Origin of the sequence: Hydrogenophaga sp. PAMC20947, assembly GCF_004795855.1 — a bacterium.
GTDB lineage: Bacteria > Pseudomonadota > Gammaproteobacteria > Burkholderiales > Burkholderiaceae_C > Hydrogenophaga.
Map to the genome: position 1 here is coordinate 3609719 of NZ_CP039252.1, position 225515 is coordinate 3835233.

213 protein-coding genes and 1 pseudogene (1 of these 214 cut by a window edge) are annotated in these 225515 nt (G+C 62.0%); 105 read left to right on the top strand and 109 right to left on the bottom strand.

The window, feature by feature from the left end; translation table 11 throughout:
- Positions 1 to 561: the 5' end (the start) of a response regulator gene (locus E5678_RS16515; RefSeq protein WP_136179535.1), read on the bottom strand. Its footprint begins 561 nt before the window's first position; 561 of the gene's 1122 nt are visible here — the first part of the coding sequence; its start codon is at positions 559 to 561; its stop codon lies beyond the left edge, outside the window.
- A gap of 188 nt (positions 562 to 749) precedes the next feature.
- Here E5678_RS16515 and E5678_RS16520 point away from each other — a divergent pair, with 188 nt between their 5' ends.
- Positions 750 to 1241 carry a glutathione peroxidase gene (locus tag E5678_RS16520; protein WP_136179536.1) on the top strand — a complete coding sequence of 164 codons (492 nt, stop codon included), beginning with the start codon at positions 750 to 752 and terminating at the stop codon, positions 1239 to 1241.
- 208 nt (positions 1242 to 1449) lie between these two features.
- On the opposite strand, the gene E5678_RS16525 is transcribed toward E5678_RS16520, so the two are convergent.
- The 7 genes from E5678_RS16525 to glnK form a co-directional block, all read right to left on the bottom strand.
- On the bottom strand, positions 1450 to 2208 hold the full coding sequence (locus E5678_RS16525) for an LrgB family protein (protein WP_136179537.1): 759 nt from the start codon (positions 2206 to 2208) through the stop codon (positions 1450 to 1452).
- Positions 2205 to 2567 carry a CidA/LrgA family protein gene (locus tag E5678_RS16530; RefSeq protein ID WP_136179538.1) on the bottom strand — a complete coding sequence of 121 codons (363 nt, stop codon included), beginning with the start codon at positions 2565 to 2567 and terminating at the stop codon, positions 2205 to 2207. Before E5678_RS16530 ends, E5678_RS16525 begins: the two co-directional genes overlap by 4 nt.
- Positions 2568 to 2700: 133 nt before the next feature.
- Entirely contained in the window at positions 2701 to 3933 is a 1233-nt protein-coding gene (gene glcF, locus E5678_RS16535; protein ID WP_136179539.1) for a glycolate oxidase subunit GlcF, read from the bottom strand.
- 96 nt (positions 3934 to 4029) lie between these two features.
- Complete coding sequence (gene glcE / locus E5678_RS16540) at positions 4030 to 5172, bottom strand: glycolate oxidase subunit GlcE (RefSeq protein ID WP_247596806.1); 1143 nt, start codon at positions 5170 to 5172, stop codon at positions 4030 to 4032.
- Positions 5173 to 5322: 150 nt separating this feature from the next.
- Positions 5323 to 5595 (bottom strand): hypothetical protein, encoded by a 273-nt coding sequence (locus E5678_RS16545; protein ID WP_136179540.1) that lies wholly within the window; start codon positions 5593 to 5595, stop codon positions 5323 to 5325.
- Positions 5596 to 5797: 202 nt separating this feature from the next.
- A complete protein-coding gene (locus tag E5678_RS16550; protein WP_136179541.1) occupies positions 5798 to 7219 on the bottom strand; it encodes an ammonium transporter in 1422 nt (473 codons plus the stop codon).
- Positions 7220 to 7253: 34 nt separating this feature from the next.
- Positions 7254 to 7592: a P-II family nitrogen regulator gene (gene glnK / locus E5678_RS16555; RefSeq protein WP_136179542.1), complete on the bottom strand. Its 339-nt coding sequence runs from the start codon at positions 7590 to 7592 to the stop codon at positions 7254 to 7256.
- A 379-nt stretch (positions 7593 to 7971) separates the two neighbouring features.
- Between glnK and E5678_RS16560 the strand changes: the two genes are divergently transcribed.
- Entirely contained in the window at positions 7972 to 9549 is a 1578-nt protein-coding gene (locus E5678_RS16560; RefSeq protein WP_136179543.1) for a YifB family Mg chelatase-like AAA ATPase, read from the top strand.
- 581 nt (positions 9550 to 10130) lie between these two features.
- On the opposite strand, the gene E5678_RS16565 is transcribed toward E5678_RS16560, so the two are convergent.
- Positions 10131 to 10835, bottom strand: coding sequence for a hypothetical protein (locus E5678_RS16565; RefSeq protein ID WP_247596807.1), 705 nt, complete (start codon positions 10833 to 10835; stop codon positions 10131 to 10133).
- A gap of 421 nt (positions 10836 to 11256) precedes the next feature.
- Entirely contained in the window at positions 11257 to 13968 is a 2712-nt protein-coding gene (gene metH, locus E5678_RS16570) for a methionine synthase (protein WP_247597044.1), read from the bottom strand.
- Positions 13969 to 14393: 425 nt separating this feature from the next.
- Between metH and E5678_RS16575 the strand changes: the two genes are divergently transcribed.
- Positions 14394 to 15230, top strand: a complete 837-nt coding sequence (locus tag E5678_RS16575; protein WP_136179546.1) for a hypothetical protein — start codon at positions 14394 to 14396, stop codon at positions 15228 to 15230.
- Between the two features lie 388 nt (positions 15231 to 15618).
- Here the strand turns inward: E5678_RS16575 and E5678_RS16580 are convergent, their stop codons facing one another.
- The 8 genes from E5678_RS16580 to urtA form a co-directional block, all read right to left on the bottom strand.
- On the bottom strand, positions 15619 to 16641 hold the full coding sequence (locus E5678_RS16580) for an aliphatic amidase (RefSeq protein WP_136179547.1): 1023 nt from the start codon (positions 16639 to 16641) through the stop codon (positions 15619 to 15621).
- Positions 16642 to 16728: 87 nt separating this feature from the next.
- Positions 16729 to 17070 (bottom strand): zinc ribbon domain-containing protein, encoded by a 342-nt coding sequence (locus E5678_RS16585; RefSeq protein ID WP_136179548.1) that lies wholly within the window; start codon positions 17068 to 17070, stop codon positions 16729 to 16731.
- Between the two features lie 120 nt (positions 17071 to 17190).
- On the bottom strand, positions 17191 to 18417 hold the full coding sequence (gene fmdA, locus E5678_RS16590; RefSeq protein WP_136179549.1) for a formamidase: 1227 nt from the start codon (positions 18415 to 18417) through the stop codon (positions 17191 to 17193).
- A gap of 54 nt (positions 18418 to 18471) precedes the next feature.
- Positions 18472 to 19161: an urea ABC transporter ATP-binding subunit UrtE gene (gene urtE, locus E5678_RS16595; protein ID WP_136179550.1), complete on the bottom strand. Its 690-nt coding sequence runs from the start codon at positions 19159 to 19161 to the stop codon at positions 18472 to 18474.
- Between the two features lie 29 nt (positions 19162 to 19190).
- Positions 19191 to 19934: an urea ABC transporter ATP-binding protein UrtD gene (gene urtD / locus E5678_RS16600; protein WP_136179551.1), complete on the bottom strand. Its 744-nt coding sequence runs from the start codon at positions 19932 to 19934 to the stop codon at positions 19191 to 19193.
- Positions 19935 to 19955: 21 nt separating this feature from the next.
- Positions 19956 to 21155 carry an urea ABC transporter permease subunit UrtC gene (gene urtC, locus E5678_RS16605; RefSeq protein ID WP_136179552.1) on the bottom strand — a complete coding sequence of 400 codons (1200 nt, stop codon included), beginning with the start codon at positions 21153 to 21155 and terminating at the stop codon, positions 19956 to 19958.
- Positions 21156 to 21197: 42 nt separating this feature from the next.
- Positions 21198 to 22112, bottom strand: coding sequence for an urea ABC transporter permease subunit UrtB (urtB, locus tag E5678_RS16610; RefSeq protein WP_136179553.1), 915 nt, complete (start codon positions 22110 to 22112; stop codon positions 21198 to 21200).
- A gap of 134 nt (positions 22113 to 22246) precedes the next feature.
- Positions 22247 to 23515 carry an urea ABC transporter substrate-binding protein gene (gene urtA / locus E5678_RS16615; protein ID WP_136179554.1) on the bottom strand — a complete coding sequence of 423 codons (1269 nt, stop codon included), beginning with the start codon at positions 23513 to 23515 and terminating at the stop codon, positions 22247 to 22249.
- A 150-nt stretch (positions 23516 to 23665) separates the two neighbouring features.
- Between urtA and E5678_RS16620 the strand changes: the two genes are divergently transcribed.
- Both E5678_RS16620 and E5678_RS16625 read left to right on the top strand, forming a co-directional pair.
- Positions 23666 to 27094, top strand: a complete 3429-nt coding sequence (locus E5678_RS16620; protein WP_136179555.1) for an ATP-binding protein — start codon at positions 23666 to 23668, stop codon at positions 27092 to 27094.
- A 19-nt stretch (positions 27095 to 27113) separates the two neighbouring features.
- Positions 27114 to 27989 carry a DNA-binding response regulator gene (locus tag E5678_RS16625; protein ID WP_247596808.1) on the top strand — a complete coding sequence of 292 codons (876 nt, stop codon included), beginning with the start codon at positions 27114 to 27116 and terminating at the stop codon, positions 27987 to 27989.
- Here the strand turns inward: E5678_RS16625 and E5678_RS16630 are convergent.
- Entirely contained in the window at positions 27986 to 29026 is a 1041-nt protein-coding gene (locus tag E5678_RS16630; RefSeq protein WP_136179557.1) for an RNA methyltransferase, read from the bottom strand. The two genes, E5678_RS16625 and E5678_RS16630, sit on opposite strands and share 4 nt — an antisense overlap.
- 125 nt (positions 29027 to 29151) lie before the next feature.
- Between E5678_RS16630 and E5678_RS16635 the strand changes: the two genes are divergently transcribed.
- The 4 genes from E5678_RS16635 (at position 29152) to E5678_RS16650 (ending at position 33053) form a co-directional block, all read left to right on the top strand.
- A complete protein-coding gene (locus E5678_RS16635) occupies positions 29152 to 30024 on the top strand; it encodes a pirin family protein (RefSeq protein ID WP_136179558.1) in 873 nt (290 codons plus the stop codon).
- A 131-nt stretch (positions 30025 to 30155) separates the two neighbouring features.
- Entirely contained in the window at positions 30156 to 31025 is an 870-nt protein-coding gene (locus E5678_RS16640; RefSeq protein ID WP_136179559.1) for a pirin family protein, read from the top strand.
- Positions 31026 to 31163: 138 nt separating this feature from the next.
- Positions 31164 to 31793: a cyclic nucleotide-binding domain-containing protein gene (locus E5678_RS16645; protein ID WP_136179560.1), complete on the top strand. Its 630-nt coding sequence runs from the start codon at positions 31164 to 31166 to the stop codon at positions 31791 to 31793.
- Between the two features lie 267 nt (positions 31794 to 32060).
- Positions 32061 to 33053 (top strand): 2-dehydropantoate 2-reductase, encoded by a 993-nt coding sequence (locus E5678_RS16650; RefSeq protein ID WP_136179561.1) that lies wholly within the window; start codon positions 32061 to 32063, stop codon positions 33051 to 33053.
- A 6-nt stretch (positions 33054 to 33059) separates the two neighbouring features.
- On the opposite strand, the gene E5678_RS16655 is transcribed toward E5678_RS16650, so the two are convergent.
- Both E5678_RS16655 and E5678_RS16660 read right to left on the bottom strand, forming a co-directional pair.
- Positions 33060 to 34010: a TerC family protein gene (locus E5678_RS16655; protein ID WP_136179562.1), complete on the bottom strand. Its 951-nt coding sequence runs from the start codon at positions 34008 to 34010 to the stop codon at positions 33060 to 33062.
- Positions 34011 to 34325: 315 nt separating this feature from the next.
- Positions 34326 to 35381, bottom strand: coding sequence for a homocysteine S-methyltransferase family protein (locus E5678_RS16660; protein ID WP_136179563.1), 1056 nt, complete (start codon positions 35379 to 35381; stop codon positions 34326 to 34328).
- Between the two features lie 384 nt (positions 35382 to 35765).
- Here E5678_RS16660 and E5678_RS16665 point away from each other — a divergent pair, with 384 nt between their 5' ends.
- From E5678_RS16665 to E5678_RS16675, 3 genes are all read left to right on the top strand, one after another.
- Complete coding sequence (locus E5678_RS16665) at positions 35766 to 36275, top strand: DUF1993 domain-containing protein (protein WP_136179564.1); 510 nt, start codon at positions 35766 to 35768, stop codon at positions 36273 to 36275.
- 137 nt (positions 36276 to 36412) lie between these two features.
- Positions 36413 to 37477, top strand: coding sequence for a rhodanese-like domain-containing protein (locus E5678_RS16670; protein ID WP_136179565.1), 1065 nt, complete (start codon positions 36413 to 36415; stop codon positions 37475 to 37477).
- Positions 37478 to 37547: 70 nt separating this feature from the next.
- Entirely contained in the window at positions 37548 to 38090 is a 543-nt protein-coding gene (locus tag E5678_RS16675; RefSeq protein ID WP_210731934.1) for a hypothetical protein, read from the top strand.
- 27 nt (positions 38091 to 38117) lie between these two features.
- Here E5678_RS16675 and E5678_RS16680 read toward each other — a convergent pair whose 3' ends face one another.
- From E5678_RS16680 to E5678_RS16695, 4 genes are all read right to left on the bottom strand, one after another.
- On the bottom strand, positions 38118 to 38525 hold the full coding sequence (locus E5678_RS16680; RefSeq protein ID WP_136179566.1) for a cytochrome b5-like heme/steroid binding domain-containing protein: 408 nt from the start codon (positions 38523 to 38525) through the stop codon (positions 38118 to 38120).
- 26 nt (positions 38526 to 38551) lie between these two features.
- Positions 38552 to 39823, bottom strand: coding sequence for a ferredoxin reductase family protein (locus E5678_RS16685; RefSeq protein WP_136179567.1), 1272 nt, complete (start codon positions 39821 to 39823; stop codon positions 38552 to 38554).
- A gap of 19 nt (positions 39824 to 39842) precedes the next feature.
- Positions 39843 to 40154 (bottom strand): hypothetical protein, encoded by a 312-nt coding sequence (locus E5678_RS16690; RefSeq protein WP_136179568.1) that lies wholly within the window; start codon positions 40152 to 40154, stop codon positions 39843 to 39845.
- A 97-nt stretch (positions 40155 to 40251) separates the two neighbouring features.
- The gene (locus E5678_RS16695) at positions 40252 to 42318 is read right to left on the bottom strand and encodes an NADPH-dependent 2,4-dienoyl-CoA reductase (protein ID WP_136179569.1); all 2067 of its coding nucleotides are present in this window, start codon (positions 42316 to 42318) and stop codon (positions 40252 to 40254) included.
- Positions 42319 to 42450: 132 nt separating this feature from the next.
- On the opposite strand from E5678_RS16695, the gene E5678_RS16700 reads away from it, so the two are divergent.
- The 6 genes from E5678_RS16700 to E5678_RS16725 all read left to right on the top strand — a co-directional run bounded on the left by E5678_RS16700 (position 42451) and on the right by E5678_RS16725 (position 47748).
- The gene (locus tag E5678_RS16700) at positions 42451 to 43119 is read left to right on the top strand and encodes a TetR/AcrR family transcriptional regulator (protein ID WP_136179570.1); all 669 of its coding nucleotides are present in this window, start codon (positions 42451 to 42453) and stop codon (positions 43117 to 43119) included.
- Between the two features lie 4 nt (positions 43120 to 43123).
- Entirely contained in the window at positions 43124 to 43543 is a 420-nt protein-coding gene (locus tag E5678_RS16705; protein WP_136179571.1) for a rhodanese-like domain-containing protein, read from the top strand.
- Between the two features lie 118 nt (positions 43544 to 43661).
- Positions 43662 to 45572, top strand: a complete 1911-nt coding sequence (recQ, locus tag E5678_RS16710; protein ID WP_136180828.1) for a DNA helicase RecQ — start codon at positions 43662 to 43664, stop codon at positions 45570 to 45572.
- 177 nt (positions 45573 to 45749) lie between these two features.
- Positions 45750 to 46094, top strand: a complete 345-nt coding sequence (locus E5678_RS16715) for a hypothetical protein (protein ID WP_136179572.1) — start codon at positions 45750 to 45752, stop codon at positions 46092 to 46094.
- 111 nt (positions 46095 to 46205) lie between these two features.
- On the top strand, positions 46206 to 47000 hold the full coding sequence (locus tag E5678_RS16720) for a glutamine amidotransferase (RefSeq protein ID WP_136179573.1): 795 nt from the start codon (positions 46206 to 46208) through the stop codon (positions 46998 to 47000).
- Between the two features lie 169 nt (positions 47001 to 47169).
- A complete protein-coding gene (locus E5678_RS16725) occupies positions 47170 to 47748 on the top strand; it encodes a chalcone isomerase family protein (protein ID WP_168708590.1) in 579 nt (192 codons plus the stop codon).
- A gap of 44 nt (positions 47749 to 47792) precedes the next feature.
- Here the strand turns inward: E5678_RS16725 and E5678_RS16730 are convergent, their stop codons facing one another.
- Entirely contained in the window at positions 47793 to 50207 is a 2415-nt protein-coding gene (locus E5678_RS16730) for an ATP-binding protein (RefSeq protein WP_136179575.1), read from the bottom strand.
- A gap of 326 nt (positions 50208 to 50533) precedes the next feature.
- Between E5678_RS16730 and E5678_RS16735 the strand changes: the two genes are divergently transcribed.
- Positions 50534 to 51733 carry a threonine ammonia-lyase gene (locus E5678_RS16735; RefSeq protein WP_136179576.1) on the top strand — a complete coding sequence of 400 codons (1200 nt, stop codon included), beginning with the start codon at positions 50534 to 50536 and terminating at the stop codon, positions 51731 to 51733.
- Positions 51734 to 51820: 87 nt separating this feature from the next.
- Here the strand turns inward: E5678_RS16735 and E5678_RS16740 are convergent, their stop codons facing one another.
- Positions 51821 to 52282 carry a hypothetical protein gene (locus tag E5678_RS16740; RefSeq protein WP_136179577.1) on the bottom strand — a complete coding sequence of 154 codons (462 nt, stop codon included), beginning with the start codon at positions 52280 to 52282 and terminating at the stop codon, positions 51821 to 51823.
- A gap of 298 nt (positions 52283 to 52580) precedes the next feature.
- On the opposite strand from E5678_RS16740, the gene E5678_RS16745 reads away from it, so the two are divergent.
- Positions 52581 to 53207, top strand: a complete 627-nt coding sequence (locus tag E5678_RS16745) for a hypothetical protein (protein WP_136179578.1) — start codon at positions 52581 to 52583, stop codon at positions 53205 to 53207.
- 45 nt (positions 53208 to 53252) lie between these two features.
- Here E5678_RS16745 and E5678_RS16750 read toward each other — a convergent pair whose 3' ends face one another.
- Positions 53253 to 53462 (bottom strand): hypothetical protein, encoded by a 210-nt coding sequence (locus tag E5678_RS16750; RefSeq protein WP_136179579.1) that lies wholly within the window; start codon positions 53460 to 53462, stop codon positions 53253 to 53255.
- A gap of 39 nt (positions 53463 to 53501) precedes the next feature.
- Between E5678_RS16750 and E5678_RS16755 the strand changes: the two genes are divergently transcribed.
- The 4 genes from E5678_RS16755 to E5678_RS16765 all read left to right on the top strand — a co-directional run bounded on the left by E5678_RS16755 (position 53502) and on the right by E5678_RS16765 (position 57897).
- Positions 53502 to 54962 carry a mechanosensitive ion channel gene (locus E5678_RS16755; protein WP_136179580.1) on the top strand — a complete coding sequence of 487 codons (1461 nt, stop codon included), beginning with the start codon at positions 53502 to 53504 and terminating at the stop codon, positions 54960 to 54962.
- A gap of 21 nt (positions 54963 to 54983) precedes the next feature.
- A complete protein-coding gene (locus E5678_RS16760) occupies positions 54984 to 55433 on the top strand; it encodes a PaaI family thioesterase (protein WP_136179581.1) in 450 nt (149 codons plus the stop codon).
- An 82-nt stretch (positions 55434 to 55515) separates the two neighbouring features.
- Positions 55516 to 55659 (top strand): hypothetical protein, encoded by a 144-nt coding sequence (locus E5678_RS22360; protein WP_168708591.1) that lies wholly within the window; start codon positions 55516 to 55518, stop codon positions 55657 to 55659.
- A gap of 360 nt (positions 55660 to 56019) precedes the next feature.
- On the top strand, positions 56020 to 57897 hold the full coding sequence (locus E5678_RS16765) for a phosphoenolpyruvate carboxykinase (GTP) (protein ID WP_136179582.1): 1878 nt from the start codon (positions 56020 to 56022) through the stop codon (positions 57895 to 57897).
- A 144-nt stretch (positions 57898 to 58041) separates the two neighbouring features.
- Here E5678_RS16765 and E5678_RS16770 read toward each other — a convergent pair whose 3' ends face one another.
- Positions 58042 to 58593 carry a hypothetical protein gene (locus tag E5678_RS16770; RefSeq protein ID WP_136179583.1) on the bottom strand — a complete coding sequence of 184 codons (552 nt, stop codon included), beginning with the start codon at positions 58591 to 58593 and terminating at the stop codon, positions 58042 to 58044.
- 242 nt (positions 58594 to 58835) lie between these two features.
- Positions 58836 to 59234, bottom strand: a complete 399-nt coding sequence (locus E5678_RS16775; RefSeq protein ID WP_136179584.1) for a hypothetical protein — start codon at positions 59232 to 59234, stop codon at positions 58836 to 58838.
- 103 nt (positions 59235 to 59337) lie between these two features.
- Between E5678_RS16775 and E5678_RS16780 the strand changes: the two genes are divergently transcribed.
- The 3 genes from E5678_RS16780 to E5678_RS16790 all read left to right on the top strand — a co-directional run bounded on the left by E5678_RS16780 (position 59338) and on the right by E5678_RS16790 (position 61878).
- Positions 59338 to 60327 (top strand): LysR family transcriptional regulator, encoded by a 990-nt coding sequence (locus E5678_RS16780; protein ID WP_136180829.1) that lies wholly within the window; start codon positions 59338 to 59340, stop codon positions 60325 to 60327.
- Between the two features lie 126 nt (positions 60328 to 60453).
- A complete protein-coding gene (locus tag E5678_RS16785) occupies positions 60454 to 61347 on the top strand; it encodes a metallophosphoesterase (protein ID WP_136179585.1) in 894 nt (297 codons plus the stop codon).
- Between the two features lie 108 nt (positions 61348 to 61455).
- Positions 61456 to 61878 carry a universal stress protein gene (locus E5678_RS16790; RefSeq protein ID WP_136179586.1) on the top strand — a complete coding sequence of 141 codons (423 nt, stop codon included), beginning with the start codon at positions 61456 to 61458 and terminating at the stop codon, positions 61876 to 61878.
- Between the two features lie 109 nt (positions 61879 to 61987).
- Here the strand turns inward: E5678_RS16790 and E5678_RS16795 are convergent, their stop codons facing one another.
- Positions 61988 to 62920, bottom strand: a complete 933-nt coding sequence (locus E5678_RS16795; RefSeq protein ID WP_136179587.1) for a LysR family transcriptional regulator ArgP — start codon at positions 62918 to 62920, stop codon at positions 61988 to 61990.
- A 168-nt stretch (positions 62921 to 63088) separates the two neighbouring features.
- Here E5678_RS16795 and E5678_RS16800 point away from each other — a divergent pair, with 168 nt between their 5' ends.
- Positions 63089 to 64444 carry a D-amino acid dehydrogenase gene (locus E5678_RS16800; protein WP_136179588.1) on the top strand — a complete coding sequence of 452 codons (1356 nt, stop codon included), beginning with the start codon at positions 63089 to 63091 and terminating at the stop codon, positions 64442 to 64444.
- Positions 64445 to 64505: 61 nt separating this feature from the next.
- Here E5678_RS16800 and E5678_RS16805 read toward each other — a convergent pair whose 3' ends face one another.
- The 4 genes from E5678_RS16805 to E5678_RS16820 all read right to left on the bottom strand — a co-directional run bounded on the left by E5678_RS16805 (position 64506) and on the right by E5678_RS16820 (position 68798).
- Positions 64506 to 65423, bottom strand: a complete 918-nt coding sequence (locus E5678_RS16805) for a M14 family zinc carboxypeptidase (RefSeq protein ID WP_247596809.1) — start codon at positions 65421 to 65423, stop codon at positions 64506 to 64508.
- Between the two features lie 190 nt (positions 65424 to 65613).
- Entirely contained in the window at positions 65614 to 66876 is a 1263-nt protein-coding gene (locus E5678_RS16810; protein WP_136179590.1) for an acyl-CoA dehydrogenase family protein, read from the bottom strand.
- Positions 66877 to 66894: 18 nt separating this feature from the next.
- Positions 66895 to 67710, bottom strand: a complete 816-nt coding sequence (locus E5678_RS16815) for an alpha/beta hydrolase (RefSeq protein WP_136179591.1) — start codon at positions 67708 to 67710, stop codon at positions 66895 to 66897.
- Positions 67707 to 68798, bottom strand: coding sequence for a peptidase M29 (locus E5678_RS16820; RefSeq protein ID WP_136179592.1), 1092 nt, complete (start codon positions 68796 to 68798; stop codon positions 67707 to 67709). The genes E5678_RS16815 and E5678_RS16820 overlap by 4 nt, the downstream gene beginning before the upstream one ends.
- Before the next feature lie 192 nt (positions 68799 to 68990).
- Between E5678_RS16820 and E5678_RS16825 the strand changes: the two genes are divergently transcribed.
- From E5678_RS16825 to E5678_RS16840, 4 genes are all read left to right on the top strand, one after another.
- Positions 68991 to 69512, top strand: a complete 522-nt coding sequence (locus tag E5678_RS16825; protein ID WP_136179593.1) for a flavin reductase family protein — start codon at positions 68991 to 68993, stop codon at positions 69510 to 69512.
- Positions 69513 to 69576: 64 nt separating this feature from the next.
- Positions 69577 to 69951, top strand: coding sequence for a VOC family protein (locus E5678_RS16830; RefSeq protein WP_136179594.1), 375 nt, complete (start codon positions 69577 to 69579; stop codon positions 69949 to 69951).
- Positions 69948 to 70376 carry a MarR family winged helix-turn-helix transcriptional regulator gene (locus E5678_RS16835; protein WP_247596810.1) on the top strand — a complete coding sequence of 143 codons (429 nt, stop codon included), beginning with the start codon at positions 69948 to 69950 and terminating at the stop codon, positions 70374 to 70376. Before E5678_RS16830 ends, E5678_RS16835 begins: the two co-directional genes overlap by 4 nt.
- Before the next feature lie 27 nt (positions 70377 to 70403).
- The gene (locus E5678_RS16840; RefSeq protein WP_136179596.1) at positions 70404 to 71306 is read left to right on the top strand and encodes a DMT family transporter; all 903 of its coding nucleotides are present in this window, start codon (positions 70404 to 70406) and stop codon (positions 71304 to 71306) included.
- A gap of 320 nt (positions 71307 to 71626) precedes the next feature.
- Here the strand turns inward: E5678_RS16840 and E5678_RS16845 are convergent, their stop codons facing one another.
- On the bottom strand, positions 71627 to 72427 hold the full coding sequence (locus E5678_RS16845) for an SDR family oxidoreductase (protein ID WP_136179597.1): 801 nt from the start codon (positions 72425 to 72427) through the stop codon (positions 71627 to 71629).
- A gap of 109 nt (positions 72428 to 72536) precedes the next feature.
- Complete coding sequence (locus tag E5678_RS16850; protein WP_136179598.1) at positions 72537 to 74639, bottom strand: acetoacetate--CoA ligase; 2103 nt, start codon at positions 74637 to 74639, stop codon at positions 72537 to 72539.
- A gap of 123 nt (positions 74640 to 74762) precedes the next feature.
- On the opposite strand from E5678_RS16850, the gene E5678_RS16855 reads away from it, so the two are divergent.
- Complete coding sequence (locus E5678_RS16855; RefSeq protein WP_136179599.1) at positions 74763 to 75251, top strand: DUF3237 domain-containing protein; 489 nt, start codon at positions 74763 to 74765, stop codon at positions 75249 to 75251.
- A 27-nt stretch (positions 75252 to 75278) separates the two neighbouring features.
- Here the strand turns inward: E5678_RS16855 and E5678_RS16860 are convergent, their stop codons facing one another.
- From E5678_RS16860 to E5678_RS16870, 3 genes are read right to left on the bottom strand one after another with little or no spacing between them, the layout of a single operon-like run.
- The gene (locus E5678_RS16860) at positions 75279 to 75980 is read right to left on the bottom strand and encodes an ABC transporter ATP-binding protein (protein WP_136179600.1); all 702 of its coding nucleotides are present in this window, start codon (positions 75978 to 75980) and stop codon (positions 75279 to 75281) included.
- Entirely contained in the window at positions 75977 to 77251 is a 1275-nt protein-coding gene (locus E5678_RS16865; protein WP_210731935.1) for an FtsX-like permease family protein, read from the bottom strand. Before E5678_RS16865 ends, E5678_RS16860 begins: the two co-directional genes overlap by 4 nt.
- A gap of 7 nt (positions 77252 to 77258) precedes the next feature.
- The gene (locus E5678_RS16870; protein ID WP_136179601.1) at positions 77259 to 78506 is read right to left on the bottom strand and encodes an efflux RND transporter periplasmic adaptor subunit; all 1248 of its coding nucleotides are present in this window, start codon (positions 78504 to 78506) and stop codon (positions 77259 to 77261) included.
- 156 nt (positions 78507 to 78662) lie between these two features.
- On the opposite strand from E5678_RS16870, the gene E5678_RS16875 reads away from it, so the two are divergent.
- The 7 genes from E5678_RS16875 (at position 78663) to E5678_RS16905 (ending at position 84342) form a co-directional block, all read left to right on the top strand.
- Positions 78663 to 79952 (top strand): solute carrier family 23 protein, encoded by a 1290-nt coding sequence (locus E5678_RS16875; RefSeq protein WP_136179602.1) that lies wholly within the window; start codon positions 78663 to 78665, stop codon positions 79950 to 79952.
- A gap of 13 nt (positions 79953 to 79965) precedes the next feature.
- On the top strand, positions 79966 to 80574 hold the full coding sequence (locus tag E5678_RS16880; protein ID WP_136179603.1) for a DNA-3-methyladenine glycosylase I: 609 nt from the start codon (positions 79966 to 79968) through the stop codon (positions 80572 to 80574).
- Between the two features lie 186 nt (positions 80575 to 80760).
- Positions 80761 to 81183 (top strand): hotdog fold thioesterase, encoded by a 423-nt coding sequence (locus E5678_RS16885; RefSeq protein WP_136179604.1) that lies wholly within the window; start codon positions 80761 to 80763, stop codon positions 81181 to 81183.
- A gap of 353 nt (positions 81184 to 81536) precedes the next feature.
- Positions 81537 to 82115 carry a DJ-1/PfpI family protein gene (locus tag E5678_RS16890; protein ID WP_136179605.1) on the top strand — a complete coding sequence of 193 codons (579 nt, stop codon included), beginning with the start codon at positions 81537 to 81539 and terminating at the stop codon, positions 82113 to 82115.
- Between the two features lie 137 nt (positions 82116 to 82252).
- Positions 82253 to 82657, top strand: coding sequence for a ribbon-helix-helix domain-containing protein (locus E5678_RS16895; RefSeq protein ID WP_136179606.1), 405 nt, complete (start codon positions 82253 to 82255; stop codon positions 82655 to 82657).
- 195 nt (positions 82658 to 82852) lie between these two features.
- On the top strand, positions 82853 to 83470 hold the full coding sequence (locus tag E5678_RS16900; RefSeq protein ID WP_136179607.1) for an OmpA family protein: 618 nt from the start codon (positions 82853 to 82855) through the stop codon (positions 83468 to 83470).
- The gene (locus tag E5678_RS16905) at positions 83467 to 84342 is read left to right on the top strand and encodes a patatin-like phospholipase family protein (RefSeq protein ID WP_136179608.1); all 876 of its coding nucleotides are present in this window, start codon (positions 83467 to 83469) and stop codon (positions 84340 to 84342) included. Before E5678_RS16900 ends, E5678_RS16905 begins: the two co-directional genes overlap by 4 nt.
- Positions 84343 to 84392: 50 nt before the next feature.
- Here E5678_RS16905 and E5678_RS16910 read toward each other — a convergent pair whose 3' ends face one another.
- Both E5678_RS16910 and E5678_RS16915 read right to left on the bottom strand, forming a co-directional pair.
- Entirely contained in the window at positions 84393 to 84848 is a 456-nt protein-coding gene (locus tag E5678_RS16910; protein ID WP_136179609.1) for a hypothetical protein, read from the bottom strand.
- Positions 84848 to 85417: a cob(I)yrinic acid a,c-diamide adenosyltransferase gene (locus E5678_RS16915; protein ID WP_136179610.1), complete on the bottom strand. Its 570-nt coding sequence runs from the start codon at positions 85415 to 85417 to the stop codon at positions 84848 to 84850. The genes E5678_RS16910 and E5678_RS16915 overlap by 1 nt, the downstream gene beginning before the upstream one ends.
- Before the next feature lie 178 nt (positions 85418 to 85595).
- Here E5678_RS16915 and E5678_RS16920 point away from each other — a divergent pair, with 178 nt between their 5' ends.
- Positions 85596 to 85880, top strand: coding sequence for an EF-hand domain-containing protein (locus tag E5678_RS16920; RefSeq protein ID WP_136179611.1), 285 nt, complete (start codon positions 85596 to 85598; stop codon positions 85878 to 85880).
- 268 nt (positions 85881 to 86148) lie between these two features.
- Here the strand turns inward: E5678_RS16920 and E5678_RS22500 are convergent.
- Positions 86149 to 86290, bottom strand: a pseudogene (locus tag E5678_RS22500) (ATP:cob(I)alamin adenosyltransferase); the annotation flags it as partial.
- Between the two features lie 211 nt (positions 86291 to 86501).
- Here E5678_RS22500 and E5678_RS16930 point away from each other — a divergent pair.
- From E5678_RS16930 to E5678_RS16945, 4 genes are all read left to right on the top strand, one after another.
- Positions 86502 to 86795 (top strand): EF-hand domain-containing protein, encoded by a 294-nt coding sequence (locus E5678_RS16930; RefSeq protein ID WP_136179613.1) that lies wholly within the window; start codon positions 86502 to 86504, stop codon positions 86793 to 86795.
- A 136-nt stretch (positions 86796 to 86931) separates the two neighbouring features.
- Entirely contained in the window at positions 86932 to 88359 is a 1428-nt protein-coding gene (locus tag E5678_RS16935) for an FAD-linked oxidase C-terminal domain-containing protein (protein ID WP_136179614.1), read from the top strand.
- Positions 88360 to 88506: 147 nt separating this feature from the next.
- Entirely contained in the window at positions 88507 to 89094 is a 588-nt protein-coding gene (locus E5678_RS16940) for a tetratricopeptide repeat protein (protein ID WP_136180831.1), read from the top strand.
- A gap of 80 nt (positions 89095 to 89174) precedes the next feature.
- Positions 89175 to 90014, top strand: a complete 840-nt coding sequence (locus tag E5678_RS16945) for a hypothetical protein (protein WP_136179615.1) — start codon at positions 89175 to 89177, stop codon at positions 90012 to 90014.
- A gap of 214 nt (positions 90015 to 90228) precedes the next feature.
- On the opposite strand, the gene E5678_RS16950 is transcribed toward E5678_RS16945, so the two are convergent.
- From E5678_RS16950 to mnmG, 9 genes are all read right to left on the bottom strand, one after another.
- Positions 90229 to 90933 carry an NAD(P)H-binding protein gene (locus E5678_RS16950; protein WP_210731936.1) on the bottom strand — a complete coding sequence of 235 codons (705 nt, stop codon included), beginning with the start codon at positions 90931 to 90933 and terminating at the stop codon, positions 90229 to 90231.
- The gene (locus E5678_RS16955; protein WP_210731937.1) at positions 90930 to 91748 is read right to left on the bottom strand and encodes an SDR family oxidoreductase; all 819 of its coding nucleotides are present in this window, start codon (positions 91746 to 91748) and stop codon (positions 90930 to 90932) included. Before E5678_RS16955 ends, E5678_RS16950 begins: the two co-directional genes overlap by 4 nt.
- A gap of 132 nt (positions 91749 to 91880) precedes the next feature.
- Complete coding sequence (locus E5678_RS16960) at positions 91881 to 92453, bottom strand: TetR/AcrR family transcriptional regulator (RefSeq protein ID WP_136179616.1); 573 nt, start codon at positions 92451 to 92453, stop codon at positions 91881 to 91883.
- 250 nt (positions 92454 to 92703) lie between these two features.
- Positions 92704 to 93630 (bottom strand): ParB/RepB/Spo0J family partition protein, encoded by a 927-nt coding sequence (locus tag E5678_RS16965; protein ID WP_136179617.1) that lies wholly within the window; start codon positions 93628 to 93630, stop codon positions 92704 to 92706.
- Positions 93631 to 93632: 2 nt separating this feature from the next.
- A complete protein-coding gene (locus E5678_RS16970) occupies positions 93633 to 94181 on the bottom strand; it encodes an alpha/beta hydrolase (protein ID WP_136179618.1) in 549 nt (182 codons plus the stop codon).
- Positions 94182 to 94203: 22 nt separating this feature from the next.
- On the bottom strand, positions 94204 to 94974 hold the full coding sequence (locus E5678_RS16975) for a ParA family protein (RefSeq protein ID WP_136179619.1): 771 nt from the start codon (positions 94972 to 94974) through the stop codon (positions 94204 to 94206).
- A gap of 15 nt (positions 94975 to 94989) precedes the next feature.
- Complete coding sequence (locus E5678_RS16980; protein WP_136179620.1) at positions 94990 to 95604, bottom strand: LysE family transporter; 615 nt, start codon at positions 95602 to 95604, stop codon at positions 94990 to 94992.
- Between the two features lie 100 nt (positions 95605 to 95704).
- Positions 95705 to 96367 carry a 16S rRNA (guanine(527)-N(7))-methyltransferase RsmG gene (gene rsmG, locus E5678_RS16985; RefSeq protein WP_136179621.1) on the bottom strand — a complete coding sequence of 221 codons (663 nt, stop codon included), beginning with the start codon at positions 96365 to 96367 and terminating at the stop codon, positions 95705 to 95707.
- Positions 96364 to 98346, bottom strand: coding sequence for a tRNA uridine-5-carboxymethylaminomethyl(34) synthesis enzyme MnmG (mnmG, locus tag E5678_RS16990; RefSeq protein ID WP_136179622.1), 1983 nt, complete (start codon positions 98344 to 98346; stop codon positions 96364 to 96366). Before mnmG ends, rsmG begins: the two co-directional genes overlap by 4 nt.
- Before the next feature lie 183 nt (positions 98347 to 98529).
- On the opposite strand from mnmG, the gene E5678_RS16995 reads away from it, so the two are divergent.
- The gene (locus tag E5678_RS16995; protein ID WP_210731938.1) at positions 98530 to 99123 is read left to right on the top strand and encodes an NAD(P)H-dependent oxidoreductase; all 594 of its coding nucleotides are present in this window, start codon (positions 98530 to 98532) and stop codon (positions 99121 to 99123) included.
- On the top strand, positions 99123 to 99377 hold the full coding sequence (locus tag E5678_RS17000; protein WP_136179623.1) for a YkgJ family cysteine cluster protein: 255 nt from the start codon (positions 99123 to 99125) through the stop codon (positions 99375 to 99377). The genes E5678_RS16995 and E5678_RS17000 overlap by 1 nt, the downstream gene beginning before the upstream one ends.
- Positions 99378 to 99540: 163 nt before the next feature.
- Here E5678_RS17000 and E5678_RS17005 read toward each other — a convergent pair whose 3' ends face one another.
- Genes E5678_RS17005 through E5678_RS17015 form a run of 3 tightly spaced genes read right to left on the bottom strand, consistent with a single transcriptional unit; the run spans position 99541 to position 101340 of the window.
- Complete coding sequence (locus tag E5678_RS17005) at positions 99541 to 100113, bottom strand: YceI family protein (protein ID WP_136179624.1); 573 nt, start codon at positions 100111 to 100113, stop codon at positions 99541 to 99543.
- Between the two features lie 51 nt (positions 100114 to 100164).
- On the bottom strand, positions 100165 to 100731 hold the full coding sequence (locus tag E5678_RS17010; RefSeq protein ID WP_136179625.1) for a YceI family protein: 567 nt from the start codon (positions 100729 to 100731) through the stop codon (positions 100165 to 100167).
- A gap of 54 nt (positions 100732 to 100785) precedes the next feature.
- Positions 100786 to 101340, bottom strand: a complete 555-nt coding sequence (locus E5678_RS17015) for a cytochrome b (protein ID WP_136179626.1) — start codon at positions 101338 to 101340, stop codon at positions 100786 to 100788.
- Positions 101341 to 101492: 152 nt separating this feature from the next.
- Between E5678_RS17015 and E5678_RS17020 the strand changes: the two genes are divergently transcribed.
- Positions 101493 to 102152, top strand: coding sequence for a Crp/Fnr family transcriptional regulator (locus E5678_RS17020; RefSeq protein ID WP_136179627.1), 660 nt, complete (start codon positions 101493 to 101495; stop codon positions 102150 to 102152).
- A 131-nt stretch (positions 102153 to 102283) separates the two neighbouring features.
- On the top strand, positions 102284 to 102478 hold the full coding sequence (locus E5678_RS17025; RefSeq protein WP_136179628.1) for a DUF2892 domain-containing protein: 195 nt from the start codon (positions 102284 to 102286) through the stop codon (positions 102476 to 102478).
- 78 nt (positions 102479 to 102556) lie between these two features.
- On the opposite strand, the gene gabT is transcribed toward E5678_RS17025, so the two are convergent.
- From gabT to E5678_RS17070, 9 genes are all read right to left on the bottom strand, one after another.
- Entirely contained in the window at positions 102557 to 103846 is a 1290-nt protein-coding gene (gene gabT / locus E5678_RS17030; RefSeq protein ID WP_136180835.1) for a 4-aminobutyrate--2-oxoglutarate transaminase, read from the bottom strand.
- A 132-nt stretch (positions 103847 to 103978) separates the two neighbouring features.
- Positions 103979 to 105457, bottom strand: a complete 1479-nt coding sequence (locus tag E5678_RS17035) for an aldehyde dehydrogenase (RefSeq protein ID WP_136179629.1) — start codon at positions 105455 to 105457, stop codon at positions 103979 to 103981.
- Between the two features lie 122 nt (positions 105458 to 105579).
- Positions 105580 to 106443 (bottom strand): ABC transporter permease subunit, encoded by an 864-nt coding sequence (locus E5678_RS17040; protein WP_136179630.1) that lies wholly within the window; start codon positions 106441 to 106443, stop codon positions 105580 to 105582.
- A gap of 153 nt (positions 106444 to 106596) precedes the next feature.
- The gene (locus E5678_RS17045) at positions 106597 to 107508 is read right to left on the bottom strand and encodes an ABC transporter permease subunit (protein WP_136179631.1); all 912 of its coding nucleotides are present in this window, start codon (positions 107506 to 107508) and stop codon (positions 106597 to 106599) included.
- Between the two features lie 138 nt (positions 107509 to 107646).
- Positions 107647 to 108741: an ABC transporter ATP-binding protein gene (locus E5678_RS17050; RefSeq protein ID WP_136179632.1), complete on the bottom strand. Its 1095-nt coding sequence runs from the start codon at positions 108739 to 108741 to the stop codon at positions 107647 to 107649.
- Between the two features lie 101 nt (positions 108742 to 108842).
- Complete coding sequence (locus tag E5678_RS17055; protein WP_136179633.1) at positions 108843 to 110015, bottom strand: extracellular solute-binding protein; 1173 nt, start codon at positions 110013 to 110015, stop codon at positions 108843 to 108845.
- Between the two features lie 158 nt (positions 110016 to 110173).
- Positions 110174 to 111613, bottom strand: a complete 1440-nt coding sequence (locus E5678_RS17060; protein WP_136179634.1) for an aspartate aminotransferase family protein — start codon at positions 111611 to 111613, stop codon at positions 110174 to 110176.
- 118 nt (positions 111614 to 111731) lie between these two features.
- On the bottom strand, positions 111732 to 113102 hold the full coding sequence (locus tag E5678_RS17065; RefSeq protein ID WP_247596811.1) for a glutamine synthetase family protein: 1371 nt from the start codon (positions 113100 to 113102) through the stop codon (positions 111732 to 111734).
- Between the two features lie 72 nt (positions 113103 to 113174).
- Complete coding sequence (locus E5678_RS17070) at positions 113175 to 113978, bottom strand: gamma-glutamyl-gamma-aminobutyrate hydrolase family protein (RefSeq protein ID WP_136179635.1); 804 nt, start codon at positions 113976 to 113978, stop codon at positions 113175 to 113177.
- A gap of 255 nt (positions 113979 to 114233) precedes the next feature.
- Here E5678_RS17070 and E5678_RS17075 point away from each other — a divergent pair, with 255 nt between their 5' ends.
- From E5678_RS17075 to E5678_RS17085, 3 genes are all read left to right on the top strand, one after another.
- Positions 114234 to 115748 (top strand): PLP-dependent aminotransferase family protein, encoded by a 1515-nt coding sequence (locus tag E5678_RS17075; RefSeq protein ID WP_136179636.1) that lies wholly within the window; start codon positions 114234 to 114236, stop codon positions 115746 to 115748.
- A gap of 37 nt (positions 115749 to 115785) precedes the next feature.
- The gene (locus tag E5678_RS17080; protein WP_136179637.1) at positions 115786 to 116355 is read left to right on the top strand and encodes a hypothetical protein; all 570 of its coding nucleotides are present in this window, start codon (positions 115786 to 115788) and stop codon (positions 116353 to 116355) included.
- A gap of 359 nt (positions 116356 to 116714) precedes the next feature.
- A complete protein-coding gene (locus E5678_RS17085; protein WP_136179638.1) occupies positions 116715 to 117125 on the top strand; it encodes a polyhydroxyalkanoate granule-associated phasin in 411 nt (136 codons plus the stop codon).
- A 60-nt stretch (positions 117126 to 117185) separates the two neighbouring features.
- Here E5678_RS17085 and E5678_RS17090 read toward each other — a convergent pair whose 3' ends face one another.
- The 6 genes from E5678_RS17090 to E5678_RS17115 form a co-directional block, all read right to left on the bottom strand.
- Entirely contained in the window at positions 117186 to 118721 is a 1536-nt protein-coding gene (locus E5678_RS17090) for a TRAP transporter large permease subunit (RefSeq protein WP_136179639.1), read from the bottom strand.
- Positions 118718 to 119362, bottom strand: a complete 645-nt coding sequence (locus E5678_RS17095; RefSeq protein WP_136179640.1) for a TRAP transporter small permease subunit — start codon at positions 119360 to 119362, stop codon at positions 118718 to 118720. The genes E5678_RS17090 and E5678_RS17095 overlap by 4 nt, the downstream gene beginning before the upstream one ends.
- Positions 119363 to 119433: 71 nt before the next feature.
- On the bottom strand, positions 119434 to 120522 hold the full coding sequence (gene dctP / locus E5678_RS17100) for a TRAP transporter substrate-binding protein DctP (protein WP_136179641.1): 1089 nt from the start codon (positions 120520 to 120522) through the stop codon (positions 119434 to 119436).
- A gap of 264 nt (positions 120523 to 120786) precedes the next feature.
- The gene (locus E5678_RS17105; protein WP_136179642.1) at positions 120787 to 122100 is read right to left on the bottom strand and encodes an FAD-binding oxidoreductase; all 1314 of its coding nucleotides are present in this window, start codon (positions 122098 to 122100) and stop codon (positions 120787 to 120789) included.
- A gap of 23 nt (positions 122101 to 122123) precedes the next feature.
- A complete protein-coding gene (gene speB, locus E5678_RS17110) occupies positions 122124 to 123131 on the bottom strand; it encodes an agmatinase (protein ID WP_136179643.1) in 1008 nt (335 codons plus the stop codon).
- Between the two features lie 54 nt (positions 123132 to 123185).
- Positions 123186 to 124346 (bottom strand): extracellular solute-binding protein, encoded by a 1161-nt coding sequence (locus E5678_RS17115; RefSeq protein WP_168708592.1) that lies wholly within the window; start codon positions 124344 to 124346, stop codon positions 123186 to 123188.
- Positions 124347 to 124723: 377 nt separating this feature from the next.
- On the opposite strand from E5678_RS17115, the gene E5678_RS17120 reads away from it, so the two are divergent.
- The 3 genes from E5678_RS17120 to gstA all read left to right on the top strand — a co-directional run bounded on the left by E5678_RS17120 (position 124724) and on the right by gstA (position 126373).
- On the top strand, positions 124724 to 124951 hold the full coding sequence (locus E5678_RS17120; RefSeq protein WP_136179645.1) for a hexameric tyrosine-coordinated heme protein: 228 nt from the start codon (positions 124724 to 124726) through the stop codon (positions 124949 to 124951).
- A gap of 42 nt (positions 124952 to 124993) precedes the next feature.
- Complete coding sequence (locus E5678_RS17125; RefSeq protein WP_136179646.1) at positions 124994 to 125503, top strand: GNAT family N-acetyltransferase; 510 nt, start codon at positions 124994 to 124996, stop codon at positions 125501 to 125503.
- Between the two features lie 264 nt (positions 125504 to 125767).
- Entirely contained in the window at positions 125768 to 126373 is a 606-nt protein-coding gene (gene gstA, locus E5678_RS17130) for a glutathione transferase GstA (RefSeq protein ID WP_136179647.1), read from the top strand.
- Between the two features lie 575 nt (positions 126374 to 126948).
- Here gstA and E5678_RS17135 read toward each other — a convergent pair.
- The 7 genes from E5678_RS17135 to E5678_RS17165 all read right to left on the bottom strand — a co-directional run bounded on the left by E5678_RS17135 (position 126949) and on the right by E5678_RS17165 (position 136568).
- Entirely contained in the window at positions 126949 to 127821 is an 873-nt protein-coding gene (locus E5678_RS17135; protein ID WP_136179648.1) for an SHOCT domain-containing protein, read from the bottom strand.
- Positions 127822 to 128120: 299 nt separating this feature from the next.
- On the bottom strand, positions 128121 to 128492 hold the full coding sequence (locus tag E5678_RS17140) for a nuclear transport factor 2 family protein (protein WP_136179649.1): 372 nt from the start codon (positions 128490 to 128492) through the stop codon (positions 128121 to 128123).
- Positions 128493 to 128744: 252 nt separating this feature from the next.
- Positions 128745 to 131006, bottom strand: coding sequence for a molybdopterin cofactor-binding domain-containing protein (locus E5678_RS17145; protein ID WP_136179650.1), 2262 nt, complete (start codon positions 131004 to 131006; stop codon positions 128745 to 128747).
- Position 131007: 1 nt separating this feature from the next.
- Entirely contained in the window at positions 131008 to 131466 is a 459-nt protein-coding gene (locus E5678_RS17150; RefSeq protein ID WP_136179651.1) for a (2Fe-2S)-binding protein, read from the bottom strand.
- A 112-nt stretch (positions 131467 to 131578) separates the two neighbouring features.
- Positions 131579 to 132817, bottom strand: coding sequence for a YbfB/YjiJ family MFS transporter (locus tag E5678_RS17155; protein ID WP_136179652.1), 1239 nt, complete (start codon positions 132815 to 132817; stop codon positions 131579 to 131581).
- A 257-nt stretch (positions 132818 to 133074) separates the two neighbouring features.
- Complete coding sequence (locus tag E5678_RS17160; protein ID WP_136179653.1) at positions 133075 to 133671, bottom strand: hemerythrin domain-containing protein; 597 nt, start codon at positions 133669 to 133671, stop codon at positions 133075 to 133077.
- 476 nt (positions 133672 to 134147) lie between these two features.
- Positions 134148 to 136568, bottom strand: a complete 2421-nt coding sequence (locus tag E5678_RS17165; RefSeq protein ID WP_136179654.1) for a heavy metal translocating P-type ATPase — start codon at positions 136566 to 136568, stop codon at positions 134148 to 134150.
- 242 nt (positions 136569 to 136810) lie between these two features.
- Between E5678_RS17165 and E5678_RS17170 the strand changes: the two genes are divergently transcribed.
- On the top strand, positions 136811 to 137008 hold the full coding sequence (locus E5678_RS17170) for a cation transporter (protein ID WP_136179655.1): 198 nt from the start codon (positions 136811 to 136813) through the stop codon (positions 137006 to 137008).
- Complete coding sequence (locus E5678_RS17175) at positions 137005 to 137457, top strand: MerR family DNA-binding protein (RefSeq protein WP_136179656.1); 453 nt, start codon at positions 137005 to 137007, stop codon at positions 137455 to 137457. Before E5678_RS17170 ends, E5678_RS17175 begins: the two co-directional genes overlap by 4 nt.
- Here E5678_RS17175 and E5678_RS17180 read toward each other — a convergent pair.
- The 3 genes from E5678_RS17180 to E5678_RS17190 are packed head-to-tail and all read right to left on the bottom strand — an operon-like array spanning position 137454 to position 140115.
- A complete protein-coding gene (locus E5678_RS17180; RefSeq protein ID WP_136179657.1) occupies positions 137454 to 137804 on the bottom strand; it encodes a rhodanese-like domain-containing protein in 351 nt (116 codons plus the stop codon). The two genes, E5678_RS17175 and E5678_RS17180, sit on opposite strands and share 4 nt — an antisense overlap.
- 14 nt (positions 137805 to 137818) lie before the next feature.
- Positions 137819 to 139177 (bottom strand): chromate efflux transporter, encoded by a 1359-nt coding sequence (chrA, locus tag E5678_RS17185; protein WP_136179658.1) that lies wholly within the window; start codon positions 139175 to 139177, stop codon positions 137819 to 137821.
- On the bottom strand, positions 139174 to 140115 hold the full coding sequence (locus tag E5678_RS17190; RefSeq protein WP_136179659.1) for a chromate resistance protein ChrB domain-containing protein: 942 nt from the start codon (positions 140113 to 140115) through the stop codon (positions 139174 to 139176). Before E5678_RS17190 ends, chrA begins: the two co-directional genes overlap by 4 nt.
- Positions 140116 to 140299: 184 nt before the next feature.
- Between E5678_RS17190 and E5678_RS17195 the strand changes: the two genes are divergently transcribed.
- The 3 genes from E5678_RS17195 to E5678_RS17205 all read left to right on the top strand — a co-directional run bounded on the left by E5678_RS17195 (position 140300) and on the right by E5678_RS17205 (position 145060).
- Positions 140300 to 141022, top strand: coding sequence for a Spy/CpxP family protein refolding chaperone (locus tag E5678_RS17195; protein ID WP_136179660.1), 723 nt, complete (start codon positions 140300 to 140302; stop codon positions 141020 to 141022).
- Positions 141023 to 141301: 279 nt separating this feature from the next.
- Positions 141302 to 142228 carry a histone deacetylase family protein gene (locus E5678_RS17200; protein ID WP_136179661.1) on the top strand — a complete coding sequence of 309 codons (927 nt, stop codon included), beginning with the start codon at positions 141302 to 141304 and terminating at the stop codon, positions 142226 to 142228.
- A gap of 153 nt (positions 142229 to 142381) precedes the next feature.
- Positions 142382 to 145060, top strand: coding sequence for a bifunctional acetate--CoA ligase family protein/GNAT family N-acetyltransferase (locus E5678_RS17205; RefSeq protein WP_136179662.1), 2679 nt, complete (start codon positions 142382 to 142384; stop codon positions 145058 to 145060).
- A gap of 528 nt (positions 145061 to 145588) precedes the next feature.
- Here the strand turns inward: E5678_RS17205 and E5678_RS17210 are convergent.
- Positions 145589 to 146476, bottom strand: a complete 888-nt coding sequence (locus E5678_RS17210; RefSeq protein ID WP_136179663.1) for a prenyltransferase — start codon at positions 146474 to 146476, stop codon at positions 145589 to 145591.
- Positions 146477 to 146797: 321 nt separating this feature from the next.
- Here E5678_RS17210 and minC point away from each other — a divergent pair, with 321 nt between their 5' ends.
- The 8 genes from minC to infA all read left to right on the top strand — a co-directional run bounded on the left by minC (position 146798) and on the right by infA (position 154050).
- Positions 146798 to 147586, top strand: a complete 789-nt coding sequence (minC, locus tag E5678_RS17215) for a septum site-determining protein MinC (RefSeq protein WP_136179664.1) — start codon at positions 146798 to 146800, stop codon at positions 147584 to 147586.
- A gap of 38 nt (positions 147587 to 147624) precedes the next feature.
- Complete coding sequence (gene minD / locus E5678_RS17220; RefSeq protein WP_136179665.1) at positions 147625 to 148440, top strand: septum site-determining protein MinD; 816 nt, start codon at positions 147625 to 147627, stop codon at positions 148438 to 148440.
- A 4-nt stretch (positions 148441 to 148444) separates the two neighbouring features.
- Positions 148445 to 148705 (top strand): cell division topological specificity factor MinE, encoded by a 261-nt coding sequence (gene minE / locus E5678_RS17225; RefSeq protein WP_136179666.1) that lies wholly within the window; start codon positions 148445 to 148447, stop codon positions 148703 to 148705.
- Between the two features lie 186 nt (positions 148706 to 148891).
- A complete protein-coding gene (locus tag E5678_RS17235; protein ID WP_136180837.1) occupies positions 148892 to 150595 on the top strand; it encodes an AarF/UbiB family protein in 1704 nt (567 codons plus the stop codon).
- A gap of 123 nt (positions 150596 to 150718) precedes the next feature.
- Positions 150719 to 152221: a M48 family metalloprotease gene (locus E5678_RS17240; RefSeq protein WP_136179668.1), complete on the top strand. Its 1503-nt coding sequence runs from the start codon at positions 150719 to 150721 to the stop codon at positions 152219 to 152221.
- Between the two features lie 25 nt (positions 152222 to 152246).
- Positions 152247 to 153029 (top strand): hypothetical protein, encoded by a 783-nt coding sequence (locus E5678_RS17245; protein WP_136179669.1) that lies wholly within the window; start codon positions 152247 to 152249, stop codon positions 153027 to 153029.
- A 182-nt stretch (positions 153030 to 153211) separates the two neighbouring features.
- Positions 153212 to 153769 (top strand): hypothetical protein, encoded by a 558-nt coding sequence (locus tag E5678_RS22670; RefSeq protein WP_247596812.1) that lies wholly within the window; start codon positions 153212 to 153214, stop codon positions 153767 to 153769.
- A gap of 26 nt (positions 153770 to 153795) precedes the next feature.
- Positions 153796 to 154050: a translation initiation factor IF-1 gene (gene infA / locus E5678_RS17255; protein WP_056265133.1), complete on the top strand. Its 255-nt coding sequence runs from the start codon at positions 153796 to 153798 to the stop codon at positions 154048 to 154050.
- Positions 154051 to 154263: 213 nt separating this feature from the next.
- Here the strand turns inward: infA and E5678_RS17260 are convergent, their stop codons facing one another.
- The 3 genes from E5678_RS17260 to E5678_RS17270 are packed head-to-tail and all read right to left on the bottom strand — an operon-like array spanning position 154264 to position 157728.
- Positions 154264 to 155292 (bottom strand): patatin-like phospholipase family protein, encoded by a 1029-nt coding sequence (locus tag E5678_RS17260; protein WP_136179670.1) that lies wholly within the window; start codon positions 155290 to 155292, stop codon positions 154264 to 154266.
- A 20-nt stretch (positions 155293 to 155312) separates the two neighbouring features.
- Positions 155313 to 156416 carry a 3-deoxy-7-phosphoheptulonate synthase gene (locus tag E5678_RS17265; RefSeq protein WP_136179671.1) on the bottom strand — a complete coding sequence of 368 codons (1104 nt, stop codon included), beginning with the start codon at positions 156414 to 156416 and terminating at the stop codon, positions 155313 to 155315.
- 34 nt (positions 156417 to 156450) lie between these two features.
- Positions 156451 to 157728 carry a helix-turn-helix domain-containing protein gene (locus tag E5678_RS17270; RefSeq protein ID WP_136179672.1) on the bottom strand — a complete coding sequence of 426 codons (1278 nt, stop codon included), beginning with the start codon at positions 157726 to 157728 and terminating at the stop codon, positions 156451 to 156453.
- 237 nt (positions 157729 to 157965) lie between these two features.
- Between E5678_RS17270 and E5678_RS17275 the strand changes: the two genes are divergently transcribed.
- From E5678_RS17275 to E5678_RS17285, 3 genes are read left to right on the top strand one after another with little or no spacing between them, the layout of a single operon-like run.
- Positions 157966 to 159636, top strand: a complete 1671-nt coding sequence (locus E5678_RS17275; protein WP_168708593.1) for a PQQ-dependent dehydrogenase, methanol/ethanol family — start codon at positions 157966 to 157968, stop codon at positions 159634 to 159636.
- Positions 159633 to 159992, top strand: coding sequence for a c-type cytochrome (locus E5678_RS17280; RefSeq protein WP_136179673.1), 360 nt, complete (start codon positions 159633 to 159635; stop codon positions 159990 to 159992). Before E5678_RS17275 ends, E5678_RS17280 begins: the two co-directional genes overlap by 4 nt.
- A gap of 1 nt (position 159993) precedes the next feature.
- Complete coding sequence (locus E5678_RS17285) at positions 159994 to 160926, top strand: transporter substrate-binding domain-containing protein (RefSeq protein WP_168708594.1); 933 nt, start codon at positions 159994 to 159996, stop codon at positions 160924 to 160926.
- Positions 160927 to 160940: 14 nt separating this feature from the next.
- Here the strand turns inward: E5678_RS17285 and E5678_RS17290 are convergent, their stop codons facing one another.
- Both E5678_RS17290 and E5678_RS17295 read right to left on the bottom strand, forming a co-directional pair.
- Entirely contained in the window at positions 160941 to 161375 is a 435-nt protein-coding gene (locus tag E5678_RS17290; protein WP_136180840.1) for a C40 family peptidase, read from the bottom strand.
- An 86-nt stretch (positions 161376 to 161461) separates the two neighbouring features.
- A complete protein-coding gene (locus E5678_RS17295; protein ID WP_247596813.1) occupies positions 161462 to 162124 on the bottom strand; it encodes a 3'-5' exonuclease in 663 nt (220 codons plus the stop codon).
- A 148-nt stretch (positions 162125 to 162272) separates the two neighbouring features.
- Between E5678_RS17295 and E5678_RS17300 the strand changes: the two genes are divergently transcribed.
- From E5678_RS17300 to E5678_RS17360, 13 genes are all read left to right on the top strand, one after another.
- Positions 162273 to 163172 (top strand): Tim44-like domain-containing protein, encoded by a 900-nt coding sequence (locus E5678_RS17300; RefSeq protein WP_136179675.1) that lies wholly within the window; start codon positions 162273 to 162275, stop codon positions 163170 to 163172.
- A gap of 182 nt (positions 163173 to 163354) precedes the next feature.
- A complete protein-coding gene (locus E5678_RS17305; protein WP_136179676.1) occupies positions 163355 to 164101 on the top strand; it encodes a FadR/GntR family transcriptional regulator in 747 nt (248 codons plus the stop codon).
- A 45-nt stretch (positions 164102 to 164146) separates the two neighbouring features.
- Entirely contained in the window at positions 164147 to 165076 is a 930-nt protein-coding gene (ltnD, locus tag E5678_RS17310; protein WP_136179677.1) for an L-threonate dehydrogenase, read from the top strand.
- Positions 165073 to 166341 (top strand): 3-oxo-tetronate kinase, encoded by a 1269-nt coding sequence (gene otnK / locus E5678_RS17315; RefSeq protein WP_136179678.1) that lies wholly within the window; start codon positions 165073 to 165075, stop codon positions 166339 to 166341. The genes ltnD and otnK overlap by 4 nt, the downstream gene beginning before the upstream one ends.
- Positions 166341 to 167015, top strand: a complete 675-nt coding sequence (locus E5678_RS17320; protein WP_136179679.1) for an aldolase — start codon at positions 166341 to 166343, stop codon at positions 167013 to 167015. The genes otnK and E5678_RS17320 overlap by 1 nt, the downstream gene beginning before the upstream one ends.
- Positions 167016 to 167039: 24 nt before the next feature.
- Positions 167040 to 167840 (top strand): 2-oxo-tetronate isomerase, encoded by an 801-nt coding sequence (otnI, locus tag E5678_RS17325; protein ID WP_136179680.1) that lies wholly within the window; start codon positions 167040 to 167042, stop codon positions 167838 to 167840.
- Complete coding sequence (denD, locus tag E5678_RS17330) at positions 167837 to 168865, top strand: D-erythronate dehydrogenase (RefSeq protein WP_136179681.1); 1029 nt, start codon at positions 167837 to 167839, stop codon at positions 168863 to 168865. The genes otnI and denD overlap by 4 nt, the downstream gene beginning before the upstream one ends.
- 53 nt (positions 168866 to 168918) lie before the next feature.
- The gene (locus tag E5678_RS17335) at positions 168919 to 169881 is read left to right on the top strand and encodes a TRAP transporter substrate-binding protein (protein ID WP_168708652.1); all 963 of its coding nucleotides are present in this window, start codon (positions 168919 to 168921) and stop codon (positions 169879 to 169881) included.
- A 159-nt stretch (positions 169882 to 170040) separates the two neighbouring features.
- Positions 170041 to 170532 carry a TRAP transporter small permease gene (locus E5678_RS17340; RefSeq protein ID WP_136179683.1) on the top strand — a complete coding sequence of 164 codons (492 nt, stop codon included), beginning with the start codon at positions 170041 to 170043 and terminating at the stop codon, positions 170530 to 170532.
- A 71-nt stretch (positions 170533 to 170603) separates the two neighbouring features.
- Positions 170604 to 171929 (top strand): TRAP transporter large permease, encoded by a 1326-nt coding sequence (locus tag E5678_RS17345; protein ID WP_136179684.1) that lies wholly within the window; start codon positions 170604 to 170606, stop codon positions 171927 to 171929.
- Between the two features lie 17 nt (positions 171930 to 171946).
- A complete protein-coding gene (locus E5678_RS17350; RefSeq protein WP_136179685.1) occupies positions 171947 to 173380 on the top strand; it encodes an aldehyde dehydrogenase family protein in 1434 nt (477 codons plus the stop codon).
- A 166-nt stretch (positions 173381 to 173546) separates the two neighbouring features.
- Complete coding sequence (locus E5678_RS17355; RefSeq protein ID WP_136179686.1) at positions 173547 to 174308, top strand: SDR family oxidoreductase; 762 nt, start codon at positions 173547 to 173549, stop codon at positions 174306 to 174308.
- Between the two features lie 121 nt (positions 174309 to 174429).
- Positions 174430 to 176052 carry a long-chain-fatty-acid--CoA ligase gene (locus tag E5678_RS17360; RefSeq protein ID WP_136179687.1) on the top strand — a complete coding sequence of 541 codons (1623 nt, stop codon included), beginning with the start codon at positions 174430 to 174432 and terminating at the stop codon, positions 176050 to 176052.
- A 119-nt stretch (positions 176053 to 176171) separates the two neighbouring features.
- On the opposite strand, the gene E5678_RS17365 is transcribed toward E5678_RS17360, so the two are convergent.
- Together E5678_RS17365 and E5678_RS17370 are read right to left on the bottom strand one after the other, a co-directional pair.
- Positions 176172 to 176834 carry an NAD(P)H-dependent oxidoreductase gene (locus E5678_RS17365; RefSeq protein WP_136179688.1) on the bottom strand — a complete coding sequence of 221 codons (663 nt, stop codon included), beginning with the start codon at positions 176832 to 176834 and terminating at the stop codon, positions 176172 to 176174.
- A gap of 133 nt (positions 176835 to 176967) precedes the next feature.
- On the bottom strand, positions 176968 to 177198 hold the full coding sequence (locus tag E5678_RS17370; RefSeq protein ID WP_136179689.1) for a 4Fe-4S binding protein: 231 nt from the start codon (positions 177196 to 177198) through the stop codon (positions 176968 to 176970).
- 240 nt (positions 177199 to 177438) lie between these two features.
- Between E5678_RS17370 and E5678_RS17375 the strand changes: the two genes are divergently transcribed.
- From E5678_RS17375 to E5678_RS17385, 3 genes are read left to right on the top strand one after another with little or no spacing between them, the layout of a single operon-like run.
- Entirely contained in the window at positions 177439 to 177657 is a 219-nt protein-coding gene (locus E5678_RS17375) for a hypothetical protein (protein ID WP_136179690.1), read from the top strand.
- A 16-nt stretch (positions 177658 to 177673) separates the two neighbouring features.
- Positions 177674 to 178624, top strand: coding sequence for a DUF692 family multinuclear iron-containing protein (locus E5678_RS17380; RefSeq protein ID WP_136179691.1), 951 nt, complete (start codon positions 177674 to 177676; stop codon positions 178622 to 178624).
- Positions 178621 to 179199, top strand: a complete 579-nt coding sequence (locus E5678_RS17385) for a hypothetical protein (RefSeq protein ID WP_136179692.1) — start codon at positions 178621 to 178623, stop codon at positions 179197 to 179199. Before E5678_RS17380 ends, E5678_RS17385 begins: the two co-directional genes overlap by 4 nt.
- Before the next feature lie 18 nt (positions 179200 to 179217).
- Here E5678_RS17385 and E5678_RS17390 read toward each other — a convergent pair whose 3' ends face one another.
- The 4 genes from E5678_RS17390 to E5678_RS17405 all read right to left on the bottom strand — a co-directional run bounded on the left by E5678_RS17390 (position 179218) and on the right by E5678_RS17405 (position 182415).
- Complete coding sequence (locus E5678_RS17390; protein WP_136179693.1) at positions 179218 to 179481, bottom strand: DUF3297 family protein; 264 nt, start codon at positions 179479 to 179481, stop codon at positions 179218 to 179220.
- Positions 179482 to 179593: 112 nt separating this feature from the next.
- The gene (locus E5678_RS17395; protein WP_136179694.1) at positions 179594 to 180268 is read right to left on the bottom strand and encodes an HAD-IA family hydrolase; all 675 of its coding nucleotides are present in this window, start codon (positions 180266 to 180268) and stop codon (positions 179594 to 179596) included.
- A gap of 29 nt (positions 180269 to 180297) precedes the next feature.
- A complete protein-coding gene (locus tag E5678_RS17400) occupies positions 180298 to 180879 on the bottom strand; it encodes a rhomboid family intramembrane serine protease (RefSeq protein ID WP_210731940.1) in 582 nt (193 codons plus the stop codon).
- A 147-nt stretch (positions 180880 to 181026) separates the two neighbouring features.
- Entirely contained in the window at positions 181027 to 182415 is a 1389-nt protein-coding gene (locus tag E5678_RS17405) for a phospholipase D-like domain-containing protein (RefSeq protein ID WP_136179696.1), read from the bottom strand.
- Between the two features lie 243 nt (positions 182416 to 182658).
- On the opposite strand from E5678_RS17405, the gene E5678_RS17410 reads away from it, so the two are divergent.
- The 4 genes from E5678_RS17410 (at position 182659) to E5678_RS17425 (ending at position 184938) form a co-directional block, all read left to right on the top strand.
- Positions 182659 to 183312 (top strand): DUF1345 domain-containing protein, encoded by a 654-nt coding sequence (locus E5678_RS17410; protein ID WP_136179697.1) that lies wholly within the window; start codon positions 182659 to 182661, stop codon positions 183310 to 183312.
- A gap of 91 nt (positions 183313 to 183403) precedes the next feature.
- Positions 183404 to 184288, top strand: coding sequence for a fumarylacetoacetate hydrolase (locus E5678_RS17415; RefSeq protein WP_136179698.1), 885 nt, complete (start codon positions 183404 to 183406; stop codon positions 184286 to 184288).
- 141 nt (positions 184289 to 184429) lie between these two features.
- Positions 184430 to 184639 (top strand): heavy metal-associated domain-containing protein, encoded by a 210-nt coding sequence (locus E5678_RS17420; protein ID WP_136179699.1) that lies wholly within the window; start codon positions 184430 to 184432, stop codon positions 184637 to 184639.
- Complete coding sequence (locus E5678_RS17425) at positions 184636 to 184938, top strand: acylphosphatase (RefSeq protein ID WP_136179700.1); 303 nt, start codon at positions 184636 to 184638, stop codon at positions 184936 to 184938. Before E5678_RS17420 ends, E5678_RS17425 begins: the two co-directional genes overlap by 4 nt.
- A 111-nt stretch (positions 184939 to 185049) precedes the next feature.
- Here the strand turns inward: E5678_RS17425 and E5678_RS17430 are convergent, their stop codons facing one another.
- A complete protein-coding gene (locus E5678_RS17430; protein WP_136179701.1) occupies positions 185050 to 185487 on the bottom strand; it encodes an RbsD/FucU family protein in 438 nt (145 codons plus the stop codon).
- A gap of 29 nt (positions 185488 to 185516) precedes the next feature.
- Positions 185517 to 186278 (bottom strand): SDR family NAD(P)-dependent oxidoreductase, encoded by a 762-nt coding sequence (locus tag E5678_RS17435; RefSeq protein WP_136179702.1) that lies wholly within the window; start codon positions 186276 to 186278, stop codon positions 185517 to 185519.
- 391 nt (positions 186279 to 186669) lie between these two features.
- On the opposite strand from E5678_RS17435, the gene E5678_RS17440 reads away from it, so the two are divergent.
- Complete coding sequence (locus E5678_RS17440) at positions 186670 to 187428, top strand: hypothetical protein (RefSeq protein WP_136179703.1); 759 nt, start codon at positions 186670 to 186672, stop codon at positions 187426 to 187428.
- Positions 187429 to 187549: 121 nt separating this feature from the next.
- Here the strand turns inward: E5678_RS17440 and E5678_RS17445 are convergent, their stop codons facing one another.
- Together E5678_RS17445 and E5678_RS17450 are read right to left on the bottom strand one after the other, a co-directional pair.
- Entirely contained in the window at positions 187550 to 188815 is a 1266-nt protein-coding gene (locus E5678_RS17445; protein WP_136179704.1) for a HipA domain-containing protein, read from the bottom strand.
- Positions 188812 to 189174, bottom strand: a complete 363-nt coding sequence (locus E5678_RS17450) for a helix-turn-helix transcriptional regulator (protein ID WP_136179705.1) — start codon at positions 189172 to 189174, stop codon at positions 188812 to 188814. The genes E5678_RS17445 and E5678_RS17450 overlap by 4 nt, the downstream gene beginning before the upstream one ends.
- Before the next feature lie 354 nt (positions 189175 to 189528).
- On the opposite strand from E5678_RS17450, the gene dcm reads away from it, so the two are divergent.
- From dcm to E5678_RS17470, 4 genes are read left to right on the top strand one after another with little or no spacing between them, the layout of a single operon-like run.
- Positions 189529 to 190791: a DNA (cytosine-5-)-methyltransferase gene (gene dcm / locus E5678_RS17455; RefSeq protein ID WP_247596814.1), complete on the top strand. Its 1263-nt coding sequence runs from the start codon at positions 189529 to 189531 to the stop codon at positions 190789 to 190791.
- A 17-nt stretch (positions 190792 to 190808) separates the two neighbouring features.
- Entirely contained in the window at positions 190809 to 191096 is a 288-nt protein-coding gene (locus E5678_RS17460) for a hypothetical protein (protein WP_136179707.1), read from the top strand.
- On the top strand, positions 191093 to 191557 hold the full coding sequence (gene vsr / locus E5678_RS17465) for a DNA mismatch endonuclease Vsr (protein ID WP_136179708.1): 465 nt from the start codon (positions 191093 to 191095) through the stop codon (positions 191555 to 191557). The genes E5678_RS17460 and vsr overlap by 4 nt, the downstream gene beginning before the upstream one ends.
- Positions 191550 to 192845 carry a type II restriction endonuclease gene (locus tag E5678_RS17470; protein ID WP_136179709.1) on the top strand — a complete coding sequence of 432 codons (1296 nt, stop codon included), beginning with the start codon at positions 191550 to 191552 and terminating at the stop codon, positions 192843 to 192845. Before vsr ends, E5678_RS17470 begins: the two co-directional genes overlap by 8 nt.
- A 120-nt stretch (positions 192846 to 192965) precedes the next feature.
- Here E5678_RS17470 and E5678_RS17475 read toward each other — a convergent pair whose 3' ends face one another.
- Positions 192966 to 194117 carry a zinc-binding dehydrogenase gene (locus E5678_RS17475; protein ID WP_136179710.1) on the bottom strand — a complete coding sequence of 384 codons (1152 nt, stop codon included), beginning with the start codon at positions 194115 to 194117 and terminating at the stop codon, positions 192966 to 192968.
- 1532 nt (positions 194118 to 195649) lie between these two features.
- Between E5678_RS17475 and E5678_RS17480 the strand changes: the two genes are divergently transcribed.
- From E5678_RS17480 to E5678_RS17495, 4 genes are read left to right on the top strand one after another with little or no spacing between them, the layout of a single operon-like run.
- Positions 195650 to 196939 (top strand): DUF3732 domain-containing protein, encoded by a 1290-nt coding sequence (locus E5678_RS17480; RefSeq protein ID WP_136179711.1) that lies wholly within the window; start codon positions 195650 to 195652, stop codon positions 196937 to 196939.
- Entirely contained in the window at positions 196936 to 197883 is a 948-nt protein-coding gene (gene rplQ, locus E5678_RS17485) for a 50S ribosomal protein L17 (protein WP_136179712.1), read from the top strand. Before E5678_RS17480 ends, rplQ begins: the two co-directional genes overlap by 4 nt.
- Before the next feature lie 27 nt (positions 197884 to 197910).
- Positions 197911 to 199056, top strand: a complete 1146-nt coding sequence (locus E5678_RS17490) for a CHAT domain-containing protein (protein ID WP_168708596.1) — start codon at positions 197911 to 197913, stop codon at positions 199054 to 199056.
- Positions 199037 to 199408, top strand: coding sequence for a hypothetical protein (locus E5678_RS17495; RefSeq protein ID WP_168708597.1), 372 nt, complete (start codon positions 199037 to 199039; stop codon positions 199406 to 199408). The genes E5678_RS17490 and E5678_RS17495 overlap by 20 nt, the downstream gene beginning before the upstream one ends.
- A gap of 160 nt (positions 199409 to 199568) precedes the next feature.
- Here the strand turns inward: E5678_RS17495 and E5678_RS17500 are convergent, their stop codons facing one another.
- The 6 genes from E5678_RS17500 to E5678_RS22675 form a co-directional block, all read right to left on the bottom strand.
- Entirely contained in the window at positions 199569 to 200603 is a 1035-nt protein-coding gene (locus E5678_RS17500) for a hypothetical protein (protein ID WP_136179715.1), read from the bottom strand.
- A gap of 17 nt (positions 200604 to 200620) precedes the next feature.
- On the bottom strand, positions 200621 to 202417 hold the full coding sequence (locus E5678_RS17505; RefSeq protein WP_136179716.1) for a ferritin-like domain-containing protein: 1797 nt from the start codon (positions 202415 to 202417) through the stop codon (positions 200621 to 200623).
- The gene (locus tag E5678_RS17510) at positions 202414 to 203736 is read right to left on the bottom strand and encodes a radical SAM protein (protein WP_136179717.1); all 1323 of its coding nucleotides are present in this window, start codon (positions 203734 to 203736) and stop codon (positions 202414 to 202416) included. The genes E5678_RS17505 and E5678_RS17510 overlap by 4 nt, the downstream gene beginning before the upstream one ends.
- Entirely contained in the window at positions 203736 to 205391 is a 1656-nt protein-coding gene (locus E5678_RS17515) for a hypothetical protein (RefSeq protein ID WP_136179718.1), read from the bottom strand. The genes E5678_RS17510 and E5678_RS17515 overlap by 1 nt, the downstream gene beginning before the upstream one ends.
- A 490-nt stretch (positions 205392 to 205881) precedes the next feature.
- Positions 205882 to 206280 carry a hypothetical protein gene (locus tag E5678_RS17520; protein ID WP_136179719.1) on the bottom strand — a complete coding sequence of 133 codons (399 nt, stop codon included), beginning with the start codon at positions 206278 to 206280 and terminating at the stop codon, positions 205882 to 205884.
- Positions 206281 to 206396: 116 nt separating this feature from the next.
- Positions 206397 to 207404 (bottom strand): hypothetical protein, encoded by a 1008-nt coding sequence (locus E5678_RS22675; protein WP_247596815.1) that lies wholly within the window; start codon positions 207402 to 207404, stop codon positions 206397 to 206399.
- Positions 207405 to 207851: 447 nt separating this feature from the next.
- On the opposite strand from E5678_RS22675, the gene E5678_RS22680 reads away from it, so the two are divergent.
- Entirely contained in the window at positions 207852 to 208100 is a 249-nt protein-coding gene (locus tag E5678_RS22680; protein WP_247596816.1) for a hypothetical protein, read from the top strand.
- A gap of 112 nt (positions 208101 to 208212) precedes the next feature.
- Here E5678_RS22680 and E5678_RS17530 read toward each other — a convergent pair whose 3' ends face one another.
- From E5678_RS17530 to E5678_RS17550, 5 genes are all read right to left on the bottom strand, one after another.
- Positions 208213 to 209451: a TniQ family protein gene (locus tag E5678_RS17530; protein ID WP_136179721.1), complete on the bottom strand. Its 1239-nt coding sequence runs from the start codon at positions 209449 to 209451 to the stop codon at positions 208213 to 208215.
- A complete protein-coding gene (locus E5678_RS17535) occupies positions 209448 to 210407 on the bottom strand; it encodes a TniB family NTP-binding protein (protein WP_136179722.1) in 960 nt (319 codons plus the stop codon). The genes E5678_RS17530 and E5678_RS17535 overlap by 4 nt, the downstream gene beginning before the upstream one ends.
- The gene (locus tag E5678_RS17540; protein WP_136179723.1) at positions 210394 to 212403 is read right to left on the bottom strand and encodes a Mu transposase C-terminal domain-containing protein; all 2010 of its coding nucleotides are present in this window, start codon (positions 212401 to 212403) and stop codon (positions 210394 to 210396) included. Before E5678_RS17540 ends, E5678_RS17535 begins: the two co-directional genes overlap by 14 nt.
- A complete protein-coding gene (locus E5678_RS17545) occupies positions 212366 to 213088 on the bottom strand; it encodes a TnsA endonuclease N-terminal domain-containing protein (protein WP_136179724.1) in 723 nt (240 codons plus the stop codon). Before E5678_RS17545 ends, E5678_RS17540 begins: the two co-directional genes overlap by 38 nt.
- Positions 213089 to 213331: 243 nt before the next feature.
- Positions 213332 to 213751 carry a helix-turn-helix transcriptional regulator gene (locus E5678_RS17550; RefSeq protein ID WP_136179725.1) on the bottom strand — a complete coding sequence of 140 codons (420 nt, stop codon included), beginning with the start codon at positions 213749 to 213751 and terminating at the stop codon, positions 213332 to 213334.
- A gap of 606 nt (positions 213752 to 214357) precedes the next feature.
- Here E5678_RS17550 and avs3a point away from each other — a divergent pair.
- The 4 genes from avs3a (at position 214358) to E5678_RS17570 (ending at position 224165) form a co-directional block, all read left to right on the top strand.
- A complete protein-coding gene (avs3a, locus tag E5678_RS17555; RefSeq protein ID WP_136179726.1) occupies positions 214358 to 220615 on the top strand; it encodes an AVAST type 3 anti-phage nuclease/ATPase Avs3a in 6258 nt (2085 codons plus the stop codon).
- The gene (gene avs3b / locus E5678_RS17560) at positions 220593 to 221285 is read left to right on the top strand and encodes an AVAST type 3 anti-phage proein Avs3b (protein WP_136179727.1); all 693 of its coding nucleotides are present in this window, start codon (positions 220593 to 220595) and stop codon (positions 221283 to 221285) included. Before avs3a ends, avs3b begins: the two co-directional genes overlap by 23 nt.
- 884 nt (positions 221286 to 222169) lie before the next feature.
- The gene (locus tag E5678_RS17565) at positions 222170 to 223240 is read left to right on the top strand and encodes a hypothetical protein (RefSeq protein WP_136179728.1); all 1071 of its coding nucleotides are present in this window, start codon (positions 222170 to 222172) and stop codon (positions 223238 to 223240) included.
- A 73-nt stretch (positions 223241 to 223313) separates the two neighbouring features.
- Positions 223314 to 224165: a PIN domain-containing protein gene (locus E5678_RS17570; RefSeq protein ID WP_136179729.1), complete on the top strand. Its 852-nt coding sequence runs from the start codon at positions 223314 to 223316 to the stop codon at positions 224163 to 224165.
- Positions 224166 to 224569: 404 nt separating this feature from the next.
- Here the strand turns inward: E5678_RS17570 and E5678_RS17575 are convergent, their stop codons facing one another.
- Positions 224570 to 225220, bottom strand: coding sequence for a hypothetical protein (locus E5678_RS17575; RefSeq protein WP_210731941.1), 651 nt, complete (start codon positions 225218 to 225220; stop codon positions 224570 to 224572).
- Positions 225221 to 225515: the final 295 nt, after the last annotated feature.

A 225515-nucleotide genomic window follows, 5' to 3' on the forward strand; every position in this document is an offset into this window, starting at 1 on the left:
CATGCGTGCAGCGACTGCAGGCGTGGGGGTGCTCGGCGCTGGTGTGGCCACGGGTGCCGTCGCCAGCCGGCGCATCATGGGCCGGGTCGGGGCGAATTCGGTCTCGGCACCACGGCCACGCACCGGCTTTATCGGCAACAACGGCGCCTTGGCGCTTACCCATGGCTCGGTGGCCGCAAAACTGCGGTCGCCGCCATTGCGGGGGGCGACAGGGGGCGCATTGGATGCAGGGGCAGGGGTCGCAGCACGACGCACCCCCACGAGAACGTCCATGGCCGAGAGCACTGAGACCAGCTTGACGGGCTTGCGCTGCATGGGCCAACCCGTACCGCCGTCGTGAGAACCCACCAACAAAACCTTGCCGCCAAGGTCCGCATACCGAACCAGATGCAATGCCTGGGCGTTGTCGGAGTTGACGATCAAGACCTCAGCGTCCATGACCTCGTCTTGCACAAGGTATGCCGGAGGCCGGCGCGCAGCCAGGCGAAAGAACGATTCAAACGTCGCTGCCTCGTTTTGTGCAAACCCCACCAATGCCACTTTATAAGAAGCGTTGCCCATCAAACCGCCTTGATTCAATAATACGAAGGGACTCACTATTCCTTCTGATCTGAAGTATGCCCGTTTTGCGGTCGAGGCCCCAAACTGCACCGGCCATGTAAGCTTGCAAAGCGTGAGCAATGTCCGGCTCACGCAACGCCGTGTGGCCCTTTGACGCCCCATTGCCCATTTTGAAAGGCGACCCGAGCATGTCCAAAAATGTCGAAATTTATGACTTTGAAGCCCTCTCCATCGACGGCAAAATCGTGCCCTTGCAGCGTTTCCGGGACCGCGTCCTGCTCATCGTGAACACCGCCAGTGCTTGCGGCTTTACACCTCAATTCGGTGGCCTGGAAAAGCTGCACCAGACCTATGGCAAGCAGGGCCTGACGGTCCTGGGCTTTCCTTGCAACCAGTTTGGCAGCCAGGACCCGGGGTCCAACGATGAAATTGCGGGCTTTTGCCAGCTCAATTTTGGCGTGACCTTTCCCATGATGGAAAAAATCGACGTCAATGGCGCCGACGCCCTCCCGCTGTACCGCTGGCTCACCGCCGAAGCCCCAGGGCTGCTGGGCAGCAAGGCCATCAAATGGAATTTCACCAAATTCCTGGTCGGCAAAGACGGGCATGTGATCAAACGCTACGCACCGCAAGACGCGCCCGAGAAGCTGGCCAAAGACATCGAAGCAGCTTTGGAATAGCCCCCGCGCCAGCTGCGCCGTCACCCCCCAGGGGGCGATGCTGGCCGACCGGCAAAGCCGGATCGACGGCATCCCGGGTCAAGACATTTCTCGCCGGACACATTTCGAAGCTGAAGTGGCTTGATACCAGGGCACCGCGGAGCTGGCTTTGCCAGGCCGCCAGTGCCACCCCTGGGGGGTGACGGCGCAGCTGGCGCAAGGGGTTCCCCTAGACCCAGCGCAGCAACCATCCCGCCACCAGCGGCAAGGCCACCGCGCTGAACAGCGCCGACAAACCCATGGCCAATCCGGCGAACGCTCCCGCCTCTTCGTTCACCTGAAACGCTCGCGCGGTACCGATGCCGTGGGCGGCCGTGCCGAGCGCAAAACCCCGCACGACAGGATCGTGAATGCGCAAGAGATCAAACAGCCAGCGCGCACTGGCGGCACCGAGAATGCCGGTGCACACCACCAGCACGGCGGTGAGTGAGGGCAGGCCTCCGATCTTCTCTGCGATACCCATGGCCACCGGCGCAGTGACCGATTTGGGCGCCAATGAAGCGAGCGTCACCTTGGAGGCCCCCAACAGCCAACCCACACCGACCGCCGTCACCGTGGCGGCCAAAGTGCCCACCACCAGCCCACCCAACATGGGCAGCCACAGGCGCTTGATGCGCGCGAGTTGCTCCATGAGCGGCACAGCAAGGGCCACGGTGGCCGGGCCCAGCAGGAAATGCACGAACTGCGCGCCTTCGAAATAGGTGGCATAGGGCGTGCCCGTGGCCCAGAGCAAGGTGCCCAGGGCGATCACCGACAGCCCCACCGGATTGGCCAGCGAGTGAAACCCGCTGCGCCGGTAGAGCAGAAAAGCTGCGTGGTAGACCAGCAGCGTGATGCTCAGGCCCAGCAACGGCGTGGTCGACAGGTAGACCCACACATCGGACAGGCGCGCGACCGCAGCGGTGGTGAGTGGCAAGCCCTCGTTCATGACCTATCGCCTGGGTTGGGGGCAACGCGCTTCATCAACCAAGCCATGGTGAGTGCCGCACTGGCCAGGCCCACCCAGGTACTGATCACCAGCGCCACCCCGATCGCCAACGCTTCGTCGCCCAGTCGCTGCAAATGCAACATCACACCCACGCCAGCGGGCACAAACAGCAAGGAGAAGTGCTGCAACAAAGTCTGCGCGGTGGGCTTGATCGCCTCGAGAATCGAGGGCCGAGCCACCAGCGTCAGCAGCAAAAATGCCATGCCCACCACCGGCCCCGGTATCGGCAGGCCCAGCGTGCGCACCAGCGTTTCTCCCAGGAGCTGAAAGACGAGCAAGGTAGCGAGTGCAGGGATCATGGGGTGAATTTAACTCCCTCCGCACCGTCTTTGCCGTCAGCACCCAAAGGGGCGGCACCGGCGGCCCGCCCTGAGCCCGTCGAAAGCCAGCGCAAAAACACCTTGGGCGAAGACGCATGGCGCGGGAGGAGGGTCAAACCTTCAAGGCGTCGTCGAGCAATTCGATCCAGTGGCGCACAGGGGTTTCGGTGCCGCTTTGCAGATGGGTGATGCAGCCGATGTTGGCGCTGGTGATGACCGCGGGCTTGAGCTCGCTCAGGTGATCGAGCTTGCGGTCGCGCAGCTGGTAAGACAGCTTGGGGTTGAGCACCGAATACGTACCGGCCGAGCCGCAACACAGATGCGCCTCATTTTTGGCCACCATCACGGTAAACCCCAGCTCGCCCAAATGCTGCTCCACGCCGCCTTTGAGTTGTTGACCGTGCTGCAAGGTGCAGGGAGGGTGAAAGCCCACCACCATCTTGGCGTCGGGCGCTTTCGCCAGCTTGGGCTTGAGAACCGGTACCAGCGCTGGCAGCAACTCGCTCAGATCTTTCGTGAGCTCACCAATGCGCTGGGCCTTGGCCGCGTAGGCAGGGTCGTCGCCCAGGATGTGGCCGTATTCCTTCACCGTGACACCGCAGCCCGACGCGTTCATCACAATGGCCTCGACACCCGATTCGATGTGTGGCCACCAGGCGTCAATGTTGGCTCGCATTTCCGCCTTGCCACCGTCCTGGTCGTTCAAGTGAAACTTCACCGCCCCGCAGCAGCCGGCCTTCACTGCGATCACGGTCTCGATGCCAGCGGCATCCAGCACGCGCGCGGTGGCGGTGTTGATATTGGGCATCATCGCTGGCTGCACACAGCCGGCCAGCATGAGCACCTTGCGCGCATGCGTCTGCCTGGGCCAGGCGCCTGCATCCTGCCTGGCCGGTACTTTGCTTTTCAAAGCCGCTGGCATCAGCGGGCGCACCATCTGTCCCAGCTTCATGGCGGGGCCAAACAGCGGCGAAGGCAGGCCCTCCTTGAGCAACCACCGCACGGCCTTTTCGGCCGCCGGGCGCTCGACCTTTTCATCCACGATTTTGCGGCCAATGTCGATCAGGTGGCCATAGTCCACCCCGCTGGGGCAGGTGGTTTCGCAATTGCGGCAGGTCAGGCAGCGGTCCAGATGCATCTGCGTTTTGCGCGTGGGCTCAGCCCCTTCAAGCACCTGCTTCATCAGGTAAATGCGCCCACGCGGCCCGTCGAGTTCGTCGCCCAGCAACTGGTAGGTCGGGCAGGTGGCGGTGCAAAACCCGCAGTGCACACACTTGCGCAAAATCGCCTCGGCGGCACGGCCGTCGGCGCGGGCCTGGTATTCGGGGGAGAGATTGGTTTGCATGTTGATCAGGTTAAGTCCGATGCCGAGCCGCCCCAAGCCGGGTTTGTGCCCCCATGGAGGGCCGCGACCCACGCAGCGGTGAAGCGTGGGGGCTCATCACATCCTGCCAGGGTTAAAAATACCCGCCGGGTCGAACTCGGCGCGCAGGCGTTGCGTGATGGTTTCGATCACCGGGCCTTGCTCATCAAAGCGGGCAACGCCGGGCGCCCCTTCGGCCCCGGCGCGGAAAAGGGTGGCATGGCCGTTGACGGCCCTGGCAGCGCTGCGCAGCTCGCTGGCAGCGGCAGCCGGCGCCCACAGCCAACGTTGCGCGCCTTGCCATTCGATCAATTGCGCATAAGGCACGTTCAACACCGGCGCGGTTTGCGGCAGTGAGAGGCGCCACAGGCAGGCTTCAGGTGAGGAGTTTTGGAAAAACGGCAATGTCTGATCTCGGCAACCCGCCCAATCGGGGCCGGCCTGGGCGTTGTCCATTCGTTGCCCATGGGCCTCTTTCACCAGGCGCTCGCTGGCCGCCTCGACCGCTGCCACCGCACCACGCAGGCGAACAAAAAGCAGCTCGGGTGCGTTGGGCTGGGTCGCATCTTTTACCCAGCAACTGGCGTTGAGCGGCAATGGCTGACCACCCCATCGGTGCAACTGTTCCAGCGCCTCGGCCTGGCCCAGCTCAAACACCAGGGTGGCCTCAGCCGGTGCCACGGGCAAGACTTTGAGCGAGATGTCGGTGATCACACCCAGTGTGCCCAGGCTGCCAGCCATGAGCCGGCTGACGTCGTAACCGGCCACGTTTTTCATGACCTGGCCCCCGAAGGTCAGCCATTCGCCTTTGCCGTTGATGAACTGCAGGCCGAGCACATAGTCGCGCACGCCGCCCACATTGGCCCGCCCAGGTCCTGCGAGCCCGGCGGCGACCACGCCACCAATGGTCGAGACGGCGCCAAATCGGGGGGCCTCGAACGGCAGGTACTGGCCCTTTTCAGCCAGCACGGCGTCCAGATCGGACAGCAGCGTTCCGGCGCGCACGGTCACCACCAGCTCGGTGGGCTCGTGGCTCACGATGCCCTGCCAGCCTTGCGTGGACAGCACTTCACCCGATGTGGGGTTGCCGTAAAAGGCCTTGGTGTCGCCCCCCACGATGCGCAAGGGGGTACGGGCGGCGGTCCCAGCCTTAACCTGATCGATCAGGGCGGCGGGTGATTCGGGGTTGGTGGCACTCATGCCGGCCATGGTAGCGGTCATGCCCGATTCCGGCGTTGAATTTTTTGCACAGGCCGCTGCAAATGCACCACGCGCGTGCCCCATGCGACCAACCCCAATCACAGGCACAAGCTCCCACCGTCAAGCCCGCGAAGGCATGTCCGTGGCGTCGAAAGCCGGGATGGCCCCACCCTATCGGGTGTAGCCCAGGCACATACCCGCGTTGGGCCGGCCTTTGCACTCCCGCTTCAGGCGCCGCTCACGCGCGGCCGGCTTCTCGCTGGAGGGTGAGTCAATGAAACGGACCGAACTGGGCAGTTGCTCGGTCGCGGCCCTGGTGCGGGTCTCGGCCTTGACCGCTGCCTTCACGGGGGCTTTCGCCGCCCAGGCAGGCCCCAGACCCAAGACGACCCCACAGCCCAACAGCAAGGCCCCAGCACGTCGCCGCACAAACAGCATGTCCATTTCATCCCCTCCCAGGCACTCTTTTGAATCGCTGCATCTTCTGCCCAAAGCCTGTGCAAGTCTGTGATGCATTCACCGCACCCTCAGCATTCCGGGAACGCCAGCCAAACGCCAGACGAAAAAGACCCCGCGGGCCTTGCGGCACCGCGGGGTCAATATCAAAAGGAGATCTGGGCAGCGGCGCGCGAGGCGCCGCTGGAGATCAACGGCTGTAAGCCGTTTCGCCGTGGGACGTGATGTCCAGACCTTCGCGCTCGGACTCTTCCGAAACACGCAGACCCACCACCATGTCGACCACTTTGTAGGCAATAAAGGCCACCACCGTCGACCACACCATGGTGATCACCACGCCTTCGGCCTGAATCAGGACCTGGCTGGCGATGGAGAAGTCGTCACCACCGGTGCCGCCCAGGCTGGGAGCCGTGAACACACCGGTCAGCAGCGCACCAAGGATACCGCCCACGCCGTGCACACCGAACACGTCCAGCGAGTCGTCAGCGCCCAGCATTTTCTTCAGGCCAGACACACCCCACAGGCAGAGGAAACCAGCCAGTGCGCCGATGATGAGGGCACCCATGGGGCCCACCGAACCGCAAGCGGGGGTGATGGCAACCAGACCGGCCACTGCGCCCGAAGCAGCGCCCAGCATCGAGGCCTTGCCTTTGTGCATGGCTTCACCCAGGCACCAGGCCAGCACCGCAGCCGAGGTGGCAAACAAGGTGTTGATGAAGGCCAGCGTTGCGCCACCGTTGGATTCCAGGTTGGAGCCGGCGTTGAAACCGAACCAGCCCACCCACAGCAGCGAAGCACCCACCATGGTCAGCGTCAGGCTGTGAGGCGCCATGGATTCTTTGCCGTAGCCGATGCGCTTGCCCACCATGTAAGCACCCACCAAGCCAGCCATGGCCGCGTTGATGTGCACCACGGTACCGCCGGCGAAGTCCAGCGCACCTTTGTCGAGCAGGTAACCACCAGCACCCCACACCATGTGGGCGATCGGCAGGTAGCTGAAGGTGAACCAGATCACCGAGAACAGCAGCACAGCGCTGAATTTCATGCGCTCGGCGAACGAGCCCACGATCAGGGCGCAGGTGATACCGGCAAAGGTGGCCTGGAAAGCAATGAAGATGAACTCGGGAATCTTCACACCTTCGGTGAAGGTGTCGGCCAGCGAGGCGGGCGTGACGCCCAGCAAGAAGGCCTTGCTGAGGTTGCCGATGATCAGGCCTTCACCGCCGAACGCCAGGCTGTAGCCGTAGACGGCCCACATCACGGAGATCAGCGAGAACACCACCATCACCTGCATCAGCACCGACAGCATGTTCTTGCTGCGAACGAGGCCGCCGTAGAACAGCGCCAGGCCGGGGATCACCATCAAGATGACCAGAATGGTGGAAACCATCATCCAGGCGGTATCGCCCTTATCGACGGTCGGTGCCGGCGCAGCGGCTTCGACGGCAACCGCCTCAACAGCCATCGCAGGCGCTTCGACAGCCGGTGCGGCAGAGGTGTCTGCCGGCGCTGCCATGGTCGCAGGAGCTTCGGTCGTGGTCTGAGCCGAGACGTTCAGGCCGCCCAGGGCCAGCCCCATGCCCAGCAGTAGAGATGCAACAAGTTTTTTCATGTCCGTGGTCTTTCTTGGGTTTCGGTGGTGGCGATCAGAGCGCTTCTTTGCCGGTTTCACCGGTGCGGATGCGAACCACTTGCTCCAGATCGGTGACGAAAATCTTGCCGTCACCGATCTTGCCGGTGCGTGCAGCGCCTTCGATCGCTTCGATCACGCGCTCGACCAGGTCGTCTGACACGGCGGCTTCTATCTTCACTTTGGGCAGAAAGTCGACCACGTATTCCGCGCCGCGGTAGAGCTCGGTGTGGCCTTTCTGGCGGCCGAAGCCTTTGACTTCGGTGACGGTGATGCCTTGCACGCCCATAGTGGACAGCGCTTCACGCACTTCGTCCAGCTTGAACGGCTTGATGACGGCTGAAACCATTTTCATGCTGTATTCCTCTTTTGCTGCTGGGCGTCTGAACCCGGGGTCGACGCCGACTGACTCGTTCGGTATCAGCCGATGAGGGCTGATACCACTGGGATGCGAACCCAGGGTGGGGTTCAAGCCCCCATCTGGATTCAATCGCTTACAACTCCAAGCACAGACCGTGCCAGGGCATGCGTGGTCGGCTGCACGCGGGTCCCGACTGCTGTCGTAAAACATCCACAAAAGTACTCAAAACCGGTTCCACCGCTTGGCTGTGCCATCATGCCGACGGGGTTGCCAAGGGCCTGCTGTCACGGGCCGCATCAACGCACCAATCGCGTGCTCTTCAGACGCCCATTGAGGCAACGAGGGCGCGCACCAAAACAGGGAGGACACCAAAATGGGTTTGTCATTGGTGCACAGCCGTGCACTGCTGGGGCTGGAAGCGCGCCCGGTTCAGGTCGAAGTGCACCTGGCCAATGGCCTGCCCAGCTTCACGCTGGTGGGCTTGGCCGACACCGAAGTCAAAGAAGCGCGCGAGCGCGTGCGCTCGGCCATTGCCAATGCGGGTCTGGATTTCCCCAGCAACAAGCGTATCACCGTCAATCTCGCCCCGGCCGATTTGCCCAAGGATTCGGGCCGTTTTGACCTGCCGATTGCCCTGGGCATCCTGGCTGCCAGCGGCCAGATCAGCGACGCTCGCATGCAAGGCTGGGAATTCGCGGGCGAGCTCTCGCTGGGCGGTGATCTGCGGCCGGTGCGCGGCTCGCTGGCCATGAGCCTGGCCCTGCACCGCGCGGCCGAAAAGGGCGGCCCCAGCCTGGAACGCACCCGTTTGGTGCTCCCACCCGGCAGCGCCGAAGAGGCTGCGCTGGTGCCCGAGGCCCAGGTCTACCGGGCCAGACACCTGCTGGACGTGGTGGCCCAGTTCCTGCCCGAAGCCAAACCGGGCGAAGCGGCCCCCATGACCAGCCCCGAAATCGAAGACAACGGCGGCTGGCAGCGCGTGTCCCCCACCCACGCCAACAACCCGCCGCAATACGCCGACCTGGCCGATGTCAAAGGCCAGGTGGCGGCCAAGCGCGCGCTGGAGATCGCTGCGGCCGGCGGGCACAGCCTGTTGATGGTCGGGCCGCCCGGCTCCGGCAAAAGCATGCTGGCCCAGCGATTCGCTGGCCTGTTGCCGCCCATGAGCACCGGCGAAGCCCTGGAATCGGCCGCTGTGGCATCGCTGGCCGGCCGCTTCAGCCTGGAGCGCTGGGCCCAGCGCCCCACCGGCGCGCCCCACCACAGTGCCAGCGCCGTGGCCCTGGTCGGCGGTGGCTCACCACCCCGCCCCGGTGAAATCTCGCTGGCCCACCACGGTGTCTTGTTCCTCGATGAATTGCCCGAGTTTCCGCGCGCTGCCCTGGAAGCCCTGCGCGAGCCTCTGGAAAGTGGCCAGATCCGCATCTCGCGCGCGGCCATGCAAAGCGAATTTCCCGCCCGCTTCCAGCTCATCGCCGCCATGAACCCCTGCCCCTGCGGTTTTCTGGGCCACCCCACCCGCTCCTGCCGCTGCTCACCCGACCAGATCAACCGCTACCAGAGCAAGCTCAGCGGCCCGCTACTCGACCGCATCGACCTGCACGTGGAAGTGCCCGCCCTGCCCCCCGACGATCTGCTGCACGGCTCCGCCGGCGAATCCACCGATGCCGTGCGCGAGCGCGTGGTCGACGCGCGAGAGCGCGCCCACGCCCGCCAGGGCCAGACCAACCAGGCCCTGAGCGGCCAGGCGCTGGACCAGCACATCCACGCCGATCCCAGTTCCCTCAAGTTTCTCAACACCACGGCAGCCCGCCTGGGCTGGAGCGCCCGCAGCACCCACAGAACCCTGCGCGTGGCCCGCACCATCGCCGACCTGGCCAAGCTCGACGAGGTGATCGTGGCGCATGTGGCCGAAGCGGTGCAGTACCGGCGGGCGTTGCGGCAAGGATGAACAACAACACCATCAACGGGCTGGAAGCCCTTGCAGCGTGAAAAGCATGGGCATGCCCAAGCACACCACGTCCCCTTGGCCCGCATGGCTCTGGCTTTGACACTCAGCGCTTGCGAAGGTCGCAGCATGCAACATACCCAAACCCGCGCCCACCGACAGCGAGCAGGTTGGTGGCCGGAAAGAAGACAGCAAGCGACGCAAACTGCGTCCAGTTCATTGCAGGATAAATCGACCTTCCTGTGAGATGCTTCTCAAAAGCAACACCCTGGTTGATCGTCGCCAACTTCCCCCGGCCGACAGCACCGGGCATGCTTGTCTACAGCTTGGGCCTCATCCCCTGGGCATATCGGAGCCCCCAACCAGCATCGGCCAAGACTTCCCCTCAACAGGACTGTAGGCTTGCTGTGGCCCTAGGGCATTCCAGTGGTCTGCGCACCATGGATCGGTACCGTGCAACATGGCAAATCGATTTGTACTGGCTGGCGGTATCGGGCTTGCTGTATGTGTGGGCGGTCGTGTGAGCCCACCGTTCATGGCCCACAGGAATTGTTCGGGGCTGGAAAGCGGCAGGGCCAACGCGGTCAATTGGCCATGCGGGCCCGCCGCTCAGCGTCCATCTTGCGATACGAAACACAGATGGCATCGTTCACATTGGCCGGCTGCCGGCAGGCATCGATGCGGCAAAAATCGCGCGCAATCATATTGGTTTCAGTGGCACAGGTTTGCGCAACCGTTTTCACCGGGTTGGGCGCTGCGGGGACTGGTGGTGGCTGAACCGGGGCCACTGCAACGGGTGCAGGTGGTGGAACCGCGGTGGCGGCAACCGCGGCTTCTTTGGCGGCCAACGTGCGGGCTTCCTGCACGCGCTGGCGCTCGGCGATGCGGGCGGCACGGGTGCGGGCCAGCGCGGCCACGCGATCGGCCTCTTTGCGCTCGTCTCGCGCCCGGACTTCATCCACAGCCTGGTTCAACTGGTTCACCGCTGGCGCGGAGTCTGATTCTGGCGGGACAGGCTCCACGGCCAAGGCCGAGGCAACAGGGAGAGGCTCCACCACAGGGGCTTGAACCGACGGCTGGGCGATCGAATCGGGTGATGGGCGTGCCCCCTCAGCCACGGGCTCCGATGGTGAGGCAGAGCTGAAAGCGCCCGACCACCAGGCGGCAGCAACGGCCAGCAAAAGAACCCCGCCGACCAGCGCACCCCATGGGCGCTTCGCCCGCGAGACTGGCGCCGTGGCGCCGTCAACAGAAGGCGCGTCGCTCAATGCGGCGGCTTCTTTAGCCAAATCCTTGCGGCGCCGGCCCAGTGGAGCCCCACAGGCCAGGCAACTCAGTGAACGCCGCGGATTGGGCGCCTTGCACGCAGGACAAGGCCGTGTGGATTTTTTCTGGCCCGGAACGCCCATCGAAGAGCCCAATCCCGGCTCTTCGGCCACTGTTTCAGGCTCTTCGACCACGGTGACGGCCACCAATGACCGCGTACACCCGCGACAAAACCGGGCCCTGTCCCGATTTTCAGCCCCGCACTCACCACAAACAACCATGCTTCACCCGCAACTCACAAATTGAAAGGCGTTCTACCACGGCGACAGGGTCCCGCCCAGCCCCAGCAGCGCGAGCGGCAACCAGCGAGAGCCCGAAGGTGCCGCCAAGGCACCACACGCAGAAGCATCCATGGTCTCAGCAGCAGCCCCACCCACCGTCAGATTACAAGCCGGTGCCCAACCAGCGCCGAAGTTCACTCTCGGCCACACCACTGCGCGCGGCCAAATCCTGGGCTTGATCGTCGCCGACTTTGCCCACGTTGAAATAGGTGCTCTGCGGATGGCTGATGTAGAAGCCGCTCACGCTGGCCGCGGGCGTCATGGCCAGGCTTTCGGTCAGGGCCATGCCAATGTCGTCGCAACCCAGCAACTGGAACATCGCGCGCTTGACCGAATGGTCGGGGCAGGCCGGATAACCCGGCGCCGGGCGAACGCCCTGGTACTTTTCCTTGATCAGCTCTTCGTTGCTCAAGCCCTCTTCGGCCGCGTAGCCCCAGAGATCGGTGCGCACTTTCCGGTGCAGGCACTCGGCAAAGGCCTCGGCCAGGCGATCGGCCAGGGATTTGAACAAAATGGCGTTGTAGTCGTCGTGGGCTTCGAGAAACTGCTTTTCTTTCTTCTCCACGCCCAGACCGGCGGTCACCGCGAACAGGCCCACGTAATCGTCGCCCTGCCCCTTAGGCGCGACAAAATCGGCCAGGCAACGGCTGGGACGCATGACAGGCTGTCCATCCGGGCCGTCGATGGCCTGCTTTTCGGTCTGCTGGCGCAGGCCGTACCAGGTCAGCGCTGTCTCGCTTCGGCCCTCGTCGGTGTAGAGCGTGATGTCGTCATCGTTCACCGTGTTGGCCGGGTACAGGCCGATCACGCCATTGGCGCTGAGCCAACGGCCTTCGATGATCTTCTTGAGCATGGCCTGCGCGTCGGCAAACACTTTGGTGGCCTGCTCGCCCACCACCTCGTCTTCAAGGATGGCGGGGTAGGGGCCGGCCAGATCCCATGTCTGAAAGAACGGGCCCCAGTCGATGTATTTCGCAAGTTCGGCAAGATCAAAATTTTTGAACACCCGCTTGCCGATGAACTTCGGTTTCACCGGCTGGTAGGTGTGCCAATCGATTGGCGTCTTGTTGGCACGGGCCCTGTCGAGCGACCACATCGGCACCTGCTTCTTGTTGGCGTGTTGCGTGCGAACCCGCTCGTAATCGGCGTTGAGCTCGGCGATGTATTGAACCCGGTTGTCGCCGATCAGGCTCTGGGCCACGCTCACGCTGCGCGAGGCATCGGGCACATAAACCACGGGGCCTTCATAGTGCTGAGCGATCTTCACCGCCGTGTGCACGCGGCTGGTGGTGGCGCCGCCGATGAGCAGCGGAATCTTGGCGTCGCGGAAATGCGCATCTTTCTGCATCTCACCGGCCACGTACTGCATCTCTTCCAGGCTGGGTGTGATCAGGCCCGACAGGCCCACGATGTCGGCACCCTCTTCTTTCGCCTTCGCCAGAATTTCGTGGCAGGGCACCATCACACCCATGTTCACCACCTCGAAATTGTTGCACTGGAGCACGACGGTGACGATGTTCTTGCCGATGTCGTGCACATCCCCTTTGACGGTGGCGATCACGATTTTTCCCCTCGCCTTCACGTCCTCGCCCGCTGCCGCCTGCGCGGCCTTCTCGGCTTCGATGTAGGGCAGCAGGTGGGCCACGGCCTGCTTCATCACGCGTGCGCTCTTGACCACCTGCGGCAAGAACATCTTGCCCTGGCCAAACAGGTCCCCGACCACGTTCATGCCGTCCATCAAAGGGCCTTCAATCACGTTGATCGGTCGCCCGCCATCCGCGTGAATCAGCTGCCACATCTCTTCTGTGTCTTCGGTGATGAACTCGTTCATGCCGCGCACCAGCGCGTGCTTCAAACGGTCACGGATCGGCAGGGCGCGCCATTCGTTTTTCTTGCTGTCGTCCTTGGCCATGCCCTTGGCGTTTTCGGCCACGTCCACCAGTCGCTCACCCGCGTCGGGCCGGCGGTTGAGCACCACGTCTTCCACGCGCTCGCGCAGCTCGGGCTCCAGCTCGTCGTACACGCCGACCATGCCGGCATTGACGATGCCCATGTCCATGCCGGCCTGGACCGCGTGGTACAGGAAAACCGTGTGGATGGCCTCGCGCACCGGGTCGTTGCCACGGAAGCTGAACGACACGTTGGACACGCCGCCGCTCACTTTGGCGCCGGGCAGGTTTTGCTTGATCCAGCGCGTGGCATTGATGAAGTCGACGGCGTAGTTGTTGTGCTCATCAATGCCGGTGGCGATGGCAAAGATGTTGGGGTCGAAGATGATGTCTTCTGGCGGGAACCCCACTTCGTCGACCAGCATCCGGTAAGCCCGTTCGCAAATTTCGATCTTGCGCTCGTAGGTGTCGGCCTGGCCTTTTTCATCAAAGGCCATCACCACGGCGGCGGCGCCGTAGCGCTTGACCAGGCGCGCTTGCCGCTTGAATTCGTCGACACCTTCCTTCATGCTGATGGAGTTGACAACGCCCTTGCCCTGGATGCAGCGCAGGCCGGCCTCGATCACTTCCCATTTCGAGCTGTCCACCATGACCGGAACACGCGCAATGTCGGGCTCGCCGGCGATCAGGTTGAGAAAACGCACCATGGCCGCCTTGCTGTCGAGCATGGCCTCGTCCATGTTGATGTCGATGATCTGCGCGCCGTTGTCTACTTGCTGCCGCGCCACGGCCAGTGCCTGCTCGTAGTCGCCGTTCAGGATCATTCGGGCGAAGGCTTTGGAGCCTGTGACGTTGGTGCGTTCGCCGACGTTCACAAACAAACTGGTTTCACCAATGCGCACGGGCTCCAGACCCGACAACAACATGGGGGGGACGGAAACTGAGGCGGAACGGGAAACGTCAGACATGGGGGCTCACCAGGGTTTTGAACATTGACTGGTGAGCGCCGTTGAAGCCGGATGTTCCGGCGGGGACGCATCGCGTCCCGGTGACCCAAGCCTGACAACCGGCAAAGCCCCGTTGGTCGGGGACAGTGGCCGGCGCTGCAGCGCTCCTTGAGTGTGGCGTGATTTTAACGGTTGCCTTCCGATTTGTCTGGCGCCCCGCCCCTCACGCCCACCATCCCCCTGAAGTCAAATCCATACAGCCATCCCAAGGCGGCTAACACAAGAGCCGGCACCACATCCCGGTTTGCAACTTAGCAACGGTGTGAATATTCACCAAGCTGGTGTCAGCCTGACCAAGGTGTCCTTGTGCACACTGGCGGTTTTCCGAGGGAGGAACATCGGCCATGACCCGATCGTTGTTGAACCGTTTGCCTGACATCCTGGCGCGCGCCGCAGTGCGCTCCAGCGAAGCCCTGCACGCGCTCGGCGTGAAGCCTGGCCAACCCGCAACGGATTGGCTGCCATTTCGGTCCCCCAGCGCCTGCGCCTGGAGTCCGCCGGACGGCGAGTCCACCCGCCTGCAAACGGGTCACGATCTGGCCTTGCTGCTGAACAGCCTCATTGCCAGCCCTCAGCGGCCATCACTTCGTGGTCAGGTGGGTTTCCTGTGGCTTCGGGCCACACCCAGCCAACCTTTGACCGACGCAAGAGGAGCCCCAACGGGCGCGCTCTCCTCCGGCAACCTTGCGCTGGGCCAGTCCTGGCTCAGCGACCTTGCACTGCGCCTCTTCGTGGCCCGCGAATTGCTGGCACCGTCGGCCCTGTTGACGTTGACGCCCACCATCGACCTGGGGCCTTGCATCCCCCTGATGCTGAAAACCGTGCTGGGCTGCGAGCCGTTCCGGATGACCAGCGGCGGCCCCGACGGCAACCCGGTTGTCTTGGCCTGCCGCACCTCTTCAGCGCACGGCCAGCGCCCGGCCACACTCCCACGGCACCAGATCCCTACGCTGATCCAATGCTTGCGAGACACCCCGATCACCGGACGCACCGCGCTGGTCATGCGCCCGGAGCCTGGCATCCTGGGTTTGCAGCCCGCGTGGTGGGGTGACTGGCTCCTCACCGATCCGGACCCGGCCGCGATCCACGCCCTGCGCAACCGGTTGAACCATCAAACCTGGGCTTCGCCGCCCCGCCTCGGTACCAGAGGCGCTCGGGAACCTGCTGCGGCCTGGGGCTGACGCCCAACCTGATCTGCACACCCCGGGGCGGGACTGGACCTCGGGGCTTCTGCACCACCGACGCACATGCGAGGCAAAGGCGCCAAGCTCCAGGGGCCGGCTTCGGAGCCGGCGAGGGGGTCGAACATGCAGTCTTTCTCGACCCGATTCCAGCCGCCGGCGCTCAGGTGCGCCAAGGGCTTGGGAACAAGGTAGACCTGGACTGAGTGGAAATTCAGGTCCACAGTCTTTCCGGCCCACTGGCGCAGTTTGGCGAAGATGCCGCGCAGGTTCAGGCTGTGCGCTGTGCCGGTGGCCCTTTCCAGACTGGATCGGCTCAGGGACAAAATCAAAAAATTTGAACCTCTGAACCTGTGATGCAGCCAGCGAATCAAGTTTGGGCACTGGTTTACGGGTGGGGAATCCCTTCGATTGGGCACTCTTCAGTGCCGATCATGGGTCGCGTGATGGCCTCGACAGCCGACCGCGTGCCATCCGGGTCGTTCACCCAGTTCCGATAAAAATCAAAGGGGCAAACGGCGACACCTTTGTCGCCATCATGCGAGTTGATTACACCGGTATAGCCGCGGTGCAACAGCTTGAACAAATGATTTTCACTCTGCCCGTTCTTGCGGAAGTCGCGAATCAGGCTCTTGGAGAGGGCCGCGTACTGCACACCGTTTTCCTCCTCGCCGCACTCACCCAGGGTGCGGCCATCAAAACCGATGACTGCGCTGTGACCGAAGTAGCTGTACACGCCGTCGAAGCCGGCAGCGTTGGCGACAGCCACGTAAGTGTTGTTGGCAAAGGCCATGGCTTTGCTGATCAGGATCTGCTGCTCTTTGGCCGGGTACATATAGCCTTGGCAGCGAACAATGAGTTCTGCGCCCTTCATGGCACAGTCGCGCCAGATCTCCGGGTAATTGCCATCATCGCAAATGATGAGGCTGATCTTCAATCCCTTGGGCCCTTCGCTCACATAGGTGGTATCGCCAGGGTACCAGCCCTCAATGGGCACCCACGGGATGATCTTGCGGTATTTCTGAACGATCTCTCCCTGATCGTTCATCAAGATCAATGTGTTGTAGGGTGCTTTATTGGGGTGCTCTTCGTGCTGCTCTCCGGTCAGCGAAAACACGCCCCAAACCTTGGCCTTGCGGCAGGCTGCAGCAAAAATTTCGGTCTCGGCACCGGGCACGGTCGTCGCTGTCTCGTACATCTCCTGGCTGTCGTACATGATGCCGTGGGTGCTGTACTCGGGGAAAATCACCAGATCCATGCCGGGCAAACCCGACTTCATGCCAATCACCATGTCGGCAATCTTGCGTGCGTTGTCGAGCACTTCGGCTTTGGAATGCAACCGTGGCATCTTGTAATTAACCACGGCCACACCGACAGTGTCATGGCTGCTTGAAATGTCGCCGTGAATCATGGCAGTTTCCCTTTATCTATGTGAATTACGCGGGCGTTTCAACCCCGAAAGCGGCGGTGGCGCAGAGCGCGCGACCGCTCTGAAAGCCTAGTGGCTGATCATCCAGGGCCGCTTGCCTGGAAAGGCCTTGGCGCCATTGGGCGCCGTCACCGTGGCCTTGCTGCGCCCGGTGCTGCAGCAGCCACAACCGGGGGGATGGCGCAATCGCTGGTAGTCGCGTGAGCTTTGGGGCTCGTGACGCGCGCGCTCGTTGGTTGCCATGGCCGTGCGGGTACTGCCATTCATGAGGGCGAGGCGGGGCGCGGTGGCGAAGACGCGTGGAGAAGCACCCGCACAGTCAGGGCATGCTGCGGGCACATTGCGCTCGGCCAAAGTCCTGAAAGCGTCAAAGCCACCGCAACTGGGGCATTCATAGTCGTAAGTAGGCATGGCGGACGGATCCTAAAAATCAGACAGGTAGGCGGCGGCAATCCCAGCCGCCAGCGTTTGAACTGCACCGCGCCCGACCCCCACCTCCGAAGAGAAGGGATAGGGCGGTGCAGTGGTCCATCACAGGTCTGGCGACAAGGGCATCTGCACCGAACCATCCAGGTGCTTGATCGGCCCGGCGGCGTTGGGGTTGATGTCGAAATCAAAGATCTGCGTGGGCAGCCAGAGGGTGGCGCACGAGTTCGGCACATCGACCACCCCACTGATGTGCCCTTGCACGGGCGCAGTACCCAGAATGGAATAAGCCTGTGCGCCCGAGTACCCGAATTTCTTCAGATACTCGATGGCATTCAGACAGGCCTGGCGGTAAGCCACGTTGACGTCCAGGTAGTACTGCTTGCCAGCCTCGTCCACCGAAATGCCCTCAAAGATCAGGTAGTCGTTGTAATTCGGCGTGATCGGGCTGGGCTTGAAAATGGGGTTCTTGATGCCGTACTTGGCCATGCCCCCTTTGATGAGCGTGACTTTCATGTGCACCCAGCCCGCCATCTCGATGGCGCCGCAGAAGGTGATCTCTCCGTCGCCCTGACTGAAGTGCAGATCACCCACAGACAGCCCTGCCCCTTCGATGTACACCGGGAAAAACACCTTGGCCCCTCGCGAGAGGTCTTTGATATCGCAGTTCCCACCGTGTTCGCGGGGCGGCACGGTGCGCGCGCCTTCTGCGGCCGCCTTGTCGCGTGCTGCGCCGGTCATCTTGCCCATGTGGGCGGTGGCGGCAAAAGGCGGATTGGCCAGACCGCTGGTGCTGGGATCGGAATCGATCAGCGCCTGCTCGCGTGTGTTCCACATCTCCAGCATCTTGGGATCGGGCAGGCAGCCGATCAAGCCTGGATGGATAAGGCCGGCGTAGTTCACGCCAGGCACGTGGCGCGAGCTGGTGAACATGCCATGGATATCCCAGATCGATTTTTGGGCCTGGGGGAAGTGGTCGGTCAGAAAACCGCCGCCGTTTTTCTTGCTGAAGAAACCGTTGAAACCCCAAAGACTGTCCTGCTTGGCGCCGATGTCGAGCAAGTCGACCACGAGCAGATCGCCCGGCTCGGCGCCCTTCACGCCCACGGGACCGGACAGGTAGTGCACGGTCGTCAGGTCGATGTCGCGCACATCGTCTGCGCTGTCGTTGTTCTGGATGAAGCCCCCCGTCCAGTCAAAGGTTTCCAGCACGAACTCGTCGCCCGGGTTGACCCAGCAGGCCATCGGAATGTCGGGGTGCCAGCGGTTGTGGATGTTCTCGTTTTCGGTGGGTGACTTGCTGAGATCAACCTTGATCAGGGTATCGGCCATGGCGTGCTCCTTTGGGGGGTGGAAGAATGGAGGGGAAGTGGGACGGACGGTGTGTCAGACAGAGAGATAGGACTTGATGCGCGCCTGGTCGGTGTCGGCGCGCGCGGTCTCATGCACAAGACGCCCGCCTTCGATCACAAAAAGGCGGTCGGCCACATCCATCGCAAACGACAACACCTGCTCGGACACCACAATGGTGATTTCGCGCATCTTGCGAATCTCGTTGAGCGCTTTGGCGATGTCTTTGATGATGGAAGGCTGGATGCCTTCGGTGGGCTCGTCGAGCAACAACACCTTGGGGTTGGTCACGAGCGCCCGGGCAATGGCGAGCTGTTGCTGTTGCCCACCCGAGAGGTTGCCGCCCTTGCGCCGACGCATCTCCCACAACACCGGAAAGAGCGCATAGATCTCTTCCGGTATGGCTTTGAACTTGGCGTTCTCCAGCCCCGTCTGGATGTTTTCTTCGACGGTCAGGGTCGGAAAAATCATGCGGCCCTGGGGTACGTAGGCAATGCCCTTGGCGACCCGACGGAAACTCTCATCGTGAGAAATGTCTTGACCGGCGATCGAGATTTGCCCTGACTTCAAAGGCAAGATGCCCATGAGGCTTTTGAACAGCGTGGTCTTGCCCATGCCGTTGCGTCCCATGATGGCCACCGTTTCGTTTTTTCGCCCGTCGAACGAGAGGCCATGCAAGGCTTCGCTTTGTCCATAGGACACGAACAGATCTTTGACTTCCAGCATGTTGTGCTCCTTTTGGGTTCCTGGCGGCATCAGTGGCCGAGGTACACGTCGATGACCTTGGGGTCTGCCTGTACCTGCTCCATCGGGCCTTCGGCGAGGATCTTTCCCTGGTGCATCACGGTGACCTTGTGAGCGATTTTTTTTACGAATTCCATGTCGTGCTCGATCACGATCACCGCGCGATTCGTGCAGATGCGCTGCAGCAATTCGGCCGTGAGCTCGCGCTCCCGTGCACTCATGCCGGCAATGGGTTCGTCCAGCATCAGAAGCTCGGGTTCCTGCATCAGCAACATGCCAATTTCCAGCCACTGCTTCTGGCCATGAGAGAGCAGGCCAGCCTCTGTTTCGAGCCGGTCCAACAAGCCAATGTCCAGGGCCACGGCCTCCACGCTGGCACGTATGGCATCTGTGCACTTGAATGCCAAAGCACCAAAAACCGACCGGCCGCTCGGGTAAGAAACCTCCAGATTTTTGAACACGGACAGGTTTTCGTAGATCGACGGCGTCTGGAACTTGCGCCCGATGCCCAGACGGACCCGCTTGTATTCCGGCACCTTCAGAATTTCCTCGTTCTTGAACTTGATGCTGCCGCCGCTGGCCTGGGTTTTGCCGCAAATCAAATCGAGCAACGTGGTCTTGCCGGCGCCGTTCGGGCCGATGATCACCCGCAGTTCGTTTTTGTCGATGTAGAGCGTGAGCGCATCAATGGCTTTGAAGCCATCAAAGGACACGGTCAGGTCTTCGACGGAAAGTGCAAAGTCGGTATTGCTCATGGATTATTTCTCGTTGAAACGTCAAACGCCTTGACCGCGAGTGCCTTCTGGCAGGTCGGCTTGTGCCTGTGGCACAGCGCTCGCTTCCGGCAGTCGCTTGAGGGCGGCTGGCGGCGTGGGCACACCCGCATCCTTCAGGGCCTGGCGGCGCGAGCGCCACCAGGGCACGATGCGTTCTTCCCACACACCGGCCAGGCCCATGGGGAATGCCATGGTCACGCCGATGAAAAGGGCCGCCATGAGGAACAGCCAGGCATCCGGAAAGCTCTCCGAAAAGTAGGTCTTTCCTGCATTGACCAACAACGTGCCGTAGACCGCACCCACCAAGCTCATGCGCCCACCCACAGCGGCAAAAATCACCATTTCAATCGAAGGCACGATGCCGACAAAGCTGGGCGACATGAAGCCCACCTGCAGCGAAAACATCGCACCGCCAATGCCCGAGAGACCCGCTGCCAGACAGAAGACAAATATGCGAAAGTCGGCCACGTCATAGCCGGAGAAACGCACCCGGTCCTCCTTGTCGCGCATGGCGAGCAAGAGCGTGCCAACCTTGCTGGTCTGGATCCATCGGCACAGCAGAATCGAGCCGATCAACAAGCCGACACACAGGTAGTACAGGACGTATTTGGCGCTGTCTGTACGGGTATCCCAGCCCAGCACCGTCTTCAGATCGGTCATGCCATTGACCCCGCCGGTGTAGCCCTGTTGGCCGATGATCAGCACCGTGAGAATCAGTGCGACAGCCTGCGTGATGATGGCAAAGTACACGCCTCCGACGCGGCGTTTGAACATGGCGTAGCTGATGATCCAGGCCAGCAACATGGGAACGGCGATCACCGCAATCAATGCCAGGGGCAGGCTTTTGAACGGCACCCAGAAGGTGGGCAACTCGGTGATCTGGTTCCAGTCCATGAAGTCAGGAATGCCTGGTGTGGACTGAATTTTGGTGCTCACGGGATCCGAGGCTTCGAGCTTGAGGAACATGGCCATGGCGTAACCGCCCAGGCCAAAAAACACCCCTTGGCCCAGACTCAGAATGCCACCGTAACCCCACACCATCACCAGTCCAACGGCCACGAATGCGTAGGTGAGGTATTTCCCGACCAGGTTGAGACGAAAGATGTCCAGAGCCAACGGCAAGACAACGGCGAGCAACAGGGTGAGCAGCACCACACTGGCGAGCTGGTAACGGTGTATCCAGGCCTTCAAAGTGTTCATGTCATTTTTCTCCGGAAGAAATCGAATCGAAGGAGCGGGGATTCAACGGCGCACTTTGCTGGGGAACAAGCCCTGAGGGCGCACCATCAGGATCAGCACGATCAGGGAGAGGGTCAGCATTTTGGCCATGGAGCCAGAAAGGAAAAATTCGGTGATCGATTGCGTCTGTGCGATGCCAAAAGCAGAAACCACCGTGCCCAGCAAGCTGGCCGCGCCGCCAAAGGTGACCACGAGAAAGGCGTCCACGATGTAGAGCGAACCCGATGTCGGGCCCGTGGACCCGATGGTGGTGAAGGCCGCACCGGCGACGCCGGCAATACCGCAGCCAATGGCAAAGGTGAGGCGGTCGGTCTTTTTCGTATCGATACCGGTGGCATTGGCCATCACCCGGTTGCTCACCGTGGCCCGTACGCGCAGGCCCCAGCGGCTCTTGTTCATGGCGATCCATACGCCGGTCGTGACCAGGGCGGTCAACGCCAACACAAACATGCCGTTGATCGGGATGTCCAGACCCTCGGAAGGCGCCCAGGAACCCATCAACCAGTCGGGCAAGGTCGGGCTGACCTCTTTGGGACCAATGAAGGTTCGAAAACATTGCTGCATGGCCAGGCTGATGCCCCATGTCGCGAGCAGGGTGTCCAGCGGGCGCTTGTACAGGTGGCGGATCAGCCCCCATTCGACAAACCAGCCGACCACGAAAGCAAGCAGGAAAGCGGCCACGATGGCGAAGGGAAAATAGGCGGCGACAGCCTCGGGGCTGATCGCTTCGGCCAGCGTCGAGCCCAGGTAAATGGTGTACGCCCCGATGGTCATGAACTCACCATGGGCCATGTTGATCACTCCCATCTGCCCGAAAATGATGGCCAGCCCCAGCCCCATCAGGAGCAACACAGCAAACAAACTCAAGCCAGCAAAGCCTTGCATCAGGCCAATGTTGAGCAGGTCATCAAAGCTCATGGTGAAACTCCAGCGAAAGTGATTTCAGGGTCGACGGTCTGGTCGCGACGAGGACCCGCCCAGGCTTGGGCGGGACCGGCTGCGCCGACCCGTTGGGCTCGGCCGCGGCGCCAGGGCACCGCGGCAGTCAGTGGTTACTGGTATCCCTTGGGGAATGGATCGGGTTTGATCAGTTCAGGCGACTCTGAGACCACTTTGAACGTCCCGTCTGGCAACCCCATGGCGATGCGGGATTTGCTCCACAAGTGGTGGTTGGGGTCGAGCTTGACGTAGCCTTCAGGCGCTGTTTTCAATTCAATGCCCGTCTCGGAAGCGGCGACGACCTTGTCCACATCGAAGCTCTTGGCTTTCTCGACCGCTGCCTTCCACAACCAGGGGCCCAGGTAGCCCGCCTGCGTCACGTCGCCGATGACCGCGTCTTTGCCGTACTTCGCCTTGAAGGCCGCCACAAACTTCTTGTTGTTCGCGTTGTCAAGCGACTGGAAGTACTTCATCGAAGAATAGAAGCCTTTGAAGTTCTCACCACCCACACCGGTCATCTCATCTTCGGTGACCGAGAGCGTCACCAGAAGCTGCTTGTCGCCCGTGATGCCTGCGGCCTTGAGCGCCTTGTAGAAGGCCACATTGGAGCCCCCAACCACCGCAACAAAAATGCAGTCGGGCTTTTGCAGCTTGATCTTGTTCATCAGGGACCCGAAACTGGTGCTGCCCAGCGGGTAATACTCCTCCCCGACGACTTTGCCCTTCTGGAAGCTCTCGATGTGTTTGCGCGCAATCTTCATCGAGGTGCGTGGCCAGATGTAGTCCGAACCAATGAGGAAGAAGGTCTTGGCCTTCTTCTCGGATTTGGCCCAGTCCAGGCTGTACAGAATCTGCTGGGTGGCTTCCTGCCCCGTGTAGATCACGTTTTTGGACTGCTCCAGGCCTTCATAAAAGGTGGGGTAATAGAGCAGGCCATTTTCCCGCTCAAACACGGGCAGAACCGCCTTGCGCGAGGCCGACGTCCAGCACCCGAAAACCGCAGCGCAATGGTCGCTGATCAACAGCTTCTTGGACTTCTCAGCAAAAGTGGGCCAGTCGGAAGCACCGTCTTCCTTGATGACCTTGATCTGGCGCCCAAGGATCCCGCCCATGGCGTTGATTTCATCAATGGCGAGTTGCTCGGCCTGAATCGAACCGGTCTCGGAAATGGCCATGGTGCCAGTGGACGAATGCAGCTGGCCCACCGTGACTTCGGTGTCCGTGACGGCGAGCTTGGTCGTGTTAACAGCGGACGTTGGCTGGCCGAAACTCCAGGTTGGGAAGCCCACCACGGAGGCGGCGCCCAACATTTGTAAGACCCGGCGGCGGCTGGCTGCCGGGGTTTCGAGGGATACGTCATTCGGATCGGATGCGTGCTTCATGGGGAACTCCTGCGGGGGTTGGAACAGCGGAACCGGCTGGTGGCCGACTGATTGACAGGTTAGGGATTTCCCGGGGTTCGGCCCATACGTTAAATAACGTATGGGCCGAACCCCGGTGAAATCGAGAACGGTTCTTGCTTGCTCTGGGGCATGCACCCCACCCCCCCAGCCGCCAAACCCGTGGCCACCCAGAAAATCTTCGGATTTCGCCGCCAGTACAACTCGTGGGTGGCGGATGAGACGATGGAGGACTACGCCTTGCGTTACACGCCGCGCAGCTTTCGCAAATGGAGCGAGTGGCGGGTAGCCAACACAGCATTTGGATCGCTGTCTTTTCTGGCGCTGGAAGCCATTGGTGGCGCCATCGCCATGAACTACGGCTTCACCAACGCGATGCTGGCCATCCTTGTGGTGGGCCTGATCATATTTTTCACCGGCCTGCCCATCGCCTATTACGCGGCGCGCTATGGCCTGGACATGGACCTGCTCACCCGAGGCGCTGGCTTTGGCTACCTGGGCTCAACCATCACTTCGCTGATCTACGCGGTGTTCACGTTCATTTTCTTTGCGCTCGAGGCGGCCATCATGGCGCTGGCGGTGCAGATGGCCACCGGCTGGTCTTTGCCGGCGTGTTACATCGTCTCGGCCGTGGTCATCATTCCACTGGCCATTCGTGGCATCACCTTTTTGAGCAAACTGCAGGCCTGGACCCAGCCCCTGTGGTTGTTTCTTCTGCTGCTGCCCTTCGTTTGGCTCGCCATGGATCAGCCGCAGCTCTTCCGGGACTTTGCAGGGCTGTCAGGGCTCAAATCCGGCAGCAGCGACTTCCAGCCGTTGATGTTCGGTGCAGCGGCGGCGGTGATCTTTTCACTGGTGGTGCAAATTGGCGAACAGGTCGACTTCCTGCGCTTCTTGCCCGAGAGAAATGCAGAAAACCGCGTGCGCTGGTGGTTGGCGGTACTGGTGTCTGGCCCAGGCTGGATCGTGATGGGGATGTTGAAAATGGCTGGCGGCGCCTTTTTGGCATTTGCAGCCCTGCAGTTTGAGATTGCGCCGGAACGCGCGGCCGAACCCACCCAGATGTTCCTCGCTGGCTTCGCTCAGGTGGTGGGTCACTCGGGGTTGGCCATCGCGATGACCGTGGTGTTCGTGATCATTTCCCAGATCAAGATCAACGTCACCAACGCCTACGCTGGCTCACTGGCCTGGTCCAACTTCTTCGCACGCATCACGCGCAGCCACCCTGGGCGTGTGGTCTGGCTCGTGTTCAACGTGGTCATTGCACTGCTTTTGATGTTGCTTGGCGTGTTTGGGGGCCTGGAAAAGGTGCTGGCGCTTTACAGCAATGTGGCCATCGCCTGGGTCGGCGCGCTGGTGGCCGACCTGGTGATCAACAAACCCCTGGGTCTGAGCCCCAAAGGCATCGAGTTTCGTCGAGCCCATCTGTACGACTTCAACCCGGTGGGCATGGTCTCAATGCTGGTCGCCACGGTGGTCGCCTGTGTGGCCTACACGGGGGCGCTCGGACCTGAGGCGGCGGCTTTCGCGCCGTTCATAGCGCTCGGACTCGCCATCTTGCTGTCGCCCTTGCTGGCATGGGCAACGCAGGGGCGCTACTACCTGGCCAGGGCCAGCACCAGCGAATGGAGCCCGGGCCAGATGGTGCGCTGCGTGGTGTGCGAAAACGCTTTCGAATCGGAAGACATGGCATCGTGCCCGGCCTACCAGGCGCCCATTTGTTCGCTGTGCTGCTCGCTGGAATCGCGGTGCCATGATCGCTGCAAAACCAACTCCCGGGCTGTCGATCAATTGCGCGGATGGCTGGTCGCCTGGCTGCCGAACCGCATCGCAGCCCGCGTCAATTTTCGCGTGGGACACTACCTGCTGGTGTTCATATCCATCGGCTCGATCGTGGCACTGCTGATGGGGATGGTGTATGTGCAAGAGAGTCTTCAGACGCCGGGCGAAGTACTCCACACCCCTTTTCTGAAAATCTTCGCCTTGCTGCTGGTTCTGGCGGCTGTGTGCGCCTGGTGGGTGGTGCTCACCACCGACAGTCGGCGCATGGCGCAGGACGAGTCTGAGCGGCAAACCCAATTGCTGATGCTGGAAATCGACGCCCACAAACACACCGACGCCGAACTGCAGGCGGCCCGGGACCGAGCGGAATCCGCAAGCCAGGCCAAGACACGGTATGTGGCCGGCATGACACATGAGCTGCGCACGCCCCTGACCAGCATCCTGGGCTATGCACAGATTCTGCTCAAGAGCGACGACATCTCCATCTGGACGCGCGAGAGGATCGCCACCATGCAGCGTTCCGGGCAGCACATGCACGCGCTCATCGACGGTTCGCTCGATCTCGCGCGCATCGAGGCCGGCCGCCTGAAGCTGGACACGGCGCCCATGCCTTTCGGACCCTTCTTGCAAGACATGGAACGCATGATTCGGCCCCAGGCCGAGGCCAAAAACTTGCGCTTCGTGTTGCGCCACCAGGGCGAAATGCCCAACTGGATTCGCGGCGATGCCAAGCGGCTTCGCCAAATCTTGATCAACCTGCTGAGCAACGCCGTGCGCTTTACCGAGCGAGGCGAAGTTCGATTGATTTTCGATTTTCGACAACAGGTCACCCGCATCGACGTGGAAGACACCGGCATCGGGATTGCCGAGCAGGATCAAAAGCGCATTTTTCTGCCTTTTGAGCGCGGCAGCGGCGGCCGTCGCGCCACGAGCGCAGGAACCGGATTGGGCCTGACGATCACCCATTTGCTCACCGACATGATGGGCGGCGAATTGACCTTGCGCAGCCTCACGGGCGAAGGATCCACGTTCAGCCTGCGCCTCTATTTGCCCAGCGTCGAACCCGACCCAGAAAGACAAGGCCTTCCGCTGCTCGATCTGCACAGCGTGACAGGGCACGCTGGACCACCCAGGCGAATCCTGGTGGTGGACGATCAAGCGGTACACCGGCAATTGTTGGCCGGTTTGTTGGTGCCACTGGGGTTTGTGATCGAGGAAGCGGCCAGCGGCTTGGAGTGCCTGGAAATTCTGGAACGGCAATTGCCTGACCTGCTGTTGCTCGACATCACCATGGACGGACTTGATGGCTGGCAAACTGCGCAAGCCGTTCGAGAGCATGTAACGCCACACCGGCTGCCGATTGTTTTCGTTTCGGCCAACCAATTTGACAACCAGCCCGAGCGCCTGCTGGCTCAGGGCTGCCAGGGTTTCGTGGGAAAGCCCCTGATGGAGTCCGAGTTGCTCGAAACACTCCGGCGCACGCTCGATCTGACATGGATCCGGGCTCTGCCAGAAACAACCGCACATGAACAGGCGGCCGCCGAGGCCCATGCACCCAGCGTATTGCCCGACGACCTTCGGGATGAGCTCAGAAGCCTGGCACACAAGGGCCAGGTTTCGGGTTTGCGCAAGCGGTTGCAGGATGCCGTGGTCCAGTTCCCCGACCACGCCGGCACGCTCAGCATACTGAAAGCTCACGCCGACTCCCTGGATTTCCAGCAGATTCTCGCCCTTCTAATCGACTCAACTGAGCCCGCCAACCATGTCGACACCGCTTGAACCCGCCCCTTTTGAGGCCATGCAACCCGTCATCCTGGTGGTGGAGGATGCACCCGATACCTTGCGCCTGCTGTGTGACGCACTGATCACAGAGGGCTACGAGGTCGTGGCGGCGCGCGACGCAGCCGAAGCGATTGAGCGCCTGGAGGTCACCGTCCCTGACGGGGTTCTGCTTGACGCCGTGATGCCCGGGCTCGATGGTTTTGGCTTGTGCCAAAGAATCAAAGCCACGCCAGCATGGTCCCATGTACCGGTGCTGTTCATGACGGGCCTGTCTGACACCGATCAGATCATTCGCGGCTTTGCGTCAGGCGCGGTGGACTATGTGGTCAAACCTTTGCGCCTGCCCGAAGTGATGGCACGGCTGGCGACGCATGTGCGCAATGCGCGGGTGGCACGGCTGGCACAGGCCGCGGTGGATGTGGCGGGCATGGGCACCGTTCTGCTTGACACCTTGGGTCGTCCTGCATGGCTTTCGCCCCAGGTCTCTGAATGGCTGGATCAGGCATTCGGAACGGGTGTCCATGAGCGCAAGGCCGCGCAACAGTGGCTGACCGAGGCGCGCCAGGGTGGAGAGGCCAGCGTGCCGATGGGGTTGAACGGGCGTTTGGTGGCCCGGCATATTGGCCAAGGCGGTTTGGGCGAATCCATGTTGTTGCTGGCGCAAACCCAGTCCGACAACGCAGCCATCCAGCGGTTGCGGGAGATCGCGCTCACGCCCAGGGAGACCGAGGTGCTGTCGTGGTTGGCCAAGGGAAAAACCAATCGCGACATCGCTGACATCCTGGGCATGAGCCACCGGACGGTCAACAAACATCTGGAACACGTTTTTGAGAAACTCGGCGTTGAAACGCGGTCGGCTGCGGCGGCGATCGCAGGCAAGCTGCTCCCTTAAGAACGATCGATCTGAATCGCGATGGACTTCTTGTGCAGCGGCAGCGCTGCCCGCGCCCGAAGCTGCCCGCAACCGCCGTCCACATCCTGTCCGGCCGACTGGCGCAGCTTGGTGAGGACGCCGCGTTGGTGCAAGCGGCGCGCGATGCCGGCGGCCTTCTCCCCGCTGGGTCGTTGGAAAGGCAGCTCGGGCACGGCGTTGTAGGGGATCATGTTGAGAATGGCGTATTTGCCCGTCAGCAGCCGCACGATACCCTCGATCTCGTCGTCGCCATCGTTGATGCCCTCCATCAGCGTCCACTGGTACTGGATGGGGTAATCGGTCGCGCGTGCGTAGGCTTCGCCCAGCTCAACCAGGGCTTCTGGCGTCAAGCGCGGCGCGCGCGGCAGCAGTTTTTCGCGCAGGTCGGCTTTGGTGGTGTGCAGGGAAATCGCCAGTGCCGGCTTGACGCGCCCGGCCGGCAAGGCTTCAAAAACCCGCGCATCGCCCACGGTGGAAAACACCAGGCTCTTGTGGCCGATGTTGCCCACCGTGCCCAGCAGGTCGATGGCCTCCATGACGTTGTCCAGGTTGTGCGCGGGTTCGCCCATGCCCATGAAGACCACCTTCTTCACCGGTCGCATGCGGCGCGCCAGCGCCACCTGGGCCACAATTTCGGCGCTGCCCACCTGGCGAATCAGGCCGGTGGTCCCGGTCATGCAAAACACACAGCCCACCGCGCAGCCCACCTGGGTTGACACACACAGACCGCCCCTGGGCAGCAGCACGCTCTCTACCATCTGCCCGTCGCCCAGCTTCACCAACAGGCGCGACGAGCCGTCCTCACCAGGATGTTCGCTGTGCAGTGCGCCGAGGGCTGCCAGCTCGGCTTCAACTTCCGGCATCGCGTTCACCAGGGTGTGGGGCAGGAAATGCTCAAGCTCGCGCTGGCCGCTGCGCTGGGGCAGGGCCAGACTCCACAGGCGCAGAACACGCTGCTGGTGGCGGGGGTTGGCGCCGAGCACGGCCAAGCGCTCGCGCAGGGATGAAAGGCGCATAGGGAGGATTGTCGCCCCCCTTCGGGGATCAAAGATCGGTCGGGCCCGGGGGTTGGTTGAGAACCGCCCTTCGCTCACAGGGTGTACTTCATCGGCAGACAATGTGCTCCCTGAGGAGCGCCCACATGAAAACCCTGTCTTCCATTCAACGCAACCCCGACGGCCATTGGGTCGGCGACGGTTTCCCGGTGCGCAGTGTCTTTTCGTACCAGGACGACCCGCTCACGTTCTCGCCCTTTCTGCTGCTCGACCACGCCGGGCCAACCCGGTTCGAACCCACGACCGAGCGCCGGGGGGTGAGCCAGCATCCGCACCGGGGCTTTGAAACGGTCACCCTCGTGTACGAAGGCGAGGTATCCCACCGCGATTCCAGTGGCGGCGGAGGCACCATCGGTCCCGGTGGTGTGCAATGGATGACCGCAGCGGCGGGCATCGTGCACGAAGAATTTCATGGTGAGGCATTCGCTCGCGAAGGCGGCCGGTTTGAGATGGTGCAGCTCTGGGTCAACCTGCCCGCCGCGGACAAGATGAAACCGCCCGCCTACCAAGGCATTTCAGTCGGGCAAACCCCCACGGTGAACCTGCTGAACCCGCAGGGCACCGTGGCAGGCACGGCGCGCCTGATCGCGGGTGAGCTGCTGGGCCAGAAAGGCCCGGCCCGCACCTTTTCACCCATGCAAGTCTGGGACTTGCGGCTCACAGCCGGTCAAACCGTGCACCTGCCCGCCCCGGAAGGCCACACCACGGTGCCGCTGGTGTTGCACGGTCGTGTGCGCACGGACAGCGGCGAGGAGGCAACCGATGCCGAGATGATGGTCTTCACACGTGAGGGCGATGGCGTCACACTCGAGGCCATCACCGATGCCACGGTGTTGTGGCTGAGCGGTGAGCCCATCCATGAGCCGGTGGTGGGCTACGGGCCCTTCGTCATGAACACCGAGGCTGAGATCCACCTGGCTTTTGCCGACTTTCAAAGTGGGCGAATGGGGAGGCTTTGACGCCCCCGCGTCGCCTTCGGTGCCTCCCCCAAGGGTCGGCGCTGGTGGCCCGGCAAAGCCGGCTCCACGGCGCCCTGGAATTGGCGTTAGCGCACAATTTGGCGTGGAACCTGAACACAAAGGAGGACACGATGCTGGAAATGGTGATCAACGCTCGAGCGGCCGATCTGGGTCACGGGCTTATGGTGCGTCGTGTTCTGCCGTTTGCCAAGCGCCGCAGCATCGGCCCGTTTGTTTTCCTCGACCACGCAGGCCCGGTGCCATTGCCAGCCGAGTACTCGCGGGCAGCCGACGTGCGGTCGCATCCGCACATCGGCCTGTCCACGGTGAGCTACCTGCTGAGCGGCCAGATCACCCACCGCGACAGCCTCGGCACGCTGCAAGTCATCCGGCCAGGCGAGGTCAACTGGATGACGGCCGGGCGCGGCATTTCGCACTCCGAGCGCTTCACCTACCCCGATTCGTACGCCGACGGTGGGCTCGAACTGATGCAGCTCTGGGTCGCTCTGCCAGAAGCCGACGAGGAAACGGAACCCGCCTTCACCCACTACCCCGCCCATGAGCTGCCGGTGCTGGAGCGGAGCGGCGTCTGGATGCGGCTGGTGGCGGGCAGCGCCTATGGCGAGACCAGCCCGGTTCGCACGCATTCGCCGCTGTTTTACCTGCACACAGAATGGCAGGCGGGTGCCAGTCTGGCCTTGCCCGGCGGGTACCGGGAACAGGCTGGGTATGTGGCAAAAGGCGAGATCGAGCATGCTGGCGAGGTCTACCGGCCCGGCCAATTGCTGGTGTTCGGTGACGACACCAAGGCCACGCTCACCGCCCGAACCAACGCCACGCTGATGCTCTTTGGCGGCGATCCGCTGGGCGAACGCCACCTCTTCTGGAACTTCGTGTCATCGAGACCCGAACGCATTGAGCAGGCCAAGGCCGACTGGCAAGCAGGCCGTTTCAAACTGCCTCCGGACGACCGGGACGAGTTCATTCCCTTGCCCGGCTGAGACACCACCCTGCCTTGTGAAGAACAACTGAGTGTCCCCATCCCTGTAATACATCACATAACCCCCAGAAGAACCAGCGCACAATGACAGTTTGTTGCTGCTCTAGGTCAAAACGGCTCACCGCCCAACCCACTCTACATGTCCCTGATCGACAAGCTATTTGGCTCCGCACGCGAAAGCGATGCCCCCGAAACACGCCTGCCCGCCGAACGCAAGGCTCAGGTAGATGGCTCGCTCAGCGCCCATGCTGCCGCGCTGCTGTTGCGTGCGCCCACCGCGCTCATGCAACTCAGCGAAGTCGAAGCGCTGACCGTGGTGGGCTTTATGCGCCCGAGACAGTTTGCTGCGGGCACCACCATCATTCGACAAGGCGAAGCGGCCGATACCGGCTTCATGGTGCTGGTGCTCAGCGGCGAGATCACGGTGGAGACCCTGATGGCCAGCCGCGTCAACCCGGCCACGGTGACCGTGCTGGGGCCCGGCAGCCTGATCGGCGAGATGGCGCTGGTCGACGGCGGCGCGCGCTCGGCTTCCTGCACCGCCAGCTCCGATGTGCGCTGCGCCGTGCTCACCCGCAGCGCGCTCGAAACCCTGACCACCGAGCAGCCCGTCATCGCTGCCAAGCTCATGACTGCGGTGGCCCAGCGGCTGGCCGAGCGCCTGCGCGAAAGCAGCCACAAGCTGCAGGTCTACAGCAGGCTGGTGCACACCATGCAACAGGAAATCGACGCGCTGATGCCCACCCCCGACCGGCGCCTGAAAGGCTGAAGCAGCGAAGACTCAAAACGACGGCTGTCCCGAAATAGAAGCGTGCCTGAACGCCTGCCCCGCCTAAACCCGAATCGGATAATGTGCGAGGGAGTCACGGGTCAAGGAGAAAAGCGGCAAGCCGAAGGAAAACCCGCCTTGTCGTCATCATGACTGACACCTTCTACCCCTGGTCCCATGCTAGAGCCTCACTCTCCATGCCTCGCTGCCCGCCACCCATGACCCTACCGCTTCCCCGTTGCGCCTCAGTGCCCACCCCATCCGACCATGAGCCCGCCTGACCCTTCTGCTATCGCATCAGCGCCCGGCCCTGTGTGGGTGATGGGCGCTGGCAGTGTGGGTTGCTACGTGGGGGGTTGCTTGCAGGCGGCAGGGGTCACGGTCGAATTCATTGGGCGCCCCCGGGTACTGCAGGCCCTGCGGACCCACGGACTGCACCTCACCGATCTGGACGGGGGGGACCAGCGCATCGCGCCCAGTGCGCTGCGCCTGCATGAAGATGTGCCGGGAGGCCCCACCCCACCAGCGCTGGTCCTGTTGTGCGTCAAGAGTCCAGCCACGGCTGAGGCTGCTCGCCAACTGGCCAGCCGCTTGCCCTCCCACACGCTGGTGCTGTCGTTGCAAAACGGCCTTCGCAACACGCAAGCGGCGCGCAGCGCGGCGCCCAGACTCCACGTTGTGCCCGGCATGGTGCCGTACAACATCGCTGAGCTGAACCCTGGCCACTACCACCGTGGCACCACGGGCCAACTGGCCGCGCAAGACACCGCTGCACTGAGTGCCTGGTCCCGCGTTTTTGCCGGGGCAGGCATTGCGCTGGACCTGCACACCGACCTCAAACCGGTGCAATGGGGCAAGCTCCTGCTCAACCTCAACAACCCCGTGAATGCCTTGTCTGGCCTGCCTTTGCTGGCCGAGTTGCTGACCCCCGTCCACCGGCGGCATTTTGCGGCTCTGATGCAAGAAGCGCTGGGCCTCTTGAAGGCCGCAGGCATTCAACCGGCTCAGATCACACCCCTGCCCTGGGCCGTGCTGGTGCGCGTGCTGCAATTGCCCACACCGCTGTTCCGGCTGGTCGCCGCGCGCATGCTGCGCATCGACCCGAAAGCCCGCTCCAGCATGGCCGACGACCTGGCCCTGGGCCGCTCCACCGAAATCGACGCCCTGAGTGGCGAGGTGGTGCGCCTGGCTTCATCGCTGGGCCTGCGCGCGCCGCTCAATGAAGCCATCGTGACCCGTATCCGCGCACTGCAAGGCTGATCCAGCTCAGGTATTGGGCGCGGTCTTGCTGCTCCAGACCATGGTAATGGCCAAAATGCCCAGCACCACGCCCAGGGACACCGACACTGGAATCTTGAAGATATCAATCAGCACCATCTTGCTGCCGATGAACACGAGAATCACGGCCAGCCCGTAGTTCAACAGGTGGAAGCGGCTGGCCGCCGCCTGCAGCAGGAAGAACATGGCGCGCAGGCCCAGGATGGCAAACACATTGCTGGTCAGCACGATGAACGGGTCTTTGGTGATCGCAAAAATGGCGGGAATGGAGTCCACCGCGAAAATCACATCCGTCAGCCCCACCAGGCAGATCACCATCAGCAACGGCGTGGCAATCTTCTTGCCGTTTTCAACAGTCCAGAACTTCTCACCGTCGTAGTGCTGGCTCACCGGCAACAGCTTGCGAAGCAGCCTGAGCGCCGGGTTGTCTTCCAGACTCTCTTCCTTGCCCGCCGCCCACCACATCTTCACGCCAGTGAGGATCAGGAACGCGCCGAACAGGTACAGGATCCAGTGGAACTCCGCCAGCAACCAGCCCCCCACCAGAATCATGATGGAGCGCAGAAAGATGGCCCCGATGATGCCGATCATCAACACCCGCTTCTGGAACGCAGCAGGAACCGCGAAGTAGGTGAAGATCAGCAGGAAGACAAAGATGTTGTCCACCGCCAGGCTCTTCTCGATCAGGTAGCCGGTGAGGAACTCCAGCGACTTTTCATTGGCCAGCGCGGTGGAGCCCGTGCTGTCTTTCACGGCCCACCAGAACAGCGCGTTGAACACAAAACTCAGGCCCACCCACAGCAGCGACCAGTTCACGGCCTCTTTGATGCTGACCTCGTGTGCGCCCTGCTTCTTGAGCACAGCAAAATCGACAAACAACGCCGCGAGCACAAACACGACGAAGACAATCCACAGCCACAGGGGCGCAATGGTTTCCATGGGTGACAAACCTCAAATTGGGTGTTGTTGAGAAACACCCCGCAAGGTCTTGCCGGAGCAAGCGGAATCACCAGCGATCCCGCCCACCCGAAGTTTCCGGCGGGCAACCCTGGGGATCACACCGCGTACTGACGAAAACTTCCCCGTTGCAGCGGCCAGACACAAGGTCCCTGCGCTGTAGCGAATGGCTACTCCCCTTGAAGGGAAAGCGCGATTGTCAAAGGCTCAGGCGGGCCCGGCAAGTGGAAGCTTACTCAGAAAAAACAGGATGGTTGTTCTGCAACACACCCGTTTACCCATCCTGAATGCTTGATATCAGACGGCGACCGCGTCTTCTTTGTAAAACGGCCCGCTTTTCAGGCCGCGAGGCGCCTGGGCGTTCACGCTTTCGTGGATCGCCGCGATGTGTTGCGGCGTCGTGCCGCAGCAGCCGCCCACGATGTTGACCAGACCCTCGGCGGCGAACTCGCGCAGCAGGCGGCTGGTGACGTCGGGCGTTTCGTCGAAGCCGGTGTCGCTCATGGGGTTGGGCAGGCCGGCGTTGGGGTAGCAGCTGATGAAGGTGTCGCCCGCGACTTTGGCCAGTTCCTGGATGTAGGGGCGCATCAGTGTGGCGCCCAGCGCGCAGTTCAGGCCGACGGCCAGGGGCTGGATGTGGCGCACGCTGGCCCAGAAGGCGGTCACGGTCTGGCCACTCAGGATGCGGCCGGAAGCGTCGGTCACCGTGCCGCTGATGATCACTGGCAGGCGCTCGCCGCTTTGTTCAAAGTACTCGTCAATGGCAAACAAGGCCGCCTTGGCATTGAGCGTGTCGAAAATCGTTTCGACCAGCAATACATCGGCCCCCCCCTCTACCAACCCTTCGATCTGCTCGAGGTACGCCGCGCGCAGTTGTTCGAAGGTGACATTGCGGGCGCCAGCGTCATTCACATCGGGGCTGATGCTCGCGGTCTTGGGCGTGGGGCCCAGTGTGCCGCACACGAAGCGCGGTTTCTCGGGTGTCGAATACTTGTCGCAGGCTTCGCGGGCGATGCGGGCTGAGGCCACATTCATCTCGCGCGCCAAGTGAGCCATGTCGTAGTCGTCCTGCGCAACCGTGGTCGCGCCAAAGGTGTTGGTTTCGACCAGATCGGCACCCGCCGCCAGATAGCTCTCGTGGATGTCGCGGATCACCTCGGGGCGTGTCAGGCTCAACAGCTCGTTGTTGCCCTTTACGTCCTTGTGAAAGTCCTTGAAGCGCTCACCCCGGTACGCCGCCTCATCGAGTTTGAAGCGCTGGATCATGGTGCCCATGGCGCCGTCGAGCACGGCAATGCGTTTTTTCAGGATGTCGGGCAGCGCCTGGGCGCGGGTGTAGATTGGAGCGGTCATGGGGTGATTGTAGGAAGTGCCGGCGCGGCAGGAGAAAGCCCCCGCCGTTAGACCTGCCCGTCCCAGGGAATCACGCAGGTATGGCCCACGATGCGCAACGGCCCCGCCTTCACCGGCCACGAGCGGAATTCGCACGGACCACGCAAGGATTCACGCGGCTGGCACGAAACGAATCGATCGACCTGCGGCGAAATGAACGCATCCGCGTCATTGGGCTTTCGGGTGCGGGTTACAGTCCCGGTCTTGCTGAGGCTTTGTCAGTACGAGGCACACAGGGCCGTCCACACAGAAGGTCTACCCTCGGCAAGGTCCTCCCGGACCATCCAGCCGCTTGCAACGCACGCATTCGCGAACCCACTCTTGACACCCAACCCGGACATCCCCATGACCAGCGCTCTGTACTCCCACTCCGTTCCTGTTTTCAAGCAAATGCTGACCGCCTTGAAAACCATTCTTTCGCAGACCAGCGAACACGTCACGGCCAAGGCGATCGAGCCCGACGCCTTGCTGCAGGCTCGCCTGTTTCCCGACATGTTCCCCTTGCTCAAGCAGGTGCAGATTGCCGCCGATTTTTCGCGCGGTGTTTCAGCGCGTCTGGCGGGTGTGGATGTCCCCGTCTACGAAGGCCAGGAAAAGAATTTTTCCGATCTGGACGCGCTGTTGACGCAGACCCTGGCCTTTCTGGACAGCCTGAGCGCGGCCCAGTTTGAGGGCAAAGAAAGCAGCGAGATCGTCTTGCGCCCCGGCACACCCAAAGAGAAGAAGTTGAGCGGTCAGACCTACCTGGCCCACTACGGTTTGCCGCAGTTTTTCTTCCACGTCACCACCGCCTACGACATCCTGCGCCACAACGGCATGGCTGTCGGCAAGCGCGACTACATGGGCGCTTACTGAGCAGGCCAACCACCGGGGTTGCGGGCTGGCCTTGATCTCACAACCCCCGAGTCGAAAGCAACCGCTCACCAATTCGGCGCCAGATGGCAGAGGGGCGTACGCGGCTTAACATGGGAGTCGCTCTGCCGTGCATGCTCATGACCGTACCCCCAACCCTTTCTCTCATCCCCGACGGCGATTCCGGTCATGCCCAATGGCGTGCCGACCTGCCGCGCTGGCGCCAGCTGGTTCAGGCGAGGTGGTTGCACGCCCTTCTGGCGGGTGCTGTGGTGGACGCCGCGCCTGCGGGTGCATGGCATTTGTTTGAAGTGGGCGAAGGCCCGTGGATCAGCACCCAGACGCCGACCATTCCTGGCGCCATCTGGCTGGATGTGCAGCGGTTCGAAGGCGGTCCTTTGTGGAACAAGGTGCCCGACGATCTGTTGCTACAGCAGCTGGCTGAGCTGGGCATCCGGCACGGCACCACCGTGGTGCTGGCGGGTCGCAAGCGGGTGGCCAATGCCCGGGCGGCTCACCTGCTTCTGTACGCCGGTGTGAGCGATGTGCGCTTGCTGGACGGCGGCACCCAGGCCTGGATGCTGGCTGGCTTTCCGCTCACGCAGGACACACCACCCAAGGTTCTGGAACCGCTGGCCAGTTTCGGACTGACACAGCCCGCCTGCCCGCAGTTCCTGGTGGACACGGTACAGGTGCGGGCCTTGCTGCAGCAGTCCGATGCCACGCTGGTGAGCATCCGCACCTGGGGAGAGTTCACGGGCCGGACTTCGGGCTACGACTACATCGCCGCACGCGGCGACATCGCCGGAGCACGCTGGGGCCATGCGGGCGCCGATGGCGATGTGAACGACATGAGCGCGTTCCACACGCCAACGGGGCTGATGCTGGATACAGCGAGCATTGAGGCGCTGTGGCGCAGCCAGGACATCAGAACGCATGGCCACACCACGTTTTATTGCGGCACCGGTTGGCGCGCGTCGCTGGCATTTTTCTATGCCTGGCTGATGGGCTGGAAGGGCATCAGCGTGTACGACGGGGGTTGGCTGGAGTGGACCAACGACCCCAGCAATCCGACCATCGACCGGCAACGGTTGCCGAGTACGCAGCCCGCCCACCCAGGCGGCCGCGGATCAACAGCCTCCGAGGCGTTGCTCTGGGCAGGCGGCCCGCCACCACTCGGCGTCCGGTCGGAAGTCGGCGCGTGATGAGTGGTCCAGCCCCTGGGTCTGCCAAATTCAGACTCCGGCGCAAGACTCAAACCTGGAGCATCCGCCCATGACCCGCTCGGTCCGCCCCATCGAATTGCCTGCAGGCGCCCTGCTTCAACGCTGTCGCGACGCCGGTGCATATGCAGACTGCTACACCTGCGAGGTGGATGGCTCGGTGTCCCACGTCGGTTTTGTGGAGGCCTTTTACACCACGCGCTTGTTCAAGGTGGAGCGCTTCATCTTGCGCTGGCTGGCCCGCCGGCCTGCGACCGACGCCGATGCCCGGCGGCTGGCCGAGGGGACGGCGGACAGCTTTTCAGCATGGCGTGTGGAGGGGCGTGCGGCGAACCAGCTGCTGCTGGCGGACTTCACCGGGCATACCAAATCATGGCTGATGGTGGCGCCGGGCAGCGCCTCAGGGGCACAGACGCTGACCCGCCTCTACTTCGGGTCTGCGGTTGTACCCCAGGCGAAGCGAGGCCCCAACGGAGAGCCAAGGATGGGTTTTGTTTTCCCGGCCCTGCTGGGATTTCACCGCCTGTATTCCCGGTTGCTGCTCGGCGCCGCGCGCGCAAGTTTGATGCGTGCCCAGTTGGCTCGCACGTTGTGAACGGCGAACGGGCGCCCCGCACCAAGATCAGGGCTTGTCGAGCACGCCGATGCGGTAGCTCGGCAGCAGCTGGTCCGCCGCAGGCGAGTGCGGCCGGCCTTTGGTCTTGGTTTTGTAGGCCTCGGTGGCTTCCTTGCCGCACCAGGGCAGGACAACACTGGGGCGGCTCGGGTGCTCGGGCAAGTAGGCGGCAAGGTCGTAGACGGCGCCATTGATGGCCATCCAGCAATCGGCTTCTGTTGCGTGACGCGCCACCTCGGCAAGCGTGAAGCGCTTCTCTGAAGTGTTGGCCGCTGCAGGTGCTGTGGCGGGCGGCGGAGCCGCCGGGGAAGAATCCGATGGCGCGGGGGCTGGTGGGGTCGACGTGCCTGCCATGGCAAACACCATGACGGCGGCCCAGAAAATGGCGGTGGCGGCGAGGAAGAGTTTGCGCATGGGGTTCGTCCCTTTCCTGTTGTTGCTCATCTGAAATCGAAGCGTTCGAAATGGATGCGCGGCGCGCCAACGCCTCGCTGGTGCAGCAGTTGCACGGCCGCATCCACCATGGCCGAGGGTCCGCAGAGGTAGCAGCCGAGCCCTGTCAGATCGCTGGCCGCCGGCAAAAGCTGGCTCAAGTCGGGCAGCGCATCGCCCGTATCAACCACCTGCAGTTGGAGCATGGGCTGCTGCGCCGCGAGTTCGTTGAGTTCCTGCGTGTAAGGCGCGGCGGCGCCTTCGCGGTGCAGGTAGATCAGGTGCACAGGGTCAACCAGCGGGCCGTTGCGCAATGCGGCAATGAAGGGCGTGATGCCGATGCCGCCCGCCAGCCACAAGCTGGGACCGGAGCCGCCAGCGAAGAAGTCGCCAAAAGGCCCTTGCACGCGCACGGCGGCGCCGGAGCGGATGGACTGCAGCTGGCGCGTGCAGTCGCCCAGGGCCTTGATGCCGAGGCCCAGGCGGCCTTCATCTCCCAGGGAGCTGATGGTGTAAGGGTGGTATTCGCCGCAGCCCTGGTATTTCGGGCCGGCAAAGAACGCAGCCAGCACAAATTGCCCGGGGGCGGCGCTCAGGGGCTTGGTGGCGGAAGCGGCCAGGGGCTGGAGCGAGAGCTCGACCGTGGTCGGAGAGAGGTGTTTGACGCGCTGCACCACGTACGGCTGGGCGCCCAGGCCATGATCCGCTCGAATCACGCGCCACAACAGGAAACCGATGATCAGCAATGGCGCCACGAGCAGCACGCCATCGAGCCCCAGCGCCACCAAATGGGCCGCGCCCAAAAGCACGGACAACGAGAGCAAGTGATGAAACTGGCGCCAGATGGCGTAGCGCAGCTTGGGCCAGAGTGCCACCATCAACCCCGCCATCATGCACAGCAGCGAGGCCCAGCCCAGCCACACAGGCCAACCCTGCTGCCAGGGCGAAAGCATGGCCCAGGCCATTGCGGGGGACTCCGACCAGTCGCTGGCCGCGAAGGCCAGCGGATGCGCCAGCACCACCACATAGGCCCAGACACCCAGCAGGTGGTGCCAACGGTACATGGGCTCCAGGCCGCCGAGCGAGCGCGCCAGCCAGGGCTCACGAACCATGAGCAACAGGCTGACCAGCAGCAGGCCGCTGCCCATCCAGCCGGTGACAAGGCCACCCGTGCGCCAAAGCGCAAGCGCCTGCGGCCAGGCCCAGCCCACCAGCGCGCCCACCACCAAAACGGTGATGAGCGTCAGCCGGGTGGAGATGGAGCGGGCATGGCCGGGCATGGGTAGATCGTCTCGCGCTTCAGGGTTTGGCCTGCGGTGGGCGCAGGTGCCCGCACAGATCGCGGCGCTCCGACGCCGGCCTGAGGGTCTGACCGCTGGCTTGCGCCCTCGCCTCCATCGCTTCATGGTGTTGCGATTGATAGGCACGGCAGGCGTCGTAATCGGTGAAGGCCCGCACGATGGCCTGGTGTTCGAGCCGCTCTTTGGGGGTCATATAGGCCCAGCCGCTGGTGTTGCGCTCACTGGCTCTCAAAGGCCCTGCGGCAGCCGCAGTGGCAGCGCTCAAGAGCAGCAGCAAAAGGGTCAGACGCATCATGGAGCCGGTATACATGTTGCATAGCTTGGCAGATAGAGCAAGGTCCGCCTTGATGCCGGTCAAGAGGTCGGTGAATCGCACCGATGCGCTGGCCACGCGGCGGCGAACCGCGTCACAAGCGCGCCGCCAGTTGCGCAGCTTGGTCGATGGCACGCTTCGCATCCAGCTCACCCGCTTCCAGCGCGCCGCCGATCACGTGCGCCGTTTTGCCCTGGGCGGCCAACTCGTCGGCGAGCGTGCGCAGGGGCAACTGACCGGCGCACAGCACGACGTTGTCGCATGGAATCCAGGTGGGGTTCTCGCGCTTCTCACCGTAGGACACCAGCAGGCCTTCGTCGCCGATGCGCTCGTAGTTCACGCCGCCGACCATCTTCACGTGTTTGTGCTTGAGCGCCGTGCGGTGGATCCAGCCGGTGGTCTTGCCCAGGCCGGCGCCGAGCTTGCCGGCCTTGCGTTGCAGCAGGGTGACCTGGCGCGCGGGGGGTGACACTTCGGGCGCCGTGGTGGCCAGGCCCCCTGCGGCGAGCTCGGGATCGGTCACGCCCCACTCGGCTTGCCAGGCGGGCAAGTTGAGGGTGGTCGATTGATCCCGGCCGCCTTCGTGCACCAGGTACTCGGCCACGTCGAACCCGATGCCGCCCGCGCCCACAATGGCCACCCGCTGGCCCACCGGTTTGTGCTCGCGCAGGACCTCGATGTAGCTCAATACCTTGGGGTGATCCTGGCCAGGGATTTTCGGATCGCGTGGGCTGACGCCGGTGGCGATGATGACTTCGTCGAAACCGATCAGTTCGCCGGCCTTCACGCGGTTGCCGAGCTGCAACTCAACTCCTGTGGTTTCCACCCGGCGGCGGAAGTAGCGCAGCATTTCGTCAAACTCTTCCTTGCCGGGCACCTGGCGCGCCATGTTGAGCTGGCCACCGATTTCGCTGGCCGCATCAAAGAGCGACACCGTGTGACCGCGCTCGGCGAGCAGCGTGGCGGCGGTAAGGCCGGCCGGGCCAGCGCCCACCACGGCGATGCGCTTGACCTGGGGTGTGGGGCGAAACACCAACTCGGTCTCGCGGCAGGCCCGCGGGTTGACCAGACAGCTCGCGGTCTTGTTGACGAACACATGGTCCAGGCAGGCCTGGTTGCAGGCGATGCAGGTGTTGATGAGGTCGCTCTGGCCCTGGGCCGCCTTTTTCACAAACTCGGCATCGGCCAGCAGCGGACGCGCCAGCGACACCATGTCGGCCATGCCATCGGCCAGCAACTGCTCGGCCACTTCGGGCGTGTTGATGCGGTTGCTGGTGACCAGCGGGGTGGTGATGCCCGAGGCCGCGAACTCGGCCTTCATTTTTTGCGTGACCCAGGCAAAAGCGGCCCGTGGCACGCTGGTTGCTATGGTGGGGATGCGCGCCTCATGCCAGCCGATGCCGGTGTTGATGATGCTGGCACCGCCCTGGGCAACGCCCTTGCCGAGCTGCACCACCTCGTCCCAACTGCTGCCACCGGGCACCAGATCGATCATGGACAGGCGGTAGACAATGATGAAGTCGTGGCCCACGGCTTCGCGGGTGCGCTGCACGATTTCCAGCGGCAGGCGCATGCGGTTGCTGTAATCGCCGCCCCATTCATCTTCGCGCTGGTTGGTGGCCAGGCTGAGAAACTGGTTGATGAAGTAACCCTCGGAGCCCATGATTTCGACACCGTCGTAACCCGCCTCGCGGGCCTTGGCTGCACAGTTGACGAAGGCCCGGATCTGGCGCTCCACGCCCCTTGAGGTCAGTGCAAAAGGTTTGAAGGGGGAAATGGGCGACTTCAACCGCGAAGGTGCCACGGCCATCGGGTGGTAGCCGTAGCGGCCCGTATGCAGAATCTGCAGCGCGATCTTGCCGCCGGCCTGGTGCACGGCGTCGGTCACCACACGGTGGCGCTTGGCAGCGCCCGAGGTGGAGAGCGTGCCTGCGAATGGTTTGGTCCAGCCAGCCATGTTGGGTGCGAAGCCGCCGGTGACGATCAGGCCCACTCCGCCCTCGGCCCTCTCCCGGAAATAGGCGGCGAGTTTGGTCAGGTCGCGCCCCTCTTCCAGCCCGGTGTGCATGCTGCCCATCAGCACGCGGTTTTTCAGCGATGTGAAGCCCAGGTCCAACGGGGCCAGCAGGTGGGGATAGGGCGAGGCAGTGGGATGGGGCATGGTCAACATTCGAAAATCAAATGAAAGAAGGGCTGCGAGCGGCGCGGATTGGCCTGCCTTTGGCAGGAAAAACAGGGCGATGGAACCCCTCGACCGTTTCACGGTTAGAAATATATTCTAGAATTAAATTCTATGGCAACCCAAAAGAGCATCCCCACTGTCACCCGCTCGCCAAAACCCGCGGCCGACGCTGCGCCCGGCGATCGCCGCCAGGACATCCTCCTGGCCGCACTGGCCTGCGCCACCGAGCTGGGGCTGGAGGCGGTGTCCATCGAGGGCGTTCGGACGCGATGTGGTGCGAGTGTGGGGAGCATTTACCACCACTTCGGCAGCCGCGAAGGCATCGTGGCGGCGCTGTACGTGGTGCTCTTCCAACGCCAGACGGCGGCTATCGAATCCGCACTGCAAAAGGCACGCACCCCGCAGGAAGGGGTCCAGGCGCTTGTGCAGGGTTATCTCGACTGGGTGGTCGCCTACCCAGACCAGGCGCGCTTCATGTTCCAGGCCCGGGCGCTGGCCGCTCAGGGCGCACACAAGGCCGAACTCACCGCTTCGGCACAACGGCGCAACCAGACGCTCGTGGACTGGTTTGCGCCCCACCAGCTGGAGGGCTCCGTGCTGGCGTTGCCTTGCGAGTTGCTGCCCTCGCTGGTGATGGGGCCAGTACAAAGCTATTGCCGGGCCTGGCTGTCGGCCGAGGCGAGCGGCGCGGCAGGCCTGCCCGCACCCACGCGCTTTCGCGACGAGCTGGCCAGCGCGGCCTGGCAGGCTGTGGCCGGCCTGGGCCATGCCCGACAATAGCGGCATGAAACACCTGTCTCCCAAGGAAGCCTGGTCCTGGCTGCAGGCCGAGCGAGCGCGTCTCGAAACCGCCGGGCAAGACGGCCCGTTGTTCGTGGACGTGCGCATGGAGATCGAGTCGCTGTACGTGGGCCGCCCGCCCGGCGTGGAAAACATCCCCTGGTACGAATACCCCGACCTCACGCCCGACCCGCTGCGTTTTGCCGCAGCCGTGGAACAGGAAGCGGGCTCCAAGGCGCGCCCGGTGCTGCTGATTTGCCGCAGCGGCAAGCGCACGCTCGACGCTGGCCAGGCCCTTGAAACGGCAGGTTTTACCGATGTGGCCCATGTGGTGCACGGATTTGAAGGCGATCTCAATGAGGCTTTCAAGCGCTCCAGCCTGAATGGCTGGCGCCACGAGCAACTGCCCTGGGAGCAAATGTGACCGGCGCGCGGGAATCAACCGATGGCTTTGTTGCCATCGCCAGCCGTGCTGAAGAACGGTCAGCGCGCGCGGCTGAGCGCGTAAGCACCTCCCTGGTGGGGTCGAGCCGACCATGGACATGATCGACATCGCACCCGAAGGCGAAACACTGGAAACCTGCGCCGGTGTGCTGCAAGAGGTTTTTGGCTACGACGCCTTTCGCGGCCCGCAGGCGCAGATCGTGTCTGAGGTCAGTGAGGGCCATGACGCCCTGGTTCTGATGCCCACGGGCGGCGGCAAATCGCTGTGTTACCAGGTCCCCGCCATCGTGCGCGAGCGCGCCGGCCACGGGCTCACCGTGGTGGTCTCGCCGCTGATCGCCCTCATGCACGATCAGGTGGGCGCGCTGCGGGAAGCCGGTGTGGCCGCTGCCTTCCTCAATTCCAGCCTGTCTCTGGAAGACGCCCAGCGGGTCGAGAAGGAGATGCTGCGTGGCGAGATCACGCTGCTTTACGCCGCGCCCGAGCGCCTGACCACGCCGCGCTTTCTGGCCTTGCTCGACTCGCTGCACGAACGCGGCAAGCTGAGCCTGTTTGCCATCGACGAAGCCCACTGCGTGAGCCAGTGGGGCCACGATTTCCGGCCCGACTACCGTGGCCTGGTCGTGTTGCACGAACGCTTCCCCGGCGTGCCCCGTGTCGCACTCACCGCCACGGCCGACGACCTGACACGCGCCGACATCATCGAGCGCCTGCAGCTTCAAGAAGCGCGCACCTTCATCAGCAGCTTCGACCGCCCCAACATCCGCTACACCATCGTCGAGAAGACGGACGGCACGCAGCAGCTGTTGCGCTTCCTCCGCGACGAGCACAGCAGCGCTCAGGGGCATGACGCCGGCATCGTTTACTGCCAGTCGCGCAAGCGCGTGGAAGAGGTTGCCGGCATGCTGTGTGATGCCGGCTTCAACGCCCTGCCGTACCACGCTGGTCTGGACGCCGCCAAACGCTTGAACCACCAGGACCGCTTCCTGCGCGAGGAAGGCCTGATCATGGTCGCCACCATCGCCTTTGGCATGGGCATCGACAAACCCGATGTGCGCTTTGTGGCCCACCTGGACATGCCCAAAAACATCGAGGGCTATTACCAGGAGACCGGTCGCGCCGGCCGCGATGGCGAAGCGGCCAACGCCTGGATGGTCTACGGCCTGCAGGATGTCGTGAACCAGCGCCGCATGATTGACGAAAGCCCGGCGGCCGACGAATTCAAGCAAGTGCTGCGCGGCAAGCTCGATGCACTGTTGACGCTGGCCGAGGCCAGCGATTGCCGTCGCGTTCGTTTGCTGGGTTACTTTGGTGAAAACAGCGAGCCCTGCGGAAACTGCGACAACTGCATCAAACCGCCCGAGCTGCACGATGCAACAGAAGCCGCCCGCAAGGTCCTCTCCTGCATCTACCGCGTGCAACAGGCCAGTGGCACCGCATTCGGCTCCGGCCACATCATGGACATCTTGCGCGGCAAACAGACCGACAAGATGGCGCAGTACGCGCACGACAAGCTCTCAACCTTCGGCATAGGCGCTGAGCTGTCAGAAACCCAGTGGCGCGCCCTGCTGCGCCAGCTGATCGCGCGTGAGGCTGTGTATGTCGACGCGGCCCATTTCAACACCTTGCACCTGGCCGACGGCGCACGCGAGATCCTCAAGGGCGGCACCCAGGTGTGGATGAAACAGGCCAGCGAAAAACCCAGCCGCTCACGCGGCAAGGGCAGCAGCAGCCGCAACACCGCCAAAGACGTGGCGCCCGATGGCCAGCCGCTCAGTCTGGCCCAGCGCGAATGCCTGGATGCGCTCAAGGCCTGGCGCGCCGAAGTGGCGCGCGAGCACAACCTGCCGGCTTTCGTGATCTTCCATGACGCCACTTTGCGCGCGCTCGCCGCTCAACTTCCGCAAACGCTGGCCGATCTGGATGGCATTGCCGGCATCGGCCAGAAAAAGCGCGAGGCCTACGGGCAAGAAGTGCTGCGGGTCGTGAGTGCTTTTGGGTCAGCTTAAAACCCGGCCCGGGCGCGTGCTGTTTACCATCGTTTGACGCACCGAAAAGAAGTCGACCGCCTGTCGGTCGCACCCCCGTTTTTGGACTGCAAAGCCTCAAGAACAGCGGGGAGCCGTCGATGCAACAGGGGAGCCGGGAACATTCCCGCCCCTGCACCAACTCCCACGGAGCACCCCATGTTCTTCAAGCTGCCCTGGTTATTCAAGTCCAAGAAAGAAAGCTACCACGACACCCAGGTGTTGGAGCTCGACTTCCTCGTGGATGAATTCCACGATGCCATGGGTGACATCCAAGACCCGCTTCGCACGCGCCTTCACGCTGCACTGCTTTCCTGCCAGACCCCCAAAGATCTGTGGTTTCTGCGCGGCAAGCTGTTCAATTTGATTTCCCGCCACCACTGCGAGTACGTCGCTCATGAGCGGGTGGCCCGGCTGGACCACAAGCTGCAGTTCTTCGTCTCCCACCACCCCGACCACGCGCCAGAGGAGTTGCCGTCTGGCCCCATGGCTTTGCTGCACTGAAGCCCGCACCACCTTCCCCACCAGCACCCTGCTGGATCACAAGCCCGTCCGAAAGACGGGCTTTTTTTTCGAGCCCGATTCAGCCCCGGCCCAACCTTTAGAATCCGCCGCATGCCCACGCTCTCCCCTCGCAGCCACGCCGCCGCCCGCCCCCTGCTCATCGTCAAGTTGGGCGAAGCCCACGAACAGATCCGCGAACGCCTGGGCGACTTCGACGAATGGATTGCCGCCGGCCTGCACAGCGCCGGCGCCACCACCATCACCATCGACCCCCGGGCCGGTGGAGCCCTGCCCGATCCCAGCGAAGTGGCCGGCATCGTGATCACCGGTTCACACGCCATGGTGACCCACCGTGACGACTGGAGCGTGGCGCTGATGCCCTGGCTGGTCCGCGCAGTTGAAGCCGAAGCGCCCCTGCTGGGCATTTGCTTTGGCCACCAAATCCTGGCCCAGGCGATGGGTGGCACGGTTGACAACCACCCCGGCGGCGTGGAAATCGGCACCATCACCATCAGCCGGAGCGCCAACAGCCACGGCGACGCCCTGCTGGGTGGCCTGCCAGAACATTTCGACGCTCAATCGGTGCACTGGCAATCGGTGAGGGTGCTCCCACCCGGCGCGGTGCTGCTGGCCGGCACCGAATTTGAGCCCCACCATGCGTTCCGCATCGGCCCTTGCGCCTGGGGTGTGCAGTTTCATCCTGAGTTTTCGGACGAGGTGCTGCGGGCCTACCTGGAGCGGCTCGGACCTGAGCTGGCCAAAGAAGGCAAGGACGCCGAGCGGGTCATCGCCGGCCTGCATCCCACGCCGTTGTCGTCTTCGCTGCTGCCCACCTTCGCGCGTTTCGCGCTCGCACACCAGCGGCCATCCGCCGTCGATCCTGAGGCACGGATGGTCGCGGCCTGATCCCGATACGCGGCGGAACAAGGTCACGCTGCTGTCCCGCAGCGACAACGGGGGGGCCCAAAAATCCCGGCAATGCCAATGGGATGCCCGGACGCGAGGGATATCCCGGGTGATGGGAACGAGGTCACGACACACACTACAGGCTGACCCCGCAACCCGAGACCCCTGCATGTTCAAGAACCTGTCCTTCCCGTTCGCGGCGCTGTGTTTTGCACTGCTCATCAGCGCCGGCAACAGCGCTCAGGCCGCAACCCCATTTGAAAAGACGTCCACCGTGGCGGGCGTCCCTCTGACGCTCAACGGTGCTGGCACCCGCTACAAAGTGGTTTTCAAGGTCTACGACATGGGCATGTACCTGCGCGCACCAGCGAAAACGGCCGAGGCAGCCATCGCACAGGACGGGCCCAAAAAGCTGTCGTTCGTGGCGCTGCGCAAGGTGTCCGGCACCGACCTCGGCCTGGCCTTCATGTCTGGCATGGACGACAACTCGCCCCGTGACATCAGCCGAAAACACCTGATTGAGACCACCAAGCTGATCGCCATTTTTTCTGGCAAAAGCTACATGCAACCCGGTGAAACGTTCGCCCTGGAATTTGTGCCCGGCAAAGGCACCACCTTCTTCATCGAGGGCCAGGCCCAAGGCCAACCCATTGGCGATGCAGAATTCTTCGAGATGGTGCTCCGCATCTGGCTCGGCCCCTCGCCAGCCGACTGGCGCCTGAAAGACGCCCTGGTCTCGCCCACCTGAGCCGGCCAGGAACGCCCCAGGAGCGGCCGCCGCAGGTCGGGGCCCTAAAACCCGATGCTGCGCGACTCGCGCACCTCGGGTTTGATCCGGTGCTCGGCCTCCAGCTGCGCCAGAAACTCTGACGGTTCCAGCGTCTCGTCCAGGATTTCAACCTGGCGCTGCACGGCCGCATAGTCGCCTGGGCACAGCTGGGTCAATTTGATCAGCCGCGCCTTGAGAGCATCGTCCAGCCGGGACGCATCGCCCGCCAGCGCTTCCACCACAAACATGGTCTCGCGCTGCGCAGTGGTCAGCGGCTTGAAGCGGATCTTGAACGTAAAGCGACGCAGCGCCGCCTGATCGATGCTGTCCATCAGGTTGGTCGTGCACACAAACACACCGTTGTACCGTTCCATACCCTGCAGCATCTCGTTCACTTCGGTCACTTCATAGGTGCGCTGAGCGCCGCGCCGGTCCTGCAAGAAACTGTCGGCCTCGTCCAGCAGCAACACCGCTTTCTCGGCTTCGGCCTCTTTGAACATCGCCGCCATGTGCTGCTCGGTTTCGCCCACAAACTTGCTCATCAGATCGCTGGCGCGCCGGATCATCAGCGGGCGCTCCAGTGCCAGGGCGATGTGCTCGGCCAATGCCGTCTTGCCCGTGCCCGGCGCGCCGTGGAAACACAAGGCACCATGGCCCCGCGCTTTGAGCGCGGCCACGATGCGTGGCACGTCGTAGCGGCTCTCGACATTGAGCATGTCCAGGCTGTATTGCGTGACGCTTGGGCGCTTGATTTCATCGGGCTGGCGGCCCAGGGCCTGGTCGGCGTTCTTGAGCTGGCGCTCGATCAGGGCATCGATATCCAGCGGCGTCACCGCCGGCTTCTTGCTGCCGCGCCGAGCGCCCGTCCTGGCTGGCGCTGAAGCCAACTGCGCAAAGCGCAAGGCGGTGCGAACCTGCGCCGGTGTGAGCCCTTTGCGCTCGGTCAGCCGGGCCACCAGCGCATCGCTCACGGGCGCACCGTCCAGGGTCTTGCGGATCAACTGCTCCCGCGCGCCGGGTGGCGGACTCTTGAGCTCGAGATGGTAGGCAAAGCGGCGGCGGAATGCCGGATCGATCTGCTCGATGCGGTTGGTCACCCACACCGTAGGCACTGCGTTGGATTCCAGAATCTGGTTCACCCAGGCCTTGCCACTCACACTGGCGCTGTGTGCGGGCGCGCTGACCTGCTCGGCCCGGGCCATGTACTGCGCGGCTTCGCTGGAGATCGGCGGAAACACATCTTCCACTTCGTCAAACAGCAGCGCCGATTGAGCCGTGCCTTTAAGGAAAACCTGGGCAATCTGCAGGGAGCGGTAACGGTCCCGTCCACTCAAGGCGTTGCCATCACGGTCGGCGTACTCCACCTCGAACAATTCCAGGCCGGCGGCCTTGGCCACCACGCGCGCCAGCTCGGTCTTGCCCGTGCCCGGTGGGCCGTACATCAAGATGTTCACGCCCGGCTCCTTGCGAGCCACCGCTTCTCGCAACATGGCGCACAGCAGTTGCACATCGTCGGCCACGTAGTCAAAGTCTTTGGGGGTGAGTGCCGAGATCGCCGCTGGCCGCGTGAACACCGCCATCAGCTCGCTCTGGCTGCTGTACTTGCGCATCAGCACCGGTGGCAGCTTTTCGCTCACCTTCATGAGGTCGGCCAGATCGGTGATGTTGTGTTCGGAGATCAGGTTCTCCACCATCCCGATTCGCTCCAGCCGGGAGCCTGCGCGCAAAGCCTCACCCACCTCGCTGGCCTTGACCCCCGCTACCTCCGCAATGGCCGCGTATGCCTCGGGCGCGTTGTTGACCTTGAACTCCACCAAAATAGAGCGCAGGTCACGCTGGTAGCGCGCCAGGGTGCCGTAGAGCAGAAGCGCCCGCTCGGCGCGGTTGAGCTGCAACAGGCCCGCCAGTGCATCGATGTTTTTCTCAACCAGCGTGGAATGTTTCTTGAGCGACTGGCTCAACCAGTCTCCGGTCACCGACAAGACCGAGAGCAAATCTTTGGGCGATTCCTTGGCGTATTCGTCGAGGTAAAAAAACAGGGTGCCCTCTTCGTATGGTCCGCGCCACACACCGTAGCGCTCCATGAAGGCGGCGGTGGACAGGGTTTCACAGCCGGTCCACAGCTCGTTGTCTTTGCAGCGACGCCCCAGGAATTCGCGCACCCGGGAGAGCACCGTGAGCGGCCACACCAGATGCCGCCCGGCCAGTGCCAGCAAAGTGTTGAGATCCCGGCGCACATTGAAGCGGGGGCCCTGACGAGCGGCCAGACTCAAGACAAAGTGCGAACACATCAGGTCCAGCACCGGTGCCTGACGCAGACCCGGTGGAACGAACACACGCGCATCGAGCGCCGGCGCGGGCCGGGGTTCATGGCCCGCACGCACTTCCGGCGCTGGGCGCGTCACAGCCTTGGCTGGCTGCAACAGGCGTTTGCTCATTCGGACACCTCCGTTCTTGACAAATGACGAAATTTATCTTTAGGTCGACATTCAGGCGGACCATAACCCAGCTTGCACAATCATGGAAGGGAGAAAAGCCCGGCACTCCCCTCCCCAGTGCGGTGTTGCACGCTTTCAGGCGCACAAGCCTGCGCCTTTTGGCCCATGACGTTGCTGTAAATCCTTGCCATAGCAGGGCTGGGTCTGTGGTTACCGCTCCGCCCTGCAGCCAAAGCCATCGGTTTTATCGGGCCCCTTTAACCTGCAACACCAGACGCGCGCCCATTTCCACCATGCTCACACAAGACACCGTTCACAATCCCCCCATGCTGCAACTCTCCGACATCGAATCCGCCGCCCGTCGGCTCGCCGGGCAAGTCCTGGACACACCTTGCGTCGAATCCCGCACCCTGTCTCAGCTGGTGGGCTGTCAGGTGTTCCTCAAGTTTGAAAACCTGCAATACACCGCCTCGTTCAAAGAGCGCGGCGCTTGCAACAAGCTGGTGCAGCTCACACCCGAAGAACGGGCACGCGGCGTGGTCGCCATGAGCGCAGGCAACCATGCCCAAGGCGTGGCCTACCATGCCCAGCGCCTGGGCTTGCGGGCCGTGATCGTCATGCCCCGCTTCACACCCGGCGTGAAAGTGGAGCGCACCCGGGGTTTTGGCGCTGAAGTCGTGCTGCATGGCGACTCCCTGGAGGCGGCACGCGCCCACGCTTACGAACTGTCCGAGCGCGAAGGTCTGGTGTTTGTGCACCCCTACGATGACGAGGCCATCGTGGCCGGACAAGGCACGGTCGCACTGGAAATGCTGCGCGAACAACCCGACCTGGACACCCTGGTGATTGCCATCGGCGGCGGCGGGCTCATCGGGGGCATGTCGACCGCGGCCAAGGCCATCAAGCCGGGCATTCGGGTGGTGGGCGTGCAAACCGAGCGGTTTCCCGCCATGTACAACGCCATCAAGGGCACGCATCTGCCGCAAGGCACCAGCACCATCGCCGAAGGCATTGCCGTCGGTACCCCGGGTCAGATTCCCCTGGCCATCATCCGGGAACGGGTGGATGACATGCTGCTGGTCGATGAGGGCGACATCGAGCAAGCCATCGTGATGCTGCTGGAGATTGAGAAGACGCTGGTGGAAGGCGCGGGTGCGGCCGGCCTCGCAGCGCTCATCAGGCACCCTGAGCAATTCAAAGGGCAACGCGTGGGGCTGGTCCTGTGCGGTGGCAACATCGATCCCTTGCTGCTGGCGTCCATCATTGAGCGCGGCATGGTCCGCGCCGGTCGCCTCGCCCGCATCCAGGTCAACGCCCGCGACGTGCCCGGTATCCTGGCCCGTATCGCCACCATCGTGGCCGATGCCGGAGCCAACGTGGATGAAGTCCACCACCAACGCGCCTTCACACTGCTGGCCGCGCAAAACGTGGCGATCGAACTGGTCTTGCAGACCCGTGGCCGGGCGCACCTGGCCGAGGTGATCCAGCGTCTGCAGGCGGAGGGTTTTGAGGCCGCGCTGATTTGATTTGAAGCCAACTACGGCCCCACCAGCCCTGGCCCTTCCAGCACCTCAAGACCGCACCCAGCATTCAGCGGCGCCGCCACACCAGGCTCAGGGTGTGAACGCCAGCTCCTGTTTGCCCGGCCCGTCGCCCTCGACCACCACCCGCTCTCCCCGGTAGGGAATCACCACTTCATACCAGCGCGTGCGATCGGCGGCCGTGCGCGTCTGGGCAGGCACCAGCGTCGGGCACTCTTCGCTCACAAGGCAGCTGCGCAAGCTGACCACCAACACCTGCCCATCACTCTGGTGGTTTGCGCCGGTGTATTGACGCAGACTGGACAGCGGCGGCGTGTACGCGATGAGCAGGTCCCCATCAACCTGCTGGGTCATCGCGGGGCGCCAGGTGGTCACCGAGCTCAGTGGTTCCTCGACCGGCAGGGGCGGCGCGCTGGTGCAACCCGCCAGGGCCAGCACAGTGGCCATCCCGCCCATCCCGCGGGTACAGGCGTGTCGAAGGAGTGGCCAGGCAGTGGTGGTGGTGGTATCTTTCGGCGGGGTGGCTGTGAACATGTGGTGGATTCCCTGAGCTTTGGTGAGTGTGGCGTTGGTCGGCGCCCGTGGTGGCGCAGGACTTGAGGCCTCCCGGCGCTCGGCATCTCGACGCCCAGATGATAAGGGCCGCAGGCTGCTGGGTTTGTTCGTTCATGCGCGTGCTGCATTTCATCCGGGACGTCCGCCGCCGACCTGCCAGGCTGGGCAGAGTGGCCCGCTTCGCATACCATGTTTCAAGGTTTCCGTTCTCGACGGTGGCTGGCATCACCACAGCCATGACGTCATTATTAATGGTCCATCCCACAGGAGCCATGCGATGAATTTCCTCCGCCCTGCCCCCAGCTTCCTGCTCACACGCGCCATGCTTGCGCTCATGGTCGGTGGCCTGGCCGTGTCGCTATCCGCCATGGGCGCAGCAGCAGGGGACGCGCCGTCCAGCAAAGTCGCTGACACCACGAACGGACTCACGATCAAGAGCGGCGATCTTTTGATTGAGGCCACAGCGGCTACCCGCATTCTGCGTGGCCATTTGCGCCAGCCGCTGAGCTTTCAGATCATGGGCGGCTGGGTGGACAAGGCCAAGATCCAGCGCGCGAACCAGGTGGCGGACGAGGCCGAGAAACGCAAGCAGGCGAGAGGGAGCTTCGGCCTGCTCACCGTCGAGGTGGGTGCAGGCAAAACCGAGGCGGGGATCTATCAACTGGTCCCGAACGGAAAAGATCCGCGAAGCGGCACGATCATGATCAAAAGCGCCAAGGACGCTGGCCTGGCAGCAGACTACACGGCGCAGTCGGGCACGCTGACGATCCTTTCGGTGGCCATGAACGCCAGCGGCAGCGCGGTGGTGGCCGCCGAAGGCCGGTTCGACGGCGATTTCCGCAGCAACGCCGGTGACAGCCGCTCGTTCAGCGGCCATTTCCGGTTCGTACCGAAGAAGAAATGACCCTCTGCGCACGCCCGCGCCAAAGTGACTGAGGTCCGGTGCGGGTCAACGAGATGGGCGCGGCGCTCCCTGAGCGCTCGCGTGTCCACCGATGCCCGATGAAACGTGAGGAACGGGTTTGGCGCGCCTGGCCGCAAGCCCTGCGTTGCAGTTCTGCCGATATCTCACAGCATCTGCGTGCGATTCGCTTTCAATCAACGTCAAAATTTGCTCAAAATGCAACAAAATATTGACGCGGCGGGTGTCGACTTGCATGATGGTCCGGGTCTTTGACCGTTGAATGGAGAAAAAATCATGAATTCGAATGCTTTGTGGGTTTCCCTGCAGAACAATCTGGGCAACCACATCCCCCAGCTGCTGGGTGCACTGGCGATCTTTGTCGCCGGCTGGTTTGTGGCCGTGCTGATTCGCGCGGGTGTGCGCAAGAGCCTGGGCTTTGCGGGTGTCAACCAGCGTTTTGCAAAACTCACTGGCAACGGTGTGGACATCGAAGGTGCGGTGGGGCTTGGTGCCTTCTGGACCGTGATCCTGCTGACGCTGGTGGCCGTGTTCAACTCATTGGATCTCACCATTGTGTCCGGGCCTTTCAGCGCCCTGATCACCCAGATCTTTGAATATGCGCCTCGCCTGCTCGGCGGCTTGGTGCTCGCCCTGGTGGCCTGGCTGGTGGCCATTGTGGTGCGCGCAGTTGCCCAGAAGTTGCTGGACAAGACCTCGCTGGATGAGAAACTGTCCGAACACGCCGACATGGCGCCCATGGGTCAAAGCCTGGCCGGTGCGCTGTTCTGGCTGGTGATTCTGCTGTTTGTGCCCGCGATCCTCGGTGCACTCGAAATGCAGGGCATGCTGGATCCGTTGCGCGACATGGTCGCCAAGTCGCTGGACATGTTGCCCAATGTGGCTGCGGCGCTGATCATCGGCGGCATCGGCTGGATCATTGCCACCGTGCTGCGCAACCTCACCACCAGCCTCAGCCACACGGCCGGCGTGGACAACATCGGCAACAAAGCCGGCCTGGCCGACTCGGTGAAACTCTCCAGCGTCCTTGGCCTGCTGGTTTTTGTTGCCGTGTTCCTGCCTTCGATGATCGCCGCGCTCGACGCGCTGAAGATCGAGGCCATTTCGCGCCCTGCCACCGACATGCTCGCCATGATCATGGAGGGCGTGCCCCATGTGATCGCCGCCGCACTGATCCTCGTGATCACCTGGCTGGTCGCCACGTTTGCCTCCAAGCTGCTCGCCAGCCTGTTGGCGGCCATGGGCTTTGACACCCTGCCTGAGCGCATCGGCATGGCCCACGCGTTTGACAAAACCAGCGCATCGACCTTTGTTGGCCATGTGGCGATGTTCTTTGCCATGCTGTTCGCCAGCGTAGAAGCAGCCTCGCAACTGGGCTTCTCACAGGTGAGCGATGTGGTCACGCAGTTCATCACCTTCGGTGGCGACGTGCTGCTGGGCGGCGCCATTCTGGTGATCGGCTTCTGGCTGGCCAATGTGGCCTACACCGCGATCGATCGCGCCAGCGGCGCCAACACCCAGGGCCTGGCCAAAATTGCACGCTTTGCCATCCTGGCACTGGTGCTGGCCATGGGCCTGCGTGCCATGGGTATCGCAGACGACATCGTGAACCTCGCCTTTGGCCTCACGCTCGGTGCTGTTGCGGTGGCCATTGCGCTGTCGTTCGGCCTGGGTGGCCGCGAAGCTGCTGGCAAGCTGATGGATCACTGGCTGGCCAAGTTCCGCAAGGAAGACTGAGCCCAGTCGGCCTGCTTCATCATGGGTGAACCTGTCTCCGCGATCTTCGCCGCCACCACCACCACCACCACCACAGCGACCCTGGAGCAAGCCTTGCGTGAGTGGTTTGCGCCCTGGGTGCAGGCGCTGGAGCTCCGGGTGGAGGGGTTTGAGGACGGCGCAGTCACCCTGCGCCTGCCCATGAACCCCACGCTCAGCCGCATTGGCGGCCTGGTGTGCGGACAAGCCTTGATGGCCGCGGCTGATACGGCCATGGTGCTGGCCATCGTGACGCGGCTGGGCAACCAGCGACCGATGACCACGGTGCAGCTCAACACCAGCTTCCTGAAGCCCTTGGCGAACCAGGACGCACTGGTCACCGCGCGGGTGATCCGGGCCGGCAAAAACCTGGTGTTTGGCGAAATCGATATCGTGGCGGCGACAGACGGCAAGAGCGTCTGCCGGGCGAGCACCACCTATGCCCTGCTCTGAAACTGCGGACCCGGCCTGTACGCCTGTGGTCCGCAGGCTTTAGAATCGGGATTGATTAATGTCAATTTTTACCGGAGTGAACATGTCCAACGCCGATCAAGACAGCCACAGCGACCAGCCTCAGGACGTGGTGGAGTCCATCGTTCCCCTGATGCCCATCGTGCTGCCTCTGGCCGGCGCTGTGCTGATCTTCTTGCTGGCTTTCATCGCTGTGTTCATGGCCTGAAACCCGCCGCTCCCAAAAAGCCGGACCCGTGAGGTGTCCGGCTTTTTTTCACCTGAAATCGGTATCACAAGCCCTTCCGGCATTAGGTTATGCAAGTTTTGCATGTAACTTGCCGGTAACTGACCGGGCACTTTCTTAAAATTGGGGGATTGGCCAACACACGCCAAGCCCCTTTCGGGTCCACCGACCCCGCGGCTTGGCATCCCCGATGGCTGCTGACGCCACCCGCCGATGCAGCCCGAGCGCCGACCGCCCCTTTATGCCCAAGGGACCCTGGACAGCCGCCCGCCACGCTCCCGTGGTCCGCGGCTGTTGCCGTCTCTTGCGCCAGCCGCTTTACAAACTTCAGGAGCCTTTTCCATGAATTCTCCCGCGATGCAGGGCCTTCAGCTCAACACCCCGGCTTACGTCAAACACGCCCGCCTGATCGCCTGGGTGGCCGATATGGTGGCGCTGTGCAAGCCCGCCGATGTGGTCTGGTGTGACGGCAGCGATGCCGAATACCAGCGCCTGTGCCAGCAGCTGGTCGACACCGGTACCTTCAAGAAGCTCAACCCAGCCAAGCGCCCTGGCAGCTTCCTGGCCTGCTCCGATCCGTCGGATGTCGCGCGCGTCGAAGACCGCACCTACATTTGCTCCGAGAAAAAGGAAGACGCCGGCCCGACCAACAACTGGATGCCGCCGGCCGAGATGCGCCAGACGCTGCAGCCGCTGTTCGATGGCTGCATGGCCGGCCGCACCATGTTCGTGGTGCCTTTCAGCATGGGCCCCTTGGGCTCGCACATCGCCCACATCGGTGTGGAGCTGACCGACAGCGCCTACGTGGCGGTCAACCAGAAACTGATGACCCGCATGGGCAAGGCCGTGTTTGACGTGCTCGGCACCGAAGGCGAATTTGTGCCTTGCATGCACACCGTGGGCGCGCCCTTGGCCGCCGGTGAAAAAGACACCAGCAGCTGGCCTTGCAACCCCAAGGTCAAGTACATCGTCCACTACCCCGAAAGCCGCGAAATCTGGAGCTATGGCTCGGGCTACGGCGGCAACGCCTTGCTGGGCAAGAAGTGCCTGGCGCTGCGCATTGCATCCAGCATGGGCCGCGACCAAGGCTGGCTGGCCGAGCACATGCTCATCTTGGGCGTGACCAACCCCGAGGGCAAGAAGTACCACGTGGCTGCGGCGTTCCCCAGTGCCTGTGGCAAAACCAACTTCTCCATGCTGGTGCCGCCCGAAGCGGGCTTTGCCGGCTGGAAAGTGACCACCATCGGTGACGACATCGCCTGGATCAAACCCCACGCCGATGGCAAGCTCTACGCCATCAACCCGGAGGCGGGCTACTTCGGCGTGGCACCAGGCACCAACATGCACACCAACCCGAACTGCATGCTGTCGCTCAACAAAGATGTGATCTTCACCAACGTGGCGCTCACCGACGACGGCGATATCTGGTGGGAAGGCATGGAGAAAGACCACGGCGGCGTGCTCCCCTCGCACCTGATCGACTGGCAAGGCAAAGACTGGACCCCACAGATCGCCAAAGAAACCGGCGCCAAGGCGGCCCACCCCAATTCCCGCTTCACTGTGGCCGCACAAAACAATCCGGCGCTCGACCCCCAGTGGGACGACGCCGGCGGCGTGGCCATCGACGCCTTCATGTTCGGTGGTCGCCGCTCGACCACGGTGCCACTGGTGACCGAAGCACGCAGCTGGACCGAGGGCGTGTACATGGCCGCTACGATGGGCTCAGAGACCACCGCAGCCGCCTTTGGCGCCCAAGGCGTGGTCCGCCGCGATCCGTTCGCCATGCTGCCCTTCTGTGGCTACAACATGAGCGACTACTTCCAGCACTGGCTGGACATGGAGCCCAAGATTGCCAAGACCGGCGCCACCCTGCCCAAAATGTTCTGCGTCAACTGGTTCCGCAAAGATGCCTCGGGCAAGTTTGTCTGGCCCGGCTATGGCGACAACATGCGTGTGTTGAAGTGGATGATCGACCGCATCGAGGGCAAAGCCCAGGGCGAGTCCACCATGTTTGGCACCGCGCCCACCTACAGCGAAATCAACTGGACAGGCCTGGACTTCAACGCCGAGCAGTTCAAAACCGTGACCAGCATCGACAAAGCTGCCTGGCAAGATGAATTCAAGCTGCACGACACGCATTTTGAGCAGCTGGCTTACCACCTGCCCAAGGCGCTGGTGGACACCAAAGCTGCGTTGGAAAAGCGCCTGACGGCCGCCTGATGCGCGCAGGGTGGGCCTCAGACACGTCTGAGCCCCACCCTGTTCATTTCAGGGCAGCGCCCCAAAGCAAAAAAGCCCGGCATTGCCGGGCTTTTTTGCTTTGGGGTCAAGGAACCTGCACCACCAGGTTCCAAGGACCATGCATCAGATGTAGTAAAGATGGATGTTGCCGGCGCGGCTGGCGGCCAGGCGCTCGGAGAAACCGGCCCAAGCCCCACCAACTGGCTGCTCTTGCTGTGCAGGGGCCGCGTCAAGACCCATGGGTGCCAACGCTTCGTCGAAGCCCGTGTCGGCGCTCTCATGGCGCGTGCGCGCCTGGTTCAGCTCAGCCATGATGCGGGGGTCTGTGCGGGCGATTTCCCACATGCGGACTTCGGCACGCGACTGGGCGCGGGCGCGGGACCAGCCGTCGAGCACGCGCATGGCACGGCCAGCGAGCGAGCGGGCGGTGCCGGCAAACAGGGCCAAACTGCCGAACACCACCGCCCACATCAGAACCCAACCCAAGAACAGGTCGCCATCGGTCAGTGCATTGCCGTACTGCTCGGCCACAATGACCAAGGTCGAGACCGCAGCGGCCAGCAGCATCACGGAGAGGCCGCGAACACCGACACCCGCAGGGGTCTCGGCAGGCTGGGCTGAGGTGGCCGCACGGTGGGTAGAAGGGCGGGTGAATGAATTGAGGATGGTGCTCATGGGGGACTCCTGGGAAAACAATGTCTAGGCGACAGGTGAATACTAGGGTAAACCCGCATGTTCCGCCAATTTATATTTGTGATGTATTTCATATGTTTTGCGAATGATTGGCCCAACAACCCCATGCAAGGCCCCCCAAGCCAATGGAGCGAGGCTGTGAAGATCGGACAGGCCAAGAAAAAAGCCACCGCATGGACGGTGGCTTTTTGTCGCGTGGGCCAGCGGCCCCGGGGCCGCCCCACTCAAGCGTAGCGCCAGAGCGCGTTGCGTGTGCGGGTTTGGTACGCGTCTTCAATCACACGCGCCCATCCCTGGCCCAACAGGGGTGAATGCTTGGGCACCACGGAAGCCACCGTATCCGCCTCGGTCATTTCAGACATGGCCTGTACCTGGGGGGTCTCGACGCTGTCGTCACACTTGCGAGCGAGCATGAGTTCGGCCATCACGCGCGGGTCGCTCTGAGCGATATCCCACAGGGGTGATTCGGCGTGCGATTGCGCAGCTTGGGCGGCCAAATTGACAAACACTTGCTTGATGCGAGCGAGCCAGGAAACGGCGTGGGGCTCGGTGCCGGCATCCAGCACTTCAGCAAAGTAGGTGGGGCGGGGATAGGAATCAAAAATCATGGCGGTGGTGTTCATCACGAACTCCTGAACTCAATAAACTTGTTTAAGCTTGCGATCATAGGGTAAACCCTGAATTTCATCCAATTGATTTTTGTGATGCATTACATTCACGTTCATGATGAATGATCGCAACTTTCGCACTTTGGACCTGAACCTCTTGCGAGTCTTCGACGAGGTCATGGTCGAACGCAACCTGACCCGGGCGGCGCACAACCTGTCCATGACGCAGCCCGCGGTGAGCAACGCACTGCGCCGCCTGCGCGAAGCCCTGGGGGATGACCTGGTTCGACGGGCAGGCTACGGCGTGGAGCCCACGCCAGTGGGCCAGGCCTTGTGGCCCACGGTGCGCGATGCACTAGCGCAGTTGCGGCAATCCCTCGCGCCCGGCCAATTCGAGCCTGCGACTGCAACCCATGCCTATGTGCTGGCCATGGCCGATGCCACCGCGGCGAAGATCGTGCCGGCCCTGATCGACATTCTTCAGCGCGAAGCTCCCGGGGTGAACCTGCGGGTGCTGCCCCTGAGCACACGCGATCCCCGCGACCTTCTGGAATCGGGTGGAGCCGATCTGGCGATTGGCCACTTCCCGGGCGTGTTGGCTGAGCTGAGCGCCGTGCACCTGCAGGAAAACAGCCCGCGCTTTCTGCACCAGCGGCTGTACGACGGGGAATACGTGGTGGTGATGCGCCGCGACCACCCGCTGGCGCGGGTGCCCCTAACGCTGGACGCCTATTGCAGTGCCCGCCACCTGCTGGTGAGCTTCTCAGGCCGGCCTTTTGGCTTTGTCGACGAGGCACTGACGGCGCTCTCGCGGCAGCGGCGTGTGGTGCTCACCGTCAACCAGTTTTTCACCGCCGGCCGCGTCGTCGCCACCACCGATTTGCTGACCGTGCTGCCGCGCCATTTTGTGGGTGCCACCGGCATGGAGCACCGGCTGGCCCTGAGCGAGCTGCCACTCCCCGTGCCGGCGGTGCACGTGGACAGCTTGTGGCACAGGCAGGCCGAACACAACAGCGCCCACCGTTGGCTGCGAGACGCGGTTGAGCGCGCTTCTGCCCAAGGCTTCCAGGGGGCATCGGCCGCGGCACCCACGCCCGCCATGCCGTGATCCTGGAAGCGGCAATTGACCTCCAATAACCGCTGGCTAAACTACAAGAAGGCTGAGCTTTTTGCCCCACCCACGGCAACCCACGCCAACGCGTCCAACCACCGTTTCTAGGATGATCCCGACTTGATGAAACTGCAACTACTGAGCGATCTGCACCTGGAAGCCAACCCGGGTTATGTGGCCGAGCCGGCGCCAGGGGCCGATCTCCTGATCCTGGCCGGCGACATCGGTTCGTACCAGCAGCAGCGCGAGGGCAGCGTCATGGGCGAGCCCGACTGGGGCCTCCAGCGCTTTTCGCCACTGCCGCAATACGCCGGCTGGCCGGTGCCGGTGGTGTTTGTCCCTGGCAACCATGAATACGACGGTCTGGATGTGGACGAGGCCCACCAGGGCCTGCGTGAAGCCTGTGACCGGCTGGGCATCCGCTGGCTGGAGCGCGAGGTCTGGACCCAGGGTGAGGTGCGCCTGATCGGCACCACCCTGTGGGCCGACTACGACGCCCTGGGCGATGTGCCTCCACCCTCAAAACCCGTTGTTCGCGGCAAGGGCAAGCGCCCCGGACCCGTCCCGATGACGGCTGCCCCGGTGGACCCCCTGACTTACCGCATGCGTCAGCGCGAAAAGGCTTTTCGTGCGGCGAATTTTTACCTTAGCAAGATGGCGGGGGAGCGCCACGGGCGCTTGTTTGACGCCGCAGCGATGCGCGAGCTTGCATTGGAATGCCAGTCCTGGCTGCGCGCTGCATTGGCGCAGCCGTTTAGCGGCCGCACCGTGGTGATCACCCATTTCGCCCCCACCCTGCACAGCGCCGACCCGCGCTACGGACTCAGCCCGGGCACCGCCGGATTCTGCAACGCACTGGACGATCTGCTGCCCTTGGCCGACACCTGGCTGCACGGCCACCTGCACTGCCCTCAAGACCTGCGTGTCGGGCGCTGCCGCATTGTGGCCAACCCGCTGGGGTATGCCCACAAGAACGAGCAACTGGCCTTTATGCCCCAAGGTCTGATCGAGGTGTGAGCAAGAGGAGCAGCTCACCGTCAAGGGCAACACTTTGCGCTGGCGCAAGGCGGGCCGGGGGATTGCGCCTTACACTGAAAATGTTCCCACACAACTCTGGAGACCCTCATGAAGATCTTGCTCGCCGTTGACGGCAGTGCTTTTACCAAAAAAATGTTGGCCTACCTGACCACCCACGATGAGGTGTTCAGCAGCGACAACGACTTCACCCTGTTCACCGTGCAGTCGCCCCTGCCCTCCCGCGCACGCGCGGCGGTGGGTGCCGACATCGCCAACGGTTATTACGCAGACGAATCGGTCAAGATCACCAACCCGGTGGTGAAGTTTCTGGCGCGGCACAAAATTGATGCCAAAGTGGTGCACAAGGTCGGTTCGCCCGGCGAAATGATCGCCAAGACCGCAGCAATGGGCAAGTTTGATCTGGTGATGATGGGCTCACACGGCCACAGCGCGCTGGGCAACCTGGTCATGGGCTCGGTGGCGACCCAGGTGCTGGCGCATTGCGCGGTACCGGTCTTGCTCGTCAGATAAGGCTGGGAATCACCCGCTGGTGGGCCTGACAGCCCCAAGCGGTGTTGCCAAACCCGCTTGAGCTTGGGAACATGCCGAGCCATGCTTCACCCAATCGCCCCCGTCCTTGTCAGGCAGCGACAGGCGCCTTCGCAGGGGTGAGGTTGTGGGCGGCTGCCTGGCGCAGCGCGGTGCTCAAAGCGTCGAGCACATCGGAGCTGAGATTCCAGCAGTGCCAGTACAGGGCCACGTGCAGACTGTGGCTTGGCGCGAGGTTGACCAGTTCCCCTTTGGCAATGAGGTCACGCACCTGCAACTCCGGCAGCACGCTCACACCCCAGCCCGCCTGAACCGCCCGCACGCGGCCTTCGCTCGACGGCACAAACAGCTGCTTGAGCATCACGCGGGGCAGGCCAAATGCCCGGGTGACAAATTCGTGTTGCAGGTGGTCTTTGCGGTTGAACGCCACAAAAGGCACCTTGTGGAAATTGTGGGCGCTGATCCCTTTGGGCAGCTGGGTGGCCGCAAACGCCGCAGACGCCACCGGCACGTATTCCATGGTGCCCAGCGCTTCCATCTTGCAGCCGCGCAGCGCTTGTCCCAGCGAAGTCACGCAGCCCAGCACCTTGCCTTCGCGCAACCACTCGTGGGTGAACTCCTGATCGTCGGTGATGATTTCAATCGGCAGGCCGCCCTGGGCCAGCGCATTGAGCGCGGGCAGGGCCCAGGTGGCGATGCTGTCCGCGTTGATGGCCACGGCAATGCGCTCTTCTTCACGGCCATTGCCAGCCGAACTCGGCGCCAGCTCCTTGAGGTCCTTCTCCAGATCGGCGCGCAACAACCGCATCATCTTGGCGTGCTTGAGCATGAGCTGGCCGGCAGATGTGGCCTTGAGCGGTCGGCTGCGCACGATCAGCACGGTGCCCACCTGAGCCTCGAGTGCCCGCAAACGCTGCGAGACCGCCGACTGGGTGATGGACAAACGCTGGGCGGCGCGCTCAAACCCCCCCTCTTCAATGATGGCGGCCAGGCATTCCAGCGCGTCGGGATCAAAGGTGCTCAAAAGGTGTCTCCAGTGGGGTGGAAAGATCGCCAGAATGCGCCGAAAGCACCCCAAAACTTATATTAGATTTTCTGATGCCGGCGATTTTAGTTTAATTTCGCTTCACTTACAGCCCCAGTTTTCCCATACTGCGGTCCTGGTCATTTCATCGTTTCGGAGCGCGTCATCATGCAAGTTGTGGTTTTGGGTGCAGGCATTATCGGCGTGAGCACGGCGTGGCATTTGCTGCAACGGGGTCACGAGGTCACCATCGTCGACCGGCAGCCCGATGCGGCGCTGGAGACCAGCTTTGCCAATGCGGCCCAGATCTCGGTGAGCTATTGTGAGCCCTGGGCCAACCGCGACGCACCACTCAAGGCGCTGAAGTGGATGTTCTCCCCCACCGCACCGCTGCTGTTTCGCCCACAAATGGACCTGGCCCAGTGGCGCTGGGGTTTGCAGTTTCTGGGCCAATGCAACGACACCGCCTTTGAACGCAACGTGGCGCAAATTGTGGCGCTGGGCGCCTACAGCCATGCAGCACTGAAAGACGTGGTGGCCGACACCGGCATCGAATACAACCGGCTGGAATGCGGCATCGCCCACTACTACAGCGAACAGCAGTCGTTTGATGGCGCAGCCGAGGCGGCCGCGCTGATGCAAAAATTCGGCGTCAAGCGCCATATCCTCACACGCGAAGAGCTGCTCAAGGTGGAGCCCGCGCTCAACGCCTACGCCGACCGCATCGTGGGCGGTACCTTCACACCCTCCGACGAATCGGGCGACGCCAAAGTGTTCACCCAGCAGCTTGCCGCCCTCTGTGCGCAGCGCGGCGCACAGATGCTGTTCGACCACAGCGTTGAACGCATTGAAACCTCGGGCGGCGCGGCCACGGCTGTGCTGGTTCGGAATCTGACCAGCGGACAGATGCGTTCGCTCAAGGCCGATGCCTATGTGGTGGCTTGCGGCTCATACACCACGCCTTTGATGAAGTCGGTGGGCGTATCAGTGCCGATCTACCCCGGCAAGGGCTACAGCGCCACCATGCGCGTGCTCGATCCAGCCAAAGCACCTCAGGTGAGCATGATCGACGACTCCATGAAGATCGCCATGTCGCGTCTGGGTGACCACATCCGCGTGGCCGGCACCATTGAGCTGGGCGGCTTTGACACCGCGCTGGACACGCCCCTGGCCAAAAAGCGGTGCGACATGCTGGTGCGCCGCATCGAAGAAGTGTTTCCCGGCATGGCCGACACCCGCACGCCCGAAGAAGGCGGCGATCCGCAATACTGGACCGGCCTGCGCCCCGCAACGCCCACCAACATCCCCATGATCGGCCGCACCAAGATCGGCAAGCTCTGGATCAATGCCGGCCACGGCACTCTGGGCTGGACCCACGGCGCAGGCTCGGGCAAAGCCCTGGCCGAACTCATGAACGGCGAAGTACCGGCCATGGACTTTGGCTTCACACGTCAGACACCTGTGGCCCGACGTTCCAACGCCGGCAGCCCAGCCGCCATCGCGCCAAAACCCAGCCGGGCCTGAAGCGCTGGCGCCCCCGTCAGGGCTGCGGGCCAGCCCCGGCCTGACGGGCATCAGCGAATGGTCACCCGACCTTCCTGGCCTTGACCGGCAACACCTTGGGTGCGTTGTCCACGGGCGGCTTGATACGCTCGCTCATGTAACGCAGCAGGTCCAGCCACATCTGGCGCATCTCGGCATTGAGCGGCGTGCGAAACGCACTGGGCAGCTCGATGGTGACCACGGGCATGCCCTTGTGCACGCCGCCGTAATTGCCCAGGCTGCCCGGGTAGATCCCGACCTGATCCAGGAACAGGCGACCCAGCTTGGGTGGCGGTGTACCCGGGCCGTCGAAGTCCAGCACGCCGTAGGGCGCGTGGATACTCACGATCATGTCGGGCTGAAAACGCTCCATCTCTTCAAAAAAGTAGCGCGACTCCGGTTCCGACAAGGGCTTGGGCCCCGGCCAGCGCCGCGGGTCCTTGCGGGTGCGTTTTTCCCAGTAAAGCTTGGCGTCCCGCTCCCAGTTGGGCGTGGGGAAATTGCGGTTGAGATCAACCCCGTTGGCATTCATGCGCGACGCCGGCCGCTTCATCAGGCCGTCGGGGTTGAGCGCCGGTATGAAGCGCCAATGGGCGTTCGACGGGGTATCCACCGCGTTCTGGATCCAGTGCAAGGCCAGCGCAGCCGAAGACAGCTCATCCCCATGGATGGACCCGATCACCAGCACCCGCAACTGGGCATCGGGCGCCACCACGTCGCGGTAGTACAAGGTACGGCCCTGCACCGAACGGCCCACGGTGGGCTTGAGCATCGCCGCTTCGCAAAGCGGCGCTTTGACGTTGGGCAGGCGCGCCACCAGCTCGGGGCAGGGGCCGCTGCCCGGAATGTCGGCCATGGGGTGGCCTGGGCCGCGAAAGGGCGTTGTGGCCTGGGCCTCGCTCACGGGGAAACAGGCGGCGCCCAAGGCGACCAGAGGCAACAGCAAAATCGAAGAAAACATGCGCATCCCTGCATTCTAGGAGGCTGTCGGATTTGGGGCGTTAATCGCAAAAATCGAGCCTAACGAGGACCGTTTTTTCTGGATTTTCAGCCGACGCTCCCCAAGTCCGACAGGCTACTGGAGAAGCGCTCAATGGGACAGCCAAGGGCGGCCCTTCACCGGGGGCAGGGCAACGTCATGCCCGCCTGGATCACGCGTCTTTTTCACCCGCTTCGTACAGCGTCTCTCGGCCCATGCGGTCGAGAATGAGTTCGGCTGTCCAGGGCAGCATGAGGGCGCCGCAGCGGCTGTCGCGGTAGAGACGCTCCAGCGGCAGGTGTTTCATCATGCTCTGGCCGCCACAAGTGCGCAGGGCCAGGCGGGCGATGTCGTTGGCGCCTTCCATCACGCTGTAGTGCGCCGCGTAGAGGCGCATTCTTTCGTCTTTGCTGGGGTTGGGCTTGGCCTCCTGGATGGCGCGCACAAAGATACAGCGCATGTTTTCCAGCTGGATGCGCATCTGCGCCACCGCGATTTGTTTGGTGGCGTACATGCGGCGCTTCACCGGCGGCTCGCCCGGCACTTCGCCGCGCAAATACTGCACCGTGAAATCGTAGGCCGCGTTGGCGATGCCCAGGTAGGTCGGCGCCAGCGTGAAGAACATGGCGGGCCAGGTCTGTGCGCCTTTGAAGTAAACGCCGCGCGGCATGAGCTGTTCAGCATCGCTCACAAACACGTCTTTGAACGCCAGGTTGCGGCTCACCGTGCCGCGCATGCCCAGCGGATCCCACTCGCCGCTGATGGCAAAACCTTCGGCGGTGGCGGGCACGCTGATGTAGAGCGTGTCGCGCGTGTCGGGGTGTTGATCGCCTTTGTCTTCGGTGCACAAAACGCCGTAGTAATCGGCCGCGCCCGAGAGGCTGGCGAAGATCTTGCGGCCGTTGATCAGCCAGCCACCTTCGACCTTTTTCGCGGTGGTGCCGAATGGCGCCTTGCCGGCGGCGGCGGCGCTGCCTTCGCTGAAGGGCTGGGCGTAAATGGCGCCGTCGTTGACGATGCGCTGGAAGTGAAGCTCGCGCCGCGCGGCATGTTCGCTGCGCTCGGCCTCGCTCATGGTTATGCCATCGGCCAGTACCCCGGTCCACATGGTGGAGCAGATGTGCATGTTCCAGGTGAGCGCGGTGGCGCCGCAAAAGCGCCCAATCTCGGCCGCCACCATCATGTAGGTGGCGTAGTCAGCGCCCAGGCCACCGTGGCTGGTGGGCACGCAGAGTTTCAGAAAGCCTGCGTCGCGCAGATCGTCGTAATTGGCAAACGGAAAGCTCGCCTCGCGGTCCCATTGGGCCGCGCGACCGGCAAACTTGTCGCGCCCGAGCGCGTGGGCCTGGGTGAGCAACTCACGCTGCAACGGCGTGAAGGACATGTCGCCCACGGCGGGCGTGAAATCCAGGCTATGGGTGGCGTTAGCGGTCATCAGGTCTCCAATCGTTGTTCAGTGCGCGCCCGGCAAAGGGCTGGGCAAGGGCTCGCTCAGGAACGCCAGCAACAAGGCGTCGAAGGCATCCGGGGCTTCCAGGTTCATCAGGTGGCCCATGCCGGCGAGCTCTGTGTAGCGCGCCCGCGGGATGGCAGTCGCCATCTGCTTCATCACCGAGGGCGAAGCCGTGCGATCAAACTCGCCACCCACCAGCAAGGTGGGCACGCGGATATCGGCCAGCTCACGCTGGCGGTCAAACGTGACCAAGGCCGCCAGCGCGCGCCGGTAGGTGGCCGGCGGCACGTTGGCCATACAGAACTCGGCCAACCGCAAACCTTCGGGCAATGCACCCGGGCCCACCATCTGGGGAATGAGCTTCTGGGCCATCTGCTCCATGGTCTGGCCAGCGTCCAGCGGTGCCGTGCGCTGATTCACAAACTGCTCGGCCCAGCCCTGCGCCAGCTGACCATCGGTGCGTTTGCCAAAGGCGGCCGAGGTTCCGCAAAGCACCAGGCGGTTGATGCGGTCGGGCCGGCGCGCGATCAGCTCTTGCGCCACCATGCCACCCATGCTGTGGCCCACGAGCGTGACGCTCTCACATTGCAGCGCATCAATCAGGTTCAGCGCGCTTTGGGCCAGCCCTTTGAAGTTGTAGGGCTCGATCGGCGCGCTGCGTCCGTAGCCCGGCATGTCCCAGGCCACCGCACGGTAGCCTGCGTGGGCCAGGGTTTCCACTTGCGGCGCAAAGGCCTTGTGACCCCCGCCAATGCCATGCAGCATGAGCACGGTGGGGCCGCTGCCGAGGGTGCTGAAGGTAGGCAAAGTGCTCACGCAATCACCTCGCCGGCTTTGACCACCGTCTCGCCATCCAGCTCGACGGTGCACCCCCGCATGGGCCAGTCGAAGTGACCCCGTGTGTGGCGTCCGGCCACTTCGTTGGCCCCGGTGCTGTAGAGAAAATTACCGGCGAAGGCCCGCAGCTCGGTGCCGTTGAAATCGCGCTTGTCGTAGAGCGCCATGCTGTCCCAGCGGGCCGCATCGTTGAGGCCGTAGCCCACGTGGCTCACGGCGTATGCCGGTGGCCGGTCGACCCCCACACCTGCCATGCGCTGCTGGCTGGGCTCGTCATCCCAAGCAGCGAAGTAGCTGCGCAGCAACGCCGCGTCGACGCCTGTGCCATCGATGTGGACCACGTGGTCGTCTTCAATCGTGAGCGTGACGGGTCGCTCGATGTAGCGCTTGAAAGTGAGGTTCACATCGCCTTCGGCCAGCACCAGCCGCCCATTGACGCTGCCCGCGGCAGGAAACGCCAAGACCAGCCCACCTGGCCAATGGGTGAGCGTTCCCGGCCGCGTCGTGGTGCCCCAGTTGCCGCCCACCACCGCGCCTTTGAGCGAAATGGACAAATCTGTGCCTGCATCTGATGCAACCCGCATGGCCTTCGCAGCCCGCATGCGCTTCACATGCGCTTTCACGCGCGCCTCGGTCGCGTCATCGGGCAGCAGGCGCACCAGGGCTTCGGGGTGTTCATTGCTGACATACACGATGCGGGGCTGGGTCTGACCATTGCCTTTCAGGATTGCGGGCAATTCGGCCGCATGCATCAGGCCTTCGACCGTGCAGTCGACCACCAGTGTGCAGGCCTGCAACGCTGCCACCACCGGCCCTATATGGGCCACCGCTTCACAGGCGCCCGTGGAGCGCACCGCCGGCTCATGGGCCGCAAAAACCGACGGCAAGGTGAGCACGAAGGTCTGTGCACCCAGTCGCGCAGCGGACAACCGGGCGAGCTCAATGAGTATCGGTCGACTCTGGGTTTCGCAGAGAATGGCCACAGTGTCGTCTGGCTTCAGCGCACAACGCCGCAGCACAGCTTCAAAGGCTTCCAGCCAGGCGGGCTCAATCCGCTCTTGCAACATAAACGTTTTCCTTCCACCCGCGTCGGCGTCGGCGTCGGCCTCAAGGGCAATGCCTGCGGCCCGGCAAAGCCGGTTCCACGGCATGTTCGACACAGACACGCGCAACGGAGTTATTGTTGGATTGCCCTCACTCGCCTCGAGGACGTGCGTGAGCAAAACCATTATTCATGAAATTTCATATAAATTCCACACATGTCCCCTGCCCGATCCGCCGGCCACCAAGCCAGGCCACCCGATTTTTCAGCGCGTGAGTTCCGCTCCTCGTTGGGCATGTTCGCCACGGGTGTGACGATCGTCACCGCGCGCACGGCCGCCGGCGACTTGGTGGGCCTGACCGCCAACTCGTTCAACTCCGTATCGCTGGAGCCCCCGCTCGTGTTGTGGAGTCTGTCGCGTGCGGCTGGATCGATGGCCGCATTTTCCAACGGCATGCACTACGCGATCAACGTGCTCGCCGCTGACCAGCAGACCCTGGCCGAACAGTTCGCCGCACGGGGTGGCGATCGCTGGGCCGGTGTGAAGTTCACCGAAGGCGTGAGCGGCGCGCCTTTGCTCGAAGGCGCTGCCGCCACGTTCGAATGCTTCAACCGAAGCCAGTACGCCGAAGGCGACCACGTGATTTTTGTCGGCGAAGTGGAGCGCTGCAGGCACCGCGACGACGCATCGCCCTTGCTGTACCACGGCGGAAAATTTTACGCCGAGCATCCCCTGTAGGGCTCAGGTTCAACCATGAGGTGACCCGATCGCAAGCCTGCGCTCCCACCCGCAAATCCTCCCCATGCCCCAAACGGTCATCCCGCAACTGCGCATCACGCAGGGCCCGCGCAGTCTGGCGTTCTACGTAGAGCAGCTCGGATTTTCTATCGATTGGCAACACCAGTTCGAGCCGGGCTTTCCGCTGTTCTTTCAACTGACCCGCGAAGGCCAGACCCTCTTCCTGACCGAACACGCGGGCGATTGCGAAATCGGGGGCGCCGTGTATTTCCGGGTGCCTGATGCCGAGGCCTACCACACAGCCTTTGCTGCGCGCGGCGTGATCGCCACAAACCCACCCAGCCCCACCCCATGGGACACGCTGGAATTCCTGCTCACCGATCCCGACGGCAACCGCCTGCGTTTCGCCAGCGACCTCGCGCCCCCGGCCCAGGCATGACCGCTCCCCGTTTCGTCGATGACTACCTGGGCTACCTGCTGGGCCAGGCCAACCACGCCTTGTTCAAAGACTTTGAGGCGGCCGTCCGCGCAGCCGGTTTGGGCTCGCTGGAATGGCGCGTGCTCGCCACGCTGAGCGGCCAGCCGCCCATGCCGGTGGGCCAGCTCGCGCAAGAAGTCCTGAGCCAGCAGCCAACAGTGACCAAACTTGTTCAGCGTCTGTCCACGCAAGACTGGGTGCGCCTGGGTGATGACCCGACCGATCAGCGGCGCACACTGGTCAAGATCACACCCGCCGGCCAGCGCAAGATTGCGCCCCTGATCCGGCAAGCGCGTGCCCACGAAACGCAGGCCTTGCAACACCTGAGCCCGAGCGACATGGCAAGGTTGAAAGACCAGTTGCGCCAACTGGCTCAAACCCGCTGAAAGCACCACCCCACAGCGCACCCCTTCATGATCCAGCCGCCCACCCGGAAACTCCACCTCGACTCGCTGGCGATCGGCCTGCTGGTGCTGTGCTGTGCCTTCTGGGGGTTTCAGCAGATCCTCATCAAGTCCACCGTCGGAGAGATCCCACCTCTGTGGCAAGCCTCCCTGCGCATGGGGGGCGCCGCGGTCCTGCTTTTGTTCTGGTGCCAGCTGCGCGGTGTGCCGCTGTTCGCGCGCGACGGCACGCTCAAGGGGGGACTGCTCGCCGGGCTGCTCTTTGCCGGCGAGTTCGCCTTCATCTACATCGGCCTCCAGTACACCAGCGCCTCGCGTCTGACTGTGTTTCTCTACACCAGCCCCTTTGTTGTGGCGCTGCTGCTGCCGAGGTGGGTGCCCAGCGAGACGCTCAAACGCATGCAGTGGATCGGGCTGGTGATCGCATTCACCGCCGTCACCATCGCCTTCAGCGAAGGCTTTTTCCACAGCTCGCCCGTGGCGGGTCAGTGGCGGGGCGATGCCATGGGTCTGGCCGCGGGCATCCTTTGGGGACTGACCACGCTCACCATCCGCCGCACCACGTTGGCAGACGCCAGCCCCGAAAAAACACTGTTTTACCAACTGGGCGTGACCACACTGGTCACGCCGGTGCTCTCCCTGGCCATCGGCGAAACCTGGTCGCTGGACTACTCGGCACAGGCATGGGGATCGCTCTTTCTGCAATCCGCCGTGGGCGCGTTCGCCAGCTACCTGACCTGGATGTGGTTGCTGCGCCATTACCCGGCCACGCAGATGTCAAGCTTCACCTTCCTCACCCCCGTCTTCGCCCTGGTGTTTGGCGTCGCCCTGCTGGGCGAAGCGCTCACCCTGCAGCTCACACTTGCGCTGGTGGGCGTGGCCGTGGGGATCGTGTTGGTCAATCGGCGCTGATCCACTTCTTCGCCAGGAGGAACGGCTGCGCTGCGGTGGTGTCGGTGGTCAGCCAAGGCCGAGCGCATGCCGCCGAGCCATCGGGCAGCGCCCAGTACGTTCTCGTCAATACCAAAACCGGCGCTCAAACCGTTTCAAGCGATTTGAGCTACCCAGCGTTTCCCAGCGGCCACGCCGAATCCCGCGATCAACATTCACGGGTTGGAAGGCCATCGGTTGTATGAAGGCAAGCGTTCGTCGCGAGACGGCAGCGCATACCCCACCCAGCTGGGATCTGGCACGCCCCTGGACACGGCGCTGAACCGACCCACGGGTGACGCTCAACCCACCTCGCCCGCCGAGGGTTTGGGCGCAGGCGCCGCCCGCCCGAGGTGCATGCCCGAATCGAGCAGCAACAACTCGCCCGTGGTGGTGCGGGCACCGTTCACCAACCACACAATGGCATCGGCCACATCTTCGGCACTGCAGGCGGTTTGCAATGGCACGGTCTTTTCGTATTGGGCCTGAATCTGGTCGGCACTTTCACGGCCCACACCATCGACAAACCAGCGGGTGGTGATCAGGCCCGGGCAGACGGCGTTGACTCGAATCTCGGGCGCCAGTGAGCGCGCCAGGTGCAGGGTGAGCGAATTGATCGCGCCCTTGGAGGCGATGTAGGCCACCGAAGAACCGATGCCCAGCGCGCCGGCGATCGATGACACGTTGACGATGCAACCCCTGGCCGCTTTCAGGTGTGGCGCACACGCGCGCACCATCTGGAAAGCTCCGACCACGTTGACGCCAAAGATGCGCTCGAAGGTGGCGGCGTCCAGCGCGTCCCAGTTGGCCACGCCGGCGAATGAAGTGATGCCCGCGTTGTTGACCAACGCGTCGATCCGGCCCCAGCGTTCAATAGCGGCTTCGGCCATGCGGCGGCAGTCGCCGTCGTCGGACACGTCGCCCTGCATGAGCAGCGTGTCGGCCCCCGCCTCTTTGCACGCGGCCTCAGACGCTTGGGCCTCTGCCTCGCTGCGGGAATAGTTGACCAGCAGGTTGTACCCCCGCCCAGCCAGGCTCAGCGCTGTGGCTGCGCCGACACCGGTGCCGGCGCCTGTGATGATGGCGACTTTTCGATCAGACATAAGACTCCCTCAATCTTGTGGGCATCGACAACACCCGCCAGCAACATGCCGGTCACGCCCGAGCCCACACCATCGGCAAAACGCCGGTTGACCAATCCCCCGCCTGTGATCAAGCCGCTGGGGTTGGCGAGCGTTCTTGCGCAAACGCCACATACCAAGCCAGGCAGCCCGGATTGGCCATGGCCTCTTTGTTGATCACCTTCTCGACCGGCTGACCCAGCAAGAGCTTTTTGATCGGCAGCTCCTGCTTTTTGCCCGAGAGCGTGCGCGGAATTTCAGTGACCTGAAAAATCGCATTGGGCAGGAAGCGCGGTGACAAGGCGGTGCGGATGGCACCATTGATTTTGGCGGTCATGGCGTCGTCCAGAGTCACCCCTCCGCGCAGCACGACAAACAGCGGCATGTAGCTTTCTTTGCCCAGAAATTCCAGATCGACCACCATGGAATCAAGCACCTCGGGCAGGGCTTCGACCGCGCTGTAGAGCTCGCTGGTGCCCATGCGCAGACCATGGCGGTTGATGGTGGCGTCAGACCGGCCGTAGATCACACAGGAGCCATCGGGGTAGATGCGCAGCCAGTCGCCGTGGCGCCAGACGGCACCCGCCTCGGCCGGCAAATCGCCGCCGCCGGGCTTGCGCCCGTGGCCAGCGGGGTACATGTCGAAGTAGCTGCCGATCAGGCGCTGGTTGTCGGTGTCGCCCACGAAATACAGCGGCATGGACGGAATGGGCTGCGCGCAGACCAGTTCGCCCACGGCGTCGATCGCGGGCTGGCCCTGTTCGTCCCACGATTCAACGGCGCTGCCGATCATGCGGCACTGCATGCGGCCCGGTATCTGGGGCAGCTCTCGGTTGGCGCCAATGAAGGCGCCTGCGAAGTCGGTTCCGCCGGAGATGTTGCACCACCAGATGTCTTTTTGCGCGGCGTTGTCCGCGATGGCGGCGAACTGTTCGGTTCCCCAGCGCTGGGCGTCTTCCGACAGCGGCGAGCCGGTGGTACCGAGGGCCCGCACGCGCGAGAGGTCACCACACAGCGCAAGGTCGACGTCGGCCTTGAGGCAGTTGGCAAAAAATGCAGCGCCGGCGCCGAAGAAGGTCACGCCTTGTTCGGCGGCGAAGCGCCAGAGCGTGGTCCAGTCGGGTCTGTCTTTGCTGCCACCGGGGTTGCCGTCGTAAATCACACAGGTGGTGCCGTTGAGCAGGCCACTGGTCTGCGCATTCCACATCACCCAGCCGGTCGAGCTGTACCAGTGGTAGCGCTCACCCCAGCTGTTGGCGTCGTAGCTGCTGCCCACGTCGTTGTGCAACACCTTCATGGCCAAGCCGACCACGACCGTGCCACCGTGGCCGTGCACGATGGGCTTGGGCATGCCCGTGGTGCCACTGGAATAGACAATCCACAAGGGGTGGTCAAAGGGCAACCACATCGGCTCGAAGGCGGCCACGGCTGCGTCGTTGCCCGCGGTCACGTCCGCGAACGAGGCGCAAGGTGCTGCGGTGGCGAGCGCGGCCTCGCGGGCGGCGTCACCGTCGGCCAGGTTGGTGTGCAAAATCACGTGCGTCACCGTGGGCAGGGCCGCGCGCATCTCGGCCACCACGCTCATGCGGTCGAAGTCGCGCCCGCCGTAGCTCACGCCGTCGCAGGCGATCAACACCTTGGGCTCGATCTGGCGGAAGCGGTCGAGCACGGCGTTCGTGCCCATGTCGGGGGCGCACACGCTCCACACACCACCGATGCTGATCGTGGCGAGAAACGCGACCATGGTCTCTGGGATGTTGGGCAGGTAAACCGCGACACGGTCGCCCGGCTTCACGCCTTGAGCCTGAAGATGCAAAGCCAGCGAGGCCACCTGGCGCCGCAACTCAGGCCAGCTCAATTCGACCCGTTGGCCCTTTTCGTTGCAGCCAATCACGGCGGGAAAACCCGCAGCATGGGCCGCATCGACATGTCGAAACACCTGCTGCGCGTAGTTCACCTGAGCGCCCGGAAACCAGTTGGCGCAGGGCATGACGTTCTTTTCAAGCACCGCCGTGTGCGGCGAGGGTGACTGCAGGTCGAAGTAGTCCCAGATGCTTTGCCAGAAGCCTTCGATGTCGGTGGTGGTCCAGCGCCACAACGCGTCGTAGCTGTCGAATGTGAGGCCACGGTGTTCGGTGAGCCAGTCTTGGTAGCGCCGGATTTGGGGGATGTACGGGGGGGTCGATGGGCTCATGGTTTGGGCTCTGACTGTTGAATGGCTTGTCTCTGCGCAGAAGGGTAGCAGTGGCACGGCTTCGGCGCTACAGCCGAGGCGACAGCCACCCTGACCCCGGAGCGCTTGCGCTATAACGCCAATATGACTGCGCTGACCGCCCCCGCCCTGGAACCCGTTGCCACCCTCACCGTGCGGGTGAGCGCTCCGCTGGAGGCGGGCGAGATCACCGGCACCAACAGCCGGGGCCAACGCCGCATCATCCCCATCACCGGGGGCACGGTCAGTGGCCGGCTCAACGGGCGCGTGCTGCCCGGTGGCGCCGACTTTCAGCTGGTGGTGAGCGACACCCTGGCCGATCTCGATGCGCGCTACCTGTTGCAGCTCGACGACCCGGCCTGGGCGGGCGCCCATGTGTTTGTGCAAAACCGCGCGCTGCGCCGGGGGTCTCCCGAAGACATTGCCCGGCTGGTGCGCGGCGAGCCGGTGGCCCCGGCGGCGATCTATTTCCGCTGCGCGCCGACCTTTGAGGTGTCGCACCCGGCGCTGGTCTGGATGACCGAGAGCCTGTTCATCGGCACCGGCGCGCGCTTCCCCGACCGGGTCGAGATGCGGTTTTTCCGGGTCTGCTGAACCTTGCTCTCTCGATGAAACTTGCCGTCAATCGCTGACGAGGCTGCCGTCCACCAGCTGGATCACCCGGTCGCACGAAGCGGCCAGGCGGGTATCGTGGGTGACGATCAGGCAGGCGCTGCCATGGTCGTGATTGAACTCGCGCAGCAAGCCAAAGATTTCATCGGCGGTGACCGTGTCGAGGTTGCCTGTGGGTTCGTCCGCCAAGATCAGCCGGGGCCGCAGCGACAGCGCCCGCGCAATGGCCACGCGCTGCTGCATGCCGCCCGACAGCTCCCCTGGCATTTTGTATTCAGCGCCTTTGAGCCCCACGCGCACCAACAGATCGCGGGCCGTGGCTTCTGACTCGGGGGTGGCGGTGCCGTTGCCGATCATGGCGGGCAGCATCACGTTCTCCAGCGCGGTGAAGGCCGGCAAGAGGTGGTGGAACTGAAACACGAAGCCGATGGTGGCGCCGCGCAATTGCGTCAGTCCGGCATCGTCCAAGGCTTCGGCGCGCTGGCCAGCGATCTCCAGCGTGCCCTGGGTGGTGTGCTCCAGCAAACCAATGATGTTGAGCAGCGTGCTCTTGCCCGAACCCGAGGGGCCGGTGAGCGCCACAAACTCGGCTTGCTTCAGGGTGACATCGATGCCGTGCAACACCTCGGCCTCAATGGGGGTGCCGATGTTGTAGCTTTTGCGGATGTCGCGCAGCTGGAGGATGGGCGCTTTCCGAGGGGTTTCGCTCATGTTCGGATGGCCTGCACAGGGTCCATACGGGCCGCGCTGCGCGCCGGCACTGCGGCCGCCACCACGCCCACACCACAGGCCACCACCGAGGCCATCAGCACCAGCATCGGGTCGAGCTCCGCGGGAAACATGGGCATGCCGTCCAGCCCCTTGAACACACGGGAAAACACCAGCAGCAGGGTGTAGGCCAGCAAAGCGCCCAGCACCGAACCCACCAGCCCCACCAGACCGCCTTGCAACAGAAACACCGCCATGATGCGCCGGCGCCCCATGCCCATGGCGCGCAAGATGCCGATCTCGCGCTGCTTTTGCACCACGCTCACCACCAGCACGCTGGAGATGCCCAGCGCCACGATGATCACCACAAAGCTGCGGATCAGGTTGTTGGACACGCTCTGGTTGGACAGGGCGTTGAGCAGGCCCGAGTTGGTCTGCATCCAGCTGTCCACGCTCAAGCCCGTGCGCGCGCGCAGGCCATCGGCCACGCCGTTGGCGCCAAACAGGTCTTTCACGGTGAGGTCGATGTTGGACACCCCGCCGCTGAGATCGAGCAGGGTCTGGCCGAGCTTGAGCGTGACGAACATCCAGCGCCGGTTGAGGTCGCGGTTGCCCATGTCAAAAAGGCCGGTGATGGTGAGGGTTTCGCTGCGGCCCACGGCGCTGGTCACCCGCACCTTGTCGCCCACCGTAACCCCCAGGTCTTTGGCCAGCTCCACGCCCATGAGGGTGCTCACACCCGACACATCAAAACGGCCCCGGGTCATGTAGCCGTCCATGTCGACCACCCGCCGGTAGTGGTCGGGCTGCACGCCCATGATCACCACGCTCTTGTTGCTGTTGCCGCGCGCCACAAACACCGGCCCGCTGACCACGGGCGAGACCGCCAGCACACCCGGCGTGGCTGCCGCCAGCTCGGCCACGCGCTCCCACTGGTCCACCGAGCGCAGGCGCTGCGCACGCGGCTGCACCAGTGCTGCCAGCGCTTCCCCGGGCTCGCTGCGCAGCGCTCGTGCCGTCTGCTCCTCGGGCGCGGTGATGACGATGTGGGCCTGGGAGCCCAGCGTGCGGTCGATGATGGTCACCTGCAGCTGGTTGATCAGCTGCGTCAGAAAGATGATGACCGCGACACCGCCCGTGACCCCGGCGAGGATGAGCGCGCTCTGCATGCGGCCCTCGCGCAAAAAACGCAGGGCCACCAGCAACTCAAAGGGCATCCAGCGCGCCCAGCTGCTCACAGCGGGGCGGTGGCGAGCGGAAGAAAACAAACCCATGGCGAACTCAGCGCGGCCCTGCGGCGGCTGCGGGACTGGCGACGTCGTTGGCCAGCACATTGCCCCGGCGCACGCGGTCCCCGGGCAGGGCTTTTTCGGTCTGCGGGATGGCTTCGTCGCCTTCGCTCAGGCCGTCGACCACCTCGACCGAGCCGACACCGCGCAAACCCAGCGTGACCGGCTGGCGCACGGCCTGGTCGTCGCGCAGCAACAGCACCCAGGGCGCCTGGCTGTCGGTGTCGCGCACCGCGCTGGACGGCAGCACCAGCGCGTCGCTGCGGGAGCCCCCCACCAGTTCGACCGACACCGTCATGTCGGGCTTGAGAAACGCGGGCGGCGCGGTGACGTCGAGCCAGACCTCCACCGTGCCGCGCTGGGGATCGACCGCGGGCGCGATGAAGCTCAGGCGGGCATCAAAGCCCTGGCCCGGGTAGGCATCGGCAACCGCGCGGGCGGCCATGCCCAGCGCCAGCAAACGCAGGTGTTTTTCATCGATGGCGGCCTCAACGCGCAGCCCGCCTTGGGTGGCCAGCGTCAACAGCGTGCGCCCTGGCTGGGCGGTGCTGCCCGGCTCCACCTGCCGGCTCAGCACCGTGGCGTCCACCGGGCTGACGATGCGCAGGCGGTCCAGCCGCGCCTGGGCCAGCGCCACCTGGGCGACGGCCTGGTCCACCCGCGAAGCGGCCAGCGTGCGCTCGATGCCGCCGGGCTGGTTGGCCTCGGACTGCACGCGCGCGGTGGTGAGCGCGCTGCGCGCCGTGTCCAGCAGGCGCTGCGCATCGTCCAGCTTTTGCTGGGCAAAAAACCCCTGGGCAACCAGCTCGCTGACGCGGCCATGTTCGCGGCGGGCCGACTCAAAGGCGGCCTGCGCCTGCACCACCGCCTGCGACGCCACTGGCGCGCCCACCGAGGCCTGCTGGCGCACCCGCGCCCGCGCCTCGGCCAGCGCGGCCTGGGCTTGCTGCAGGCTGGCCTGAGCTTCATCGTCGGCCAGGCGCAACAGCAGATCGCCCGCTTTCACCGTGTCGCCCGCCCGCGCGGGCACGGCCAGCACCTGAGCGGTCACTTCGGCGGCGATGTCCAGCCGCGCCGGCGCGTTCAGCCGGCCGGTGGCCACCACCGACTGCGCGATGGCCGAGCGCACCACCGGCACCACCGCCACGCGCTCGCCACCCGGAGCGGCGCGCCACACGAGCGCGGCCGCTGCTGCCAAGGCAACCGCCACCAACACCATCCATCGATTCCGGAGTTTCATGACCCGAACACTACCAAAGCGCCGGACCGGCCGCCTTGTCTTCGCTCAAACAACCCGCGAGCCCGGGCGAAAGAAAGTCGCGCACCGGCTTGTGGACGGTGCGGCCAGCTTGCACAATCGCCGCCACGACACAACAACTTACATTGGAGTTTCCCTATGGGACTGCTGGACTGGAGAGAGAAATCATCGGATGTGCTGAACAACGGCGGCGTCATCGGGCCTGACGAACGCCTGCCCTGGCCACAAACCACCGTGATGGGCGTGCAACACCTGATCGCCATGTTTGGCGCCACCGTGCTCGCCCCCATCCTGATGGGTTTTGACCCCAACGTCGCCATCCTCATGAGCGGCATCGGCACCTTGATCTTCTTCGTGATGACCGGTGGCAAGGTGCCCAGCTACCTGGGCTCCAGCTTCGCCTTCATCGGCGTGGTGATCGCCGCCAGCGGCTATGCCGGCCCCGGGCCCAACGCCAACATCGGTGTGGCGCTGGGCGGCATCATCGCCTGCGGCGTGGTCTACACCCTGATCGGCGCACTGGTGCAAGCCATTGGCACGGGATGGATCGAAAAGCTGATGCCCCCGGTGGTCACCGGCGCGGTGGTGGCGGTGATCGGCCTCAACCTGGCCGGCATCCCCATCAAAAACATGGCACCAACCAACTTTGACGCCTGGATGCAGGGCATCACCTTCGTCTGCGTGGCCCTGGTCGCGGTGTTCACTTCGGGCATGGTTCAGCGCCTGCTGATTCTGGTGGGCTTGATCCTGGCGAGCGTGATCTACGCTGTGCTGACCAACGGCATGGGCATGGGAACGCCACTCGACTTGTCGGGCATCGCCAACGCCGCCTGGTTCGGTTTGCCGAACTTCGCAGCGCCGGTGTTTGAACTCAAAGCCATCACCCTGATTGCACCGGTGGCCATCATCCTGGTGGCGGAAAACCTGGGCCACATCAAGGCTGTGACCGCCATGACCGGCAAGAACCTCGACAAGTACATGGGCCGCGCGTTCATGGGCGACGGCATCGCCACCATCGTGGCCGGCAGCGCGGGCGGCACGGGCGTGACCACCTACGCGGAAAACATCGGCGTGATGGCGGCGACCAAGATCTACTCCACCGCTGTGTTTCTGGTGGCCGGCTTGATGGCCGTTTTGCTGGGTTTCAGCCCCAAATTCGGGGCGCTGATCCAGGCCATTCCACTGCCCGTGATGGGCGGTGTTTCCATCGTGGTGTTCGGCCTGATCGCCATCGCCGGCGCCAAGATCTGGGTCGACAACAAGGTCGATTTTTCCGACAACAAAAACCTGCTGGTGGCCGCCATCACCCTGATTCTGGGCACCGGCGACTACACCCTGAAATTCGGTGACTTCGCCTTCGGTGGCATCGGAACCGCCACCTTTGGCGCGGTGTTCCTGCACCTGTTGCTCAGCCGCCGCAAAGCCTGACCCGGTTGAACGCATGAGCGGCAAAACGGTCGACGGGCCTGATGGGCAACCCCGTTGCGGTTGGTGCGCGGCGGCCCCCGAGTTCTTCGCGTACCACGACGCCGAATGGGGGTTCCCCGTGGCCGACGACCGCCGCCTGTTCGAGAAACTGTGTCTTGAGAGCTTTCAATCGGGCCTGAGCTGGCGCACCATCCTGGCCAAACGCGAAAACTTTCGCTCAGCGTTCAGCAACTTCGACATCGATCGGATGGCCCGCTTCACCGACCAAGACGTAGACCGCCTGATGCAGGACGCGGGGATCGTGCGCCACCGCGGCAAGATCGAAGCGGTCATCCACAACGCCCGCTGCGCGCAGGCGCTGGTGCAGCGCGAAGGCTCGCTGGCGGCCTACTTCTGGCGCTTCGAACCCGCAGCACAAGATCTCGACACACCCCAAAGCGTCTCCACTTCCCCCGCGTCGGTTGCCTTGTCCAAAGCGCTGAAACAGCAAGGTTGGAAGTTCGTCGGACCGACCACGGTCTTTGCCTTCATGCAGGCCATGGGCTTGATCAACGACCACGCCGACACCTGCGTGGTGCGGGCGCGGGCCGCCCAGGCGCGCCGGGCTTTCAAGCGGCCCTGAACCCTGGCACAGCACCGAGGCCTGCGTCCTCTTGCGCGCGGAAAACCCTGAAGCGCACAACTGTCCCCCGCGCTCGGCACGCGGTTCACGCCTGGATGTCACCCACGGCGCGGACGGCGCTGCGCACTGGCGCTAGAGTGCTTCAAATCAACCACCGTTCAGCGGCCATCGCCGCGCGCCAAGCCCATGCCTATCTGGAAACAACCCATCTCCATCGAAATCCTCAACCGCATCAGCCAAGGAACCGCCAACGAGCACCTGGGCATGGAATTCCTGGAAGTGGGGGATGACTTCATCACTGCGCGCATCCCGGTTGACCACCGCACCATTCAGCCGTATGGCCTGCTGCACGGCGGCGTGAGCGTGGCGCTGGCGGAAACCCTGGGTTCTTGTGGCGCGGCATTTTGCGCGCCCGAGGGCCACCGCACCGTCGGGCTCGACATCAACGCCAACCACCTGAAAGGCGCCACCAGTGGCTGGGTCACCGGCACCACGCGCCCGGTGCACATCGGCCGCACCACCCAGGTCTGGGCCATCGAGCTGAAAAACGATGCGGGTGAGCTCACCTGCGTTTCGCGCATCACGATGGCGGTGCTCGCGCCCCGATAGAACGCATGGGCCCCAAAAGACCCGCGGGGGGTGCCTGGCGCAGCGCTCGAGGTCTTGCACAAGGTGTCTCAACGACACCCTCTTCCTGCCCTGATGGAGGGCGCGTTCGGTCTGGGTCTCGCCAGCGGCGCATCCGCCTCGTTGAATGTGCCAGGTGCGGTGCAACGCCTCACCGAGGCCTCCCGGGAATGCGATCAGGCAATCGATGACCGGCCTGCCGCCCTTCGGGCTGCAGGCTTTCTTTCGTCAGAACCCAGGGTAAACCCGGGCGCTTGCAGTAAGTGGCTGTTACCCCTTGGGCGCCGCTGAACCCAAAAATAGGGGTTCAATCCACCCCCTTTGAGGAGACACCCATGGGCAAGAAGCTGTTGATGATTTGTGGCGACTACTGCGAAGATTACGAAACCATGGTGCCGTTCCAGGCGCTGCAGGCCGTGGGCCACACAGTGCACGCCGTGGCGCCTGACAAAGTCGCTGGTGACTTCATCCACACGGCCATCCACGACTTCGAGGGCGCACAGACCTACAGCGAAAAGCCAGGCCACCGATTTGTCCTCAACGCCACCTTCGCCGATATCAAACCCGAAACCTACGACGCGCTGGTGATCCCCGGCGGGCGTGGGCCGGAATACCTGCGCATGTACGCCAGCGTGATGGCCATGGTCAAGCACTTCACGTCCACCGGCAAACCCGTGGCAGCCGTCTGCCACGGCGCTCAGCTGCTGGCCGCCACCGGCGACATCAAGGGCCGCACCATCTCGGCCTACCCTGCCTGCCAGGTGGAAGTGGAGCTCGCCGGCGCCATTTACGCCAACATCCCGGTGGACCAGGCTGTGACCGACGGCCACTTCGTGACGGCACCCGCCTGGCCAGCCCACCCTGCCTGGATCGCGCAGTTTCTGGCGGTGCTGGGCACGAAGATCAGCCACTGAGACGACGGCCAAACCTCACCGCCCTGGCGACAACGGGCATGGAGGCGTGGCGGCAGGTCGGGACGGCAGGTATTGCCACACGGCCCGCTTCGCGCCCACAATAACCTGCAGTTCTATGCCCCGACTGGAGCCCTCGCATGTGTGAAATTTTCATCAGCGCCAACCCCGAAACCTACGCCAGCCGCACCCGCTCGGTGCGCCTGCACGGCGTGGTCACCAGCATCCGGCTGGAAAACCTGTATTGGGCGGTGCTGGAAGAGATCGGCCAGCGCGACAGCATGAGCGTGGTGCAGCTGATTGAACGGCTGTACGACGAGCTGGCGGTGGCGCGCGGTGACGTGGGCAACTTCGCCTCGTTCCTGCGGGTCAGTGCCCTGCGTTACATGGCGCTGCAGGCACACGACCGCATCCCCATGGACAACGCGGTGCCCATCCGTTCGCTCGATGCAAAAGCGGTGCTCCACGAGCTGCCCGGCCACTGGTCGCTGCCCCGGCCCGAGGCCAAGCCCAGCAATGTGCTGAAGTGGCGGCGCAAGGCCTGAGTTCGCGCCTGGACTCCATCGCTGGAGACGGCCACCCGACGTTCCGTGGCCACCACACCCCGTCCAGTGCATCACGCCAAGGCCTGATTTATCAGGCCCCAAACGTGCCAGCGGCCGCCCGTGGCGGACAGCGCCCGTACAGTGGCGGCAGAGGCCCAACGGGCCTGTGTCAACCCAGCCCTGGAGAACGATTTCATGCCCTTGTCGGCCCTGTCCATTCCGTCGCCCCGCATCGCCCGCTCCCTGTCTGCCGCCCTCATGGTATTCGCCTTGAGCGCCTGCCAGACGCCCCCGCCTCCCCCAGCACCTGCGCCCTATACCGGTCCGGTGCTGCCCATCGAACAGTCGGCCCGCGGCGTGCAGATTTACCTGCCCAGCTCGGTGCTGTTCGAGGTGGGCAAGTCTTCGCTGAACAACGTGGCAGCCGACCCCTACCTGGACCGCGTGGCGCAATTGCTCACCACCAAGACCACGAAAAAAGTGGCCCTGGAAGGCCACGCCGACAACACCGGTGCAGACAGCATCAACCAGACCCTGTCCGAAGAACGCGCCAGCACGATCGCCACGGCCCTCAACGCCCGCGGAGTGCCTGCCGAGCGCATCGACACCGCCGGTTTTTCTTCGCGCCGCCCACGCGCGTCCAACGCCACCGAAGACGGCCGCTCGCTGAACCGGCGGGTGGAGGTGGTGGTGCTGGATGAAAAGGTGGAAAACATCACCCAGGGCGAACCCGCCAACGCTTTTGCTTCGGCTTTCTCACAGCTCAAAGACCTGATTGACCAGGGCCTCGTCAAGCCGGTGGAGGGCCAATGAAGCCGGCACTTCACCGCCGCCAATTGCTCATGATGGGTGGTGCCCTGCTGGGCGCAGGCGAAGTTGCCGCCGCAAGGCCCAGCCGCCAGGCATCGGCCCGCTCACCGCGCATCGGCATCGCCCTAGGCGCGGGCTCGGCCAGGGGCTTTGCCCACATCGGGGTGTTGCAGGCGCTGGAGGAAGCGGGTATTTCGCCCACGGTGGTCACAGGCAGCAGCGCGGGTTCGTTGGTCGGTGTCTTTTATGCCGCCGGTTTCACCCCCTGGCAGATGCAGGACGTGGCGCTCAAGGTGCGCGACATCGATGTCGCCGATCTCACCACCGGCAACAAACGCGGCATGGTCTCGGGGCGCTCGCTGGAGCGACTGGTCAATGGTTTTGTAAAAGACGTGCCCATTGAAAAAATGCCGCGGCAGTTTGGCGCCGTGAGCACCGACCTCGACACCGGCGAAACCGTGGTGCTGCGCCAGGGTGATCCGGGCGCAGCGGTGATGGCATCGTGCTCCATCCCCGGCGTGTTCATCCCCAGCACCTACAACGGTCGTGAGCTGGTGGACGGCGGACTGACCAGCCCCCTGCCGGTGAAAGCGGCGCGCCAGATGGGGGCCGACTATGTGATCGCGGTCGACGTGGGCACCCAGCCCGGACAAAGCCAGCGCAGCGGGCTGTACGAGATCATCCTGCAATCGTTCGAGATCATGGTGCGCTCACTGGCGCGCCTGGAGGGTCAGACCGCCGACCTGCTGATCCAGCCCGACACCGGCCGGTTTGCCAGCTCTGATTTTGCCGCCCGCAAAGACCTGATCGAAGCCGGCTACCTGGCCGGCACACGGATCGTGCCCCAGATCAAGCGGGAACTGGGCCTGTCCTGAGGACGAAAGGCAACGCGCTACGAGGTTCGGGTGCGGACCTTGGCGCCCCCTCAGGCGCCACGTTCGCAATGGCCTTGTGAAGTGGCCAGCCCTCGAAAATCGCTGGTCCAGGTCTGGGTGGCGGTATCGATCTGTATGCGCTCGTTGTCCAGCGAGGTGAGGATCACCGTGCCGCTCACCGAAAACGAATACACCGGCACACCGTCAACCACCACCGACCGCACACGCTTCTGGTCATAACCGATCTCCACCGTGCGTTTCCACACCGAGCGTGCCGGCAGGTAGGCCGCCTCGCACACCAGCAAGACCCGATCGGTGGGCGGTTTTTCCGCTGTGGCGGGCCGGGGCGCCGGTGGGGCGTCCGCAGGGGGAGAAGGCGCTGCGGCCGGCGCCTCCGCGCTTCGTGCGGAGGGCTTGGCGGCGGTCGCGGCCCCTGCTGCACCCGCCAACCCCGCAGCACCCAGAGCAAAACACACCGAGACCAGCCCGGTCCCAGCGAAGCGCATCACTCGGCGTCTCCGCCCTGGGCCATGCGTTCGCTTTTCCAGTAGACGTCATCGCCTCCGTTCATGCGGTTGAGCACCCGGGCCAGCACAAACATCAAATCACTGAGGCGGTTGAGGTACTGGCGGGGTGTCTCCTTGAGCGTTTCCTCAACGCCCAGCGCCACCACAGCGCGCTCGGCACGGCGCGCCACGGTGCGGCAGATATGGGCCTGCGAGGCTGCCCGGTTGCCGGCGGGCAAGATGAACTCCTGCAAGCGGGGCAGCTGCTCGTTGTGGTCGGCCAGCGCTTCGTCCAGCGCGATCACCGCCTCGGCCTTGAGCAGCTCAAAACCGGGAATCGACAACTCCCCGCCCAGATTGAACAACTGGTGCTGAATTTCGACCAACAGGTCGCGCACCGCAGGCGGCAGGGTCTCGCACAACAACACGCCGATGTGCGAGTTGAGCTCGTCCACATCGCCCATGGCGTGCACGCGCAGATGGTTTTTGGAGACGCGGGTGTTGTCGCCCAGACCGGTGGTGCCGGCGTCTCCGGTGCGGGTGGCGATCTGGCTGAGGCGGTTGCCCATAAGGGTCCTTTCTTGCTGAACGGTGGTATTGGGCGATTGTGCGGGATTCGCTCCACGCTACACTGAGGAGGGATTTTGACTCTGGCGATCAACAGGGCAGCAAGGCAGCAAGCTGCACAAGCACCTGCTTCAGCCCCCTGTGGTCTGGTCCTGTCATACTTTTTCAAGGAGTGTTTTCATGTCCATTAACAAAACCCGCAAGACCCTTTTGGAAGCCTGTGGGCTTTTGCTGTTTGCCTCCTTGACGTTCGGCCTGACCAACGTCGCCATGGCAGAGACCAAGACCCAAAAAAGCGACGCAAAATCGGGAAAAACCATTTTCGCGCAAGCTGACAAGAATGGCGATAGGCGGCTGTCGCTCGAAGAGGCCAAGACGCTGCCCGCCAGCTCCCAACCGTTCGACAAGATGGACACCAACAGAGACGGGGTCATCTCCGAAGAAGAGTTCTTTGCGGCAAACTAAGCCCGTCTGATTCGGTTCTGAATCGGCCGTTTTGGCCACGCAAACTACGTTCCTTGCGAGGTTTGATTCATTTCTGATGCGATCGCAGCAAACGGGATTCAATGTCTTGAAGTAGCCCGGTCAGAGAGGCCCGTGAAAGCGTTCACAGCGCTCACCCGCCTCTCGACACCCAACTGCAGCCCATGCCGCCTGAGCATATTGTTGCGTTGCGCAATTCCAATCCGGGCGTCAACACGCGCCAATATTTGAACAACTGGTGCTGTGTCTAGGCCAGCAATTCGTGCGCCGCAAATGGCAAGATCTCTCAGCACAACACCCAGATGGTTTTTGGAGACGCGGGTGTTGTCGCCCAGACCGGTGGTGCCGGCGTCTCCGGTGCGGGTGGCGATCTGGCTGGGGCGGTTGCCCATAGAAGGCCTTTGCAGCAATACAGAGATAAAGACCGCTTGTGCGGGAATCCCCTGCCGTTACACCGCGCAGGGATTTGTGACTCTGGCAAACAAGCTGTCAGCAACGCAACAACAGGCAAAAATGCTAGCAACAAATGCCCGCATGCCCTGAAATACAGCTTCTGGTTCGTTCCGGACCGGATCTGTCATACCCAATCAAGGAGTGTTTTTCATGTCGCACAAAAAAATCCGTGGTCCCCTGTTTGAAGCCCGCAGCGTATTGCTGTTCACCGCGTTGGCCTTGGGTGGCTTCGGCGCCGCATCAGCCCAGAGCACGGCGCCTTCAGCAGCCGACCAGGAAGCCGCCACGGTCTTCGCCAAAGCCGACAAAAACGGCGACAAAGCCCTTTCAGCTGAGGAAGCCAAATCGCTTCCGGCAGTGTCCGAGCAGTTCACCAAGATCGACAGCAATGGCGATGGCGCGGTCTCCGAAGCCGAATTCATGAAGGCCATGAAAGGATCCTGACCCTCATCCTGAGCCCCAGTCCCATCCGACTGGCCTATGCCGCGCTTGCCCCTTGGGCGGGCGCGGCATTGTCTATAGAGGAGCCTCCGCAGTAAACTGGTCTGCTTGGCCGCAACAGGCCCTCCAGGAGACTCCCGTGAACGCCCCCACACCGCTCGCCCACCTTGCCCCCAACATCCAGCTGCGCCCTGTGCCGCCCGCGCTGATCGAGGCCTTGCAGTCCCGGTTTGGCACACGCTGCTCCACGGCCCAGGCCGTGCGCGAGCAACACGGACGGGACGAGTCAGCCTTTACCGCAGTCCCACCGCCTGCGGCCGTGGTGTTCGCTGAAAACACCCAGGATGTGGCCGACGCCGTCAAGCTGGCATCAGACCACCGCGTCCCCGTGATCCCCTTCGGCGTGGGTTCCTCGCTCGAAGGCCATTTGCTGGCAGTGCAAGGCGGCATCAGCATCGATGTGAGCCGCATGAACCAGGTCTTGGCGATCCATGCCGAAGACCTCACCGTCACCGTGCAGCCCGGTGTCACACGCATGGCGGTGAACGCCGCCGTGAAAAGCGAGGGCCTTTTCTTCCCCATCGACCCGGGCGCCGACGCATCAATCGGCGGCATGGCCGCCACCCGCGCCAGCGGCACCAACGCCGTGCGCTACGGCACCATGCGGGAAAACGTGCTGGCGCTGGAGGTGGTGACCGCCAGCGGCGAAGTCATCCGCACCGGCACCCGCGCCAAAAAAAGCAGCGCTGGTTACGACCTCACCCGCCTCATGGTGGGCAGCGAAGGCACGCTGGGTGTCATCACCGAGGTGTCCCTGAAGCTGTACCCGCTGCCCGAAGCCATCTCGGCGGCCACCTGTACTTTCCCCACCATCGAAGCGGCGGTGCGCTGCGTGATCCAGACCATCCAGCTCGGCGTGCCGATCGCACGCTGTGAGCTGATCGACGCCGGCACCGTGCGCATGGTCAACACCCACAGCAAGCTCGGCCTGCGCGAAGAACACATGCTGCTGATGGAATTCCACGGCTCCCCCGCCAGCGTGAAAGAGCAAGCAGAAACCGTGCAGGAGATCGCCGCCGAGTTTGGTGGGGAGTCTTTCGAATGGGCCACCACCCCCGAAGAGCGCACCCGCCTGTGGACCGCGCGGCACAACGCCTACTTTGCGGCCATCCAGAGCAAACCCGGCTGCCGCGCTATTTCCACCGACACCTGCGTGCCCATCAGCCGCCTGGCCGATTGCCTGCTCGACTCGGTGGCCGAAGCCGATGCCTCGGGCCTGCCCTATTTCCTCGTGGGCCACGTGGGCGACGGCAACTTCCACTTTGGCTACCTGATCGATCCCGACAACGCCGAAGAGCGCCGTGTGGCCGAAGAGCTCAACCACCAGCTCGTGGCCCGGGCCCTGGCCATGGAGGGCACCTGCACCGGAGAACACGGCGTGGGTCTGCACAAAATGGGTTTTCTGCTCGATGAAGCCGGCGCTGGTGCGGTGGACATGATGCGCACCATCAAGCGCGCCCTTGATCCCCACAACATCCTCAATCCGGGCAAGATTTTCACGATGTGATCCCAGCGCGGTGAAAGGGGTCCCCAGTCAGCGCCGGCATACCGCGAGAGGGGGATCATTTCCAGGGGTCTTGTGCTGGCCCCCTGGGTACGGTGGATATACTTTATGCTCACTTTTCACTCAGAGACGCCGGGGAGGCTGCCGCAGATGAAGAACGTTTTTTTACCCCTGACGATGGCCGGTTTGCTGTTAATGAGCACGCCCGGCATGGCCGATGAGCCTGCAGCCGTTCGCATCTGCGACAGCCAGGGTTGCTCTGATCGCCCCCGCGATGCCGCGACCTTCCAGCCCGGCGCGGACGATCCGGTGGCCGAACTACGCGCCGCCGCACTCACCGAGCTCGCCAAAAATGATCCCCGCGCCGCCTGGGACCTCGGTTTGCGCTACTTCCGCGGCGATGGCGTGCGCAAAGACACCTACCAGGCCCTGCACTGGATGCGCGATGCCGGGGAACGCGGCATCGTCCCCGCTCAACTCGCTGTGGGCCGCTTCTACCTGATGGGGCTGGAAGAAATGGGCTCCGATCCGGCCGAAGCCGTCACCTGGCTGTCGATGGCCGCATCCAAAGGCAACAAGGAAGCCAAGAAACTGCTCAAAGAAGCCCAGTCGGCCGAGCGCTCTGAGCAAAAGCAATACCAGGTGCGCGAGGAAGAGCGAAAATCCTGGAGCGGCTACTGGTCTTCCGGCTACGCTTATTACACGACCTGGGGCCCCCAAGGCTGGTACTACCGCTGAAGCGGCCGACCACCCTGGCTCCACCCAGCGATACACCCACGTTTCCGTTCCCGTCTGTTTTCAGAAAGACACTACACACCATGACCGCTTCCCTTTCCACTTTCCGCTGGGCCATTCTGGCCGGTTCTATCGCTCTCACCGCCTGCGGCGGCGCTGGCGGCGGCATCATATCTACCGGCGGCAGCCCAACATCGGCCTCGGGCTCGGCCGGTGGCAGCACCAGCGTGAATGCCAACAGCTCGCTGCAGCGCTGCGATTCGCCCTTGGGCACCCTGGCGGTGGACGACGGCCGCGGCAAAGAGTGGTACGGCAGCTTCGGCCGCGAGACCCAAGTCACCACCATCGAGCCTCTGATCCGTTTGGCCGTTCAGCAGTCCAACTGCTTTGTGATCACCTCGATCGGCAACAACCGCACCGAGAGCAAGATCTCGGGCATCACCGACAAGCAACGCAATTCGGGTGAGTTCCGCGCCGGCTCCCAGCAGCAGAAGGGCCAGCGCGTCGCGGCCGACTACTACCTGGAGCCAGCTGTGATCATCGACAACGACTCCACTGGCCAGTTGGCCGGTGCACTGGGCGGCTTGCTGGGCAGTCGCAACCGCAACCTGGGTGTGTTGGCCGGCAGCCTGGAAAGCAAGGTATCGGTGGTGACCATGACCCTGCTCGACATCCGATCGGGTGTGCAGATCGCCATTTCCGAAGGCAATGCAACCTCGACCAACTACGGTGCCGCCTTGGGCGCGTTTGGCCCCAGCGCTGGCGGCGCGCTGAGTGGTTTCTCGCGCACCCCGGCCGGCAAGGCCACGGTCGCGGCCTTCACCGACGCCTACAACAACATGGTGATTTCCCTGCGCAACTACAAAGCGCAGGAAGTCAAAGGCGGTCTGGGCAAGGGCGGTCAGCTCAAAGTCGGTCAGTAACTGGCTCCCCCCTGCGCCGCGCTGCGGCTTCCCCCCAGGGGGACAACGCTGGTGGCCCGGTGGAGCCGATTCCAAGGCGTTCTGGGGCTGGTACCACCCCACGGTCACCGCAATGCACAAGGCCTCCGTCAGGGGGCCTTTTCTTTGGGGCGAGCCATCCCCAGGGGTCCCGCCCCCGGGCGCCGCGACAAGGCCCCTCCGACCGGGCGCTGGCTTACGGCTGGCCCGGGTGCACCAGGTCCATAAAATCCCGCCAGGTGAGGCGCTCCACGCCCCGGCCCGTTGTCCGCAGGTTGTGGGCCATGGCGGCTCCCAGCACCTCCACCGGTATGCCCCGCGCGCTTTGCAGCCGGCCTTGCAGCACGAAGTTGAGCTTGGGCCAGACGGCCAAGGTGATGGCCTGGGCCAGCCCGTAGCGGTTGCTCGGCGTGAGGATCATGGACGGCTGGAACAGGCTGAGCCGCTCAAAGCCCAGCGCTACCAACGCGGCCTGGAGCTCGCCCTTGGTGCGCAGAAAAAAACTGCGCGACGCCGGGTCTGAGCCCAACGAGCCCAGCAGCTCAAAGTGCCTCACGCCGGCCTGCTTGCAGGCCGTGGCGAATGCCAGCACAGCGTCTTTGTCGATGCGCACGAACGCTTCGCGGCTGATCTTGCTGGGCTGCCCCACCCCCAGGGTGCAAATGGCGGAGTCATGCCCTGCCAACAGCGTTGCGTAGGCAGAGGGATCGGCAACATCCACCACGTGTTGGCTGAGGCGCGAATCCGCCGGCTGACTCACCAGGCCACGACCCAGGGTGGTCACCCGGACGCGCTCGGTGGAGGCCAGCAAGGCGCTCAGCGCCGCGCCACCCACGGCTCCGGTGGCGCCCAGCATGACCACCGAGCGCGCGTTGCGTGGGCTCGGGTCGGCGCTTTTCACAGTTTGTATTCCTGGATGGCCCAGTCACGGTAGGCTTCGTCCGACAACTGGGCGCGGCTGCCCGCCATTTCTTTGGCGTCGTCACCGGCCAGGTAACGGAATTGCGGCTTTCCATCGGTGGCGGCCGCGTAGATCACGGTGGCAATCTGTGCAGGGTCCGAGTAGTTTTGCCCGCGCGCGGGGTCCCTGAAAACGCTCATGGCGCCCTGCAGCGATGCGTCGTAGGCCGAGAGGCCAGGCTTTTGCATGAAGTCCAGCGAGCGGCCAGCGAAATCGGTGCGCACACCGCCCGGCTCCACCAGCTTGACCTGAATGCCCAGTGGTTGCAACTCCAGCGCCAGCGATTCAGAAATGCCTTCCAGGCCAAATTTGGTGCCGTGGTAAAGGGAATTGAACGGCAACGCGAGGCGACCACCGATCGACGTGACGTTGATGATCAGACCGCTGCTTCGGGCCCGGAAGTGCGGCAGGCAGGCTTGCATGGTGTACACCGGGCCAAACACGTTCGTCGCGAACTGGCGTTCCAGCTGAGCGGGTTCCACCGCTTCCATGGGGCCCGCCAGGCCATAGCCTGCGTTGTTGAGCAACACGTCGATACCGCCAAACCGGTCGAGCGTGGCCTGGATTGCGGCTTCGATGCTGGCGCGATCGGTCACGTCGAGGGGCAACACAGCCACGCGCTCCAGGCCTGCGAGGTCCTTGCCATCGGCGGGTTTGCGCATGGTGGCGGCGACATTCCAGCCAGCGGCCTGGAAATGCAGTGCGGTGGCGCGACCAATGCCGCTGGAGGCGCCTGTGATGAGGATGGTTTTCATGATTTTCCTTGGGTTGCTGGGGTTGGGGCGCATCGGGCGTTTGCCTGGGTGCGCTTGCGAATGCTGGTCATCAAACGTTTTAAGTGAATATTAATTCGGTTAAATACCAAAAAAATGGAGACGGGCCGGCCATCAGGCTTTCATGGCATCCCAGCAGAGAATGAAGGCGGTGTTTCGCGTGGCGTCGTCGTCGGGCAGCCCTTGCTGCGCGATCAGCTTGGCGGTTTCCTGAACAGTGCCCAGCAGGCATATCTGGTGGAATGGCACCGCTATCGGTTTCAGGAGCTCTTCGTCCTGCCCCTGCTGTACCAGCGCGACGAACACGGCGCTCAGGCGGGTGCCCAGCGTTCGGTTGTGTTCGCTCATGTATTCGGAGCTGGCGTACTGCTCCATGAACACCTGTTGCTCGGGCTGGCGCAGCCGCAGCGCCAGGAGAGCCAGCCAGATGCGGCGCATGCGCGCCTTCACGGGCTGACTGTTTTCGTCCGCCCCCATGAGTTGGGCCACGGCAGCCGTCTTGGCCCGCTCGTACAGCGCATCCAGCAGTGCCTGCTTGTTTGGGAAGTAGACGTAGAGCGTGCTGGTGGCCACACCCGCCCGCCGGGCGATCTCCGCCAGCGTCAGGGCACGCATGCCGCGTTCGTGCACGCACAGGTAGGTCGCCTGGGCAATGGCTTCGAGTTTTTGATCGTCTTTGGGTTTCACGGACGCGAGTTTAACCGATTTTATATTCGCTTAAAAGGCCATGCTCGGTACCGTCCGCTGAAGGGTGGGTGTCTTCTCCGTTCTGATGGTTCGAAGTTTGCATGCCCTCACCCGACAACGCGGCAAGCCATACCCGAAACCCGGCGCCCAACGCCAAGGCGGCCCAAGATGAGCGTGGCATGCAATGCACATGCACGGGCAGACGCGGCAACCGCCCAGCGCACACCTCGGAATGGGCCGCTCAGGCGGCTTACTTCCTGAGCTTGTCGATCAGACCATTGAGCTCGTCGAGGGAGCCAAACTGGATCGCCAATTCACCCATTTCCTCAAAACGCCCGTGGCGCTTGACGCGCTTTTTCACGCGCACTTCAACATCGGCGGTGAGCAGGTCGGAGAGTTCTTCTTCCACGCGCTTGATGTCGCGTGACTTCTCTTTCTTGAGCGTCTGAGGTGCCAGCGCGAACTCGGCGCTCAGCTTCTTCACCAGACTTTCGGCCTCGCGCACCGACATCTTCTTGGAGGCAATCTGGGTGCCTGCCGTGATCTGGGTGGCTCTGTCCAGCGTGAGCAAGGCTCGGGCATGGCCCATGTCCAGATCTCCCGCCATCAGCATGGTCTGCACTGGCTCAGCCAGCTGCAGCAAGCGCAGCAAATTGCTGGCCGCGCTGCGCGAGCGCCCTACCGCCTGAGCCGCCTGTTCGTGGGTGAGCCCAAACTCTTTCACCAGGCGTTGCAAGCCCTGGGCTTCCTCCAGCGGATTCAGGTCTTCGCGCTGCATGTTCTCGATCAGCGCCATGGCCGCGGCGGTTTCGTCGGGCACATCGCGAACCAACACGGGAACGCTCGCCAGCCCAGCCAATTTGGACGCCCGGAAACGCCGCTCACCCGCGATGATTTCGTACTTGCCCGCGTTGTCGCCACTGGTGAGCTGGCGCACCAGAATCGGCTGCATCACGCCTTGCAACTTGATGGACTCGGCCAGCTCATACAACGCGCCCTCGTCCATATGGGTTCGCGGCTGGTACTGGCCCGCCACCAGCTCGGTCAGGGGCAGGCTGGACGGCAACTGGGCAACACGCCCATTTTCCTGCGCATCGGGCGAAGCGGCGTCCACCACTTTGGGACCCAGCAGGGCTTCGAGTCCACGGCCGAGGCCTTTGGGTTTTTTGGTTGCCATGGTCAGATTGCTTTCAGATCAACAAATTGAAGGAATTTCTCATGGCCTTGCGGCCAGTCTCCAAGCCCCGTCCCGGCATTGATGTGCCCCGCGTGACCCAGATCCCAAAAGTCCGAACCCCAGGCCAGTGCCATCGCCTGCACGCGCTCAAAGGGGCAATACGGGTCGTCTTGGCTGCCCACCAGCAAGCTGGGAAACGGCAGCGGCGCCATGGGAATGGGTGACCAGCTGGGCAGTATGTCGCGCAGCGCGTCGCGCTCGGCATCACCAGGAGCCACCAGAAAAGCCGCTTTGACACGGTGGGTGTTCTTTGAGTGCGAGGCCCAGGCGGCGGTGAGGATGCAGCCCAAGCTGTGCGCCACCAGCACAACAGGCTCATCGGCGTCGAGAATCACCTCTTCCAGCCGTGCCATCCAGTCACCTCGCTTGGGTGTCATCCAGTCGTGCTGTTCGACGCGGTGGTAGCCATACACGGCCTCCCAGTGGCTTTGCCAATGGTCGGGAGTGCTGTTTTGCCAGCCTGGGAGCAAGAGCGTGCTGGAAGGTTTCACGTGGAACAATGGGTTCAATCGATCACATGGACTTGATGCGTTCAACCATTTCCTGGGCGAAGGCGACAAAGGCCTGGCTGCCTCGGGCATTGGGGTCAAACACCACGCCGGGCAGCCCATAGCTGGGCGCTTCGGCCAGGCGCACATTGCGAGGAATCACACTCTCAAACACTTTGTCGCCAAAGTGGGTTTTGAGCTGATCGCTGACCTGCTGCTGCAGGGTGATGCGGGGATCAAACATGACACGCAGCAGACCGATGATCTGCAGATCGCGGTTGAGGTTGGCATGCACCTGCTTGATGGTGTTGACCAGATCGGTGAGCCCTTCCAGTGCGAAATACTCACACTGCATGGGCACGATCACGCCGTGGGCGGCGCACAAGCCATTGAGCGTGAGCATGCTGAGCGACGGCGGGCAATCGATCAGGACAAAGTCATAGTCGCCATCCACCGCAGCCAGCGCGGTTTTCAGGCGCTTGTCTCGGCGGTCCAGCTCCACCAGCTCCACCTCGGCGCCCGCCAGCTCGCGATTGGCCCCAAGCACGTGGTAGCCACAAGGCTCGGCGTAGATCGTGGCCTCACTCACTGTGGCCGACTCCAGCAACACGTCGTAGACCGACAAGGCCATGGCGCGCTTGTCCACGCCCGAACCCATGGTGGCGTTGCCCTGGGGGTCCAGGTCCACCATGAGCACGCGTTGCCCTACTTTGGCCAAACCAGCGGCCAGGTTGACGGTGGTGGTGGTCTTGCCCACCCCGCCCTTTTGGTTCGCCACGCAAAAAATCTTAGCCATGTGCGGTCTCGATGGTTATTTGGACAAGGCCAGCTTCACGCCGAAGCCAATCAGGAAAACACCCGCCAACTTGTTCAGCGTGCGGGAAATGACAGGGTTGGCGCGCATGCGCTCAGCCAGAAAGTGGGTCAACAAGGTCGCCCCCAATCCGTACAAAAATGTGAGCGCTGCCACGGTGATCGCCATGGCGCCGAAGGTCAGCAATCCCTGATGGCGGACGGGATCCACAAACAGCGGAAAAAACGCCATGTAAAAAACGATGGCCTTGGGGTTCAGCAGGGTGATGGTCAGCGCCTGCTGGAAAAAGTGGTGAGGCTTGATGTTGAGCACCGGCTGGCCGCCTGGCCTGGCCATCAGCATCTTGAAGCCCAGCCAGGCCAGGTACGCTGCGCCCAGCCACTGCACCAGATGAAATGCGGCGGGATAGGTCGCCAGCAAGGCCGCCACACCCGCCACGGCCATCCACATCAAGACCTGGTCCCCAGCGATCACGCCCATGGTCGCAGCCATACCGCCGCGCAATCCGCCCTTGCTCGTCGAGGTGATGAGCGCCAGGTTGCCAGGACCGGGAATGGCCAAAAAAAGAACGATGGCAGCCACAAATGCGCCGTAGTCTGCGATGCCGAACATGGGTAAAACTCTCCGGGGTGAGCGCCGAGTTTACGTGAGGCGCCCTGCATTGGCGCCATGGTCGGCTTCCTTCGCAACGTTTCCGCCCGGAAACAACAAATCAGCCGACGGCTGGACGCATCCAGATGATGCAGCGCTCGGCGTCCAGACCCGGCACTTGCAGCTGTTCCACGTGAAACACAGCCACATCGGCGGGCAAAGACTTCAGCTCTTCTGTCGGGTGTTTGCCCTTCATGGCCATCCACACAGCACCCGTCTTGAGCGCAGCACGCGACCAACCCGTGAAGTCGGGCAGCGAAGCAAAGGCCCGGGAACAGACCACGTCAAAGCCCCCGCCCTGCTCCGCCTTGAGAGACTCCACGCGGGCGTGCACGCCACGCAGATTGGGTAGGCCCATCGTGGCCGCAGCCTGCTGCACAAAAGCAGCCTTCTTGCCCACCGTGTCCACGCAGCTCACATCGATCTGAGGGCACACAATAGCGATCACCACGCCGGGCAAGCCACCACCCGAACCCACATCGAGCAGGCGAACCCGACCACTCAACTCCGCATTGGCAATTTCGCGCCGCAAGGGCCCTATGGCTGCCAAGCTGTCGAGCAGGTGGTGCGTCAGCATCTCAGCCGGGTCGCGCACCGCCGTGAGGTTGTAGACCTTGTTCCACTTTTGCAGCAGCGCCAGGTAATCGAGCAATTGCGACACCTGAGCATCGCTCAAAGGCAAGTCCAGTGACCGCAGGCCTGCCGTCAGCACATCCCGGCTCATGCTGCGGATACGTTTTCAGCAGCGGCACCCTGGACGGCGGCAAACCCCTTGAAGCCACCTTTCTTCAGGTGGACCAGCAACAGGGAGATGCTGGCCGGCGTGATGCCAGAGATGCGCGCAGCCTGCCCCAGCGTCTCCGGGCGGTGCTTGGCCAGCTTTTGCCGGGCCTCAAACGACAAAGCCGCGACTTGCAAGTAATCCAGATCCACCGGAAGCTTGAGCCCTTCGTAGTGAACCGAGCGCTCGACCTCAGACTTCTGCCGCTCGATGTAGCCCGCGTATTTGGCCGCGATCTCCACCTGCTCCACAACAGCGTCGTGCAGGTCGCCCAAGGTTTCACGTGAAACATCTGAGTGCACGTGCTGCCGGTCGTTCATGGCCATGAGCGCGTCGTAGTGCACACCAGGCCGACGCAGCAAATCAAACAGGTTGTGCTCATGCTCAATGGCTTTACCCAGGACCCGTTCACTTTCCACAGGGGGCAGATTGCGCGGATTCACCCAGGTGGCTTTGAGCCGCTCTGTCTCACGTGAAACGGCATCGCGCTTGCGGCTGAAGGCCTCCCAGCGCGCATCGTCCACCAGGCCCATCTGGCGCCCTGCTTCGGTGAGGCGCATGTCGGCGTTGTCTTCGCGCAGCTGCAGGCGGAACTCCGCCCGGCTGGTGAACATGCGGTAGGGCTCGGTGACGCCCTGCGTCACCAAATCATCCACCAATACCCCAAGGTAAGCCTCGTCCCGGCGCGGCAGCCACGCGGCTTCACCCCGGCACTGCAGCGCGGCATTGAGCCCGGCAAACAAACCCTGGGCCGCGGCCTCTTCGTAGCCGGTCGTGCCATTGATCTGCCCTGCAAAGAACAAACCCTGAATCTGACGGGTCTCGAAACTGTTCTTGAGCGAACGCGGGTCGAAGTAATCGTATTCGATCGCATAGCCCGGGCGCAAGATGTGGGCGTTTTCCATGCCTGCCATGCTGCGCACCAAATCGTACTGGATATCGAAAGGCAGACTGGTGGAGATCCCGTTGGGATAAACCTCGTGGGTGGTCAGCCCTTCCGGCTCCAGAAAAATCTGGTGGCTGTCTTTGTCCGCGAAGCGGTTGACCTTGTCTTCCACGCTTGGGCAATAACGCGGGCCCACGCCTTCTATCTTCCCCGTGAACATGGGGCTGCGGTCAAAGCCGGAACGGATGATCTCGTGGGTGCGCTCATTGGTGTGGGTGATCCAGCAGGGCACTTGCTGCGGATGGGCAATGGCGCCCCCCATGAAACTGAACACGGGCACAGGCAGGTGGGCGTTCATGCCGCCGGGAACGCCATCCCCTGGCTGAACCGTGCACTTGGAATAGTCGATGCTGCGCCCGTCAATGCGGGGTGGTGTGCCCGTTTTCAGGCGGGCCTGCGGCAAGTTCAGCTCTTTCAGCCGAGCCGACAGGCTCACGGCCGGCGGATCGCCCGCCCGGCCAGCCGCGTAGTTGCTCAGACCCACATGGATCTTGCCATCCAGGAAAGTGCCCGCGGTCAGAACCACGGTGCGGCCGCGAAACTGGATACCGACCTGGGTCACGGCACCGACCACCCGATCGCCCTCGATCATCAGATCGTCCACAGCCTGCTGGAACAGCCAGAGGTTGGGCTGGTTTTCCAGCATGCGGCGGATGGCCGCCTTGTAGAGAATTCGGTCGGCCTGGGCCCGCGTGGCACGTACCGCCGGGCCCTTGGAGCTGTTGAGAATGCGAAACTGGATGCCGCCCTCGTCGGTGGCGAGCGCCATGGCGCCGCCCAACGCGTCAATCTCTTTCACCAGATGGCCCTTGCCAATGCCGCCGATGCTGGGGTTGCAGCTCATCTGCCCGAGCGTCTCGATGTTGTGGGTGAGCAGCAGCGTCTTGCTGCCCATGCGCGCGGCGGCGAGCGCGGCCTCGGTGCCGGCGTGGCCACCGCCAACGACGATCACATCAAATTCCTGGGGGTACAACATGGTGAAAACTCCAGGGCACACACTGGCCGTTGTGCCCGACAAACGAGAGAAAGGATTCAAGGGTGTTTCACGTGAAACACACCTCGCCAAGGCTTGACCGGGCCCGGCTGGAGACCGCTGATTGTCCCACCTTTGCCCGCGGCCTGCCCAGTGAAGCGCCGGCACATCACCGACAATGCCACCATGAACACCCCCATTCCTACCCTCGTCTTTGCGGGCAGCACCCGCGCCCAATCCTGGAACCGCCAACTCGCTGGCGCCGTGGCAACCATGGCCACCGCCGAGGGCGCACAAGTCACCCACCTGGAGCTGGCCGGCTTCGACGTGCCGCTCTACAACGCCGATCTCGAAGCCAAGGGCACACCGCGCGACGTGGTGCGCCTGAAAGAGATCTTCCACGCCCACCCCGCCTGGCTGATTTGCTCACCCGAATACAACGGCAGCTACACCGCCTTGCTGAAAAACACCCTCGACTGGGTATCCAGCCCCATCAAGGGCGACCCCGAGTGGAGCAACGGCACCAAGGCTTTCACTGGCAAAGTGGTCGGCCTGCTGTCGGCCTCACCCGGCGCGCTCGGGGGCTTGCGCAGCCTGAGCCACCTCACGCCTCTGATGCTGAACCTGCAATGCTGGGTCGCACCCAAGCAGTTCGCCCTTTCAAAAGCGCACGAAGCATTCGACCCCGATGGCCAGCTCTCCACCGACGCAGCACGCGCCGGCGCGAAAAGCGTGGTCGATCAGGTGCTGTGGGCCACGAAGCAGTTTCAGAAAGCCTGATGAACTGCCGCCCTGGCTGCGCCGCCTGCTGCATCGCCCCCTCGATCAGCAGCCCCATGCCAGGTTTGCCACATGGCAAACCGGCAGGCCTGCCCTGCCCCCATCTGGACGAAGCCCTGATGTGCAAACTGTTTGGGTTACCGGAGCGGCCTGCGGTGTGCAGCTCCCTGCCGCCCAACGACGAGATGTGCGGCGAGGACCGTGTGCACGCACTGCATTTTCTGGAAAGCCTGGAACAAGCCACCCGCCCATGAAAAAGCCCGCAACAGCGGGCTTTTTATCGAAGCGATCAGCGCAAGACACCCCTGCCGGCGCACCCGCCCCAACCCAGCTCACACCATGCAATCGGCTCGACCGGGCCACCAGCGTGGCCCCCATGGGGAGAGGCGGCGTCAGCGGCGAAAGGGCATCAACAGATTACTGCTTCACCGCCTCAACCTGCAACACCAGGCGCACATTCTTCGGGAAGCCCCAGTCCACGCCGTAGTTCACGCCGAAGGCGGTGCGGTCGATGGTGGCCTCAAAGTCGCCGCCACACACTTCACGCTTGAGCATCGGGCTTTCGTAGCAGTTGAACTGGTTGGCCTTCAGCGTCACAGGCTGGGTCTTGTCCAGCAGTGTCAGCTGGCCCATGACTTCGCTGACTTTGTCGCCGTTAAAGACCACCTTATCGGACACGAAGCGCGCCTTGGGGAATTTGGCGGCGTTGAGGATGTCAGCGCTTTGCAGGTGCTTGTCGAAAGCAGCGGTGCCGGAGCTGACCGAAGCAATGTCGAAGCTGATGTCGACTTTGCCGGTCTTGGCGGCCTTGTCGAAGCTGATCGTGCCCTCTTTCTTTTCGAAACGGGCGCGGTTCACGCTGGCGCCGAAGTGACCAATCTCAAACGTGGCAAAGGTGTGGGTCGGGTCGATCGCGTAGTCAGCGGCCTGGGCGATGCCCGCGGTGGACAAAACGGCGGCAGCGGCCAGCAGGGTGAGGGATGTGCGCATATCGGTACTCCTGAAAAGGGGTTGGGAGGAAAACAGGGAAAAAGGAAGAAATCAGAGCTTGGGCACGCCGGTCAAAGTCAGCTTGAACTTCACCTGTACGTCGTCGGCCACCATTGAGGTGTCCGACCACTCTTGCTCGCCAATACGGAAAGTCAGGCGTTTGATGGGAAAGGCCCCGGTAGCGGTCGTGGTGCCGCCGCTCTGGGCCAGGGTCACGGGTACCACCACGTCACTGCTCACACCCTTGATGCTGAGCTTGCCGGCCACCTCAAACTGGGTCGTGTTGACCCGTTTGATGTTGCTGGACTGGAATGTGGCCCTGGGAAAGGCTGCCACATTGAACCACACCGACTTGGGCAGCTCGGCGTTGGCTTCGCGACTGATGTCAGCGCTGCCCGTGTCCACCGTGAAGGCGATCTTGCTCGTGGCCAGCTTGGCCGGATCAAAGGCCACCTGGGCGCTGAAGGTCTTGAACTTGCCTTCAACCGGCACGCCCATCTGCTTGCTCACAAACTGGATCTCGCTCTGCGCGGGCACCAACGCCTGCTCAGCCTGAGCAGCCAATGGGAGCAAGGCAGCAGCGGCGAGGGTGAAGGGAAATAGAAAACGGGCAATCATGACGGGACTCCAGAAAATTCGAGGGAATGCGTGTGGCGGCGCAGGGGTTTGTTCTTATGCGTTGCCAAAGGCCATGCGCTGCAACAACCCGTCGCGGTCCACAAAGCGGTGCTTCAGGGCCCCCGCCACATGCAGGACCACCAGGGCCGCCAAGCTGTAAGCCGCGTACTTGTGCACGGGCTTCATGAAGTCGGCCAGACCTTCGCTCACCGGCACAAAATCGGGCAGCTGGAACAGGCCAAACGGCACGATGGGGAAGCCTGCCGCCGAGCTGTAGGCCCAGCCGGCGAGTGGCACGGCGAAAAACAGCACGTACAAACCGAGATGCGTTGCGTGGTGTGCAAAGCGTTGCCAGGCAGGCATAGCCTGCTCAATGGCCGCGGGCAGGGCTGGCGGCCGGTGGGTCAGGCGCCACATCAGGCGCACAAACGACAACGTCAGGATCGTCACCCCAGCCCACTTGTGCCAGTTGTAGAGTTTCAGGCGATCGGGCGAAAACGGCAGATCGGCCATGTACAGCCCAACGGCGAACAGACCCACAAGCGCCACACCCAACAAGGCGTGCAGCAATCGGGCCATCCAGTGATAACGGGGGTGAGAGGCTTGCATAGAGCCCTCAGTGTAGGGAATCACCAGGCCGCACAAGCTCAAACCGCTTGAAGCCATCATTCAATTAGTTCGAACGAACTTTATTCAATCATTCGAATCTATATCGGCCACTGCCACGTGATTCCGCGCCCAGCTCAATCCTACAATGGCGCATGACCGACACACCCGACAGTACCCAGCAACTGCTATCGCTCTACCCGGCACTGGCGGGCTTGCCCGAGCTGCTGCCCCGGCTGCCCCTCATGACCGTACCAGCGGGCACAGCGCTGTTTGAGGAAAACCAGGCCTGCCAGGGCTTCCCCATGGTGATCCGCGGCGAGGTGCGCGTTTCCCGCAGCGGCGCCAACGGCCGCGCACTGGAGCTGTACCGCGTGCGGCCGGGTGAGATGTGCCTGGTGTCGTCCGCCAGCCTCTTCGCGGGCCAGCCGCTTTCGGCCCATGGCGTGGCCACCGGCCCCACCACCCTGGCCCTGCTCTCACCCGCCGACTTTGATACCGCGCTGGCCGATGCCAGCTTTCGCGGCTACGTGTTGGGCCTGTTTGCAGAACGCATGGCCGACCTCACTGCGTTGATCGATGCCGTGGCGTTTCAGCAGCTCGACAGCCGCCTGGCGGCCGCTCTGCTTGGCCATGGCGCCCAGGTGCGCGCCACCCACCAGACCCTGGCTGACGAGCTGGGCACCGTGCGCGAGATCGTCACCCGCCTGCTGCACCGCTTTGAGCGCGAGGGTCTGGTCGAACTCTCCCGCGAATGCATCACCATCCGAAACAGCGCCGGTTTGCGGGCTGCCGCCGCCCTGATCGCCCGGTGAATCCGCCCAGATACACGCCTTGGTGACCCAGGTCACACAGAAAAGCGCGCGCCGGGTGTCCAATCACATCAGACCCGCTGGCCAAACTTGACGATCAGCGGACACCTCCACCGTTTTCCAGGAGCACTCACATGACCAAAAACATCGGCAGCCTCGACCGCATCGTGCGCATCGCCATCGGCGTGGCCTTGATCGCCGCCACCCTCACCGGCACCATCGGCGTCTGGGGCTGGATCGGCATCGTGCCGCTGGCCACCGCCCTCATGGGCTGGTGCCCGCCCTACGCCATGCTGGGCTTCAGCACCTGTGCAATGAAGAAGAAATAAGCACTGCCCACAAAAAAAGCGGGTGAAATCGGCAACGACTTCACCCGCTTTGCGTTCGGCCTGCGCAGCGTGGCGCTGTCAGCCCAAAGCCTCCGCCAATGCCGCATCGAACACATCCAGACCTTCCGCAAACACCGTGTCTTCGATGGTCAACGGGAACAAGAAGCGCATCACATTGCCGTAGACGCCGCAGGTCAACAGCAACAAACCCCGCTTGAGTGCAGCCGCCTGCACCTTCTTCGTCATGTCGGCATCGGGTGCACCCGTGGCCGGAACAACGAACTCACAAGCCACCATGGCGCCCAGGCCGCGCACATCGCCCATGCGCGTGTACTTGGCCTTGGCGGCGTTCAGGCGAACGATCAGCTCATCGCCCAGCTTCTGCGCCCGCTCGGGCAGCTTTTCTTCTGCCATCACATCCAGCACCGCATGCGAAGCGGCCACGGCCAGCGGATTGCCCGCATAGGTGCCACCCAGCCCACCAGGCGAAGGACCGTCCATGATGGCCTGCTTGCCGCACACGGCCGACAGCGTGGTGCCGCCCGCCATGCTCTTGGCCAGCGTCATCAGATCAGGGCTCACGCCGTAGTGCTCCATGGCAAACATCTTGCCCGTGCGCGCAAAACCGGTCTGCACCTCGTCGGCGATCAGCAAGATGCCGTGTTGATCACACAGCTCTCGAAGCCACTTCACCGCCTCGGGCTGGATCGGGTTGAAACCGCCCTCGCCCTGCACTGGCTCAAAGATGATGGCCGCCACGCGCGACGGATCGATATCGCACTTGAACAGCTGCTCCATCGCGTGCTTGGTGTCGTCCAGCGACGAACAATGGCAAGGAAACGGCACATGGTAAATCTCGGGCGGGAACGGACCAAAGCCCACCTTGTACGGCTGCACCTTGCCCGTCATGGCCACCGCAAACAGGCTGCGACCATGGAAGGCGCCACCAAAGGCGATCACGCCACTGCGCCCGGTAGAAGAGCGCGCGATCTTCACCGCGTTCTCCACGGCTTCAGCGCCGGTCGTGAAGAATGCCGTTTTCACCGGCCCGTCGATGGGCACGATGGCGTTGATGCGCTCGGCCAGCGACACGTACGCTGTGTATGGCACCACCTGGTAACAACTGTGCGTGAAACGCTCCAGCTGTGCCGCAATCGCTGCCTGCACCTTGGGGTGCACATGGCCGGTGTTCAGCACCGCGATACCGCCCGCGAAATCGATGAAGCGGCGTCCCTCAATGTCCCAAAGCTCGGCGTTCTTCGCACGCTCAATGAAAAAGTCGCTCATCACCCCCACACCCCGCGGCGTGGCGGCGAGACGGCGGGCATGCCAGGCGGCGTTGGTGTGATCGGTCTTGATGTCGTTCATGGCGTTCATGGAAATCTCCAATGAAAGAAAAATGTGTCCGGCTCGAAATGTCTCAACCCAGGGCACCGCGGAACGGGCTTTGCCCGGCCGCCAGTGCCGCCCCCTGGGGGGTGACGCGACGCGGCGCGGGGGTTAAAAAGGGCTGTCTATCCTGATCCAGGTCGTCTTGGTCTCGGTGTACTTGTCAAACGCGTGCAGCGATTTGTCGCGCCCCACGCCACTTTGCTTGAAGCCGCCAAACGGCACCGTGATGTCATCTTCGTCGTAAGAATTCACATGCACCGTCCCTGCACGCAAAGCCCGTGCCACACCATGGGCTTTGTTGATGTCGCGTGTCCACACCGCAGCCTGCAAACCATACACGCTGGCGTTAGCCTGCTTGACCACATCGGCCGCATCGGTGAAGCTCAACACCGACAACACCGGGCCGAAGATTTCTTCGCGCGCAATCGTCATCTCGGGCGTCACGCCGTCAAAAATCGTGGGCTGTACATAACAACCGCCCGCCACTGGTGAAGCCAACGAGCCGCCGGCCAGCAGCTTCGCGCCTTCGCTATTGCCCAGGCCGATGTAGCGCATCACGTTGTCGAGTTGCACTTGGTCCACGATCGCGCCCATCACCGTGTTGGGGTCCAGCGGGTTGCCCGGCTCGTAACCCGGCACCAGCTTGAGCGCTTTTTCCAGGAAGGCGTCCTTGATGCTTTCTTCGACGAACAAGCGAGAGGGTGCGTTGCAGCTCTCACCCTGGTTGAAGAAGATGCTGCCCACGGCGGCTTCCACGGCACGGTCCAGATCGGGGCAATCGGCAAACACGATGTTGGGTGATTTGCCGCCCAGCTCCGTCCAGGCGCGCTTGAGGTTGCTCTGCCCCGCCATCACATGGATCTGCTTGCCCACCGGCGTCGAGCCGGTGAAGGCAATGCAATCCACATCCATGTGCAAGGCCAGCGGGCTGCCCGCCTCTTTGCCAAAACCGGGCACCACGTTGAACACCCCAGGCGGAATGCCGGCGGCCAAGGCCAGCTCGGCCAGGCGCAGCGCGGTCAAAGGTGACTTTTCGCTGGGTTTCAGCACCACCGAATTGCCGGCGGCCAGCGCCGGCGCGATCTTCCAGGCCGCCATGATCATGGGGTAATTCCACGGCACGATCACACCCACCACGCCCACCGGCTGGCGCGTGATCAGCGCCAGTGCCGTGTCGGCCGTGGGCGCGATTTCATCGTACACCTTGTCCACCGCTTCGCCGTACCAGCGGATGCAGTTGGCTGCGGCGTTCACGTCCACACCCTTGGCGTACTTCACCGGCTTGCCCATGTCCAGCGCCTCGGTCAGCGCCAGCTCGTCGCCAGCCGCAGACACCAGATCGGCAAACTTGATCATCACGCGCTTGCGCGCAGCCGGCGCCATGCCGCTCCAGCGGCGGTCTTCAAACGCGGCCCGTGCTGCCGCCACGGCGGCATTGATATCGGCCTCGCCACTGCGGGCGACGGTGGTCAGCAAACGGCCATCCACCGGGGAAATGCAGTCAAAGGTCTGGCCGTCGAGCGCAGCCACACGGTCGCCATTGATGAAGGCGCGTCCGTCAAATTTGGGGAGGGTTCTATCGGTCATACAGGTCTTTCCATGGGAATCCATTGGCACCATGCTACGCCGAAAAAGCCACCTCGGAGCGATCCACTTTGCCGTGGACGCAGGCGTCCAGTGTCACCCCACAGGCCCCCTTTTCGGCCCGGTCAGGCGGTGGTCGACAACGCCGCCATTTCCGCCCGCGTCGCCGCCTGGATTTCGCGCTCGCGGCGGCGTGTGGACCGAGCCACCCAGAAGGCGTAGCCGACGATCACCACCGTCACTGTCGTGATCAACAGCGTGGCCGCTGCATAGATCGTGGGGTTGATGCCGCGCCGGGCGTAGCCGAAGATCACCTGCGGCAAGGTATTCACCCCCGGGCCGGAGAGGAATTCGGCGATCACCACGTCGTCAAACGACAGGGTGAAAGCCAGCAGGAACGCCGCCAGAAGGGCCTGGAAAATATTGGGCAGCGTGATCAGGAAAAACACCTGAATCGGCTTCGCCCCCAGATCCATGGCGGCCTCTTCGATGCTGCGGTCCATCTCCAGCAAGCGGCTTTGCACCACCACCATGCCGTAGGCCATGCCCAGCAGCGTATGACCCACGATGATGGTGAGCAGGCCGCGCTCGGGCCAGCCAAACGCATTTTGTGCGCCCACGGCCAGCAACAGCAACGACAGACCAATGATCACCTCGGGCATCACCAACGGCGCGTTCACCATGCCCGAGAAAATCGTGCGCCCAAGAAAGCGGCGGTAGCGCACCAGCACGAAAGCCGCAAACGTTGCCAGCACAACCGAGAGCAGACCCGTGATCGCAGCCACCTTCACCGAGGTGAAAAAGCCATCCACGATGCGGCTGTCGCGCATCAGCGATTCGTACCAGCGCATCGAAAAACCGGTGAAGCGCGCGTCTTGCCGTGTGCTGTTGAAGCTGAACACGATCATGAAGAACAGCGGGATGTACAGAAACCCGTACACCAACGCCATCCAGAACTTGCCAAAGTACTTTTCGAGCAGTTGTTTCATGTCAAAAATCCTTCACGCCACATAGCTTTGAAAACGGGGACGCCCAACCCAGAACGCCGCCGGTCCGGCTTTGCCGGTCGGCCAGCGTTGCCCCTTGAGGGGTGACGGGCCACGAAGTGAAGCCCGGCTCAGGGTGAGCCCAATTCAAGGGGGTCATTTCGCTTCCGGATCACCGGCGTAGTGGTAATAAATGGCCAGCGGCACGATGATCAGCGCGATCATGGTCACCGCCAGAGCCGTGGCCTTGGGCCAGTCGTTGGCGGTGAACATTTCGTCCCACACCACGCGGCCAATCATCAGGTTCTCCGGCCCGCCCAGCAGCGAGGGGATCACAAACTCACCCACACAGGGAATGAACACCAGCATGAAGCCAGCAATGATGCCCGCCTTGGACAGCGGCACGGTCACCAGCCAGAACGCCTTGAACGGCGTGGTGCCCAGGTCGTAAGCGGCTTCCAGCAAACGGAAATCCATTTTCACCAGGGTGGCGTACAGCGGCAGGACCATGAAGGGCAGGTACACGTAGGTCATGCCCACCAGCATGGAGATATCGGTGTAGAGCATGCGGATGGGCTCGTCGATGATGCCCACGGCCATCATGAAACGGTTGATCACGCCCTGGTCGGCCAGCAGCCCTTTCCAGGCGTAAACGCGCAGCAAAAACGAGGTCCAGAACGGCAGCATCACCATGAGCAACAACGCGGGCCGCACACTGGGCTCGGAGCGCGCAACGAAATAGGAAAACGGGTAGCCGATCAGCAGGCACAAGACAGCGGTGATCAATGCGTACCAGATGGAGCGGACATAAGCCTCCACATACAAGGTCTGGAACCACGGCGCGCCCTCTTCCGTGCGGAAGATGGAGAGGTAGTTCTCGTACTTCAGGTGCAAGACACCCGACACCGGATCCCAGATCGGCTTGAACGGACTGATGTCACTGCCCATGTCCACAAAACTGATGTACGCCAGGATCAGGAAGGGCAGCAGGAAAAAGACAAACAGCCATGTGTACGGCACGCCGATCACAAAGCGTTTGCCTGGCATGGGGAGCGATGAAAGAGCCATCAAAAATCTCCTGAAACTACAAGCTATGAGCCGCGGGCCTTCAACCCAGAACGCCGCGGAACCGGCTTCGCCGGGTCGCCCGTGTTGCCCGTGTTGCCCCTCGAAGGGTGGCAGCACAGCCGGCGCGGGGGGACACGGTCAGTCCCTCAAAACGATGCCGGCCTCGTTGTCCCACCAGAAGTACACCTCGTCTTCCCAGGTGATTTCCTGCAGGTCGTAACGCGTGCTGTTGGCTTCGGTGGTGCGCACCTTGGAGCCATCAGAGGCTTCCAGGATGTAGTTGTTGTACGAGCCCAGATAACCGATCTCTTTCACGCGCGCCTTGAACAGGTTGCAGGTCACGTTGTCCGGACGCGTCTTGCTGATCTCGATCTTCTCGGGTCGCACCGCCAGCGACACCGGCATGTTCAGCGTGCCGCTCACACCATGGCCCACCTGGATCTCACCGATCGCGGTGGTCACAGCGCAGCGGTCGGTCTCGTCCACGCTGAGCTTGCCAGGAAACAGGTTCACATTGCCGATGAAGTCGGCCACAAACTTGTTGCGCGGGTGCTCGTAAATTTCTTCGGGTGTGCCCACCTGCAGGACCCGCCCTTTGCTCATGATGGCGATGCGGCTGGCCATGGTCATGGCCTCTTCCTGGTCGTGCGTCACCATCACCACGGTCACCCCCACCTGCTCGATGATGTTGACCAGTTCAAACTGCGTTTGCTCTCGCAGCTTCTTGTCCAACGCGCCCAGTGGTTCATCGAGCAACAGCAGCTTGGGCTTCTTGGCCAGGCTGCGAGCCAGCGCCACGCGTTGCTGTTGGCCACCGGAGAGCTGGTGCGGCTTGCGCTTGGCGTAGGGTGTGAGCTGCACCAGGCCCAGCATTTCATCGGTGCGCCGCTTCACTTCGGCGCTGGGCAGTCCCTCGCGCTTGAGCCCAAAAGCCACGTTCTCCCAGATGTTCAAGTGGGGAAACAGCGCATACGACTGGAACATCATGTTCACGGGCCGCTCATAAGGTGGCATCTTGGCCACGTCTTGTCCACCCAGAAAAATGCGCCCCGATGTGGGCTTCTCGAAGCCCGCGAGCATGCGCAGCAAGGTGGACTTTCCGCAGCCCGAACTCCCCAGCAGTGCGAAAATTTCGCCCTTGGCGATGGAGAGCGACACCTCGTCCACTGCCACCGCCTCGTCAAAGCGTTTGACCAGTCTTTCGGTCACCAGGTATCCAGCCGTGTCTGTCATGTTCGGGCCTTAGGTTTGTTTGTCTGTCGGGATGTCTCAAAAAAAAGGGCTGCTCACCCGGTTGGGGAAGAACAGCCCTCTGGATCGCGCAACCGCGCGCTTTACTTGCCGCGCTTGAATGCGTTGTAGGTGTCGTTGAGCGTGCTGGCGATCTCGTTGGAGTAACCACCTGGGGGAATCAGGCGATCCAAGTCTTCCTGGGCCAGGAAGATGGTTTTGTTGTCTCTGATCTCCGGCTTGATGGCGTCCATACCCGCGGTGTTGGCCGTGGGGTAGTTCATCTCGTTGGCCATGGACGCGCTGTTTTCACCGCGCAGGTACCAGTCAATGAACGCATGCGCGTTGTTCACATGCTTGGCGTCGACGGGGATGGCCATGGTGTCGATGAACACCAGACCGCCCGTGGTGGGCAACAAGGGAACGATCTCGTCTTTGCCACCGGTTTCTTTCAGGCGATCGGCAGCGATGTTGATGTCACCAGACCAGCCCACGAAAGCACATGCTTTGCCACTGGCGATGTCATCGATCATGGTGCTGGAGAACAAGCGCACGTCTTTGCGCACCTTGGCCAACAACTCACCAGCCGCTTTGAAATCGGCCGGATCTTCGCTGTACGCAGGCTTGCCGATGTAGTGCAGTACCAGGGGCATGATTTCGCTGGGCGAATCCAGGTAGGCGATACCGCAGGACTTCAACTTGCTGGAGTACTTGGGATCAAACACCAGATCCCAGGCGTTTTCTGGCATGGGCATGCCGCCCAAAGCCTTCTCAACTTTTTGCTTGTTGATACCCACCGTGGTGAACCCCCAGGCCCACGGCACGAGGTGTTTGTTTTCCGGGTCCACGCTGGCGACCTTGGCCATGAAGCCTGCGTTCAGGTTGCCGTAGTTGGACAACTTGCTCTTGTCGATGGCCTGGAACAACCCGCCGTCGATCTGCTTCTTGGCAAAGCCAGCGGAAGGCACCACGATGTCGTAGCCCGAATTGCCGGCCACCAATTTGGCGTGCAGCGCTTCGTTGGTCTCAAAGGTGTTGTAGTTGACCTTGACACCGGTCTCTTCCTCGAACTTGGCCAGCATGCCTTCGGGAATGTAGTCGGCCCAGTTGTAGATGTTCAGCAGCTTTTCTTCATCGAGCATGGGGCCCGCTGGCTTGGCGGCCTCAACAGATGCCGCCGCCACCGGTTCGGCTGGGGCGGCCACCGGCTCTTCTTTTTTGCCGCAAGCGGCCAGCAGGATCGCCGAGATGGCCAAAGCCAGAACTTGTTTCTTCATGGTGAGGGACACTCCAGAAAGGTGGGACAGAACCCAAGGACGAAAACAGGTGCACGGGCAGCAAAGCCTCCCCGACACCCAAGCAATTTACAGACCAGCACGATCCCCAGAATGGGGCACGAAATACTGTAACAAAAGAATCACATCAGATGCGCACATCAGGCAAGCTTTCCTGCACGGCGCAGGTCGTCCATCGTGGCGTCGAGGCAGAGGTGGATCAGCGCCATGAGCTCATCCACCTGCGCCCGGGTCATGACCAGCGGCGGCGCGATGATCATGCGGTCACCCACGGCGCGCATGATCAGCCCGTTGTTGAAACAATGGTTGCGGCAGATCATGCCCACCCCCATGCTCTCGTCAAACGCGGTCATGGTGGCTTTCTTTTTCACCAGCGTGATGCCGCCGACAAACCCGCAAGTCTCGGCTGCGCCCACCAGCGGGTGCGCGCTGAGCGCTTCAAAGCACTTCGCCAGGTAAGGCCCGGTGTCGTTCTTCACGCGGTCGACCAAGCCTTCGCGCTCCATCAGCTCGATGTTCGCCAGCGCCACCGCACACGCCACCGGGTGCCCTGAATAGGTATAGCCGTGGTTGAACTCACCGCCCTTCTCTATCAGCACCTTGGCCACGCGGTCGCCCACCATCACGCCACCCAGAGGGATGTATCCGCTGGTCACGCCTTTGGCGAAGGTCACCAGATCGGGCTTGTAGCCAAATTTTTCGTAGGCAAACCAATGGCCCAGTCGGCCAAAAGCGCAGATCACCTCATCGGAAATCAGCAAAATGCCGTACTTGTCGACAATGCGCTGGATCTCAGGCCAGTAGGTCTCGGGGGGGATGATCACGCCACCGGCACCCTGCACCGGTTCGCCGATAAAAGCGGCCACGCGGTCTGGGCCAACTTCCAGAATTTTCTCTTCCAGCCACCGCGCCGCGCGCAGACCAAAGTCGGCCGCGCTTTCGCCCGGCTTGCCCTCTTCAGCGAAGTGGGGCTGCTCGATGTGCTGGATGTCGGGGATGGGCAAATCGCCCTGCGCGTGCATGCCGCTCATGCCGCCCAGGGAAGCGCCCGCCATGGTCGAGCCGTGGTAGCCATTCAACCGGCCGATGATGACCTTGCGCTGGGGTTGCTCCAACAGATCCCAATAGCGGCGCACCATGCGCACGTTGGTGTCGTTGCTCTCCGAGCCGCTGCTGGAATAGAACACATGCTTGAAGCTGCGACCGCCCACTTCCGGGGCCAGCGACGCCAGCTTGGCCGCCAACTTCACCGCCGGCACATTGGTGGTGTTGAAGAAATTGTTGTAGAACGGCAGCGTCATCATCTGCTGATACGCCGCGTCGGCCAACTCCTTGCGCGCATACCCCGCGTTCACACACCACAGGCCACTCATCGCATCCAGCATCTTGTTGCCTTCGGAATCGAAGACATATATGTTGTCCGCTTTCACGATCACCTTGGCCCCCTGCGCAGCCAGATCCGCGTGGTCGGTGAACGGGTGGATGAAGTGCGCACTGTCCAAAGCCTGCACCGCGGCGGTGTCGTGCTTCTGATCGCGCTGGACCAAAGCGGGAGGAGAAATAAGGGTGGATGTGTTCATACAGACTCTCCGAACAGGGGGCGCTCTAGCCGAGAACGCCGCGGAACCGGCTTTGCCAGGCCGCCAGCGTTGCCCCCTGGGGGGTGACGCGCCGCAGGCGCGGCGCAGGGGGGATCAATTAAACATGCAACAACAAGTGCTCACGCTCCCAGGGCGAGATCACTTTCATGAACTCGTCGTATTCCAGTTCCTTGATCTCGGAATAGATGGTCACGAACTCCTTGCCCAGAATCTCATGCAGCTCGGGCTCGCGCTTGAGCCAGTCGAGTGCTTCGCCCAGGCTGCGTGGCAACGAGTAAGGCGCCAGATAAGCATCGCCTTTCATCTCGGGCTTGGGCTTGAGCTTGTTCTTCATGCCCAGGTAGCCACAAGCCAAGGTCATGGCCATGGCGATGTAGGGGTTGGCGTCGGCACCGATCACGCGGTTTTCCACGCGGCGCGCCTGGGCCGAAGCGACCGGCGAGCGGATGCCCACGGTGCGGTTGTCCTTGCCCCATTCGATGTTGATGGGTGCTGCCGAGTTGCGCGAAAGGCGGCGGTAGCTGTTCACATAAGGCGCCACCAGCACCATGGCCGAAGGGATGTAGCGCTGCAAGCCGCCAATGTAGTGGAAGAAAGCATCTGACTCCGTGCCATCTTCCATGCTGAAGATGTTCTTGCCGGTTTTCTTGTCGACAATGCTTTGGTGGATGTGCATCGCGCTGCCAGGCTCACCCGCGATGGGCTTGGCCATGAAAGTGGCATACATGTCGTGGCGCATGGCTGCTTCACGCACCGTGCGCTTGAAGAAAAACACCTCGTCAGCCAAGCCCAGCGGGTGGGCGTGGAAGAAGTTGATTTCCATCTGGCCCGCGCCCACTTCGTGGATCAGCGTGTCCACATTGAGCTCCATCAGCTCACAGTAAGCGTAGATGTCTTCGAACAACGGATCGAACTCGTTCACAGCATCGATCGAATAGGCCTGGCGCGAAGTCTCAGCGCGGCCACTGCGGCCAATAGGCGATTTGAGCGGCACGTTCGGATCGGTGTTGCGCGCGGTCAGGTAAAACTCCAGCTCAGGCGCCACCACCGGGTCCCAGCCTTCGGCTTCATACAGATCGCACACATGGCGCAACACGCTGCGGGGCGCAAACGGCACCAGCTTGCCTTCGTGGTCAAAGCAGTCATGGATCACCTGCGCCGTGGGGTCGGTTGCCCAGGGCACCAAGCGCGCCGATTCGGGCACGGGGCGCAGCTGCATGTCTTTGTCGGTCGGATCGACCACGTCGTAATACGGGCCACTCACGGGAAACTCCCCCGTCACACCCATGCACACAATGCCTTGGGGCAAGCGCATGCCACGGTCTTCGGTGAACTTCTCGCGGGGCAGGATCTTGCCGCGCGCCACACCGGTCAAGTCTGGTACCAGGCACTCGATCTCGGTGACCCGTCGCTCATTGAGCCAGGTCTCCAGATCGTTAAAGCTCATTTTTTTGGGTGGCGTCGTCATAGGCAATTCCTTCGCTGAGTTGTGATTGTGTGGGTCGGAAAAAACGGGAGATCGCAGGGAAATCGGGCCGCGTCAGACGCGTGCGAGATCGGCCGGGGCGGCCGTCAAGCGCTCTCTGCGGCGTGCTCGGCAAGCCTCGCCAAACGCCTCAAAGATCGCGGTGTAGAACGGATACTCCCAGCAGCGCCATTCTGGATGAAACTGGACCGCAAAGGCAAAGGCCGTGGCCCCTTTCACCGCAAAAGCTTCCACCACGCCGTCGGGCGCATGGGCCATGGCCTCCAGCCCCGGCGCCAGGCGGTTGATGCCCTGGCCGTGGAGGGAGTTGACGCGCACCTCGCTGGCGCCGTCAGCCCAGTCTGCCAACACACTGCCCGGTACGGGCAAGATGGCATGGCTGGGCGCGTATTGTTCTTCAATGGGGGCCCCTTTAGGCTCCCGGTGGTCCATCAGGCCGGACACCTCCTGCACACGCTGGTGCAAGGAGCCGCCCATGGAAACATTGATTTCCTGGAACCCGCGGCAAACGCCCAACAGCGGCACACCCTGCTGTAGGCAGGCCTTGACCAGCGCAAACGTCAGCTCATCGCGCACCGCATCCAGCGGCAAACTGGGATCGGCCACGTCTTCGTTGTAGTGGGAAGGGTGCACATTGGAGGGTGAACCCGTCAGCATCACCCCGTCCACCAGCGACAACAAGCTGTCAATGGACGCGACATCCGCAAGCGGAAACATCACCGGTTGCGCCTGGGCACCGACCTTGACCGCACGGGCGTACTTGTCGCCCAGCATCAGAAAAGGCATTTGATGCCCGTGGTCGCCCAACAGGCGGTGGTCTGCAGGGAGCCAGACCATGCAGGACGGTTGTGTGTTCATCGAATCTCCAGTCTTGTGGGGACCCTCTGCTGAACACCCGTCCGAAAAAGACAGGCCCTCAGCAGAGGATGCCTTGATTGTGGTAGCTCAATTGGATCACAATCAGAGCCAGTTGGCTCCAGCGTATGGTGCCAATTCGGAGCGTCTCCTGCGCCGCTTCGCGTCGTCCCCCAGAAGGTGGGGGCCCACTGGTGGCCCGGCAGAGCCGGTTCCTCAGTGGGCTGGATCAGGCAACCCAAAGACTCTACCGAACCCATGCTGTCTGAATTCCTGCTCGCTGAAATGACCCGCCTGGCCACCCAGGACGCCTTGCCCCTGCACCGCCAGCTCTACGAGGGTTTGCGACGCGCCATCCTCGAGGGCAAACTGCCCGCCGGCGAGCGCCTGCCGTCCAGCCGCGACCTGGCCCAGGATCTCAACCTCTCGCGCAACACGGTTGTGGCCGCCATCAACCAGCTCAGCGTGGAAGGCTACCTGATCAGCCGGGTGGGCAGCGGCACCTTTGTCAACGACAACGTGCCGCGCGTCAACCCCGGCCAAGCCCTGCAGGCCCACCGTCGCGGCCTCAGCCCGGCGCCCGCAGGCCAGCTCTCGGAGCGCGGCAAAGCCTTGTCTACCTCCTTTTGCGCCACCGAGCTCGAGGTGCAGCCGTTCACCCCCGGCATCGCCGATTTCAGCGCCTTTCCCCTGCCGCTGTGGCAGCGCCTGCAAAACAAACACTGGCGCATGACTTACCCGGACATGCTGGACTACAACAACTCCGGTGGCTACGCGCCGCTGCGCCGCGCCATCGCCGATTACTTGCGCGTCTTTCGCAGCGTGCAGCTCGATGCCGATCAGGTCATCGTCACCACCGGCACCCAACAATCGCTGGAACTGTGTGCCCGCATGCTGGCCGATCCCGGCGACACCGTGTGGGTGGAAGACCCGGCCTACTGGGGCGCGGTGAAAGCCTTCATGGCCACCGGGCTGTCAATCGAACCCGTTCGGGTCGACGAAGAAGGCATTCAGCCCGACGCAGCCAACCCGGCAAAACCACCGCGGATGATCTACGTCACGCCGTCTCACCAATACCCCACGGGCGCCGTGATGTCGCTGCCCAGGCGCCAGCAGCTGCTGCTCGCTGCGCGCAAGCACAACGCCTGGATTCTGGAGGACGACTACGACAGTGAATACCGCTTCAGCGGCCCGCCCATTTCCTGCCTGGAAGGGCTCGATACCGACGACCGCGTGCTCTACATGGGCACGTTCTCGAAGGTGCTTTATCCCGGCATCAAACTGGGCTATCTGGTGGTGCCCAAGCCTTTGGCCCCGGCCTTCAAACAAGCCCACTACGACCTCAACCGCCCGGGGCAGATGCCCTTGCAGGCCGCGTTGGCCGAGTTCATCGAAATGGGTCACTTCAGCAGTGCATTGCGCCGCGCGCGCCAGAGCTATGCCGAGCGCCGCGAGTGCCTGCTGGAGGCCTTGCAACCCTGTCTGAACACCGGCACACCCAACAGCGCGCACATCAGCGGAGCCGAGCAAGGTCTGCACCTGTGTCTGCACCTGCCCGCCGCCGTCGATGACGGTCTGCTGGCCCAGCAGATCGGCCAGCAAGGCATGAGCGTGCGGCCGTTGTCAGGCTACTGCCTGCAACGCAAAGACCTGAGCGGACTCATCATCGGCTACGGCTATGCACCCCTCAAGGAGATAGGGCAATCCGGCCCCTTGCTTGCGCGTTGTATTCAACACCACATCCAGACCTTAACGCCCGCCCCTTCGTCATAATCGCCTGCATTGCTTAACGCCATCCAGGGGGAAAAAGATGAAGAAGGTTATTGGGCTCGTGTTGCTGGCTGCGCTGTACTACGCACACGGTTATTACGTTTTTGGCGAAAACCACCTCAACGCCTGGTTCGCCCGAAGCAATGAGGCCGTGATCAATGGCAAAGAAAATGCATGTGACGATTTCAGCCACGACGTGCAGTTCAACATCACCCAGAAAACATCAGAAGGCGACACCTTGATGGAGGGCGGTTACAGCAAACTGTGCGATTTGACCCGAAGTGCTGCGGAGGGTGCCATGGGTTTTGCGCAACTGAAATCGCCAGGCCCCTCGGGCGCCAACATGAACACGTACACCCGGGTTATCAGCACAGAGCTTTCGGAATTCCCATGGTTGCAGGCCACAGTCAAGGCTCACCAGACCACAAGGATCACCATGGGTAGAAATCCCCCGGTGATCGATGAAGGCGACTTCACGTTGCTGGTCGAGCGCACCTACCAGGGTCTCAAAATCAAGCGCCTGACCGGCACCAGCGAGATGCGGATCATCGAAGACGAAATTGCAGCGCCGGCCGAAGAAGCCCCTGAGGCAGCACCGAAGAAAAAATAGGCACCCAAATGGGATGGGGGTAAAACCAGTGGAGGAAACACTGGACTGGCCAGCGCATCCAACAACAACCGATCAGCCTCCTTTGCAAGCAAAGACTCGCTGCTCGATACCTGCCTGCAAGGGCATTGGTACCCGCGTGGTGACGCGCAGGCAAAGCGCAGATTCTGGTTTGGCGGCGGTTAAAACGAACACGGGGTCTACTTGAAGAAAGCCTTCGGCGGGGCCCAGAGCCCACACCCCGGAAGGCACAAACGGCCTCTGCGGCAAGCTGGCCCAAAGCGTGCTACCTTGAAGGCCATCGCGAGCCCCAGATGTGGCTGATTCCCAGACGCACCCGGCTCGTCCTTCAAGGACAGCACATGGCTACGCACCCCCACGATCAACACAACGCGGTCGCACAACAATCCAGCGAGCTGGCGAACGCTTCGGCCCAGGTGGTCGCCCACCGAGTGACCCGCATGCTCATGGCCGGCCCCCTGCCTTCAGCCCGAGACCGCAAGGAATTCAAACGCATGGTGGACGAAAAGCACCTGGCTTTTGGCGAATCGTGGCTGGCCATGATCGGGCACGCCACCACCGCTCAGGTGGCGCTGGGCACCACCGCCTGGCGCTCACTCTGTTACCCCTGGCTGGATGGCGGCGCCACGCCCGCAGCCATGGCTTCGCAAATGCAGCTGGCCGGCATCGGCATGATCCAGAAAGGCCTGGAGCCCATGCACCGCAAAGCGGTGGCCAATGCCAAGCGCCTGGCAAAAACACCGCTGCGTTGAAAACAAAAACCCCGCTGCGCACAGCCTGATGCACAGCGGGTTGGGGTTTGAATCTGACGCTCAGCGTCCGTACACCCAATCGGGCAAGCCCGTGGCAATCACCGGGAACACCACGACCAGGAACAAGGCCAGCACCTGAATGCCCAGGAACACCAGCGACGAACGGAAGATGGTGGCCATGCTGATTTCCGGCGGCGCAACGCCCCGGATATAGAACAGCGCATAACCAAACGGCGGTGAGAGAAAACTCATCTGCATGTTGATCAGGTAGAGCACGCCAAACCACAGCACCACGGAATCGGGTGAAGGGCCCGGCATCCCGAACAAGCCATCAAACGTAAGCGACTTGATGATGGGCACAAAGATCGGCACCGCCAGCAACAAGATGCCCACCCAGTCCAGGAACATGCCCAGAACCACCAGCAAGATCATCATCAGCAACAAGATGCCGTAAGGACTCAAGCCCGTGCTGAGGATGGTGTCGGTGATGAATGCCTGGCCACCTTGCAAGATGTAGAGGCCGACGAAGATGGATGCCCCGAAGATGATCCACAGCACCATTGCCGTGGCTTTCACCGTGTCGGTGCTGGCACCGATCAGCGCCTTGAGCGACAGCCGCTTGTGCAGCAAGGCCACGCCCATCGCACCGAAGCTGCCCAGACCTGCTGCCTCGACTGGCGTGGCGATGCCGGCGAACAAGAGGCCCAGCACCATGGCCACCAGCAGGATGGGCGCAATGAGCCTGCGCAGCAACACCAGCTTCTGACCCATGCTCAGGCGCTCTTCCAGCGGCACCGGCGGACCCAGCTTCGGATTGATCGTGGTCCGCACCACCACATACAGGACATAGAGACTCGACAGCAGCAGCCCAGGCAGCACACTGCCCAGGTACAGCTCACCCACCGACTGCTGCGCCACCACGGCGTACAGAATGGCCAGGATCGACGGCGGGATCAGCACGCCCAGGGTGCCACCGGCCATGATGGAGCCGATGGCGATCTCGGGGTCGTACTTGCGCTTGAGCATGGCCGGCAGAGCGATGATGCCCATGGTCACGATGGCGGCGCCCACCACGCCCACCATGGCTGCCAGGAGGGTTGAGGCCACGATGGTGGCCACCGCCAAGCCCCCGTGCAGGCCGCCCATCCACTGGTACACCGCGTCAAACAGCTCTTCAATCAGGCCTGCCCGCTCCAGCATGGTCGCCATGAAGATGAACAGCGGGATTGCCGCCAGATCGGGGTTGGTCATCATCGGGAAGATGCGGCTCGGGATGATGTTGAGCATCGCCGCATCCCCCAGCAGGTAGAGAAACACCACCCCCAGGCCACCGGCCACGAAGGCCAGTGGCAAGCCGGCCATCAGCAGCACGAACAGCGAGCCGAACATGATCCAGGTCAGGGTCGACATGGACACATTGGCCAGCACACCCTGCATGCGGAACAGAAAGTAGTCATCGCCCCAGGGATCGTAGAAGCCGATGTTGACGGCCTCGACCAGCACCACGGCCAGTATCAGCAGAGACAGTCCGTAGGTGATCAGGCGTGAGCGCGTGGCCGTGGCTTGCGCGCTCGATTTTTGTGCTGCTGTGCTCATGCCGACACCTCCAGCCTGAGTTGTTTTTCGTAGATGCGGATGTCCTTGATCAGGCGCGAGATACCCGCCAGCAGGATCAGGCAGGCGCCCACCAGCATCAACATCTTCACCGGCCAGTACTGCACTTGCCAGGTCTCCACCGAGCGCTCGTCCTGGGCCAGGCTGTCAAAGAAGAAGCGGTTGGCGGTGCTGATCATCGCGAAGATGAAGATGAAGAAGAACACCGAGGTAACCACCGACAGCGCTGCCTGCTTGCGCAACGACAGCTTGGTGTAGAGCACATCCACGCGCACATGCGAGCCGTGCAACAGACCATAGGCGCCGGCCATCATGTACTGCATGCCAAACAGCAGAAAGCTGGATTCGTGCACCCAGATGGTGGGCATGTTGAACAGGTAACGCGCGGTCACCTCGTAGGTGTAGGCGAACACCGCCATCACGCTCCAGAGCGCCACAAAAAGGCCGGAGCGGTCGCTGATCCAGTCCAGCAGTTTCTCAAACGGGCCGGCGTCGGGTTCATAGGGCACGGCAGGCACGATGCCCTGCTTCCATGCCACTGCAATCAGCGCCAGCGGTACGAGGGTCAACATCCCCCAGTACACCGTGTGCGGCAGCACAAAACCAATGCTCTCTAAGTTCATAAGAGTTCATCCAAAAAAATGAGCGGCCCACGCAGAGCCGCTCAAAGTTCAAACAATGGAAAGACGCTGGATCAGAGCTTCTGACCCTTGAGGTCGGCGTCGGTCACGTAACCCAGCACACCGTTCTTCATGTAGTCGAGCTGGAGCTTGAACACGCGCGTGGCGTCGGCGTCTTTCTTGGCCCAGTTGAACCAGACCGGGATGGCAGCCTTGCGGAAGGCGTCGACATCAGACTGACCCAGGCGCGAGACCGTGGTGCCGGCCGCAGCGAATTTCGCCATCGCGTCAACGTTGGCCTTCTGGATCGCCACATACTGCGTCAGCGAGTAGCCCTTGACCTGGTCTTCCACAAACGCCTGCATGTTGGCCGACAGGCGCTTCCAGGCGCCCATGTTCACCGTCAGGTCCATCAGGTCAACCGGCTGGTAGATGCTCATGGTGCCGGGTGGGCCCATCAGGATGTATTTGGTGACCTGGTGGAAGCCCAGGTCGTAATTCACGGCCGGACCCACAAAGTCGGCCGCGTCGATCGTGCCCTTCTCCAACGCCGGGAAAATGTCCGAGCCGGGCAGCGCCACGGTCGCCACACCAAACTGCTGGAACACCTCGGACACCATGCCTCCAGGCAGGCGAATCTTCTTGCCCTTCATCTCGGCCAAAGAGGTGATCGGCACCTTGGAGTGGATCACGTTGGCGTCGTGCTGGATCGGGCCCACGTACATCAGGCCTTGCTTGGCGTAGATCTCGCGGGCCATCTTCAGCATGCCCAGGCCGTAGAACATGGTGTCCCACTGAGAAGGCTGGTCTGGGCCAGAAGGGTAGCTGGAGAGGAACACCGAGGCCGGAATCTTGCCGGCCCAGTAGAGCGTCCAGGGGTTCATGCCCTGCAGAACGCCGGTCTTCACCGCCTCGAACAAGGCGTTGTTGTCGGCCGCCACAGACTTGGCCGCAAAGGGGGTGATGGTCAACTCACCACCGGATTTTTCCTTGAAGTCGTTGCACCACTGCTCAAAGAGTTTGTAGCCGGTGGTGCCAGCGTCCCAGGTCGATTGCACCTTCCAGGTTTGACCAGCGGCCGCCTGTGCATTGCTGACAAAAGGTGCGGCCAGCGCACCGATGGCACCGGCTTTGATGATGCCACGGCGTGATTGGATATCCATGTTTTGCTCCTCGGGTTGGGTTGGTTGAAAACCTGACTCCGAATCAGTGTGCGCTTGTATATATCAAGCGGGGTCAGTGCAAACCCTAGTGATTACCTGTATTAAAGTAAAAACCGAAGCCACATTCCGCTGTCTGGCGGATAACTGAACGCTTGTGCAAACCCACGAAACGACCCGTACTCGCCCACCAGCAAGTGCCGCTCAATACCGCCTCAACCCTGATGGCACGGCATCATTTCTGCCGTGCCATCAAACCCGCGGCCATCAGCCCAGCGCGTCTTTCATGCGGTGCCACAGCATGCCCAGCGCCAGGCTGGGCGTGCGCAGCAAGGCGCCGCCAGGAAACTCGCGGTGCTTCAGGCGCGTGAACACATCGAAGCGCCCGGCCTGACCGGCCACGGCTTCGGCCACCAGCCGGCCCGCCAAACCGGTGAGCGCCACGCCATGGCCACTGAAGCCCTGCAGGTAATACAGGTTGTCGCCAAGCCGCCCGAAGTCGGGCGCGCGGTTCATGCTGATGTCCACAAAACCGCCCCACACATAGTCCACCGGCGTGCCTTTGAGCTCGGGGAACACCTGACCCATGCGCTGCGCCATCACTTCCCTGAGGTTGGCCGGCGTGCGCGTGGTGTAGCTCACGCGCCCGCCAAAGAGCATGCGGCGCTCGGCACTGAAGCGGTAGTAATCGAGCACAAAGTTGTTGTCACACACGGCGGCGTTGTGTGCGATGAAGCGCTCGCTCAAACCCTGCTCGATGGGCGCCGTGCCGATGATGTAGGTGCCCACCGGCATGATGCGGGGCGCGATTTCGGGGGCCACCAGCGGCCCGTACTCCGGCAGCATGCAGTTGCCCGCGAGCACACCAAAGCGCGCCGTGACCACGCCCTGCGCCGTGATCGCGCGCAGCTTCTCGCCCCGTTGCAACGAAACGACCGCCGTGCTTTCAAAAATTCGCACCCCCGCCGCACGGGCTGCCTGCGCCAAACCCAGCGCGTACTTCAGTGGATGCAGGTGTCCGGATTGCTTTTCATGAAACGCGGCAACATAGCGCGGGCTTTTCACCAAGCGCTGCACCGCGTCATTGCCCTCGGCCCACTCGCAAGCCACCCCAAGCTTCTCGTGGTCGTCCGCCTCTTCGCGCAGGGCCTTGGCCTTGGCGCGGGTTTCAGCCACATAGGTGTAGCCGCGCACCCAGTCGCAAGCTATGCCATATTGCTGCACCCGCTGGTCCACCAGCTCCACCGCCTCGACCGACATATCCCAGGCGCGCCGCGCGTCATCCTTGCCGAGTTGTTCCTCAAAAGGCTCTTGCCCGCTGGCATAGCCCACGATGACCTGACCACCATTGCGCCCGCTGGCGCCTGACCCGATTCGGTCCGCTTCCAGCACCACCACCGAAAGCCCGCGCTGCGCCATTTCAAGCGCCGCACTGAGGCCCGCAAAGCCCGCGCCCACGATCACCACGTCGGCGTCTTCTGCGCCGGCCAGCGCAGGCGCTGCCGCCAAGCGCACGGCGGTTGCCTCGTAATAGCTTTTCTGATTGAGCTGGGTATCGGAATGAAGGAGTGAGGCGGCCATGTGCAGTGCTTTCAAATGATCGGTCAGGAAGTCAGGCGGCCCAAGCGTTCCGCGAATTGGCCCACCAAGCCCGTGAGCTTGCCACCCGCCTTGGCGGGCAATTGGCCTTCGCGCTTGGCGACCTGACCGCTGAGGTAGGTCCACACAAACGACGATGCGGCGTTGGTGGTGAGCTCGGCGTGGTCGTAGGCCGGTGCCACTTCCACACAGTCCATGCCAATGAAGTTCAGATCGGCCAGCTCTTCCAGAAACGTCATGACCTGCGAGCTGGTGAGGCCACCGGGCTCGGGCGTCCCGGTGCCGGGCGCGAAGGCCGGGTCCAGGCAATCAATGTCCAGCGTGAGGTACACCGGGCGGCGGCCCATGCGGTTTCGAATCGAATCAATCGCCGGCTTCAGGCCCCCGCCATCCAGCCCGCGCAGCGCCCGCGCCGTGAAGATCTCGCCGCCCTGATCGGCCACGTATTCCCGCGCCTCCCGCTCGCCGCTGGAACGGATGCCGATCTGCACCGTGTGTGCCGGGCTGATCAGCCCTTCTTTCAGTGCCTCATACGTCCAGGTGCCATGGCCGGAAGGCTCGCCGAAGTGGTCGGTCCAGGTGTCGCAATGGGCATCAAAGTGCAGGCAGGCCAGAGGCTCGCCCCCCCCATACGCCGCATGGGCCGCGCGCAGCAGCGAGAGCGTGATCGAATGGTCACCGCCAATGAACACGCAATGGTGTTTTGCCATCAAGGCCGCTGCCTGACGCTCGATGTGGCTGCGCACCTCGGCCAGCGGTGAGGCATTGGGCAGGCGCATGTCCAGCGCGTCGCCCAGATGCGCAGAGGGCGACACGTTGAACACCGGGTGGATGCCGTCGCAAAGCATCAGCGAAGCCGCGCGAATGCCCTGGGGCCCAAACCGCGCACCGGGCCGGTTGGTCACCACGCCGTCGTAGGGCACACCGCTCACCGCAAACGGCTGATCGGTCAGCGGCTCCACGGCAAGGAAACGGTTGGTGTTGTTGGCAAAAGCAAATTGACCCATGGCCATGGCGTGTACTTTCAAAAATGGAAAAAACGGGGCGAAGGCCCCCACCCGCTTCGGCTATTTCTGGGTATCGATCTTGAAGGCGAAGTCCACATAGGCCTGCATCATGTCCCAGCGGGCCTTGTTGGAAAACGTGTTGGTAGGTACCAGCCTGTTGAAAAATTCGGGGGGCGGAAAGATCAGGGGGTTGTCCTTCACCTCGGGTGTCACGAACTCAAGCGCTGCGGTGTTGCCGTTGGGGTAACCGATCTCGTTGGGCATGCGCGCCGCGTTTTTGGCGCGCAAATAGAAATTGATGAACGCGTGGGCGTTGCGTGGATGCTTGGCGTTGACCGGAATCACCAGGGCATCCACAAACATCAGGGTCCCGGCACTGGGCAACGCGCCCAAGAGTTCGTCGCGATGGCCGGCGTCTTTCAGCGCGGTGATGGCGGAATCGATGTCACCCGACCACGCGATGCCCACACAGGCCTTGTCAGCCGACAACACATCGAGCATGGCGCTGCTGAATGCTCCGATGTCTGGGCGCACCGCTTTGAGCATCTCCAGCGCCCGGACCATCGAAGGCTCATCGGGCAGGTGGGGATTGAGGCCCAGGTAGTGCAGGGCCAAAGGGAATATCTCGCTCGGCGCATCGACATAGGCGATGCCGCAGGACTTCAGTCGTTGGGTGTAGGCGGGTTTGAACACCAGGTCCCATTCGTTGCTGGGGTAGGCCAGATCACCCAGCGCTTTGCTCACCCGGGTCTTGTTGACAAACAACGTGGTGTGGCCCCAGGCCCACGGGACAAAGAAGCGGTTGTCGGGATCGGCTGTCTCCATGCTCTGAAGAAATACCGGATCCAGGTTCTTGTAGTTGGACAACAGCGCTTTGTTCAAAGGTTGATAAAACCCCAATGTGGCCTGTGCCCCGCCGTAGTTGAGACTGGGAACCACCAGATCTTCGCTGTCGGCCTTGAACGCCATCAGCTTCTCCAGCTCCTCGTTGGTGCCGTAGGTGTGATAAATGACTTTGATCCCCGTCTCCCGCTCAAAGTCGGCCAGCATGCCTTCAGGCATGTAGTCGGTCCAATTTCTGAAGTTCAGTACGGGCTCTTCATCTGTGGCCTGGGCTACCTCAGTCGCCGCAGGACTGGGTGCGGAGGCCTGAGTCGTTTGGGGCGCAGCGGAATCAGGCGCAGGCGAGCAAGCGGCCGCCAACAGCAGTGGCATCAGCATGAGGCCCCGATACCAACGTCCGTTTCGGTGCACAGGTGCCAGAGGCTGGGTCACTGACAGCTCAAAGTAGGTCATACGGTCTTTCTGGAACGTTGGGCATTGCCCGGCAAGCCACGCAACTGCTGATCAGCTTATCGCAGTCCTGGCGCTGCAATGGCTCCACTTGACGTTGCATCAGTGACACCACCGACCACGCTTGAGGCGGTCGATCAGAACGGATCTGCTCCCATGCGCTTGGCGTACCATCGCGACAGGTGGGCAACAGGATTTTGCCTGCCTGCCCAGAAACTGCGCATCGTCTCCACCTCGAACGCCTGATCGTGCTTCATCGACAGCTAGGTGTGGCGCGATACCGTTCCAACACCCAGGAGAAAACCATGTCCGACATCTGGCTCAGCACCCTCAAAACAGCCACGCCTCAAGATGGGTACGACCTCGCCATCAAACTCTCCCGCATGGCCGTCAAGCTCACCCAACCATCGGCAGAAGTGCGCCAGAAACTTCGCGAGGACTACGCCAACAACGCCGACAGCCTGACGGCGGTGTCCAGCGTGGTCGCGATCCACTTCCAAACCGTGGCAGCCGCCAACGACCACTGGAAATAGGTCCACTCAGCGGCAAGAGAGCGGCGGGTTCAGGTAAGCCCTATGCATATCCGCATCGCTCGCAGTGACGAAGCCGGGGCCCTGGCCGAGCTTGCCTGTGCCGCCAAGGCTTTCTGGAACTACCCGCCCGCCCAGCTCGAAGCCTGGCGCGAAACCTTGTCGCCCACCCCTGCTTCCATCGCCGGGCGCCCCACTTTCGTGGCCGATGTTGACGGCACACTCGCCGCGTTCTGCCAGCTCAACCCCAGCGCCACGCCGGTCAATCTGGATCACCTTTGGGTCCATCCCCGATACATCGACCAAGGCCTGGGCCGCGCGCTCCTCGCCCATTGCCTGCAACGCTTGGCGATCCTGGGCATAGAAGCCCTGCACATTGATGCAGACCCCCATGCGGAAGCGTTCTACCGCAGGTGCGGTGCCACATGGGTCGGTGCCATCCCGGCACCCATCGAAGGTCAACCCGACCGCATACGCCCGCAGCTGCGCCTCGCTGTCAGGGCTGGGCTTTGCCCAAGCGACGCATCGGCGCAACCCCCAGGCCCATCCAGCTGAATCTTCGGGCCACGTCGACCCGCGCAGAGGGAGGGAGCGCAGGCACACGCACAGCGCGCACGGGCCACACAACCAATGCCCCCGTTCAATGGGCAAGCAGCTGACCGGCCTATCGCCCCGCCTTCTGTCAGGGCGCCAATGGCCGCCAGTGTTCCCCGAACCCAAAGACCTTACAAACGGCCCGCACGCACAAGCCCACCCAGTCGTGGGTAGCATCCTCCGCAACCATCCAATCGAACCACCCGACCCGAAAGAACAAACCTCTTGAAGCTGTACTACTCCCCCGGCGCCTGCTCCCTTTCGGTCCACATCGCCCTGCACGAAGCCGGCCTGAGCTTTGAGGCCATCAAGGCACCAACCCAGTCAAAGATCCTGCCCGATGGCAGCAGCTATCTCAACATCAACCCGCTGGGTTATGTGCCCTGCCTGGAGCTGGCCAATGGCGACAAGCTGCTGGAAGGCCCGGCCATCGTGCAGTACATCGCCGATCTGGCTCCCGAGAAAAATCTGGCGCCAACCCAAGGCACCATGGCCCGTTTACAGCTGCAAAGCTGGCTCAACTTCATTGCCACCGAAGTGCACAAAGGCTTCTCGCCCTTGACCACCCCCGGCATGCCAGACGACATGAAAACTCTGGCCAGAGACCGCCTGATGCAGCGCCTGCAATGGGTCAACGGAGAGCTGGCCGGCAAGCAGTATTTGATGGGCGACACCTTCACCGTGGCCGACGGCTATCTGTTTACCGTGTCTGGTTGGCCCGCCATGGTTGGCATGGACCTGAGCGGTTTGACCCACCTGGGCTTGTATCGGGCCAGGGTGGGTGCCCGGGCTGGGGTGCAGGCGGCAATGAGGGCGGAAGGGTTGATTTGACTCCCGCCTGAGTGCCGGCTCGATTCAACGACCGCGTGGGTTGCAAAGCTTCGGCCACTCGCTACCCCGCAACGATGACGTCTTTGAGCAAGCGCTCGTCCGCCTCAAGCAATCCCTCGCATTCGCCAAAATTGCGCTTGTTGTGGCAGAGGTCCAGAACGCGCCAGACATCTGGCCCCAGCCCCAGCATTTGCGGCAACGCTGATCAAATCAGACCCGTTCTGCGAAGCCAGCATGGCCCTCAGGGCAGCCGAAGACAGCCTGCTGGTCGACACGATTTCGATCAACGAAGAGCCTGCCGCGAAGAGGTCCAAACAAATGCAAGGGTCGGCGATCGTCTCCCGTCATGGCGCGGAACGACCACCGCAACGACCTTGAGCGGCTGCTCTTGCCTTTGGTCTCTCTGTTGAGACCTGCCGGGTTTCTGGGACGGTGGATGGGGCACGGACCTGGAGCTGCCCAATGATTCCAACGCCTTTCGAGTCGAGTTTCTGGAGGAAGCGACAACAGAAAAAAACGGCAAGGCCCGACCCTGAAGCCGGCTTGCCGCTCATGCGGCGTAACCGCATGAAGCCTCAAAGCCGGCTCAACAACTCCGCCTTTTTGTCCGCATATTCCTGATCGCTCAAAATGCCACGGCCTTGCAGCGCGGCGAGCTTTTCAAGGCTGGCAAAAATATCGTGGGAATTGGCCGTCGAGCTGCCTGCCGTGTTACCCGAAGCCATGTTGCTGTTGCTGTTGCTGTTGCTGTTGCTGTTGCTGTAGCTGGGTGCGGGTGGCGGTGGGGTCGGAGCCAGGGGGGGCAGGCCATTGATGCTAATCACCGGCAGACTCGTCAAATCCACATAGCCGTATTGGCTGGAGAATGTCACCGAGTAACCGCCACTTTGCTGCTGCGAGACCCCGCCAATGTTGTGGTCCAGTGTGTCGTAAATGATGACTTGTCCATTGACTTCCATGGCAAGACGGCGCGCCTGTGAAAACCAGGCGTAGCGCATGCCGTTTTGACCGCCCGCGCTGTTGGGCCATTTCAGATCAGGGCCCCACCAGTTGGCTTGCGCGGGCGCTGCGACAAACAGGCTGTTGCCATTGGTGTTCTCGCCCGAACCGCCGCCAAAGCTGTTGTAGGCCGTGTTGCCATTCTGGGTCTGGCTCTGGAAACTGCCGGTGCGCACCAAGTCAGGCTGGTTCAGGATCAGTCGGGACAGTTCCGAGCACAAACTGTCAACCCGGCCTTTGAGGTTGTTGTTGAACATGTCGCCGACCATGGTCATGCCGCCTTGCATCCACTGGCCAGAACCACCGAATTCAGAGTGGCTGAACTGCGCCATGCTGCCATTGCCGTTGATCACGGAGTGGAGCATGCTTTGCACGGCGTCGAAGCTGAATCCATGGCGTTGGGCGATGTCTTGAACGGCCTTGATGCCGGCGGGGGAGAGTTGAGCCATGAGAAATCCAGATTGAGTCAAAAAAGAGAAAATTGGCTGCCTTGCACAGCCGTGATGACCCTTCAATGTAGTTCATTCACAACTTTTTGGGTCTCGACAGGTCTCTAAAACCAGGTTCCGCTCTGAAAGCCAAGTCGGGTTTCCGAAAAATGGACATCAGGGACAAGAAGAAAGGGATGGCCCGATCGTGAACGGTGGTGACTGTGTTGGCCCGCACAGCGGCCCACGGCGCCCCGCCCTGAACCGACACACCCCCCCGAACCATCCAGGCTGCCGAGCACAGCCGCATCGGGGCCGCGCTATGCGCTCATGTCGTAGAAAAACTCCTCGCGCACGATCTTGCCGTCGCGAACCTGGTACAGGCCCACCTCGTCCATTTTCATGCGCTGGCCACTGGGCTTGTGCGTGACATCGATCTGGAATCCGACCACAAAACGGTCGTCGTGCGGCCAGGGGCCCGTGACTGTCGCCGAGTGAACCTCGTGGTTGTCTTCCCACCACTTGCCCTTGCCTTTCACCGCGTCCAGGCCCTTGGCCTCGCGCTCCATGCCCGGGGGCACACCGGCCTCGACGCTCACCACATCGTCGGCATACAGTGTCTCCAGCGCTTCCGTGTTCTTGCCTTGGCGACACAGTTCAACCAACTTGCTGGCGATCTCCATGGTGTTCATGTCAGTCCCTTTCAGTGTTCGCTGCGACGGACTGTCGCGGCCCCACGGTACGCCCCATGGCGCGCAAGGTCAATCGTGCAAGGCTTGGTGAACACCCGCGCTGGGGCCGGTTTCAGGCGCGCGCTGCGCCCAGTTGCGTCAGCCCAACCGCACCCCGTCGCCCGATCGCGCACCGGGCATTGAATGCACCGGAATGGGGCCCTCAAGCGTGGCGCACGGCTGGCGTCAGGCCAGGCGCCACCACGACCCCGCTCAAACGAATGCCACAGCCTTCTTCAAAGGCAGCTCCCGTACACGCTTCCCCGTTGCCGCGAAGATCGCATTCGCCAAAGCCGGCGCCGCGGGCGGCACGCTGGGCTCACCGATGCCTTTGATCTCATCGGTGGTCTCCAGCGCCCTCACCACGATCTGGGGCGTCTGGTTCAAGCGCAGGCCGGTGTAGGCATGAAAGTTGGTTTGCTGCGGGGCGCCGTCTGCGTAGGTGAGCTCGCAGTTGATGGCGTGGCCCAGGCCCCAGACCACGCCGCCTTGCACCTGCCCCTCAAAGTTGACCGGGTCGAGCACCTTGCCCACCTCGCAGGCCACAAACACTTTGTCGATGCGAATCCCTTGTGCCGTGGCCGTGACTTCCACCACCTCAGCCACCGGCACGCCGAACGACAGCGTGAACGCCAGGCCGCGCCCGCGCTTGCCGCCATCGGGCGCCGGCTCCAGCGGGGTGTCCCAGCCGCTCATCTCACCCACGGCCTGCAGCACCCGCTTGGAGGGTTCGTGTGAACACAAACGCAAGCGCTCGGCCAGCGGGTCGGCGCCGGCGGCTTGGATCAGTTCGTCCAGCGCGCTTTCGTGCAAGAAGCCGTTGCCCGAGGCCCCCACCGAACGCCACGAACTCACAGGCACGGCGGCCGGGGCTTTGTAGCCGGTCACGCGGTAGTTCGGAATGGCAAACGGCTGGTCCCAGGCCCCGGCCACGATGGCCACATCGGGTCCAGCGGCGGGGAAGCCCAGACGGCCCATTTGCGACGCCGTCACCGAGGGGCTGGCGATGCCCAGGTCCATCGTTTGCACTTGCCGGTTGCCCACCAAGCCGCGCAACCGGGCGATGGCCAGCGGGCGCGGGAAGTCGTGCGTCATGTCTTCTTCACGCGTCCAGGTCAGCTTGATCGGCACGCCGGGATGGGCCTGGGCGAGCAACGCGGCCTGCTTCACGTAATCGTCTTCCAGCCGGCGGCCAAAGCTGCCGCCCATGATCAACACATGCAGGTGGATGTTCTTGGCGTCAATGCCGGTCACGCCCGCCACGCCGTCGACCAGGAAACGCGGAATCTGCGTGCCCGTCCAGATGTCAAGCACGCCGTCTTTGAGCTGCACCACCGCGGTCATGGGCTCGAGCGGGCTGTGCGACAAATAGGGCACGCGGTACTCGGCTTCGATCACCTGCGCGCCAGCGGCGGTCAACGCGTTGTAGACATCGCCTTCGTCTTTGTTGCGGCTGTCCTGTTGCTCGGCGTTGAACGATGCAGCCACCAAAGCAAACAAGGCCTCGCTGGTCTCGGGATAGGGCGAAGGGCCCCACACGGGCTTGACCAGTGCCGCGCCCTGAAACGCGCGCCAGGTGTTGTTGGCGATCACACCAAAGCCTTGCGGCAGGGCCACCACCTTGAGCACGCCCTTGGCCTGCTCGGCCTCGCTGGCGTCAAACGACTGGATGCCGCCACCCAGACGCGGGTTGGCGCGCACCGTGGCGTAAACCATGTCGGGCAGGCGCAGGTCGATGCCGTACTGGGCCGTGCCGGTGGATTTGGCCACCATGTCGAGCCGCTGCATGGGTTGGCCCAGGTAGCGCCACTCGGCTTCCGGTTTGAGTTGCACATCGGCCGGGGGCTTCACCTGGGCTGCGGCCGCTGCCAGCGAGGCGTAGCTCAAGGCCCGGCCATCAGGCAAGATCACCGAGCCATCTTTTGTCTTGAGCTGCGCCAGCGCCACACTGTGTTGCAGCGCCGCCGCCATCATCAGCATCTGCCGGGCCACCGCGCCCGCCACGCGCAGCTTGTCGAACGCATCTGACACCGTGGACGAGCCACCGGTGATCTGCATGCCCACCAGCTTGCCGATCACGTCGCCCGCTTGCCGTCCGGCCCGCGCCAGCAGCGTGTCGCTGGTGGCCGCGATCGGGAAGCCTTCAACGGCCACTTTGCCGTTGTAATAGGCCGCGCTGGGCACACCAAAATCGGTCTTGAAATCACCCCAGGCGAGATCCATTTCTTCGGCCAGCAAGGCCGCTTGAATCGACACGGCGCCTTGGCCCATGTCGGCGCGGGGCGTGATCAGTGTGACGCCATCGGCATCGATGCGCACATAGGGGTTGAGCGTGGCCTCACCTTCGGCCAGCCCGTCCAGCAGCGGATTGTTGGGATCGCGCTTGTAGGCGAGGTAACCAACGGCCACGCCGCCAGCAACAGCGGCGGTGCCGATCAAAAAAGTGCGCCGGGCGATCGTGCCTGCTTTTCCCATGTCAGGCTCCCTTGAGTTTCTGAGCGGCGGTTTTGACGGCCAGGCGGATGCGCGGGTAGGTGCCGCAGCGGCAGAGGTTGGCCGACATGGCGTCATCAATCTGCTGGTCGGAAGGGTCGGGCTCGGTGGCGAGAAACGCCGCCGCCGTCATGATCTGGCCCGACTGGCAATAGCCGCACTGCGCCACCTGGTGTTCCACCCACGCCGCCTGCACCGCGTGCAAGGCTTCGGGGGTGCCCAGGCCTTCGATGGTGGTCACCGCACCGTTCACCGCACCCACCGGCACCGAACAAGACCGCATGGCCACGCCGTCCACATGCACCGTGCAAGCGCCGCAAAACGCAATGCCGCAACCAAACTTGGGCCCGGTGATGCCCAGCTCATCTCGCAGCACCCAGAGCAAAGGCATCTCGGGCTCCACATCAATCTCATGGGTCTTCTGGTTGACGGTCAACTGCATGGGGGAAACTCCTGTTCGTAAGCGTGATTCTGCGGGACGATCGGGAAGGCCGTCTTGCCCAGGGCGAAAAAGCCCCTGCCCGCCGTTCCTTATGCACCCTGCGGTCTGCCCACTACAGCGCGCGTTGCCGCCAGGCCAACGCCGCCCCCAGCCACAGCGCAATCGCTGAAAACACCAGGCCGCGCGCCAGCCCACCCGGGCCGTCGGCGATGAAGCCCACCACCGTAGGCCCCACGATCTGGCCGGCGGCGAACACGATGGTGAAAGCGCTGATGCCGACGGCCCATTGGGCAGGCGGCAGGTTGTGGCGCACCAACGCCGTGGTGGACGCGACCACCGACAGGAACACCCCACCAAACAACAACCCCGACGCCAGCACCAGCGGCCAGGCAGTGGTGAGCGCGGGCACGATGGTGGCCACGCCCAGCAAGGCATTGAGCAGCGCCAGCGCATGGCCGTTCTGGTGCTTGTCCAGCAAACCTGCCCAGATGCGCGATGACGCCATAACGGCAACCCCCAGCAGCGCGTAAAACAGCGTGACCGCGCCGGGGCTGCTGCCCTGTTCCTTGAGCAAGGCGATCACAAAAGTCATGTAGCCGATGTAACCCACACCAAAGCCGGTGTAGCCCGCCAGTGCATACGAAAAATCACGGACACGAAACACACGACCGTTGATCGGCGCCCGCGCAGCGCCCGGTGTCGGGGAGTGCGTTACCGGCGGTGCTTCGCTGGTCGCCAAAACGCGCGCCGGCCAGCGCATCAACAAGGTGGCCGCAGCACACGACAGCGCCAGTACCCACCAGGCCCAGGCCCAGGCATGGGGCCGGCCCGCAGCCAGCTCCAGCACCCAGGGCACACCCACCGCCGACAACGCAATACCGATACCGGTGCCGCCGTAATAGATGCCCAGCAAAAACCCGCTGCGCCGGGGCTGGCGCGCACCCAATCGCGCGGCCAACAACCCCCCTGCAATGAACACCAATGCACTCGCCACACCCGCCAGCAAACGTTGCAACAGCAGCGGTGTGGCTTCGGTGAAGAACCCGCTGAGCGCCATGAACACCGTGGCCAGCGCCGATCCCCAGAGCAGCAAGGTGGTGGCAGGTGTGCGCCGCAGCAGCCAGGGCGTAACCAGCGCACCGAGCAAGTAGCCCATGGCATTCGCCGTGTTCATGGCCCCGGCCAGCGTGTAGCTCCAGCCCAGGTCGTCGCGCATGGTGGGCAACAGCAGGCCGTAGGCAAAGCGCGTGATGCCCAGAGACACAGCGGCACCCAGGGCGAGCGCCAGCGCCAGCCTCACATAGGGCGTGGTGTCCACGGGCGGGGTATGGGGATCATCGGAAGGTGACATGGCCCAGCCATTGTGGCCTGCGTACCAACGCACACGTTGTCGCCTGCGCCTAAGCGTCACGCAGCGTTTCAGCAGTAGGTATTGCCGAAGCGCCCCAAATCTGGCCCCGCTCCTCGGGGGGCAGCGACCCGCGCAGCGGCAGAGCGTGGGGGCGTAACGACCACAGCGAAGGGCCGCCCCAAGCAAGGGCCGCCCCAAGCAAGGTCAGCCCCCTCGGGGGGCAGCGACCCGCGCAGCGGCGGAGCGTGGGGGGTTTTCTAGTCGCCCAAACCCACCGGCGAAGGCGCCAGCATCACGATGCGCGTGAACAGCCGATCAAACTGCGGGTTGCGCGGCACACGGCTGTTGAGCGGATCCTGGTTGGTGGCAAAAGCCGCATTGAGGGCGTGCCAGTCGGCGTCGGTCAGAAACTTCTCGGCCTCAGGCATCACCACGGTTTCTTCCAGCCGCATGTGCTCCAGGTAAAAGTCGATGTATTTCGACACCGCGGTTTCAAAAGCCTCGCGCCGCGAATCGCCCAGGTACTCCCAGGCCATGAGCAAATGCATGAGCTCGCGCACCCGGTTTTCGCCCTGGTGGTGGTCGCGCTCCAGCTGATCGATCACAGCCACGGTGTGCGGTGCCACCTTGGCCACACGCGGAAACAGCAGCTCCGATTCCTTGGGGTGGTGCAGCGTCTCCGGGAATTCATCGATATAGAACAACATCGCCCGCACCACCTCAAAAAAGCGGTCGTGTTCGCCCTTGCCCTCCGGATCGAGGCCGCGCTTCACCATCTGCCGCAGCGACTGCAGCATGGCCGCCAGCGAGGCGTGTTCGTCGCGGATCACCCGCATGGCTTCATGGTGGCTCATCGTTTGTCTCCTCTGCCCTGGTTGTGCCCAGGTTGTGTTCATTCGCCGACCATTGGGTCGGTGAATGGGAAGCTCGACTATCGCAAAGCCTGGCCCCCGCCACCTTGACCCACATCAAGCCTTTGCAGATGCCGAAGCCCCCAGCGCGGTCTGATCGGCGGCGCACACCGCCCCCGGCTACCGAGCGTTGAAACTGAACCACCGGTCTCGGTGGTGCACCAAATGGCGCATTCTGTTCCACCAACGGCCCCTTGAACCGCCCCATGACTGCCCCCTCAACGCACTGCTTTCACCCCATTCCCTCCGGGTTGCGGCCACAAACTCCATGCGCGGCATTGCGAACGCCTTGCACATGGACTTTAAGATCTGCAGAGCAAGCTGGAAAAATCGTGCCAACAGGCCCTAGCCCCGGGTCAAGCTCTGCGCCGGCCGAATCCTGGACCGAGGCACCCGCAATTGAAAGCCCCTGGTGCTGATCAATCGGAACGCCCTTGCCCGGGTTTCCAGCGCTTGAGCAACAAGGCATTGCTCACCACGCTCACCGAGCTCAGCGCCATGGCCGCGCCCGCGACCACAGGGCTGAGGTAGCCCAGAGCGGCCAGCGGAATGCCGATGGAGTTGTAGGCAAATGCCCAGAACAGGTTTTGCTTGATCTTGGTCACCGTCTTGCGCGAAATCTCCAGCGCGGCGGCCACCAGCGCCGGATCGCCCCGCAACAAGGTGATGCCCGCGGCATGCATGGCCACATCCGAACCGCCTTGACCGCCCTCCATCGCTCCCATCGCCATGCCCACATCGGCCGCGGCCAGCGCTGGCGCATCGTTGACACCATCGCCCACCATTGCCACGGTGTGCCGGTGTGTTGAAGACGCCTCAGGCTCGGGCTTGGGAACCATCACAGGGCTCCGGTCTGCCGAGAACATCTGGCCTTCGATCATGGGCACCGACTCCGGGGCCGGCGCTGCACGGGGCACCGCCCACTCGCCACGCTGCAAACGCTGAATGACTGCGGCCTTGTCACCCGGCAACACCTCGGCAATCACCTCGCCCTGGTCCGGGTCCAGCCCCAGTCGACGCGCCATCGCTTCGGCCGCGCCACGGTTGTCGCCCGACACCATGAACAACCGAATCCCGGCAGCGCGCAATTGCGCCATGGCCGCTTTCGCGCCGGGCTTGGGTTCGTCGCCAAAAGCCAGCAAGGCCAGCGGTGCCCAGGCGGTTCCGCCCGCCATCTGGCTGACCAGCACCGACACCGTGGCACCCTCCGCCTGCTGGTGTTCAACCGAAGCGGCCAAAGGCCCCAGCGCCACGCCCAGTTCGTCCATCCAGCGCACGCTGCCCAGCGCCAGACGCACACCTTGCACCGAGCCCTGTGTCCCCCGGCCCGAGACCGACCGCACCTCCACCGCCGCGTTGGGCGCAGGTATCCAGCCGCGTTCGCGCGCCACGTCCATGACTGCGTGGGCCAGCGGATGTTCGCTCTGCGCCTGCAGCGCCGCGGCCGCGCGCAAGGCCGCCTCTTCGTCCACGCCCGGCATCGCTTCCACCACCAGCAAGCGTGGCCGGCCTTCGGTCAAGGTGCCGGTCTTGTCAAACGCCACCGTGTCGACCTTGTGTGCGATCTCCAGCGCCTGCGCATCCTTGATCAGGATGCCGTGCTGCGCGGCCACCCCGGTGCCTGCCATGATCGCCGTGGGCGTAGCCAACCCCAGTGCGCAAGGGCACGCGATGACCAGCACCGACACCATGTTCAACATCGCCTCTTCCAGGGGCGCACCCAGCCACAACCACACCAGCAAAGTGACCAGGGCAATGACCAGCACCACCGGCACAAACACCGCAGCCACCTGGTCCACCAGGCGTTGCACCGGGGCCTTGCCCGCTTGGGCGTCTTGCACCAGGGCAATGATCTGGGCCAATGTGCTTTGCGCACCGACCGCACGCACACGAACCTGCACCGAGCCCTCACCATTGAGCGAGCCACCCGTCACCGCGTCGCCCGGCGCCTTGCTCACCGGCAAGGCTTCGCCGGTCAGCATCGATTCGTCGGCGTGCGTCTCACCATCGATCAGCTCACCATCAGCCGGGTAGCGCTCACCCGGCAGAACCCGAATCAGGTCACCCGGCAACAACTCGTCCACGGCCACGTCGGTGAGCTCCGTGCGGCGAATGCCATCGGGCAACAAGTGCGCCTGGTCAGGTCGCAGCGCATGCAGGGCGCGAATAGCGCTGGTGGTCTGGCGTTTGGCGCGGGACTCCAGCCACTTGCCCAGCAGCACCAGGGTGATCACCACCGCAGAGCCTTCGAAATACAGGTGCACCATTTCACCGGGCTCAGCGCCCAGCCAGAGCCAGGTCGACAGCGCCCAGCCCGCCGAGGTCCCGATGGCCACCAGCAACTCCATGTTGCCGGTCATCGCCTTCAACGCATGCCAACCGGCCTTGTAAAACCGCGCACCCAGCCAGAACTGCACCGGTGTGGCCAGCAAAAATTGCATCCAGCCCGGCAGCATCCAATGCATTCCAAACAGATCGCCAACCATGGGCAAGGCCAGAGGCGCCGAAAGCAGGGCGCCGATCAACACAGGCAACAGATCGCGCGAAATACCATGCCATTGCCCGCTGAGATCTTCGTCTATGGCGTCCATTGCGCGCGGCTCATAACCCGCGTCGCGCACCGCGCGCTTGAGGCGTGCCAGCGTTTCTACTGCGTCGCCGTCGCTGTTCACCCGGATGCGGGCCGACTCCGTGGCGAGGTTCACCGTGGCCTCGCTCACGCCCGCCTGCTTTTTCAAAACCCGTTCCACACGAGAAACACAGGACGCACATGTCATGCCCCCGACCCCGAGGTCGATCTGGGTAGAAGTGAGAGAAAGATCAGAAGTTTCAGTGGTCATTGTTTCTACGTTAACGAATCAGGCACACGCCCTGGCGCCGGTCTTAAACAGCATCAAGGCGGGCCAAAGGCGTGGTCCCCCTGCGGGGTGCCGCGAAGCGGCGCCGGGGGAAGTCTCGGTTATAAGCTTTACCCCCATGGGAAGGTCAAGCGACAAGGTGTATCTTCCACCATTGGAAAAGCGCTTGACCTTGACACCGTGTCAAGCCTCAAGATAAGATTTTTCAAACTACAAACCTCATCATGAACCAGACTTTCACCGTACAAGGCATGACCTGCGGACACTGCGAAAAAGCCGTGACCACCGCCATCAAAACACTGGATCCGCAAGCGCAGGTCAGCATCGACCGCGCCAACAACCGCGTCGAAGTGACCACCGAGCAAGCCCGCGAAGCGGTGGCCGCAGCGATCCAGGAAGAAGGCTACTCAGTCACCGCATGAAAAATGTCCCCCGTGTCGCGCCTGATGAAGCGTCGCTCGATGCGGTGTCATCGTGGCCGGTCAACATCGGCCTGGCCGCCCAGCTCTCGAGCATTTCGCCCAAGATGCTGCGCCACTACGAATCGCTGGGCCTGCTCGGCGAGGTGGTGCGCACCGAGAGCAACTACCGCCAGTACAGCCTCGCCGACGTACACACGCTGCGCTTCATCCGCCGCGCCCGCGACATGGGTTTTGGGCTTGACGCCATCACCGAGCTGGTCAGCCTGTGGCACAACCGCCGGCGCTCCAGTGCCAGCGTCAAACGCATCGCCCAAAAACACCACGACGAACTCGCCCTGCGCATCGAGGCTTTGCAATCCATGCAGCGCTCCCTCGACGGCCTGCTGTGCCATTGCCCCGGTGACGACCGCCCTTTCTGCCCCATCCTGGACGACCTGGCCCAGCTTTAGACCGGGTTCACTGGCTGGCCCGCCTGCACCCAGGCCTCGTAACCCCCCTCCAGAAACACCACCTCCCGGCCCATCACCCGCAGCGCGGTAGCCAGCGCCTGGCTGATCTCCTGGCCGTGTGCGCAATAGACCACCACAGGCACATCCGCAGGCACGCTGTCTTTCCAATCCAGCCACATCGCCGGATCGCGCCACTGAGCGCTCGGCAAGTGATGACCAGCACTCCTCAATGCGGCCATTTTCCGCACATCCAGCAAGGTCAATGCAGACCTTGCCTTCATCCGCTCGGCCAAAGCGCTGACCGAAATCGCCGTTGCCGTTGCCGTTGTCGATGTCACTTCTGTCATGTACTGCTCCTCATTCAAAACCCCAAACGCCAGACCAGGCCCAGCAAAGCACACACGGCGATCACATGGATCACCGGGCGCTTGTAGTGGATCAAAGCCACCGCTGCCCCCAGCGAAATCACCACCGACGGGCCGTCGATTGCGCCGTCAAAACCCGTGGGCCACCACACGTGGTACCCAAAGAACAACGCCAGGTTCAGGATCACGCCCACCACCGCGGCGGTGATGGCCGTCAGGGGGGCGGTAAAACTCAACTGGCCGTGCGTGGATTCGACCAGCGGGCCCCCCGCAAGAATAAACAAAAACGACGGCAAGAACGTGAACCAGGTTACCAGCACCGCCGCCGTGGCCCCCGCCAGAAACAGGGCATCGGGCCCAAACACCGCCTTCACATAACCGCCCACAAACGCCACAAAAGCCACCACCATGATCAGGGGCCCTGGCGTGGTTTCGCCCAGCGCCAGGCCGTCGATCATTTGTGTGGGGGTCAGCCAGCCGTAGTGGCTTACACCGCCCTGGTACACATACGGCAAAACTGCGTACGCGCCGCCAAAGGTCAACAGCGCCGCCTTGGTGAAAAACCAGCCCATTTGCGTCAGCGTGTGGTCCCAGCCCAGCCAGCCGGTGAGCAAGGCCATGGGCACCACCCACAACACCGCGCCCACCGCCACCACACGCCACAAGCGGCCCCAGCTGAAACGGGCGTGTTCGGGGGTGGGCGTGTGATCGTCGATCAGGGCCGGCAATGAAGCGGCGCTGGTCGGGCCGTGCCCTGCGCCACCCAGGCTGAACATTTGCGGCGCCCAGCGCGCACCCAGAAAGCCCACCAGCGCTGCGCCCAAAACGATCAGCGGAAACGGCACCTGCAGCGCAAAGATCGCCACAAATGCCGCTGCGGCCACCGCCCACATCGCGCCGTTCTTCAGCGCCCGCGAACCGATGCGCACCGTGGCCTGCACAACAATGGCCGTGACCGCCGGCTTGATGCCGTAAAACAGGCCCGCCACCCAGGGCACATCGCCAAACGCGATGTACACCCAGGACAAACCGATCAGGATGAACAGCGAGGGCAACACAAACAACCCCCCCGCCACCACACCGCCCCAGGTGCGGTGCATCAGCCAGCCAATGTAGGTCGCCAGTTGCTGCGCTTCTGGGCCGGGCAACACCATGCAGTAGTTCAAGGCGTGCAGAAAACGCCGCTCCGAAATCCAGCGCCGCCGCTCCACCAGCTCCTGGTGCATGATCGCGATCTGCCCCGCCGGGCCCCCGAAACTGATGAACCCCAGCTTGAGCCAGAACCAGAAAGCCTGGGCCAGGCTAACTGGCGCCAACGTCTCGCCGTCGAGCTTTTCAGGGTCGCTTGTCTTCATGAAGCAAGTGCCTCACTGGAAAAGCTGACCAGCAAACTGTCAAACACCACACCCGCCGCCGCCAACAAGGCGTGGTCGTCGGTCAGCTGGGTGTGAAGCCCTGTCAAAACCGCCTCCAGCCCCACCGCTTCGGCGGGCTGAAGACCCCCCACATCCAGGTAGTGCACCAAAGCCGCCAACCGCGCGAGTCCGGGCTGGTTCAACCCGAAGCTCGCGACTAACACCTCAAACGTCACGCGATGGTCGACATGGCTGAAATCCGCTCCATCAAAATCAAAGCCCAGTGCCTGGACCGGCCGGTCAGACGGGTCTACCATCCAACGCACACGGGCCTTTCGATCAATGAACCGCTGGATCAGCCAGGCACTGGCCAAACGATCCACCCACGGACGCTCTCGAGTGACCCAAATACGCCCCTGGTATTGCGCGAGGTCTCGAACCGTGATTTCACCGTCGGTGCATTGAGGCTCATTGGGCGACAAGGCGCGGGCACATGCCAGCTCAAGCTCATTCAATTGCAGCTCTACTTGCGCCTGCGCCTCACCTTGAAAGAAGTCCATGACAACAATCGCTGCAAAAACTCTTCGCCACTTGCGCACCCGCTTGAGTTGGTCTGCAGCAGAATCGGCCGACAGGGTGGACAAAGCCTGAATGAGTTCCAACGACAGAGCCTGATAGTCCTGGGTGCGGTCGAACAGGGATTTGAAATCGGTGCCTTCGGGCGGCGCAACCCGCATCACCAAGGCGGTGCCCCCCGCCGCCACAACATCCGAGGCCAAAGCGTCAAAACCGGCCTTGTTAGAGGCCATGTCAGGCAACAGGTACACGCCATCACGCAACACCGCGGCGCCTGAAGCTTTCAGCGCTCGCCAGGTGCGCATGCGCACAGCGGAATTCTCGGTAGGCAAGCTCGTGATCAAAGACAACCATTCATTCATGTAATGAAGTCTACTATATTGTTAACTACATTACAAAATTATGAAATAGGGAAAATTGACACTTCTTTACATTCCAGCCAAACAGGACGCACACAAGCGATACACAGGACTCGCAAACTGGACGCATTCCACAGCGAAAACCCTTTCACTGTGAAACCCAGTTCTTCCATCTCAAGGAGTCACCATGAAACTGAATCTCAAAAACGCCCTCATCGCCACATCCATTGCTGCCGGCCTGTTCGGTGGTTCTGCCATCGCCATTGCGCAAAGCAACACCACCCCTGCAACCATGCCCGAGCAAGGCATGCAAGCCCCCCAGAAGGCACAGCGCGCCGGTGAACCACAAGCCAAGGGTGACAGCCAGGGCAAACACCGTGCCGACCGCATGGCCAAAATGCAAAAACGCATGGCCGAGCGCCAGGCCCAGCTCAAGGCCGCCTTGAAGCTGACCCCCGACCAGGAAGCCGCCTGGAGCGCCTTTGTTGCGCGCACCGCACCCGAGCCCCGCGTGGCCGGTCAAGACCGTGCCCAGCGCGGGGACTGGTCCAAGCTGACCACGCCCGAGCGTCTGGACAAGATGCAGGCCCGCCATGCTGAGCGCGGTGAAAAAATGGCCCAGCGCATCGACGCCACCAAGAGCTTCTACGCCGCCCTGACACCCGAGCAGCAAAAGACCTTTGACACGCAAGGCATGCGCGCCATGGGTGGCAAACACCGTGGCGGCATGAAGGGTGATCACCAACGCATGGGCAAGAACCACCACCGCGGTGACCATGAGCATGGCCAAGGCATGCACAAGGTCAAGCACATGGGCGAGAAAATGGGCCAAGGGAAACCCATGGTTGCCCCAGCCGCCGCAGCGACGCCAGCAGCACCGGTAGCCCCAGCGCCTGCCGTCACCCAGTAACGCACCAGCCATGCCCTGACGGGCACCCGCCCGTCGCCCTCAAGCCCCGCTCATGCGGGGCTTTTTCGTGCTGCATCCAACCTGCCACCCCATCGAACCCGCAATCACCGCCACTTTGAAAGGACGGCATTTCACCGAGGCAACAGGTTCCGCGCAACCCCAGTGCACTGGAAGCCTTTGCGCCATATCAAGGCAACTGTCAGTTTTGAGGTTTAGTCTGGGGTTTTGAAGCTTGGCAACCCGCTCAAGAGGTTGACCAAGAACAGGAGACTCCCACCCATGCTGTCCGCTTACATCACCCACCCCGACTGCGCCCTGCACGACATGGGCAACCACCACCCTGAATGCCCCGAGCGCCTCGGCGCCATCAACGACCACCTGCTGGTCAAGGGCCTGCTCGACTACATGATTCCGTACGACGCCCCCTTGGCCACACTGGACCAACTGGGCCGCGCGCACGCCTCCAACTACGTCAGCGAGCTGATCGATGCTTCGCCCAAAGAAGGCTTTCATGCAGTAGACCCCGACACCAACATGAACCCCCACACCATCACCGCCGCCCTGCGCGCGGCCGGTGCGGCGGTCGAGGCCACCGATCTGGTGCTGGGCGGCAAGGCGGCCACCGCATTTTGCTGCGTGCGCCCACCGGGGCACCATGCCGAACGCCAGGCCGCCATGGGTTTTTGCTTCTTCAACAACGTCACCGTGGGCATGCGCCACGCACTCGATGTGCATGGTCTGGAGCGCGTGGCCTTGATCGACTTTGATGTGCACCACGGCAACGGCAGCGAAGACATCTTGCGCGGTGACGACCGTGTGCTCATGTGCTCGATTTTTGAGAAGGGCCTCTACCCCTTCAACGGTGAAAGTGCCATCGGCGACAACATGGTGAATGTGGGCCTGCCCAGCCGCAGCGGCGGCGAAGCCTTTCGCGGAGCCGTCACCCAACACTGGTTGCCCGCACTCCACGCCTTCAAGCCGCAGCTCATCTACATTTCTGCCGGATTCGACGCCCACCGCGAAGACGACATGGGCAACCTTGGCCTGGTGGAGGCCGACTACGAATGGGTCACCCAGCAGATCATGGACGTCGCCAACCAGCACTGCCAGGGCCGTGTCATCTCGTGCCTGGAAGGGGGCTATGTGCTGAGCCCACTTGCGCGCAGTGTGGCCGCCCATGTCAGGGTGTTGATCGGCGCGGGCTGATCCGGTACAACGAAAAATTCAACGAGACAAATAGACTCAAAAATCCAACCGCAGCCCTAGCGACAAGACGCAGCGAGACAACGGACAAATATCCGCCCCAAAACTTCTGCTTTTCCGCACACGGGCGAAAGCCAGGTGTGCCACTCTGTTCTCATGGACAAACACTACCTGACCCCTCTGTTCCAACCCGAGGTCATCGCCGTTTTTGTAGGCAAAAACGGCGATCCGGAACACCAGATCCCCCAAGCCCGTGCACTGGTGGAATCCATCACCGCCCAGCGCTTCAGCGGCAAGCTGATCTTCATCGATCCCCACACCACCGGCACCCTCGCCGATCTGGCCCAGACGCGGGCCGATCTCGCCATCATCGTCTTGCCCCCCAAAGAAGCGCTGGCCGCACTCGAGGTCGTGGGCCGCATCAGATGCAAGGCGGCCCTCATGATCGGCAGTGGCATTCCAGCCGACATGGCCAGCGACATGCACCTGGTGGCCCGCAAACACGGCATCCACCTGCTGGGCCCCAACAGCCTGGGTTTTCAGCGCCCCCGCATCGGCCTCAACGCGGGTGTGGTGGGCCCGCTCACCCGCCCAGGCCCGCTGGGTCTGATTTCTCAATCAGGTGCGCTCACCGCGTCCATCCTCGACTGGGCCGGCCAAAACAACGTGGGCTTCTCCACCGTGGTCTCCCTGGGCCCCAACACCTCGGTCGATCTCGCCCAGGCGCTGGATTTCCTTGCCTCCGACGCACAGACCCACAGCATTGTGGTCTACATGGAAGGCATCTCCAGCGCCCGCCGTTTCATGAGCGCGCTGCGCGCTGCCGCCAATGCCAAACCCGTGGTGGTGCTCAAAGCCGGACGCAAAAAAGCTGGCAATGAAGCCGCGCAAACCCACAGCGGCGCCATCGTGGGCAGCGACGAAGTCTTCGAAGCCGCCCTGCGCCGGGCGGGTGCGGTGCGCGTGCGCTCGTTTGTCGAGCTGTTCTCGGCCTCCAAATGCCTGGCCTCGCGATACCGCCCGGTGGGCAAGCGCCTGGCCATCGTCACCAACGGCGGTGGGCCAGGTGTGCTCGCGGCCGACTGGGTGAGTGAAATCGCGCTGGAGCTGGGCAAGCTCTCGCCCGAGACCGCGGCCGAGCTCCAGCCCAAACTGCCCCCGTTCGCCTCGCTGCACGATCTGATCGACCTGTCTGAAGAAGCCACGCCTGAGCACTACCGCGAAGCCATCGCCGCAGCCGGCCGGGACAAAACGGTGGACGGTGTGCTGGTGGTGCATTCACCCAAAGGCGGCGTGAATGCCGCTGAAGTGGCCCGCGCCATGGCCGACCTCAAAGACCGCTTGGGCAAACCGCTGCTGTGCTGCTGGATGGGTGACGCTTCGGTGGGCGAGGCCCGTGATGTGCTGCAGCATGCTGCCATCCCCGCTTTCCGGACCCCCGAAGCCGCTGTAGGCGCGTTTGGCAACATTGCCAGCTTTTACGAGAACCAGCAGCTGCTGCAGCAAACGCCGCCGCCCTTGTCCAACCTGGCCAAACCCGACCTGGAAGGCGCGCGGCTGCTGATCGAAAACGTGCTCACCGAGCGCCGCAAGGTGTTGACGGAAATGGAATCCAAGGCCCTGCTCTCGGCCTTCCACATTCCGGTCACCCAGACCATCCTGGCCCGCAGCGCCAACGAAGCCATGATGATTGCCACCCAGCTGGGCTACCCGGTGGCGCTCAAGATCGATTCATACGACATCAGCCACAAGAGCGACGTCAACGGCGTCGCGCTCAACGTGATGAACGCTGTGGGGGTGCGCGACATCTACCAGACCATGATCCAGACGGTGAGCAAGCTGCAGCCCGGCGCACGCATCAATGGGGTCACCATCCAGAAAATGGCCAGCAACAAACGCGGCCGCGAGCTCTACATCGGCCTGGTCACCGACGACCCGTTTGGCCCGGTGATCGCCTTCGGCGCCGGCGGCACCATGATCGAGTTGATCAACGACCGGGCCATGTCCCTTCCCCCCCTCAATTTGTTTCTGGCGCGCCGCCTGATCGAACGTTCACGCGCAAATGAGACCCTGGACGCCTGGAGAGGGGCCACAGCGGTCGATCGGGCCGCCCTTGAGCATGTGCTACTCCGGGTGTCGGAAATGGCCTGTGAGCTCCCTCAGCTGCGAGAAATGGACATCAACCCCATCATCGTGGACGAATCCGGGGCCGTGGCGGTCGATGCCCGCATCGTGATCGACAACGCGCCAGCCTCCGCCCGCAACTACGCCCACCTGGCCATCCTGCCCTACCCAGCCCGCTACGAACAGATCTGGCCCATGCGGGGCGGGGGTGAGTACACCATCCGGCCCATCCACCCCGATGACGCCGAGATGCTGCAGGAACTGGTGCAAAACCTGTCGCCAGAGAGCCGCTACTTCCGTTTTGTCTCTTCCATGAAGGAATTGCCCCTGCCCATGCTCTCGCGCCTCACCCTGATCGACTACGACCGAGAGATGGCGCTGGTGGCCATCCACCGGGAACGCAAAGACAGTCCTGAAGGCAAAACCGTCGAAATCGAGCGGGTAGTGGGCGTTTCCCGCTACATCACCAACCCCGACAAGTCCAGCTGCGAGTTTTCGCTGGTGGTTGCGGACGACTTCAATGGCAAGGGTCTGGGTTCGCGCTTGATGCTCAGCATCATGGAAGAAGCGCGTGACAAGGGGCTGGCCGAGATCGAGGGCCTGGTGTTGGCGAACAACCCCGGCATGCTCAAGCTCATGAAAAGCCTGGGCTTCACAGCCAAGCCGTTTCCAGACGACCCCGACTTCAAACTGCTGACCTACACCCTCTGAACGCTGTTCAAAACAGCCAGGCAAAGTTCATTTTCAGCCGCCCGGCATCGCCTGGCGGCTTTTTTTGTTCCCGTTTTTGTTCGCGTTTCTTATTCTTCTATATCTTTATTTCAAATTAGTAGTGGTAGTAGAGCAAACCGTTTTTCCGGGATAAGTCTGTTTTTTCCTTTTAAATCAATGATTTAGCGAGGTCCAAAGTCTGTGTCGAGTGGCCTGTTCATGGCGAAGTGAATTGGGGACAACTTGGGCTTTATCGATGGGCCTGTGGATAACTGGTGGGTTGTTAAAAAATTATCCACAGGGTTGTGGATCAATGAAAGTGGATTGTCTGTACAAAACCCCAGCTCATGTTTTTGAAGCGAGGGTCAACACCTGGGGACCCGCTTGCTGGCCACCTCGGGTGCCTAGGAAGGCACCAACGTGGCTGGGCAGATCGGCGACGCCGACTTCAAGGGCACGCTGGACGGTTTCTTCACCGAGCAGGCCCACGGTGCACTCGGGTGTGCCGCCAACACTTGGCTCGCGGGGTTATCTCAACATCGACATGTGGGCAAATCCCCAGGCCATGCCCAGACCATGGGTCAAGGTCGCTGCCACGGTGAGCGCCAGGGCCGGTTTCAGGCGTTGGGGCTGGTCGGCATGGCGGATCAAGAGCACCCAGGCCGTGAGCGACAGCGGCAGGGAGACCAGGCCCCAGAGCGCCGGTATGGGCGGAATCAGCAACCACACGCTGATGGCCAGCCAGGCGTGGGCGGCCAGCACCAAGGCGCCGTACATCATCGTGGCCCCCCGGGTGCCCAGCCGCACCACCAGGGTGCGCTTGCCCACGCTGGCATCGGCCTTCGCGTCGGGCACACCGTTGATCACCAGCAAGGCCGCGACCATGAGTGCGAAGCCCAGCCCCGCGCTGGCAGGGATCAGGAAAAAGTGGCGCCGCTGCACATAGTCGGCCCCCACCACCACGCCAAACCAGGCCAGTGCCACCGCGAATTCACCCATTCCGCGTGACATCAACTGCAAAGGGGGGGCGGAATAGGCCCAGGCCAGCAGCAGCCCCGCGGCGCCCAGCAGCAAGATGCCTGGCCCTGCTTGCACCGCGATCAGCAAGCCGGCGGGGATCAGCAGCACGAACAAGGCCTTGGCCAGATCCGCGGTGTGTTGTTCGGTCACGGTGCCGTTCTGGATCAGGCGCGAGCCCCCTGTGAAAGGGAACACGCCCTGGGTGTTGGCGGCGTCAGCGCCGTTGCGCGCATCGTGCTGGTCATTGATGACATTGCCCAGGGCGTGTGCCATGGCCGCGACCACCGTTGATCCCAGCGCGAGGGGCATGTCCAGCCCGCAACCGCAGGACGAAGCGATCGCCGTGCCCAGCAGGCAAGCCACCACGGTGAGCAACAGAAAAGCGGGCCGTGTCATGCGCCACCACACCTTCAAGGGCAGCGCGGGTGGGACCGGCGGTGGCTGCACAGGGGAGGCGGACCCGGCTTTTGGGCCGCTTGCGCGTGCGGATTCTGATGTGGGGCTGGCTGGGTGATCTGTCGCAGGGCCCAATTCTGGTAGCGTCATGGGTTCAGTATGGGCAAGACGGCTGCATGCTGCCTTGATCTTTGTCGGGCACCGCGGGACCGATCGGACACAAGTGGTCACCTTCCACCTTGGGGTCGGCACGGGGCGACTGGTAAACTGCCTCCTCAGGCGGCTGGCCCATCCGGTTCCAGCCCGGCTTTGTCACGATTCATGTCCACGATCCTCAGCGCCAACGCCCCCACCACCTTCGAAATCAAGAGCGCCAACCTGCCCTTGGTCGCCCTGCTGCTGAAATCCGCCGACCTTGACCGGTTGAGCCAGGAGCTGGCGCAGCGTTTCGGTGACATGCCCGATTTCTTCGACAACGATCCGCTGGTGGTGGATTTGTCGTCGCTGGTGGTTGGTGAACATGTGCCCACGGCGCTGGATTTCAGCGTGTTGTCGGACATGTTGCGCGCCTACCGTCTGCAGCCCTTGGCGGTGCGGGGTGGAAATGCAACCCTGATGGCAGCCGCGTTCGCCGCTGGCCTGATCTCGGCCGAAGATGCCATCGTGCAACGCAGCGCCCAGCGTTCGGCTGAGGCCGACACCGAGCCCCGCCCCGCCGTGCCAGCGGCGGCGCAGGACCAACCCCCGTCGGCCGCGCCTGCGCCCGGCGCCATGGTGGTCGACAAGCCCTTGCGCTCGGGACAGCAGGTGTATGCCCGTGGCCGCGATCTGATCGTGATGGCCATGGTCAACCCAGGTGCCGAAGTGATAGCCGACGGCCACATCCATGTGTACGCCCCCCTGCGTGGCAAAGCGATTGCCGGCGCGCGGGGCAACGGCGACGCCCGCATTTTTGCGCTGTCGATGGCGCCCGAACTGATTTCGATTGCGGGTATTTACCGCACCAGCGAAAACACCTTGCCCGATGCGGTGCAAGGCAAAGCCGCCCAGGTTCGCCTGGTGCCCGGCCCCGATGGCGACAAGCTGGTTATTGACGCCATTGCCTCCTGATTCTGACAGTCCATCCCGTTCGAGAAAGACCCCTCACCATGACCCGTATCGTTGTTGTCACCTCCGGTAAAGGCGGCGTGGGCAAAACCACGACCAGCGCCAGTTTCTCCGCCGGCCTTGCCTTGCGCGGTCTCAAGACAGCTGTCATCGACTTTGACGTGGGCCTGCGCAACCTTGACCTGATCATGGGTTGTGAGCGCCGCGTGGTGTACGACTTGATCAATGTGATCCAGGGCGAAGCCAACCTCAATCAGGCGCTGATCAAGGACAAGCAGGTCGACAACCTCTTCGTGCTGGCCGCCAGCCAGACGCGCGACAAAGACGCGCTGTCGCTGGAGGGGGTCGAAAAGGTGCTCACAGATCTGTCTGAAATGGGCTTTGACTACATTGTTTGCGATTCGCCCGCCGGTATCGAGACCGGCGCTTTGATGGCCATGCACTTTGCCGACGAAGCGTTGATCGTGACCAACCCCGAGGTCTCCAGTGTGCGCGATTCCGACCGCATTCTGGGCATGCTGGGCAGCAAGACCAAGCGTGCCATGGAAGGCAAGGAAGCCATCAAGGAACACCTGCTGATCACCCGCTACAACCCCGGTCGCGTGGCCGAAGGCCAGATGCTGTCGCTTGAAGACATCCAGGACATCCTGCGCATCAAGCTGATTGGTGTGATCCCCGAGAGTGAAAGTGTGCTGACCGCTTCCAACCAGGGCACGCCCGCCATCCACCTCAAGGGAACGGACGTGGCCGAGGCTTACAGCGACGTGATCGAGCGATTCCTGGGTGCCGATAAACCCCTGCGGTTTATAGAAGCCGAAAAATCAGGCTTCTTCAAGCGCGTCTTCGGGAGGAAGTGAAGCCATGTCTTTCCTCTCCTTCTTTATTGGCGAGAAAAAGAAAACCGCCAGCGTCGCCAAAGAACGGCTCCAGATCATCCTGGCCCACGAGCGCAGCGGTCGCAATGCCGATGAGCCCGACTACCTGCCTGCTTTGCAACGCGAACTCATGGCCGTGATCAGCAAATACATCAAGATCAACCAGGAAGACATCAAGGTCCAGCTCGAGCGCCAGGACAATCTGGATGTGCTGGAAGTCAAGATCGAATTGCCGGACAGGAAATAGCCCCCACGCTCCGCCGCTGCGCGGGTCGCTGCCCCCCAAGGGGGCAGATTCACCTTGGGGCGGCCCGGCGATGAATCGTCGAGCCCCCACGCTCCGCCGCTGCGCGGGTCGCAGCTCCAGGCGGGAAAGTACCGGCTGATGCCCCGGTTCCCAGGCTCCGCCATGGCACCGGTCTATCATCAGCCCATGCTGATCGAAACACTCGGTGCGGCCCGCGACATGGGCCGGCTCAACACGATCCTGGGCGTGCTGGTGCGCCATGGATTTGGCGACAGTGTGCGCCGCTTGGGCCTGGCCGACCGGCTCGAGCGGGCTGGCCATGTGCTGCATTGGGACACTGCTGCGCATCTGGCGCGCCTGGAGCCCGCCGTTCAGGTGCGCCTGGCCCTGGAAGAGCTCGGACCCACTTTTGTGAAGCTGGGCCAAATCCTGGCCGGGCGGGCCGATCTGTTTGGCCCCGAGTACATCGCCGAATTTGAAAAACTTCACAGCCATGTGCCTGCGGTGCCCATGGACATCTTGCGGCCACAACTGCGCGAGGATCTGGGGGGCGAGCCTGAGGCGGTGTTTGCACGGTTTGAAACGCAGCCGCTGGCGGCCGCCTCCATTGCCCAGGTTCACCGGGCGCAGCTGCTCGATGGCACCGAGGTGGTTGTCAAGATCCGCCGCCCGGGCATCGCCGACACCATCGAAGCCGATTTGCGGTTGATGGCCCGCCTTGCGGCGGTGGTCGAGGCCGAAACTCCCACGCTCAAACCCTACCGGCCGCAGCAACTGGTGCGCGAGCTGGCGCGCTCGTTGCGTCGCGAGCTCGATCTGGCCAGTGAGTGCCGCAACGCCGAGCGCATCGCGGCCAACCTGGCCGAGCTGCCCTGGATCGTGGTGCCCAAGGTGCACTGGGCCCACACCAGCGAGCGGGTCAACGTGCAGGACTTCATCGTAGGGGTGCCCGGCCCCGCGCTGGGACAGCTCGATGTGCTCGGGTTTGACCGGCAGCTGCTGGCCCAGCGCGGCGCCCAGGCGGTGCTGAAGATGATCGTGGAAGACGGCGTGTTCCACGCCGACCCACACCCGGGCAACGTGTTTTACCTCGAAGGCAATCGCATCGCCTTCATCGATTTTGGCATGATCGGGCGTCTCACGCCCCGCCGGCGCGACGAGCTGTTGCAGCTGCTGCTCGGCCTGATCGAGCGCCAGCCGCAGACCGTGGCCGATGTGCTGCTGGACTGGACGGGCGACGACCACCACCTCAATCTCAGTGCGCTCGAAAACGAAATTGAGGCCTTTGTGGACCAGTACCACGGCTCGCCGCTGGCCGCCCTCAACCTGGGCCAGATGCTGGCCGATGTGACCACCATCCTGCGGGAGCACCACCTCGGCCTGCCGTCCGACATGGCTTTGCTGATCAAGGCCTTCATCACGCTCGAAGGCATGGGCCGCAGCCTGGACCCCGAATTCCACATGACCAGCGAAGCCCTGCCGCTGCTCAAGAAAGTGGTGCGCGCCCGCTACGAGCCCAAGGTCGTGGCCAACCGCGCCTGGCAAACGCTGCGCCGCACGCTGGCGGTGGCCGAGCAGCTGCCCCACGACGTGTCGCGTTTGCTGCGCAACGCGCGGCGCGGGCGCTTGCACGTGGGCATCGAGCTGGCCCACCTCAAGCGCGTGGGCGACCAGATCGACCGCGCCGCCAACCGCCTCACCATGGCACTGGTGATCGCTGCGCTGATCATCGGCTCGTCCATCGTGATGACGGTGCAAGGTGGGCCGACGCTGCTGGGTCTCCCCGCCTTTGGATTTCTGGGTTTTCTCAGCGCCTTTGTGGGCGGGCTGTGGCTGGTGCGCGCCATCTGGCGCAGCAGCCGTGGACGCGATCACGACCCCGACGAATGAACGCCTTCGGCGGGGTTGCTCAGGGATGACCTGTGCCTATGATTCTTCTGTTCGTCTGTCCCCCCCCCTATTCCCGACGCTTGAGCCGCCTTGCGCTCTGAAGCTGTTCACAGGAGCCCCAACATGACCCCCTCTTTCCGTTTGCTGCCCCTTGCTCTGTCGCTCACCCTGCTCGCCGGCTGCGGCAGCCAGGTGATCAACCCGGTGACCGGGCAGACCGAGCGCAGCGTCATGAGCGAGTCCGCCGAGCTGGCAGAAGGCAAGAAGGCCCATGAGCAGGTGATGCAGGAATACGGGGTGTACAAAAACCCGCGCCTGCAAGCCTATGTCAACGAGGTGGGGCAGAAATTGGCGCGCGAGTCACACCGCGCGAACATTCCCTGGACCTTCACCGTGCTCGACAGCCCCGAGATCAACGCCTTTGCTTTGCCGGGCGGTTATGTCTACATCACGCGCGGCATCCTGGCCTACATGGAAAGCGAGGCCGACATGGCCGGCGTGATCGGCCATGAGATTGGCCACGTCACTGCACGCCACGGCGCCCAGCGGGCCACGCGCCAGCAAGACGCCGGTCTGGGGGTGTTCGCCGCGACCATTCTGGGTGCGGTGCTCGAGAGCCAGGGCGTTTCGGGCGCCACCGAGCTCGCTGGCCAGACCGCCCAAGGCGTGGCCGCCGGTTATGTGGCGAAGTACAGCCGCGAGCAGGAGCTGCAGGCTGACACCCTGGGCGCTGAATACCTGTCGCGCACCCGCTATGCCCCCGACAACATGGTCGACGTGATCCAGGTGCTCAAGTCGCAGGAGCAATACGCCGGCGATGTGGCGCGGGCGGAAGGCCGTCAAGCGTCTGAGGGCAATTCCTGGCTGGCCTCGCACCCCAGCAACGATCAGCGACTGGCGTCCATCCGCCGCATTGCCGCCCAATACAAGGGCGACTACAAGGACGATGGCCGCCAGCGCTTCCTGCGGGCCATGGAGGGCGTGCGATTTGGGGAAAGCCCAGAGCAGGGTCTGACCCGAGGACAAAATTTTTACCACGCCGGTCTGGGCATCGCCCTGACCGCGCCCAACGGCTGGCGCATTCAGAACGCGGCCACAGCGCTCACCTTCGTCAGCCCGAAAGGCGATGCGGCGCTGCGCATGGTGACCCTGCCGCCCAAGGCGGGCAGCTCACACGACGAGATCATCCGCAACGCGTTCAAACCCACCCAGGGCAATGCCACGCGTGGTCAGCTCAATGGCTTCACCTCCACGCACTTTGTGGGGACCAACCAAGCCGCCAATGGCCAGGCGCAGGGGGTCGAAGCCACGATCGTGACCGGTCCGCAGCAACTCAACTACGCCCTGCTCTACCTCGCCGCGAGCCCGGCCGCGCGCCAGCAGGCGCAGTCGGGTCTCAAGTCGGCCGAGCAATCGTTCCGTGCCATGAGTGCTGCTGACACCCGCGCGGCCAGGCCATGGCAGCTGAGCGTGGTGCCGTTCCCGCGCGGTGGCTTTGCCGAGTTGGAGCGCCAGTCGGCACCGGTGCCTCAGGTGGCTCGCCAGTTGCGCCTGCTCAATGGCCTGTACGGCGCGGGCGCCGAGCCGGCGGTGGGCTCGCTGGTGAAGGTTGTGACCGAGCAATGAGCGGTCGGTCCGGCAGGCTTGTGTGATGGCGGATCGTGATCCCGTGCCCGATTGGGCCCACACGGCGGAGGCTTCTCCCTTCACGCCACCTGCCAGCAGTGCCACGCCGACCCTCCTCATCGCCGCGGCCATCGTGGCGGTGGGTGTGGCGGGCTTTTTTGGTCACAGGGCCTGGTTGGAAGACGGTACTGCAGCCCAACCGGTGCCCGCACCTGTGGTCTCCCCGGCAGCCCCTTTGCCAGACGAGCTCCGTACAGAGGCGATGCCCAAGGAACGCCGTGATGAGCAGCTTCGGCAAGCCATGCCTGTGCAGACCTGGACCCGTTGCCAAGTGGGTGAACAGGTGGTCTACAGCGATTCAGGGTGTGGCGGGGGTGTGGTCCAGCGCAGCTCGGCGGACACACAGGCGCCGGTCAGCGCTGTTCCGTCCATGCCCGAAACCCCGTCCTCCCACACGCTTTATCGTTGCAAGCCCTATTCGGGTGGAGCTTTCTGGTCGACCCGGCATTGCAACCAGCAAAAGGCGCTGGTGGACCGCATGGTGACCGTGCCCCGCAACATGACGCTGAACCAGAAGATCGCCATCGCTGAGCGCAGCTTGAACAAGGCCCAGTCGCCCGTTCAACAAGTACCAGTGTCTCAACGTGCTGTTGCATCGACCGACAAACAAGCGGAATGCAGCAGGCTGGATGAAGTGATCCGGCATATCGATGCCAGGGCCAGGCAACCCCAAAGCGGGCAAGAGCAAGATCGGCTGCGTGCCCGCCGCCAAAAAGCCCATGACAGGCGGTTCTTTTTGCATTGCTGAAGGGCTCGGCAAGGGGCTTGGGTCCCACTTCACTTGCATTTTTTCCGCATCGTGGTACATTAGCTGGTTCGCCTTGGGCGACTGGCTGCATTCAGGTTTTACCGCCGTGTGTATCTGCCCCTGACAGGCTGTTTTGTAATTGAAACAGTGGGGCCGCCGGTCTAGCCCCTCCTTGGCGTGCCATGGGTGCTTCTCTCACAGCGCCTTGGTCTTTTTTACCTGCTGCAGCTGTTGCCACTGTCATGGCGATGGCGCCGGTTCTTGTCGGAGGTGTTTTCACCGGCCCGATCGGCACTTGGCAGCGGTTACCCCCGGCGCTTGGGGCTGCCACATGTAGTTTTCGGGTGACGCGCGTCTTGCAAACATTTGGCTTTGACGCCACACCCCACGATAATTTGATGATTCATACAACAACAAACTCTAGCCACAACAAAAACAGCAAGCCAATCACTTTCGACACGAAGAGGGTGTCACCGCTGAATCTGGGTCAGTACCGCATCGCGGCCTGCCCCAAGGCCCTGCCCGACGGGCGTTTCGCCGCGCAGGTATCCATTGCCAGCGGCACGGGTAGCGCCAGCACCGATCGCGTGATGCGGTTTGTCGACGAATTCCCGACCTTCGATGCAGCGGCCCGCTATGCGGTAGCCCAAGGCATTGACTGGGTGAAGGACACGCTGCGTCAGCGCAGCCGCCCCAACTCTGCGGCGGTTTTGTCGCCTGCAGACCCTATCTGTATCTGAACGAAGCAATTACTGGAGTACTGAGCATGGCCAAGGAAGAACTGATCGACATGATGGGTATCGTCAACGAGGTGTTGCCCGACACCCGTTTTCGCGTCACCCTGGACAACGGACACCAATTGATCGCCTATTCGGCGGGCAAGATGAAGAAGAACCACATCCGCATCCTCGCGGGTGACCGGGTTTCTCTGGAGCTCTCGCCCTACGACCTGACCAAGGGTCGCATCAATTTCCGCCACATCGAAGGCCGTGGCCCGATGGTGCCGCGCAAGCCTCGCTGAAGCCGCTCACGAAAAAAGCACCTCACGCCACAGCGGCGTGAGGTGCTTTTTCGTTTCCGAACGGATCGAGCCCTTGTGCATCACCTGGCTGCATTCCGCCTGCATGATTCTCAGCAGGATCCGAATTCGCCGCCGCGCCCGTAGCCGAAATCTCTGCGGTGCGGGTGATGATGGACCTAGCCTGCGCTGCCGCGTGACAAGCATCGGGCCGCTTCAGTAAAACAGTTGACCGAGGTCGGCGCTGCTGCGGTGGCCGATATCGCCATGGTGGGCCTTCAACCAGGCGTCGCCGTGATCGCGCCCCAGATCAAACAGCATCTCGAAAAACTGCATGTGGGCAGCGGCTTTGCTTTCGGTGCTGAGCTCGCTCATCACCTGGCTGGCTTCGATCACATGGAAGTGGGTCCTGATCAGCCGGCGTTCCAGCAGGCCGCGGCGCCACCATGACGTGCCTTCGAGGCTCTCGCGCAGGTGCGCAAACATGCGCATCTCACGCAGAAATGTGGCGTTGAAGGCCAGCTCCATCATCCGGTTCTTGATGTCGCTGGCCGATTTGGGCAATGCACTGTGCTTGAGCGGCGACAGCATCACCAGCAAAATGTCTGTGGCCTGGCACTCGTGAAACAGCGGGAAGACCGCCGGGTTGGCCGCGTAGCCACCGTCCCAGTAGGGCTCGCCCTCAATGATCACGCTGCGGTGCATGGTGGGCAGGCAGGCCGAGGCCAGCACCGCGTCAGCGTGGAGTTCGTGGTTGCGGAACAGGCGCAGCTTGCCGGTGTTGGCGTTGGTCGTGGCGATGAACAGCTTCACCGGGCTCTGCGCGCGCAAGCGCTCAAAATCGACCTGCTTCAGCAAGATGTCGCGCAGCGGGTTGAGGTCGAAAGGGTTGAGCTGTTCGGGCGAGAAGTAGTGGGTCCACTGCAGCATGAGGCGCATGGCGGGTGCCAGTTGAACGCCCTTGCCGTTGGCCGATGGCACCGCCACTTCGAAGGGCGTGCTGCCAGCGACCGCGGTCCAGAACGCACGCAGTGCCTCGCGTGCGCCGGCGTTTCCTCCCGCCATCAACCCTTGGGCCAGCATCACAGCGTTCATGGCGCCGGCGCTGGTGCCGCTCACGCCGTCCAGACGCAGCCGGCCATCTTCCAGCAAGGCATCGAGCACGCCCCAGGTGAACGCGCCATGGGCACCACCGCCTTGAAGGGCCAGATTGATGGCCGGGGGTTGGCGTTGCAGCAGGCCCATGGTGACTCCAGGTAGGGGGCTTAACGCCCCGCGCGCCGGGTGCGCACGGCTGCGGCCAGCCCTTGCAGCACGGGCACGGTTTGCTCAAAGCTGATGCAGGCGTCTGTCACGCTCACGCCGTGTTGCAGAGGCTGGTCGGCCACGATGTCCTGGCGGCCTTCTTGCAGGTGGCTCTCAATCATGAGGCCAGTGATACGGGCATCGCCTGCTGCAACCTGGGCGGCCACATCGGCCGCGACGTCGATTTGTTTGCGGTGCTGCTTGCTGCTGTTGGCGTGTGACACATCGATCATCACTTGCTCGCGCAGGCCCGCGCTTTTCAGCAGGTCGCAGGCTGCGTTCACGTCTTGTGCACTGTAGTTGGGCGCTTTGCCGCCGCGCAGGATCACATGGCAGTCCTGGTTGCCGCGCGTCTCAAACACCGCGGCCTGGCCCATCTTGGTCATGCCCATGAAGGCATGCGGAGCTTGTGCGGCCTGGATCGCGTCGGAGGCAACCTTGATGCCGCCGTCGGTGCCGTTCTTGAAGCCCACCGGGCAACTCAGGCCACTGGCGAGCTGGCGGTGGCTCTGGCTTTCGGTGGTGCGCGCGCCGATGGCGCCCCAGCTCACCAGGTCACTTATGAATTGTGGTGACAGCAGATCGAGAAACTCGGTGCCCACCGGCAAGCCGAGCGCCAGCACGTCCAGCAGCAGCGCGCGGGCCAGCTCCAGCCCTTCGTTGATGGCAAAGCTGTCGTCCATGTGGGGATCGTTGATGTAGCCCTTCCAGCCCACCGTGGTGCGGGGCTTTTCGAAGTACACACGCATGACGATCAGCAGCTCGTCCTTCAGGGCGTCGGCTTGCGCCTTGAGCAGGTGGGCGTAGGTGATGGCCTGCTCGTGGTCGTGGATGGAGCAGGGCCCCACGACCACCACGAGGCGGTCGTCCTGGCCATGCAGCACGCGGGAAATGGCCGCCCGGCTGGTCTCGACCAGTGTCTGTGCTGCGTCTGGGGTGGGCAACCATTCCTGGAGCAGGGCCGGCGTGATCAGCGGGCGCACCGCGCCGATGCGCAGATCGTCGATGCGGGTGGTGTCGAGGGTGGAGGCGGCAGGCGTGTGGGCGTGAACGGTGTGGGGCATGCCGCATTGTCGCAGTCCCTGCCCCAGAAAAGGTTCAATCCGAGGCGCCGGGGGTTGTCTTGGGCATGTGCCGGTACACCAAGCCACGGGAAACCCCCAGCAAACGGGCGGTTTTGGCTACGTTGCCGTGGTGAACCTTCAGCGTTTCCCTGATCAGGCGGCGTTGCGATTCGGCCAGGGAAGATGCCTCGTGTGCGGGCTCTGCTGCCGCTGGCGGCGGCGGCTCAGGCGGTGCTGCCGTTTGGGTTGGCGTTTGCTCAGGCAGGCAGACCGCGGCTGCAAGGCGCCTCTCGGGCAGCGGGCCGGCTTCAGGCGGGCACCCAGGCGTGTCGCTGACCCAGTTGACTGCGTGGCGGGTATCGATGCCATCGGCGCTTTGCATGCTGGCCCTGGCCCAAATACCCAGGCCGCTGGGCAGCTGCACCAGCTGCGGCCTGGCCGCGCGACTCAAACCCAGCAAATCGCGCAAATCCATACCGAGCACATCGTTGGTATGCATACCCCCGGTCTCTTGGGAGGCGCCGAGCAAACTGTGCCCCACGCGGTTGATCCAGATCACCTTCCCGTGGGTGTCCACCCCCAGCAAGCCTTCCATGGGGGTGTTCAGCAGGCTGGGGGCGGTTTGAAACTGCAACACCAGCAATTCGCGCGATTGCGCCATGAGCAAGCGGTTGCCGATCGTGGTCGCAAACATGCCCACCACTGCCGCCGCATCAAATCCAAAATCACGCGCTTCGGTGGACAGATCCAGCACCCCGGCGAGTTGTCCATGGATATCGCGAATGGGCGCCGCCGCGCAGCGCAGCTCCCTGAACAGGGTGTAAAAATGTTCGCCAGCTTCCACGTGGCTGGCTTGCCCGGTGTGCACGACGATGCCCGGCGCTGTCGTGCCCAAGCGGTTCTCAGCCAGGTTCACACCCAGTCGGGAGGCCTTGTTCAAAACCGATTGGTTGGCCTCGTCGGTGTTTTGGGAGATATGCACGATCACGCCGCGCTCATCGGTGAGCAACACGCGGCAATGGGTGCCGCTCAACGAGGCCTGCAATTGCGCCAGCTCCTGGCTGGCGGCCTGGATCAGATCTTCGTTGCGTTCCAAAGCGGCGCTCAGTGCACTGCGGCCCACGGGTTCGATGGCGGGCGACTTTTCACAGCGTTGGCCCAGCTGCCGACAACGATCCCAGGAGTGAATCATGGTCTCGCTGACCAGCCCTGACGGGCGCAAACCCTCTTCGAAGAACCGCTCTCGGGCCAGTGCCGTGCGCTGCGCCGGCGTGCGAAAAAAAGGCTGATTGGGCAGGTTTTGGGTGTTCATGTGGCGCGGAATGGATTCGGCCAGACCGTTGTCATCTGCAGACTCCGACACACGCTGCTGCGTGACAACCGGGCAAACCCTGAGTGGCTGTCGCCTGGGTTGCGCACATGTTCCGACGCGGAACAGATGCGGACGAGGGAAAACCCGGTGGTGCATGGAACAGCATAAATTTCCACAATGCAAAGGTTGCTGGCCAGAAAAGTTCGACCGGCATCTACCACCACAAGGAGACAAGGCATGGTCATCAATCGCACCCTTCTCGGCAGCACTTTGCTGATGGCGGCGCTGGGCTCGGTTCAAGCGCAAAGCCTGGACGATTTGAAGCGAGACGCCACCACCCCCGGCGACGTCCTCACGTACGGCATGGGTTACAACAACCAGCGGTACAGCACGCTGAAAGACATCAACACGGGCAACGTGGGCAAGCTGCGTCCCGTCTGGGCCTACAGCCTGAACAACCCGCAGAGCCAAGAGTCTCAGCCCATTGTTTACCAGGGCGTGATGTATGTGACGACCCACAACAGCACGGTGGCGCTCAACCCCGTGACCGGCAAGCAAATCTGGAAACAGGAATTTGACCTGCCGCAAGATGTGTTCAAGATGGCCTGCTGCGGCATCTTGAACCGCGGCGTTGCCATCTACAACGGCAAGCTGTTTCGCTCCACGCTGGATGCGCATGTGATCGCCATGGATGCCAAGACGGGCAAGCAGCTCTGGAAGGTCAAGGGCGCCGATTATCAGAATGGCCAGGCCATGACCAGCGCGCCGCTGATTGCCAATGGCGTGGTGTTGACCGGCATTGCCGGTGGTGAATACGGCACGCGCGGCTTCATCGATGCCTGGGACCCGGAAACGGGCAAGCAACTCTGGCGTTTCTACACCACCGCGGCACCCGACCAGAAAGGCGGCGACACCTGGCCCGGGGATACCCACCTGAAGGGGGGGGCGCCCACCTGGCTCACCGGCGCTTACGATCCCGAGCTGGATCTCGTTTACTGGGGCACCGGCAACGGTGGTCCGTGGAACCCGAACGCACGCAAAGGCGACAACCTGTACATCGATTCGGTCTTGGCGATCCGGCCCAAGACCGGTGAGCTGGTCTGGCACTACCAGTTCAGCCCCAACGATCCCTACGATTACGACGCGACCGAAGTGGGCATGTTGGTCGATATGAAGATCGACGGCAAAGTCCGCAAGGTCTTGACACAAGCCAACCGCAACGGCTTCATGTACGTGCTGGACCGTGCCAATGGCGAGCTGCTGGCCGCCAACCCGTATGTGAAGGTCAACTGGGCCGACCGCATCGATCTCAAAACCGGCCGCCCGGTGCACAGCGAGATCGACAAAAAAGCGCGAGCTGGTGAAGACGTGGAGATTTTTCCGTCGGTACTGGGCGGCAAGAACTGGACCCCCATGTCGTGGAACCCGGCGACCGGCCTGGCCTATGCCAACACGCTCAACATCAGCTGGCCCTACCAGCTGGCCAAGCCCGAATACAAAAAAGGTGAGTGGTATCTCGGGGTGAACTTCCGCGGCGTGAACATGCCCAAGAACGAACCGCACGGCTACCTCAGCGCCATCGATCCCATGACGGGCAAGAGCAAGTGGCAAATGGCCTGGCCCGGTCAGCCCAGCATGGCGGGCACGTTGTCGACCGCAGGCGGACTGGTCTTCACCGGTGCGGCCACGGGCGAGTTCATGGCGGTGGATGCCGAGACCGGCAAGAAGCTCTACGAATTCCAGACCAGCTCCGGCATCATCGGCCTGCCTGTCACCTTTGAGCAAGATGGCAAGCAGTACGTGACGGTGGTGTCTGGCTCGGGGGGTGTCTGGGCATTGGTGGGCGATGAACGCATGTCGCAAGTGCCTGCTGGCGGATCGGTCTGGACGTTTGCGCTCGATAAATGATGCCTGGCAGACAGTTTTTGCTGATGTGTCTGGCCGCCACTTCGGTGGCGGTCTGCGCACAAACGAATACCGATCCGGCGATGATGCCCGTGCCCGGTCCACCGACGCAGGCGCTGGTGGACAAGGGGCGGGCCCAGTTCGACCGCACCTGCGCGCAGTGCCATGGACGCAACATGGTGAACTCGGGGACCACGTCGTACGATCTGCGGCGTTTTCCCATCGACGAATCCGACCGGTTTTTCAACTCGGTGACCAACGGTAAAAACAACATGCCGTCGTTCAAAGGCGCGCTGGATCCTGGCGCGATCCAGTGGTTGTGGGCCTATGTGTCGACGCGTGGTGGCAAGGAGATGTGAGATGTTGAATCGAGTTTTTAAGTGGCGAGGGGTGGTGCTGGCCGCTGCCTTGATCGGTCTGGCTGGCGCTGCTTTCGCCCAGGTGGAGGGTGGCAAGCCCGCACTGGCGGTTTGCATGAGCGAAGACAACGCGCCGCTGTCGATGGCGCGCAAAGGTCAGTTGAGTGGTTTTGATGTGAAGATGGCAGAGGCCGTGGCTCAGGAGCTGGGTCGGCCCTTGCGCCTGGTGCCCTTCGAATCGGAGCTGGAGCAAGACGCCAATTTCGCTATTGAGGTGAATGCGTTGCTCTCGGCGGGTGTATGCGATCTGGTCAGCGGATTCCCTTTGTTGGCGACCGACCTCGGTCAGCCCGGTCGTCTCAAGGCCAAGCCACCGGACTACCCCGGTGCCAAGCGACCGCGCGATCGAGCCGACGTGACGTTGGGCAATGTGGTGGCCAGCCACCCTTACCAAGGCATGGCCTTGCAGTTGGTGCAACGCGAGGACGCACCTCGGGCCAATGGCCTGGGCGAGCTGCGCGATCAGAAGATCGGCGCCGTTGCCGGGACGCTGGAGGGCACTTTGATCGCCACCTACCAAGGCGGTGCGCTGCTGCCCGACATGGTGTCGATGGGCAAGCTCGATGACCGCTGGGCCGCGCTGGAAAGCGGCAAAGTTGATGCGATGCTGATGCCCAGCACCGCGTGGGATGTGTACCGCACGCGCGCTGCCGCACCATTGCGTTTGCGGGCGGGGCCACCCCAAAGTTTGGGTATCAACGTGGGCTGGGTCGCTCTGGCCGGCAAGCCCGAATTGATCGAGGCGGTCAATCGTGTGGCCGCGCGCGAAGCGCAGTTGCAGCAATGGGCGCAAGACGTGGGCTTGCAGCGCCTGCCGCCGACCGAGCCTGCCGTGGCTCGGGAGCTGTCGCTGGCGGCCTTGCTCAAGCCCTGACCTTTGCGCAGCGCTCAGGGGCGGCGGAAGCTCTGGGCCTGGCGCTGCCAGTAGGGGTTGTTCAAACGGTCCAGACGCACCTGGCCACCGCTTGAGGGGGCATGCACAAACCGGCCCTCGCCGACGAAGATGCCTGCGTGAAATGCCCGGCCGCCACCAAAGATGACCAGGTCGCCTGTGCGCAGGTCATCTTCACCGACAGGGCGTCCAAAATCGGTCAGCTGGGCCACCGTGCGGGGTGGTGCTACACCGGCGCGCGACTTGTACACGTAGCCGATCAGACCGCTGCAGTCGAAGCCGCTGTCGGGCGTGTTGCCTCCCCAGCGGTAGGGGGTGCCCACCAGGCCCAGCGCGTGAATGGCGATATCGCTCGACTGTTCGTCCGTCAGGGGGGCGTGTGCGGGCTGTCGGTCGGGCCTTGGCGCACTGGCGCAGCCGCCGAGCAGCATGGCAAGACCCACGGCCACGCAGAGAAGCGCCTTCTGGACAGGGTTCGTGGGTGTCATGGGTGGTATGGGTATCGGGTGGGTGCTGCTCAATGGCATGGCAGGTCAGCGCCGCTGGTGGCCCCGCGCAAGCCGGCGAGGCGCTTGGCCACAGCGGCTTTGCTGATGCGTTGCAGGGTCATGAGAAAAGCATGATCGGGGTTGTCCACGCTGTGGCGTGTGCGCAGGGTGTGTTGCAGGTGAAGCAGCAGTTCGGTGGCCATCTCGGCGTCTGCCAGGGCGCGGTGGGCTGCGCCCGTTCGAGGCAGCTGGTAGCGGTCCACCAGCGCACCAAGTTTGTGGCTCGGCGCTTCGGGGTTGAGGCGCCGCGACAGCAAGACGGTGCAGGCAAAGAGGTGAGGCGCGTTCAGGCCGGCCCGCGCCAGCTCGGCTGCCCAGTAGCGCTGGTCGAACGAGGCGTTGTGGGCCACCATGGGCGTGTCGCCCACGAAGCGCGCGGCTTCGCTCATGACTTGCTCGGCCGGCGGCGCGGCCTGCACCATGGCGTTGGTGATGCCGGTGAGGTGGGTGATGAAGGCCGGGATGTACACGCCGGCATTCATCAGGCTCTGGTAGCGGTCCACCACGCGCCCGCCCTCGGTGAGCACGATCGCCACCTCGGTGGCGCGATCACCCATGGACGGCGAAATCCCCGTGGTTTCAAAGTCGATGACGGCCAAGCGTTGGGTACCCATGTGCGCATCGTAGGGCATTGGGGCGAGGGGCCTCGGTAGATCAGTCGTCTGCCCAGATCAATGTTCAGTATTTTTAAGAGTATTTATCAGAAAACTGTTACTTTTTATTGATTGATTGAAAGGGTATCCTCGCCCCCTGTTCTTTGATTTCTGTGCAGGAGACACCATGAAATTTCTCACCATGCTGGCGATCGTCTTGGGCTTGGGCCTGAGCAGCGCCGCAATGGACGCTGAAGCCAAGCGTTTTGGGGGCGGTCGCTCCCTGGGCATGCAGCGTCAGGCCGCACCACCCAAGGCTCCGGCCAACGCCACGCCGGCGGCACCAGCCGCAGCGGGCGCCGCTGCGGCGGCCCCCAAGCGTTCATGGATGGGCCCGTTGGCGGGTCTTGCCGCTGGTTTGGGCTTGGCCGCACTGGCTTCCCACCTGGGCTTTGGTGAGGGCTTCGGTTCGATCTTGCTCATTGGCTTGGCGGTGATGGCCGGGCTGGCCATTTTTAAGATGGTGATGCGCAAACGCGCTGAGGCCAATGCTGGAGCAGGAGGCGCAGGCTTCCAGGGCATGCGCTACGCGCACGAAACCCCGGGCACCTCGCCGGGTGGCTCGGCTTTCGAACGCATGCCCACGGCGGGCAACACCGGCTCCATGATCGGCAGCAACCTGGGCGGTGGCGCTTCGGCTGACAGCCGCAGCATCCCGGCCGACTTTGACGTAGCCGCTTTCGAGCGCAATGCCAAGGTCAATTTCATCCGCCTGCAGGCCGCGCACGATGCCGGCGACCTGGAAGACATCCGCCAGTTCACCGCGCCCGAAATGTTTGCCGAAATCCGCATGGACCTGAACGACCGCCAAGGCGCCGTGAACAAGACCGATGTGATCGAGCTGCAAGCGGCTGTCACCGAAGTGGTGGAAGAAGCCGACCGCTACATCGTGAGCGTGCGCTTTACCGGCTCGGTGCGTGAAGACGACGCGCCGGCGCCTGAAGCTGTGGACGAAATCTGGCACATGACCAAGGCCGTGAACGGCTCTGGTGGCTGGGTCGTCTCCGGTATTCAGCAACAAGCCTGAGATTCATCCTCCTCCTGGCGATGACGCCAGTTCCAGCCCCGCAGCCTGAAGGCTCCGGGGCTTTCTTGCGTCTGCCTCAGGGAAAACCACAATCCCCTCGCAACGGCTAAATTTGTATGATGACCAGACAACATGAGGGATCTGGCATTCGCCAGTCTTTCCGAAATTCACCCCGTCTCCCTATGGACAGCCTTCTGCAAACAACCGAACGACTGAGCGACAAGCTGGCAGCCCTGCTGCAGCAGCGCATCGAATCGGGTGAGCTTGCGCCCGAGGCCCGGTTGCCCACCGAGCAACAGTTGGCCGACTTGCATGGGGTGTCGCGCACCGTGATCCGGGAAGCGGTGAGCCGCCTCAAGTCCATGGGCATGCTGACATCGCGGCAGGGGGCGGGCGTGTTCGTGTCGCCGCGCAGCCAGGCTCGAGCCTTGGCCTTTGACCCGGCTGTGTTGACTTCCATGGACAGCGTCTTGCAGGTGGTTGAAGTGCGACGAGGCCTGGAGGCCGATGTGGCGGCCCTTGCCGCCGAACGCATCAACGCGGCCAAGGCACAGGCGATTCAGGACGCGCTGGCCGCGCTCGAAGCCTCTCCACCAAATGGTGCGCAGGGTGTCGAGGCCGATCTGGCGTTTCACCGCAGCATCGCCCGCGCGACCGACAACCCGCATTACGAACGCCTGCTGGGCTTTCTGGAGCAATACCAGCGCGATGCCATGCAGGTGACCCGCACCAATGAGGCCATGGACCACGGCTACATGGTGCAGGTGCAGCGGGAGCACCGCCAGATAGCCGAAGCGGTGATCCGGGGTGATGCGGCTGGCGCTCGGCGCGCGGCCATGCGCCACATGGTCAACGCCGCGGCGCGCATTGAAAACGCCACACCCCCCGTGCGCCGCACGCTGGACGCTTTGCTGACCAGGCCCAAGTAGGCGCCTGCTGCCCCCTCTTTTCAACGCATCTACCGGATACACGGAATGAATTCATTGACCGTAAAAACCTTGGGCGTGATTGGCCTGGGCTCCATGGGCATGGGCGCCGCCTGCTCTTCCGTGCGCCGGGGCACGACCACCTGGGGCTACGATCCCCGCGCCGAAGCGGTGGCCGAGTTTGCGCAAGCCGGCGGGCATGGTGCTTCCAGCCTCGACGAGCTCGCGGAACACAGCGATGTGGTGCTGGTGCTGGTGGTCAACGCCGCCCAGACCGAGGCCGTGCTGTTCGGCGAGGGCGGCTTGGCCGAGTGCCTGAAAAAGGGCTCGGTTGTGATCACCTCGGCCACGGTGGACCCGGCCTTGCCCCCGGTGTGGGAAAGCCGCCTGGCCGAGCGCGGTCTGTGGCTGATCGATGGCCCTGTGTCGGGTGGCGCCGTCAAAGCGGCCGCGGGCCAGATGACGGTGATGGCCTCGGGCAAGCCCGAAGCGTTTGAGGCTGCCGGTGCGCTGCTGGACGCTTTCGCTGGCAAGGTTTACCGCCTGGGCGATCGGGCGGGGGTGGGCTCGACGGTGAAGATGGTCAACCAGCATCTGGCCGGCGTGCACATTGCTACCGCCTGCGAAGCGCTCGCCCTGGGCATCAAGGCCGGCGCCGATCCTGAGCAGTTGTATGAGGTGATCCGCAACGCCGCCGGCAACAGCTGGATGTTTGAAAACCGCGTGCCCCACATCCTGGCCGGCGACTACACGCCGCTGTCGGCGGTCAACATTTTCGTGAAAGACCTGGGCATCGTGCTGGACGCGGCGCGCCAGTTGAAATTTCCGCTGCCGTTGGCGGCTGCGGCGCACCAGTTGTACATCTCGACTGCTGCCATGGGCCTGGGCGCGGAGGACGATTCGGCCGTGGTGAAGTACTACGCCGCACTCGCGGGCCTCGAGCTACCGGTCGCTCAAAAGACGGAGAGCCCAACATGATTCTCGGTGTCATTGCTGATGATTTCACCGGCGCCACCGACGTGGCGAGCATGCTGGTGCGCGCAGGCATGCAGACGGTGCAGGTGCTGGGTGTGCCCGCTGAGGGCTTGCCCGAAGCCGATGCGGTGGTGATCGCGCTCAAGACGCGCACCATTCCGGCGATCGACGCGGTGGCGCAAAGCCTGCAGGCCATGGAAGCCCTGCGCAAGGCTGGCGCACGCCAGATCTACTTCAAGTACTGCTCCACCTTCGACTCCACGGCCAAAGGCAATATCGGCCCGGTCACCGATGCACTCATGCAGGCACTGGGGGCGGACTTCACGATCGCTTGCCCGGCCTTCCCTGAAAACGGACGCACCGTGTTCCGTGGTCATCTGTTTGTGGGCGACCAGCTGCTCAGCGATTCGGGTATGCGACACCACCCGCTCACGCCGATGACCGACGCGAACCTTGTGCGCGTCTTGCAGTCGCAGACCCAACAATCCGTGGGCCTGCTGCGCTACGATGGGTTGCAAAAAAATGCCGCGGGCGCAGTGGCGCAGCTGCGCACAGAGGGCGTTCGAATCGCCGTGGCCGACGCCCTGAACAACGGCGATCTGCTCACGCTGGCCGAGGTGTGTGCCGAGCTGCCACTGATCACCGCAGGCTCCGGCGTGGCCCTGGGGTTGCCGCCGGCCTATCAGCGCCGCGGCTGGTTCCAGCCCAGCGACAGCGCAGCGCAACTCGCGACAGTGCAAGGCCCTGTGGCCGTGGTGTCGGGCTCTTGCTCCGAAGCCACCAATGCCCAGGTGGCCCGCTGGATCGCCGATGGGCGCACCGCCATCGCACTCGATCCACTCGCCCTGCACACCGGCGCACAGACGGCCGAAAGCTTGCTGGCCGAGGCCCTGCCGGTGCTGGCCGGTGGCCCTGTGTTGCTCTACGCCACGGCCGCACCCGACCGCGTCAAGGCGGCGCAGGCCGAGCTGGGTGTCGAGGCGGCCGGTGCGCTGGTGGAACACACGCTGGCCACGGTGGCCCAAGGCCTGGTGCAAGCCGGCGTGCGCCGGCTGGTGGTGGCCGGTGGTGAAACGTCGGGCGCTGTGGTGCAGGCGCTGGCGGTGCAGCAGTTGCGCATTGGCGCGCCGATCTGCCCCGGCGTTCCCTGGACCCAATCGGCCCTGCCCCAATCGGGTGAGCCTCTGTTGCTGGCGCTCAAGTCCGGCAACTTCGGTGGCGTTGACTTTTTTGCCGAGGCCTTGCGCCAGGCGGGAGCGGCCCTCTGATGAGCCAGTGGCCACCGACCCAGAATGCCGTGCGCGCCGAGATCGTGCGCGTGGGCGCATCGCTCTTTCAGCGGGGCTACGTGCACTCCACCGCGGGCAACATCAGCGTGCGCCTGGATGAGGCGCAAGGCGGCGGTTACCTGATCACACCCACTGACGCCTGCATGGGCTTCCTGGACCCCGAGCAGCTCGCCTGGGTGGCCGAAGACGGCAGCCAGCGCAGCGGCGCTCGCGCCAGCAAAACGTTGACTTTGCACCGCCATATTTACGCCGCGGCCATCGATGCGGGCTGCGTGATCCATACCCACGCTACCCACCTGGTGGCGCTCACGCTGCAGGGGGTCTGGCAAGACGACGACATCCTGCCGCCCATCACGCCCTACCAGGTCATGAAGGTCGGTCACGTGCCTCTGATTCCTTATGAGCGCCCCGGCGCACCTGCGGTGGCTGAAGCCGTCGCCGCCCGCATCCAGAGCGCAGCCCGTCCGCTGCGGGCCGTGATGCTCGAGCGCCTGGGCCCCATGGTCTGGCACAACGGACCGGCCGCGGCGATGGCATTGCTCGAAGAGCTGGAAGAAACCGCCCGCCTGTGGTTGCTCGGCGGGTGCAACGTGGCGCCCATGAGCGACACGCAGATCGAAGAACTTCGCGCACAGTTTGATGCGCCCTGGTAACCGCTGCTCCATTGCACCCATCCCATGCCCCGATTCGCTGCCAACCTTTCCATGATGTACACCGAGGTGCCCTTCCTCGACCGTTTTGCCGCCGCTGCACAAGATGGTTTTGACGCGGTGGAGTACCTCTTCCCCTACGAGCACACCGTCGATGACATTGCTTCGCGCCTGAAGGCCCACGGACTCACCCAGGCCCTGTTCAACCTGCCACCCGGTGACTGGGCCAGCGGCGAGCGCGGCATGGCTTGCATACCCGGGCGCGAGGCCGAATTCGCCACCAGCGTGGCGCAAGCCCTGGTGTATGCCCAGGCCACAGGTTGCCAGCGGCTGCACGCCATGGCGGGGCTCAAGCCCACTGGCGTGGGCGAAGCCGCACAGCGCGCCACCTATGTGGCCAACCTGAAAGCCGCAGCCGCTCAGCTCGCGCCCCACGGCATCACCTTGGTGATCGAGCCGATCAACCCGCGTGACATGCCCAACTTCTACCTGAGCCAGCAGCAGCAGGCCCACGACCTGTGCGCCGAAGTGGGCGCGCCCAACCTGCAGGTGCAGATGGATTTTTACCATTGCCAGATCGTTGAGGGCGACCTGAGCATGCGCCTCAAGCAGCACTTTGCGGGCGTGGGCCATGTGCAAATTGCTGGCGTGCCCGATCGCCACGAACCCGACGGCGGCGAAGTGAACTACCCCCACTTGTTCGACTTGCTCGACGAGCTCGGCTACGCCGGATTTGTGGGCTGTGAATACCGCCCCAAAGCGGGCACCAGCGAAGGCTTGGGCTGGCTGCGCCGCTACCGGGCTTCGCGCGCGAAAGGACAGGCATGAACATCCTCATCACCGGCGGTGCCGGCTTCCTTGGCCGCGGTCTGGCCACGGCGCTGCTACAACGCGGACAGCTGGGCGGGCGCAACATTGAACGCATCATGCTGGCCGACCTGGTCGCACCTCAAGACACTGCGCTGGTGGACGACGAGCGCATCAGCGTCAGCACCGGCGACTTGCAGGCACATGTGCCCGTCCTCATGGCCGCTGGCCCATGGGACGCGGTGTTTCATCTGGCTTCGGCCGTGTCGGGCGAGTGCGAAACCAACTTCGACCTTGGCCTTCACGCCAACCTCGACAGCACCCGCGCCCTGCTCGATGCCTGCCGGCTGCAGACCGCTGAAGGTCATGCACCACCGCTGTTTTTCTTCTCCAGTTCGGTGGCCGTGTACGGCAGCGACGCCGCGATTCCGTTGCCGGCCGTGGTGCGCGATGACACCTTGCCCACACCCCAGTCGAGCTACGGCATCCACAAGTTTGTGTGCGAACAGCTGGTGGCCGACTACACCCGCAAAGGATTTATTGACGGACGCGCCGCACGCCTGATGACGGTGTCGGTGCGCCCTGGCCGGCCCAATGGCGCAGCCTCCGGATTTCTGTCGGGCCTGTTCCGCGAGCCCATGGCGGGTCAGCGCAGCAACTGCCCCGTGAGCCTGGACACCGAGGTCGCGATCGCCTCCCCCGCCACCACCATTGCCGGCATTCTTGTTGTGGCCGAAGCCACCCGCGAAGCCTTTGGTGGCCGCACCGCCATCAACTTGCCTGCGCTCACGGTCAGCGTGCGCGACATGCTGCACGCCTTCGAAGCGCTGGTGGGTGCGGAGCCGCTGACGCTGGTGACCTGCGAGCCCGACGACGGCATCGCGCGCATTGTGGCTGCCTGGCCCTCGCGTTTTGAAAGCCAGCGCGCGCCCGCGCTTGGCCTCACCCCTGATCCGGACTTTGGCGGTGTGTTGCAGCAGTACGTGCAACACCATGGCGAAGCCGTGACCCACCCAGGCGCGCGTGCGCGCCTGGGACTTGTTTGAGTTTTCCGTTCCCGTTCAAAACCATCCCTGGAGACAAAACCATGAAATCTTTGATGAAACCCCTCGCCCTGGCCGCCGTGCTGGCCGCTGCTGCGACCGGCGTGCAAGCCCAGACGATCCTCAAGATTGGATATGCCACGTCGGCCACCTCGCACTATGGGGTGGGCACAACCGTGTTCTGTGACGAAATGGAAAAAGGCACGCAAGGCCGCTACAAGTGCCAGCAGTTCCCGTCTTCCGCTTTGGGCGGTGAGCGCGAGCAGATCGAAGCCGTGCAGCTCGGTACACAAGATCTGGTGAACACCTCCACCGGCCCGCTGGGCAACTTCGTTCCAGAAGTCAAGATCGTCGACATTCCCTTCCTCTTCCGCGACTACGACCACGCCCGCAAGGTGATGGATGGCCCCATTGGCCAGGACCTGCAAAAGAAGATGGCCGCCAGGGGCCTGATCAACCTGGCCTGGACGGAAAACGGCTTTCGCCACATGACCAACAGCAAGCGGCCCATCCACAGCGCCAGCGACGCCGCGGGTCTGAAGATGCGCACCATGGAAAACAAGGTGCACATGGACGGCTACAAAACTTTTGGCATTTTGCCCACGCCCATGGCCTTCCCTGAGCTGTTCACCGCGTTGCAGCAAGGCACGGTTGATGGTCAGGAAAACCCCATTCCGGTGATCTTGGCGTCCAAGTTTTCTCAGGTGCAAAAGTACTTGTCACTGACTGGCCACGTGTATTCGCCAGCGGCCTTGATCCTCTCGCCTGCGGTGTGGAACAAGCTGTCCGACGCCGACAAGAAGGTCTTCACAGAAGCCGCCAAAAAGGGTGCTGCCGCCCAGCGCAAGAAAGTAAACGATGACGAAGACACCGGCATTGCCCTGCTGGAAAAAGACGGCATGGTGGTGGACAAAAAGGTGGACGGTGCGAGCTTCCGCAAAGCCGTTGCGCCAGCCTATGCCGAGTTTGCCAAAGAGTTTGGCGCCGACAAGATCGCTGCCATTCAGGCCGTGAAATAAGTGCCTCCGCGCCGCGCTCGCGGCGCGTGACTCCCCAGGGGGCCATACCAAAGGGTCGGCGGAGCCGGACCTGCGGTGTGCCCGGTGAACGCCCCCTCTTTGGACGACGGTACCGGACCGTTGTTGGATTGTGTTGCCTGACAGGCGCTGGTCATTGCCATGAAATCCCTCATTCTTTCGATTGACCACTGGATCACCAGCCTGTGTCACAACCTGGCCTGCTTGCTGCTGGCCCTCATTTCCGGCCTGGGCATGTGGCAGGTGGTCACCCGGTTTGTTTTCTCCCAGCCTTCGGTGTGGACCGAGGAAATCATGCGCCGCCTGCTGATCTGGATGGTCATGTTCGGCGTGGTCGTGGCCGTGCGCAAAGGCGCGCTGGTCTCGGTCGATCTGATGCTGCGTCTGTCGCGTGGCACCTGGCGGCGCATCGTGCGCGGCATCATCACCGGCGTGCACCTGGCTTTCTTTGGCGTATTGATCTGGTTCGGTACCGACCTGGTCTGGCGCGTGCGATTTCAGACGTTCGCCAGCATGGATCTGTCCATGGCCTGGGCCTATGCGGCCGTGCCCTTTGGCGCCTTGCTCGCGGTGATCGCCACGCTGGCGCACCACATCGATCCACAAAACGAAGAGCTGGCCAACGCGCAATAAGCGCGCTTACCGCTTCTGCTCCCCTCGCCTGCTCCGCACCGCACCTTCGGCAAACCTAAAAGAACACGACCATGCCATTGACCTTACTTGTCACCATGCTGGTGTGCTTTGCTTTCAGCATCTCGATCGCCGTGGCCATCGGCGGCTCCGCTGTGCTGGGCATCGCCATTTTCGACAGCCGCCAGCTGATCATGGTGCCCAAGGAAATGTTCTCGGCCATCGACAAATTCCCGCTGGCCGCGATCCCCTTTTTCATCCTGGCCGGTCACTTGATGGAAACCGGTGGCATTTCGCGCCGCCTCGTGAACTTCGCCAAGTCGCTGGTGGGTGGTGTGCAGGGTGGCCTGCCCATGTCCTGCGTGCTGACCTGCATGATTTTTGCGGCGGTCTCGGGCTCGTCTGTGGCGACCACGTTCGCCATCGGCGCCATCCTGATTCCTGCGCTGGTCAAACACGGCTACCCGGTAGGGTACGCCGCTTCGTTGCAAGCCACCTCGGCCGAGCTGGGTGTGGTCATTCCGCCGTCTATTCCTTTGATTCTGTTTGGTGTGTCGGCCGAGGTGTCCATCGGTGAACTGTTCATCGCGGGCTTCGGCCCGGGCTTGCTGATTGGTGGCGCCTTGATGTTGTTTGTGCACCTGTGGTGCCGCTTCAACGGGCTGGGGAAAAACGACGGTGATGGCCGCTCGCCCGTTCTCACCGCCGCGCGCGATGCGGTCTGGGCCCTGTTCATGCCGGTGATCATCCTGGGGGGCATTTATGGCGGGGTTTTCACGCCCACCGAAGCGTCGGTTGTGGCAGTTTTCTACGCGCTGTTGGTGGGCCTGCTGGTGCACCGCGAACTCAAACTGAGCAACGTGGTGGCCGTGTTTCGCAAGTCGGTGATCTCCAGCGCGGTGATCATGTTCATCATTGCCAACGCTGGCCTGTTTGCGTTTCTGATCACCCGCGCCGGCATCCCCGATGCCATTGGTGTGTGGCTCACCGAAGTGCTGAAGTCGCCGGGCTGGTTTTTGCTCGGTGTGAACGCAGCGCTGTTCGTGATCGGCATGTTCATCGAGACCTCGGCCGCCATCATCGTGCTGGCACCCATCCTGGTGCCGGTGGCGGTGCACTTCGGGGTTGACCCGGTGCACTTCGGCATCATCATGGTCGTTAACCTGGCCATGGGCATGATCACACCGCCCTTTGGCGTCAACCTATTCGCGGCCTGTACGGTCGCCAAGATTTCCCTGGACCGCATCGTCGGCCACCTGTTGCCGTTTGTGCTGGTGATCATGGCCTGCCTGATGCTCATCACCTATGTGCCTTCGATCTCGCTGGCCCTGCGCGACGTGGTCTTCGCCAAGCCCGCGGTGTCCGCGCCCGTGATCGGGCCGGCCATCGGCCCTCAATAACCCTTCCGGAATCCACCATGCCGCTACATTACATCGCCAACACCGCTGTGCGGTCGAGTTCGGGCCAGACCCTGCCCGTGATCGACCCCGCCACCGGTGAAACCTTCGACACCATCGAGCGCGGCAACGCCGCCGACATCGATCAGGCCGTCAGCGCGGCACGCCATTGCCTGAACACCGCCTGGGGCCAACTCACCGCCGCCGAGCGCGGCCGTTTGCTGATGAAACTCAGCGCCAAAGTGGCCGAGCATGTGGACGAACTGGCCGCCATCGAGCAACGCGATTGCGGCAAGCCCACCAAGCAGGCCCGTGCCGACGCCGTGGCCCTGGTGCGTTACTTCGAGTTCTATGCCGGCGCTGGCGACAAGCTGCATGGCGACACCATTCCCTATCTCGACGGCTACAGCGTGATGACCTGGCGCGAGCCCCACGGTGTGACCGGCCATGTGGTGCCGTGGAACTACCCGATGCAGATTTTCGGCCGCAGCGTGGGCGGTGCCCTGGCCGCCGGCAACGTGTGCGTGGTCAAACCGTCGGAAGACGCCTGCCTGTCGTTGATCCGTGTGGCCGAGCTCGCAGCAGCAGTCGGTTTTCCGGCGGGCGCCATCAACATCGTCACCGGCTACGGCCATGAGGTGGGCGATGCGCTGGCTCGCCATCCTGGCATCGACCACATCAGCTTCACTGGCAGCCCCCATGTGGGCACGCTGATACAGCAAGTGGCGGCAGAGCGCCATTGCCCGGTCACGCTGGAGCTCGGTGGCAAAGGGCCGCAGATCGTTTTCGACGACGCCGATATCGACGCTGCCTTGCCCTTCATCGTGAGCGGCATCGTGCAAAACAGCGGCCAGACCTGCAGCGCCGGTTCGCGTCTGCTGGTGCATCGCGGCGCCTACGAAGCGGTGTTGCAGCGCGTGGGTGACGCGTTCAAGGCCTTGCGCGCCGGCTCGCCCAAGATGGATCTGGATCTGGGTCCGTTGATCCGCAAAACCCAGCTGGAGCGAGTGAACGGATTTCTTGAAGACGCCCGCACCTCGGGCATCGCCACCGTGGCCCAGGGACAGATCGATGGCGGCGTGCACGCCGGCGGTTTCTACGCGCCACCCACCTTGCTGCGCGACGTCCCCGTGGACCACCGACTGGCCCAGGAAGAGGTGTTCGGCCCCGTGCTTGCGGCCATGGCGTTCGACGACGAAGACCACGCCGTGCAGCTCGCCAATGCCACGGTTTTTGGCCTGGTGGCTGGGGTCTGGACACGCGATGGTGCACGCCAGTTCCGCATGGCCAAGCGGGTCAAGGCTGGTCAGGTTTTCATCAACAACTACGGCGCTGGCGGCGGCGTTGAGCTGCCGTTTGGCGGCGTGAAATCCAGCGGCTACGGCCGCGAAAAAGGTTTCGAGGCCCTGCTGGGCTTCACCACGCTCAAGACCGTGGCGTTCCGCCACGGATGAGATGCCGCCCACCCCCGTCGCTTGCCCACCCGCGGGTGGCCGCGTCCCCTTCAAAGGGGGGCGACACCAGCCGTCCGGCGGTGTCTCCCGCTGCGACCGTTTCATGCGTGTCGCACCGCAAGCCGCAACCCCTGACCGAATTCCCTGAAACCTGGAGATAACCGAAATGCGCGTCCAAAACAAATCCATCATCGTCACCGGCGCCGGCAACGGCTTTGGTGAAAGCATCGCCAAACGCCTCGCCGCCGAAGGCGCCCAGGTGATCGTGAACGACATCGATACCGCGAACGGTGAACGCGTGGCCGCCGAGATCGTGGCCGCTGGCGGGCAAGCTTCTTTCTTCGCCGCCGACGTGACGAAATCGGCCGACATGAAAGCCCTGGTGGCCGCCGCTGTCGAGCGCCATGGCAAGCTCGACGCCATGGTCAACAACGCCGGCTGGACCCACAACAACAAGCCCGCGCTCGATGTGAGCGAAGACGAGTTTGACCGGGTGTACGCGATCAACGTCAAGAGCCTCTACCTCGCCACGGTGCACGCCGTGCCTGCCCTGCGTGCCAATGGTGGTGGCTGCATGATCAACATCGCGTCCACGGCCGGGGTTCGCCCGCGCCCGGGTCTTACTTGGTACAACGGCACCAAAGGCGCGGTGATCACCACCTCCAAGTCGCTGGCGGCAGAGCTCGGCCCCGACAACATCCGCGTCAACTGCATCAATCCGGTGATGAACCCCTTCACCGGTCTGGGCGCGTCGTTCGCTGGCGGCGAGCTCACCGAAGAGCGTCTCACCAAGTTCCGCTCAACGATTCCGCTGGGCCGCTTTTCCACCGGCGAAGACGTGGGGAATGCCGTGCTCTACCTCGCCAGCGACGAGGCCGCCTTCATCTCGGGCGTGTGTCTGGAAGTGGACGGCGCACGCTGCGTCTGATCGGGCCTTTGTTGAGGTCGCAACGGGGACCGGGTGCTCGCTTCTACCCATGACCGGGCGTGTGATCGACGTTATCCTGATGGGTGATGCCCTGCGCAACCCACCCTAAGGAAACAACAACATGCTTCAAACCGGCCTCATGATGGACCGCCCCCTGATGCTGTCCGACGTGATCGAACACGCAGCGCTGCAGTTTGGCGATGTGGAAGTGGTTTCGCGCGAAACCCACGGCCCCCTCTTTCGCTACACGTACGCCGATTGCGCCGTGCGCGCGCGCAAGCTTGCGAATGCGCTCGCCGGACTGGGCCTGGAGCCCGGCAGCGCCGTGGGCTCCATCGCCTGGAACAACCACCGCCACCTGGAGGCGTATTACGCTGTCTCGGGCAGCGGCATGGTCATGCACACCTGCAATCCGCGCCTGCATCCCCAGCAGCTGATCTACATCATCAACCACGCCGAAGACCAGGTCGTGTTGTTCGATGCCACCTTCGCGCCACTGGTCAAAGGCATTGCCGCCCATTGCCCCAAGGTGCGCGCCTGGGTTTGTTTGGCCGAGGCCGAGCACACGCCCGCCATCGAAGGCGTGGACAACGTGCTGGCCTACGAGACCGTGATCGAGCCCTGCAGCGATGTCTTTGAGTGGCCCAGCTTCGACGAGCGCACCGCCGCCGCGCTGTGCTACACCTCGGGCACCACCGGCCATCCCAAAGGTGCGCTCTACACCCACCGGTCCATCGTGCTCAACGCTTTGTCGGGCTGCCTGCCCGGCGTGCTGGCGCTCGGCCCCGACCAGTCGCTGTTGCCCGTGGTGCCCATGTTCCACATCAACGCCTGGTGCTTGCCCTACGCCGCGCCCATGTCGGGCACCAAGCTGGTCTTGCCCGGCCCCAAGCTCGACGGCCAGTCGCTCTACGAGCTCATGGAAGCCGAAGGCGTCACCATCAGCGCGGGTGTGCCCACGATCTGGCAAGCCCTGTTGGCCCACGTGGACCAAAACGGCCTGAAATTCACCACCATGCGCCGCACCGGTGTGGGGGGCTCGGCCATGCCTCAGGCGCTGATCGCCAGGTTCATGGAGGACTACAACGTCGACGTGCGCCATGGTTGGGGCATGACCGAAACCACCGCCGTGGCCACCATCAGCGCGCTGCCACCCGAGGCCAGCGGGTGGACGCCGCCCGAATGCCACGCCCTGCTCGCCAAACAAGGCAAAAGCCTCTTTGGCGTGGAGCTCAAGATCGTGGACGAAAGCGGTGCCACGTTGCCACGCGACGGCCGCGCGCAGGGCGAGCTCATGGTGCGCGGCCACTGGATCGTGAGCGCCTATTTCAAGGGTGAAAAATCGCCCTTGGTGGACGGCTGGTTCCCCACCGGCGATATCGCCACGATCAGCGCCGACGGCATCATGCAGATCCGCGACCGCACCAAGGACGTGATCAAAACCGGTGGCGAATGGATCAGCTCCATCGATCTGGAAAGCGCTGCCGTGGCACACCCGGCGGTGGCCATGGCGGCGGTGATCGGCGTGAAGCACCCCAAGTGGGACGAGCGCCCCTTGCTCTTCATCGTGCGCAAACCGGGGCAGTCGCTTGAAAAGGACGAGATCCTCGCCTTCTTGACCGAGCGCGTGGCCAAGTGGTGGGTGCCCGACGACGTCGTGTTTCTCGAAAGCCTGCCCGTGGGCGGCACGGGCAAGGTGCAAAAGGCCGATCTGCGCAAGAACTATGGTGGCGTGTTCAGCTGATGGACCGAATCAGCAAGCTCGAATGAAGAAAGCCTCCACAGGGCACCACCGATGGTGTGGTCCTGTGGAGGCTTGTCATTTGGGGCGGCTGCGCGCTGCGATGCCCCAAGGTCAGTTGATCAGACTTCCGTGATGAACTGCTCGCGAGGGCGGCGAACCTTCTTCAGGTTCACCAGCCAGTCGCCTTCGTCGGCGCGGTAGCCCAGCGGCAGAATCGCCACACTTCGCAAGCCGCGCTCGCGCAGGCTCAGGATGTCGTCCAGTTTGGCGGGGTCGAACCCTTCCATGGGCGTGCAGTCCACTTCTTCGAAGGCGGCCGAGATCATGGCGGCGCCCAGGCCGATGTAGGCCTGGCGGGCTGCGTGCTGGAAGTTCACTTCAGCGTCGCGCTTGGGGTAGTTGGCCAGCAACATCTGGCGGTAGTTTTCCCAGCCTTCGTTCTTCATGCCGCGCTGCTCGTTGGTCAGGTCAAACATGTGGTTGATGCGCTCGGGCGTGTAGTTGTCCCAGGCAGCGAACACCAGCAAATGTGAACCATCGGTGATCTGCGGCTGGTTCCAGGCGATGGGCTGGATCTGGGCGCGCACTTCCTTGCTCGTCACCACGATGATCTCGAACGGCTGCAGGCCGCTGGAGGTGGGCGCCAGGCGGGCGGCTTCGAGGATGCGCTCCACCTTTTCCTGTGGCACGGCCTTGGAGGCGTCCATCTTTTTGGTGGCATAGCGCCACTGCAGGGCGTCCAGCAATGCGGGGACTTGGGTGGGTTGCGACAGGTCGCTCATAGGGGGAACTCCGGAAAATTGAGATGTGATGCGCCCGAAAAACCGGGCGCAGGGTGGGGATACTGCCCCATCCAGGCCGCCCCCGCTGGCGTGCAGGGGGAGGGCCTGTCCACGCTAGACTTTGTGCGCAGGCTCAGCGAACTTCGGGTGGATCAGGTATGCGCCGCATCGAAATCGCACCAAACGGGCATTTCACCGCACACAGCGCGCAACCCGTGCAGCCCGGCTCGTCGTGCAGCATTGCAAACTTTTGCCAGTTCACGGCCTCCAGCGACAACACATGGGGTGGGCAAGCCGCCACACACCAGCCGCAGCCAGTGCAGCGCGCGGTGTCGATGGTGGGCAAGGCTTTGCGCTCAGTCATCGCTTGATTGTGTGCTCATCCTGGGCTTCTGCGGCACCTGTTCTTGTGGTGCCCAGCAAGCACGCTCGAGTGTCTTCAATGGGGTAGAGCCTTGAGAACAAGATTCATCACGTCCCCCAATGAGAGGACCTCTGAGCCTGTGGTCCTCCATGAGAGGGATGACGCAGTGCGCGAATGATTCCAGTATTTCACTGTCGTTTCGACCGAAGTGACGCAAACCTTTGTGAACTGGAGAATCCCATGGCAAAAGAATCTATCGTCCGGCCCAGCAAAAAAACGCCCCAAATCCGGGAGCTGCGCGTGGCCCTGCCCAGCGACATGCCCTTCGAGAAACTGGTTGATGTGCTCAAGGGCGCGCTGACCCTTCCAGAGCTTCCTGGCATCAAGGGCTGTCGCCCGTGCCTGTCGGGGCTGGATCGCTTTGTCTTCGAAGACATCGTCAACGGTCGCTTCCGCTGACCGAACCGGAACCGTCATGCATCCGCTGCCAAAGCTTGGGGTCGGTCTGGCCTTTCAGGCCCCTCTCAAAAGCTTGATCGAGCAGCCCAGGGGCGACTTCGATCTGGTCGAGGTCGTTCCCGACATGCTCTGGAGCGATCTCGGCCCCGGTCAAACCCCGCGCTTTCTCGACGACGTCGAATACGTCGCCTGGCTTGATCGTGTGGCGCGTTCCATGTCCGTGATCCCCCACGGCATCGGCATGTCCATTGGCAGCGCTGCGCACTTTGACGAGCAACACCTGCACCAGATGCAGCGCTGGCATCAGCGCATGCACTTCCCCTGGCACAGCGACCACCTGGCCTTTCATATCGCCGATCACCGCGGTGAAGCCATCAACGTTGGCATCACATTGCCTTTGCCGCACGACCAGGCCACCCTGGATCAACTCAAGCCACGCATCGCGAGGGTCAAGGAAGTTGTGCCCACGCCCTTCCTGCTCGAGAACAACGTCTACTACTTTGATATTCCCCATGGGGAGATGGACGAAGCCCGGTTTCTGAACGAGCTGAGCCATCAGTGTGGCTGCGGCCTGCTGCTTGACCTGCACAACGTTTACACCAATGCCTCCAACCACGGCTTCGACGCCATGGCGTTTGTGGACGAGCTCGATCTGCGTCAGGTGGGTGAAATCCATGTGGCCGGCGGCATGGTGCTCGACGGCTTCTACCTGGACGCCCACAGTGGCGCCGTGGCAGACCCTGTGTGGGCGCTGCTTGAGCATGTACTGCCCCGCTGTCCCAATGTGGGGGCCGTGGTGTTTGAGCTGTTTGGATCGTGGTTCGATCTGGTGGGCGAGCCGCGCGTGCGCGCTGACATGCGCCGCCTCAAGCGCCTTTGGCAGCAATGCCAGAAGCCCCACCCGCCATCGCGCGCGGCAAAGAAGCCATTGCCCCAGTCGACGGTGGAATCGGAGGCCACGCCGTGAGCGCCGTAGCTTTTCAAAGCCTGCTGGCCCAACTGGTGGTGGATCCGGCGTTGCGGGATCACCTGCTGGCCGATGGCATTGCCGCCGAGGCGGATCTTGATGCGCTGGAGCGCAAGCGCCTGTTGCACGTCGCCGGCCATCCGGGTCTGTCGGTCAACCACATGCTGCACCGGGGTTTCCGGCTGGGCAAGCTCAAAGCCTTGTTGCCACTGACCTGCGTCTTGCTGAAAAGCGCGAGACTGCAAACAGCCGTTGAGCGCTTTTGGGCCGTGCATCCGCCGCGCACCTTTTACTTCCTGCCCGAGGCGATCGAGTTCTGCAGCTTTTTGCTCACCCAGCCGACCCGCTCCAAATACTTGCACGAAGTGGTCGCATTCGAACGCGCTCACCTGGAGCTTCAGCGCGCCCGCCTTGATGCGCCGCCGCGCCAAACGGTGCGCTTTCAGCACAACCCCAGCAAACTGCTCGCCCAGTTGGCCAGCGGGCGCCAGCCCCTGGGGCTGGCGCCCATGCCCTGTCTGGCGGTGGGAACCGTCGATGAACAGGGCCAGGCGCGCTGGGCGCTGCAAATGTAGGTTGGTTGCTTTCTCAGGTCAGCGGTAAAACGCCTCGACCTTGCCTTTGAGCTTGATCATCAGCGGGTTGCCCTTGCGGTCCACCGTCTTGCCTGCGGGCACCCTGACCCAGCCTTCGCTGATGCAGTATTCCTCTACATCGCCACGATCTTTGCCGTTGAAGAGAATGCCGATGCTGTGCTCGAACACCGCGGCCACATGGTGGGGGCTCTTGCTGTCCACGGAAAGGTGGTCCGGCAGGGGTGGGCGCTCGGGGTTGGTGGTGGGCGTGCTGTCGGTCATGGTGTTTGAGGGAATGAAAAGAAGGGAAGCGCGCCGGCGGGCTGCGCCGGGCAATGGCAATACCCCGCTATTGTCGCAAGACCGGCACAGTCCGGTGCAAACCGGCTGGTGCTTAGACGCGGGCTATGCGCCAGCCGCCGTCCAAAGCCGCTTCGGGCCGCAACGATCCATAGCTGGCCACGCTCGGGTGGGGTGAGGTGATGGGTTGCTGGTGGGTAGCGCGGATCACCACCACCGCCGCGCCAGCCGCCTCGCCAGCCTGTATGCCGGCCGGCGCGTCTTCGAACACCACGCAGTTTTTCGCCGCCACGCCCAGCCGCGCCGCCGCGAGCCGGTAGCCATCGGGCGCAGGCTTGCCAGCGCTCACGTCTTCGGCCGTGATGAACACAGCCGGTAGCGGCAGGCCGGCCGCCGCCATGCGCCGCTCGGCCAGCGCGCGGGGGGCTGACGTCACCACCGCCCACTGCTCGGGGGGCAAGGCGGCCAGGAAAGCCGCCGCACCGGCAATTGGCGCGACGCCGTCCACGTCGTCGATCTCGGCCTGTGTGATCGCGGCCGCCTCGGTCTCTGCGTCTACTCCGGGCAGGTTCAGGCCCCGAATGGTGTCGATGGCACGCCGCCCATGCAGGTGTACCAGCAGCGCCACCGCATCGACCCCGTGGCGCTGTGCCCATGCAGTCCACACGCGCTCGGCGGCGGCGATGGAGGTGAGCAGGGTGCCGTCCATGTCAAACAGGAAGGCAGCGAAGGTGCGATCGGAGGTCAGCGGTTGCATGTCTGTGGGCATGGAAGCGGGTGAAAGGAATGAAGGGCGGTCTAGCGCCGGTGCTTGCCGAAAGGCATCTGGCCGCGCCAGTAGCGCATCACCAGCCAGCCGCCCAGCAAGCCGCCCAAGTGGGCGAAGTGGGCGATGCCGCTGGCGCTGCCGGTGACACCCAGCGTCAGCTCGATCAAGCCGTAAAAGGCGACAAAGACCGGCGCCGGCATGGGGATGGGGGGCAACAAGGGCGTGACGGTGCGGCGCGGAAACACCATGGCGAATCCGATCAGCAGACCGAACAGACCGCCCGAGGCGCCCACAGTGGGCACGTTGCTGCCGATCACGGCGGTCACCAGCAGTTGCGCCAGGGCGGCCACCAGCACGCTCACGGCAAAGAAGGCGGCCAACCGGCGCGGGCCCCAGACCCGCTCCAGCTCGCCGCCGAACAGCCACAGGCCGTACATGTTGAAAGCCAGATGGGTCAGGCCCCCGTGCAAAAACGCGTAGCTCGCCAGCTGCCAGGGCATGAACAGGCCGGAGCCCGTGGGCCACAAGGCGAACCACTGGATCAGCAGGTTGCCGAAAAGCTGTTGCAGCACAAAGGCCAGCACGTTGATCGCAATGAGGGCTTGGGTCATGGTGGGCATGTCGACATTCTCCGGGTTTCCACCGTGCGGCAGGCCCGAGGGGCCAAAGCAGGGCTCGCCAACCCGATCGTGACATCCACCCCTGAAGCCGGGCTTAGCGCCGCGAGGCGCCCTGGCGTGTCCAACGCCGAGGGGCACTCACAGCTGGAAACCGGTCCACAGAATCAGGCCCTCGGCCATGTCGCGCATCAGCCCGGGCTGCTGAGGCTGAAAGGCCGTGGCTGGGGCACGCTCGGTGTCAAACCAGGCCTCGAAGCGCTGCACGTCGCTGCGCTGGTGAAAGGCCAGCATCAGTTCGTAGTTGAGAAAGAGGCTGCGGCTGTCCAGATTGGCCGAGCCTGCCAGCGCCAGCGAGCGGTCAAACACAGCCAGCTTCGCGTGCAGCATGCCGGGCGCCAGCCAGATCTGGCCTCCAGCCTGCGCCAGCGAGCGCAGCGCCCGCCCACGCGCCATGTCGGACAGGCGGTGGTTGGAGCGCGCGGGCAACAACAAATCCACCTGCACGCCGCGCCGCGCTGCCAGGCACAGGGCCATCAGCAAGGTGGCGTCTGGAACGAAATAGGGCGTGGCCAGTGCGATGCGCTGTCGCGCCCGGTAGGCCGCGGTCACCAGCAGCGCATGAACCGTGTCATCGGCCTGATCGGGGCCCGACGCAACCTGCTGAGCGCCCTCGTTGTCGAGCAGAGCTGCGCCATGGTGCGAGGCGGTCGGCGTGGTGGGGGGTGGCAAGCCTGTAGCGAAGCACCAGTCGTGTTCGAAGAGCTGACTGGCCTGGCGAATCAATGGCCCCGTGAGCTCAAAGCTGAGATCGCGCCATGGCGGGGTCTCAGGTGCGCCGTCGAAGTATTCCGAAGCCAGGTTGCGCCCACCAGTCCACAGGCGCCCCGTGGTTTCACCGCCGTCAATCAACGCGAGCTTGCGGTGGTTGCGCAGGTTGGTGCGCCCTTTCAGGGAAGAACGCAGCGGGGAAGAAAAAATGGCGCAGGTGCCGCCGGCGTCTCTCAGCCTTTGCAGCGCAGGCGGGCGGTGCATCAGGCTGCCCATGCCATCCAGCAACAAGCGCACACGCACCCCAGCCTGGGCCCGCTCGCACAGGGTCGACACCACGGCCTCGCCCAGCGGGTCCCGGGCCAGGATGAACGTGCACACATCGATGGTGTGTTGTGCGCCGCCCAGCGCGGCCAGCAGCGAATGGCGGGCACTTTCGCCGTCGGGGTGCAAGGCCAGGTTGGCGTAGCGCTCAGGGGCTGGTTGACCCAGGGCCAGCAGCGTATCGATGGCCCATCGCTCGGGTGGCCCTGGCTGCATTTTGGCGTGGAGCGTGGCATTGGGCCTGGCCCGCTTGCGCGTGCCAAACACCATGTAGGCAGGCAGTGCGAGGTAGGGCAGGAGCAGGATGAACAGGATCCACGCAATCGCGGCCGCCGGCTGGCGCCGCTGCGGCTCCCCATGCGCCTGGACGGCGTAATACAGGATGGCCAGCGCCGTCACGAGGCCATGCAGCGTGAGCCAGTGCAGAAGTGTCATGGCTTTGGATGGATCGCATCACATGGCTGGGCGCCCCAATGGTCCCTGTCCACGCAATGCCTGCACCACTGTACGCCGCTTGCCCTGGTGGGTGCACGGCGTCCACGATCGCTGGCCCAGGGCTGACTGAATTTCCCCAAGCCGCCGCCGGATCGCTATGCGCTGGCCAGCGCCTTGTGTGCGGCGAGGGCCCGCTCCGCGCATCCGCCAGCCCGGCGCTTGCGCTCAAACGCCACCATCGCCATGAAACACCTGCTGCACCATTTCCGAACCCGCCCTCGCCTGCTTGGCGCCATGATGATCGGGCTGGTCCTGGCGCTGCTGTTGCCCAGCAGACTGCCGTGGGTCACCCGAAGCCTGCTGGGCTGGAACGTCGCCGTGTGGTTGTACCTGCTGCTCATGGGTTGGCTGATGCTGCGCGCTGACCACGACAAACTGCACCGCGATGCGCTGGCCCAGGCCGAAGACGCCGCCACCGTGCTGGCTGTGGTGGTGTTCGCGGCTGTGGCCAGTTTGGCCGGCACGGTGCTGGAACTGTCGGCCGCCAAGTTGCCGGGCGCGGCGCACGAATGGCGCCATGTGATGTTCGCCGCCACCACCGTGCTTGGCGGCTGGCTGCTGTTGCCCACGCTGTTCACCCTCACCTACGCCAGCGCCTACTACCGACCTTTGCACGGCGGTGGTCTCAGGTTCCCCGACATCGATCCCGCGTTTCGACCCAGCTACACCGACTTCCTCTACTTTTCCTTCACCATCGCCGTGGCCTCGCAAACGGCTGATATTGCTGTGACCTCGCGCCCCATGCGGCGCCTGGTCCTGCTGCAGTCGCTGGTGTCATTTGGCTTCAACACCGCGGTGCTCGCGCTCACCATCAACATCGAGGCCAGCATGTTCTAAGGCCCGGTTCATTGGGGCAAACGAGACGGCCAATGAGCGCCACTGCGCCGTATCATCGTTTTTCCAATAACAACCCGAGGAGACGATTCACATGAAGAACAACCGGTTCAAAACCCTGCCCCAAATCCTTGCCGTGCCTTTGACCCTGGCGCTCACCGCAGCATGGGTGCCCGCAGCACACGCCGCCTGCCTGAGTGATCTCGACGCCGCAGCGATGGTCGCCAATTACATGGCCAAGACACCCGCAGCCACGCCCGAAGGCCTGTCCAGGGAAGACGGCGAATGCTCGCGCACCAAGTTCAACAAATTCCTCGCGCAGCAAATCGGCGCCACCCAGGTGGGCTACAAGGCCGGCCTCACCAATCCGGCCGTGCAAAAGCGCTTCAACGCCAGTGCGCCGGTCTGGGGCCAGCTCTACGCACCCATGCTGCTCAAAGATGGCGCCACGGTTGACGCCAAATTCGGCGCACGTCCCCTGTTTGAAGCCGACATGCTGGTGCGTGTCAGCGGCGCCGGCATCAACCAGGCCCGCACGCCTGAGGATGTGTTGAAAAACATCGATCAGGTGATCCCCTTCATCGAGTTGCCCGACCTCGTGGTGATGGCCCCGCCCAAGCTCAACGGCGCTGCCATCGCTGCCATCAACGTGGGCGCGCGGCTGGGCGTCATGGGCGCGCCCATGGCCGTGCAGCGCACCGCCGCCTTCAGCGACGCCCTGCGCGACATGGTTGTGGTTGTCAAAGGCGACGGCGCCGAGCTGGACAAAGGCAAAGGCAGCGACGTGCTTGAGCACCCGCTCAACGCCGTTGTCTGGCTGGTGCAAGACCTGGGCAGCCAAGGGGTGGCGTTGAAAAAAGGCGATCTGATCAGCCTGGGCTCGTTTTCGAAACTCATGCCGCCCAAGCCGGGTCTGAATGTTGAGGTGGAATACCAAGGCCTGCCGGGCAACCCGGTCGTCAAGGTCAGCTTCCGCTGATCGCTTTGCAGGGCAGGCGTCGCCTGCCTTGCAACGCGGCACCGGGATCGAGGCGCGCCACTTAGGCCCCTCGTCCCTGGCTGTGGCACCGCACCCCGCCTCATCACCTCTCTCCACTTCTCACCACCCACTGCATTGCCCATGCCTGAAACCACTTTCCACATCCCCACCCTGCTCACGCAAGAAGACGCCGAAGCCGTCATGTTCGAACTGCAAGACTTGCCCTGCGTCAACCAGGCCGATGTGGATCTGCCCAAACACCTGGCCTGGGTCAGCCACACCGCCATGATTTCGCCCGAAGACATTGCCGCGAAGTTGCAAGAAGCGGGCTACGAGGCCGAGGCCCAGTGAGTGCAGACCGTGATGCCTCCGTCGTCACGCGCCACTTGAGCATCACCGGCCGCGTACAAGGCGTGGGCTACCGCTGGAGCATGGCGCAAGAGGCCAGGCGGCTCGGCGTGAATGGCTGGGTTCGCAACCGCTTGGATGGCAGCGTGGAGGCGGTGGCCAGCGGACGGGTTGGCCCGGTGCAGGCGTTGATAGCCTGGGCGCAACGCGGGCCGCAGCTGGCGCGGGTGGACGGCGTCAACGTGGCAGAAGGCGAAGGCGAAGGCGTCTTTGACAACTTCGAGCAACTGCAAACCCGGTGACGCTTTACGCCTGACTGTTGCCATGTTTCAGATCAAAAGCCGAGCAAAGCGTTCGAGTCGCCCTGCGCAACGAATGGGCGTTTGGCGGGTTTGGCCCACGGTGAAATCGAGTCAGTAGCGCTCGTCCTGTTCGAGCTTCACCACGCCAATGGTCAGCAACAGGTTGGCAAAGCGCCGAGTTTCGCCGGTGGCGATGACGAGTGAGGTCAGCGGCGAACAGACCGCGTCATAAAAGGCCTGGCGTTCCAGGGCCCTGATCTCGATAGCCGGCGGCAACATCGTCCGGTACTCCTCGTGAACAGGGGCTTTCTCGCCATTGGGGATCTGCATGACCGCTGCGTCTTGAAAAGGGACGATTTCCAGCAGTGCTTCGAGCACATCGGTCGTCTTGGGGATGCCGGGCATCAGGTTGAGATACACCTGGGTGGCACCGGCGCCTGAGCGCGACACGAAGGGGTAGTTGCCGTCGGCGATCAGGATCTGGGAGAAATGGCCCGAGCTGGCCAGGACCCGCAGAATCTCCGGGTGCAGCAGTTTTGTTTTGAGCATGTTGTTCCTTTGGAGCGCCGCCGCCGAAATCAGGCGCAGTAAACGCCACCGTTGATGTCTATCGTGGCGCCGGTGATGAAGCCGTCGTACTCCGAAGCCAGAAAGACCACCGGCCGGGCGATGTCTTCAATGTCGCCGGCACGGCCCAAGGGGATTCCCCTGACCGTCTCGTCGGCCGAGGCTTTCGTGGTGTGGGTGTTGTGGAAGGTGGTGCCCAGAATCAGCCCGGGGGCCACCGCGTTCACGCGGATGCCCAGGGGCCCCAACTCGCTGGACAAAGCTCGCGTAAACGTGAGCACCGCGCCCTTGGTCATGGAATAGACCAGCGATCCCCCATGCCCGCCTTTTCGCCCTGCCAGCGAAGACAAGTTGACGATGGAGGCCCCTTTTGCCTTGGCCAGATGTGGCACGGCTTCCCGCGTGACCAGCATCATGGTCGTCATGTTGACATCGATGACCTTTTGCCAGAAGGCCAGATCGACTTCACCCAGCGCCTTGCGGGCGACCAAGCCGCCAGAATTGTTGACCAGCACATCCAGTCCGCCGAGGAACCCAACGGCCTCCCGAACCAATCCCACCGCTGCGGCTTCCTGCGTCAGGTCGGCCTGAAAACACTCGGCTTTTCGCCCAAGGGATTTGGCCAGGGCCACGACGGCCCGCGCGCCTGCTTCATCCGAATAGTAGTTGATGGCCACATCGCAGCCGGACCGCAGCAGGCCTTCCGCAATCGCCCGGCCGATGCCTTGCCCACCCCCCGTGACCAACGCACGTTTCCCGACAAGTTGTCCCATGTTTCAAAACTCCAGTCAGTCTCGCCAATAAAAACACCTTCGCATTGTGGCGTTGAAAATTCCCGTGCCCACCCTCAAAACCGGAAGGTTCTGCAAGTGACCACCGGTGCCGAAAAGTCCAATGCCTTGCCTCAATGGCTTGCCTGCTTCCCCAGCCAGGGAAGAACGGTCAAGTGGCATACCCGGGCTTGCACAGCGCCGCACGGCGATCCACCGCAGGGCTTCCGGCTGCGATGCCACCTTTTAGGTGGATGACTCTAGGGAAAACCCTATAAATGAGGTGTGGTCCCTAGGACTTTTCGGCAAACTTGTCCTCAAGCCTGTCTGAAGGTGGTGAGCCAAGGGCGCACCCCGCAGCCGGGCAGATCAAATCAACAAACCGGAGTCCAGCATGTCGACCAAAAACCTTTCCACCGTTGCCGCCGAAGTCATTGAGGCTTATGGCATCACCGCGACCAACGTCATCAACACCTACCGTTTCGGTGGCGAGCGTGTCCTTGGTTTCTTCGACCAGCGTTTTGCCTCAGTCGTGAACCGCGGTGCATCGGCTCTCAGCAAGGGCACCCGTTCCAGCCTGACCGACAACCAGCAGCGCGTGAGCGGCTTCTATGTGAAAGGCTTGCGCCTCGGCACCGACCGCGCGCAGAGCGCGGTGGGTGTGGCTGTGGATCTGGCCACCAAAGGCGTGAGCCTCGTGGCATCCAATGCCACGCGCCTCGACCGCAGTGCAAAGCTGAACGCGCTGGACAAACTGAATCGCCTGGCCATGCCCGCTGCCACGCTGCTGAGCAATGTGGCCGAACGCCTCGAAGAGGGATCCGGTGAACTGGTCAAGCGCGTTTCCGGCAAGCCCATGCCCGTCAAGGCCGTCGCCACCCGCAAGCTCAATGCCTCCAAGCGCAAGGCCGCGACGACACGCAAGAAAGTCACCAAAGACATCACCAAGGCTGCCACCCAGCAAATGGACAAAGCCGTGGCGACGCGCAAGCAAGTCACCAAGGCCGCCACCCAGCAGGTGAACAAGGTTGTGGCAACGCGCAAGCAGGTCACCAAGCGCGTGAGCAAGGTCGTCGCTGACACCGCAACCCAGACTTCCAACGCCGCGCGCCGCGTGGCGCACAAAGCCGAAGTGGCCGCAAACGTCGCTTGATCGGCGCAACCGGTGGTGGCCTCTGGTCACCGCCCTTTCATATCAAGACGGCGCAGCGAGCGATTTGCTCACTGCGCCGCCGTGCTTTGAGCTGCGACAATGCCCCTCTTCCGTTGGCGTCCTAATTCGTCGAGGACCCGCAATACTCGGAATGCGCGGAAAAAGCGACCGCGGTCAGCTCGGTGTCGGCCCTGGCTATGCCCGCTTGCCTCGCAGCATCGCGCCAGCCACCAACGGCGTGAACCACCTCCGTAACTGCCTGCTGGGCGTGTTGCGGTGAGAGCCCGTAGAAGGCCGCCGTGCTCAGGACGGTCTCCAGGCCAGGGCGGTTGTCCGAATCGTCGATGTTCAAAACATGTTCTGCTTTGTCGACGTTCGGGTTGACGTCAAAGGCGGGGGCGAGCCGCCACCCGTTGGCGCCGAGCACAAACCCGTGATTGCGCAGGTGGTCATCCCTGTTTCCCACCGCCACGTTGAACGCGACCCGGCGAAACAGCTGTGCCAGGTCTGCCGCCACGTGTTCGCCGTCGCCGTTGGACCGAAGAAACTGTGCCAGCTCAAGGTAGCTCGTTCCTTCGCTCTGCTCTTTGCGAAGCAGCGTCATCGCCGACGCATAAAACCGCCGCACACCCTTGACGCGGTCAAACCGCTGGACGCAGAACGTGTGAAAGTCGCTGTTCATTCGAACCAGCTTCGCAGGCGGAACATCAACGCCGGCATTCTTCGCAAGCCCGTGCACCACGTGTTCCCATGCCCCGATATCCCGGTCATCGTCGCGAGCGGGGAACTTGCCAATCCAGAGTGAGCCATCGGCCTCGGTAAAGTTGGCCTTGGGCCGGGCACCACCCAGTGAAGCGCCCGGGGCGACCAATACAGCCAGCCACTTTCGCAACGCGTTCAGGTCGTCGATTCGCCGACCGCTGAGCTGATAGGCCACCGCCTCAAGTTCCTTCAACGTTGTGACGGGGGGCGCGGCCATCTCCTCGTTTCCCAAAAACGCTTCTGTGCCCACCAGTCGAAAGCGCAGTGCACCCTGGCGGGTGAAGTCCTGAACTGCGGTGAGATAGTTCCAGGCGTAGAGGTTGCGTGGGCTCCTTTTCTCGTCCTTGGCTTGCAGTGCCTCCCTGCGTTTCATGAGCGTCTGGCCCCACCGGTCTGGCGAGGAGTCGAGAAACACGCCGAAGTTGCCCATTTCGGGCTTTGGAAAGAAGGGGGCGTCGTCCAACGACAAGTCGGGGTCAAGCGAAAACGCGCGACGGTCCGCGAGCCAATTGCGTTCGTAGTGGAAACGGATTTGTCCGCGGTCGTGGGCGAGCGTGCCCACGAGGCACGCGGGCCCAAGGTCACAGTCGAGCCACACTTCGAGCACCTTGCCTTGCCCGCTCATGAGGGTTCGCCTGTCTCACTTGCTGCTACAGACTTCGCTGGCAGTCTTCGCCGGCGAGGCTGCAAAGAAGAGGGTGCCAACGCCAGGTCCTGTAGCTTGCGCCCAACCTTGTCGTCGGCAGCCAATTGGTTGATATCGCTGTCCAGTCCCAACGCGGCAAGCACTCGAATATAGGTTCCCAGTGTCGCACCAGCGTCGCCCGCCTCTACCTTGTACAGCGACGTGCGGGAGATGCCGGCGCGCTGCGCCACGATGGCATTGCTCAGTTTGCGCCGCAGGCGGGCGAGCTTCAGCCGCTCTCCCAGGCGAGAGAGAAGCGCTTGCTCTTGCGGAAAGACGATGGGTGGCTTGCGCGGCATTGTTTTATTTTAGACAAAAATGATATATTTTGTCCACAATAGCGCAATTTATAAAATGCGAAGACAGCTCTTCAAAAAAATGATCCGAGGCGCACAACTGTCGTTAGAGTCTGGCGCAGACCGCCACGCGGGTGGGTGCGGATGGCTGGGCGCAACCGATTGAATGGATGTGTGGAGAGGCTGTGGCCAGTGGGTCGGAGAGCGTGGCGTGGGCCCCATTTGACGCAGGTGAACAGTTTGGCCGTTGGCGAGGAAACTGGCGAGTCTTGACCATCGATTAAATTTTGACTGTACATGTGATCAGGGGGACATATTGGCGACATAATGTCTCACTTTTATCCCGCCGGTGATTTTATGACTCTCACAACGTTCGACCAACAAGCCGCGATCGATTACATCAACGCCGCGAAACTTGCCCGGCCTACCTTGGATTTGGCTGAGCACTTCGGTATCGCGAAACGCACTCTGCAACGCTGGAAAAGCGGAGAGGTCGCTCCACCGGCGCATGTTGTGGGCGAGCTACAGCGCCTTCTGCAATTCGGCGCTGTCAAAAAGCCAGTTGGTGACTTCAAGTTCATTGACCTTTTTGCCGGCATCGGAGGAATCCGAAATGCTTTTGAGGCGATTGGTGGCGAGTGCGTGTTCACGAGCGAGTGGGATGGCTACGCTCAGAAGACCTACCTCGAAAACTTTTCAGATGGACACCCGCTGAATGGTGACATCACCCAGATCGAAGCGCAGGACATCCCGGACCATGATGTTCTGTTAGGTGGATTTCCCTGCCAGCCATTTTCTATCGCTGGTGTATCCAAGAAGAATGCGCTTGGTCGCGCTCACGGTTTTAAAGACGCAACGCAGGGCACTTTGTTCTTCGATGTGGCCCGCATCATCAATGAAAAAAGACCAAAGGCGTTTCTCCTGGAAAACGTGAAGAATCTTCACTCGCACGACAAGGGCCGAACTTTTGAAGTGATCCTGCGCACGTTGCGCGAAGACCTTGGCTATCAGGTTTTCTACAAAGTTATCGACGGCGCCCATTTCGTTCCTCAGCACAGAGAGCGGATCATCATCGTCGGCTTTCGTGACCCAGTGATCTTTGACTGGAGCATGGTTGACCTCCCAGAAAAAGGCGAGCACCGCCTTGAGGAAATTCTTCACAAAACCAAAGGGGAGCCCAAGCTGGAGCACGATGGCGATCGTTTCTACGATCACGCCAATCGCAAAGTGCTGGACAAGTACACGCTTACAGACAACCTTTGGCTTTACCTTCAAAACTACAAGAAGAAGCACCAGGCTGCAGGGAATGGGTTTGGCTTTGGATTGGTGACGCCCGACAGCGTCACACGCACTCTGTCAGCTAGGTACTACAAAGACGGTTCAGAAATTTTGGTAAGCCAAGGAGGCAATAAGAACCCCCGCCGCCTGACGCCGCGTGAGTGCGCTCGTTTGATGGGCTTTCCAGACTCATTCAAGATTCCGGTTTCCGATACGCGGGCCTATAAGCAGTTTGGCAACTCTGTTGTCGTGCCGGTGATGGTGGCAGTGGCTCGCGTCATGCAGCCATTGATCGCAGATGCCACGCTGACACAGCCCTCCGACATCCTTCAACCTGCGTGATTGCTCAAGGAGGCGCTATGAAAGATCAACGTCGTATTCCCGAAATCCCCGGAAAACCCAGCCATGCGCTGGATCGCTGGTTTCGACAGCTCTACGTCGCCGGGCTGCTCTTCAACCCTGACGATCGCCCCGAAGACATCGTTGTTATTGGGACGGGTGAATCGTTGTTCACAGAGCGAGAGAGTCTGGTTCTGACGGAGTCGATAGACCGACTTTTCGAATGCCACGGTGAAAAGGTGTATGACGTGGCGCTCAAATACTTCTACAAGGCAGTGGGCATCACTCCCGATTACTCAATCGCGTGACGGATGTCGTAGACCCGGCGACAAGAAGCCGGATGATGTCCGGCATCCGGAGCAAGAACACCAAGCCAGAATTACTTGTGCGAAGCCTGCTTCATCGGCGGGGCTTCCGTTTTCGTTTGCACAGGAAAGATTTGCCCGGTAAGCCTGATATTGTCTTGCCTCGATACAAGGCGGTTATCTTTGTTCATGGGTGCTTCTGGCATGGCCATGAATGCAACTTTTTTCATCTGCCGGCCACAAGAACTGGTTTCTGGATGGAAAAAATCCAAAACAATCGCGAAAGAGATCTTCGCCAAATTGAAAACCTTCGAACGATGGGCTGGCGAACTCTTGTTGTTTGGGAGTGTGCCACACGGAAAGGCACACTGTTATCACCTAGCGACTTAGGTGACTGTATAGAGGTATGGCTAAAAATGCGGATTGATTCGATTCAAATTGATGCAGAAGGCGAGCATGGTTAAAGATAAGGTTAGTGACTATGTAGAAGGCGTTGCGGCGAAGTACTTGAGCGCAGTCGATGCAGAAGCAAAGAAATCCAATCAGCATGAAATAGGTGGACTGGTCAGGGCAGGCTTTTCGCCGTATTTAGGAGTTGGGCCAGACGATTTTAGATATAAAGTGCGACAGGTATATATATCGGATGATCAAGAGGAACCAATAATTTGTGATAGTTATGTCACGTGGTATGACACTCGTAGAGACGATGAATCCAGAGGTCCAGAGTATCGCCTCTATTACTACGACAGTCCTGTAACGGAAATGATGTCAGGAGGAGACTTTTTCCTTCTTGCGAAGCTAAAAAACGAGATTTCTAGTCAAACTGAGGGTGTAGTGCCAGCAGGTATAAAGCTACGTCCAGGCTCCTTTTTGATGGTCTTTGCAAGACCCGGGAGTAGCGCAGAGTCGCAACTGAAGGCAATGTTCGGATTGTCGTCCGTTAGTGGTGCATTCAGTTCAGGAAAAACTGATGCAGTTGACTTGATTTTGCCATTGCGACTAATGCTCGAGAGTATCGGTGTAGAAGTCGGTAGCGGGCTTGGGCAGGAAGGCGAGTGGCTTCAAAGGCTTGTCGATGCGTTCGGTGGGGTGGCTTTTCCGAAAACTTCGATTTTTTCTGAGTTTGCTAGAAATAGCCTTGGCGCTGAAGTTTCAGCCATTGATACGCCGGATGCTACATTAATGGCATGGATGCAGCGGGAAGAGAGTTTATTTAGGCTCTATGAACGATACCTAGTGAGAGAGAGATTAATTTTAGGATTTTCTGGGGATGTTGATTCATTTATCGATTTTTCTTTAAGCGTGCAAAACCGCCGAAAGTCTCGAGTAGGTCATGCTTTTGAGGGTCATTTGAATAAGTTGTTTGTTGAGAACGGCTTGAATTTTGAGCAGGGTCGTGGAAAAGGAAGGGTTACGGAAAATAATTCCCGTCCTGACTTCATGTTTCCATCTTTTGGCGCCTATCAAGATCTTTTTTATCCTGTTTCTGGTTTGTTGATGCTTGGAGCAAAAACATCATGTAAAGATCGCTGGCGACAGGTTCTGTCGGAGGCTAATAGGATTCCATCGAAGCACTTGATAACCCTTGAGCCAGCAATTAGCGGAGCTCAACTTGAGGAAATGGCTGCTCATCTGTTGCAATTGGTCGTTCCCTCTTCTATACAGGATACATACACTCTTGGTCAGAGGGGAAAGCTTTTGAATGTCAGTGAGTTTATTGATCTGGCCCGGAAGACTCAGATGCAAAATTGATAGAATTATTGGATAACGGTTCGCAATCAAAAAAGCCCCGAATTCGAAGAACTTCGGGGCTTTTTTCTATCCATTAGAACAGGCATCAATCGTGGTTCTGATTGAATCCGACGTCTCCGGTTAGTCCTGCATGCCTTTGCTCGGATCAATCAACACCTTCGCCCCAGTCGCCCGCTGCCCATAAACCCCGACCGCCTCAAGCGTCAACGCCTCAGCCAGCGACACGGTGCGTGAGTAGTGGCTGGCGAAGGTGGTTTTGAGTTCGGCGGCGACGCGCTGGCGCAGTTTCTGCGCATCGGCCTGGCCGATCTTTTGCATGAATGGGGTCAGCAGCCAGCCGCCCATGCCCCAGGCCATACCGAAACTGCGGTTAAATTCGGTGGGTGCTGGGTCCAGCATGCCGTAGAGGTACACCTGCTTGTGCACGGCCGAGCCGTAGCGGCTGTATTCCTTGGCGTTGCGGTTGATGGCCACTTCCATGCAGGTCAGGATTTGGCCGGGCAGTTTTCCGCCGCCGATGGCGTCGAAGGCGATGGTGGCGCCGGTCTCGGCCAGGGCGTCGGTCAGCTCGGCGAGGAAGTTGGGTGAATCGGTGCTGCAAACATGCTGGGCGCCCATGTCGCGCAGCAGCTTCGCCTGTTCGGGCTTGCGCACAATGTTCACCAGCTGCACACCGTCTTTCAAACAGATGCGGTTGAGCATCTGCCCCAGGTTAGACGCGGCGGCGGTGTGGACCAAAGCCGTGTGGCCCTCGCGCCTCATGCTCTCGACCATGCTCAAGGCGGTCAGTGGGTTGACGAAACACGAGGCGCCTTCGGCAGGGGTGGTGCCTTCGGGCAGCAGCAGGCATTGTTCGGCCGCCATGATGCGGTGTTGTGCGTACATCGCGCCGCCGATCAGTGCGACCGTTTTGCCCAGCAGCGCCTGCGCTGCGGCAGAGCTTCCCGCCTTGATCACCACGCCGGCGCCTTCATTGCCCACGGGCATCGACTCGTCGGCGCGGGCGGCCATGGCTTTGATCAGTTTCTCGGGCACTTGCGCGTTCAACACGGGGCGATCTGCCGTGCCCGACACCTTGGCGGTGCTCATATCGGCCGCGCCAAACAACAGGGCAAGGTCAGAGGGGTTGATGGGGGTGGCTTCGATGCGCACCAGCACCTCGTTGGCCGCGGGCTCGGGAATCTGCACCTCTTGCAGCGAGACTTCGAGCTCGCCATTGGCTCGAATCAGTGAGCGCAGTTGCAGGCTCGTGTGGGCGGTATCGGTACTCATGGGGTTTCCTCGTCAACGGTGGAGTGATGTGTGTGGTGGGTATTCAATCGATCAATCGATTGATCAATCAACCATCCAGTCTAGTGGTGCAGGAGCCGCTGCGCGTGTTGCTCGCGCGTCACCTCTTGGCCGGTAGGGGTGTCCGGGGTGCTGTTGTGGATGGCTGGCGAATGCCTTGCCCTCAGCGCAACGACCCATCGCCGCTTTCGGTGAAATGGCAGCATTCCAAATGCATGAAGCGATGACGCCACCGAAGTGGGCAGTAGCCGCAAAGGAAAATCGAAAAAAAACCCCATGAGTTTTTCAACTGATGGGGCTCGATTTTTCGGCTTATGGGGCCGCCTAAAAAATCTGTCAGATGTCAGAGAACATGAAAAGTCATGTGTTGATTTCAAAGGGTTTTTTCATTAACTTTGTCATTCGCCTTTTCTGGCGTGACACAGATAGTGAAAAAATCCTGCATTCGTGCCAGTGAAAGTGCAAAAATCCGCGCGGCTTACGTGGCAGATGACCCAAGTTTTGAGATCAGTGTGCCGAGTCCTATTTTTGCCTTCTTGGTGAGAGGGTAGTCCAAAGGCTAGAACTCACGTGTTTCGATTATGCCGGGCGGGAGTCTGTATCCAAACATCACCCTTCCTTCGCCCTACATATTGCCCGTGCACCCGAAGGTGCGGAGGAGCGCGACTCATTGATGGCCAACCTTCAACTTGGCCCGCCCGTGCGTCGGTGTCCGAGTGCCACTTTCATGTGGTCAAAACACGAACCCCATGTGGTCAGAACACGACGCCCTGTGTCAAAACACGAGGGTTCTGGTCGCTCGCACGTGTGCCAGATGACTCAAGGATTGAAGACTCAACGCCTGCCACCTCCATGGGCGGTCCGCTGTAAGTTGAAATTTTTCTACAGAAGTGGGTGAAATCCATAGAGTGTTCGCCAGTCACAAAACAATTTGACGAGAAGCTAAAAAAGAGGCAACCTGTCCGAGCTATCGCTTGATATTCGAATATCTGAACTTCTACCGAAAAGTCGCTAGTCAGATATCCATGGTCACTGCCTGACTTAACCCATCCGGCATTGACGAAACTTGAAGCGGTTCACATGTCATCGGGTAAAAGAACAAGTCAACTTACTACGAAAAATGGGGGAGGCATGCAAGTCAAAACTCTGCCAAAAGTATCTCCGACGCCGGTGCACTCTATATTTTTTGGGGGGGCCAATGCAGTCAGCACGGCTCGATTTTGCTAGGGCGCCACTTCGGCAGGACAGCAGAAATTTGGATGTCGCTACTTCCAAGATGATCTACTTCTGAGGTCTGAGTTTTGGCCCGATCTCTCCAAACTGTTGTCTTATGGCCCAAGCATGCCGATAAGCCTCCTCGGGTACTCAAATTTGAGGCGGATAAGGTCAATTACATCTGCTCACCAGCGCGGACCGGCAAGTCTTACCTCTGGCCCGTTATAGACTTTGTGCTGGGTGCAAGAGGGCGGCGCCCACCACAAGATCCGCTTGCAAGCACAGTCGACTGGTATCAAATGGAGTTCGACGAATCCTTGGTGGACGGGGCCGGAGATCTCGAATTGCTTGCGAGACATCATCTGGGAAGAAGTGGAGCAATGCGTGCCAAGCGGCATTCAAGCACAGCGCGTTCTAAACCGACCAATAATATAAATATGGAACGGTACATTGAAGAACTTGCAGTGCCACTAACAACTCTTCCCATCACTCCATTTGGTCGGTTGTCTACACGCGACTTAGTACTTCTCAATCACCTACCTCAGCATGCTTTAGGTGATCCCTATTCATTTGTAGCGACATCTGGCAAATCATTCTCACGACTGAAATTGGGCTACTTCATGGAGTCATTGCTAGGCGGGCCAACCTCTAATAATGTTCTTCATGCCACCTATGCGAACCGGCATCGTACTAAAGAAAGGGGCTTGCGCGAGGCCTGGCGCCCCTTCCACCAGGAGTTGGTGCACTTGGTGGGAAAGGCGTCTGAGGTCGGCGCACTTGACGGGGATATTAACTACCTTGAGAACCTCCCTTTAGAAGTAGGTCTCCGTCAGTTAGCTGTCGCTCGTAAACGTCTAAGCTTGACACAAATTAGGGAAACGGGAATTGAGAGAAAATATTCGGGAGGTTCTAAGGTTGCTGCTTATGAACTCGGTGTACTGGCGGGAAGGATTTCGGAGTTTCTTCGTGTCGCAGGAGGAATGCTCGAAGAAATCAGGCGCTATGACTCACAGTTGAATCTCGAGCTCGGTGCTCATGCAAAAACACTACTAAGTTCGACAATCGAAGGATTCGCTAAGTCTACAACCGACGAGATTCAACGTTGTGCTGAATTGATGGGGCTGGATGGTGGGGGTGTGCCGGTGAAAATTGACGCGAACACGATGAGTTTATATTTCGAAGGTCCCAGTGGAAAGAGGGAGCCACTGATTGAAATTGGAGGGCAGCAAAATTACGTTGGATACAACATTGCTGCGATGATTGCTTTGCACGTAACGCTGCGTAGATGCGGACTCGACGTTTTACATTCTTTTCTTGTGATCGACCAGCCGAGTCAGGCATTTTATGAAAGAAGCAATGACTCGTCTGGTTATTGCATATCACAAGAAGCCCAAAATCGACTCCAAAAATTGTATGCTGCTCTAGATAGTATTAGTAGTTCCACTCCAGAAATTCCAACTTTGATTATCCTAGAGCGATCGCCCCCAAACAACTTGAAGAAGCTGCCTAACAGTTGCTTAGTTCCAGGCTGGTGTACGGATGCCGACGGCCTGCTACCTTCAGGCTGGATCAAGGAAAAAAGAACATGAGACATCGAAAGCGAAGAAAATATCCTGCTTCGTCAGCCTCCCATGCAATCGCATTGCTGCAAAATCAAGCTGCCGAAGTGTTACTGCATGGACAGATTATTACGACTACGGTGAAAGCGAAATGTTTGCGTCCATATTTAGAGCGCCTCATAACAAAGGCGATTCGCGCAAACGCATCGGAATCGGATGGAGCGAGAATTGCTGTTATTCGACATATCTTCCGTCATCTCAGAAATCGACAGGCACTTGAAATTCTTATCCATGTGGTTTCTCGAGTTTTTGCCGATCGTCCAGGTGGATACACGCGCCTTTTAAAGTGCGGCTTCCGCGATGGAGACGGAGCAGAAATGTCTGTCTTTCAGCTGGTAATGGATCAAAGTCCGTTTGATCTAATTGAGAAATCAGATGAGTGGGATAAGTGTTTGGCGGCCAAGGAGCGATACGCGCTTATCAAGACTCACTGCCTTAATAATCTCATTCCGAGCCTGTCGGCTATCAGGCTTTGGGCAACCTATAGGTTCCCCAAATTCAAGCTCAGTGTGGAGCACGACACTTCAATGGGCGTTTGTTCGATTTTGGAGATCCCTGACGCAAGCCATTGGAATATAGAGGACTGGCCTGTCTTGCAAGGCGAGCGCGTACCTTTGCAGCTTACTTTGAGGTTCTTTGGGGACTCGAGATACCTGCGAGACGATCTGGTAGAAATGAGAGTCACGTGCGAACGAAGTCCTTTTGGCATATTTTCCAAAGAACGCAATGGAACTGCGCTGACATTTGTATTAAATTCAGAAATGCTCGGCGAAGCGAAAATTATTGTGGTGAAGCATTCCTTTATGAAGACAAGGCCGATTGCATTTGTAGCTACGCTTTTGAGTCCGTATACGACGTTGCGATCGGCTAGATCTATCAGTACTGTTTTCGGTGAAAACAGCGTCATTAGTTAAGTTGAGAAAAATTGAGGGATGATAGGTTTGACCAAGAATAATAAAACAAGGAAAATGGGGCCAAAATTTCGAGCAAGGCCGACTGCGCTGGATTTGCGCTTTATCGGCGTTCCGGGAAATCCAGACAGCGTCGAGATCCATGTCGAGTCAACTCCAAGGGGATTGCGATCTCATCCCATTGTCATTGGTAAGTCTGCGTTGCGGGCCATGAGGAAGAGTCTTATTGATGGAATTGAAGCCTATACTAGGGACAAAACCTTCGGCAAGCTTAAAGCCCTCGCTGAGCTTGGCTATGAGACCTTCAACATTTTGTCTTCAACACACGGTCCAATACACCGAGAGCGGTGGCGCAAGCTTTTCGAAGCACCAAACGATGTTCGGCACTCGGTGATCAGGGTAAAATTTGATGGGGATTTTTCATTCCCAGTTGGTCTGCTTTGCAGTTCGAAACCGACCACTGACCAATACAAGGAGTTGGTGAACAAATTCATTGGTGCTCGGTCTGTTGTAATCAATTCTCTGGGCATGATTCATGATCGCGAAGATGATCGGAATCACGTAAGTGTAAAGCGTCCTTGTTGGGTAGCTCATGCTATTGACGTGGATGTGCCTGGAGCAGGGAAGGAGTCGAAGTTCCTTGGAGCTCTCGAGGGTCTCCGAACCTCTCGATGCAAGAGCAAGGCGGAGTTAGTTGAGGCTTGGAATAGTCGAAAGACCGGCATTATTCATTTCACCAGTCATCACCGTTTTGATGTCGACTCAGGGCAGTACGTTTTGACACTATCGGGGGGAGAGAAATTTGGCGCGCTGTCAGATAGAGTGCAAATCAATCGCGCAAATGACGGCCTTCCATTTCTATTCTTGAACGGCTGCAATACTGGTCAAGTTCTCGCTGGCTTCCCAGACACCTTCGCGAGTTCTCTAAGCCCTGCTTTTTCTTCTGGCATTCTTACCACTCTACATAGTGTTGGGGGTGTTGACGCTGCACAGTTTGCAAGGACCTATTATCAGAAGTGGCTTGCAACTGATTTCGCTATCGATGCACTTGCGCAAACGAAGCATGAGTATGTTTTTAATCGCCGAGACTTTTCGGCCATTACATATGAATTCTGGGCAATGCCAGAGGTTCTCACCCTTTTTGAATGGAGCGATGATGAAGAAGAAATCAGCTAGCAAGATGTCTGACGACCTCGGGTCGGGAATTCGCATTGCAGTGGCGCGGCACTATGGAAGCAACCCTGCAGAATATGAGAGGCGCGGAGTATTGGACAGTGTCAGTAGCCGGGTCAACGACGTAGCCATGGTGACGTCAGGAAAACTTGCAGAGAATTTGAAATCGTTCTCTGAGCAGTTTGGAAGTGCTTTAGCTGCTGTCGGAGAAGGAGCCGGTGCATACGAAATAGACGAAATAAAGGTTATTGTCGAACTTGGGGTAGAGGGTGAAGTAACTCTGCTCGGTTCGGGAGTGTCGACATCAGGCAAGGCCGGAGTCGAAATGACCTTTAGACGGAAAGTCGAAAAATAGTGTTGTTATCTGATGGACTTCATCTGATTCAATAGACATCTGTTAGGGTCGAAATGGAAAGGTAGAAACGAGTCTTGAGATTCGCCAAGGACATCGCTTTAAAGGCGGGTTTGGTAGTAGAGGCTAGCGAGGGTGCCAGCTTCACAAATCTCTCCAAGTGTCATGGTGTCCCTTCGACGATGGGCGCATGGTCGCGAAGAAAATCCAAGTATCCGCGCCATTGTGGCGTAGACGCGAACGTACTCTCAGCGATCAGTTCGCCGATCCGAAGCCGATGCTGAGTCAGCTGAGGCTCGGGGGCACCCAGATCTATCTTCACATTCGCCGCCGCGCCTGCTACAGCACGTAGTGCATCGGAGATCCCGATAGCAAGTCCCTGCGAAGCAAGTGCGTCACGCGCGACGCGAGCATCGCCGATAGGTTGTATCCCTCCTTGGGCAGCTTCGCACCACTGCAGCGAAGCCGCACCCGCAGGACCGGGTGCCAACCTCTCCGGATCGATGCCTGTAACGATCCAGGGCGCGAAGCTTCGAATGTTCTCCACGACTTTGTCGGAGTCTCCGCGCAGCAAGCTCCCGTGACCAACTACCCCGAGCGTGGAGTGTTGCGCGTTGCTGAGTCGATAGACGTAGCCTTGCGGTCCGGCGGCAATGGCGAAGCCATCCAGGTCTCGTCCAGCCTTCGCAACCTGCGTAAACGTCCGGCAAACTAGGGGGATCTCCGGACGCACGATGTAGCGTGCGGACAAAGCGGCACGCCCGGACGAATCCAAAATGAGAGAGCCGCTATCAATGGCACCGGCGATTTCGGCCGGCACGGAACTTCCAACCGCCCGGATGCAGACACCAGACCGTGTTGCAAGGCCAAGAAGTGCCAATTCGAGTGCCGGTCGTGAGACATGTGCCGAGGGCGGAGCCTCGTCGGCGTTCACCTCCAGGGAGCGCCACTGCGTTAGCCGGCGTCCATGCGTCCGGTCGACGCCAAGCAGGCGAGGGTGCAGGCCGAATTCGACGAGCAGCGCGATCATCTGCGCGGGAATCGCCTCAAGCCAACAGGGGTCCTGCACTACGGGCAAGCGATTGGTGAGAATTTCGACCGGCAAGTCGAGCTGCCTGGCACGCAGCGCCGCCAACAGACCTACCGGACCCGCCCCGATCACGACGAGCGGCGGTCGCACGCCATGCACTTTGGACATTGCCGCGGGTCGACTGGCTACAGACTGGCGGGCGGCTCGATCAGTGCGAACTCCGCGCCTGCGGGCGTGTCGAACGACACCAGAAAACCTTGCGCTGCGACCGCCTCAGCGAGCGCGTTGATGCCTCCCGGCCCCACCATGCTCGTGCGTGCCGCATTAATCTCTGCCGCGCCGGGAAATATTCCCTTTGTGTAGCCTTCCCTCAACTTGACAAGCATGGCGGCGTACGCCGCCTGTAGCAGGCCGTTCGCGGTATTTCCAGCGGGAGGACGAGCCGGGGCGACAGAACGAAGGTATTCGGACTCGTCATGATTGGCGAGCCACTCCTTCATGTCGCGGAATGTTTGGAAGTGGTCTTCGCCCTCGGCGATGATGGATCGCACGGCTTCCCGCCACTCGTCGGTCGCGGCCTGCGCTACGTCCGCGGGCGGCGTGACTAGCGTTGCGAGAATGCGCGTGTACAGGCCGTCGACTCCAGCCGACGGTGCTTCCACATTGATGAAGCTGTCGACCGCTTCGCGCGTAGCGGGCCGCATTTGAACGTCCCTCAGTTGCCCCGGAAGGCCCGGAACCCGGGATGCAACTCGCAGTGCGGGCTGGAATGTTCCGGCGGGAGACAGCCCGCGGATGATGTCGTTCACGGACCTGGCGTGCCGCATCTCGCCAGTCGCGATTCGCATCAGCTCGGCATGGCTGGCCCGGATATCGTCGCGCAGATCGGCGCTGCCCGCGACGGTCGGGTCGTCCGGGGATTTCAGCGAATACGCCGCGCAGAGATATTCAAGAGCGACGGCTAGCTCAACCCCGGCCGCGTACCGCAAATGTTCGAGGAGGACCTGCAGGTCGGGCAGGGGCGCCGACTGTGGCGACATGCCCGGCGTGTAGGGCGCGACGATCTCGCGTCGCCCGACCACGAAGTGCAGTTCTTGCCACCGGCTGTTGATCTCGTAATGCCGCAGCTCGGTCCGAACTGCACTCGCGGCCGTAGCCGCTGGAGGAGCGACGGCATCGATTGCGCGGTCCCTGCGCTCCCACGGCACAGCGCGCTCCCAGGTTTGGTCAGTTGCGCCCGTGCTGGGTAGAACCGGCCGTGCGATGTCCGGGTGATTCGAAGCCCAATAGAAGCAGCCGCAATCCCGAAAGTCGTGGGTCCATGGGCTGCAAAGCGACTGAGTAAGTTCCCCCGGCAGAAAAGCCGCCGAAAGCGCACCGTTGTCGTCCAAGTAGCGGGCGCGAGGTGCCGTGAGCGTGGATTGCCCGGTTGAGCCTTCACGCCTGAACGTCAAAGTCACGCTTGTCCCTTCGGTAAGCAACCGGACAGCGGTCCAGGCGTCCGAAGGGCGCCGAGAGGCGCCTGTGCTGGTGTCCGTGAGATCGCCGACGACCTCGGCTTCCCCGTTCATTTCGGGCTGTTGGAGCGTCAAAACCAGCGGGCCCAACAATCCGAAGGTCCCGGAGATTGTTGCAATGAGAGCGAGGCGGTCGGAGGAAATATCGCCGGCGAGGGCTTGGTAGACAGTTGCATCCGCAGCGGAGACACTGCCGTCCGCTCGCGCCCTGTCGACGCCGTCCAGGTCGACATTAGCCAAGACGAGATGGTTGCCTATGGACTCCACTTCCATGAACGGGAAGAATCGGCGCTCCAAATTTCGCAAGTCGCATTCCAGGCCGGGGAAGCAGTTGCCGACGCCGGACTCTAGGCGCGTCGCGACGGGATTTCCGGCCACGACATCGGTCGTTCGGGTTCCATCTCCGAACCGGCGAATCGCGGCAACGTTTCGGGCGACGATTTTGGCTGAGTACGAACCGCTCATGAAGGCCTCCCCGAGGTGAAAAATGCGGGCTGGTCCGCAAGAAGTTCGCAGTAAGCTGCCAAGCAGAATTCGAGCCAACCACGAATGAAGTCGCAGCTGGCGATCGTTCTGCTGCGCGCTTCCTGGTGGCAGCTGCCGGAGCACAGGTAGCGGGCCCAGCAGGTGTTGCAAGGCGCCTGGGCGTGGACGTGCCGTTGGATCAGGAATGCCCGGCGGCGCTTCTGGTCCATGCCGTTCGAGTCGCCAAGCGCGAAGCTCTCATCCCCGATTGCCCGGTGGCATGCATACCAGCGGCCATTGGCGGCTACTGAGAAGTAGCCGCCGCCTGCGCCGCATGGGTAGGGAGAACTCGCGCCCGCATGGATTTGCTTGAGCGCCACGGCAAGGTTGGTGAGACGAATCGAAGCGCCATTGCGGGCGCGCTCGAGTTCATGGCGGGAGACGGCGATGAGCTCAGCGAGGTACGATGGCCAGTCGGATTCGCCAACGTTCGAGTCGTCGGCCGCAGTGCGCAGCGGCGCGACACCGGCCTCGCGAAATCCAAGTTCCCATACGGCATCGAGCCGGTTGGACAGATCGAATCTGCCACCGCTGATCGTCATGCGCGCTGCCACCTGGGCCCGACCCGGAGCGGCGAGCAGCGGGGCGATGTGTTCGGCCAGGCGGTTGAAGCTACCCCGACCTCGTTTGTCGGGGCGCTGCGCATCCTGGACGTCCGCACCGCCATCGATGCTGACAGTCACCGCGAATCGATGTGCCTGAAGAAGGTCGATGTCAGAGGGAGTAAGGGTCGTGCCGTTGGTTGTGATGGAAAACCGCACATCAAAACCTCGCTCCCCGCCAGCGCGCGCCGCATGGGCAACCACCGAGTGCACCAGCGTGCGGTTCAGAAGCGGCTCGCCGCCAAGGAAGCCAATGGTCACAGGAGCAGCTCGATCGGCATCCAAGAACAATCGGTCGACTGCCGCGATTGCGGTCTCGGGCGTCATGCGATTGACCTGCTTGCCGCCGAAGCCACCGCGGTCCGCGTAGCAGTAGCTGCAGGCCAGGTTGCAGTTGGAGCTAACGTTGAGCGACAGACTTTGCGGTGGCGGCTCGACCACAAGGTCCAGCGCGGCTTCGCCGGATCCCGTTTCACCCAGCATACCGGCGAGGCGATGCAACTCTGGTGGGTTGGAATCGAGTTCGATGGCGGCTTCCCGCGGCAAGTCGAATAAGCGCGAGTGCTGTAGCACGAGCAGATGTTCGCCTTGAGTAGAGCTGAACCGTTTGTAGAGCGGCGCAGATGCCGAAGCGTAAAGGCGATGAATGACTTGCATCACCGCAACTCCGCCGCGTCGATCCGGGACAGCACGGCCGATCGGCGGCTCGCGGCGGCGGGCGAAAGCGCCTGGGCTTTCGAGGGTACCGCTGCCAAGCCAGCGCCTGCGGGCGCTGCGAGCGCTTGCTGCTGAACTTCATCGACCCAGCGCATCAGCAGATCGTACTGCCACGCCGACAGGGTGAGGGGCATAGCATTCGACTGCCGCATGAACGGCGGCATGCGCATCGAACTAGAGTCGGCGCTTTCGAATGCTTCGGTTTCGAAGGGCGCCCGCACGATTTCGCGCACCCTGTTGCGTCCGGCAAGCGCATCGATCGCCACCAGCGCAAGCAGATTCTGGATGTCCGAAAGCGCGCGATGCCGCATCCGCGCGTGCTGGCTGAGTGGCAAAGGGTTGTTGACTGTGGCCCCCTCGAGCTGAAAGACCTGTGAGCGAAGCGCGTCATGACCCCCCATGGCGCTCGCGGGATCGGGTCGCGCGCCTTGGTCGAGGTCGGTGGCTTCAATCTTCGACGAGGGTAGAACCGCTGCACGCTGGCTGCGGAAGTGGTCGACGTTGAAGAGCGAGACCGTCTCATAGATGCGCTCGAACAAATCCTCGACCCATGCGCTGAGGGCCGCACCGGTCAGGTCTACGTTGCGCTTAGCAGCTGCCCCGTCTCTGTCGTTCAATTCATCGGCGATGGAGAGGAATGGCCGGTGATTTGGCGCAAAGTCTGGCGGCGCGACAAATGCGACTGCACGCGCAGCGAGCGAGAGCCCTGCCGAAACGTTCAACGAAACGTCGAAGTGCACTTCGCATGTGTCGTCCACGACGCCGAGGGACGCTCCTCTGGGTGCGTTCTGATCGACCGCGTCGTAAGTATCACCGGGAACGACGAGGTTTCCTGTCTGCGCGCCGCGCCAACCAGCTTGCGGGTTGAGGTACGCATTGGCGGCCGGCACCGCGGGTGCGGGACGGCCGAGCGCGGGTTGTGCACTGGCGGCTTCCGGGGGTCCATAGAACGAGCCGCGAGCGGGCGTGTATCGAAACCGAATCGTATCCACGCGAACCACCGCGGACCACGGCCGCCCCGGAGGTTGCGGCGTACTCCGCAACATCTGCACGGTGCCAAGGGGAATCGGGCGTCCGGGCGGGATCATGGGAACAGGCGTGCCGGGCGGGCTCGTTCCTTCAATTGTTTTCACCGTTGAATCATTCCCTGCTATCACGAGCGGCTGCCAGTTGCCGAAGGCATGGGACTCGTCGCCCGAGCGGCGCGCCGCCTTGCGGTTGCGCGCCGTGACGCTAAGACGCAGTGAATTGATCGACAGACCGTCAGAAGCGAGCAATTCATTGGTCAGGGGAGCTTCGGTCCATGTTCCGGCATCGCTGCCCGCCTCGCCCAAGCGAGCCCATATCTCGAAGAACGGCGCCACGGGTCGAATGAGATCACCATCCCGAAAGGCAATCGCTTGGGGAGGGAACGGCGCCACGGATCCGTCGGGCTGCACTGCCAGTGTCCAACTCGGCGCTATATCTGTCTCGCCGTCGAAACGTGGGTTTTGGGTGTCGACCCAATCGTAGGCATGCATCGGTGTCGTGCTGCCGCCGAGACGAGCGACGGCGAATGCTGGCGTGATGAACAAGCCCTGGATGGAAATTGCCATAGCATCTCCTTGAAAGAGACGAGTCAAATTTCTTATTGCTTCAGCGAACATCGCTGAGCACAAACATCTTGCCTATAGATCCGGCCCTTTGAAGTCATTAATCAACGCAGCCCTCTGCCCCGGCAGTTTGCATTGAAAAGTTCAGGCATCACAGGGCCGAAGAAATAAGAACGCCAAATTAGCTAAGAACCGATCGCCCTCAAAATAACGTTATCACGAAATTGCCTCTGGAAACAACTCTCTTCAACCTGAATTTGGGAATCGCGAGCGCACCCCCCATTTGCCACCGAAGTTCGCTTCGCCCTTCCAGTTGGCAAGCTCTACGACGGTGGAGATGGACTTCCAGCAACTTCGAACCACAAGTTGAAGATTGGCTAGGGAAGTGGATGAAGTCCAGATTCCGGAACTTCGTATGTTAGCCAGGGGACCCAGAGTTGGGATTCAAGGCAAGTTGCCCTGACTACCAAGAAGGCCTCGTGTGCGAAGAGCGCTAGCTCATGTCCCAAGCATCGATGGTCAAAATCGCATCAGAGGGGCATGTTCGGATGTTGTCCAAGCGAAGGTTGGGCTTTTCCATCCAGCCAGAGGGCAAGGCGTACTCCTCACCTTCGTCTATCCCGAACGTCCAAATGCCATCTTCGGGTGGCTTGATCACATTGACTTGGATCAACGGCAGCACGTCTGCGGCCCTGGCGGTGTAGCGATTCGGATGCCCGCTGCTCTTCAACTGTGTGGCCTTGCCTTCTTTCAGCAAAGCTTGAACCCAGTCCAACCCGCCGACACCTGCTTCCCAATCGGCCAACTCGAACGGTGCGCGAGCCTCGCGCCCGATGAGTTCGTCCGCCTTTTCAGGAGGCAAGTTGATGATGCAGATCCACCAGCCCAGCATAAATCCCCCTTCGGTTCAGTTATGTTCTTCTTGGGCTCTTTCGCAGCTCACCGCAGATATTGTTGCTCGACATTGGCAGGTTGGATGAAAGTGCCACACACGCCGATTCAGCAATCTCAAGAAACCCCGCAGCTTTGTTGGGCCACGATCTCAGATCGCCGGTAGAAATACTGGCGCGCACCGTTGATGCTTGGCCCGCACACTGGCGATGCTGCAAGCTCGTCCAAGAGGGCACGCGGCGAACGGCGTCCCTCCTTAGCCAACCTTGCGAGGGAAATGTAGGTCGCCTGGAACTGCTCAATATCGCCAGCAGCAACGCGGTGGCCAAGCGCTCCGACCGTTGTTGAGCGCAAGATGCCCAAGCGCACCAAGTCGTAGGCCACCTGTTGTTTGACACCCAACTGCTTTGCAGCTGCGTCTACCGAGAAATCCTGGCGCGCTTCGGCTCGATGCTTGAGGAGCCAATCTTTCGCCCTGGCTGCATTCAAATTCGCCTCCCCAATAGGTACAGGACTCTGATCATCGCCTTCGGCATACAAGTAGCCATCGACCACGGCGGCGATCAGGGCAATGCCTTCATGCGCCCGAAGCCGCCAGTACTTCAAAATGTCGCGAACGGGGATGCTTTTGGAATTGCCAGGTGCTTGGACCGCTTGAACATGAAGCCGGTCGACTTCACTCTTCGAGATCAGCCATGCTGCCGCACCCCTGTTGAATTTCCGGGATACCAAGGGGGTCAATAGATCGCCCTCGATGAGCTCCCTCACCCTGCACTTGGGCAGCGCGAGCACTCGCGCTGCCCTTTCAAGCGTCATCGCGCCGTCTGTCGCGGTTTTGATGCCTGGCAGCTCAGACAGATGAATCGACCGGGCATGGCGACCTGACAACAATTCCGCAGAGCTGCTGGGTACCAATTCTGTTTGCACCATATGGCGGACCACGGAAGGCGGTACGCGCGCGGCCTTTGCCATTTGAGGCAAGCTAAGTCTAGGGTGAATTTCGACAGTCGCGGGCTGCAAGCGCCTGTTGCGCTTGCAAACCAGGCCCCACCAGTGGATGTGCAAGTAGCCCTCAAACGCATCCCGCAGAAACTGAAACTCGCTTTCCGGCAGGGCGTCGTACAACACCCGATAGAGTGGATCGAATGTCCGGCGAACGCTTGGGCTTTCGGGCGCATCTGATTGAAGCTCAGAAATCTTCGTGTGTAAATTGGTGGGCCAGTTTGCAAGCAGACCCGCTGCCCCAGTGACAAGACCCCTTGCCACACCGAGTCGATGCACGTCCGGTGTCTGGCCTGGGTGTGAAGGCCTAGTGGCTGGCTGAAAAGGCCCGAGATAGCGAACGAGCCGATGCATCGCAGGCGTGCTCAATGCTGACAGGCATGCCAATCTCCCCGCCCTGGAAGAGTCTCCGCAGAGGAGGAGCGTTAACGCGTGCACATCCTCGTTTACCTCCTCGACTTCGCTTTCCAACAGGCTTGCCCCGCAGCGGCATTGGCCCTTTGATTGCACAACATCGCCCCAGCTGAGACTGGCCCCACATCGAGTACAAACTTCCTGCAACCAAATGCCATGCTTTGGACAAGTGCAGACGAGTTTGAGGGTCCACTGCCCGAGCAACACACCCCCTTCACGCAGGCACAGACGACACCAGCGTCCGTGGGTTTGATTGAAATCCGATATGCCAAGCCCGAGCGGAGTGTCGGTGTGGGCCCAGTGAGTCGGCAAGGAGCCAAACAGGAGCGCTCGATCTTCAATGCTCAATCGCAATCGGGCACAGAGTTCGTCGAACGCGCCTTGCTGGCGAGTACGCAGGGATGAGAAGAGATGCCGAGAAGAAACGAATCCGTTGGCGCACGCGACCCTCTTCAAATACCCCTGGGTGCTCTCATCGGGAAGAGGTCGCGGTCGAACTGGATAGATGGTTTTTGGATCAAGGCGCATGCTCTGCTCCTTCGCTACCAGTCCTCGCCATTTTTCTGACATCAATCGGTGGCACTCCTCGGTGTGCCATATCGAACACGGCGTTCCACCGGGCTATCTCTAGATTGGTGCGGGGGTTTGGTCGAGCGCTGACTCGGCCCACCATAGACTGATTTGCAGAATGCAGGCGCAACCAAGCGATCAGTTCATGTACTAAATCGCTCCGTTGATCATCGCTCAATCGAGGGTTGAATAAAGCGTTTTCCTGACCCAGTATTCCTGCATGATGCTCACACTGAAGACGCTCAATGGCGCTGAAAATGGGCCGAGCCATTGGATTGCGTTTGGCGCAGATCTCGCCCATCAATTTCTTCATGCTGTGCCATCTGGCGATGCTATCCAGATCAACCAGGGTTGAGCGGGAATCTCTGAAAAACCAGCGAAGGGTTTGTCGAGCTTTGCGGTTGATGGTGTGCGGAAACCCCATCAACAATGACATCTCCCACGAACCCGGCACCATCCGAGAACGTCCCCTCAGCACCATGGGCCAATTGATTGAAGTGCTATTGTGCTGTGCGTCGGTCAGTACCCTCCGCGCCTTCAGCAGCCACCCAAGTACTTCGTAGACATCCCGAGTCTGATATGTCGCGCTGATTGGTGCCGAGCCGCAGCTCGCAAGCTTGACCGCTTGAGGCACCAGCGCGTCGGATGCCGCACACAAGATCCTGCTGAGGCGGACAGCAAAAAGTGGTGCGTCTTGCGCTTGAATCTCACCAACCTTTGCGCCGCATCTGCATTGCCAGCCGCGTTTTAAGGTTGCCCAGCTCCACATCCATTTGCATGCATAGCATTTTGTGATCAATTTGCAGCCATGCACGGCACATGCAGACACGAGTGGTAGGTCCCAGTACAAAAGATGGCATTCACTTTCGGCCATGCACAAGGCGCAGAATCGAGGCCGTTTCGACCAGGCGTACCACTTTGGGGCCAGCTGCTTTGACCAAGGATCGATGATGCCGAATTCTCGGTCGTGCAATGGCTTCAGTCGCTCGAACCCTATGAGCTGGCTTAGGACATTGTCCGGCTCCAGCACTCGAGTAGTCCTGATCGCCAGCAAGGCTGATCGCACGGCTCTAGGCACGTCGTGTCCGTTGGCGGGGCAGATTCGCCAGCCCCATCCACCCAGACTTTCGCCTTTGCGCAAAATTGGGCGAATTGGATACGTCTCAGCAGCCACAAGGTCGCTCATCTTGATCTCATCCTCTTGAGGCTGCTCGCCACTTGAAATGGCTCACCACCGCGGTCCAAACGTCGACAGTCAAAGTCCGGATGGAACGGATTGAGTTTTCCGATACCCTCCCACCAGATTTCAGCGGTGAACGCCCTCTCCAGCATGGAAGCATCGATTGCATCCAAATCCTGCTCTAGAGCCCATCGCAGCGCAACGAACAGCAGCTTCTTGATATAGGCCACCCGACCGTCACTGGCGTAGTAGAGCCGGACACCCATTTCTTGAGCGCTGTATGGATGTGAGGAAACCGGAGTATCAATCAGCGAGGTCAGCGACAGGAACAGCTGCAGGCACTCGGATTCAATGCTGTCCGTATCGCTTTGGCCGACTGCCAGGCGCCGACGATTGGAAAAGCGTCTGCGCAACTGGTCGTTGACCTGCAGCACGTTTTCCACGCGAGGAAGTCCCAACAAGACGGTGGGTACGGCCAACTCGTCAATCAGGTGCTTCAGCCAATCGCCCACCATGTAGTGGGTCTTGGTGTCCCCTCGGTCTTGAAGATGCTGGGCTTCATCGAACAACAGCGATTCAACACCGCAACCCTTGCAAAGGGTGATGACCCGGTGAGTCCTTTGCGCAACCGAGCCTGTGCTTGCATAGGGGTCGCCAAGAGCCTCCAGCATTGTGCTGGCGATACCGCCGATGGACGCCGCAGGAGGGATGGCCGTGATCAAGAGTTCGATCACGTCACGCTCTGGCAACACACGCAGAGGGTGTTGATGCGCCAACCATCGGCACAAACTGCTTTTGCCCGTGCCCGCCTCACCCGTGACCAACATGTGTGTTGCCACCCCGGTCTCTCGAAACATCTGTAGATTCGCCTCGATGGCGGTCATCGCCGCAACAAAAGGGGGGAAGGGAATGTACTGCTCATCGAAGGCTTTGAGCTGCGTGTAGATTTCAGCTGTTGCCATCGCGTCCTCGCTTGTTTGGATTCATCTGAAATGCCTCGAGCACTTTTGGTAACTCAAGGTCGGTTGCGGGCGCTTTGCCAGTTGGCTTGATGCTTTTGAGTTTGCGAATCACTGGCGATTCGGCAGACTGGCTTTGTGGTGTCGGGGTGCCGTTCGGCTTGCTGCTGCTGATGCCACGAATGGCCCCCGAGCGCTGACGCGCCTTTTGTTTTCGGCTGACCATCAGTTCTTCAACGGCCTTCGTGATGTCGTTGCGAGCGCGTTGAAGCGCCACGCGGTCCTCGGCTTTCGCACCCTCCTCGCGCAACACTTGTCTGATCAATGCGTTTTGCCTCAACGTCATACCGCGCGCATAGGTCAAATCGAGCGCTTCTACTGTGATGGGGTCGGACTCGAGCGGGCCCCATACATGGACTTCACCCAGATCTTCGGGATCAAACACAACGCGTATCTCGACCCCCTCGCCGTATTGCCGAAGCACTTGGCTCAGGGTATCGCCGTTGTAGCGAATACCGTTGAGCTCGAATCCGTCTCTTCGCAACTTCCGCGAAGCGCTTTGACCAATCCTTCTCTGCAGCATTTGAAGGTCTGATGGCAGGCGTGGCTCAAATGCAGCCAGACCTTCGTGCCACCGTTGCCAAGGTGTGGTGCCGATGCCAGAGTGCTTTGTCTGGGCGTAGATATCGACCACCCATTTTTCCAGCAGATGCTTGAACTCACCCAGCGTCAGCAAGGCACTTTTTTGTGGGTCATAGTCGCCTCTCAAGTGAAAGCGCGAAAAGCTGGTACCTGGAAGTTGATGTGCGAATTGACGGTTAAAGGTTCCCAAGAATCGCTCTATCGACCCCTTGAAGCGAGGCTGGTGCTTTGGGCAAAAAGAGGTGTGAATTCCCAGATCAAAGGCAATTCCTTCGAGGTCCAATCCGTGAAACTCAAGACCGTTGTCGACCACTAGGGATTCCGGGATTCCGTAGGTGGGCCACCTGTTCTCTACGGGCAAATCAGCGATGGCGATTTCCGCCTCTGCTTTCGGCAAGATGCCATGCCGAAGTGCACCGACCACCGCAGCCGCAGACGGACTTCCGTAGCTCAGGTAGTACCCCAGGGGCATTCGACTGAAATGATCGATTGCAACGGTAAGCGTTGGCCTGCCAAGTGGTAGCCAGGTGCGCTCGTCCACCAAGAAGAGATCCAATGGCGTGTGATCAATTTCCACCCTTTCCAAAATCCGAGTGGACCTGACTCCGGCTTTGCCGACGCGGAAGCGACGATCTGCGCTGGCCTTGCCTTCCTTGAGTGCGGTCATGTCGTAGATGTCTACATCACCCAACATGCGGTACACAGTTCGCTTACTTGGAGTGACCAGTGGTTTGCTTGAGAGCGTCTGGCGATTTTCGAGATCGATTTTGGCTAGAAACCGCGAGTAGATGTTCGTGACCGTTGCCAATGGCGTGGTGTTGAACGCGGCCTCGGTTGCTTCTGCCAGCAGCTCGTTGAGGCGTTTACTTTGGCGCCCCCTTTTCGATCCACGAAGGTCGTAACGGGGGAGCAAGGCGCGCGTATCGCTCCCTGACGCGAGGCGTTTGTTCCATCGGTACACAGTGGTCGCACTTGGTGCATTCGTGTCAAAGTTTTCTTTGGCAACCCTCTGAATGATGGGTAACAGGAACTCAGGGGTGAATATCGGTTTGCCATCAGCATGAATGGCTTCCAGGTATTTGCGACGGCGCTTGAGCTCTTGCTGCACGCCGTCTGGCAGTTGATCCAAAGGCCTGCCGTAAATCGGCATTGCACTGCTTTGTGGATCGATTACGGTGGATGTCGAGACCAGCCCTCGCGTGAAGTCATCGAGCAATACCTGTCGGGGCACCAGAGAGATGGCCCCTCCGTTGCCGGCCTCCAAAAGCATTTCGCCATTGGGAAGCAGGCGGTCGATGCGGAAGGTGGCGCCCTTCCAGTCAAAAACCATGTTCTTGCGCAAGCCAAAACCAGCCATGATCGGCCTCCATTGAAAGTGTTAGTTGAGTGTTTGAAGCCAATGAGGCATCCATGCGGCATCGAAGCAGGCCGTCCATCAGCAGGCTGTAGGGTTCAGCGCCGTGCACGGAAAGCAATGCGGTTGTCCGCTCCAGGGTTGCCGGGAGAGAGGGAGCGCAACGTGCGAGGACTGTCCTCGCAAACTCAGCCGAGGGACGAACTCGCATGGCTCGGTGAAAAATGACACGGGCGTTGGATTGCCGTGGCTCTTGGCGAAGCACCTCGTCGGTCAGGATGACAAAAGGCTGCCCATTCCTTTTGAGCTGGAGGGCCACGCAATCCAGCTTGTGTCGAACATCTTCTCTTTGTAGAAAAATGGCTGGCTTGACCTCGATCCAGATCGATTGGCCACAACTGAGCGTGACCTCCAGATCCGGCGTGTACCTTCGCAAACGATTTCCATCGGGGTAGGTGATCGTCGTTGGCTGCTCCCGATATCTCGCCACCTGAGGAGAGGCCTCAAGAAGGTAGATGGCATCGAGTTCGAGCAGTCCCTCGTGATGGACCAGCCGCCCATTTTTTCTGCTCGGAAACTTGCCCCGCATGATTCCGCCCGACGGGCTGATCACCTGCCGCGCTCGACGGTGGTTATCGCCCACGGGCGTTCGCCCGTTCCATTGACCGCTCCACAGATTTGTGGCCATGGGTGTTCTCCTGGCCATGGCGTGGACAGCACTGTGCCCACCGCCATGGGAATGACAGTTGGATATGACTGTTTTTGGGCGTAGCAACGCCCACATCGGGTTGCTTCAGCCGATGAAAACAGATGTCTTGGGAGGTTGCGGTCTTGACGCTGGGAGTTGCGTCCGCGATACTGAGGGTGCGAATCAGAGGTATCGACAGATGCTTCACTAAACGGGGCAAGCCGCAAGGTTTGTTCCGTTTTTTTACATGGGTGCCTCCATGCTGGTTCGGCGCTTCAGTCGGCGCACTGGCTCACGGGATTCATGCATGGTGCCGCGCAACGCGAGCACATCGCGGATCATCCGCACCTGTAGGGGCGTTAGGTGTTCAACCTCGTCGCGCAGATCACTGAGAAGCCAGTAAATGTCAGGTGGTGCGTCAGGCTCAATCACAAGCTTTCGTTGCGATGCCAGGGCTGCCGTTCGTAGGCCATCTTTCTCGGCGTCAGTCAGAGCCATTGCCGCCGACACACGTTCCAAGAACTCATCAGTGGGCGGCCCCTTCAGCCCAACTTCAAGCGCGGATATGTAGCTTTGCTCGTAGCCGATGAGCTTGGCCAGCTCAACCTGGCGCAGGCCATGCCGAACGCGGAGGGAATGCAGGGAATGAGAAAACGGGCTCATGATGATCCGAGATTCTGGACCTTATATCCAATTCTGTAAATGAAAAAATCCTTATGAATCAATGCGATACGCGTGTTTTGCTAGCAAAACCGTCGTTTCACCTGTGATGTGGCAACCCCACTTTCGAGAGTCATGTTTTGCTGAGGCGTAAGCAGGCGAACGGCACAAGTTGCAGTGGCTTGAGACGAAACTACAGTCTGGGAAAAGTCACTCTGATGTTTGCGACGCCACCTTTTTGCTTATCTGTAGCGATAGCCAGGTAGGCCTCTGTCACACCACTGAAGTTCATCTTCTCTATGGACTTGATGTAGGCCTGTTCAGGTAGACACCAGTGCGAAGGAAAGGCGTTCGAATGGCGTGCTTTGCAGACAGACTGTCTCACTTCATCTGTCGCTGGATTTACCCAGCATCGATTTGTAGAGGGCACTCGGTCATAAAGAGGCAGTGACTGATAAGCAGCGGGTGCAGTCCTTCACTTTTCCAAACTCGACGCCCGAAAGCGGCCCCACAACGTTCGACGTTAGGAGCCGGCAGCAGGCGGGTCCGCCGACGGCAACCTAGGCTGCTAAGCTACGCCAAAAGTCGGAGGCAGGGAGCGGCAAAGATATGACGAAACTAAATTCTGTAGGGCCCTCCAGGAGCGGCGACCAGTTCCACTATCAATGGGCTGCCCGGCAATGCCTCGGGCTGCTTACCGCGAGAGACGAACTGGTGGCAGTGGCGATTGAAGGAGCGTCACTGGACGAGGGAGACGCGTCCACGAGCATCGGCGACCAGGTCATTGACGTCGGTCTCTACTACGGGAGCGAGGATGTCATAGCAGCGAAATCCATCCGATATGTGCAGCTCAAGCACTCATCCAAGCACGCGCACGACCCTTGGACGGCAAGCGGTCTCAAGGGAACCATCGAAGGCTTCGCTGGGCGTTTCAAGGAGTTGGAGGCGTCGCTTGGTCTGGACGTATTGGCGAAGAAAGTTCGGTTCATTTTTCTGACAAACAGGCCCATGGACGGGACTGTTCTTGAAGCGTTGGCCGATATCGCCGCGGGGTCGATAGCGCCGCGGCATCATAAGATTGACGAGTTGCTGAAACGGTACGCGGCATCAGTTGGCAGTAGCGTACAGAACTTCTTTGCCGTCTTCTCGGTTGATGCAGGCGAACCGGATCTGTGGGAACAACGCAATCTCCTCCGTCAGGATCTCAACGCCTACCTGTCCGAACCGGATACCGAGGCGGCGCTTCAGTTGAACGAGTTGGTTACCCGCCGGGCAACCGACGAGGGAGAGAAGGACCGTTCCGTCCGGCTCTACAACGTCCTTCTCGCCCTTCGGGTGACTGAAGTCGATCTCTTGCCGGCACCTTCACTGATCTCGGAACCGGCGCGGGTGCTTCCTCGAGTGCAGCAGGCAGAGATTCTCGCGACCCTGCTCACCGCACAACGCCCTGTTGTCATCCACGCGGATGGTGGTGTGGGCAAGTCGACCCTCTCTGCTCACCTGGCCCGTGCGATGCCTGCTGGGTCGGTGGCGGTGCTGTACGACTGTTTCGGTGACGGGACCTATCGCCAAGCCTTGAAGTATCGCCACCGGTACCGCGATGCCCTCATCCAGATCGCGAACGAGCTCGCAGGACAACAGCTTTGCCTGCCATTGATTCCGTCCAGCGGCACCGATCCCAAACAGTTCATGCGGGCCTTCGTATCTCGGCTCAAGCAAGCTATTGATCTTCTTAGAGCCCGCACGCCTCAGGCGAGTCTTTGCATCATCATTGACGCTGCCGACAACGGGTACATGGCAGCACAAGAGATCGGTGAGCGCGCCTTTGTCCATGACTTGATCAACACCGATATGCCCGACGGGGTGCGGTTGGCGTTCACATGCCGATCACACCGGCGAGGACATCTGGGAGCGCCGCTCGACAGCATAGTGATCAAGCTGGAATCGTTCTCCAAGGCCGAGACCACCATTCACCTACGGCTGAGCTATCCCGAGGCGACAGACGCGGAGGCTGCGGAGTTCGCATTTCTCAGCAGCGATAACCCCCGAGTTCAAGCGCTTGCGATGGAGGGCACCCCGCCCATCGGTGACATGCTCAGGGCCCTGGGGCCAACCCCCACAACGGTTCAGCGCGCGATCGGAGGTCTGCTAACCAAAGCCATCGACAGGCTGAAAGCCGAGTGGGGCCCGACCGAGGCCAATCAAATTGACCTCATCTGCAAGGGCCTCGCGGTGCTCCGGCCCCTGGTACCCATTTCCATCTTGGCCCAGATCGCAGGAGTTCCCGAGAGCGCAGTCCGGACGTTCGCTACGGAGTTCGGACGGCCGTTGTTCGTCAAGGAGTCGGGCCTGCACTTCATGGACGAACCGGCGGAGACGTGGTTCAACGAGACATTCAAGCCCGACGCAGCCTCGCTTGATGCGTTTCTTTCGAAGCTCAAGCCTCTCGCGGCGACCAGCTCTTACGTCGCGGCGGCGCTGCCGCAGTTGCTGCTGTCAGCCGGCCGGATGGACGAATTGATCGCGCTGGCCCTCTCGAATGAGAGCCTGCCCGACAATCCCCTCGAGCGCCGCGACGTCGAGCTGCAACGATTGATGTTCGCTCTCCGAGCGTGCCTGAAACAGGGGCGCGATGTCGCTGCCGCTAAGCTCGCCCTGAAAGTCGGCGGCGAGGTGGCTGGCGAGACTCGCCAGAATAAACTCATCCAAGAGAACACGGACATTGCCGGCGTTCTTCTTGCGTCAGATCGCATCGAAGAAATGGTCTCCAGGCGCACGTTCGGCGGCGGCTTCCATGGCTCGCACCATGCGTATGAGGCTGTGCTACTTGCCGGCAACGCTGACCTCATTCCCGAGGCCACGAGCAGGATGAGGATGGCCGTGGATTCGTTGAACGCCTGGAGCAGGCTGCCACCGAGGCGTCGCAATGAAAACAAGATCGAGGACGCGGACGTCGCCGAGCTTGCAATCGGTGTGCTGAGATTGCGCGGGCCTGCGGAGGCCGCGCGCTTCCTGAAAGGATGGACTCCTAAATTCGTCGTGTTCAGAACGACGAAGTTGGTGGCTGCGCGACTGGCTGACGTTGGTGAAGTCAAGCAGCTTGACGAGCTTGCGGAGCATGCCGAAGGGGATGTCTGGATGTTGCTGGGCCTGGCTACTGAAGCCGCCCGAATCGCACATCTGCTGCCGACCGAGCCGCTACGTCATCTGATGGGCATCTTGGTCAACCCAAAGGTCAAGTTGCCCGAAGAGGATCTCTCGTGGAAGTCTGGGAGCAGCGTCCTGGATGGGGTCCGGTCTGCAATCACACTGGCGCTCCGCGGCCTCCCGCGTGAAGATGCAACATGGTCTGAGACGTTGCGCCGGTACCTACCGTTAGACCCCCCTCGTCAGTTCCATGATTTCGACGACGAGCGCGCGAAATTCGTGCGGGCCTACGCTTTGGAAGCCGCGCTTCGCGGAAAACGGATCGAGTTGATTGATCTGGCGCCCAAAGACGTTCGCCCCCAGTTTGAATCGAAGAAATCTTCCATCAAGGACCGAGAGGCGTCCCTGCTGGAACATGTGACAGGGGGCGTCCTCCCCTGGTTCATCTTGGCCGCTGAGATCGCCTGTGGCCGCAAGCCTCAAAACCTTGATCATGAAATCGAGCTTGCACAGGGACAGACGCAATCTGCTTCGTCGCGCGACTATCAGAGGAGCTTCAATTTAGAGAAGGTGGCTGCCGTCGAGTGGGTGCAGATCCTGCGCGATGCGGGTTCCATTCAGCCAGCTCAGATCGACACACTGTTGAAGTGGGTCGACAAAAGCGATCACATCTACTCGAATACCCTCGTGAAAATGTGCCGTGTGACTGCGCGGACAGCAGGCCTTGGCGACCTTTCACTTCTACTTGGCAGCCGAGCGTTCGATCAGCTCGCCGCGTCGCGCAGCGATGCTGAGACGCGGGTTGACGAACTTCAGGAACTGGCGCGCGCTATCTTTTGCGCTAGTAAATCGGAAGCCGCCGCATATTTCGACAAGGCGATCGATATCGCCAGCAAGATCGGAGAGGAGCACCTCTCTCGATGGACAACGTTCCTAGATCTCGCGGACGCAGCACATTGCCCGGGTGAAGCGAGACCTCGGACCGCTTATCGGCTGGCACGAATCGCCGAGCTCAGTTACGAGCACATGGCCCGGGACAAATACATGGATTGGGACCGGTTGGTCAAGGGACTGGTCGGCATTTGCCCATCATCCAGTCTCGCAATTCTGAGTCGCTGGCGGGATCGAGAATTCGGCTTTTCTGGCAATCTATTTCCCGTCGCGATCTACACCCTGATTGACCACGGACTACTTCCAAAGAAATCCGCAGTCGCCTTGAGTGGCATCGTCGGTGAATGGGAGCGGGTCAGCGATGTCAAAGCGGCGATTGAAGCAGAATCCGACATCAATCGAAAAAGAATGATCCTGCGGATCGCCTACCGATTTCTGCGCATCCAGTCGCAAGAAGCACCTACGTGGCGAGAACTTAAATCGCTGGCCGACTCATTGGCGATGTCGCTTCCAGATTTGGAGAGGCTGCTTCAGGCATCTCAAGCCAAAGGAGCAAGTGGGTCGGCGACCGCGGTCCCCGCGTCGTGCTCTGAGCCTTACAAAGAGATGAAGGAGCCCGACTGGGATGCCATCTTCAGTGGGGTCAATCTCTGTGAGGCGGCTGCGGTTCTCATGGCGCGGCAATCACTCAAAACGGTTGACGGTCGTTCGTACGCTAGCGAGTTCTATGCGCAAGGCTGTCGGCGCGCACGACTGTCTGAGATCGACGGTTACCTCCGCGTGATTCAGTCGGATGACAGGTTCAATGTGTTCAGCTTCATGGATGTCATGAGGCACCTCCCTCCGTCGAGCAAGAGGCTCCAATCAGTCCGCAACGAACTCAGGAAAGCAGCCCTTTCGCTTGCCGCGAACGAACCTAACCGCGTGGGGCGCCGAGGCTGGGGCGGTTCGGCCCCCTTTGATGGACTCTATGCAGAGGGCATCGTCTTAGAGAAGGACGTGGCGTCTGCCCGGATCAAGGGATATCTTTCACATTTAGACATACTTACTGCGGAAGACTTTTTCCACCTGGTGGACCCGCTCGCACGAATCTTTACCAGCGACGAGGCGGACGAAGTGTTGAACTTCGGTTTCGACTTGTTAGATGAAGTTCTTGATGGCGAAGACGGCGATGGCCCATGGAACGACTCGCTCGCTCCCTCATCGTCTTGTGAAGCAGCCTTGGCCGGCTACTTGTGGGCAGGTCTCGCCCGCCCCGCCACTGCGGAGCGCTGGGAACACGCTCACTGCGTCCGCAACTGTCTTGAGCTCGACTGGCAAGTCCTACTGACTGCGCTGGCTAGCCGCGCATCGGCTGCCAACCCGGAACCGTTCAACGACCGTGGTCTGGTTTTCTATGAGTGGCACGCCCGACAATGGCTCTGCCTTGCCTTGGCACGGGGCGCTATGGACGCACCGCGCGCCGTTGCTCCATTTCTAGCGTTTCTTGACTCCGCCGTAAGGGAGCCGCACGTCGTCATCCGGCACTTCGCATCGGATGCGTTGAGGCGTTTGAACGAAGTTTGTCCGTTACCCTTGGATTTGCTTGCAATTGCGAATGGCGAAAAACTCCCTGCGAGGGCAACGGAAATCTACGCTCGCGGCGAGTACGAGACTGTGGATGATGACGTTAGGGCTGGCGAGGCTGTGGACGACGACGAGAGGTACTTCTTCGGCATCGATATCGGTCCATATTGGTTCGCTCCGTTGGGCCGCGTCTTTGGACTAAGCCAGCGATCCATCGAGCGGAAAGCGTTGGCAGTCTTGCGCGATCGCATGCCGCTTAGCCACTATCGTCGCGTCGGTGACCAGCGCTACAAACGCGGACTCTTTCGAGGACGAGGGACAGACCATTCACAGGGCAGCATGCCAAAGGTGGAGGACTCGCTTGTCTATTCTTCCTATCACGCCATGATGTTCGTCGCTGGCCAGCTGTTGGAGACTAAACCAGTGCGCCGTCGCGCTGATGAAAAAGAGGACCCCTTCGACGACTGGTTGAAAGGGCAGTTGCTTACTCGTGGTGATGATCGGTGGCTTGCGGATCGACGTGATCCTGAGATCCTGAAGGCCGATCCCCTGAGCCGCCCTCAAGCTGATGCCTCATGGTGCTGGCAGGTCGACAGACAGTACCTGGATGACCAACTAACAACAGACGACGGTATGACTGCCCTCTGGGGCCATTGGACGACCACCGATACGGTCAACGGTGAAACGGTATCGGTGAATTCGGTGCTTGTACCTTCGCGTCACGCGACGACCTTTCTGGTTGCTATGCAAACCAGCCCTAGCCCGGGAGAGGTTTACCTTCCAGACGCGGATCACATTGACCATGGAGAGGAGGTTGATAACCCAGAGTTGAGGCTGTTTGGCTGGGTAACCACGGGAAGCGATTCTCTGAGGCTTGACGAATATGACCCTTGGGCCGGCAAGATCAGCAGCCCGGGCCCACGCCCTTGCCAGGAAATTCTCGATGTCCTGACTCCAATGGATGATCCTGACGCGAGATCATGGACGCTACCAGCAGGGGGTAGGCTGAGGAGCGAGACATGGTCGCGCAGCACCGGCTACGGGGAGGAGCGCGACTTCATTTCCGGCACTCGGCTCAGCGCAGACGGCAAGTTCATTCGCGCATTGTTGGAGGGTCGCCCAGACACTTCCCTAATCGTCCGTGTCAAGGTCCGCCGCAAGCCGCCTAAAGACGAGGGCGGCGAGGGCGACTACACCTTCTACAACTTTCCCTACAACCGTTACTACCTGATCGGACACGATGGAATCACTCGATCGCTCTAATGCAGTCATCGAGCTCGGCAAGCGAATCGTTGCCGGCTTGAAGCTGGGCGACGATGTCACTGCGCAGTGGATGGCCCACTTGGTCGCCGAGAAGATTTCCGCTGCCGAGCAAGCATCCGAAATTGCACGAGATACCGCGATAGCTGACTGCGTTGATGTCATCCTGAAACTTTGGGCGCACAGGTACACGTTGCCTCCATATATGCGACCGCTGAGGGAGTTGGACCCCCTGCTACGCACCCTCAATTCCTTGGGCGTGAATGAGGCGGATGAACTCAGGTTCTTCACGCGCCGGCCAAACAGCGATGAGCTAGGAGGCGCGACGGAGGAGGAAAAGGAGCTCTTTGAATTCGCGATCGATATCGATCATGTGGCCAGGGAGCTGATTCGTTACATGCTCAGTGCTGCTGCCGAACGCTCAGCCGATTTGGTTCAGCCGTGGCTGGATGGTGCAATCAAAGGCAACTTAGACGCCACCGTTGAGTTGCGGATTGCGAGGTTCGCCTTAGAGGGGGGGCTGGTGAAGGAGCTGGAAGCTACCAAACAACAGGCCATGCGTGAGCGAATCGTTAGGCTGGAGAATTTTGCGAACGCCGCCCTGCTCCTGGCCGGCGAGATGAGAAAAATGCTACCTCAAGACGTAGAGGAATTGGAAGAGCCGCCTGACTGAAAACCGCGTACAGCAACTTTTGCCAGCTCGACGCGGCACATTCCGTCCGGCTTGGGAGAGTCGCCACACTGTTCCAGCCTCACTTCCACCCCAATATTGGACGCACAAAGCGGTCCTTCAAGAATGGCTGCAATCAGCCTTGAAGCGACCTTCAATTTTTCTATTTCGGCTTTGCAGCGATGGCTGCCAGTGGGTGTTGTATGGCGTACTCACGCTGACGGCCATGAAGCGGCTGTTGGATGCAGCGACCGGTGCCGGCCTGAGTGGCGACTGTAGGGGGTACTGCGGTCTTTGGGCTTTCGCGACCCTACTGACGAAGCGCCACTGACCGGTTCCTCATCACCTGGACTGGTGCTCTCGACCCAAAGCGGACATCCAAAACAAAACTTCAAACCAGCCACTCCATCCACTTCGGCCCTGCTCTAAGCCTTTTTGAAAGCGATGAGGTGGCCTCTACAGACGCTATAGTGCAAGAATCGCTACATCCCCAAAGCCGGCTCAAGATCCGGTGACTTCCAGAAAGGGAGCATTCCGGGTGTTGCACTTCCTTTACACCTGTGTAAGCAACAGGCCCGAGCGCCTAAGCCATTGATACAACAACGTTTTCAACGTGGAAGACGTGACTAGCATATCCCGCACCGTCCAGAATATCTCGCAAGTTTTGCGGGATACGTTTCGTTGAACGTCACAAACCCGCCTGCGCAACCCCTCTACCGAATGGCCACGAGTTGAGTACACCGAATACAGTATTCCCGCCAGAAGTTGTTCGTGCTGTAGAAGCGGCCAAGCGAGCGCTAGTCGACATTGAGCCCGCTGGCCCACCACAGTCTAAGAACGAAGGCTCGGGGTTGCTCCTGTCCGCGAGGACCAAAGCGAGTTCCGAGTTGCCTGCCTACTACCTCGTCTATTTCCTGCTTGTTGACGCGCTCAGCTTTCCGAGACTCGGCCAATGGGAGAAGTCTGCTTGGACCGTGCCGATCAGATACCGCGGAAGACTGTTTGGAGTCGAACACCGAAAGATGGGCCTAGGCATCTTCGCGCCGAACCTAGATTTCGGGGCCAGAAGCAGTGGAACGCCCACTGTCCAAGCAGAGCAGGACGCGATTGCCATCGCCAATCAGATTAGAGCTGCAACCGCTGCAGCCGAACCCTACTTCCAGTGGCGAGCTGAGCAGGCCGTCTCGACGTCAAAGTTGAACGTTGCGAACAAGAGTGACGCACTTTTTGATCGCTACATCTACTTTCGAGACTCTTTCCATCGACTCACGGAAGAGGCGACGCGAAGACAGGGCGAAAGAGTCGTTGAAGAAAGCAGCCCAAGTGCCAACGTGAAGTTCACCAGCGTATTCGTTCCATCGCAGGCCCTACGCCGCGAAGCCAACTGGAACGCTCAGGCGGCAATAGAAGCCTTCTTTAGTTGGACCGAGCACGCTTTCATCCACTTGGCAATTCTGCAGGGCCGGCTGAAGACTGGCACCGATGTTGCCCAACTCGCCGAAGCAGACTGGAAGACAAAGTTCAAGGTAGCCCTGGCTGTTGCAGATGCCAGAACGAAGGTGCACTACGACGCACTTCTGGATCTTCGGGCCCAGGTTCGCAACTTTGTTGCCCATGGTGCCTTCGGAAAGCGCGGCGAGGCATTTAGCTTTCATACAGGGGCGGGGGCTGTGCCCGTTCTCCTTAGCAGCGAGCAGCGCCACAGGTTCAAACTTAATGGCCGCCCGGCATTCGAAGAGAGAACTGCCATCGACCAGCTCGAGCTTTTCCTGCAGTTCTTGTGGTCAGGCCCTTGCGCACCCGCGCAAAACTATCTGAGCAGTGGTCTTCCAAGCGTCTTGACCTATGCAATGGACGGAACGTACACAAGTGCGATGCAGTCTGTTGCCGATATGGACGAATTCGTCCAGGGGTTCATCCGCCAGGTTGATCGTGCAGCGGATATGGAGTGGTGGTGAACAGTGACGCCTAACCACTCGCTAAACCGGACTGCCGCAAACCGCCGGTTAACCTGAACTTTGGGCATCTAAAATGGCGCCGCCTATCCACTATCTCCTCGACACCAACGCAGTGCTTCACTCGCCCGAAGTACTTGCGTCGGCGCGTCGCCTCAAGCTGCTCATTCCCAAGGCGGTCATTGGCGAGCTCACGTCTCGCGGTCGAGAACACATCCGGAATGTTGTTTCCTCACTGATCAACGACGCGCTCAATGCCGGTGCAGAGGTTGTCAACGCGCCAGCACGTCTCAAAGACGAGCCCATCGCGTCCGATCGAAACGCGCAACGTCTGAGCTCCGCAGACATGGACCTGGCGCGAACTGCGATCGGCCTTTCGGAACGAGACATTCCAGTATGTGTGGTTACGCTCGACAAGCCGATGAGCATGTTCCTGCAATCGCGCTCAATACGCGCGATCACCCCTTCGGACTTCCTGAACGAGCAACAAGAGAAGGCGACTGACCCTGCCCTGCTGTTGTCGGCACAATCGTTCAGCTCCATACAAGTGCGCTACATGGCGCTGAGCGCACTGGTTGGTGGCGTCGGCGCGCTAGGCGCAAATGCGGCGTATTCAAACGCCGCATATCTCCTCAGTACAGCGCCAGTCTGGGGAACGGTCGTGGCTTTGCCTCTGCTAGGTGTCTTGCTCTTCTGGTACAGGCAGCGCTTCCGGCTTTCATACGGAATATTCGAGTTTGCAGTCGGGGTCATGATGTCGCTTTACGTCTTCCTACCAACCTTCGACTACAAGTCACTGAACGTCCTCCACGGCCTGCAAGTATTGGCAGGTCTCTATGTGATGGTGAGGGGGCTGGACAACGCGGGCAACGGGTTGCAAGGCACCAAGATGGAGTCAATTTGGAAGCGAGTCTTCGGCGGAGGCTAGAGATGCCTACTTCGCTCGAGCTGCGCGCTACGGCAGCCAGCCTTGGCCGCGCTACGCTGTAGTTCATCATGCTCCGCGCGGCCAAGGCCGGCTGCCTCTGCGCGCGGCTCAGCTCAAACGTTGAGCGACTACTTTCCCGTTTGCCCACCGACCGCTCCTGGCCGACAGTGTGAGTACGAGGCCGCGCCAGGAAGCTGACCCTCGATTCTTAGGTTCCGCCATAGGCCAAAGACGGGTTCCAGCAGCCCTACGGGAAACCCGGTTTCGGCCAAGAGCGGTCGGCGAGCCAAGGGAAAAGCAGTCACTCAACGTTTGAATTCACCCACCTGTGTGCCTCATCACGCAGATCTGGTGAAATGATGGGTTGGCGGCCATATGAGGATAGAGGGTTGGGCGCAGAAAGCTTACGGCCGCATCAGACGCTGACCGTCACAAGGCGTTCGAAACTTGTTCTTCGGAGCAAACATTCTGAGAGCCGGAGATTTCCTCTCGGTAAATGAGAGATCAATTAGTCCTGCTTCGTAATCCACGCCCCGATCATTGCCGGAAAAGAAACTTGCTACCTCTTTCATGTTTTTGAGCACGGTTAGGCTGATACCGCTGCCCTGACCCAGAGACTCACTCACACAATAAGTGTATGGTCCGGCCGAAAAGAAAATAATAGCTTCTCCAGTATGTGGACTATCTCCGCGCTCGAACACATAAAACGGAGAGGACTTCGTTGCAACTCTCTCGAACTCGACCTTCCCGATTGGGCCGAAGCGATACGAAACTAAATTGAAAGGCTCTGTTTGACTATCAGAACAGATCGACAGGACTTTTCCAGTGCTACGAAGTATCCAACCCGGCTTTGTCATCCGCTCTTCCTCAGTGCTGTGCCGAGGATAGCGAAGCTCTGGCATTTTCGCATTTAGATAGGCGAATTCATCGGGCTTGCAATGCGAAGCGAGAATTGGCGTTTGTTGTGCTTGGCATACGCAGCATGCCAATAGTAGGATTGGAGCTGAGAGAAGTTTCGAATAAGATTTCATAGCCGGTTTAACGATATAGATCATGATCGCGTAATGGGCGCGAACTTTTTAGTAATCTAATTGGCACGCTTTTTTACATGACGGATTCAAATCTGAATTGCAACCTCTGCGACCAGGGTAGGTCAGCAAATGCAAAGAGCACTCTAGCCATAAGGTTGCGACAACACCAATCTGAAGATTTCGTGACACTGGCCAGTCTGGTTCAGCAAAAGAGTTGAGTTCACGACACGATGCAAGTGTTTGGTATTTACCCAAAGCATACCCACGTATCGCGAGCGACCGCTTTTCGCTTGTGGGCTGGATGGCTGCTCTGGGTCGA

Excerpts from the sequence above, each read along its gene's own strand:
- E5678_RS17305 (WP_136179676.1), top strand. The coding sequence starts at position 163,355 with ATGGACAGCCTTCTGCAAACAACCGAACGACTGAGCGACAAGCTGGCA.
- E5678_RS16845 (WP_136179597.1), bottom strand. The coding sequence starts at position 72,427 with ATGTCTGATCGAAAAGTCGCCATCATCACAGGCGCCGGCACCGGTGTC.
- E5678_RS22360 (WP_168708591.1), top strand. The coding sequence starts at position 55,516 with ATGTCCAACGCCGATCAAGACAGCCACAGCGACCAGCCTCAGGACGTG.
- E5678_RS16860 (WP_136179600.1), bottom strand. The coding sequence starts at position 75,980 with ATGAGCGAAACCCCTCGGAAAGCGCCCATCCTCCAGCTGCGCGACATC.
- E5678_RS16930 (WP_136179613.1), top strand. The coding sequence starts at position 86,502 with ATGTCGCACAAAAAAATCCGTGGTCCCCTGTTTGAAGCCCGCAGCGTA.
- E5678_RS17545 (WP_136179724.1), bottom strand. The coding sequence starts at position 213,088 with ATGGCCACAAATCTGTGGAGCGGTCAATGGAACGGGCGAACGCCCGTG.
- glcF (WP_136179539.1), bottom strand. The coding sequence starts at position 3,933 with ATGCAAACCAATCTCTCCCCCGAATACCAGGCCCGCGCCGACGGCCGT.
- E5678_RS17405 (WP_136179696.1), bottom strand. The coding sequence starts at position 182,415 with ATGACACTTCTGCACTGGCTCACGCTGCATGGCCTCGTGACGGCGCTG.
- E5678_RS17320 (WP_136179679.1), top strand. The coding sequence starts at position 166,341 with ATGAGCCAGTGGCCACCGACCCAGAATGCCGTGCGCGCCGAGATCGTG.
- E5678_RS17025 (WP_136179628.1), top strand. The coding sequence starts at position 102,284 with ATGACCAAAAACATCGGCAGCCTCGACCGCATCGTGCGCATCGCCATC.
- E5678_RS16560 (WP_136179543.1), top strand. The coding sequence starts at position 7,972 with ATGGGTTTGTCATTGGTGCACAGCCGTGCACTGCTGGGGCTGGAAGCG.
- E5678_RS17120 (WP_136179645.1), top strand. The coding sequence starts at position 124,724 with ATGTCCGACATCTGGCTCAGCACCCTCAAAACAGCCACGCCTCAAGAT.
- E5678_RS16620 (WP_136179555.1), top strand. The coding sequence starts at position 23,666 with ATGCACCCCACCCCCCCAGCCGCCAAACCCGTGGCCACCCAGAAAATC.
- E5678_RS16790 (WP_136179586.1), top strand. The coding sequence starts at position 61,456 with ATGAAGATCTTGCTCGCCGTTGACGGCAGTGCTTTTACCAAAAAAATG.
- E5678_RS17475 (WP_136179710.1), bottom strand. The coding sequence starts at position 194,117 with ATGAGTACCGATACCGCCCACACGAGCCTGCAACTGCGCTCACTGATT.
- E5678_RS16530 (WP_136179538.1), bottom strand. The coding sequence starts at position 2,567 with ATGATCCCTGCACTCGCTACCTTGCTCGTCTTTCAGCTCCTGGGAGAA.
- E5678_RS17470 (WP_136179709.1), top strand. The coding sequence starts at position 191,550 with ATGGTTAAAGATAAGGTTAGTGACTATGTAGAAGGCGTTGCGGCGAAG.
- avs3b (WP_136179727.1), top strand. The coding sequence starts at position 220,593 with ATGGAATCACTCGATCGCTCTAATGCAGTCATCGAGCTCGGCAAGCGA.
- E5678_RS16805 (WP_247596809.1), bottom strand. The coding sequence starts at position 65,423 with ATGTTTTCTTCGATTTTGCTGTTGCCTCTGGTCGCCTTGGGCGCCGCC.
- otnK (WP_136179678.1), top strand. The coding sequence starts at position 165,073 with ATGATTCTCGGTGTCATTGCTGATGATTTCACCGGCGCCACCGACGTG.
- E5678_RS16695 (WP_136179569.1), bottom strand. The coding sequence starts at position 42,318 with ATGCCCCATCCCACTGCCTCGCCCTATCCCCACCTGCTGGCCCCGTTG.
- E5678_RS16550 (WP_136179541.1), bottom strand. The coding sequence starts at position 7,219 with ATGAAAAAACTTGTTGCATCTCTACTGCTGGGCATGGGGCTGGCCCTG.
- E5678_RS17125 (WP_136179646.1), top strand. The coding sequence starts at position 124,994 with ATGCATATCCGCATCGCTCGCAGTGACGAAGCCGGGGCCCTGGCCGAG.
- E5678_RS17515 (WP_136179718.1), bottom strand. The coding sequence starts at position 205,391 with ATGGCAATTTCCATCCAGGGCTTGTTCATCACGCCAGCATTCGCCGTC.
- E5678_RS16900 (WP_136179607.1), top strand. The coding sequence starts at position 82,853 with ATGCCCTTGTCGGCCCTGTCCATTCCGTCGCCCCGCATCGCCCGCTCC.
- E5678_RS16995 (WP_210731938.1), top strand. The coding sequence starts at position 98,530 with ATGAACACCCCCATTCCTACCCTCGTCTTTGCGGGCAGCACCCGCGCC.
- E5678_RS16660 (WP_136179563.1), bottom strand. The coding sequence starts at position 35,381 with ATGACCGCTCCAATCTACACCCGCGCCCAGGCGCTGCCCGACATCCTG.
- E5678_RS17095 (WP_136179640.1), bottom strand. The coding sequence starts at position 119,362 with ATGAACTTAGAGAGCATTGGTTTTGTGCTGCCGCACACGGTGTACTGG.
- dctP (WP_136179641.1), bottom strand. The coding sequence starts at position 120,522 with ATGGATATCCAATCACGCCGTGGCATCATCAAAGCCGGTGCCATCGGT.
- E5678_RS17165 (WP_136179654.1), bottom strand. The coding sequence starts at position 136,568 with ATGACCACTGAAACTTCTGATCTTTCTCTCACTTCTACCCAGATCGAC.
- E5678_RS17000 (WP_136179623.1), top strand. The coding sequence starts at position 99,123 with ATGAACTGCCGCCCTGGCTGCGCCGCCTGCTGCATCGCCCCCTCGATC.
- E5678_RS16890 (WP_136179605.1), top strand. The coding sequence starts at position 81,537 with ATGGGCAAGAAGCTGTTGATGATTTGTGGCGACTACTGCGAAGATTAC.
- rsmG (WP_136179621.1), bottom strand. The coding sequence starts at position 96,367 with ATGAGCCGGGATGTGCTGACGGCAGGCCTGCGGTCACTGGACTTGCCT.
- E5678_RS16520 (WP_136179536.1), top strand. The coding sequence starts at position 750 with ATGTCCAAAAATGTCGAAATTTATGACTTTGAAGCCCTCTCCATCGAC.
- E5678_RS17345 (WP_136179684.1), top strand. The coding sequence starts at position 170,604 with ATGCCATTGACCTTACTTGTCACCATGCTGGTGTGCTTTGCTTTCAGC.
- E5678_RS16850 (WP_136179598.1), bottom strand. The coding sequence starts at position 74,639 with ATGAGCCCATCGACCCCCCCGTACATCCCCCAAATCCGGCGCTACCAA.
- E5678_RS16870 (WP_136179601.1), bottom strand. The coding sequence starts at position 78,506 with ATGAAACTCCGGAATCGATGGATGGTGTTGGTGGCGGTTGCCTTGGCA.
- E5678_RS16585 (WP_136179548.1), bottom strand. The coding sequence starts at position 17,070 with ATGCCTACTTACGACTATGAATGCCCCAGTTGCGGTGGCTTTGACGCT.
- E5678_RS17500 (WP_136179715.1), bottom strand. The coding sequence starts at position 200,603 with ATGTCCAAAGTGCATGGCGTGCGACCGCCGCTCGTCGTGATCGGGGCG.
- E5678_RS17010 (WP_136179625.1), bottom strand. The coding sequence starts at position 100,731 with ATGATTGCCCGTTTTCTATTTCCCTTCACCCTCGCCGCTGCTGCCTTG.
- E5678_RS16975 (WP_136179619.1), bottom strand. The coding sequence starts at position 94,974 with ATGGCTAAGATTTTTTGCGTGGCGAACCAAAAGGGCGGGGTGGGCAAG.
- E5678_RS17410 (WP_136179697.1), top strand. The coding sequence starts at position 182,659 with ATGAAACACCTGCTGCACCATTTCCGAACCCGCCCTCGCCTGCTTGGC.
- E5678_RS17180 (WP_136179657.1), bottom strand. The coding sequence starts at position 137,804 with ATGACAGAAGTGACATCGACAACGGCAACGGCAACGGCGATTTCGGTC.
- E5678_RS16905 (WP_136179608.1), top strand. The coding sequence starts at position 83,467 with ATGAAGCCGGCACTTCACCGCCGCCAATTGCTCATGATGGGTGGTGCC.
- E5678_RS16655 (WP_136179562.1), bottom strand. The coding sequence starts at position 34,010 with ATGGAAACCATTGCGCCCCTGTGGCTGTGGATTGTCTTCGTCGTGTTT.
- E5678_RS16705 (WP_136179571.1), top strand. The coding sequence starts at position 43,124 with ATGAAACACCTGTCTCCCAAGGAAGCCTGGTCCTGGCTGCAGGCCGAG.
- urtD (WP_136179551.1), bottom strand. The coding sequence starts at position 19,934 with ATGAGCAATACCGACTTTGCACTTTCCGTCGAAGACCTGACCGTGTCC.
- E5678_RS17285 (WP_168708594.1), top strand. The coding sequence starts at position 159,994 with ATGTTGAATCGAGTTTTTAAGTGGCGAGGGGTGGTGCTGGCCGCTGCC.
- E5678_RS16720 (WP_136179573.1), top strand. The coding sequence starts at position 46,206 with ATGCCCACGCTCTCCCCTCGCAGCCACGCCGCCGCCCGCCCCCTGCTC.
- E5678_RS17540 (WP_136179723.1), bottom strand. The coding sequence starts at position 212,403 with ATGGCTGGTTTTGGCTTGCGCAAGAACATGGTTTTTGACTGGAAGGGC.
- E5678_RS17015 (WP_136179626.1), bottom strand. The coding sequence starts at position 101,340 with ATGCAAGCCTCTCACCCCCGTTATCACTGGATGGCCCGATTGCTGCAC.
- gabT (WP_136180835.1), bottom strand. The coding sequence starts at position 103,846 with ATGAACGACATCAAGACCGATCACACCAACGCCGCCTGGCATGCCCGC.
- E5678_RS16875 (WP_136179602.1), top strand. The coding sequence starts at position 78,663 with ATGGGACTGCTGGACTGGAGAGAGAAATCATCGGATGTGCTGAACAAC.
- E5678_RS16575 (WP_136179546.1), top strand. The coding sequence starts at position 14,394 with ATGACCCGATCGTTGTTGAACCGTTTGCCTGACATCCTGGCGCGCGCC.
- E5678_RS17005 (WP_136179624.1), bottom strand. The coding sequence starts at position 100,113 with ATGCGCACATCCCTCACCCTGCTGGCCGCTGCCGCCGTTTTGTCCACC.
- E5678_RS17370 (WP_136179689.1), bottom strand. The coding sequence starts at position 177,198 with ATGACTGAGCGCAAAGCCTTGCCCACCATCGACACCGCGCGCTGCACT.
- E5678_RS16665 (WP_136179564.1), top strand. The coding sequence starts at position 35,766 with ATGACCAGCGCTCTGTACTCCCACTCCGTTCCTGTTTTCAAGCAAATG.
- E5678_RS17170 (WP_136179655.1), top strand. The coding sequence starts at position 136,811 with ATGAACCAGACTTTCACCGTACAAGGCATGACCTGCGGACACTGCGAA.
- E5678_RS17380 (WP_136179691.1), top strand. The coding sequence starts at position 177,674 with ATGCATCCGCTGCCAAAGCTTGGGGTCGGTCTGGCCTTTCAGGCCCCT.
- E5678_RS16945 (WP_136179615.1), top strand. The coding sequence starts at position 89,175 with ATGACCGCTTCCCTTTCCACTTTCCGCTGGGCCATTCTGGCCGGTTCT.
- E5678_RS16760 (WP_136179581.1), top strand. The coding sequence starts at position 54,984 with ATGGGTGAACCTGTCTCCGCGATCTTCGCCGCCACCACCACCACCACC.
- E5678_RS16785 (WP_136179585.1), top strand. The coding sequence starts at position 60,454 with ATGAAACTGCAACTACTGAGCGATCTGCACCTGGAAGCCAACCCGGGT.
- E5678_RS17335 (WP_168708652.1), top strand. The coding sequence starts at position 168,919 with ATGAAACCCCTCGCCCTGGCCGCCGTGCTGGCCGCTGCTGCGACCGGC.
- E5678_RS16915 (WP_136179610.1), bottom strand. The coding sequence starts at position 85,417 with ATGGGCAACCGCCTCAGCCAGATCGCCACCCGCACCGGAGACGCCGGC.
- E5678_RS17445 (WP_136179704.1), bottom strand. The coding sequence starts at position 188,815 with ATGAGCGGGCAAGGCAAGGTGCTCGAAGTGTGGCTCGACTGTGACCTT.
- E5678_RS16670 (WP_136179565.1), top strand. The coding sequence starts at position 36,413 with ATGACCGTACCCCCAACCCTTTCTCTCATCCCCGACGGCGATTCCGGT.
- dcm (WP_247596814.1), top strand. The coding sequence starts at position 189,529 with ATGACTCTCACAACGTTCGACCAACAAGCCGCGATCGATTACATCAAC.
- E5678_RS16775 (WP_136179584.1), bottom strand. The coding sequence starts at position 59,234 with ATGAACACCACCGCCATGATTTTTGATTCCTATCCCCGCCCCACCTAC.
- E5678_RS16880 (WP_136179603.1), top strand. The coding sequence starts at position 79,966 with ATGAGCGGCAAAACGGTCGACGGGCCTGATGGGCAACCCCGTTGCGGT.
- E5678_RS17510 (WP_136179717.1), bottom strand. The coding sequence starts at position 203,736 with ATGCAAGTCATTCATCGCCTTTACGCTTCGGCATCTGCGCCGCTCTAC.
- E5678_RS17530 (WP_136179721.1), bottom strand. The coding sequence starts at position 209,451 with ATGAGCGACCTTGTGGCTGCTGAGACGTATCCAATTCGCCCAATTTTG.
- urtC (WP_136179552.1), bottom strand. The coding sequence starts at position 21,155 with ATGAACACTTTGAAGGCCTGGATACACCGTTACCAGCTCGCCAGTGTG.
- E5678_RS17350 (WP_136179685.1), top strand. The coding sequence starts at position 171,947 with ATGCCGCTACATTACATCGCCAACACCGCTGTGCGGTCGAGTTCGGGC.
- metH (WP_247597044.1), bottom strand. The coding sequence starts at position 13,968 with ATGTTGTTGTCGGGTCTGGAGCCCGTGCGCATTGGTGAAACCAGTTTG.
- E5678_RS17105 (WP_136179642.1), bottom strand. The coding sequence starts at position 122,100 with ATGGCCGCCTCACTCCTTCATTCCGATACCCAGCTCAATCAGAAAAGC.
- E5678_RS16725 (WP_168708590.1), top strand. The coding sequence starts at position 47,170 with ATGTTCAAGAACCTGTCCTTCCCGTTCGCGGCGCTGTGTTTTGCACTG.
- E5678_RS17160 (WP_136179653.1), bottom strand. The coding sequence starts at position 133,671 with ATGAGCCACCATGAAGCCATGCGGGTGATCCGCGACGAACACGCCTCG.
- E5678_RS17415 (WP_136179698.1), top strand. The coding sequence starts at position 183,404 with ATGAAGAACAACCGGTTCAAAACCCTGCCCCAAATCCTTGCCGTGCCT.
- E5678_RS16675 (WP_210731934.1), top strand. The coding sequence starts at position 37,548 with ATGACCCGCTCGGTCCGCCCCATCGAATTGCCTGCAGGCGCCCTGCTT.
- E5678_RS16820 (WP_136179592.1), bottom strand. The coding sequence starts at position 68,798 with ATGTTGCAAGAGCGGATTGAGCCCGCCTGGCTGGAAGCCTTTGAAGCT.
- minE (WP_136179666.1), top strand. The coding sequence starts at position 148,445 with ATGTCTTTCCTCTCCTTCTTTATTGGCGAGAAAAAGAAAACCGCCAGC.
- denD (WP_136179681.1), top strand. The coding sequence starts at position 167,837 with ATGAACATCCTCATCACCGGCGGTGCCGGCTTCCTTGGCCGCGGTCTG.
- E5678_RS17280 (WP_136179673.1), top strand. The coding sequence starts at position 159,633 with ATGATGCCTGGCAGACAGTTTTTGCTGATGTGTCTGGCCGCCACTTCG.
- fmdA (WP_136179549.1), bottom strand. The coding sequence starts at position 18,417 with ATGGCCGATACCCTGATCAAGGTTGATCTCAGCAAGTCACCCACCGAA.
- E5678_RS17195 (WP_136179660.1), top strand. The coding sequence starts at position 140,300 with ATGAAACTGAATCTCAAAAACGCCCTCATCGCCACATCCATTGCTGCC.
- E5678_RS17460 (WP_136179707.1), top strand. The coding sequence starts at position 190,809 with ATGAAAGATCAACGTCGTATTCCCGAAATCCCCGGAAAACCCAGCCAT.
- E5678_RS16840 (WP_136179596.1), top strand. The coding sequence starts at position 70,404 with ATGATCCAGCCGCCCACCCGGAAACTCCACCTCGACTCGCTGGCGATC.
- E5678_RS17035 (WP_136179629.1), bottom strand. The coding sequence starts at position 105,457 with ATGACCGATAGAACCCTCCCCAAATTTGACGGACGCGCCTTCATCAAT.
- E5678_RS17340 (WP_136179683.1), top strand. The coding sequence starts at position 170,041 with ATGAAATCCCTCATTCTTTCGATTGACCACTGGATCACCAGCCTGTGT.
- E5678_RS16780 (WP_136180829.1), top strand. The coding sequence starts at position 59,338 with ATGAATGATCGCAACTTTCGCACTTTGGACCTGAACCTCTTGCGAGTC.
- E5678_RS16750 (WP_136179579.1), bottom strand. The coding sequence starts at position 53,462 with ATGCAAGTCGACACCCGCCGCGTCAATATTTTGTTGCATTTTGAGCAA.
- E5678_RS16955 (WP_210731937.1), bottom strand. The coding sequence starts at position 91,748 with ATGAAAACCATCCTCATCACAGGCGCCTCCAGCGGCATTGGTCGCGCC.
- E5678_RS16865 (WP_210731935.1), bottom strand. The coding sequence starts at position 77,251 with ATGGGTTTGTTTTCTTCCGCTCGCCACCGCCCCGCTGTGAGCAGCTGG.
- E5678_RS16895 (WP_136179606.1), top strand. The coding sequence starts at position 82,253 with ATGTGTGAAATTTTCATCAGCGCCAACCCCGAAACCTACGCCAGCCGC.
- E5678_RS17055 (WP_136179633.1), bottom strand. The coding sequence starts at position 110,015 with ATGAAGAAACAAGTTCTGGCTTTGGCCATCTCGGCGATCCTGCTGGCC.
- E5678_RS17395 (WP_136179694.1), bottom strand. The coding sequence starts at position 180,268 with ATGCCCACAGACATGCAACCGCTGACCTCCGATCGCACCTTCGCTGCC.
- glnK (WP_136179542.1), bottom strand. The coding sequence starts at position 7,592 with ATGAAAATGGTTTCAGCCGTCATCAAGCCGTTCAAGCTGGACGAAGTG.
- E5678_RS17535 (WP_136179722.1), bottom strand. The coding sequence starts at position 210,407 with ATGGCAACAGCTGAAATCTACACGCAGCTCAAAGCCTTCGATGAGCAG.
- E5678_RS16745 (WP_136179578.1), top strand. The coding sequence starts at position 52,581 with ATGAATTTCCTCCGCCCTGCCCCCAGCTTCCTGCTCACACGCGCCATG.
- E5678_RS16855 (WP_136179599.1), top strand. The coding sequence starts at position 74,763 with ATGACTGCGCTGACCGCCCCCGCCCTGGAACCCGTTGCCACCCTCACC.
- E5678_RS17040 (WP_136179630.1), bottom strand. The coding sequence starts at position 106,443 with ATGAAACAACTGCTCGAAAAGTACTTTGGCAAGTTCTGGATGGCGTTG.
- E5678_RS17570 (WP_136179729.1), top strand. The coding sequence starts at position 223,314 with ATGGCGCCGCCTATCCACTATCTCCTCGACACCAACGCAGTGCTTCAC.
- E5678_RS16645 (WP_136179560.1), top strand. The coding sequence starts at position 31,164 with ATGTCCCTGATCGACAAGCTATTTGGCTCCGCACGCGAAAGCGATGCC.
- E5678_RS17550 (WP_136179725.1), bottom strand. The coding sequence starts at position 213,751 with ATGAGCCCGTTTTCTCATTCCCTGCATTCCCTCCGCGTTCGGCATGGC.
- E5678_RS16625 (WP_247596808.1), top strand. The coding sequence starts at position 27,114 with ATGCAACCCGTCATCCTGGTGGTGGAGGATGCACCCGATACCTTGCGC.
- E5678_RS16650 (WP_136179561.1), top strand. The coding sequence starts at position 32,061 with ATGAGCCCGCCTGACCCTTCTGCTATCGCATCAGCGCCCGGCCCTGTG.
- E5678_RS17245 (WP_136179669.1), top strand. The coding sequence starts at position 152,247 with ATGGCGGATCGTGATCCCGTGCCCGATTGGGCCCACACGGCGGAGGCT.
- E5678_RS16700 (WP_136179570.1), top strand. The coding sequence starts at position 42,451 with ATGGCAACCCAAAAGAGCATCCCCACTGTCACCCGCTCGCCAAAACCC.
- E5678_RS17045 (WP_136179631.1), bottom strand. The coding sequence starts at position 107,508 with ATGGCTCTTTCATCGCTCCCCATGCCAGGCAAACGCTTTGTGATCGGC.
- E5678_RS17375 (WP_136179690.1), top strand. The coding sequence starts at position 177,439 with ATGGCAAAAGAATCTATCGTCCGGCCCAGCAAAAAAACGCCCCAAATC.
- mnmG (WP_136179622.1), bottom strand. The coding sequence starts at position 98,346 with ATGTTGTACCCCCAGGAATTTGATGTGATCGTCGTTGGCGGTGGCCAC.
- E5678_RS16730 (WP_136179575.1), bottom strand. The coding sequence starts at position 50,207 with ATGAGCAAACGCCTGTTGCAGCCAGCCAAGGCTGTGACGCGCCCAGCG.
- urtE (WP_136179550.1), bottom strand. The coding sequence starts at position 19,161 with ATGCTGGAAGTCAAAGATCTGTTCGTGTCCTATGGACAAAGCGAAGCC.
- E5678_RS16630 (WP_136179557.1), bottom strand. The coding sequence starts at position 29,026 with ATGCGCCTTTCATCCCTGCGCGAGCGCTTGGCCGTGCTCGGCGCCAAC.
- E5678_RS16755 (WP_136179580.1), top strand. The coding sequence starts at position 53,502 with ATGAATTCGAATGCTTTGTGGGTTTCCCTGCAGAACAATCTGGGCAAC.
- E5678_RS17440 (WP_136179703.1), top strand. The coding sequence starts at position 186,670 with ATGTCGACCAAAAACCTTTCCACCGTTGCCGCCGAAGTCATTGAGGCT.
- E5678_RS22680 (WP_247596816.1), top strand. The coding sequence starts at position 207,852 with ATGCTTTGGACAAGTGCAGACGAGTTTGAGGGTCCACTGCCCGAGCAA.
- E5678_RS17190 (WP_136179659.1), bottom strand. The coding sequence starts at position 140,115 with ATGAATGAATGGTTGTCTTTGATCACGAGCTTGCCTACCGAGAATTCC.
- E5678_RS16525 (WP_136179537.1), bottom strand. The coding sequence starts at position 2,208 with ATGAACGAGGGCTTGCCACTCACCACCGCTGCGGTCGCGCGCCTGTCC.
- E5678_RS16920 (WP_136179611.1), top strand. The coding sequence starts at position 85,596 with ATGTCCATTAACAAAACCCGCAAGACCCTTTTGGAAGCCTGTGGGCTT.
- chrA (WP_136179658.1), bottom strand. The coding sequence starts at position 139,177 with ATGAAGACAAGCGACCCTGAAAAGCTCGACGGCGAGACGTTGGCGCCA.
- avs3a (WP_136179726.1), top strand. The coding sequence starts at position 214,358 with ATGACGAAACTAAATTCTGTAGGGCCCTCCAGGAGCGGCGACCAGTTC.
- E5678_RS17155 (WP_136179652.1), bottom strand. The coding sequence starts at position 132,817 with ATGTCACCTTCCGATGATCCCCATACCCCGCCCGTGGACACCACGCCC.
- E5678_RS17365 (WP_136179688.1), bottom strand. The coding sequence starts at position 176,834 with ATGAGCGACCTGTCGCAACCCACCCAAGTCCCCGCATTGCTGGACGCC.
- E5678_RS16580 (WP_136179547.1), bottom strand. The coding sequence starts at position 16,641 with ATGATTCACGGCGACATTTCAAGCAGCCATGACACTGTCGGTGTGGCC.
- E5678_RS16770 (WP_136179583.1), bottom strand. The coding sequence starts at position 58,593 with ATGAGCACCATCCTCAATTCATTCACCCGCCCTTCTACCCACCGTGCG.
- E5678_RS17355 (WP_136179686.1), top strand. The coding sequence starts at position 173,547 with ATGCGCGTCCAAAACAAATCCATCATCGTCACCGGCGCCGGCAACGGC.
- speB (WP_136179643.1), bottom strand. The coding sequence starts at position 123,131 with ATGGCCATGGGTCAATTTGCTTTTGCCAACAACACCAACCGTTTCCTT.
- E5678_RS17050 (WP_136179632.1), bottom strand. The coding sequence starts at position 108,741 with ATGACAGACACGGCTGGATACCTGGTGACCGAAAGACTGGTCAAACGC.
- E5678_RS17140 (WP_136179649.1), bottom strand. The coding sequence starts at position 128,492 with ATGAACACCATGGAGATCGCCAGCAAGTTGGTTGAACTGTGTCGCCAA.
- E5678_RS17020 (WP_136179627.1), top strand. The coding sequence starts at position 101,493 with ATGACCGACACACCCGACAGTACCCAGCAACTGCTATCGCTCTACCCG.
- E5678_RS17420 (WP_136179699.1), top strand. The coding sequence starts at position 184,430 with ATGCCTGAAACCACTTTCCACATCCCCACCCTGCTCACGCAAGAAGAC.
- E5678_RS16800 (WP_136179588.1), top strand. The coding sequence starts at position 63,089 with ATGCAAGTTGTGGTTTTGGGTGCAGGCATTATCGGCGTGAGCACGGCG.
- E5678_RS17390 (WP_136179693.1), bottom strand. The coding sequence starts at position 179,481 with ATGACCGACAGCACGCCCACCACCAACCCCGAGCGCCCACCCCTGCCG.
- E5678_RS16980 (WP_136179620.1), bottom strand. The coding sequence starts at position 95,604 with ATGTTCGGCATCGCAGACTACGGCGCATTTGTGGCTGCCATCGTTCTT.
- minC (WP_136179664.1), top strand. The coding sequence starts at position 146,798 with ATGTCCACGATCCTCAGCGCCAACGCCCCCACCACCTTCGAAATCAAG.
- urtA (WP_136179554.1), bottom strand. The coding sequence starts at position 23,515 with ATGAAGCACGCATCCGATCCGAATGACGTATCCCTCGAAACCCCGGCA.
- E5678_RS17260 (WP_136179670.1), bottom strand. The coding sequence starts at position 155,292 with ATGGGCCTGCTGCAACGCCAACCCCCGGCCATCAATCTGGCCCTTCAA.
- E5678_RS16835 (WP_247596810.1), top strand. The coding sequence starts at position 69,948 with ATGACCGCTCCCCGTTTCGTCGATGACTACCTGGGCTACCTGCTGGGC.
- E5678_RS17145 (WP_136179650.1), bottom strand. The coding sequence starts at position 131,006 with ATGGGAAAAGCAGGCACGATCGCCCGGCGCACTTTTTTGATCGGCACC.
- E5678_RS17505 (WP_136179716.1), bottom strand. The coding sequence starts at position 202,417 with ATGAGCGGTTCGTACTCAGCCAAAATCGTCGCCCGAAACGTTGCCGCG.
- E5678_RS17175 (WP_136179656.1), top strand. The coding sequence starts at position 137,005 with ATGAAAAATGTCCCCCGTGTCGCGCCTGATGAAGCGTCGCTCGATGCG.
- E5678_RS17450 (WP_136179705.1), bottom strand. The coding sequence starts at position 189,174 with ATGCCGCGCAAGCCACCCATCGTCTTTCCGCAAGAGCAAGCGCTTCTC.
- E5678_RS16685 (WP_136179567.1), bottom strand. The coding sequence starts at position 39,823 with ATGCCCGGCCATGCCCGCTCCATCTCCACCCGGCTGACGCTCATCACC.
- E5678_RS17270 (WP_136179672.1), bottom strand. The coding sequence starts at position 157,728 with ATGAACACCCAAAACCTGCCCAATCAGCCTTTTTTTCGCACGCCGGCG.
- infA (WP_056265133.1), top strand. The coding sequence starts at position 153,796 with ATGGCCAAGGAAGAACTGATCGACATGATGGGTATCGTCAACGAGGTG.
- E5678_RS17150 (WP_136179651.1), bottom strand. The coding sequence starts at position 131,466 with ATGCAGTTGACCGTCAACCAGAAGACCCATGAGATTGATGTGGAGCCC.
- E5678_RS17070 (WP_136179635.1), bottom strand. The coding sequence starts at position 113,978 with ATGAACACACAACCGTCCTGCATGGTCTGGCTCCCTGCAGACCACCGC.
- E5678_RS17290 (WP_136180840.1), bottom strand. The coding sequence starts at position 161,375 with ATGCTGCTCGGCGGCTGCGCCAGTGCGCCAAGGCCCGACCGACAGCCC.
- E5678_RS17435 (WP_136179702.1), bottom strand. The coding sequence starts at position 186,278 with ATGGGACAACTTGTCGGGAAACGTGCGTTGGTCACGGGGGGTGGGCAA.
- E5678_RS16740 (WP_136179577.1), bottom strand. The coding sequence starts at position 52,282 with ATGTTCACAGCCACCCCGCCGAAAGATACCACCACCACCACTGCCTGG.
- E5678_RS17360 (WP_136179687.1), top strand. The coding sequence starts at position 174,430 with ATGCTTCAAACCGGCCTCATGATGGACCGCCCCCTGATGCTGTCCGAC.
- E5678_RS16830 (WP_136179594.1), top strand. The coding sequence starts at position 69,577 with ATGCCCCAAACGGTCATCCCGCAACTGCGCATCACGCAGGGCCCGCGC.
- E5678_RS17275 (WP_168708593.1), top strand. The coding sequence starts at position 157,966 with ATGGTCATCAATCGCACCCTTCTCGGCAGCACTTTGCTGATGGCGGCG.
- urtB (WP_136179553.1), bottom strand. The coding sequence starts at position 22,112 with ATGAGCTTTGATGACCTGCTCAACATTGGCCTGATGCAAGGCTTTGCT.
- E5678_RS17090 (WP_136179639.1), bottom strand. The coding sequence starts at position 118,721 with ATGAGCACAGCAGCACAAAAATCGAGCGCGCAAGCCACGGCCACGCGC.
- E5678_RS16810 (WP_136179590.1), bottom strand. The coding sequence starts at position 66,876 with ATGACCGCTAACGCCACCCATAGCCTGGATTTCACGCCCGCCGTGGGC.
- E5678_RS17085 (WP_136179638.1), top strand. The coding sequence starts at position 116,715 with ATGGCTACGCACCCCCACGATCAACACAACGCGGTCGCACAACAATCC.
- E5678_RS17520 (WP_136179719.1), bottom strand. The coding sequence starts at position 206,280 with ATGCTGGGCTGGTGGATCTGCATCATCAACTTGCCTCCTGAAAAGGCG.
- E5678_RS17065 (WP_247596811.1), bottom strand. The coding sequence starts at position 113,102 with ATGACGACGCCACCCAAAAAAATGAGCTTTAACGATCTGGAGACCTGG.
- glcE (WP_247596806.1), bottom strand. The coding sequence starts at position 5,172 with ATGACCGCTACCATGGCCGGCATGAGTGCCACCAACCCCGAATCACCC.
- E5678_RS16825 (WP_136179593.1), top strand. The coding sequence starts at position 68,991 with ATGTCCCCTGCCCGATCCGCCGGCCACCAAGCCAGGCCACCCGATTTT.
- E5678_RS17495 (WP_168708597.1), top strand. The coding sequence starts at position 199,037 with ATGAAGAAGAAATCAGCTAGCAAGATGTCTGACGACCTCGGGTCGGGA.
- E5678_RS16885 (WP_136179604.1), top strand. The coding sequence starts at position 80,761 with ATGCCTATCTGGAAACAACCCATCTCCATCGAAATCCTCAACCGCATC.
- E5678_RS16765 (WP_136179582.1), top strand. The coding sequence starts at position 56,020 with ATGAATTCTCCCGCGATGCAGGGCCTTCAGCTCAACACCCCGGCTTAC.
- E5678_RS17135 (WP_136179648.1), bottom strand. The coding sequence starts at position 127,821 with ATGGCTCAACTCTCCCCCGCCGGCATCAAGGCCGTTCAAGACATCGCC.
- E5678_RS16910 (WP_136179609.1), bottom strand. The coding sequence starts at position 84,848 with ATGCGCTTCGCTGGGACCGGGCTGGTCTCGGTGTGTTTTGCTCTGGGT.
- E5678_RS22670 (WP_247596812.1), top strand. The coding sequence starts at position 153,212 with ATGGGTGCTTCTCTCACAGCGCCTTGGTCTTTTTTACCTGCTGCAGCT.
- E5678_RS16635 (WP_136179558.1), top strand. The coding sequence starts at position 29,152 with ATGAAAACCCTGTCTTCCATTCAACGCAACCCCGACGGCCATTGGGTC.
- E5678_RS17575 (WP_210731941.1), bottom strand. The coding sequence starts at position 225,220 with ATGATCTATATCGTTAAACCGGCTATGAAATCTTATTCGAAACTTCTC.
- ltnD (WP_136179677.1), top strand. The coding sequence starts at position 164,147 with ATGAATTCATTGACCGTAAAAACCTTGGGCGTGATTGGCCTGGGCTCC.
- otnI (WP_136179680.1), top strand. The coding sequence starts at position 167,040 with ATGCCCCGATTCGCTGCCAACCTTTCCATGATGTACACCGAGGTGCCC.
- E5678_RS16965 (WP_136179617.1), bottom strand. The coding sequence starts at position 93,630 with ATGGCAACCAAAAAACCCAAAGGCCTCGGCCGTGGACTCGAAGCCCTG.
- E5678_RS16680 (WP_136179566.1), bottom strand. The coding sequence starts at position 38,525 with ATGCGCAAACTCTTCCTCGCCGCCACCGCCATTTTCTGGGCCGCCGTC.
- E5678_RS16735 (WP_136179576.1), top strand. The coding sequence starts at position 50,534 with ATGCTGCAACTCTCCGACATCGAATCCGCCGCCCGTCGGCTCGCCGGG.
- minD (WP_136179665.1), top strand. The coding sequence starts at position 147,625 with ATGACCCGTATCGTTGTTGTCACCTCCGGTAAAGGCGGCGTGGGCAAA.
- E5678_RS16715 (WP_136179572.1), top strand. The coding sequence starts at position 45,750 with ATGTTCTTCAAGCTGCCCTGGTTATTCAAGTCCAAGAAAGAAAGCTAC.
- E5678_RS17480 (WP_136179711.1), top strand. The coding sequence starts at position 195,650 with ATGGAGTTCGACGAATCCTTGGTGGACGGGGCCGGAGATCTCGAATTG.
- E5678_RS17295 (WP_247596813.1), bottom strand. The coding sequence starts at position 162,124 with ATGCCCTACGATGCGCACATGGGTACCCAACGCTTGGCCGTCATCGAC.
- E5678_RS17080 (WP_136179637.1), top strand. The coding sequence starts at position 115,786 with ATGAAGAAGGTTATTGGGCTCGTGTTGCTGGCTGCGCTGTACTACGCA.
- E5678_RS16640 (WP_136179559.1), top strand. The coding sequence starts at position 30,156 with ATGCTGGAAATGGTGATCAACGCTCGAGCGGCCGATCTGGGTCACGGG.
- E5678_RS17060 (WP_136179634.1), bottom strand. The coding sequence starts at position 111,613 with ATGAACACATCCACCCTTATTTCTCCTCCCGCTTTGGTCCAGCGCGAT.
- E5678_RS17235 (WP_136180837.1), top strand. The coding sequence starts at position 148,892 with ATGCTGATCGAAACACTCGGTGCGGCCCGCGACATGGGCCGGCTCAAC.
- E5678_RS17265 (WP_136179671.1), bottom strand. The coding sequence starts at position 156,416 with ATGCCCCACACCGTTCACGCCCACACGCCTGCCGCCTCCACCCTCGAC.
- E5678_RS17210 (WP_136179663.1), bottom strand. The coding sequence starts at position 146,476 with ATGACACGGCCCGCTTTTCTGTTGCTCACCGTGGTGGCTTGCCTGCTG.
- E5678_RS17115 (WP_168708592.1), bottom strand. The coding sequence starts at position 124,346 with ATGCTGATGCCACTGCTGTTGGCGGCCGCTTGCTCGCCTGCGCCTGAT.
- E5678_RS16690 (WP_136179568.1), bottom strand. The coding sequence starts at position 40,154 with ATGTATACCGGCTCCATGATGCGTCTGACCCTTTTGCTGCTGCTCTTG.
- E5678_RS17205 (WP_136179662.1), top strand. The coding sequence starts at position 142,382 with ATGGACAAACACTACCTGACCCCTCTGTTCCAACCCGAGGTCATCGCC.
- E5678_RS17430 (WP_136179701.1), bottom strand. The coding sequence starts at position 185,487 with ATGCTCAAAACAAAACTGCTGCACCCGGAGATTCTGCGGGTCCTGGCC.
- rplQ (WP_136179712.1), top strand. The coding sequence starts at position 196,936 with ATGAGACATCGAAAGCGAAGAAAATATCCTGCTTCGTCAGCCTCCCAT.
- recQ (WP_136180828.1), top strand. The coding sequence starts at position 43,662 with ATGATCGACATCGCACCCGAAGGCGAAACACTGGAAACCTGCGCCGGT.
- E5678_RS17075 (WP_136179636.1), top strand. The coding sequence starts at position 114,234 with ATGCTGTCTGAATTCCTGCTCGCTGAAATGACCCGCCTGGCCACCCAG.
- E5678_RS16545 (WP_136179540.1), bottom strand. The coding sequence starts at position 5,595 with ATGGACATGCTGTTTGTGCGGCGACGTGCTGGGGCCTTGCTGTTGGGC.
- E5678_RS17400 (WP_210731940.1), bottom strand. The coding sequence starts at position 180,879 with ATGACCCAAGCCCTCATTGCGATCAACGTGCTGGCCTTTGTGCTGCAA.
- E5678_RS17200 (WP_136179661.1), top strand. The coding sequence starts at position 141,302 with ATGCTGTCCGCTTACATCACCCACCCCGACTGCGCCCTGCACGACATG.
- E5678_RS17300 (WP_136179675.1), top strand. The coding sequence starts at position 162,273 with ATGAAATTTCTCACCATGCTGGCGATCGTCTTGGGCTTGGGCCTGAGC.
- E5678_RS17240 (WP_136179668.1), top strand. The coding sequence starts at position 150,719 with ATGACCCCCTCTTTCCGTTTGCTGCCCCTTGCTCTGTCGCTCACCCTG.
- E5678_RS16940 (WP_136180831.1), top strand. The coding sequence starts at position 88,507 with ATGAAGAACGTTTTTTTACCCCTGACGATGGCCGGTTTGCTGTTAATG.